Consider the following 230686-nt stretch of genomic DNA (forward strand, 5'->3'; position numbering starts at 1 on the left):
CCAGTTTACTCAGTCAGCACACGCTGCCTGCCCAGTACATGCAAACCACCGAAGACGCGGCGATCTGGGCGCAGGTGGGGAACAGCGTGATCAACGTCGGTAACGTGCGCGCCGGGCAGATCCTGGCCGTTGTGCCCGCGGCGGCGGACTACTACGAATTTCGCTTCGGTTTTGGCACGGGGTTTATCGACAAGGGCCACCTGGAGCCGGTTCAGGGGAAACAGCGCGTCGAGGACAGCCTCGGGGATCTCAATAAGCCCCTGAGCAATCAGAACCTTATTACCTGGAAAGACACGCCGGTGTATAACGCGCCGTCGAGCGGCAGCGCGCCGTTCGGCACGTTAAGCGCCAATCTGCGCTATCCCATACTGAATAAACTGAAAGACCGTCTGAATCAGACCTGGTTCGAGATCCGCATCGGCAATCGTCTGGCATGGATCAGCAGCCTGGACGCGCAGGAAGATAACGGCCTTCCGGTTCTGACCTACCATCATATTTTGCGTGATGAAGAAAACACGCGCTTTCGACATACGTCCACAACGACCAGCGTACGTGCGTTCAACAACCAGATGGCCTGGCTACGCGATCAGGGCTATACCACCCTGACGATGTACCAGCTTGAAGGGTACGTGCGTAACAAAATGAACCTGCCTGCAAAATCGGTGGTGATTACCTTTGACGACGGCCTGAAATCCGTCAGCCGCTATGCCTATCCTGTGCTGAAAGAGTACGGCTTCAAGGCTACCGCGTTTATTATCTCTTCCCGTATAAAGGGCCATCCGCAGAAGTGGGATCCAAAATCGCTGCAGTTTATGAGCGTGCAGGAGATTAAGGGGATTCAGGATGTGTTCGATATTCAGTCCCACACCCACTTCCTGCACCGCGTGGATGGGTATAAGCACCCGATTTTACTGAGCCGCAGCTATCACGTGATTTTGTTTGATTTTGAACGCTCGCGTCGCGCGCTGGCGCAGTTTAATCCACGCGTGCTCTATCTTTCCTATCCGTTTGGCGGCTACGACAATAAGGCGATAAAGGCGGCGAATGATGCCGGTTTCCATCTGGCGGTGACGACGGTGAAAGGGAAGGTGAAGCCGGGGGATAATCCGTTCTTACTGAAACGCCTGTACATCTTAAGGACGGATTCGCTGGAGACCATGTCGCGGCTGATCAGCAATCAGCCGCAGGGATAGTGCTTAAGCAACCTGAACCGGAATCGCCTTCGCGGTACGTTTCATGTCGTTGTCGCCTTCAAAGTAGGCAACTTTCGGCTGCCAGCGGCGCGCTTCTTCATCAGACATCATCACGAAGCTGGCGATAATCACAATATCGCCCACGTCCGCGCAGTGCGCTGCCGCGCCGTTAACGGAGATGATTTTAGACCCGCGCTCGGCGGCGATGGCGTAGGTGGAGAAACGTTTGCCGTTGTTAACGTTCCAGATATCAATCGCTTCGTTTTCAAGGATGCCCGCAGCATCAAGGAAATCCTGGTCGATGGCGCAGGAGCCTTCATAGTGCAGGTCGGCCTGGGTGACTTTCACACGGTGAAGCTTACCTTGCAGCATTTTGCGAATCATTACGTTTACCTTTCATCTTCCGGGTAGAGAAACCTACGCCAGTTCAACCACTTTGTTGTCGATTAGGCGGGCCTGACCAAGCCATGCCGCCACCAGAATGACCGCACGTTTGCTGGTCTGTGTAAGCTCCAGAAGCGTGTCGGCATCGCGAATTTGAATATCATCAGCGCGGAAGCCTTTATCGTTCAGCGCCTGTTCAGCCAGAGCAATAATCTCTTCGGCAGTTAACTCTTTCGCCAGCAGCTGTTCTGCCATGGTGTTCATGACCTTGCTTAAGCCCGGCGCGATTTTACGCTGGTCGGCGGTCAGGTAGCCATTTCGCGAGCTGAGCGCCAGACCGTCTTTCGCGCGTACAATCGGTACGCCGACAATCTCGATATCGTAGCCCATATCCGCAACCATCTTGCGGATCAGCGCCAGCTGCTGGAAATCTTTCTCACCGAAGCAGGCAACGTCCGGCTGCACCAGGTTGAACAGCTTGCTGACGATGGTCGATACGCCGCGGAAATGACCCGGGCGGCTTGCGCCTTCCAGCATGGTGGAAATGCCCGGTACGTCAACGTAAGTGGCCTCATCGGTACCCTGAGGATAGACATCCGCCGGTGCCGGAGAGAAGACAATATCCGCATGGCGTTTTTTGAGCTTCTCGCAATCTTCCTGCAGGGTGCGCGGATAGCGTGCCAGATCGTCGGCGCGGTCAAACTGCATTGGGTTAACGAAGATACTGACCACCACGATATCTGCACGGGCTCTTGCTTCGTCAACCAGCTTCATATGGCCGTCATGCAGGTTGCCCATGGTCGGGACCAGTGCGATACGTTTACCTTCCTGACGCGCACGACGGATATGCTGGCGCAGCAGCGGCAGGGTTTCAATGATTAGCACAACGAGACTCCTTAATGGAAACTGTGTTCTTCACCCGGGTAAACACCGGATTCAACGTCGGCAATATACTGCCTGACCGCAGCGCGCATGTCGCCCGCTTCGGTGAGGAAATTTTTGGCAAACTTCGGAATATGCCCGCCGGTGATGCCAAAGGCGTCGTGCATCACCAGGATCTGACCGTCGGTCACGTTGCCTGCGCCAATACCAATCACCGGAATCGACAGGGCTTCAGTAATACGCTTCGCCAGCTCAACCGGCACGCACTCCAGCACCAGCAGCTGGGCGCCTGCGGCTTCCAGCGCCAGGGCATCATCAAACAGCGTCTGGGCGGCGTCACCGCGGCCCTGCACTTTATATCCACCAAAGATGTTGACGGACTGCGGCGTCAAGCCCAAATGGCCGCACACCGGCACGGCGCGCTCGGTGAGCATCTTCACCGTATCCACCAGCCAGGCGCCGCCTTCAATTTTGACCATGTTAGCGCCAGCACGCATGACCGCTGCCGCGTTTTCGAATGCCTGCTCCGGCGTGGCATAGGCCATAAACGGCAGATCGGAAAGCAGCAGGCAGGCTGGAGCCCCGCGGCGCACCGCACGCGTGTGGTAAGCGATATCCTCAACCGTGACCGGCAGGGTGGAATCATGTCCTTGTACCGTCATCCCTAACGAATCTCCGACCAGCATGACGTTGATACCCTCTTCGGCAAAGAGTTTGGCGAAGCTGTAGTCATACGCGGTGATGGTGGCGAAGCGTTTTTTTTCCTGTTTGCATTTCTGCAGTAAGGAGATGGTGGTTGGTTTCATACTGTTTCCTGATAGCCCAAAAGCGAATCTTTGCGCATTCTAACAGTAACATTCGGGGGAACAATGATTTTAGGTAACCGATTAGCCACAATTATTTTGAGGTTAATCGGCAGGGGAACCGGATCACCAGCGGGCGGGTCTTTCCGCGTTGAGGTTGTCCAGAATGGTCCTGAGTGGGATGCCATCCGGGAAGATGAGATCGGGGGCGACTTCAAACAGCGGCCAGAGCATAAACCCGCGGTTTTTCATGTCGTAATGCGGAACGGTGAGACGTTCAGTGTTAATGGTTTCGTGACCAAACAGCATAATGTCGAGGTCCAGCGTGCGCGGTCCCCAGCGCTCGGCTTTGCGTACGCGTCCCTGCTGCAGTTCGATGCGCTGGGTGTTATCCAGCAGCGTTTCGGCATCAAGGGCAGTTTCCAGCACCACGGCGGCATTGAGATAATCAGGCTGATCCTGCGGGCCCAGCGGCGGCGTGCGGTAGAAAGAGGAGACCGCCACGATCTTGCTTTGCGGGATCTCCCCCAGCGCCTGTACGGCAGCGTTCACCTGCTCCAGCGGAGAGGCTAAATTGCTGCCGATGGCGATATACGCGAGGGTCATGCTGTCCCTTCACGACGCGGCGCGCGTTTGCGCGGACGGCGATGGCGGCGACGCGGTTCCGGCTCTTCATCCAGCCCGGTGAGCATATCTTTTTGCTCCGGCGGTGCGGAAACCTGGAATTCGGCCCACCACTGCGCCAGGCGCTGCAGCTCCTGGTTGCGTTCAATTTCAGCACGCAGCGACAGCAGATCGAAGGCGGCGCGGAATTTTGGATGCTCCATCAGCTTCCAGGCGCGTTTGCCCTGACGACGGGACATGCGCAGCTGAAGCTGCCAGATATCGCGCACCAGCGTGGTAATGCGTTTTGGAATAGCGAGCGTACGGCATCCTTCGTCCAGCACGTCGTTTGCGGCCAGCGCGAAGGCGTCATAGTAGGCAAGCCCGCTCTCCTGGGTAATTCGCTGGGCCGTTTCCAGCAGCGGATACCAGAACATCGCCGCAAACAGGAACGCCGGATTGACGCGCATGTCGTTGCGAATACGGGTATCGGTATTTTTCAGCACCTGCGCAATCATCCGCTCCATTGGGCTGTCACCGCTTTCGGTGAAGTAGCGGGTAATGGTCGGGAAGAGGGGCTGGAACAGGTTGTATTCGCGCAGCAGGTTGTAGGTTTCAAAGCCGTGGCCAGCCTGCAGCAGCTTCAGCGCCTCTTCAAACAGGCGGGCAGGCGGCACGTCGTTAATCAGCGTCGCCAGGCGCGGAATCGGCTCTGCCGTTTCCGGGCTGATGCGCATATTGAGCTTGGCGGCGAAACGCACGGCGCGCAGCATACGCACGGGATCTTCGCGATAGCGCGTTTCCGGCGTGCCGATCAGACGGATCAGACCTTCTTTCAGGTCCTGCATGCCGCCGACGTAATCGCGCACAGTGAAATCCGCCACGCTGTAATAAAGGCTGTTGATGGTGAAGTCACGACGCTGGGCATCTTCTTCGATAGAGCCGAAGATATTGTCGCGCAGCAGCATGCCGTTCTGGCCGCGCTGTGACGTGGTGCGATCGGATGCGCCCGCTTCGTGGTGGCCGCGGAAGGTCGCCACTTCGATAATTTCCGGGCCAAACATCACGTGAGCCAGACGGAAACGGCGGCCAACGAGACGGCAGTTGCGGAATAATTTGCGCACCTGCTCAGGCGTGGCGCTGGTCGTCACGTCGAAATCTTTTGGTTTTTTGCCCAGCAGTAAATCACGCACTCCACCGCCCACGAGATAGGCCTCGTAGCCCGCTTTATTCAGACGATAGAGCACCTTGAGGGCATTTTCACTGATATCTTTGCGGGAAATAGTGTGCTGCTCACGCGGAATAACCGACATGTGTGGCTGTGCAATAGCATCGTTCGCCATGCTCTCTTCGCGGCTTAGCACTTTACGGCAAAAATTAGCGACTCGGGTAAAAATGGTACACCTCGTAGTGTGTTTTGTTATGAAAAAAGCGGCTAATCATAGCTCAGCGCAACGCATTTGAGAATGCTGGATTTTTGGCACTGCCGCGAGCGTCCAGTTGGCAACGGCCATTTTCAGCAGTTCGTCAATACGCAGATCCTGCCATTCGTTGGTTACATTCTGGTTGAGAAATCGCAGCGCGTCGATCAAAACAGGACGCGGATCGCCGTCTGGCAGGGCCGGGGCGTGGTTCTGCTTTGACAATTTAAAGCCCTGCGCATTGACCGCCAGCGGCAGATGAATGTAGTCCGGGGCCGTCCAGCCAAACTGGCGATACAGCGATATTTGTCGCACGGTCGGCTCGACCAGATCCGCCCCGCGCACAATTTCCGTCACGCCCTGGAAACGATCGTCGACGACCACCGCCAGGTTATAGGCAAACAGGCCGTCACGGCGGTGAATAATAAAATCCTCACGCGCCAGACGTTCATCGGCATGAATCTCACCGGAGAGGAGATCGGTAAAGCGCGTCACCGGGGAGCGCTGCTTTATACGTACGGCGGCATTTTCCGGGGGAAGATTAAGCGTGCGGCAGTGGCCGTCATAGACCCCTCCCACGCTCTGGATACGCGCGCGGGTGCAGGTGCAGTTATATGAAAGCCCCCGATCGCGAAGCCAGGCCAGACGTTCCCGATAGGCATCGTGACGTTTTGACTGCCAGAGCACCTCGTCATCCCAGTGAAGACCGTAATGTTCCAGCTGACGCAGAATAGTGTCTGCAGCACCGGGAACTTCACGAGGAGGGTCAATATCTTCAATGCGTACGAGCCATTTTCCCAGGCGGGCGCGAGCCTGCAGGTAGCTGCCGAGCGCGGCAATCAATGAGCCGAAGTGTAATTCACCGGAAGGAGATGGCGCGAAGCGCCCAATATAGTGTGATTCAGACATATCAACAGTAACAAGGCGGGAGAGACTCCCGCCTTTGGAGTGTGTAAACAGCGCTGGTATTAACCGGCCATCTGTTTTTCGCGGATTTCGGCCAGCGTTTTACAGTCGATGCACAGATCGGCGGTTGGACGCGCTTCCAGGCGACGAATACCGATTTCAACACCGCAGGATTCGCAGTAGCCAAAATCTTCGTCTTCGACTTTTTTCAGCGTTTTCTCGATCTTTTTGATCAGTTTGCGTTCGCGGTCACGGTTACGCAGTTCGAGGCTGAACTCTTCTTCCTGAGCGGCACGGTCTACCGGATCCGGGAAGTTGGCAGCTTCATCCTGCATATGAGTAACGGTGCGATCGACTTCATCCCTGAGTTGATTACGCCATGCTTCAAGAATACGCTTGAAGTGCGACAGCTGGGCTTCGTTCATATACTCTTCGCCCGGCTTCTCTTGATACGGCTCCACCCCAGCGATGGCGAGAATACTCAGGGACGATGTTTTACGGTTTTGCCCTTCTTGCATGTTGCTTCTCCTTAACACGCACTATCGATCCCCGTGTTGGGGGAAAAATCAGGTCGCTATAAATAGCAGATGCTTTTCCGTAAGGCAATTATCTAAACGTAACACTTGACAAGCCTGTGAGGAAAAGCGTATTTGCGCACGCGGCCAGAACACTTATTCGACAATCGTCTAATCCCTTACAAGACAATGGGAAGAGAGGATCTCAGAGTCATATTATCGGCAGAAAGTTCCGCTTTATAAGCGAAAACCTCTACCCCCTGCTTTTGTGCCTCATTCAACAATTGCGCGTATTTAGGATCAATATGGCGGGCAGGGGAGAAACGTTCAATGGCTGAATGCAACACCGCAAACAGCAATACGGCGCGTTTGCCCGCCGCCGCAACACTCATTAGCTCTCGCAGATGCTTCTGGCCACGCAGCGTTACCGCATCCGGGAAGTAGCCATTTTCCTGTTCCGCTAACGTCACTGATTTTACTTCAATATAGCACTCGGGCCTGTCTTCCGCCTGTAACATGAAGTCAATTCTGCTGCCTTCATCGCCATATTTCACTTCACTTTTATGCGTGCCATATCCCACCAGTTCGGGAATGGCGCCAAGGGTCAGCGCTTCCTTAACCAGCTGATTTGCGCGCTGGGTATTAACGCAAATAAATGCCCCGTTTTGGGTTTCGGTCACTTCCCAGGTATGGGCATATTTGCGTTTACTATTTTCTGAAGTGGAATACCAGACCCTGTCACCCGGCGTCGCACACCCCGTCATGGCGCCGGTATTGGGGCAGTGCAGGGTGAGCTGAACCCCTTCGGGGGTGATCACGTCGGCGAGGAAGCGTTTGTAGCGTTGGATAAGCGTAGCGTGTTGCAGGGGAGGACTAAACTTCATCAGAATTCCTTTCGGTGTTGCCCAGCGTCCAGCGCTGTAGCGGCGTATAGCGGGTGCGTCCCTGTGCAAAGACGGATTCGTAAAGCGCGAATGCGTTGACCGGAAAGGCCCAGTGAAAACCCGGCGGCGGGATAGCAACGGCCTGACCGGCATCGCGCAGCAGCGTGATATGTGGATGAAACGGCTGTGGGCTCTGATAACAGCCGCTGCGCGCCGCCTGGGCGCGCAGCATATTCGCCAGCTGCAATAATCCGCGCGGCGGCTGGCGCGTTCCCAGCCACACCACGCGCGAACGCGGCCACTGGCCCGCGTCGTCGAGGTGCAGCGTAAATTCCGGCTGGGCAATACGCCCGGCCATTGCGGCTAACGCCCGCTGTTTTTCGGCACTGACGTCGCCCAAAAAGGCCAGCGTCAGGTGCAGGTTGGCCGCCGCGACAGGGCGGCCCGCTTCCGGCGAAAAGCAATCGGCGCGCCAGCGAACAATTTGACGCTGTATGGTGGTGGGCAATTCAATGGCAAAAAACAGCCGTTTCGACTCAGGCATACGGAGGACTCGGTAATGATATGCGCCGATGCTACAATGTACGCCGACTAATGTTAACCCTCTGGAGCTGTTAGTGTCCTCATTGCCGGTCGCCGTCATTCTTCCTGAGCTTCTCGCTGCCTTACACCATTCCCCACAGGTTTTGCTGAATGCCCCTACGGGCGCGGGCAAGTCCACCTGGCTGCCGCTGCAGATTCTGAAAGACGGAAATATCCGCGGGAAAATTATCCTACTGGAGCCGCGCAGGCTGGCCGCGCGCAACGTGGCGCAGCGTCTGGCGGAGCTGCTGAATGAAAAACCGGGCGAAACGGTAGGTTACAGGATGCGTGCCGAGACCTGCGTTGGCCCGACAACGCGTCTTGAAGTGGTCACCGAGGGTATTCTCACCCGCATGCTGCAAAACGATCCGGAGCTGACCGGCGTCGGGCTGGTGATCCTCGATGAGTTCCACGAGCGCAGCCTGCAGGCGGATCTGGCCCTCGCGCTGTTGCTGGACGTGCAGCAGGGGCTACGCGACGATCTCCGGCTGCTTATTATGTCGGCCACGCTGGATAACGAGCGGCTACGACAGGCATTACCCGATGCGCCGGTCATCAGCTCGGAAGGGCGGGCGTTTCCGGTTGAACGCCGCTATCAGCCGCTTCCCTCCCACCAGCGTTTTGACGAGGCCGTCGCCATTGCCACCGCTGAGCTGCTGCGCCAGGAAGCCGGTTCCCTGCTGCTGTTTTTACCCGGCGTGGGCGAAATCCAGCGCGTGCAGGAGCAGCTTTCTACCCGCGTAAGCGGCGACGTGCTGCTTTGCCCGCTCTACGGCGCGTTGTCGCTACAGGATCAGCGTAAAGCGATTGATCCCGCACCGGCGGGGCAGCGCAAGGTGGTGCTGGCAACCAACATTGCTGAAACCAGTTTGACCATTGAAGGGATTCGCCTGGTGGTGGATAGCGCGCAGGAGCGGGTGGCAAGCTTTGACCCTCGTACCGGGCTGACTAAACTCCTGACGCAGCGCATCAGCCAGGCGTCGATGGTGCAGCGCGCGGGCCGCGCGGGGCGTCTTGAGCCGGGCATCTGCCTGCATTTGACCAGCGCGGAACAGGCTGAACGCGCTGCACAGCAAAGCACGCCGGAAATTTTACAAAGCGATTTGTCTGGTCTGGTGATGGACCTGCTCCAGTGGGGCTGCCCGAACCCTGAGCAGCTCACCTGGCTTAATCCTCCTCCTGTCGTAAACCTCACCGCTGCGCGCACGTTGCTGACCCAGCTTGGCGCGCTGGAAGGCGAGCGTCTGACGGCGCGCGGCCAGAAAATGGCGGCGCTGGGCAACGATCCGCGTCTGGCCGCGATGCTGGTGGCCGCGCAAGGGGATGATGAAATTGCCACGGCGGCAAAACTGGCGGCTATTCTTGAGGAGCCGCCTCGCGGTGGCAGCAGCGATCTGGGGCAGGCGTTTTCGCGCAGCCAGGGTAACTGGCAGCAGCGGGCGCAGCAGCTGGGTAAACGCCTGAATAGCCGGGGAGGAGCGCCTGACAGCGACAAGATTGCCTTCCTGCTGGCCCAGGCTTTCCCGGACAGGATTGCGCGTCGGCGCGGGCTGGACGGTCGCTACCAGCTGGCAAACGGCATGGGGGCGATGCTGGACAGCGATGATGCGCTGACGCGTCACGAATGGCTGATCGCCCCGCTGTTGCTGCAGGGCAGCCATTCTCCGGATGCGCGTATCCTGCTGGCGATAGCCGTAGAGATTGACGCCCTTACGCGTGCCTGTCCGCAGCTGCTTCAGCAATCTGATACCGTGGAATGGGATGACGCCCAGGGCACGCTGAAGGCCTTTCGTCGCAGCCAGATTGGCAAGTTGACGCTTGGGACGAAGCCGCTGGCGAAGCCGTCGGAAGACGAGCTTCATCAGGCGATGCTGAACGGTATTCGGGAAAAAGGGCTGAGCGCCCTGAACTGGACGCCGGAAGCGGAGCAGTACCGCATTCGTCTGCACTGCGCCGCGAAGTGGCTACCGGAATACGGTTGGCCTGCGGTGGATGACGAGACGCTGCTCGCTACGCTTGAGCGCTGGCTACTGCCGCAAATGAGCGGCGTACACTCTCTGCGAGCCCTTAAGGCGCTTGATGTTAAGACCGCGTTACAGAATTTACTGGACTGGTCATTACGTCAACGTCTGGATAGTGAACTGCCAGGGCATTACACTGTGCCGACCGGAAGCCGGATTGCCATCCGTTATCATGAGGATAATCCGCCGGCGCTGGCGGTTCGGATGCAGGAGATGTTTGGTGAAGCCACCACGCCGTCCATTGCGGAAGGGCGTGTGCCGTTAGTGCTTGAGCTGCTGTCGCCTGCGCATCGTCCATTACAAATCACCCGAGATTTGGGAGCGTTCTGGGCGGGAAGCTACCGTGAAGTGCAAAAAGAGATGAAGGGGCGATATCCCAAACATGTCTGGCCGGACGATCCGGCGAATACGGCGCCGACGCGGCGAACGAAGAAATATTCGTAGGTTAGGTGAAAGAGGGAGTGCGGCCTGATGCCCTCACCCCGGCCCTCTCCCACGGGGAGAGGGAGAAAACACTAAAGACTTTCCTGACAGGAAAGTCTTGCTGTTTATTTTGAGAGATTTCTTCTTTCACAGGCCTGTGAAAGAAAAGAAAATCTGGCCTTTGCGCCTGAAAGTTGCGGAGAAAAAGCATGGCGGGGAATGACCGCGAGCCAATAGGACGTAAGGGAAAACCAACGCGTCCGGCGAAAGAAAAGGTAAGCCGTCGTCGCCTCAGAGATGAGGACTATGACGATGACTATGAAGACGATTATGAGGATGAAGAACCGATGCCGCGTAATGGAAAAGGCAAAGGGCGTAAGCCTCGGGGCAAGCGCGGCTGGTTCTGGCTGCTGCTGAAGCTGTTTATTGTTTTTGTTGTCCTGATGGCGATTTACGGCGTGTATCTGGATCAGAAGATCCGCAGCCGTATCGACGGTAAAGTCTGGCAGCTCCCTGCGGCAGTGTATGGCCGTATGGTGAACCTTGAGCCAGATATGTCCATCACCAAGAACGAGATGGTTAAACTGCTGGAAGCCACCCAGTATCGTCAGGTATCAAAAATGACGCGGCCTGGCGAATTTACCGTGCAGTCCAACAGCATTGAGATGATTCGTCGTCCGTTTGATTTCCCGGACAGCAAAGAGGGGCAGGTGCGCGCGCGTCTGACCTTTGACGGCGATCGTCTGGACACCATCGAGAACATGGATAACAACCGTCAGTTCGGTTTCTTCCGTCTCGATCCGCGTCTGATCACCATGCTTTCGTCAGCAAACGGCGAGCAGCGCCTGTTCGTGGCGCGTAACGGCTTCCCGGATCTGCTGGTTGATACCCTGCTGGCAACCGAAGACCGTCACTTCTACGAGCACGATGGCATCAGCCTCTACTCGATTGGCCGTGCGGTACTGGCTAACCTGACTGCCGGTCGCACCGTGCAGGGAGCGAGTACGCTGACCCAGCAGCTGGTGAAAAACCTGTTCCTCTCCAGCGAACGCTCTTACTGGCGTAAAGCGAACGAAGCCTACATGGCCGTGCTGATGGATGCGCGCTACAGCAAGGATCGTATCCTTGAGCTGTACATGAACGAGGTGTACCTCGGTCAGAGCGGCGATAACGAAATCCGCGGCTTCCCGCTGGCGAGCCTGTACTACTTTGGTCGCCCGGTAGAAGAGCTGAGCCTGGACCAGCAGGCGCTGCTGGTGGGCATGGTGAAAGGGGCGTCCATTTATAACCCGTGGCGTAACCCGAAACTGGCGCTGGAGCGTCGTAACCTCGTTCTGCGTCTGCTGCAACAGCAGCAGGTGATTGACCAGGAGCTGTACGACATGCTGAGCGCGCGTCCGCTGGGCGTTCAGCCGCGCGGCGGCGTGATTTCGCCTCAGCCTGCGTTTATGCAGCTGGTGCGTCAGGAGCTGCAAAGCAAGCTCGGTGATAAGGTCAAAGATCTCTCCGGCGTGAAGATCTTCACCACCTTTGACTCCGTGGCGCAGGATGCGGCCGAAAAAGCGGCTGTGGAAGGCATTCCGGCGCTGAAGAAACAGCGTAAGCTCTCCGATCTTGAAACCGCGATGGTGGTGGTTGACCGTAACACTGGCGAAGTGCGCGCGATGGTGGGCGGGGCCGAGCCGCAGTTTGCAGGCTACAACCGTGCGATGCAGGCGCGTCGCTCAATCGGCTCTCTGGCAAAACCGGCAACCTACCTCACAGCCCTGAGCCAGCCAAATCAGTATCGCCTGAATACCTGGATTGCGGATGCGCCGATCTCCCTGCGCCAGCCTAACGGCCAGGTCTGGTCACCGCAGAACGATGATAAACAGTTCAGCGGCCAGGTCATGCTGGTGGATGCGTTGACCCGTTCCATGAACGTGCCAACGGTGAACCTGGGCATGTCGCTGGGACTGCCGGCGATTGTCGATACCTGGCAAAAACTGGGCGTGTCGAAAGATCAGCTGCACCCGGTGCCGGCGATGATCCTCGGCGCGCTTAACCTGACGCCGATCGAAGTGGCGCAGGCGTTCCAGACCATTGCCAGCGGGGGCAACCGCGCGCCGCTGTCTGCCCTGCGCTCAGTGATTGCCGAAGATGGTTCCGTGCTTTATCAGAGCTTCCCGCAGGCGGAGCGTGCCGTTCCCGCTCAGGCCGCCTATATGACGCTGTGGACGATGCAGCAGGTCGTGCAGCGCGGTACCGGCCGTCAGCTGGGCGCGAAGTATCCGGGTCTGCATCTGGCGGGTAAAACCGGGACCACCAACAACAACGTCGATACCTGGTTCGCCGGTATTGATGGCCGTGAAGTGGTGATCACCTGGGTAGGCCGCGACAACAACCAGCCGACCAAGCTGTACGGCGCGAGCGGGGCGATGTCGATTTACCAGCGCTATCTGGCGAATCAGTCTCCTGTGCCGCTGAATCTGGTTGCGCCGGAAGATATCGTCGATATGGGCGTGGACAGCTCCGGTAACTTCGTCTGCGGCGGCGGGATGCGTACGCTGCCTGTCTGGACCGCAAATCCGGACTCGCTGTGCCAGCAAAGCCAGCCAGAACAGCCAACGGGTAACCCGTTCGACCAGTCTTCTCAGCCACAGCAGCCGCAGCAGCAACAGCCGCAGCAGCAGAATGAGAAGAAAGACAGCGACGGTGTCGCGGGCTGGATTAAAGACATGTTCGGCGGTAACTAAGCTTTTAAAGCCCTCTTCCCTGGAAGGGGGCTTTTTTTACCCGTAAACCTCATTTCGTTAACTCTCGCTTTAACTCTGATTAACCCTTCGTTTTCTCTTGATGATTTCTTAAACCCTTAATTCTCATAGGGCCGCTTACTGCTTGCTATGCAACCAGCGTTTCGCATATTATTCTGGCGCTCATAATAATAATTCTCGTTTACGTTATCATTAACTTTCACATCAGAGATTCAACATGGCGCTTTCCAATACTGCTCAGCCAATGAACACGTCGCTGCGTAAGCTCGCGGTCGTCGTCGCCACAGCGGTTGCCGGCATGTCTGCGTATGCTCACGCGGCCGAAACCCCGAAAAAAGAAGAAACCATTACGGTTACCGCAGCACCTGCGGCACAGGAAAGTGCCTGGGGGCCTGCTGCGACCATCGCCGCACGGCAATCCGCGACCGGAACCAAAACGGATACCCCTATTCAAAAGGTTCCGCAGTCTATTTCTGTGGTCACTGCCGAAGAGATGGCGCTGCATCAGCCGCGCTCGGTGAAAGAAGCCCTGAGCTACACGCCGGGCGTTGCGGTAGGCACGCGCGGCGCGTCTAACACCTATGACTATTTGATCATTCGCGGCTTCGCGGCCGATGGCCAGACGCAGAATAACTACCTCGACGGCATGAAAATGCAGGGGAACTTCTATAACGACGCGGTGATTGATCCTTATATGCTGGAGCGCGCCGAGATCATGCGCGGTCCGGTTTCCGTTCTGTACGGCAAAAGCAGCCCGGGCGGTTTGCTGAACATGGTCAGTAAGCGCCCAACAACCGAGCCGCTGAAAGAGATCCAGTTCAAAGTCGGCACGGATAGCCTGTTGCAGACCGGGTTCGACTTTAGCGATGCGATCGACGACGACGGCGTTTACTCTTATCGCTTAACGGGCGTTGCGCGTTCTAATAACGCTCAGCAGGAGCGTGCGGAAGAGCAGCGTTACGCCATCGCGCCATCGTTCTCCTGGCGTCCGGATGATAAAACCACCTTCACGTTCCTCTCCTACTTCCAGAACGAGCCTGAAACGGGCTACTACGGCTGGCTGCCAAAAGAGGGAACGGTTGAGCCGCTGCCGAACGGCGATCGTCTGCCGACGAACTTCAACGAAGGCGCGAAGAACAATACCTATTCCCGTAACCAGAAAATGGTGGGATATAGCTTCGACCACGAGTTCAACGATACCTTTACCGTGCGTCAGAACCTGCGCTTTGCCGAGAACAAAACCTCGCAAAACAGCGTATATGGTTATGGCGTCTGTACCGATCCGGCAAACAGCGGCAACAAACAGTGTGCCGCGTTAGCGCCATCGGACAAAGGCCATTATCTGGCGCGTAAATACGTTGTCGATAACGAAAAGCTGCAGAACTTTACCGTTGATACCCAGCTGCAGAGCAAATTCTCAACCGGCGAGGTGGACCACGTCCTGCTGACCGGCGTTGACTTTATGCGCATGCGGAATGACATCAACTCCTGGTTCGGTTACGACGACTCTGTTCCGCTGCTGGATCTCTACAACCCGGTGAACAGCGATTTTGATTTCGGCTCAAAAGATCCCGCGACCTCCGGCCCATATCAGATCCTCAACCGTCAGAAACAGACGGGGCTGTACGTTCAGGATCAGGCGCAGTGGGATAAAGTGCTGGTAACCCTGGGCGGCCGTTATGACTGGGCCGATCAGGAATCCTACAACCGCGTGACGAACACCACCTCCAAACGTGATGATACCCAGTTCACCTGGCGCGGTGGCGTTAACTATCTGTTTGATAACGGTGTAACTCCGTACTTTAGCTACAGCGAATCGTTTGAACCGGCTTCGCAGACCGATGCCCAGGGCAAGCTGTTCTCCCCGTCTAAAGGCAAACAGTACGAAGCGGGCGTGAAATACGTGCCGAACGATCGTCCGATCGTCGTCACCGGTGCGTTGTACCAGCTGACCAAAACCAACAACCTGATGGCGGACCCGGCGGGCTCCTTCTTCTCGGTTCAGGGCGGTGAAATCCGCGCGCGTGGCGTAGAACTGGAAGCGAAAGCGGCCCTGTCTGCAAGCGTCAACCTGGTGGGTTCTTATACCTATACCGATGCGGAATACACCACGGACACCACCTACAAAGGCAACACGCCTGCTCAGGTGCCAAAACACATGGCATCGTTGTGGGGCGATTACACCCTGTTTGACGGTGCGCTGTCGGGTCTGACGCTGGGTACCGGCGTTCGTTACACGGGCTCAAGCTATGGCGATCCGGCGAACTCCTTCAAGGTGGGCAGCTACACCGTTGTCGATGCGCTGGTCAGATACGATCTGGCACGCGTTGGCATGGCGGGCTCAAACGTGGCGCTGCACGTGAACAACCTGTTCGATCGTGAGTACGTTGCCAGCTGCTTCAATACCTACGGCTGCTTCTGGGGTGCTGAACGTCAGATTGTTGCCACCGCGACCTTCCGCTTCTAATCTCTCTTCGGGCACGGTTCGCCGTGCCCTTTTTATTTAAGTTGGCTGATATGCAGGATATTCAAACGCAACCCGACACCACCTTTACGCTCAATCATCTCTCCTTTCGCGTACCCGGGCGCACGCTGCTGCATCCGCTCTCTCTGACGTTCCCTGCCGGTAAAGTGACGGGCCTGATTGGTCACAACGGTTCCGGTAAATCCACGCTGCTCAAAATGCTGGGGCGCCATCAGCCGCCTTCAGAAGGCGATATTCTGCTGGATGACCAACCGCTGGAGAGCTGGAGCAGTAAAGCCTTTGCCCGCAAAGTGGCCTATCTGCCGCAGCAGCTGCCGCAGGCGGAAGGGATGACGGTGCGCGAGCTGGTGGCGATTGGGCGTTATCCGTGGCACGGTGCGCTTGGGCGCTTCGGCGTCGCCGACAGAGAGAAGGTGGAAGAGGCGATTGCGCTGGTCGGGCTAAAACCGCTGGCGCACCGTCTGGTGGATAGCCTGTCCGGCGGCGAACGTCAGCGCGCGTGGATCGCGATGCTGGTGGCGCAGGACAGCCGCTGTCTGCTGCTGGATGAACCGACCTCTGCGCTGGATATCGCCCATCAGGTCGACGTCCTGGCTCTGGTGCATCGCCTGAGCCAGCAGCGTGGCCTGACGGTCATCGCGGTTCTGCACGATATCAACATGGCCGCGCGCTATTGTGACTACCTCGTCGCGCTGCGCGGGGGCGAGATGATTGCCCAGGGGACACCGGCAGAGCTGATGCGCAGCGAAACGCTGGAACATATTTACGGTATTCCGATGGGTATTCTGCCTCACCCGGCCGGGGCTGCACCGGTGAGCTTTGTCTACTGATGCTGAATAACACACGCATTAGCCGCCGTCGCCTGCTGACGGCGATGGCGCTCTCGCCGCTGCTGTTAAAAATGAATACGGCGCGTGCCGCCGCCGTCGATCCGCACCGTATTGTGGCCCTGGAATGGCTGCCGGTCGAACTGATGATGGCGCTCGGCGTCACGCCCTATGGCGTGGCGGACATTCCTAACTATAACCTCTGGGTGAACGAGCCAAAGCTGCCGGACTCGGTGATCGACGTCGGCCTGCGAACGGAGCCAAACCTTGAGCTGCTCACCCAGATGAAACCCTCGTTCCTGTTCTGGTCCGCGGGCTACGGCCCGTCAGAGGAGACCATGGCGCGCATTGCGCCGGGACGTGGATTTGCTTTCAGCGACGGTAAAAAACCGCTGGCCGTGGCGAAAAACTCGATTAACGAGATGGCGCATTTCCTCAACCGCGAAGCGGAGGCCAAAAAGCATCTCGACGAATTTGATGCCCTGATCGACTCCCTGAAGCCGCGCTTTGCTCACCGGGGCGATCGTCCGCTGCTGATGGTGACGCTGCTGGATGCCCGCCATATGCTTGTCTTCGGTAAAAACTGTCTGTTCCAGGAGGTGCTGGACAGCTTCGGCATTCGCAACGCCTGGGAAGGGGAGATGACCTTCTGGGGCAGTACCGCCGTGGGTATCGACCGCCTGGCGGCGTTTCGCGATGTGGACGTGCTCTGTTTCGACCACGGTAACGAACGCGACATGCAAACCCTGATGGCGACCCCGCTCTGGCAGGCGATGCCGTTTGTGCGCGAGAGGCGCTTCCAGCGCGCCCCGGCTGTCTGGTTCTACGGCGCGACGCTGTCGGCCATGCATTTTGCCCGCGTGCTGGATAACGCCCTGGGAGGTAAAGCATGAGTACGCGTATCGCCCGCTTCCCGGCGCTGCTGTTATCTCTGCTTTTTCTGGTTGCGCTGGTATTAACCGGGTTCAACCTCTCCGCGGCCTTACCGCGCGCGCAGTGGGGGGCCGCTCTGGCCTCGCCGGATATCGACAATATTCAGCAGATGCTGTTCCACTACAGCCTGCTGCCGCGTCTGGCGATCTCCCTTTTGGTCGGGGCCGGCTTAGGGCTGGTGGGCGTGCTGTTCCAGCAGGTTTTACGTAACCCGCTGGCAGAGCCAACCACGCTCGGCGTCGCGACCGGCGCGCAGCTTGGGATCACCATCACCACGCTGTGGGCGCTGCCGGGAGCGTTAACCTCGCAGTTTGCCGCACTCGCGGGGGCGTGCGTGGTGGGCGCGCTGGTCTTTGGCGTGGCCTGGGGCAAGCGCCTTTCTCCTGTGACGCTTATTCTGGCCGGGCTGGTGGTGAGCCTGTACTGCGGGGCGATTAACCAGCTGCTGGTGCTGTTCCATCACGATCGGCTGCAAAGCATGTTCCTGTGGAGTACCGGCACGCTCACCCAGACCGACTGGAGCGTTGTAGAGCACCTCTGGTCGCAGCTGGCTGGCGGCGTCGTGCTGACGCTGCTGCTCCTGCGCCCTCTGACGCTCATGGGGCTGGATGATGGCGTGGCGCGTAACCTGGGGCTGGCGCTGTCGCTGGCTCGTCTGGCGGCGCTGACGCTGGCGATTGTATTGAGTGCCCTGCTGGTCAACGCGGTCGGCATCATCGGGTTTATCGGCCTGTTTGCGCCGCTGCTGGCGAAAATGCTCGGGGCGCGTCGCCTGCTGGCGCGTCTGATGCTGGCGCCGCTGATTGGGGCGCTGATCCTCTGGCTTTCCGATCAGCTTATTCTCTGGCTGGCGCAGGTCTGGAGGGAAGTGTCCACCGGCTCTGTGACCGCGCTTATCGGGGCGCCGCTGCTGCTGTGGCTGCTGCCGCGCCTGCGCAGCATGAGCGCACCGGCGATGGACGCCGGCGATAAAGTCTACGCTGAACGTCAGTCGGTGCTGTGGTTTAGCCTTGCCGGTCTGGCGGTGCTGATTATCGCCTCGTTCGCGGCGCTCTCATTCGGACGCGATGCCATGGGCTGGCACTGGGCAACGGGTGATTTACTCAATGAACTGGTGCAATGGCGCTGGCCGCGTATCTTCGCTGCGCTGATCGCAGGGGTGATGCTGGCGGTGGCGGGGTGCATTATTCAACGTCTGACCGGCAACCCGATGGCAAGCCCTGAAGTGCTCGGGATCAGCTCTGGCGCCGCCTTTGGCGTGGTGCTGATGCTGTTCTTTGTGCCGGGGAATGCATTTGGCTGGCTGATGCCTGCCGGCAGTATCGGCGCGGCAATCACGCTGATGATTATCCTGATTGCCGCCGGTCGCGGCGGGTTTTCGCCGCACCGCATGCTGCTGGCCGGGATGGCGCTCAGCACCGCATTTACCATGCTGCTGATGATGCTGCAGGCCAGCGGCGATCCGCGTATGGCGAAGATCCTGACCTGGATTTCCGGCTCGACGTACAACGCCACCGGCAGCCAGGTGGTCTGGTCCGGGATCGTGATGCTCGTGCTGCTGGCGATGGTGCCGCTGTGCCGCCGCTGGATGACCATTCTGCCGCTCGGCGGCGAAACCGCGCGTGCGGTGGGAATGGCGCTGACGCCAGCGCGCGTGGCCCTGCTGCTGCTGGCGGCGTGCCTGACGGCTGTGGCAACCCTGACGATTGGACCGCTGAGTTTTGTCGGATTAATGGCGCCGCACATTGCCAGAATGATGGGATTCCGCCGGACGATGCCGCATATCGTCATGTCGGCCCTGACGGGCGGGGTGATGCTGGTGTTCGCGGACTGGTGCGGAAGAATGGTGCTGTTCCCGTATCAGATCCCGGCGGGTCTGCTGTCGACCTTTATCGGTGCGCCGTACTTTATTTATCTGTTGAGAAAGCAGAGTCGGTAGTCAGGTGCGGCCTGTTGCCCTCACCCCGACCCTCTCCCATGGGGAGAGGGAGAACATCGTAGGCCGGGTAAGCGTTAGCGCCACCCGGCAATGCCCTTAGAGCTTCGCAAATACCTTGCGCGCCGCGTCGATGGTGTTGTTGATATCTTCTTCGCTGTGCGCCACGGACATAAAGCCCGCTTCGAACGCGGACGGCGCGAGGTACACGCCTTCGTCCAGCATCAGGTGGAAGAAGCGCTTGAAGCGTTCAACGTCGCACTTCACCACGTCCTGATAGCAGGTCACGGTTTTCGCATCGGTGAAGAAAATCCCGAACATCCCGCCCACGTGGTTAACCACCAGCGGAATACCCGCTTCTTCTGCCGCTTCCAGCAGACCGTTTGCCAGCTGCGAGGTCAGGTCGGTCAGGGTTTCGTGAATACCCGGCTGTGCCACTTCGGTCAGGCAGGCAAAGCCCGCCGCCATGGCGATAGGGTTACCGGAAAGCGTGCCCGCCTGGTAAACCGGGCCGGTTGGCGCCAGGGCTTCCATCACGTCCTTACGACCACCGAATGCGCCGACCGGCATGCCGCCGCCGATGATTTTGCCGAGGCAGGTCAGGTCCGGCACGACGTCGTAGTAAGACTGGGCACCCGCCAGCGCCACGCGGAAGCCGGTCATGACTTCATCGATGATCAGCAGCGCGCCGAACTCGTCGCACAGGGCGCGCAGGCCCGGCAGGAAGTCAGGCTGCGGTGGGATACAGTTCATGTTGCCGGCAACCGGCTCAACGATGATGCAGGCGATCTCCTGCGGATACTGCTCGAACGCCGCGCGAACGGTAGCAAGATCGTTGTAGGTGCAGGTCAGGGTGTGCTTCGCGAAATCTGCCGGTACGCCCGGGGAGTTCGGCTGGCCGAGCGTCAGCGCGCCGGAACCGGCCTTCACCAGCAGGCAGTCCGCATGGCCGTGGTAACAGCCTTCAAACTTGATGATTTTATCGCGACCGGTAAAACCGCGCGCCAGGCGGATGGCGCTCATGGTCGCTTCGGTACCGGAGTTCACCATACGCACCATGTCCATGGTAGGCACCAGTTCGGTCACCAGCTCCGCCATTTTCACTTCCATTTCGGTTGGCGCACCGAAGCTCAGGCCGCGCTGGGCGGCTTCAATTACCGCGTTACGAATGGCCGGATGGTTGTGCCCCAGCACCATCGGCCCCCAGGAACCCACATAATCGATATAGGCTTTGCCATCGACATCATACAGATACGCGCCGTCAGCACGTTCGATAAACAGCGGCGTACCGCCCACGCCGGTGAAGGCGCGCACAGGTGAGTTCACGCCACCCGGAATAAGCTCGCGGGCTGCACTGTAGAGGTTTTCAGACTTGCTCATGGCGTCGTTCCTGGTTCGAATAAAATGGTTAAGCCCACTATTCTATGTGATTCGGGGAAGGTTATGAAATTTTTAGCCGGGCAATGCTTTAAGATTTGTTAAGTAATTTTCAGGAGACGGTGGGGCCGTCTCTGGTAAAATCCTCGCGGCTTTTTGTGTGACAAATAAGAACAGGACATGAAATCAGATTCTCCGTCTTTTGAAGAACAACAGTTTACGCGCGCCCAGCACCGAATCAGCATTCGGCGGCTGCTCAATCGCGATAAAACGCCGCTGGCGATCCTGCTGGCCGCTGCCGTGGTGGGTACTCTCGCGGGCCTGGTTGGCGTGGCGTTTGAAAAAGCGGTTAATGCCGTACTCAACTGGCGAGTGGGCACCGTGGCCGGTTTCGCCGACAGCGAATGGCTGGTCTGGGTGTGGGCATTCGGGCTGTCCGCGCTGTTTGCCATGGTGGGGTATTTTCTGGTGCGAAAATTCGCGCCGGAAGCGGGGGGATCGGGCATCCCGGAAATTGAAGGCGCGCTGGAGGAGCTGCGTCCGGTGCGCTGGTGGCGGGTGATTCCGGTTAAGTTCATCGGCGGCATGGGGACTCTGGGCGCGGGAATGGTGCTTGGACGGGAAGGACCCACGGTACAGCTGGGGGGGAACGTCGGCCGCATGGTGGGCGATCTGTTTCGGATGCGAAGCGCCGAAGCGCGCCATACGCTGCTGGCAACCGGCGCGGCGGCGGGACTTTCCGCCGCGTTTAACGCGCCGCTGGCGGGCATTTTATTCATTATCGAAGAGATGCGCGCGCAGTTCCGCTACAACCTGATCTCAATTAAAGCGGTATTCACCGGCGTCATTATGTCGAGCATCGTGTTTCGCATCTTTAATGGCGAGGGAGCGGTCATTGAGGTGGGTAAACTGACCAACGCGCCGGTCAACACCCTGTGGCTTTACCTGATCCTCGGCATGATTTTTGGCGTGGTGGGGCCGCTGTTTAACACCTTTATCCTGCGCGCTCAGGATATGTTCCAGCGCATTCACGGCGGGAACACCACGAAATGGGTGCTGATGGGCGGTCTGCTGGGTGGAATGTGTGGCGTACTCGGGTTTATCGAGCCGAATGCCGCAGGTGGCGGGTTCGGGCTGATTCCCATTGCGGCGGCGGGGAATTTCAGCGTGGGTCTGCTGCTGTTTATGTTTATCTCCAGGGTTATCACGACGGTACTGTGCTTCTCTTCCGGCGCGCCCGGGGGGATTTTTGCCCCGATGCTGGCGCTGGGTACGCTGCTCGGCACCGCGTTTGGTATGGCGGCTGAAGTGGGCTTTCCCGCCTATCACCTTGAAGCCGGGACCTTTGCGGTGGCCGGAATGGGGGCGCTGCTGGCCGCGTCCCTGCGTGCGCCCTTGACCGGGATCGTGCTGGTGCTGGAAATGACGGACAATTACCAGCTCATTTTGCCAATGATCATTACCTGTCTCGGCGCGACACTATTAGCCCAGTTCCTGGGTGGAAAACCGCTATACTCCACCATCCTCGCGCGTACCCTGGCGAAACAAGAGGCTGAACGGGCCGCCACGCAGAATACTTGAATGAATTACCAGGGTATTAGATAATGAGACAAAGAATTGGGTGAATTTTACCCAATAGCAGTATTCATGGGAGCATAAGATGAGTGATGACGTAGTAGCTGTACCGCTCGAATTTACCGAAGCAGCAGCCAACAAAGTGAAAGTCCTGATTGCCGACGAAGACAATCCGGATCTGAAACTGCGTGTTTATATTACCGGTGGCGGCTGCAGCGGCTTCCAGTATGGTTTTACCTTTGACGATCAGGTTAACGATGGCGATATGACCATCGAGAAACAGGGCGTCGCGCTGGTGGTTGACCCGATGAGCCTGCAATATCTGGTGGGTGGTTCGGTGGATTACACCGAGGGTCTGGAAGGTTCGCGCTTTGTGGTCACGAACCCGAATGCGACAAGCACCTGCGGGTGTGGATCTTCGTTCAGCATCTAAGAGGGTGCGGGCTGATGCCGTTACTCCGGCCCTCTCCCACAGGGAGAGGGAGAAAAGACTAAAAACGGTAACCTTGCGGTTACCGTTTTGCTTTTACCTGCCATTATCATCCAGCGCAAACGTCGGCAGCTTCAGGTGCCAGCGTATCGCCGCTAAACGTATCACCAGCGTCACGACCATCCCCAGCATCGCGGCATTTTCCAGCGGGAGGGCAAAGGTGTAGTACGCGGTAGCGTGAACAATCCCGCCCACAATGCAGGCCGTCGCGTAAATTTCAGTACGCAGGATCATCGGCACTTCACGCGCCAGAATGTCGCGAATGATCCCACCGCCCACGCCGGTTAATACGCCCATGCAGATTGCCACCATCGGACCGGTACCGGCATTAAACGCCTTATTGACGCCAATACCGACAAACACGGCCAGACCCACGGCATCCAGTACCGGCAATATCCACTTGGGTAACCGGCGGGGCTGGCGAACCAGCACAATGGTTAACAGGCAGGTGACCATCGCGACCACCAGATCGGTAGGATCTTTCACCCAAAACACCGGGCCATTTGCCAGCGCCATATCGCGGATAGTCCCGCCGCCGACGGCGGTCACGACGCCCAGCACCAGCACGCCAAACGGATCCATGCGTAGTTTTCCGGCGAGCAGAACGCCGGAGATAGCAAAAACGGCTGTGCCAAGAATATCCAGCCAATAAACGAGCATCGTTAAATCCTCGAAAAGGGTCTTATGTTAGTGACTCTCTGCCAGCGCGGCACAGAGCTGTTTTGCGGCGAGGATAATACGCGGGCTGGCGCGTTCAAACCAGTCGCTGTTGAGCGGGATCACCGGAATTTTTAGCTGCTTTTGCCAGAATTGTTCAATTTTAGGAATCTCGCTCGCATTTCCGACCACGACGATGGCCTGCGGCTGGCGTGCCAGCACCTGTTCGCGGCTCACCTGAGGCCACGGCACCCGGCTGGCAGCAAAGATGTTTTCACCACCACAGACTTCCAGCACCTGGTTCTGAATCGACCCTTTTCCGGTGGTGAACAGCGGCTGGCTGCCAAACTGCAGGAAGATGCGCTTTTTAACAGGGGTATCGTATCGGGATTTCAGCGCGGCATAGTCGCTCAGCATCTGTTTCGCCGCAGACTCGGCTTTTTTGGGCGTCGGGCTGTAGGGTGCCAGGGCGCGTAGCGCCTGAGCGACCTGCTCAATGCTGACGGCATCAATCCACATGACCTTTATGCCAAGCGAGGTGAGCTGGTTGACCTGCCGCTCGGCGTTGCCGCCGCGCCAGGCCAGCACGAGATCCGGTTTAAGCGCCACGATGCGCTCAAGGTTCATCCCCTGCCAGGTTGCCACCTGTTCAATACCCGCGGCTTGCGGTGGGTAATCCGAATAGCTACTCACGCCAACGGGCGTGATCCCGGCGGCAAACGCCAGTTCCGTATTTGCGGGAGAGAGGGTAATCACGCGCGGTAACGCATAGAGCCACAGCGGTGCGAGAAGAAGCAGGGCGGCCAGCGCCCTGACGGTATGTTTAGCCACGTGCCAGATTCTGCACCAGGCGCTCCACCATCACGGTGGACTGTTTTGCCGCAACGGTCAGGAACTCGTCGAAGCTGATGTGGGACTGCTGGTCTGCCACGTCAGAGATGGCGCGAACCACCACGAACGGTACGCTGAAGTTATGGCAAACGTGAGCGATCGCGGTCGCTTCCATCTCAACGGCAACCGCCTGAGGGAAGTTATGACGGATTTTCGCCAGCCCAACGGAGCCGTTGATGAAGGCATCACCGCTGACAATCAGACCGCGCACCGCGTTGAGGTTGAGTTCTGCGATGCAGGTCTCTGCCGCCGCAATCAGTTTGTCGTCAGCTTTAAAACCAGCAGGGCAGCCCGGGAGCTGGCCGTACTCGTAACCGAACGCGGTGACGTCGGCATCGTGGTAACGCGCTTCGTCGGAGACAACGATATCGCCCACTTTCAGCGTCGGCGCCAGGCCGCCCGCAGAGCCGGTATTCACGATCACGTCCGGCTTGCAGCGCTCAAGCAGCAGGGTTGCACCCAGCGCAGCAGCCACTTTACCGATGCCTGATTTCAGCAGAGCCACGTCAACACCGTTCAGCTGGCCGGTGTAGATCTCACAACCTCCCAGAGAGAGGGTCTGACGGTTCTCAATTTTGTCACGCAGCAGCGTAACTTCTTCTTCCATTGCACCAATAATGCCGATTTTCATAGATTTACTCGCGATGTGCCTTGTTAAGATGCATAGTCTATCATGCGGTTAAGGGGAAACGCATTCTCACGCGGGGGAGCACATGTCACCAATCGATTTTCGCACCAAAATAAACTGGCACCGACGTTTCCGTTCGCCGCAGGGCGACAAGAGCGAACATGAGATCCTGCGTATATTCGAGAGCGATCGCGGGCGGATCGTTAACTCGCCAGCTATCCGCCGTCTGCAGCAAAAAACTCAGGTGTTCCCGCTGGAGCGTAACGCCGCGGTGCGCACGCGCTTAACCCACTCGATGGAAGTGCAGCAGGTCGGGCGCTACATTGCCAAAGAGATTTTGAGCCGTCTCAAAGAGCAGCGTTTACTGGAAGCCTATGGTCTGGACGAGCTGACGGGCCCCTTCGAGAGCATCGTTGAGATGGCCTGCCTGATGCATGACATCGGCAACCCGCCTTTCGGCCACTTTGGTGAGGCGGCTATCAATGACTGGTTTAAGCAGCGGCTTTATCCTTCGGATGCGGTAAGCCAGCCCCTCAGCGATGACCGCTGCATCGTACGCGATTTACGCCTGCGTGAAGGTGAAGAGGGGCTGAACGATCTGCGTCGCAAAGTGCGCCAGGATTTGTGTCACTTCGAGGGCAACGCGCAGGGGATCCGGCTGGTCCATTCCCTGATGCGCATGAACCTGACCTGGGCACAGGTCGGCTGCATTCTGAAATATACGCGCCCCGCGTGGTGGATGGGGGATACGCCCGCGTCCCACAGCTATTTAATGAAAAAACCGGGCTATTACCTTTCCGAAGAGGTCTATATTGAACGGTTACGTAAAGAACTTTCATTGACGCCAAACGGCCGCTTTCCATTGACCTGGATTATGGAAGCCGCCGATGATATTTCCTATTGCGTGGCCGATCTGGAAGATGCCGTGGAGAAAAGAATCTTCAGCGTCGAGGAACTTTATCAGCATCTTTATACGGCCTGGGGTACCCATGAAAAAGGCTCGCTGTTTGCGCAGGTTGTCGAAAATGCCTGGGAAAAATCGCGCTCAAATACATTAAGCCGCAGTACGGAAGACCAGTTCTTTATGTATTTGCGGGTCAATACATTAAATAAACTGGTGCCGTATGCGGCGTCGCGTTTTATTGATAATTTGCCGCTCATTTTCAGCGGGGAATTCAACCACGCGCTGCTGGAAGATGACAGCAGTTTCAGTCAACTCCTTGAGCTTTATAAACATGTGGCGATGCGGCATGTATTCAGCCATCCGGATGTCGAGCAGCTGGAACTGCAGGGCTATCGGGTAATCAGTGGGTTACTGGAAATTTATTCCCCGTTGCTTCAGCTGTCGGTCGATGAATTCAGCGAACTGGTGGAACACGAGCGCGTGCGCAGAATACCCATCGAATCGCGGCTTTATCAGAAACTTTCTACCCGGCATCGTCTGGCGTATGTCGAAGCGATTGGCAAGCTGGAACGCAACTCTCCCCAATGGCCGGTGATGGAATATTATTATCGCTGCCGTCTTATCCAGGACTATATCAGCGGCATGACGGATTTGTATGCCTGGGATGAATATCGCAAGCTCATGGCGGTGGAATAATTCCGGAGTTTTGTAAAGACGGCCAATAAATTTTTACCTTTTCCATAAACTTATCGCCGGAACTAAGCGGTATAAAATGAATCTGAGTTACACAGCAATTTTGCGTTACCTGTAAATCGAGATTGAGAAACATGAAAAAAACCACATTAGCAATGAGTGCACTGGCTCTGAGTTTAGGTTTAGCGCTGTCTCCTCTGACTGCTACTGCAGCCGAGACCGCGTCGTCGGCAGCAACCGCGCAGCAGATGCCAAGCCTGGCACCGATGCTCGAAAAAGTGATGCCATCGGTGGTGAGTATTAACGTTGAGGGCAGCACGACCGTCGATACGCCGCGTATGCCGCGTAACTTCCAGCAGTTCTTCGGCGACAACTCGCCGTTCTGTCAGGACGGTTCGCCATTCCAGAGCTCTCCGTTCTGTCAGGGCGGCGGTGCCGGGGATGACAGCCAGGGCGGCGGCCAGCAGCAGAAATTCATGGCGCTTGGCTCGGGGGTAATTATTGATGCGGCGAAAGGCTACGTCGTCACTAACAACCACGTTGTCGATAACGCGAACAGCATTAAGGTTCAGCTGAGCGATGGCCGTAAGTTCGACGCCAAAGTAGTGGGTAAAGACCCGCGCTCCGACATTGCGCTGATCCAGATTCAGGATCCGAAAAACCTGACGGCCATTAAAATTGCCGACTCCGACGCGCTGCGCGTGGGCGACTATACCGTGGCGATCGGTAACCCGTTCGGTCTGGGTGAAACCGTGACCTCGGGTATCGTCTCTGCGCTGGGCCGTAGCGGCCTCAATGCTGAGAACTATGAAAACTTCATCCAGACGGATGCGGCTATCAACCGCGGTAACTCCGGCGGTGCGCTGGTGAACCTGAACGGTGAGCTGATCGGTATCAACACCGCTATCCTGGCACCGGACGGCGGCAACATCGGTATCGGTTTTGCTATCCCGAGTAACATGGTGAAAAACCTGACCGCGCAGATGGTGCAGTATGGCCAGGTGAAACGCGGCGAGCTGGGTATCCTCGGTACGGAGCTGAACTCCGAACTGGCTAAGGCGATGAAAGTTGACGCTCAGCGCGGGGCATTCGTCAGCCAGGTGATGCCAAATTCCTCTGCGGCGAAAGCGGGCATTAAAGCGGGGGATGTGATCACCTCCCTGAACGGTAAACCGATCAGCAGCTTTGCCGCCCTGCGTGCCGAAGTGGGCTCGATGCCGATTGGCAGTAAAGTGACCCTCGGCCTGCTGCGCGACGGTAAGCCGGTTAACGTGAGCCTGGAGCTGCAGCAGAGTAGCCAGAATCAGGTGGATTCCAGCACTATCTTCAGCGGTATTGAAGGTGCCGAGATGAGCAATAAAGGCGCAGACAAAGGCGTGGTGGTGAACAACGTGAAAGCGAATTCACCGGCAGCCCGTATCGGCCTGAAAAAAGGCGATGTGATCATGGGCGCTAACCAGCAGCCGGTGAAAAACATCGCTGAACTGCGCAAAATTCTCGACAGCAAGCCTTCCGTGCTGGCGCTGAATATCCAGCGTGGTGATACCTCTCTTTATCTGCTGATGCAGTAATCCTCTGAAGCCCCTGTTCGCAGGGGCTTTCTCGTTTTTGTGATTCTTGCCACAACTCCATACTTCTCCCTCTCTCTTTGTGCATTCGCACAATGCAGCCGTCGCTGAACTTCCCTATGCTTGAGCTCTGCTCACGGGAGGGTTACATGGCTGGCTGGCATCTTGATACCAAAATGGCGCAGGATATCGTGGCGCGCACCATGCGCATCATTGATACCAATATCAACGTAATGGATGCCCGTGGGCGCATTATTGGCAGCGGCGATCGCGAGCGTATTGGGGAATTGCACGAAGGCGCGCTGCTGGTGCTTTCTCAGGGGCGGGTCGTGGATATCGACGATGCGGTAGCGAAACACCTGCACGGCGTACGTCAGGGCATCAATTTACCGCTGCGCCTTGAAGGCGAAATTGTGGGGGTAATCGGCCTCACCGGCGAGCCCGAGTCACTGCGAAAATACGGTGAGCTGGTCTGTATGACGGCTGAGATGATGCTGGAGCAGTCGCGCCTGATGCACCTGCTTGCCCAGGACAGCCGCCTGCGTGAAGAGCTGGTGATGAACCTTATTCAGGCGGAAGAGCATACGCCTGCGCTCAGCGAATGGGCGCAGCGTCTGGGGATCGATCTCAACCAGCCGCGCGTGGTGGCGGTCATTGAGGTCGATAGCGGCCAGCTTGGCGTGGACAGCGCGATGGCCGAGCTGCAGCAGCTGCAAAATGCGCTGGCGACGCCGGAGCGCGATAACCTGGTGGCGATCGTTTCTCTGACTGAAATGGTGGTCCTCAAACCAGCGCTCAATGCGTTCGGCCGCTGGGATGCCGACGATCATCGTCGTCGCGTGGAGCAGCTGATCTCCCGGATGGAGGAGAACGGCCAGCTGCGTTTTCGCGTTGCGCTGGGCAACTACTTTACCGGGCCGGGTAGTATCGCCCGCTCCTGGCGTACCGCGCGCACCACCATGATGGTGGGCAAGCAGCGGATGCCGGAGAGCCGCAGCTATTTCTATCAGGATCTGATGCTGCCGGTGCTGCTCGACAGCCTGCGCGGGGGCTGGCAGGCCAATGAGCTGGCGCGGCCATTAGCGCGTCTGAAAGCCATGGACAACAACGGCCTGCTGCGCCGGACGCTGCAGGCGTGGTTCCGCCATAACGTGCAGCCGCTGGCGACCTCGAAGGTGCTGTTTATTCACCGCAATACGCTTGAGTATCGGTTAAACCGGATTTCAGAGCTGACGGGTCTGGATCTGGGAAACTTTGACGACAGGCTGCTGCTGTATGTGGCGCTGCAGCTGGACGAACAGAGATGACTGAGTGCGGTCTGGTGCCCTCACCCCATCCCTCTCCCACGGGGAGAGGGCGCAAACACTAAAAACGGCAATCAAAGATTGCCGTTTTGCTTTTATTTCCGAGTTAATTTCTCAAGATCCGCTTCAATCTCGCTGATCTTATTTGTTACAACGCTTTCAAGGTGACGCAGATCGTCAAGGATCTTACGCTTGAGATCGACTTCGGTGCGGTCGCGCTGGCAGATCTGATCGAGTTCATCGATCACATAGCGCAGGTTAGGGCTGATTTCCTGTACTTCTTTGTAGCCCTGTCCTACACCGTCAGCCACAACGGTCTTACGCTGGCGTGGATATTTAAACTTCACGCTTTTGGCGAAAAACTCTCCTTTGTCCTTGTGAAAATAGATTTTCAGAATATCGTTATTGGCTTCCTGACGGAGGCTGTAACGATCAATTTCATCAGGATTGGTAATGCCCAGACTTTTCAGATTATCGTACATAGCGGTACCCTTGATCTCAACATAACCTTTGAATAATTAACGAAAAAATCTATTTTCGCCACCCTCAGATATAAAAAAAGCGGGGTTGCCCCCGCTTTTTGTTATACCCGATTAATCGATGGTGCGCAGCAATTCGTTGATGCCCACTTTACCGCGCGTTTTCGCATCCACTTTCTTCACGATAACCGCACAGTACAGGCTGTATTTGCCATCTTTTGACGGCAGGTTGCCGGAAACCACCACGGAGCCTGCCGGAACGCGACCGTAGTGAACTTCACCGGTTTCACGGTCGTAAATACGGGTGCTCTGACCGATGTAAACGCCCATCGAGATCACGGAGCCTTCTTCAACGATCACGCCTTCAACCACTTCAGAGCGCGCGCCGATGAAGCAGTTGTCTTCGATGATGGTCGGGTTAGCCTGCAGTGGCTCCAGAACACCACCGATGCCCACGCCGCCGGACAGGTGAACGTTTTTACCGATCTGCGCGCATGAACCAACAGTCGCCCAGGTGTCAACCATGGTGCCTTCGTCAACGTAGGCACCGATGTTCACGTAGGATGGCATCAGCACGGTATTGCGTGCGATAAATGCGCCCTGGCGTACTGCCGCAGGCGGTACTACGCGGAAGCCTTCTTTCTGGAAACGCGCTTCGTCGTAGTCAGCGAATTTCATTGGCACTTTATCGAAGTAGCGGCTTTCTGCTCCGTCGATAACCTGGTTATCGTTGATACGGAAAGAGAGCAGCACGGCTTTCTTCAGCCATTGATGAGTGACCCACTGACCGTCGATTTTTTCTGCCACGCGCAGCGCGCCGGAATCCAGAAGGGAAATCACCTGGTTTACCGCTTCACGGGTCACGGTATCCACATTTGCCGGGGTAATCTCGGCGCGACGCTCAAAAGCGGACTCAATAACGTTCTGTAACTGCTGCATTGTTTACTCTTTCCATTTCACTAAAAAACATATCACCCTTTATCGTTTGGATTGAGGGCTGCTGTCAACCGTTGTTGCACTTCAAGCTGCAGGTCATTATTAAGGGCACGCCGGTCCGCTGTCGCGATTATAAATAAATCTTCTACTCGCTCGCCAATCGTTGTAATTCGGGCCCCATGGAGCGAAATTCCCAGATCGGCAAAAACTTGGCCGACGCGGGCAAGCAGCCCTGGCTGGTCGAGCGCGATCAGCTCCAGGAACGATTTACGGTCGGTGTGGGTCGGCAGGAAATTGACCTCGGTATCGACGGTAAAGTGGCGCAATTTCGCCGGCTGGCGACGCGGCTGCGGGGGCTGCCAGCTGCGCTGGGTAATCGCCTGTTCCAGACCAAAACGTATCCCTTCATGCCTGTCCGACGAGAGCGGGCTGCCGTCCGGCTCAAGCACGATAAAGGTGTCCATCGCCATGCCGTCGCGGGTGGTGAAAATCTGCGCGTCGTGAACGCTCAGGTTACGCCTGTCCAGTTCGGCGCAGACCGCAGCAAACAGATAAGGTCGGTCCGGGCTCCAGATGAAAATCTCCGTCCCGCCGCGGGTAGCCTGCGGGCTCAGCAGGATCATCGGCTGGGACAGATCGTGCTTCAGCAGATGCCGCGCGTGCCACGCAAGCTGGTTTGGGCTATGGCGGACAAAATAGTTGGCGCGGCAGCGGGCCCAAATCTGATGCAGTGCCTCTTCATCAATATTGTCCATCCGCAGCAGCGCCAGCGCCTGCAGCTGGTGATGGCGCACGCGCTCGCGCATGTCCGGGGTGTTTTGCATCCCGCGACGCAGCTGTTTTTCGGTGGCGAAGTACAGCTCGCGCAGCAGGCTCTGCTTCCAGCTGTTCCACAGGGTCTCGTTGGTGGCGCAGATATCGGCCACCGTCAGGCAGACCAGATAGCGCAGACGGTTTTCCGTCTGAACCTCTTCAGCGAACTGCTTGATCACTTCCGGATCCTGAATGTCACGACGCTGCGCGGTGACCGACATCAGCAGGTGATGGCGCACCAGCCAGGCCACCAGCTGCGTTTCACGCGAGTTCAGGCCGTGCAGTTCGGCAAATTTCAGCACGTCCTGCGCGCCCAGCACCGAATGGTCACCGCCGCGACCTTTGGCGATATCGTGGAACAGGGCGGCAATCAGGATCAGTTCCGGATGGGTCAGGCGCGGCCACAGTTCGACGCAGAGCGGGTGGCGGGAGCGCGTCTCTTCTCTCGCAAAGCTTTCCAGCTTTAGCATCACGCGGATCGTGTGTTCATCCACCGTGTAGGCGTGGAACAGATCGAACTGCATTTGCCCGACAATGTGCGACCACTGCGGCATATAGGCCCACAGCACGCTGTGGCGGTGCATCGGCAGCAGGCCGCGGCTGACGGCGCCCGGGTGGCGGAGCATGCTCAGGAACAGCGAACGCGCTTCCGGGATATAGCACAGCGGCTGCGTCAGATGACGGCGCGCATGGCGCAGATGGCGCAGAGTGGTGGAGTAGATCCCGGTGATGGTGCTGTTGCGCACCATGGTATAGAACATCCGCAGAATCGCTTCCGGCTCGCGGATGAACAGCGTTTCGTCGCGCAGGTCGATAAGCGTGCCGCGCAGCTGGAATTCGTCATCAATCGGGCGCGGTTTTTCGTCCGCCGTCAGAGCCAGAATGGCCTCGTCGAACAGCTGCAACAGCATCTGGTTCAGCTCGGTCACCCGGCGGGTGACGCGGAAGAAATCCTTCATCATGTGCTCAACCGGCTCGTTGCCTTCGCCCTGATAATTCAGGCGCTGAGCCACGCTGAGCTGACGGTCAAACAGCAGGCGGTTATCGTAGCGGGTGACTTCCAGATGCAGGGCAAAACGGATGCGCCACAGCAGGTGCAGGCACTCGTTCAGCTCGTTACGCTCGGCCTCGGTTAAAAAGCCGAAGCCGACCATCTCGTCCATCGAGGTGGCACCAAAATGGCGGCGGGCGACCCACTGCAGGGTGTGGATGTCGCGCAGGCCGCCGGGGCTGCTTTTAATATCGGGTTCAAGATTATAGCTGGTGCCGTGGTAGCGCTGGTGGCGCTGGTTTTGCTCCTCGACCTTCGCGGCGAAGAACTTTTCTGACGGCCAGAAGCCGTCGCTGAAGATGTGTTTTTGCAGCTCCAGGAACAGGGCGACGTCACCAATCAGCAGGCGGGTTTCAATCAGGTTGGTGGCGACGGTCAGGTCCGATAACCCTTCCAGCAGACACTCTTCCAGGGTACGCACGCTGTGGCCGACTTCCAGCTTTACGTCCCAGAGCAGCGTCAGCAGTTCGCCAATTTTTTGCGCCTGTTCGTCCGGCAGCTTTTTGCGGCTTAAGATCAGCAGATCGATATCGGAAAGCGGATGCAGCTCACCGCGGCCATAGCCCCCGACGGCAACCAGCGCAACATCACTGATTTGCCCAAACCCGTAATCGATCCACAGGCGCTGCAGCAGCTGGTCGATAAATTCGGTGCGCGCTTCAATGAGCTGCTCGGCCGACACGCCTGCGTCAAACGCGCTGCCCAGCCAGCGATGGAAAACATCCATATGGGCTTTAATATGCGCGCAGGTCAGCTCGTGCGACGGCCAGACTCCCGGGTTATCGGGCTGGTCGGGGAGGGTGGGAAGTGCTGTGTTAGCATACTGTTCGGGTAAAAGATTACTCATCGTGCGCCACCCATAAGAAAAAGCTATAGCCATTAAAAAAGCCGGCATTTGCCGGCTTTTTTATCATTCATCGTGCGTCAGTATCGCCGGGATGGTATCATCCTTGCGCAACGTCATAATTTCGCAGCCGTTGTCTGTTACCACAATAGTATGCTCGTACTGCGCAGACAAGCTTCTGTCTTTGGTTTTCACCGTCCAGCCGTCTTTCATGGTACGGATGCGGTAATCACCCGCGTTGACCATCGGCTCAATGGTAAAGGTCATGCCTTTTTGCAGCACCACGCCGCCGTCATCTGCATCATAGTGCAGGACCTGCGGTTCTTCATGGAAGACGCGACCAATGCCGTGTCCGCAGTACTCGCGCACCACGGAGAAACCTTCTGCTTCCACAAACTTCTGGATTGCCGCACCGAGGGTACGCAGGCGAATACCCGGTTTAACCATTTTCAGCGCCAGGTAGAGGCTCTCTTGCGTCACTTTGCACAGACGCTCGCCAAGAATAGTCGGCTTGCCAACGATGAACATTTTTGAGGTGTCACCGTGGTACTCGTCTTTAATGACGGTCACGTCGATGTTGACGATGTCGCCATCTTTCAGCAGTTTTTCATCGTCCGGAATGCCGTGACACACCACCTCATTAATAGAGATGCAGACGGATTTCGGGAAACCGTGGTAGCCGAGGCAGGCGGAAACCGCGTGCTGCTCGTTCACGATATAGTCGTTACAGATACGGTCCAGTTCACCGGTGCTGACGCCCGGCTTCACGAACGGCTCGATCATTTCCAGTACTTCCGCGGCCAGACGACCGGCGATGCGCATCTTTTCAATTTCTTCAGGTGTCTTAATAGAGATAGCCATGTAATCTGTCCATCGGTGTCGATTTTTTCAACAATACTAGTCTAAGTGTCGTCAATGGTATCAGTCAGGCACGCTCCGTGCCAAATTGAGAATCATTAACAGCACACTCCGCCAACAACTGTTGGTTTCTGGTCGTGTTTTGTGGTATAAAGCGCGCCGGACTTCCGATCCATCTCAGATACACAGGCTGGACGGAAGCGACAAATCTCACTTTGTGTAACAACACACACGTATCGGCACATATTCCGGGGTGCCCTTCGGGGTCGGTAATATGGGATACGTGGAGGCATAACCCCAACTTTCAATATAGAGGTTTTAAACATGGCAACTGTTTCCATGCGCGACATGCTCAAGGCTGGTGTTCACTTCGGTCACCAGACCCGTTACTGGAACCCGAAAATGAAGCCTTTCATCTTCGGCGCGCGTAACAAAGTTCACATCATCAACCTTGAGAAAACTGTACCAATGTTCAACGAAGCCCTGGCTGAGCTGAACAAGATCTCTTCCCGTAAAGGTAAGATTCTGTTCGTTGGTACTAAGCGCGCTGCAAGCGAAGCTGTGAAAGATGCTGCTAACAGCTGCGACCAGTTCTTCGTGAACCATCGCTGGTTGGGCGGCATGCTGACCAACTGGAAAACTGTTCGTCAGTCCATCAAACGCCTGAAAGATCTGGAAACCCAGTCTCAGGACGGTACTTTCGACAAGCTGACTAAGAAAGAAGCGCTGATGCGCACTCGTGAACTGGACAAGCTGGAAAACAGCCTGGGCGGTATCAAAGATATGGGCGGCCTGCCAGACGCGCTGTTCGTAATCGATGCAGACCACGAGCACATCGCAATCAAAGAAGCTAACAACCTGGGTATCCCGGTATTCGCTATCGTTGATACCAACTCCGATCCGGACGGTGTTGACTTCGTTATCCCGGGTAACGACGACGCAATCCGTGCTGTTAGCCTGTACCTGAGCGCTGTAGCTGCTACCGTTCGTGAAGGCCGTTCCCAGGATCTGGCTTCTCAGGCGGAAGAAAGCTTCGTAGAAGCTGAATAATAAGGTTTTACCCCTTATTAGTACCGTGTATGAATAGGGGCCCATTACCGGCCCCTTTTTTCAATTTACACTGTTTGGCCCCCGGCCGGGCAGTTCACATCTCCCGAGGATTTAAGAATGGCTGAAATTACCGCATCCCTGGTAAAAGAGCTGCGCGAGCGTACTGGCGCAGGCATGATGGATTGCAAAAAAGCGCTGACTGAAGCGAACGGCGACATCGAGCTGGCAATCGAAAACATGCGTAAATCCGGTGCGATCAAAGCAGCTAAAAAAGCAGGCAACGTTGCTGCTGACGGCGTGATCATCACTAAGATCGACGGCAACTACGGCATCATTCTGGAAGTTAACTGCCAGACTGACTTCGTTGCTAAAGATGGCGGTTTCCAGGCATTTGCTAACAAAGTTCTGGACGCAGCTGTTGCTGGTAAAATCACTGACGTTGAAGTTCTGAAAGCACAGTTCGAAGAAGAACGTGTTGCGCTGGTTGCTAAAATCGGTGAGAACATCAACATCCGTCGCGTATCTTCTCTGGAAGGCGACGTTCTGGGCTCTTACCAGCACGGTGCACGTATCGGTGTTCTGGTTGCGGCTAAAGGCGCTGACGAAGAGCTGGTTAAACAGCTGGCTATGCACATCGCTGCAAGCAAACCAGAATTCGTTAAGCCAGAAGACGTGTCTGCTGAAGTGGTAGAAAAAGAGTACCAGGTTCAGCTGGACATCGCGATGCAGTCTGGTAAGCCAAAAGAAATCGCAGAGAAAATGGTTGAAGGCCGCATGAAGAAATTCACCGGCGAAGTTTCTCTGACTGGCCAGCCATTCGTAATGGACCCAAGCAAGTCTGTTGCGCAGCTGCTGAAAGAGCACAACGCTGACGTAACTGGCTTCATCCGCTTCGAAGTGGGCGAAGGCATCGAGAAAGTTGAGACTGACTTCGCAGCAGAAGTTGCTGCAATGTCCAAGCAGTCTTAATGATTGAAAAGGAGCCGCCTGAGGGCGGCTTCTTTTTGTCACCCGTCACTGGAAATCAGACAGGCTCCAGTATCGCTGTGCTGATTTGCGGCATATCATGTCGCCAGAATTAACCCCCATCTTAATCGTTGACAGTCTCAGGAAAGAAACATGGCTACCAATGCAAAACCCGTGTACAAACGCATTCTGCTTAAGCTGAGTGGCGAAGCGCTGCAGGGATCGGAAGGCTTCGGTATTGACGCAAGCATCCTTGATCGCATGGCACAGGAAATCAAAGAACTGGTCGAACTGGGTATCCAGGTTGGCGTGGTCATTGGCGGTGGCAACCTTTTCCGTGGTGCTGGTCTGGCGAAAGCGGGGATGAACCGCGTTGTGGGCGACCACATGGGTATGCTGGCAACCGTCATGAATGGCCTGGCAATGCGTGATGCACTGCACCGCGCCTATGTGAATGCCCGCCTGATGTCCGCGATCCCGCTGAATGGCGTTTGCGATAATTACAGCTGGGCAGAGGCCATCAGCCTGCTGCGCAATAACCGCGTGGTGATCCTCTCCGCCGGTACGGGTAACCCGTTCTTTACAACCGATTCCGCTGCCTGCCTGCGCGGTATCGAGATCGAAGCCGATGTGGTACTGAAAGCGACCAAAGTAGACGGCGTGTTTACTGCCGACCCGGCAAAAGATCCTTCTGCCACCATGTACGATCAGCTGAGCTACAGCGAAGTGCTGGATAAAGAGCTGAAAGTGATGGATCTTGCCGCCTTCACGCTGGCTCGCGACCACAAACTGCCGATCCGTGTCTTCAACATGAACAAGCCTGGCGCACTGCGTCGCGTGGTCATGGGCGAAAAAGAAGGCACTTTGATCACGGAATAATTTCCGTTGACGATAAATACAGGTAAGATTCCGCTTTATTTTGTAGTGGTATCTTTACCCGGGCGCGCCTTTGGCGTTGTCATGAATTAAACGCGACTATACTTAGCACACCTGTAGCGCTGTGCTGGCGGATAGTCTGCCTGAGACAAGTTTTCAAGGATTCGTAACGTGATTAACGACATCAGAAAAGATGCTGAAGTACGCATGGACAAATGCGTAGAAGCGTTCAAAAACCAAATCAGCAAAATCCGTACTGGCCGTGCTTCCCCAAGCCTGCTGGATGGCATCATCGTAGAATATTACGGTACGCCAACCCCTCTGCGCCAGCTGGCGAGCGTGACGGTTGAAGATACCCGTACGCTGAAAATCAACGTCTTCGACCGCTCTATGAGCCCGGCCGTTGAGAAAGCGATTATGGCCTCTGACCTCGGACTGAACCCAAGCTCTGCGGGCGCAGATATCCGAGTTCCACTGCCTCCGCTGACGGAAGAACGTCGTAAAGATCTTATCAAAGTGGTTCGTGGCGAAGCTGAGCAGGGTCGTGTATCCGTGCGTAACGTCCGTCGCGACGCGAACGATAAAGTGAAAGCACTGCTGAAAGAAAAAGAGATCAGCGAAGATGACGATCGTCGTTCTCAGGACGACATTCAGAAAATGACCGACGCGGCCATCAAGAAAATTGATGCGGCGCTGGCAGAAAAAGAAGCGGAACTGATGCAGTTCTGATTTCTGTCGTACACTGATAAACGCCGTTCAGAAGGACTTCGGGTCTTGCTGGCGGCGTTTTGCTTTTATCTGGTCTAACTTTTTTCGGGCATCTCATGAAGCATTTAACACTCCTCGGCTCAACCGGCTCTATCGGTTGCAGCACTCTCGACGTCGTTCGCCATAATCCTGAACTTTACACCGTGACAGCGCTGGTGGCCGGTAAGAATGTGCAGCGAATGGTCGAGCAGTGCCTGGAGTTTGCGCCCCGCTATGCGGTGATGGATGACGAAGAGAGCGCACGTCTGCTGAAAACACAGTTGCGTGAAAAGGGCAGCCGAACCGAAGTGCTGAGCGGCCAGCAGGCGGCCTGCGAGATGGCGGCGCTGGATGAGGTGGATCAGGTGATGGCGGCCATTGTCGGCGCGGCAGGGCTGCTGCCGACGCTTGCTGCGATTGATGCCGGTAAGGATGTTTTGCTGGCCAATAAAGAGTCGCTGGTCACCTGCGGACGCCTGTTTATGGATGCGGTGAAGCAGCGCGGCGCGCGTCTTCTCCCGGTCGACAGCGAACACAACGCGATTTTTCAGAGTTTACCGCAACCTTTTCAACAGAACCTGGGGTACGCTGACCTGGAGCAGAATGGCGTAGTGTCTATTCTGCTTACCGGGTCTGGTGGCCCGTTCCGTGAAACGCCACTGTCTGAACTGCGTGCGATGACACCGGATCAGGCGTGCCGTCATCCGAACTGGTCGATGGGGCGTAAAATCTCCGTTGATTCTGCCACCATGATGAACAAAGGTCTGGAATACATTGAAGCACGCTGGCTGTTTAATGCGTCAGCGAAACAGATGGAAGTACTGATTCACCCGCAATCGGTGATTCACTCGATGGTGCGTTATCAGGATGGCAGCGTGCTGGCACAGCTGGGCGAGCCGGACATGCGTACGCCGATTGCCCATTCAATGGCGTGGCCAAATCGAGTGAAATCCGGCGTGACGCCGCTTGATTTCTGCAAGCTAAGTTCCCTGACGTTCAGTGAACCAGACTACGACCGCTATCCTTGTCTGAAGCTTGCGATGAATGCCTTTGACCAGGGGCAGGCGGCGACGACGGCACTTAATGCAGCCAATGAAATTACCGTTGAGGCATTTCTGAATCAGCAAATTCGTTTTACCGATATCGCGTCGTTAAATTTATCGGTACTGGAGATGATGGATTTGCGCGAACCACAAAGCGTGGAAGAGGTGCTGGCGGTGGATGCAGCTGCGCGTAATATTGCACGCCAACGGGTGACACGTCTCGCAAGCTGGTGATAAAGCAAGCACTAGTCGTCGTGCTATTTGTTAGCGTTGGGCTTCAGTGATATAGTCTGCGCCACCTGATCGCAGGTATTTGACTTAATGTGGTCAGGTGAGCCGTGGTTTGACACGGCTTTTTTATGTATAGGCTTCAGTATTCCTGAGTACCGTTAAATCCTTTTCAGGGACAAAAAACGCGTTATGTTGTCTGCGAATCAACCAATAAGCGAAAATTTGCCAGCTCATGGCTGCCGTCATGTAGCAATCATTATGGATGGCAATGGCCGCTGGGCGAAAAGACAAGGGAAGATACGAGCCTTTGGGCATAAAGCGGGGGCGAAATCCGTTCGCCGCGCCGTTTCTTTTGCCGCCAACAACGGCATTGATGCGTTAACGCTCTATGCTTTTAGCAGTGAAAACTGGAATCGACCTCTGCAGGAAGTGACTGCGTTGATGGAATTGTTTGTGTGGGCGCTAGACAGCGAAGTAAAAAGCCTGCACCGCCACAACGTCCGCCTGCGTATCATTGGCGATACCAGTCGTTTTAACTCACGTTTGCAGGAACGGATCCGCAAAGCTGAAGCGCTGACGGAAAATAATACCGGTTTGACGCTGAATATTGCGGCGAATTACGGCGGACGCTGGGATATTATCCAGGGCGTTCGGCATCTGGCCGAACAGGTTCAGGAAGGGCTGTTGAGACCCGACCAAATTGATGAAGAGGCGCTGAGCAAGCAAATCTGCATGAATGAACAGGCACCTGTGGATTTGGTAATTAGGACAGGGGGGGAACATCGCATAAGTAACTTTTTGATATGGCAAATTGCCTATGCCGAACTTTACTTTACGGATGTTCTTTGGCCCGATTTTGATGAACAAGACTTTGAAGGTGCGCTGCATGCCTTTGCCAATCGAGAGCGTCGTTTCGGCGGCACCGAGCCTGGTGGCGACAAAGCCTGATGGGGGTAGCTTTTGCTGAAGTATCGCCTGATTTCCGCTTTTGTATTAATACCCATTGTCATTGCGGCGCTGTTTTTACTGCCCCCGGTGGGATTCGCTATTGTCACGCTGGTGGTGTGCATGCTCGCCGCGTGGGAATGGGGACAGTTTAGCGGCTTTACCTCGCGCACTCAGCGAGTATGGCTTGCGGTACTTTGTGGCTTTATCCTGGCCATAATGCTGTTTACGTTGCCTGAATATCACCATGATATTCATCAGCCCCTGGTTGCCGGTTCCTTGTGGATATCGCTGGCCTGGTGGGTTGCCGCGCTGTTGCTGGTTCTTTTTTATCCGGGTTCCGCGGCATTGTGGCGTAATTCAAAAGTGCTGCGACTGATTTTTGGCTTGCTCACAATTATTCCTTTTTTCTGGGGTATGGTTGCGCTGCGAGCCTGGCACTACGACGAAAACCACTACAGCGGTGCGATCTGGCTGCTTTATGTGATGATTCTGGTCTGGGGGGCTGACTCCGGGGCCTATATGTTTGGTAAACTGTTTGGCAAACATAAGCTGGCACCGAAGGTTTCTCCGGGCAAAACCTGGCAAGGATTCATCGGCGGCCTGTTTACGGCAGCGATCATCTCCTGGGGCTACGGCGTCTGGGCGAATCTTGAAGTGGCACCGTCAATACTGCTGGTGTGCTCGATTTTTGCTGCGCTTGCCTCCGTGCTCGGTGATTTAACCGAAAGTATGTTTAAGCGTGAAGCAGGGATTAAGGACAGCGGACACCTGATTCCAGGGCATGGCGGTATACTGGATCGCATTGATAGCCTGACAGCGGCTGTTCCAGTGTTTGCGTGTTTGCTTTTACTGGTATTCGGGACGATTTAACGGAAGGTTTTATGCTGAGCATTCTCTGGAATCTGGCGGCGTTCATTGTTGCACTGGGTGTACTGATTACCGTGCATGAATTTGGCCATTTCTGGGTTGCTCGCCGCTGTGGCGTGCGCGTTGAGCGATTTTCCATCGGTTTTGGTAAATCACTCTGGACGCGCACCGACCGCCACGGCACGGAATTTGTCATCGCCCTTATCCCGCTGGGCGGCTACGTCAAAATGCTCGACGAACGCGTCGAGCCTGTTGCTCCTGAGCTGCGACACAGCGCATTCAACAATAAAACCGTTGGACAACGCGCCGCCATCATTGCTGCCGGACCGGTAGCCAACTTCATCTTTGCGATTTTCGCTTACTGGCTGGTGTTTATCATCGGCGTCCCTGGCGTACGTCCGGTGGTGGGTGAAATTGCCCCCAATTCCATCGCGGCGAGTGCGCAAATTACATCCGGGATGGAACTTAAAGCGATTGATGGCATCGAAACCCCTGATTGGGATGCCGTGCGACTGCAGCTGGTAGCCAAAATCGGCGATCCGCAGACCACCATCAGCGTATCGCCGTTTGGTTCAGATACGCGTCAGGACAAAGTACTCGATTTACGTCACTGGCGTTTCGAGCCAGACAAAGAGGATCCCGTCGCTGCGCTGGGCATTCGTCCACGCGGCGCGCAGATTGAGCCGGTATTAGCCGAAGTACAGGCAAATTCGGCGGCGAGCAAAGCGGGTTTGCAAGCGGGCGACAGGATCGTTAAAGTCGATGGTCAACCATTAACAGAGTGGATGACCTTTGTTACTCTGGTGCGCGATAATCCGGGAACGTCTCTCGCGCTGGAAGTTGAAAGGCAGGGCAGTCCGCTTTCGCTGACGCTGATCCCGGATACGAAGTCGGTCGGCAAAAAGGCAGAAGGGTTTGCAGGCGTTGTGCCAAAAGTGATCCCGCTGCCAGATGAGTACAAGACAATACGCCAGTATGGGCCGTTCAGCGCCATCCTTGAAGCCACGGATAAAACATGGCAACTGATGAAGCTGACGGTCAACATGTTGGGGAAATTGATAACCGGTGATGTGAAACTGAACAACCTCAGTGGGCCAATTTCGATTGCTCAGGGGGCTGGGATGTCAGCGGAATTCGGGGTGATTTACTATCTCATGTTCCTCGCGCTCATTAGCGTGAACCTTGGGATAATCAACCTGTTCCCGCTTCCCGTTTTAGACGGGGGTCATCTGCTGTTTTTGGCGATTGAAAAGCTAAAAGGCGGACCGGTATCCGAGCGAGTTCAAGACTTTAGTTATCGCATTGGCTCGATTTTGCTGGTGCTGTTAATGGGGCTTGCACTTTTCAATGATTTCTCTCGGTTGTAAGAGAGTGTTAGGAAGAACGCATAATAACGATGGCGATGAAAAAGTTGCTCATAGCGTCGCTGCTGTTTAGCAGCGCCACCGTATACGGTGCTGACGGGTTCGTAGTGAAAGACATTCATTTCGAAGGCCTCCAGCGTGTCGCCGTTGGTGCGGCCCTCCTCAGTATGCCTGTACGCCCCGGCGATACGGTTAATGATGATGATATCAGTAACACCATCCGTGCTCTGTTTGCCACCGGCAACTTTGAGGACGTCCGCGTCCTGCGCGATGGTGATACGCTGCTGGTACAGGTAAAAGAACGTCCGACGATCGCCAGTATCACTTTCTCCGGTAACAAGTCGGTGAAAGATGACATGCTCAAGCAGAACCTTGAAGCATCTGGTGTTCGTGTGGGTGAGTCCCTGGACCGCACAACCCTTTCAGACATTGAAAAAGGTCTGGAAGACTTCTACTACAGCGTCGGTAAATACAGCGCCAGCGTGAAAGCGGTTGTCACTCCGCTGCCGCGTAACCGTGTTGACCTGAAGCTGGTCTTCCAGGAAGGTGTTTCTGCGAAGATCCAGCAGATCAACATTGTCGGCAACCACGCGTTCAGCACCGACGAACTGATCTCCACCTTCCAGCTGCGCGATGAAGTGCCATGGTGGAACGTGGTGGGCGATCGCAAATACCAGAAACAGAAACTGGCGGGCGATCTTGAAACCCTGCGCAGCTACTATCTCGATCGTGGCTATGCGCGTTTCAACATCGACTCGACTCAGGTCAGTCTGACTCCGGACAAGAAAGGTATCTACATTACGGTTAACATCACTGAAGGCGAGCAGTACAAGCTTTCTGGCGTTGAAGTGAGTGGTAACCTGGCGGGGCATTCTGCTGAAATCGAATCGCTGACCAAAATTCAGCCGGGCGATCTGTATAGCGGTTCCAAGGTAACCAAAATGGAAGACAGCATTAAGAAGCTGCTCGGCCGCTACGGTTATGCCTATCCGCGCGTACAGACTCAGCCGGAAATCAATGACGCGGATAAAACCGTTAAGCTGCACGTGAATGTTGATGCGGGCAACCGTTTCTATGTGCGTAAGATCCGCTTCGTTGGTAACGACACCTCCAAAGATTCCGTTCTGCGCCGCGAAATGCGTCAGATGGAAGGCGCATGGTTGGGAAGCGACCTCGTTGATCAGGGTAAAGAGCGTCTTAACCGTCTGGGCTATTTTGAAACGGTGGATACCGATACCCAGCGCGTACCGGGCAGCCCGGATCAGGTTGATGTCGTTTATAAAGTGAAAGAGCGCAACACCGGTAGCTTCAACTTTGGTGTGGGTTACGGTACTGAAAGCGGCGTCAGCTTCCAGGTCGGCGTGCAGCAGGATAACTGGCTGGGTACGGGTTACTCTGTCGGTATTAATGGCACCAAAAACGACTACCAGACCTACTCTGAGTTCTCTGTGACTAACCCATACTTCACCGTTGACGGTGTAAGCCTGGGCGGTCGTATCTTCTATAACGACTTTAAAGCAGACGACGCGGACCTGTCTTCTTACACCAACAAGAGTTACGGTGTCGACGGTACGCTTGGCTTCCCGGTTAACGAATACAACACCCTGCGTGCAGGCTTGGGTTACGTGCATAACGACCTGTCCAACATGCAACCGCAGGTGGCGATGTGGCGTTATCTGGACTCTATCGGCCAGTCAACCAGTAAAAATGGTAATGACAATGGCTTCGCGGCGGATGACTTCACCTTTAACTACGGCTGGACCTATAACCGTCTCGACCGTGGTTACTTCCCAACGGAAGGTTCTCGCGTCAACCTGAACGGTAAAGTTACCGTGCCGGGTTCCGATAACGAGTTCTATAAGGTCACGCTGGATACCGCGTCCTACTTCCCGATCGATGACGATCATAAGTGGGTGGTTCTGGGTCGTACCCGTTGGGGCTATGGCGATGGTCTGGGTAGCAAAGAACTGCCGTTCTATGAAAACTTCTATGCGGGTGGCTCCAGCACCGTTCGTGGTTTCCAGTCCAACAACATTGGTCCGAAAGCGGTTTACTACGGCGGAAACGACAAAGATAACTGTGATAAGTCTTCCTCGTCAGAAGTCTGTAGCTCCAATGACGCGGTGGGCGGTAACGCCATGGCCGTTGCCAGCCTGGAGTTCATCACGCCAACGCCGTTTATCAGTGATAAATACGCGAACTCGGTCCGTACGTCCTTCTTCTGGGATGCCGGTACCGTGTGGGATACCAACTGGCAGAATACTGCCCAGATGCGCGCAGAAGGCATTCCTGACTACAGCGATCCGAGCAATATTCGCATGTCTGCCGGTATCGCATTACAATGGATGTCACCGCTGGGGCCGTTGGTCTTCTCCTACGCCCAGCCGTTTAAGAAATATGATGGAGACAAAGCGGAGCAATTCCAGTTTAACATTGGTAAAACCTGGTAATAATCCGCTGCAAAGGAATGCGTTGGCAGTGTAGCGCTGACAACTGGCGATCGGTAACACGGTCGCCTTGCCACGCAAAGAACGGTACCTTCTGGTGCCAATGGGATGGTAAGGAGTTAATTGTGAAAAAGTGGTTATTAGCTGCAGGTCTCGGTTTAGCGATGGCAACTTCTGCTCAGGCAGCAGACAAAATTGCAATCGTCAACATGGGTAATTTGTTCCAGCAGGTTGCACAGAAAACGGGTGTTTCTGCGACTCTGGAAAACGAATTCAAAGGCCGTGCAAGCGAACTGCAGGGTATGGAAAACGATCTTCAGTCCAAAATGCAGCGTCTGCAGCGTGATGGTTCTACCATGAAAGCAAGCGACCGCAGCAAGCTGGAAAAAGACGTAATGGCTCAGCGCCAGACGTTCTCCCAGAAAGCGCAGGCTTTCGAGCAGGATCGTCAGCGTCGTTCTAACGAAGAACGCGGCAAGCTGGTAACTCGCATTCAGACTGCTGTTAAAGCAGTGGCTGCCGATCAGAGTATCGATCTGGTTGTAGATGCGAACGCCGTTGCTTATAACAGCAAAGATGTTAAAGACATCACTGCTGATGTTCTGAAACAGGTTAAATAAGTAATGCCTTCAATTCGACTGGCTGATTTAGCTCAGCAGTTGGATGCAGAATTACACGGTGATGGCGATATCGTCATCACCGCTGTTGCGTCCATGCAATCTGCTAAAGCTGGCACGATTACCTTCATGGTAAGCCCTAAGTACCGTGAGCAACTGGCTCAATGCCAGGCGTCAGCTGTTGTACTGACGCAGGACGATCTTCCATTTGCCACTGTAAGCGCGCTGGTAGTGAAAAACCCCTACCTGACGTATGCACGCATGGCTCAAATTCTTGATACCACGCCGCAGCCGGCCCAGAACATTGCGGCCAGTGCAGCGATTGATGCGACGGCCAGGCTTGGTAACAACGTCGCCGTTGGCGCGAATGCAGTTATCGAATCCGGCGTTGTGCTGGGCGATAACGTCGTCATTGGCCCGGGCTGCTTCGTTGGGAAAAATACGAAAATCGGCGCCGGAACCCGTTTATGGGCCAATGTGTCCGTTTATCATGATGTTGAAATTGGCGAAAATTGCCTCGTCCAGTCCAGCACCGTTATTGGTTCTGATGGCTTTGGTTACGCTAACGATCGTGGTAACTGGGTTAAGATCCCGCAGCTTGGTCGCGTTATTATTGGCGATCGCGTAGAGATCGGCGCCTGTACCACCATTGACCGTGGCGCGCTTGACGACACGATCATTGGCAATGGTGTTATCATCGATAACCAGTGCCAGATTGCGCATAACGTTGTGATTGGCGACAATACCGCGGTTGCGGGTGGCGTCATCATGGCAGGCAGCCTGAAAATTGGCCGTTATTGCATGATTGGCGGCGCGAGCGTGATTAATGGCCATATGGAAATATGCGACAAGGTGACTGTGACGGGAATGGGCATGGTAATGCGTCCTATCACTGAACCTGGCGTCTATTCCTCAGGTATTCCGCTACAACCCAACAAGGTATGGCGTAAAACAGCAGCTCTGGTGATGAACATTGATGATATGAGCAAGCGCCTCAAGTCTCTTGAGCGTAAGATCGATCAACAAGATTAAGCGTCATCCGTTGAACGCTATTTTTCCCGGCCTGTCGGCTTTCTAATAAACCGGCAGGCCGTGTTATTATTGTTATCAGTACATTTTGACAGGAAGAGTATTTTGACTACTGACACTCATACTCTGCATATTGAAGAGATTTTAGAACTTCTGCCGCACCGCTACCCGTTTCTGCTGGTAGACCGTGTGCTGGATTTTGAAGAAGGTCGTTTTCTGCGCGCAGTGAAAAATGTTTCCGTGAACGAGCCGTTTTTCCAGGGACACTTCCCTGGTAAGCCTATCTTCCCGGGTGTGTTGATTCTGGAAGCGATGGCTCAGGCTACCGGTATTCTGGCGTTTAAAAGCGTCGGCAAACTGGAGCCAGGTGAGCTGTATTACTTCGCGGGTATTGATGAAGCGCGCTTTAAAGCGCCCTGTCGTGCCTGGTGATCAGATGATCATGGAAGTCACTTTACTTTTTTGCGCAGCAGGCCTGACTCGCTTCAAAGGCGTAGCGCTGGTTGACGGCAAAGTTGTTTGCGAAGCGACGATGATGTGTGCTCGTAGCCGGGAGTCCTGATACGTGATTGATAAATCCGCCTTTATTCATCCTACCGCTATTGTGGAAACCGGTGCCATCATTGGCGCTAACGTCCACATAGGCCCGTTTTGTATTGTTGGACCCCATGTCGAAATTGGTGAGGGTACAGTACTGAAATCTCACGTTGTCGTGAATGGTCACACGACCATTGGCTGCAATAACGAGATCTATCAGTTCGCTTCCATCGGCGAAGTTAACCAGGATCTGAAATATGCTGGTGAGTCGACCCGTCTGGAAATTGGCGATCGTAACCGTATTCGCGAAAGCGTCACTATTCATCGTGGAACAGTACAGGGTGGTGGGTTGACGAAGGTGGGCAGCGATAACCTGTTTATGGTTAATGCGCACATCGCGCACGACTGTACCGTGGGTGACCGCTGTATTCTTGCCAACAACGCAACGCTGGCAGGGCACGTATCGGTTGATGACTTCGCAATTATTGGCGGCATGACCGCAGTCCATCAGTTCTGCATCATTGGTGCGCACGTGATGGTTGGCGGATGCTCCGGTGTGGCGCAGGACGTCCCACCGTATGTGATTGCGCAGGGCAACCATGCCACGCCGTTTGGCGTGAACATCGAAGGCCTCAAGCGTCGTGGTTTTAGTCGCGAAGCGATTACTGCCATCCGCAACGCGTACAAACTGCTGTACCGTAGCGGTAAAACGCTGGAAGAGGCGAAGCCGGAAATTGCCGAGCTGGCGAATAAGCACCCGGAAGTGAACGCGTTCATGGAATTCTTTGACCGTTCAACAAGGGGTCTGATTCGTTAATGGTTGACAGTCGTCCGCTTACGATAGCCCTGGTCGCCGGAGAAACCTCCGGCGATATTCTTGGTGCCGGTCTCATTCGCGCGCTTAAGGCGCGTGTACCCAATGCTCGCTTTGTCGGCGTTGCTGGCCCGCTGATGCAGGCCGAAGGCTGTGAAGCCTGGTATGAAATGGAAGAACTCGCCGTGATGGGCATCGTTGAGGTGCTGGGACGGCTACGCCGTTTGCTGCACATCCGCGCCGATCTCACCCGCCGTTTTACTGAACTCAAACCCGATGTGTTTGTCGGTATCGATGCGCCTGATTTCAACATTACCCTCGAAGGGAATCTGAAAAAGCAGGGTATCAAAACGATTCACTACGTCAGTCCGTCCGTCTGGGCGTGGCGACAGAAACGCGTTTTCAAAATCGGACGGTCCACCAACCTGGTGCTGGCTTTCCTGCCTTTCGAAAAAGCGTTTTACGACAGATTTAATGTTCCGTGCCGTTTTATCGGTCATACCATGGCGGATGCGATGCCATTGGATCCGGATAAAAACGCGGCGCGCGACGCGCTGGGCATCCCGCATGATGTGCACTGTCTGGCACTGCTGCCAGGCAGCCGTGGTGCAGAAGTTGAGATGCTGAGCGCCGATTTCCTCAAAACAGCGCAAATTCTTCGCCAGACCTATCCGGATCTTGAAGTGGTTGTTCCGCTGGTAAATGCGAAACGCCGTGAGCAGTTTGAGCGCATCAAAGCGGAAGTCGCCCCGGATCTTCACGTCCGTCTTCTGGACGGGAAAGGGCGGGAAGCGATGTATGCGAGCGATGCCGCGCTGCTGGCCTCCGGCACGGCGGCGCTGGAATGCATGCTGGCGAAATGCCCGATGGTGGTCGGTTATCGCATGAAGCCGTTCACTTTCTGGCTGGCAAAACGTCTGGTTAAAACGGATTATGTCTCCCTGCCAAACCTGCTTGCCGGGCGCGAGCTGGTGAAAGAGCTGCTGCAGGATGAGTGCCAGCCGCAGGCGCTTGCCGATGCACTGCTGCCGCTGCTCGCGAACGGCAAGACCAGCCACCAGATGCACGATACCTTCCGCGAACTGCATCAACTGATCCGCTGTAATGCTGATGAGCAAGCGGCTGATGCGGTGCTGGAGTTAGCAAAATGATGGAATTTGTTTATCCTCACACTCGCCTTGTGGCGGGCGTGGACGAAGTGGGTCGTGGCCCGTTGGTCGGGGCTGTGGTGACTGCCGCGGTGATCCTCGATCCGGCTCGCCCGATTATCGGGCTGAACGACTCAAAAAAATTGTCTGAAAAACGCCGTCTGGCGCTGTTCAGTGAGATTCAGGAGAAGGCGCTGGCCTGGAGCCTGGGGCGCGCTGAACCGCATGAAATAGACGAGCTGAATATTTTGCATGCCACGATGCTGGCGATGCAGCGTGCGGTAGCAGGTCTGAAAATTTCCCCGGAATATGTCCTGATTGACGGCAACCGCTGTCCGGCATTGCCCATGCCTTCAATGGCGGTCGTCAAAGGCGATAGTCGGGTCGCAGAAATTAGCGCCGCTTCTATCATTGCCAAAGTGACGCGCGACGCCGAAATGGCCGCGCTGGACCTCACTTATCCTCAGTATGGTTTCGCCCAGCATAAGGGTTATCCCACACCTTTCCATCTGGAAAGGCTGGCTGAACATGGCGCAACCGAACATCACCGGCGCAGTTTTGGCCCGGTGAAACGCGCGCTGGGACGGGTGTCCTGAATCAATACGCAAGCAATTAAGTAACGCGGAATCTGAAGATGGCTGAACCACGTTTCGTACACCTGCGGGTGCATAGCGACTACTCCATGATCGATGGGCTGGCGAAGACCGGGCCGCTGGTAAAAAAGGCGGCCTCCCTTGGCATGCCCGCGCTGGCGATCACCGATTTTACCAACCTGTGTGGCCTGGTGAAGTTCTACGGAACGGCGCACGGTGCGGGAATGAAGCCTATCGTCGGCGCAGATTTTCATGTCCAGAGCGATCTCGTCGGCGATGAAATGACGCAAATCTCCGTGCTGGCGATGAACAACACGGGCTATCAAAACCTCACTCTGCTTATCTCAAAAGCCTATCAGCGCGGATATGGTGCGCTGGGCCCGTGGATCGACAGGGACTGGCTGGCTGAGCTGAACGAAGGGCTGCTGCTGATCTCTGGCGGCCGTATGGGCGATGTCGGTAAATGTCTGCTGCGCGGCAATAGCGCGCTGGTGGATCAGTGCGTCTCGTTCTATGAGGAGTATTTCCCGGATCGTTATTATCTGGAGTTGATCCGCACCGGTCGCCAGGACGAAGAGAGCTATCTCCATGCGGCGGTCGCACTTGCGGAAGAACGCGGGCTGCCCGTCGTCGCGACAAACGATGTACGCTTCCTCGAGCCGGGAGATTTTGACGCTCACGAAATTCGCGTGGCGATCCACGATGGCTTCACGCTCGACGATCCGAAACGGCCGCGTAATTACTCCGCTCAACAGTACATGCGCAGCGAGGAGGAGATGTGTGAACTCTTCTCCGATATCCCCGAAGCGCTGGAAAACAGCGTAGAGATCGCCAGGCGCTGTAACGTTACCGTCCGCCTCGGCGAATACTTCCTGCCGCAGTTCCCGACGGGTGACATGACCACGGAAGATTTCCTGGTCGTGAAATCAAAGGAAGGTCTGGAAGAGCGTCTGGAATTCCTGTTCCCGGATGAGGCCGTTCGCAAAGAGAAGCGGCCGCCGTACGATGAGCGCCTGGATATTGAACTCCAGGTCATCAACCAGATGGGCTTCCCGGGCTACTTCCTGATCGTAATGGAGTTTATCCAGTGGTCAAAGGATAACGGCGTACCGGTCGGACCGGGGCGTGGCTCCGGTGCGGGATCGCTTGTGGCCTATGCGCTTAAAATTACCGACCTCGATCCGCTGGAATTCGACCTGCTGTTCGAACGTTTCCTTAACCCGGAACGTGTTTCCATGCCCGACTTTGACGTCGACTTCTGCATGGAGAAACGCGACCAGGTGATCGAGCACGTTGCCGATATGTACGGCCGTGATGCGGTATCGCAGATTATTACGTTCGGTACGATGGCGGCGAAAGCGGTTATCCGCGACGTCGGCCGCGTGCTGGGCCACCCGTACGGGTTTGTCGATCGTATTTCGAAGCTGGTGCCGCCCGATCCGGGCATGACGCTGGCAAAAGCGTTTGAAGCCGAACCTCAGCTGCCGGAAATCTACGAAGCTGACGAAGAAGTGAAAGCGCTGATCGACATGGCGCGCAAGCTGGAAGGCGTCACGCGTAACGCCGGCAAGCATGCGGGGGGCGTGGTTATCGCCCCGACCAAAATTACCGACTTCGCGCCGCTCTACTGCGATGAAGCGGGTGAGCACCCGGTTACTCAGTTTGATAAGAACGACGTAGAATACGCCGGGCTGGTGAAGTTTGACTTCCTCGGCCTGCGTACGCTGACGATCATCGACTGGGCGCTGAAGATGATCAACCCGCGCCGGGAAAAGCAGGGCCTTGAGCCGATAGACATTGCCGCCATCCCGCTCGATGACAAGAAAAGTTTCGACATGCTGCAGCGCTCGGAGACGACAGCCGTCTTCCAGCTTGAATCCCGCGGCATGAAAGATCTGATTAAACGCCTGCAGCCCGACTGCTTCGAAGATATGATCGCACTGGTCGCCCTGTTCCGTCCGGGCCCACTGCAGTCAGGGATGGTAGATAACTTTATCGACCGTAAGCACGGTCGCGAAGAGATTTCTTACCCGGACGTTCAGTGGCAGCATGAAAGCCTGAAGCCGGTGCTGGAGCCAACCTACGGCATTATCCTGTATCAGGAACAGGTCATGCAGATTGCTCAGGTGCTTTCCGGCTATACGCTCGGCGGCGCGGACATGCTGCGTCGCGCGATGGGTAAGAAAAAGCCGGAAGAGATGGCCAAGCAGCGTTCCATCTTTGAAGACGGGGCGAAGAAAAACGGCGTTGACGGCGAGCTGGCGATGAAAATCTTCGACCTGGTGGAGAAATTCGCCGGGTACGGATTTAACAAATCCCACTCCGCCGCCTATGCTTTGGTGTCGTATCAAACGCTGTGGCTAAAAGCGCACTATCCTGCTGAATTTATGGCGGCGGTAATGACGGCCGATATGGACAACACCGAGAAGGTGGTTGGCCTGGTGGACGAGTGCTGGCGCATGGGCCTTAAGATCCTGCCGCCGGATATTAACTCAGGGCTCTACCACTTCCACGTCAACGACGACGGAGAGATCGTTTACGGGATCGGCGCGATCAAAGGCGTGGGCGAAGGTCCGATCGAGGCGATCATCGAAGCGCGTAACAACGGCGGGTATTTCCGCGAGCTGTTCGATCTTTGCGCCCGTACCGACACCAAAAAACTGAACCGTCGCGTGCTGGAAAAACTGATCATGTCAGGCGCGTTTGACAGGCTGGGGCCGCACCGCGCCGCGCTGATGAATTCCCTCGGCGACGCGCTGAAAGCGGCGGATCAGCATGCAAAAGCGGAAGCCATTGGTCAGGCGGATATGTTCGGGGTGCTGGCGGAAGAGCCAGAGCAGATCGAGCAATCTTATTCCAACTGCCAGCCGTGGCCAGAACAGGTGGTACTGGATGGGGAGCGTGAGACGTTAGGCTTGTACCTGACGGGGCACCCGATCAACCAGTACATCAAAGAAATTGAGCGCTATGTCGGTGGCCACAGGCTTAAAGATATGCATCCGACAGAACGTGGTAAAATCACCACGGCTGCGGGGCTCGTGATTGCCGCAAGGGTTATGGTCACCAAGCGCGGCAATCGTATCGGCATCTGTACGCTGGATGACCGTTCCGGGCGTCTGGAGGTGATGTTGTTCACCGACGCGCTGGATAAATACCAGCAATTGCTGGAAAAAGACCGCATACTTATCGTCAGCGGACAGGTCAGCTTTGATGACTTCAGTGGGGGGCTTAAAATGACCGCCCGCGAAGTGATGGACATTGACGAAGCCCGGGAAAAATATGCTCGCGGGCTTGCTATCTCGCTGACGGACAGGCAAATTGATGACCAGCTTTTAAACCGACTCCGTCAGTCTCTGGAACCCCACCGCTCGGGGACAATTCCAGTACATCTCTACTATCAGAGGGCGGATGCACGTGCGCGGTTGCGCTTTGGTGCAACGTGGCGTGTCTCTCCGAGCGATCGTTTACTGAACGATCTCCGTGGCCTCATTGGTTCGGAGCAGGTGGAACTGGAGTTTGACTAATACAGGAATACTATGAGTCTGAATTTCCTTGATTTCGAACAGCCGATTGCTGAGCTGGAAGCGAAAATCGATTCTCTGACAGCGGTAAGCCGTCAGGATGAAAAACTGGATATTAACATCGACGAAGAAGTGCATCGTCTGCGCGAGAAAAGCGTAGAGCTGACGCGCAAAATCTTTGCCGATCTCGGCGCATGGCAGGTGGCCCAGCTGGCCCGCCATCCACAGCGTCCGTACACCCTGGATTATGTCCGCCTGGCGTTTGACGAATTTGACGAACTGGCAGGCGATCGCGCATACGCTGACGATAAAGCTATCGTTGGCGGTATCGCGCGTCTGGACGGACGCCCGGTGATGATCATTGGTCATCAGAAAGGTCGTGAAACCAAAGAGAAAATCCGTCGTAATTTCGGTATGCCAGCACCAGAAGGCTACCGTAAAGCCCTGCGTCTGATGGAGATGGCTGAGCGTTTCAACATGCCAATCATCACCTTCATCGACACCCCGGGTGCATACCCTGGCGTGGGCGCGGAAGAGCGCGGTCAGTCTGAAGCTATCGCGCGCAACCTGCGCGAGATGTCTCGTCTGAAGGTGCCGGTCATCTGTACCGTTATCGGTGAGGGTGGTTCCGGCGGTGCGCTGGCGATTGGCGTGGGCGATAAAGTGAATATGCTGCAGTACAGCACCTATTCCGTTATCTCCCCGGAAGGCTGTGCGTCCATTCTGTGGAAAAGCGCCGACAAAGCGCCGCTGGCTGCAGAGGCAATGGGCATCATTGCGCCACGCCTGAAAGAGCTGAAGCTGATCGACTCCATCATTCCGGAACCGCTGGGTGGTGCGCATCGTAAGCCGGAAGTAATGGCGGCTTCTCTGAAAGCGCAGCTGCTGGCTGACCTGGCAGATCTGGACGTGCTGAGCAAAGACGATTTGCTCAACCGCCGTTACCAGCGTCTGATGACCTACGGTTACGCGTAAGCTTCACAATTATCTGAAAAGCCGCACAATGTTGCGGCTTTTTTTATACCTGCGGTTTAGCCGGACTATGCTTAGCTAATGTTTTTTAAGGAGGAAGCCCATGAATATCATTGCCATTATGGGGCCACACGGCGTCTTCTATAAAGACGAGCCCATCAAGGAGCTTGAGCAAGCCCTGCAGTCGCGCGGGTATCAGCTAATCTGGCCGCACAACAGCGCCGACCTGCTGAAGTTCATCGAGCATAACTCGCGTATCTGCGGCGTGATCTTCGACTGGGACGAATACGATCTCGAACTGTGCAGCGACATCAACAAGCTGAACGAATACCTCCCGCTGTACGCGTTTATCAATACCCACTCAACCATGGACGTCAGCGCCAATGATATGCGTATGGCGCTGTGGTTCTTTGAATATTCCCTCGGCGTGGCGGAAGATATTGCGACCCGCATTCAGCAATACACGAATGAATATCTCGATAACATCACTCCGCCCTTTACCCGCGCGCTCTTCACCTACGTGAAGGAGGGCAAATATACCTTCTGTACGCCAGGTCATATGGCGGGAACGGCCTATCAAAAAAGCCCGGTGGGCTGCCTGTTCTATGATTTCTTCGGTGGCTACACGCTGAAAGCGGACGTGTCGATTTCAGTCACCGAACTAGGCTCCCTGCTGGATCACACCGGCCCGCATCTTGAAGCCGAAGAGTATATCGCCCGCACCTTTGGCGCCGAGCAGAGCTATATGGTGACCAACGGCACGTCGACCTCGAACAAAATCGTCGGGATGTACGCTGCGCCTGCTGGCAGCACCTTGCTGATTGACCGTAACTGCCATAAATCGTTGGCGCACCTGCTGATGATGAGCGACGTCGTACCGCTCTGGCTCTCGCCCACGCGTAACGCGCTCGGTATTCTTGGCGGCATTCCGCGCCGGGAGTTCACCCACGAAGCCATTGAAAGTAAGGTCGCGGCAATTCCGGGCGCAAGCTGGCCTGTCCATGCGGTGATCACCAACTCGACCTACGACGGTCTGCTGTACAACACGAACTGGATCAAAAAGACGCTGGACGTGCCGTCGATCCACTTCGATTCCGCATGGGTGCCATACACTAATTTCCACCCGATTTACGCCGGTAAAAGCGGCATGAGCGGTGAACGGGTGCCGGGTAAAGTGTTCTTCGAAACGCAGTCGACGCATAAAATGCTGGCGGCGTTTTCCCAGGCTTCGCTTATTCACATCAAAGGCGAGTACGACGAAGACACGTTCAACGAAGCCTTTATGATGCACACCACCACCTCGCCGAGCTATCCGCTGGTAGCCTCCATAGAAACGGCCGCAGCGATGCTGCGCGGCAATCCGGGCAAACGACTCATCAACCGTTCGGTAGAACGCGCGCTGCATTTCCGCAAAGAGGTTCAGCGGCTGAAAGATGAAGCCGACGGCTGGTTCTTTGATATCTGGCAGCCGGAAGAGATTGATGAAGCAGAATGCTGGCCCGTCTCGCCCGGAGAAGACTGGCATGGCTTCCGGGATGCCGATAGCGACCATATGTTCCTCGACCCGGTAAAAGTGACGATCCTGACGCCGGGCATGGATGAGCAGGGCAAGATGAGCGATGAAGGTATTCCGGCCGCGCTGGTCGCGAAATTCCTTGATGAACGTGGCGTGGTGGTGGAGAAAACCGGTCCCTATAACCTGCTGTTCCTGTTCAGCATCGGAATCGACAAAACCCGCGCGATGGGGCTGTTGCGCGGCCTGATGGAGTTTAAGCGGGCCTACGATCTCAACCTGCGGGTGAAGAACATGCTGCCGGATCTCTACGCGGAGGATCCTGACTTCTATCGAAATATGCGCATTCAGGATCTGGCCCAGGGGATCCACAGGCTGATCCGTCAGCACGAGCTGCCGCGTCTGATGCTTCAGGCGTTCGATGTCTTACCGGAGATGAAGTTTACCCCGCACAAGGCATGGCAGCGCCAGGTGAAAGGGGAGGTCGAAACCGTCGAGCTGGAAAACCTGGTCGGGCGCGTATCGGCTAACATGATCCTGCCTTACCCGCCGGGCGTTCCGCTCCTGATGCCGGGAGAGATGATTACCGAAGAGAGTCGGGCGGTGCTCGATTTCCTGCTGATGCTCTGTTCGGTAGGACGCCACTATCCCGGTTTTGAGACGGATATCCACGGTGCGAAGCGCGACGAGAGCGGCGTTTACTGGGTGCGAGTCCTAAAATAAGGGGGACCGCTTGCCAGGCGTGGGTTTTCGGTTGTAACGTTCAGGCATCATAAAAAGGAGAAGCTATGCTGGGTTTAAAAGCTGTTCATCATATTGCGATCATTGCGACCGATTACGCGAAAAGTAAGGCCTTCTACTGCGACATCCTGGGCTTTACGCTCATGAGCGAGGCCTACCGCGAGGAGCGCGACTCCTGGAAGGGCGACCTGGCGTTAAACGGGCAATATGTGATTGAGCTGTTCTCTTTTCCTTTTCCACCTGCGCGTCCGTCCCGCCCGGAAGCCTGCGGCCTGCGTCATCTCGCCTTTAGCGTTGATGACCTGGATAGCGCAGTAAAACATCTGGAGGCGCACGGCGTGACGTGCGAAGCGATACGCGTCGATCCGTTCACCGACAAGCGTTTTACCTTTTTCAACGATCCGGACGGCCTGCCGCTGGAGCTTTATCAGCAGTAATGGTTGTCCTGTGTGATAATGCCCGCTCAGTTCGGGCATTTTTTATGTGTAATCTCCTATGACCTTACCCGCTATCGCACAAGCCGTTTCACCGTACCGCCAGCTGCTGGTGGGGTTTAGCGGTGGCCTGGATTCTACCGTGTTGCTGCATCGCCTTAAGCTTTGGCGCGATCGAGAACCTGACGTCCAGCTTCGGGCGATGCATATTCACCACGGATTAAGTCCTCACGCAGAGGCGTGGGTGGTGCACTGTGAAGCCTTGTGTGCGGCCTGGGCGATCCCGCTCATCGCTGAGCGAGTGACGCTTGCGAAGGAAGGACTGGGCATCGAGGCGCAGGCGCGGAAAGCCCGCTATGCCGCATTTGCCGGGGCATTACGTCCTGGAGAAGCGCTGGTCACGGCCCAGCATCTGGACGATCAGTGTGAAACCTTTCTGCTAGCCCTTAAGCGGGGCAGCGGCCCGGCGGGACTTTCTGCCATGCCGACGCGTTCTGAATTTGCCGGCACAACGTTACTGCGTCCGCTGCTTGGCGAGACGCGTGCCTCACTGGAAGCCTGGGCGCGAGAACATCAGCTGAACTGGATCGAAGATGAGAGTAACCAGGATGACGGCTATGACCGTAACTTCCTGCGTCTGCGCGTCCTCCCGCTTTTAGGCGAACGCTGGCCGCATTTCGCCGACGCGACGGCAAGAAGCGCCATGCTGTGCGCCGAACAGGAATCGTTGCTGGATGAACTGTTGAGCGACGAGCTGGCTGCACTCATTTCTGCCGACGGGGCGTTGGCGATCGCACCGATGAAAGCGATGAGCCCGGTACGTCGCGCCGCGCTGTTACGGCGCTGGCTGGCCTTTCATCGCGCTGCGATGCCGTCGCGGACAATGCTGAGCCGCATCTGGGACGAAGTCGCACTGGCGCGGGATGATGCTTCCCCGTGCGTCCACCTGAACGGTTTTGAGGTGAGACGCTATAAAGAGGAGCTCTGGTGGATAAAATCCATGCCCTCGCTGACCGATGTGGTGCTCGACTGGTTTTCTCCTGACACGCCCCTGATATTGCCCTGTGAGGCAGGACGCGTCTCTCTCCTGTCGTCTGGTCATGTGCGGCTGCCGAAGCCCGATGAACCGGTCACCGTGCGCTTTAAGGCTGGCGGCATGCTGCATATCGTCGGGCGCAACGGGGGACGGAAGCTGAAGAAAATATGGCAGGAGTGTAACGTGCCGCCGTGGCTGCGCGACACCACGCCGCTACTCTTCTACGGAGAAACGCTTATCGCTGCGGCAGGGATGTTCATCACGGAAGAGGGGTGGTCAGAAGAGGGTGTCCGTTTTGAGTGGCAGAAAGCGTAACGGGCAGCCAGGCTGCCCGTTAGTGTCATCAGGATTCGCTCACCACGACGGTGCCGATTTGCGGGTGGCTGAAGCTGGCTATTTTGTCCAGACGCAGCTCACGCGTCGCACCGGCGTCTTCCACTATCAGGTATTCCACATTCTTTCGTGAAACCAGATCGCTGGCTTTCGCCTTCAACACTTCGCCATCTTTTAGCTCCAGCGTCAGTAATAAATGATGCTGGCAGGCGAGTTCGAGGTTGTCATAGTCATCACAATTGATGGGTTGATAAGTATCATTCATCGACATAATCGCTCACCAGTAAATTCGCCGCAGCATACGCTGCTTTTTCCCTGACCGACTCTGAAAGGCTCTCATCAGAGGCCACTTCATTAAGCACCTTCAATACACAGCCCAACGCGTCCGGGACATACCCCAGATCTCCGCTGGCGATTTCCGCATACCGTTTGCGAATTAACTCACAATAATTATTCACATCCCCTCCCGCCAGCGCACTGACTTACTGTGAGATATCATTAAGCCTACGAAGATAAACTCGGTTTAGCAAGGTGACTATACCATACTCATTTAAGCAATATCAGGGCCTTGATAGCGGTGTATTTAACACCCTGTAACAGCCTTTTGCCGCGGTTTTCGCTACAATGTTCGCCTGATTCGAATGGAGTTCTCTCATGGCGCTGAAAGCGACAATTTATAAAGCTGTGGTCAATGTGGCCGATCTGGATCGCAACCAGTTCCTCGATGCGTCGCTTACGCTGGCACGCCACCCCTCCGAAACCCAGGAGCGCATGATGCTGCGCCTGCTGGCGTGGATTAAGTATGCCGACGAGCGTCTGCAGTTTTCCCGTGGTTTAAGCGCAGAAGACGAGCCTGAAGCTTGGCTGCGCAACGATCATCTGGGTATCGATTTGTGGATCGAACTCGGCCTGCCTGACGAGCGCAGAGTTAAGAAGGCCTGCACCCAGTCCGCTGAAGTGGCCTTATTCGCGTATAATCAGCGCGCGGCGGAGATCTGGTGGCAGCAAAACAAGAGCAAGTGCGGACAGTTTAAAAATCTCACGGTCTGGTATCTGGATGATGAGCAGCTGGCGCAGTTGAGCGAGTTCGCCAGCCGGACCATGGTTTTGCAGGCGACGATTCAGGATGGCGCCATCTGGCTCTCTGATTCTCAGAATAATCTGGAAATTCATTTAACGGCGTGGCAACCCGCGTCATGATCGTCTTGTCCCGAAACGTCAGCATCCCTGACAGCGAGCTGGAGATCACCGCCATTCGTGCGCAGGGAGCAGGCGGGCAGCACGTCAACAAGGCGTCGACGGCTATCCATTTGCGTTTTGACATTCGGGCCTCAAGCCTGCCAGAGTATTATAAAGAAAGCCTGCTTGCCGCCAGCCATCACCTGATCACCAGCGATGGCGTGATTGTGATCAAAGCCCAGGAGTACCGCAGCCAGGAGCTCAACCGGGAAGCGGCGGTAGCCAGGCTGGTGGCGGTCATCAAAGAGCTAACGGCAGTACAAAAAAGCCGCCGGGCAACGTGGCCGACCCGCGCATCGAAAGAGCGTCGGTTGTCCTCGAAGGCCCAAAAATCCACAGTGAAAGCACTACGCGGTAAAGTTCGTCGCCCGACAGAGTGACGAAAGGGAACACACTTTTCATAAGGAATTCATTGTGAAAAAAGCATTATGGTCAGCGCTGGCAGTGAGTACGCTGTTTGCGCTTTTTGGGTGTAACAACCGCTCCGAAACGCAGGTTTTACAACCCACGCAAACGGAAGAATTAAAACCGATGCAGCAAAGCTGGCGCGGCGTATTGCCTTGCGCGGACTGTGAAGGCATTGAAACGTCTCTGTTCCTGCAAAAAGATGGCACCTGGGTGATGAATCAGCGCTATCAGGGCGCTAAAGAGCCTTCTTCTTTTGCCACTTATGGAACATGGGCGCGTACGGCAGAGAAGCTGGTCCTGACGGATACCTCCGGTGAGAAAACCTTTTTCCGCGCCAAAGGCGAGGGGATGGAGATGCTCGACCGCGAAGGCAACCCGATTGAATCCCAGCTCAACTACACGCTGGCGCCGGTAAAAGCGGCTCTGCCTGCCACGCCGATGGCAATGCGGGGGATGTACTTCTATATGGCGGATGCGGCGATCTTTACCGACTGCGCAACCGGCAGGAAGGTCAGCGTGGCAAACAATGCGCAGCTTGAACGTGATTACGCTGTGGCACGCGGCAATGACAGTAAGCCGGTACTGCTGACGGTTGACGGTCACTTTACGCTGGAGCCAAACCCGGATAGCGGGGAGATGGTGAAAACGCTGGTGGCAGATAAAGACGCGAAGTTTGTTGCGGGTAAAGACTGTAACAGTAAATAAGCCGACGCTGAGCCATTAAAAAACCCCGCCTGAGCGGGGTTTTTGTTTAGCCTTTGATGGCTTTCACCAGGTAATCAAGAATGTCGCCTGTCTTGATCATCTGTTTCTCGCCGCTGCGACGGTATTTGTATTCAATCTCATCGCTGTCGAGGTTACGGTCGCCGATGACGACGGTGTGCGGGATACCGATCAGTTCCATATCGGCAAACATCACGCCCGGACGCTCTTTACGGTCATCCATCAGCACTTCGATACCCTGAGCGCGCAGCTCGGCATACAGCTTCTCGGCCAGCTCCTGCACGCGGTAAGACTTGTGCATGTTCATTGGCAGAATGGCCACCTGGAACGGCGCAATATTGTCCGGCCAGACGATGCCGCGTTCGTCGTAGTTCTGCTCAATCGCCGCAGCCACCACGCGCGTCACCCCGATACCGTAGCAACCCATGGTCAGGATCTGGTTACGGCCATCTTCACCCTGAACGGCCGCGTTCAGCGCGCGAGAGTATTTATCACCCAGCTGGAAGATATGACCCACTTCGATGCCGCGCTTAATCATCAGGGTACCCTGGCCGTCCGGGCTTGGATCGCCTGCAACCACGTTACGGATGTCAGCCACTTCCGGCGTCGCCACGTCGCGATCCCAGTTGATGCCGAAGTAATGTTTACCGTCGATGTTCGCACCTGCGGAGAAGTCGCTCATTGCCGCAACCGTGCGGTCAATGACAACAGGCACCGGCAGATTGACTGGACCCAGTGAACCTGGACCCGCATTCACCACGGCGCGGATTTCCGCTTCCGTTGCGAAGGTCAGCGGGCTGGCTACCTGCGGCAGCTTCTCGGCTTTCACTTCGTTCAGCTCGTGATCGCCACGCACCAGCAGCGCAACCAGCGGGTAAGCGCTACCTTCGGTGGATTTCACCAGCAGCGTTTTCACGGTTTTTTCGACAGGCAGATTGAACTGCTCAACCAGCTCGGCAATGGTTTTCGCGTTTGGCGTATCAACCAGCGTCATCTCTTGCGTTGCCGCGCCGCGTGGCTCTTTTGGCGCCAGCGCTTCTGCAAATTCGATATTCGCCGCGTAATCTGAAGAGTCAGAGAAGATCACATCGTCTTCACCGCTCTGCGCCAGAACCTGAAACTCATGGGAGGCGCTACCGCCGATGGAGCCGGTATCAGCCTGCACAGCACGGAAATCCAGACCCATGCGGGAGAAGATTTTGCTGTACGCCGCGTACATTGCGTCGTAGGTCTCTTGAAGTGATTCCTGAGAGGTGTGGAAAGAGTAAGCATCTTTCATCAGGAATTCGCGAGAGCGCATAACGCCGAAACGCGGGCGAACTTCGTCACGGAACTTGGTCTGGATCTGGAAGAAGTTCAGCGGCAGCTGTTTGTAAGAGCTCAGCTCATTACGAATCAGGTCGGTAATGACTTCTTCATGCGTTGGGCCGAGAACGAACGGACGCTCGCCGCGATCGACAAAGCGCAGCAGTTCAGGACCATATTGCTCCCAACGGCCGCTCTCCTGCCACAGGTCAGCGGGCTGAACCACAGGCATGGACACCTCGATAGCACCGGCGTTGTTCATCTCTTCACGCACGATGTTTTCGACTTTTTTCAGGACGCGCACGCCGGTCGGCAGCCAGGTATATAACCCGGAGGCCAGCTTGCGGATCATCCCGGCGCGCAGCATCAGCTGATGGCTGATCACTTCGGCGTCGGCAGGCGTCTCCTTCAGAGTGGAGAGCAGATATTGGCTAGTACGCATGTTGTTACGGTTCCATTTCGACGATTGGAACAGGCTGAAACACCAGCCTGACACAAAAAAAGTGGTTTAGTTTACCAGTGTGGCAAAGATGCCAAAAGAGAGGAGAACAAAATTACCTGGGTTCAAGGGCAAACACTTCAAAACCTGCCCCGGTGACGCGCCAGCGAACGTTGAAATCGAGCAGCCAGACGGCGTACGTTTTTCCTTCTTCCTCTTCTTTACGGTAGGCCGGACGCGGGTCCTGTGCCAGAACTTCAGTGATGAAATCCCGTAAGCGAGGATAGCGTTTCTCCAGCTGACCGAGCTGAGCGGTTATCTCTGGCGTAAAATAAACAGGCATGTCCGCCTGCGGCGCGTCCTGAGCATAACTTGCACGCGCGTCCGGGAGCGCTTCGGCGAAGGGCAAATAGGGTTTGATGTCGATTACCGGCGTGCCGTCCACCAGGTCCAGGCTACCTAACTCCAGTATCACCCGATCTTTCTGGCAGCGTATGCCTTTCAGTTCAACCAGCGACATGCCAATCGGGTTTGGGCGGAAGGTCGAGCGGGTCGCAAACACGCCCATTCTCGCATTTCCGCCAAGACGAGGAGGCCGCACGGTAGGCCGCCAGCCGCCTTCCATCGTCTGGTGAAACACGAACACCACCCATAAATGGCTGAAAGCCTCAAGCCCGCGTACCGCATCGGCCTGATTGTAAGGCGCAATCAGGTGAAGCTCACCGCTTCCGCTGGTGACCAGACCGGGCTGGCGGGGGACGGCGAACTTCTCTTTATAAGGAGAGTGGATAACGCCTATCTGCTCGAACTGAAATGCACTCATTTCGCCGTGATGTTCAGCGCAGAACCGATGCAAACCGCCTGACGGTAGCAGCCCGGCGTGCCGCTGGTGACTTCGCAGCTGTGCAGCAGAACCGCGTTGGCTTTCATTTTTGCGGCATTAATCTGCATACGTTTACGCGCTGTCGGAATATTCGGTGGTGAGTCCTGATTGGTTGCCTGACAGGATTCGCCGCTCACTTCGCCCAGTTCACGGAACGGTTTACCGACGAGTTCGTCTGCTTTCGTGATAATGCGAACCGGCGCAGGGCGAACCACTTTCGGTTTTGCAGGCTCGGTTTTTGGCGGGGTTGCCGTGCTTTGAACAGGTTCAACGGGAGATCTGCTTAGCATAGAACAGCCGCTCAGCATGAGTGCTAAAAGACAGATCGGTAAAGCACGCATAATAGTTCCTCAATGGATAATCAAAACGTCAGATATTGAATCAGTTGACTGCACAAATGACAAGACGGGCATAAGCCCGTCCTGATGATATTACACTGAGGTGAGATTACCAGCCTTTAACAGCGCCGCCGTTAAACACTTTGTTGGCTTCCTGGTAAACTTCATCAGACTGATAAGCCTGAACGAATTTCTTCACGTTTTCCGCGTCCTTGTTGTCTTCGCGAGTCACGATCAGGTTAACGTACGGGGAGTCTTTATCTTCTACGAAGATACCGTCTTTGGCTGGCGTCAGGCCAATCTGGCTGGCATAAGTGGTGTTGATCACGGCCAGGGCAATCTGCGCATCGTCCAGAGAACGTGGCAGCTGCGGTGCTTCCAGTTCAACAATTTTCAGATTTTTCGGGTTCTCGGTGACATCCAGAACGGTTGGCAGCAGGCCAACACCGTCTTTCAGTTTGATCAGGCCCACTTTCTGCAGCAGCAGCAGGGAACGGCCAAGGTTGGTTGGGTCGTTAGGCACGGCAACCTGAGAGCCCGGCTGCAGCTCGTCCAGCGATTTAATTTTCTTAGAGTAACCGGCAATTGGATAAACGAAGGTGTTACCAACACCCACCAGTTTATAGCCACGATCTTTGATCTGCTGATCCAGGTATGGCTTATGCTGGAAGGCGTTAGCGTCGATATCGCCTTTGCTCAGCGCTTCGTTCGGCAGAACGTAATCGTTGAAGGTCACCAGCTCAACGTCCAGGCCATACTTCTCTTTCGCCACTTTCTGAGCAACTTCAGCAACCTGTTGTTCTGCACCCACGATAACGCCCACTTTAATGTGGTTTGGATCTTTTTCGTCCTGACCGCAACCCACCAGTGCCAGAGAGCCGATCAGCGCGCCTACTGCTGCAAAGGTCTTTAATTTAAACGCCATGTTTTATCCTTAACTCGTAGAGTTTGTGTTGTGTGTAACGTTATTTGTGAGTAACGGTCCGGACGATGCGATCGCCGGAGAACTGGATTAAATAAACCAGAACAACCAGCAATACCAGAACGGTATTCATCACGGTAGCGTTATATCCAATATAGCCGTACTGGTAACCAATCTGGCCTAAACCGCCAGCGCCAACTGCGCCACCCATTGCGGAATAACCGACCAGCGTGATGAGCGTGATGGTTGCCGCGTTCACCAGGCCTGGCAGTGCTTCCGGGAGCAGGACTTTGCGGACGATCTGCATCGGCGTTGCGCCCATCGCGCGTGAGGCTTCGATCAAACCGGTTGGGATCTCCAGCAGGGCGTTTTCCACCATACGGGCGATAAACGGCGCAGCCCCCACGGTCAGTGGAACAATGGCCGCCTGCAGACCGATAGACGTTCCGACGATCACGCGGGTAAACGGAATCATCCACACCAGCAGAATAATGAAGGGAATAGAACGGAAGATGTTCACCAGCGCTGAGAGCGTACGGTACAGTTTCGCGTTCTCAATGATTTGACCCGGACGCGTCACGTACAGCAATACGCCGACCGGCAGGCCAATCACAAAACCAAAGAAGCCAGAGACAAAGGTCATTGCCAGCGTTTCCCAAACGCCGCGAACCAGCAGCCACATCATCGGCTCAGACATAACCCAGTACCTCTACTTTTACATGGTGTTCTTGCAGCCAGGCAATCGCGGCCTGGGTTTCTTCTTGTGTGCCGTGCATTTCTGTCAGCATGATGCCGAACTTCACGCCACCGGCGTAATCCATCTGCGCGCTGATGATGTTGTTGTTCACGTTAAAGCGACGCGCGGTTTCGGAAAGCAGGGGAGCGTCAACGGACTGACCGGTGAACTCCATGCGCAGCATCGGGACGCTGTCTGCTGCGGGTTCGGTTTTCAAACGCTCCAGATAATCTTCCGGAATATCCAGATGCAGCGTGGACTGGATGAACTGCTGTGCCAGCGGCGTCTTCGGATGCGAGAAGACTTCACTTACCGTGTCCTGCTCGATCAGTTCACCGTTGCTGATGACCGCCACGCAGTCGCAGATGCGTTTCACCACGTCCATCTCATGCGTAATAAGGAGGATCGTCAGGCCCAGTCGACGGTTAATGTCTTTCAGCAGTTCCAGAATCGAACGCGTGGTTGCCGGATCCAGTGCGCTGGTGGCTTCATCGCACAGCAGTACCTTAGGATTACTTGCCAGCGCGCGGGCAATGGCCACACGCTGCTTTTGCCCACCGGACAGATTTGCCGGGTAGCTATCATGCTTGTCGCCCAGACCCACGAGGTCGAGCAGTTCGGTCACGCGACGCTTCACTTCTTCTTTTGGCGTATTATCCAGCTCAAGCGGCAGGGCAACGTTGCCGAACACGGTGCGGGAAGCCAGCAGGTTAAAGTGCTGGAAGATCATGCCAATCTGACGACGCGCTTTGGTGAGTTCTTTCTCTGAGAGGGCGGTAAGTTCCTGGCCGCCAACTTCTACGCTGCCCTGGGTTGGGCGCTCAAGCAGGTTAACACAACGAATCAGCGTGCTTTTACCTGCACCCGATGCGCCAATGACGCCATAAATTTGACCAGCAGGAACATGCAGGCTGACGTTGTTCAGCGCCTGAATGGTTCGGTTCCCCTGCTGGAACACTTTGGTGATATTGGAAAGTTTAATCATTAGATTATTTTTATCGTATGTAAGTTAGTCGTGGCATTTTCTTCTGCCAGATACGGGTGATGACCGTAAACAAAACGGATGTTAAGGCATCCAGACGTCTAAATCAATCCAACTCTGTACGATGAGCACTTTATTGCGCTGCGATTCATGAGATACTAGTCGAACATGCCTTTTTCAGGAGCAAACCGGTGGCAAAATCAGTACCCGCAATTTTTCTCGATCGTGACGGCACTATTAATGTGGATCACGGTTATGTCCATGAAATTGATGAGTTCGAGTTTATCGAGGGCGTAATAGATGCCATGCGCCAGCTGAAAGAGATGGGTTATGCGCTGGTGGTTGTGACGAACCAGTCCGGTATTGCACGCGGTAAATTTACCGAAGCGCAGTTCGAGACGCTGACGGAATGGATGGACTGGTCGCTAGCCGACCGCGGTGTGGATCTCGACGGCATCTACTATTGTCCGCACCACCCGCAGGGTACCGTTGAAGCATATCGTCAGACCTGTGACTGCCGTAAGCCGCATCCTGGGATGTTCATCTCTGCACAGGAGTTCCTGCACATTGATATGTCTGCTTCTTATATGGTGGGCGATAAACTGGAAGATATGCAGGCAGCAGCGGCGGCGGGTGTAGGAACCAAAATATTAGTTCGCACCGGTAAGCCAGTGACGCCAGAAGCAGAAAATGCAGCGGATTGGGTAATTAATAGTCTGGCCGAACTGCCAAAAGAGATTAAAAAGCACCAAAAATAACCTTTTTGGCGAAAAGATGAGCGGTTGAAATAAAAATGCATTTTTCCGCTTGTCATTCCTCGGCCGCCCCCTATAATGCGCCTCCATCGACACGGCGGATGTGAATCACTTCACAAACAAGCCGGTCGGTTGAAGAGAAAAATTCTGAAATAACGGGTTGACTCTGAAAGAGGAAAGCGTAATATACGCCACCTCGCAACGGTGAGCGAAAGCCGCGTTGCAACTGCTCTTTAACAATTTATCAGACAATCTGTGTGGGCACTCAAAGTGACATGGATTCTTAACGTCGCAAGACGAAAAATGAATACCAAGTCTCTGAGTGAACATACGTAATTCATTACGAAGTTTAATTCACGAGCATCAAACTTAAATTGAAGAGTTTGATCATGGCTCAGATTGAACGCTGGCGGCAGGCCTAACACATGCAAGTCGAGCGGTAGCACAGGAGAGCTTGCTCTCCGGGTGACGAGCGGCGGACGGGTGAGTAATGTCTGGGAAACTGCCTGATGGAGGGGGATAACTACTGGAAACGGTAGCTAATACCGCATAACGTCGCAAGACCAAAGAGGGGGACCTTCGGGCCTCTTGCCATCAGATGTGCCCAGATGGGATTAGCTAGTAGGTGGGGTAACGGCTCACCTAGGCGACGATCCCTAGCTGGTCTGAGAGGATGACCAGCCACACTGGAACTGAGACACGGTCCAGACTCCTACGGGAGGCAGCAGTGGGGAATATTGCACAATGGGCGCAAGCCTGATGCAGCCATGCCGCGTGTATGAAGAAGGCCTTCGGGTTGTAAAGTACTTTCAGCGGGGAGGAAGGTGTTGAGGTTAATAACCTCAGCAATTGACGTTACCCGCAGAAGAAGCACCGGCTAACTCCGTGCCAGCAGCCGCGGTAATACGGAGGGTGCAAGCGTTAATCGGAATTACTGGGCGTAAAGCGCACGCAGGCGGTCTGTCAAGTCGGATGTGAAATCCCCGGGCTCAACCTGGGAACTGCATTCGAAACTGGCAGGCTAGAGTCTTGTAGAGGGGGGTAGAATTCCAGGTGTAGCGGTGAAATGCGTAGAGATCTGGAGGAATACCGGTGGCGAAGGCGGCCCCCTGGACAAAGACTGACGCTCAGGTGCGAAAGCGTGGGGAGCAAACAGGATTAGATACCCTGGTAGTCCACGCCGTAAACGATGTCGACTTGGAGGTTGTGCCCTTGAGGCGTGGCTTCCGGAGCTAACGCGTTAAGTCGACCGCCTGGGGAGTACGGCCGCAAGGTTAAAACTCAAATGAATTGACGGGGGCCCGCACAAGCGGTGGAGCATGTGGTTTAATTCGATGCAACGCGAAGAACCTTACCTACTCTTGACATCCAGAGAACTTTCCAGAGATGGATTGGTGCCTTCGGGAACTCTGAGACAGGTGCTGCATGGCTGTCGTCAGCTCGTGTTGTGAAATGTTGGGTTAAGTCCCGCAACGAGCGCAACCCTTATCCTTTGTTGCCAGCGGTTAGGCCGGGAACTCAAAGGAGACTGCCAGTGATAAACTGGAGGAAGGTGGGGATGACGTCAAGTCATCATGGCCCTTACGAGTAGGGCTACACACGTGCTACAATGGCGCATACAAAGAGAAGCGACCTCGCGAGAGCAAGCGGACCTCATAAAGTGCGTCGTAGTCCGGATTGGAGTCTGCAACTCGACTCCATGAAGTCGGAATCGCTAGTAATCGTAGATCAGAATGCTACGGTGAATACGTTCCCGGGCCTTGTACACACCGCCCGTCACACCATGGGAGTGGGTTGCAAAAGAAGTAGGTAGCTTAACCTTCGGGAGGGCGCTTACCACTTTGTGATTCATGACTGGGGTGAAGTCGTAACAAGGTAACCGTAGGGGAACCTGCGGTTGGATCACCTCCTTACCTTAAAGAACCTGCCTTTGTAGTGCTCACACAGATTGTCTGATGAAAAACAGCAGTAAAAAATCTCTGCAGGCTTGTAGCTCAGGTGGTTAGAGCGCACCCCTGATAAGGGTGAGGTCGGTGGTTCAAGTCCACTCAGGCCTACCAAACTCCTTTTAAAGGATGAGCGGTACAGAGATTGCAAACGATGGGGCTATAGCTCAGCTGGGAGAGCGCCTGCTTTGCACGCAGGAGGTCTGCGGTTCGATCCCGCATAGCTCCACCATCTTTTACTGCGAACACAAGAAAACTTCAGAGTGAACCTGAAAAGGTGCACTGCGAAGTTTTGCTCTTTAAAAATCTGGATCAAGCTGAAAATTGAAACGACACACATGTTATGTGTGTTCGAGTCTCTCAAATTTTCGCAATCAGAAGTGAAACATCTTCGGGTTGTGAGGTTAAGCGACTAAGCGTACACGGTGGATGCCCTGGCAGTCAGAGGCGATGAAGGACGTGCTAATCTGCGAAAAGCGCCGGCGAGGTGATATGAACCTTTGACCCGGCGATGTCCGAATGGGGAAACCCAGTGTGATTCGTCACACTATCGTTAACTGAATACATAGGTTAACGAGGCGAACCGGGGGAACTGAAACATCTAAGTACCCCGAGGAAAAGAAATCAACCGAGATTCCCCCAGTAGCGGCGAGCGAACGGGGAGCAGCCCAGAGTCTGAATCAGCTTGTGTGTTAGTGGAAGCGTCTGGAAAGTCGCACGGTACAGGGTGACAGTCCCGTACACGAAAGCACACAGGCTGTGAACTCGAAGAGTAGGGCGGGACACGTGGTATCCTGTCTGAATATGGGGGGACCATCCTCCAAGGCTAAATACTCCTGACTGACCGATAGTGAACCAGTACCGTGAGGGAAAGGCGAAAAGAACCCCGGCGAGGGGAGTGAAAAAGAACCTGAAACCGTGTACGTACAAGCAGTGGGAGCACCCTTGTGGTGTGACTGCGTACCTTTTGTATAATGGGTCAGCGACTTATATTCTGTAGCAAGGTTAACCGTATAGGGGAGCCGAAGGGAAACCGAGTCTTAACTGGGCGTTAAGTTGCAGGGTATAGACCCGAAACCCGGTGATCTAGCCATGGGCAGGTTGAAGGTTGGGTAACACTAACTGGAGGACCGAACCGACTAATGTTGAAAAATTAGCGGATGACTTGTGGCTGGGGGTGAAAGGCCAATCAAACCGGGAGATAGCTGGTTCTCCCCGAAAGCTATTTAGGTAGCGCCTCGTGAACTCATCTTCGGGGGTAGAGCACTGTTTCGGCTAGGGGGCCATCCCGGCTTACCAACCCGATGCAAACTACGAATACCGAAGAATGTTATCACGGGAGACACACGGCGGGTGCTAACGTCCGTCGTGAAGAGGGAAACAACCCAGACCGCCAGCTAAGGTCCCAAAGTCATGGTTAAGTGGGAAACGATGTGGGAAGGCACAGACAGCCAGGATGTTGGCTTAGAAGCAGCCATCATTTAAAGAAAGCGTAATAGCTCACTGGTCGAGTCGGCCTGCGCGGAAGATGTAACGGGGCTAAACCATGCACCGAAGCTGCGGCAGCGACGCTTAGGCGTTGTTGGGTAGGGGAGCGTTCTGTAAGCCGTTGAAGGTGTGCTGTGAGGCATGCTGGAGGTATCAGAAGTGCGAATGCTGACATAAGTAACGATAAAGCGGGTGAAAAGCCCGCTCGCCGGAAGACCAAGGGTTCCTGTCCAACGTTAATCGGGGCAGGGTGAGTCGACCCCTAAGGCGAGGCCGAAAGGCGTAGTCGATGGGAAACAGGTTAATATTCCTGTACTTGGTGTTACTGCGAAGGGGGGACGGAGAAGGCTATGTTAGCCGGGCGACGGTTGTCCCGGTTTAAGCATGTAGGCGGAGGTTCCAGGTAAATCCGGTACCTTTTAACGCTGAGGTGTGATGACGAGGCACTACGGTGCTGAAGTAACAAATGCCCTGCTTCCAGGAAAAGCCTCTAAGCATCAGGTAACATCAAATCGTACCCCAAACCGACACAGGTGGTCAGGTAGAGAATACCAAGGCGCTTGAGAGAACTCGGGTGAAGGAACTAGGCAAAATGGTGCCGTAACTTCGGGAGAAGGCACGCTGATATGTAGGTGAAGCCCCTGCGGGTGGAGCTGAAATCAGTCGAAGATACCAGCTGGCTGCAACTGTTTATTAAAAACACAGCACTGTGCAAACACGAAAGTGGACGTATACGGTGTGACGCCTGCCCGGTGCCGGAAGGTTAATTGATGGGGTTAGCGGCAACGCGAAGCTCTTGATCGAAGCCCCGGTAAACGGCGGCCGTAACTATAACGGTCCTAAGGTAGCGAAATTCCTTGTCGGGTAAGTTCCGACCTGCACGAATGGCGTAATGATGGCCAGGCTGTCTCCACCCGAGACTCAGTGAAATTGAACTCGCTGTGAAGATGCAGTGTACCCGCGGCAAGACGGAAAGACCCCGTGAACCTTTACTATAGCTTGACACTGAACACTGGTCCTTGATGTGTAGGATAGGTGGGAGGCTTTGAAGCGTGGACGCCAGTCTGCGTGGAGCCAACCTTGAAATACCACCCTTTAATGGCTGGTGTTCTAACGTAGACCCGTGATCCGGGTTGCGGACAGTGTCTGGTGGGTAGTTTGACTGGGGCGGTCTCCTCCCAAAGAGTAACGGAGGAGCACGAAGGTTAGCTAATCCTGGTCGGACATCAGGAGGTTAGTGCAATGGCATAAGCTAGCTTGACTGCGAGAGTGACGGCTCGAGCAGGTGCGAAAGCAGGTCATAGTGATCCGGTGGTTCTGAATGGAAGGGCCATCGCTCAACGGATAAAAGGTACTCCGGGGATAACAGGCTGATACCGCCCAAGAGTTCATATCGACGGCGGTGTTTGGCACCTCGATGTCGGCTCATCACATCCTGGGGCTGAAGTAGGTCCCAAGGGTATGGCTGTTCGCCATTTAAAGTGGTACGCGAGCTGGGTTTAGAACGTCGTGAGACAGTTCGGTCCCTATCTGCCGTGGGCGCTGGAGAATTGAGGGGGGCTGCTCCTAGTACGAGAGGACCGGAGTGGACGCATCACTGGTGTTCGGGTTGTCATGCCAATGGCACTGCCCGGTAGCTAAATGCGGAAAAGATAAGTGCTGAAAGCATCTAAGCACGAAACTTGCCCCGAGATGAGTTCTCCCTGACCCTTTAAGGGTCCTGAAGGAACGTTGAAGACTACGACGTTGATAGGTCGGGTGTGTAAGCGCAGCGATGCGTTGAGCTAACCGATACTAATGAACCGTGAGGCTTAACCTTACAACGCCGAAGCTGTTTCGGCGAAGAGACAGAGACGATTTTCAGCCTGATACAGATTAACAGAATTTGCCTGGCGGCTTTAGCGCGGTGGTCCCACCTGACCCCATGCCGAACTCAGAAGTGAAACGCCGTAGCGCCGATGGTAGTGTGGGGTCTCCCCATGTGAGAGTAGGGAACTGCCAGGCATCAAATTAAGTAGTAAGCCGGTGCATAAATCCGGTGGTTACAGCAGTCTTCGGTGGAGCGGTAGTTCAGTCGGTTAGAATACCTGCCTGTCACGCAGGGGGTCGCGGGTTCGAGTCCCGTCCGTTCCGCCACTTATTAAAAGCCCTGAGCTCACGCTCAGGGCTTTTTTCTTATCTGTCGTTTAATTATTGCGAAATTAGCAAAAATCCTCTGCGTTTTGCGATCTTTTTCTCTATAACAACGCCAGCGATAATCTTCCTCAGTTTACGAACATAATGATTGAGGAATAGTATGACTCTCCCTGCATTTGGTCTGGGCACTTTCCGCCTGAAAGACGACGTTGTTATCGCATCGGTTAAAACCGCACTCGAACTGGGTTATCGTGCAGTTGATACGGCACAGATCTATGAAAACGAAGCTGCCGTTGGACAAGCTCTCGAAGAGAGTGGTGTACCGCGTAACGAACTGTTTATCACCACGAAAATCTGGATTGAGAATCTCAGCAAAGATAAGCTGATCCCTAGTCTGAAAGAGAGCCTGAAAAAACTGCGTACTGACTACGTAGATCTGACGCTGATCCACTGGCCATCACCGAATGATGCCGTCTCAGTAGAAGAATTCATGCAGGCGCTGCTGGAAGCGAAAACACAGGGCTTAACCCGCGAAATTGGGATCTCCAACTTCACCATTCCGCTGATGGAAAAAGCCATTGCCGCTGTTGGCGCAGAAAATATTGCGACCAACCAGATTGAGCTGTCTCCATACCTGCAAAACCGCAAAGTCGTGGACTGGGCAAAACAGCACGGGATCCACATCACCTCATACATGACGCTGGCCTACGGTAAAGCGCTGAAAGATGAAGTGATTACGCGTATCGCAGAGAAACATAACGCCACTGCTGCGCAGGTGATTCTGGCATGGGCAATGGGTGAAGGTTATGCCGTGATCCCATCTTCAACTAAGCGTGAAAACCTGGCCAGCAACCTGTTAGCAACGGATCTTCAGCTGGATGCTGACGATAAAAAAGCGATCGCAGAACTGGAGTGCAACGATCGCCTGGTAAGCCCGGAAGGTTTAGCTCCTGACTGGGATTAAGATTGACCCGCCCTCTGTAACCTGAACCCTCACACAGCTCCTCCGGGAGCTGTTTTTATATGTTCACTCAGGAAGTCAATAAAGGCACGAATGCGCGTGCTTACCGCTCTGTCACTGTAATACACTGCGCTAAAAGGCATTTCGACCGGCAGACGTTTGTCGGCCATCAGCTCCACCAGTTCACCCCGCGCTATCTCCTTATCAATCATATAGTCGGACAAGCAGGCGATACCATTTCCTTCGAGACAAAGCTGCTTCAGCGTTTCCCCGCTGTTTGAGGATAACCCGCAGGTAATTTCATAAAGTTGACCATCATGACAGGCCACAGGCCAGGTGTTCAGCGACACCGGCTCCGTAAAGCCCAGGCACAGATGCTGCTTCAATTCTTCAACCGTCTCCGGTTTCCCATGCTCGGCAATATACTCTGGCGATGCGATAATTTTGCGGTAGCTGGCAAACAGAGGGCGGGCACGCAAGCTTGAATCTGTCAGGGTTCCCGCCCGGATAGCCACATCCACTTTCCGCTCGATGAGGTTGATAAACGTCTCTGAGGAGACCAGAGAAAGCGTCATCTCCGGATAGCGTTCGCGGAAAGGTTTGATCAGCGGCATCAGAAAATGGAGCACAACCGGCGTGGCCGCATCAATGCGCAGCAACCCACGCGGCGTGCTGCGGGTCTCCATAATCTCCGTCTCCGCTGCAGCCATCTCCTGCAATACCGACTGCACGCGGCGGAAGTAACGCTCTCCCTCTTCCGTCAGGCTCAGCTGCCGCGTCGTTCGGTTAAGCAGACTCACTCCAAGCTTCATCTCCAGTTTTTTTACCGAACGGCTGATGGCTGAGTTAGCCTGACCCAGCTGTTCGGCCGCGCGGCTAAAGCTACCGCTTTCAACGACGGCGACAAAGATTGTCAGCTCTTCCGATGTTGCTTTCATTTTTGCATCACCTGCAAAATTCTATTGAGATTTTGACCATTTTTGTTATTTAAGCACTGGCGCATACTGCCTGTCATCTTAATCCTGATGATACGGAGTATTTTATGCCACTGGCGCTACTTGCCCTGACGATCAGTGCCTTTGCAATCGGCACGACCGAATTTGTTATCGTTGGCCTGGTTCCCACTATTGCTAACCAGCTTGCGATCTCGTTGCCCTCTGCGGGGTTGCTGGTATCAATCTACGCCCTGGGCGTCGCCGTCGGTGCGCCAGTGCTGACGGCCCTGACCGGACGTTTTCCGCGTAAGCAGCTGTTAGTCGCGCTGATGGTGCTGTTCACCGCCGGCAACGTTCTGGCCTGGCAGGCGCCGGACTACACCACGCTGGTGATTGCGCGTCTGTTAACCGGCCTTGCACACGGTGTGTTCTTCTCGATTGGTTCCACCATTGCAACCAGCCTGGTGCCCAAAGAGAAAGCGGCTTCAGCTATTGCGATCATGTTTGGTGGGCTGACCGTCGCACTCGTTACGGGCGTACCGCTGGGAACGTTTATCGGACAACACTTCGGCTGGCGTGAAACGTTCCTGGCCGTCTCCTTACTGGGCGTCATCGCCCTGGTGACCAGCCTGCTGCTGGTACCGTCGAACATCCCTGGCCGGGCGAGCGCCAGCCTGCGCGATCAGCTGAAGGTGCTCACGCATCCCCGTTTGCTGATTATCTACGCGGTAACTGCATTGGGCTATGGCGGCGTCTTCACGGCTTTCACCTTCCTGGCGCCGATGATGCAGGACCTGGCAGGCTTTTCACCCAATACCGTGAGCTGGATTTTGCTGGGATACGGTATTTCCGTTGCCGTTGGCAATATCTGGGGCGGCAAGCTTGCGGATAAGCATGGTGCGGTACCGGCGCTGAAATTCATCTTCGCCGCCCTGGTGGTTCTACTGATGATTTTCCAGTTCACGGCTTCGGTACACTACGCCGCGCTGGTCACGGTGCTGGTCATGGGGATCTTTGCCTTTGGTAATGTCCCCGGGCTTCAGGTTTACGTTGTCCAGAAAGCCGAGCTCTATACGCCAAATGCGGTGGATGTGGCGTCCGGTCTGAACATTGCCGCATTTAATATCGGCATTGCGCTGGGCTCCATCATTGGCGGACAAACCGTAGCGCATATTGGATTAGCCCAGACCCCGTGGATTGGCGCGGTGATTGTCCTGGTCGCCTTCCTGCTGATTGGCCTGAGTGGACGTCTCGATAAGCCAGCCCGGGTCGCGCTGGGTTAACATCAGTAAGTGCTTGCTTACAAAACTGGAAAGCGGTTTCTCAGAAATTGCGTTGAAAGTATGACCTAAAGTCCCTATAACATTAGAACCAGTCCGTTTTCCGGGCTGGTTCATGTTACAGAGGCTGTTTCCAAAAGTGCGAAAAAATACCTATGCCATGCGTTATGTTGCCGGAATGCCCGCGGAGAGGATCTTGCCTCCGGGGTCATTTGCGAGCATAAGCCAGGCATTACCCGCCGGCACACCGTTAAGCAGCGATGAGAAAATCCGTGTACTGGTGTGGAATATCTTTAAGCAGCAGCGTGCCGAATGGTTATCGGTACTCAAGAATTTTGGAAAAGATGCCCACCTGGTTCTACTCCAGGAGGCACAAACCACCCCTGAACTGGTACGCTTTGCCACCACGAACTATCTTGCCGCCGACCAGGTGCCTGCGTTTGTCCTGCCACAACACCCCTCAGGTGTGATGACGCTTTCAGCAGCACATCCGGTCTATTGCTGTCCGCTGCGCGAACGTGAACCTATCCTGCGTCTGGCAAAATCGGCGCTGGTGACGGTCTATCCGCTGCCGGATACCCGAATGCTGATGGTCGTGAATATCCACGCGGTAAACTTCAGCCTGGGCGTGGATGTTTACAGTAAACAGTTACTTCCGATCGGCGATCAGATTGCCCATCACAGCGGTCCCATCATTATGGCTGGCGATTTCAATGCCTGGAGTCGTCCGCGCATGAATGCGCTGTATCGCTTTGCGCGCGAAATGTCGCTGCGTGAAGTTCGTTTTAGCGATGACCAGCGCAAAAAAGCCTTTGGTCGTCCTCTCGATTTTGTCTTCTATCGTGGTTTGAGCGTGCACGACGCCTCGGTTCTGGTGACGCGCGCCTCCGATCACAATCCTCTACTAGTCGAATTCAGTCCCGGCAAACCTGATAAATAATGGTGTGTCAGGTCTGCCGTGGGGCAGGCCTGTGCGGGTGCTGCCCTTTATTTTTCACTCACAAAGGACAGTACGATGACAACAACACGCTCCCATCATGACAACGTAGAAAAACAGTTTGGTTCTCAGGCAAGTGCCTATCTGAGCAGTGCCGTGCATGCTTCTGGCCGCGATCTGGTGCGTCTCGGTGAACGTCTGGCGGCGTTCCCGCAGGCATACGTGCTGGATTTAGGCTGCGGGGCAGGGCATGCCAGCTTTACGGCTGCGCAGCGGGTCGCGCACGTTACCGCGTATGACTTATCCAGCCAGATGCTGGACGTCGTTGCCGGGGCGGCAAAAGCGAAGGGACTGGACAACATCGATACGCAACAGGGCTATGCCGAATCCTTACCGTTCGATGATGCGTCGTTTGAGGTGGTGATCAGCCGTTATTCCGCGCACCACTGGCACGATGTCGGCCAGGCATTACGCGAGGTCAAACGTGTTCTGAAGCCGGGCGGCACCTTCATCATTATGGATGTAATGTCTCCTGGACACCCGGTGCGCAATATCTGGCTGCAGACGGTCGAAGCGCTGCGCGATACCTCGCACGTGCAAAATTACGCCAGCGGAGAGTGGTTGTCGCTTATCACTGAAGCGGGGCTGATCGCGCGCGCGTTGATTACCGATCGTTTACCGCTGGAGTTCAGCTCCTGGATCGCGCGTATGCGCACCCCGGAAGCATTGAGCCAGGCGATCAGACTGTATCAGGAGAGTGCGTCCGCGGAGGTAAAGGCGTACTTTGAACTGCAGGACGATGGCTCGTTTACCAGCGATACCATCATGGCTGAAGCGCAAAAAGCGGAATAAACAAAAAAGGCACCGAGGGGAATCGGTGCCTTTTTATCTTTCGATCGTGCTATCAGGAGTCTGGCGTCGCGCTGTTCTTCACAAACAGCGTCAGCTGGTCGCCAGGTTTCAGATTGTCAGTATCATTGTTCCAGCGCATCACATCCTTGATGTTCACGCCGTGCCGTTTTGCGATACTGGACAGTGAATCGCCCTTGCGCACGCGATAGGTAATGCTATCGCTGTTGCTGGCGAGACGCTGTGCGCTGCTACCTGCACCTACCGTCAGAGTCTGACCCACTTTCAGGCCGGAACTGCGCAGATTATTCCACTGCTGCAGATCTTTCGCATTCACGCCAAGACGTGACGCGATGCCCGAAAGCGTATCACCTGAACGAACCTTATAGCTGCGGCTGTTAACTGATGATGCATCCGCGATCAGCGTTGACTGAACGGCGGCGATTTCACCAGAAGCTAAAGACTCACGTAACTGCTCGGCATGTTTCTGCGGAACCATTACATACTGCGGGCCACTTGCCCCCAGGGTTGAGCCTTTAACGCCAGCATTAAAGGTTTTCAATTTACTTACCGACATACCCGTCATATCAGCAACCTGTTGAATATCAACTGGATTGCTGAGGCGAACACGCGCCAGTGCACGACTTTCGTCTGGTGTTGGCAGTTGTACACCGTAACGCTTGCTGTTCTTGAAAATATCGCTCAATGCCAGCATTTTCGGTACGTAAATCTTTGTTTCCTGTGGCAGTGAGAGCGACCAAAAATCGGTGGATTTACCCCGTGCTTTATTCGCTTTCATTGCCTTCAGTACACGACCTTCGCCACTATTATACGCTGCGACCGTTAACAGCCAGTCGCCGTCAAACATCTTGTTCAGACGTTGCATCATGTCGAGAGCGGCTGTCGTTGAAGCGACAACATCGCGACGCGCATCATAGTTGCGGGTCTGTTTCAGACCATAGTTTCGCCCGGTGCTCGGAATGATCTGCCAAATGCCTGCGGCATTGGCGCCAGACGTCGCGTGTGGGTCAAAAGCGCTCTCCACTATGGGTAGGAGTACCAGCTCCATAGGCATGTTACGTTTCTTAACTTGCCCGGCTATCCAGTACATATACGGCTCTGCCCGTAACGTTACATCGTGGAGATAGCTCTTATTACTTAAATACTTCTGTTTCTGTTCGCGAATCCGGGGATTTTCCGGAATTCCCATCTTTAGCTCGTCGCCAATAGAGGTCCACAAGTCTTGATCCTGCGCGTAAGATGTTCCATCGTCCATCCAGCGCGCCGAACTTGCAAACTTCCCTGCTTCCCCTTGACCAGCTGCAGAAAGGCTCTGTGCGTGCTGTTGTACGTTGCTGCCGTTTTGCGACTGGCAACCTACAAGCAGGACAGAGGCGAGTAATATCGCTTTTGCCTTCATGTGTGTGTCAATAGTTGCTTAAAAGACGAGCGATGATAACGGCGAAATTTTGAAAAGGCAACCCGCAATTATCTGAAGTTATCTTTCTTTGACCTTAACCATGCAAATCGTTGTTCTGGTTGTTGCAAATTTGTTTCTTGGTTAATTTTATTAATTAAATCAATATCATCTGTGCGTAAAAATAAATTAATTTGGCGCTCATTTTTCAGAATTACGGGGAGTGTTTTTTGGTTTTTTGCACGTAACTCCTTCACTTTGTGATAATAATCCTGAATCGCTCGATCCTCGGGAAAGAGGCTCACTGCAAACTTCATATTTCCTAATGTATACTCATGGGCGCAACAAATGAGCGTCTCATCGGGTAGCGCGTTAATCTTCTGTAAAGACTGATACATTTGAGCTGGCGTGCCTTCAAACAGTCTTCCGCAGCCTCCGGAGAAGAGCGTATCGCCGCAAAAAAGATAAGGCTTACTGTAGAAACACAGATGTCCCAAAGTGTGACCTGGTGTGGCAAATACGGAAAACTCCCACTCGCGTATGAGGATATTTTCGCCTTCTTCGACTACATGCGTGATTCCCTTATCTTGTGCCTCTGCCGGTCCGTAAACCACAAGATGCGGAAAATGAGCGCGTAGTTCAGGCACGCCGCCAGTGTGATCGTTATGATGATGCGTCAACAGAATGGCTTCTGGCTGCCAGCCGTTCTCTTTTATGGCGTGCAGAACAGGGGCGGATTCTCCGGGATCGACAATGACGCATCGGCGATCGTCGTCAACCAAAACCCAGATGTAATTGTCCTGAAACGCTGGAATACTGATAAGATTCATACATTACCTCTTAGAGCGTGGCGGGTGTTTTGATGAAACCGGCAAGGATACCTCAGACTGTCGCAGCACCGGAACGTTGGGCGGAATTGCCCTGGGGTGAATACTATCGCGAAGCGTTAGAACAGCAGCTGAAGCCCTGGCTCGCGAAAATGTATGGCTTTCACCTGCTTAAGATTGGCAATCTCAGCGCGGAAATCAATACCGAAAGCTGCGCTATCTCGCATCAGGTTAACGTCTCTCTCGGCGGATCGCCGGTTCAGGTGAAAGCAGACCCGTTGCATCTGCCGTTTGCGGAAAAATCCGTCGATGCGTGTTTGCTCGCACATACGCTACCCTGGTGCAGCGATCCGCATCGTCTGCTTCGCGAAGCCGATCGCGTGCTGATTGATGACGGCTGGCTGGTACTTAGCGGATTCAATCCGCTAAGCCTGATGGGCCTGCGTAAGCTGGTACCGGTGCTACGCCGGACTCCACCTTACAACAGCCGGATGTTCACCATGATGCGTCAGCTCGACTGGCTTTCACTGCTGAATTTTGAAGTGCTCTGCTACGGTGGTTTTCAGGTGCTGCCCTGGGCGCGGCAGGGGGGCGTGGTACTGAGCACCCATCTCCCCGCGTTGGGCTGTTTGCAGTTTATCGTTGCGCGTAAGCGAACCATTCCCCTTACGCTTAACCCCATGAAGCAGAGCAAGTCGAAAACGCCCATCCGCCAGACCGTGGGGGCCACGCGGCAGTACAAAAAAACCGATTAGACGTCGGGCTGATAGCCCGCATCTTCATGTGCGGGATTGGATGCCGCAGCACGCGCCAGTTCGTCGCAGCGTTCGTTTTCCGGGTGGCCTGCGTGGCCTTTAACCCACTCCCACTTAATCTGGTGCTGGCCCAGCGCAGCATCAAGACGTTTCCAGAGATCGACGTTCTTGACCGGCTTCTTATCGGCGGTCTTCCAGCCGCGTTTTTTCCAGTTATGGATCCACTGGGTGATCCCCTGACGCACGTACTGACTGTCGGTGCTTAGCACCACGTCACAATGTTCTTTTAACGCCTCCAGCGCCACGATGGCCGCCATCAACTCCATTCGGTTGTTGGTGGTCAGAAAATAGCCTTCGCTAAAGGTTTTTTCGTGCTGGCGATAGCGCATAATCGCGCCGTAGCCGCCGGGTCCTGGGTTACCGAGACAAGATCCATCGGTGAAAATTTCTACCTGTTTACGCATCTCTGGTAGACTTCCTGTATTCGAAACGTTCAGTTAAACGATAAGTCTGACATAAATGACCGCTATGAGCACTGCAATTACTCGCCAGATTGTCCTCGATACCGAAACCACCGGTATGAACCAGATCGGCGCGCACTACGAAGGGCATAAGATCATCGAGATCGGTGCCGTTGAAGTGGTGAACCGTCGTCTTACGGGGAACAACTTCCACGTCTACCTCAAACCCGATCGGCTGGTGGATCCGGAAGCATTCGGCGTTCACGGGATTGCCGATGAGTTCTTGCTGGATAAGCCGACTTTTGCGGATGTCGCTGACGAGTTCCTGGAATACATCAAGGGCGCCGAGCTTGTCATCCATAACGCATCGTTCGATATCGGCTTTATGGATTATGAATTCAGCAAGCTTAATCGTGATATTCCGAAGACGAACACCTTCTGTAAGGTGACGGACAGCCTGGCGCTGGCAAGGAAGATGTTCCCCGGCAAGCGTAACAGCCTGGATGCACTCTGCTCGCGCTACGAGATAGACAATACCAAGCGAACGCTCCACGGGGCGTTGCTCGATGCCCAGATCCTGGCCGATGTCTATCTGACGATGACCGGCGGGCAGACGTCAATGAAGTTCAGTATGGAAAATGAATCCCAGCAGACGCAAGGCGAAGCGGGCATTCAGCGTGTTGTCCGTCAGGCCAGTCGGTTGCGGGTTATTTTAGCCAGTGACGAAGAGCTTCTTAACCACGAATCCCGGCTTGATCTGGTCCAGAAGAAGGGCGGCAGCTGTTTGTGGCGCGCCTGAAAAAACGCCTTAATGCCTGTAAAATCATCGTTTGGGCGATTTTTGCAGCAAACGATTCAAAACGTGAGAAAAAGCGTTGACGAGATCGGAGGCGCACCGTAATATGCGCCTCGTTCCCCAAACGGGAACAGTGGAGCGGTAGTTCAGTCGGTTAGAATACCTGCCTGTCACGCAGGGGGTCGCGGGTTCGAGTCCCGTCCGTTCCGCCACTATTCAGAAAGCCTGAATCAGAAATGATTCAGGCTTTCGTCGTTTCAGCCTGCAGTAATCTCATTCTCTCCCTTATCGTTAACAAAAAGTTAATACTCATAGTGCAATTTATTAACAATTGCACGGATATAGTGCATTATTTGCACTGCAATTGTGCATTTCTCCATCACTCCTCTCTTCGCACCTCATTCAGAATGTTTCTTTCTGTAAAAATAATTCACGCAGAATCATCTGGTTATCTCCTGCTTTCCAAAAATATACCGAACCAATTTCGTATTGGTTTGGTTATTGCTTAATCATTAGCACGATAAGCTTCATTCCATATCAATAACTTATCGTTAATAAAAATAAAGTCATGATGAAAGCGAGCGAACCAATATGGAAAAACCGTCACGGTTTCTGGCCAATTCCAGCACCGCGCTTGAGCAGTTGCGCGGGCTTATCAACCAGCATGAGTCAACACCAGGCATACCGCTGCCCACGGAACGTGAGCTGTCGGACACTCTCGGCGTAGGACGACGTGAAGTACGTCGTGCGCTGGACGTGCTGGAAGAAGAGGGGCGCATCTGGCGTAAGCAGGGCAAAGGGACCTTTATTGGCCCGGCGGCACCTGTTGAACCGCTGGCCCTTCAGGGATTGGTTCAGCAAACCAACCTTCTGGAAGTGATGGAAGCTCGTCTGCAGCTCGAACCCGGCTTAGCCCGGCTTGCGGCACTGCGTGCCACCAGGGAAAACCTCGCGCTCATGCAGCGCATGCTGGAACGCATCGACAAGGTCAGTCCGGACGACCGCGATCTCAACGAACTCTGGGACAGCGCCTTTCACCGGGCGATTGCCGAGGCGGCGGGTAACCGTCTGATGCTCGGCCTGTTTGATGCCATTGATGCCGTACGGCGCGAACCGGGCTGGCAGCATCTGCGCGAGCTGGCACGCACCCCCGAACGTGTCGACAGCTATAACGACCACCACCATAAGATCATGTCTGCGATTATCCATCGCCAGCCTAATGAAGCCGCAGCCGCCATGCGCGAACACCTGCTCAGCCTGCAAACCGCCCTGATTCAGGCGATTCACCTTGAGGACGACTTCACGCCATGACGACAATACCCTTTAAGGACGCCGCGCCCGTATTGCGGGTGCAAAACCTCAACGTTACGTTTGCTGGCTCGCCGGTTAGCGTGCTTGATGGTATCTCGCTGACCGTCAGGGCGGGCGAAACGCTGGCGCTGGTGGGGGAGTCCGGCTGCGGGAAAAGTATCACCTCCCTGGCGCTGATGGGATTACTGCCCGCCAGCGCGCAGATTGTCAGCGGTGAGATGCAGTTTCGCCGCCACAATCTGCGAAAGCTCTCACCGCGGGAGTATGCCGATCTGCGCGGCAGCGAGCTGGCGATGATTTTCCAGGAGCCGATGACCTCGCTCAATCCGGCGTTCACGCTGGGGGATCAGCTGAGCGAAGCGGTCATGCGGCACCAGAACGTCTCGCGCGCAGAGGCGATGAAGGCCGCGCTGCAGATCCTCAAGAAGGTGCAGATCCCGGCGGCAGAGATGCGCCTGAAAGCATATCCCCACCAGCTTTCCGGCGGCATGCGCCAGCGCGTGATGATTGCGATGGCGTTGATTAACCACCCCAAACTGCTGATTGCCGACGAGCCGACCACAGCGCTCGACGTCACCATCCAGGCGCAAATCCTCGCCTTGCTCAACGCCTTAAAAGAGGAAACCGGCACGGCGGTGCTGATGATCACCCACGATTTAGGCGTGGTGGCAGAAGTCGCCCAGCAGGTCGCGGTGATGTATGCCGGGCAGGTGGTGGAGCAGGGGAGCGTGGAGGCAATATTCGCCGACCCGCAGCACCCGTACACCATCGGCCTGATGGGGTCGATCCCCTCGCTGGGCGCACGCAAGGGCCAGCTCTCCACCATTCCCGGCGCGGTCCCGCTCCCGGAATCCATGCCGAAAGGCTGCCGTTTTGCCACCCGCTGCCCGTTTGCGCAGTCGCGCTGCCATGCTGAAAAACCGCCGCTCACCGCGCTCGGCGCGGGCCATCAGGTCGCCTGCTTCCGCGTACCGCTCGAACAGCACATTGCCCTGGGAGAAATCGCATGACCACGCCCATTCTTGAAGCCCGTGACCTCAGCAAGCTTTTCCCCGGCCCCAAAAAGCTCTTTACTCCGGCACGGTTTGTCACGGCGGTCGATCGCGTTTCGCTTGCCGTGATGCCGGGCGAAACGCTGGCGATCGTCGGCGAGTCCGGCTCCGGGAAATCTACGCTCGGCCGCCTGCTGCTGCGCCTGCTGGCCGCCAGCGAAGGGCGCGTGTTTTATCAGGGGGAGGAGATCACCGACGCCTCCGGTGCCCGCCTGAACCAGCTCCGGCGCGAGCTGCAAATCATCTTTCAGGATCCCTTCGCCTCGCTCAACCCGCGCATGACGGTGGAGCAAATCGTCGGGGAGCCGCTGTGGCTGCATCAGAACATGAAAAAAGCGGATCGCCAGTATCGCGTTGCCGAGCTGCTTAAAACCGTGGGCCTGCCTGCCGCCTGGGCCGGGCGCTATCCGCACGAGTTTTCCGGCGGGCAGCGCCAGCGTATCGGCATTGCGCGCGCGCTGGCCTCGGGACCGAAGCTGCTGCTGGGCGATGAGCCGGTATCCGCGCTGGATGTGTCCGTTCAGGCGCAGGTGGTCAACCTGCTGGAGAGCCTGAAGCACCAGCTGGGGCTGACGATGGTGATTGTCGCCCACGGTCTGGCGGTGATCCGCCATATGAGCGACCGAGTGGCGGTCATGTATCTCGGGCAAATCGTCGAGCTTGCCACCGTCGACGAGATTTTTGACGCGCCGCTGCACCCCTACACCCAGGCGCTGATTGCCTCGGCACCGCAGATGCAGCCGGGCGTTGAGCGCGACGCGCCGCTGCTGCAGGGGGATCTGCCCAACCCGGCCAGCCCGCCGTCCGGCTGCCGTTTCCACACCCGCTGCCCGTACGTCACCGATGAATGCCGCCAGGTTGAGCCGATCAATCAGGTGCTCGACGGCGGACGTCAGGTTGCCTGCCACCGCTGGCAGGAGATCAACCGCGATCGCAGCGTTATTCAGATCGCACCGCCATCCGCCGCCTTTCTGCGCCGCCGCGCGCTGTTTGAACACGCGGCCACTCACTCGTCCCTTCCTTCAAGGAACTCATGATAATGACAATGCGTAATTCTCTTTTGACCGTACTGGGAAGTGTTATGTTGCTTGGCGCGGCGCTGCCCGCCCATTCTGAAAGCGTGCTGCGAATCGGCCTGGGCGCTGACCCGGACATGCTCGACCCGCATCTGGCGCGCACCTACTATGGCCGCTTCGTCTTTGCCTCCCTGTGCGACAGGCTGGTGGACGTGGATGAAAATCTGAAGGTCGTCCCCGGCCTGGCTAAAGACTGGGCGTGGAGTGACGACGGTAAAACCCTGACGCTCAATCTACGCGAAGGCGTCACCTTCCACGACGGTGAGAAATTCGATGCCGCCGCGGCAAAATACAACCTCGTCCGCGCCCTGACCCTGAAAGGATCCCTGCGTAAGAGCGAGATCTCCTCCGTTGAATCGGTCGAGGTCACCGGCCCGATGCAGATTGCGCTGCACCTGAAGACCCCCGATGCCGCGCTGCTGATGCAGCTCACCGACCGCGCCGGGGCAATGATGGCCCCGGAGGCGGCGAAAAAGCCGGACTTTGCCGCCCACCCGGTCTGCTCCGGCCCGTATAAATTCGACAGCCGCGTGTCCCAGGACCGCATCGTTCTGACCCGCTTCGACAACTACTGGAACAAAGACGCTTACCACTTCGACAAAATTATCTATCTGCCGATCCCGGACGCCTCCGTGCGCCTCGCGAACCTGCGCGCGGGCGATCTTGACCTGACCGAAGGCATCGCCGCCAGCGACGTTAAAACGGTCGAAGCCGACAGCAAGCTGGCGCTGGCGAAGGTAACCGGTCTCGGCTATCAGGGCATTACCTTCAACATCAACAACGGCAAGGTGCCGGCCAACGATCCGTTCAAGGACGCCCGCGTGCGCGAGGCGTTTTCTCAGGCCATCGACCGCGATGCGTTAAACCAGGTGGTCTTCGAAGGGCTTTACACCCCGGCAAACCAGGCATTTTCCCCGGTCAGCCCGTATCACGTTAACCTGCCGGTCCCGCCGCGTGACGTTGACAAAGCCAAAGCGCTGCTGAAGGCGGCAGGCGTCGCCGCGCCGCTGACCGTCAACCTGCTGGTGCCGAACAACCCAACCTCGCAGCAGGTGGGCCAGGTGCTGCAGGCGATGGTCGCCGAGGCCGGATTTAACCTGAACCTGCAGATGACCGAATTCGCCACGCTGCTCGACCGCCAGCAGAGCGGCGACTATCAGCTGAGCTTCTCCGGCTGGTCGGGACGCCCGGATCCGGACGGCAGCATCTACGGCTTTATCAACAGCAAAGGCACGCTCAACGACGGCCGCTACAGCAACGCGCAGGTCGATGAGTGGCTGACCCAGGCGCGCCAGAGCACCGACCAGGCCGCACGCCAGCCGCTGTACGACAAGGTGGTGAAGCAGCTGCAAACCGACATGCCGATTGCCTACCTCTACTTCGAGCCGCGCATTTTCGGGCTGAACAAAAGCGTGCAGGGCTTTAAGCCGTACCCGGACGGCATCGTGCGTCTGGCGGGTTTGACGCTGGCGAAATAAAGGTCCCGAGGAGAACCCATGCTGGAACTGATTTGCAAACGTCTGCTGCTGGCTATACCAACCCTGCTACTGGTGAGCATGATGGTGTTCGGGCTGCAAAAGCTGCTGCCCGGCGACCCGCTGATTGCCATGGCCGGGGAGGAGCGCGACCCGGCGGTCATCGCCCAGCTGCGCGCGGAGCTGAACCTCGATGCGCCAATCCCCGTGCAGTATTTCCACTGGCTGACGCGCGCGCTGCAGGGCGATCTGGGCGTCTCCTTACGCACGCACGAACCGGTGACGCAGCTGATCGCCAGCAAGCTGCCGGTCACGCTGGAGCTGTCTCTGCTGGCGATGATTATCGCGCTGGTGTTTGGCATCAGCATGGGGATCCTCGCGGCGGTGAACAAAAATAGCTGGGTCGATCACGGGGCGAATTTCGTGGCGATCTCGGGGATCTCGATCCCGCACTTCTGGCTGGGGATCCTGCTGATTCTGGTCTTTTCGGTGAACCTGCAGTGGCTGCCCGCGTCCGGCTACGTGCCGTTCAGTGAAGATCCGCTCCAGAACCTGCGCACGCTGCTGCTGCCCGCGTCCGTGCTCGGAACGGGCCTCGCGGCGACGCTGATGCGCCATACCCGCGCCTCGATGATTGCGGTCCTGAAGGCGGATTACATCCGCACCGCGCGCGCTAAGGGGCTGCTGCCGAAGGCGGTGATCCTGAAGCACGCGTTTCGCAACGCGCTGGTGCCGGTCATCACCCTCACCACGCTGCTGTTCGGCGAGCTGCTGGGCGGCGCGGTGCTGACCGAGCAGGTCTTCACCATTCCGGGCTTCGGCAAGATGATCGTCGACTCGGTATTTAACCGTGACTACGCGGTGGTGCAGGGCGTGGTGCTGATCGTGGCGATCGGCTTCCTGATGCTCAACCTGCTGGCAGACGTGCTCTACGTCCTTATCAACCCGAAAATGCGAGGTTAACCATGGCGGAACTGACGACGCAAACCGTTACGCCCGCGCTGCCGCGCGCGCAGAACCGGGTGCTGAAGAAATTCCTTGCCAACAAAAGTGCGGTGATTGGCGCGGTGGTGGTGGGATTCTTTGTGCTGGTGGCGCTGCTGGCGCCGTGGATTGCCCCGTTCGACCCGGTCAAAGCCAACTTCCTGGCGGTGCGCAAAGCGCCGTCGGCGATGTACTGGTTCGGCACCGACGAGCTGGGGCGCGACATTTTATCCCGCATTATCTGGGGGGCGCGCACCTCGCTGATGGCAGGCTGTATGTCGGTCGTTATCGCGGTGGTCATCGGCGTGCCGCTGGGGCTGGTGGCGGGTTACTTCCAGAAGATGTGGGACGGGGTGATCTCGCGGTTTATCGAGGCGCTGCTGGCCTGTCCGTTCCTGATCATGGCGATCGCGCTGGGGGCGTTTTTGGGGCCGAGCCTGACCAACGCGATGATCGCCATCGGTCTTTCGGCGATGCCGATCTTCGCCCGCCTGACGCGCGGGCAGGTGATCGCCATTCGCAACGAAGAGTACATCGACGGCGCGCGGGCGATTGGCCTGCCGGACCGCTGGATCATCATCAAATACGTCCTGCCAAACGTGATGTCGCCGATCCTGGTGCAGGCCACGCTGGCCATCGCCTCGGCAATTATCGCCGAAGCCAGCCTGTCGTTTTTGGGGCTGGGGCAGCAGCCGCCCAATCCGTCCTGGGGCTCTATGCTCAACACCGCGAAAGGGTTTCTGGAGCAGGCGCCGTGGATGTCCGTTTTCCCCGGCGTGGCGATTTTCCTTGCCGTGCAGGGCTTTAATTTACTCGGTGACGGGCTGCGCGATGCGCTCGATCCGCGCCACGACTAAGGAGTCATGATGACCAAAGCGCTTGATTTTACATCCGGTTACGCTTCACGCCGCCCGCCAATGATGGGCCGTAACGCCGTCGCCACGTCGCAACCGCTGGCGGCGCAGGCGGGAATGAAAATGCTGCAGCTGGGCGGCAACGCCGTGGATGCGGCCATTGCCACCGCGATGGCGCTGACGGTGGTTGAGCCGACCGGCAACGGGATCGGCAGCGACGCCTTTGCCATCGTCTGGGACGGTGAAAAGCTGCACGGCCTGAACGCGTCCGGTCGTTCGCCTGCAAGCTGGCATGCGGATCTGTTTGCCGGTAAAACCGCGGTGCCGGAAATTGGCTGGGACGCGGTGACCGTGCCGGGCGCGGTCTCCGGCTGGGTTGCGCTGGCGGAACGCTTCGGCACGCTGCCGCTGACCACGCTGGCGCAGCCTGCCATTGACTACGCGCGCAACGGTTTTCCGGTTTCTCCGCTGATCGGCCATCTCTGGCAGCGCGGCTATAGCAAGCTGAAAGATCAGCCGGGCTTCAGCGCCTGCTTCGCGCCGGAAGGCCGCGCCCCGCGCGTGGGGGAAATCTTCCGTAACCCGGCGCAGGCGAACTCGCTGGAGCTGATTGCCCGCACCAACGGTGAAGCCTTTTACCGCGGCGAGCTGGCGCAGAAAATTGCCGCTTTCGCCAAAGAACACGGCGCGCACCTGACGGCTGAAGATCTGGCAAACCACCGCGTGGACTGGGTAGAGCTGCTGTCGCGCGACTTCGCGGGCGGTTCGGTGCAGGAACTGCCCCCAAACGGCCAGGGGATCGCCACGCTGATTGCGCTCGGCATTCTGGAGCAGTGCGGCATTGAGAAGCATCATCCGGATTCCGTGCAGTCCCTGCACCTGTCCATTGAGGCGATGAAGCTGGCGCTGGCGGATCTCGACCGCTACGTGGCGGATGAAGACCATATGGCGTTCGCGGCGAAAGAGCTGCTGAGCGACCATTATCTGAAGTCGCGCGCGGCGCTTATCAATCACGAGCACGCCTCTGATTTCGTTTACGGTTCCCCGACGCAGAGCGGCACGGTCTACATCAGCACCGCCGACGCCAGCGGGATGATGGTTTCGTTTATTCAGTCCAACTACATGGGCTTTGGTTCAGGCATTGTGGTGCCGGATACGGGGATCAGCCTGCAAAACCGGGGCTGCGGGTTTGTGCTGGATCCCAATCACCCGAACGCGCTGGCGGGCAGCAAGCGACCGTTCCACACCATCATTCCGGGCTTTGCGATGGACGGCAGCGGCCAGCCGCTGATGTCTTTCGGCGTGATGGGTGGGCCGATGCAGGCGCAGGGGCACATGCAGATGGCGCTGCGCATTATGCTGCACGGGCAAAACCCACAGGCGGCAATCGATGCCCCGCGCTGGCGCGTGGTGCAGGGCAGGGAGGTGATCGTTGAATCGACCTTCGATCGCAATACCATCGCCGCGCTGCGCGAGCGGGGTCATCAGATCGTGGTGGAAGATCCGCTTCAGGATTACAACTTCGGCGGGGCGCAGGTGATTTACCGTCTGCCGGAAGGACACTACGTGGCCGCAACGGAAAGCCGCAAAGACGGGCAGGCGCTGGTGAGTTAATGTTTTATCCTCCCTCTCCCGTTGGGAGAGGGGCGGGGTGAGGGGAAAATTTCAGCCAATGCTAAACGGATCCGCATCCTGCCAGGCCGGAAACTTCTCGCGATACTCCTGCAGCGCCGTCAACGACAGCTCGGCATCAATGCGCGTCGCCTGATGCGGCTCGGCGGTGGCAATGATCTCGCCCTGCGGATTCACCACCCGGCTGTCGCCGCGGTAGTGATGCCCGTTGCCGTCGGTTCCCACGCGGTTACAGCCCACCACGTACGCCTGGTTCTCAATCGCGCGCGCTACCAGCAGCGACTGCCAGTGGAGGGAGCGCGGTGCAGGCCAGTTGGCAACATACAGCGCCAGGTCGTAATCGTTGCGGTTGCGCGACCACACCGGGAAGCGCAGGTCGTAGCAGACCAGCGGCAAAATACGCCAGCCGCGCCACTCGAACACCACGCGCTCGTGACCCGCTTCATAGTGATGATGCTCATCCGCCATGCGGAACAGGTGGCGTTTATCGTAAAAATGCACTTTCCCTTCCGGCTCCACCAGCAGGAAGCGGTTCACCGGCCCGCGATCCGTTTGCAGGGCGGCGCTCCCGGCGATCAGCGCGTTGGTCTGCTGCGCTTTGGCATGCATCCAGGCCACCACCTCATCCTGCGGCATTGATTGTTGTGCCGCTTCCATGGCGAAGCCGGTGGTGAACATCTCCGGCAGGACAATCACATCACGCCCGGTAATCTCTTCCAGTTGACGATCAAAGTGGCGCAGGTTGGCGGGGCCATCCATCCACACTAAAGGTTGCTGCAAAATAGAAATCTTCAAACCAGGCACGATACAGACTCCTCAAAAGACCGCTTTTTGACACTGTAGCACGTCATTACGAGAAAATGTGGCAATAAAAAACCCCGCGCGAGGCGGGGTTTGTATAAGCGAAACGCGTTACGCCGCTTCAGGTTTGCGGTGCTTCTCCGGCAGCTTTACCGGCTGCGTCGCCAGCTCGTCCGGTTCGAAATCATCCACGTTAATGCTGCGCAGACGGCTCTCTTCGGCTTTCACCAGCAGAGCGGCTTCATCTTTATTGATAATGCCACCGGCCAGCGCCTGTTTTGCCAGTTCGTCCAGACGGGTAAACGGCAGGTTTTTGCCCAGCTGTTTACAGATCTTCTGGTGAATCGGATCGGCAGCCATCACGTCCAGCAGCGCCTCTTCCAGCAGTCCCACCGGGTTATGCGGCGTTGGCGTCAGATACTGACCACGACCGATACGGGAGCGGGTTGCGCTCGGTACCTGCAGGATCTTCGCTACCTTGTGGTCCAGCTTGTCGGACGGCGCAAGGTGGTGACGTCCGGTCGGGAAGATCACCGCGCGCAGGGCTCCCGCCACGAAGCGGTTCGGGAAGTTCGCCAGCAGGTCGTCAATCGCCTGTTCAGCCTGATACATCGCATCCTGAACGCCCCAGTGCACCAGCGGCAGATCCGCTTCCTGACGGCCTTCGTCGTCGTAGCGCTTCAGGACCGCAGAGGCCAGGAAGATCTGGCTCAGTACATCCCCCAGACGGGCAGAGATACGCTCGCGACGCTTCAGGCTACCGCCCAGCACCGCCATGGAGACGTCAGACAGCAGAGCCAGGTTGGCGCTCAGACGGTTCAGATGCTGGTAGTAACGTTTGGTCGCATCGCCGGTCGGCGTCGCGCTGGTAAGACCGCGCGTCAGGCCCAGCCAGAAGCTGCGCACCTTGTTGCTGCCCACGTGACCGATATGTTTGAACAGCAGCTTATCGAAGGCATCCACGTCGTTGTTCTGCGCGGCAGCCATCTCTTCCAGCACGTACGGATGGCAGCGAATTGCGCCCTGACCGAAGATCATCATGCTGCGGGTCAGGATGTTTGCCCCTTCCACGGTGATGGCAATCGGTGCGCCCTGATAGCCGCGCGCCAGGAAGTTGCCTTCGCCGAGCATAATGCCTTTACCGCCCGCGATATCCATCGCGTCAATGATCGACTGCTGCGCGCGGTGGGTACAGTGGTACTTCACAATCGCGGACAGCACGGCCGGTTTTTCGCCCAGCATAATGCCGTAGGTAATCAGAGAAGCCGCGGCATCCATCACGTAGGCGTTGCCCGCGATACGCGCCAACGGCTCTTCGATACCTTCCATCTTGCCGATGGAGATTTTGAACTGACGGCGGATGTGGGCGTAAGCGCCAATCCCCATCGCGACCGACTTCAGACCGCCGGTTGAGTTCGACGGCAGGGTAATGCCGCGGCCCACAGACAGACATTCCACCAGCATACGCCAGCCCTGACCGGCCATTTTCGGACCGCCGATGATGTAGTCAATCGGCACAAAGATGTCCTGACCGCGGGTCGGACCGTTCTGGAACGGCACGTTCAGCGGGAAGTGACGGCGACCAATTTCAACGCCTGGGGTAGAGGTTGGGATCAGCGCACAGGTAATGCCCAGATCTTCTTCGCCGCCCAGCAGTTTTTCCGGGTCAGAGAGCTTAAAGGCCAGACCCAGCACGGTGGCGATTGGCGCCAGGGTGATATAACGCTTGTTCCAGGTCAGGCGCATGCCCAGCACCTGCTCGCCCTGCCACTCACCCATGCAGACCACGCCGGTATCCGGGATCGCGCCTGCATCGGAACCCGCTTCCGGGCTGGTCAGCGCGAAGCAAGGGATTTCCTGACCGCGTGCCAGACGCGGCAGGTAGTGATCTTTCTGCTCTTCCGTACCGTAATGCTGCAGCAGTTCGCCCGGGCCTAAGGAGTTAGGCACGCCAACGGTAATCGCCAGGATCCCGGAGACGCCCGCCAGCTTTTGCAGGACGCGAGCCTGAGCGTAAGCGGAGAACTCCAGACCGCCGTACTCTTTCTTGATGATCATCGCGAAGAAGCGATGTTCTTTCAGATACGCCCACAGCTCCGGCGGCAGATCGGCCATTTCATGGGTGATGGCAAAGTCGTTTGCCATGCGGCACGCTTCTTCCACCGGGCCGTCAATAAAGGCCTGCTCTTCAGCGGTCAGACGCGGCTGCGGATAGTTATGCAGCTTTTTCCAGTCCGGGTTGCCCTGGAACAGATCGCCTTCCCACCAGGTGGTGCCCGCGTCAATCGCTTCTTTTTCAGTACGCGACATGGGCGGCATCACTTTGCGAAAGCCCTTGAACACCGGCGCAGAGATCATTGATTTACGCATCGGGGCCAGGTTAAACGGCAGAAGGATGATGGCAAGAGGGACTAAAAGCCAGATATTCCAGAGACCTGCGACGCCAAGCGCAGCCGTCCAGGCCAGAAGAATCAGGCTGCTCAGGAATAAACTTACGCGGTGATAGAACAACACACCGAGCAGAACAACGGTTGCGAGAATGCTCAAAATCATCATAAAGAAAAGCTCCCTTGCTTGTAGGAGGTCTGACCACTTGTGATGATATGGTTGTAGTTGATGTTATTTCCTTTAGCAATGTGTTTACAAAATAATTACAACCTGGTTCACATTGTTCGCGTTTTAGCCGGCACAAAAAATCAAAACGCCGGACGATTCGCATGGCTTTAGCTTCTCGCTTTTCCCGCTATCCGGTACACTCCACTGTGTTATTTCATCAATACTGAAGGATTATCCTCATGTACCAGGATCTTATTCGTAACGAACTGAACGAAGCGGCGGAAACGCTGGCGAACTTTCTGAAAGATGATGCCAATATTCACGCTATTCAGCGCGCAGCGGTCCTGCTGGCCGACAGCTTCAAAGCCGGTGGCAAAGTGCTTTCCTGCGGTAACGGCGGTTCCCACTGCGACGCTATGCACTTCGCAGAAGAGCTGACCGGACGCTATCGCGAAAACCGCCCGGGCTACCCGGCGATCGCGATTTCAGACGTGAGCCACATCTCCTGCGTAGGCAACGACTTCGGTTACGACCACATCTTCTCCCGCTACGTTGAAGCGGTAGGCCGTGAAGGCGACGTGCTGCTGGGGATCTCTACCTCTGGCAACTCCGGCAACGTGATCAAAGCGATCGCTGCCGCGCGTGAAAAAGGGATGAAGGTCATCACCCTGACCGGTAAAGATGGCGGTAAGATGGACGGTACGGCGGATGTCGAAATTCGCGTTCCGCACTTCGGTTATGCTGACCGTATTCAGGAAATTCACATCAAAGTGATCCACATCCTGATCCAGCTGATCGAAAAAGAGATGGTTAAGTAAGACTTCGCTGGGGGGCTCCGGTGCCCCCCGCTGTTGTGGAGGTGTTGTTATGTGCGAACTGCTCGGGATGAGCGCCAATGTGCCAACCGATATCTGTTTTAGCTTCACCGGGCTGGTTCAGCGCGGTGGAGGAACCGGGCCGCATAAAGACGGCTGGGGCATCACCTTCTACGAAGGCAAAGGATGTCGCACGTTCAAAGATCCACAGCCCAGCTTTAACTCACCGATTGCCAAACTGGTGCAGGACTATCCCATCAAGTCCCGCTCGGTGATCGCCCACATCCGTCAGGCTAACCGTGGCGAAGTAGCGCTGGAAAATACCCATCCGTTTACCCGCGAGCTGTGGGGCCGTAACTGGACCTATGCACACAACGGGCAGCTCACGGGCTATAAGTCGCTGGAGACGGGCAATTTCCGCCCGGTCGGGGAGACGGACAGCGAAAAAGCCTTCTGCTGGCTGCTGCACAAGCTGACGGAGCGCTATCCCCGCACGCCCGGCAACATGACTGCCGTGTTCAAATACATCGCGACGCTGGCATCTGAACTGCGTGAAAAAGGCGTGTTCAACATGCTGCTCTCTGATGGCCGCTATGTGATGGCGTTCTGCTCGACGAATCTGTTCTGGATCACCCGCCGTGCGCCGTTTGGCGTTGCGACGCTGCTCGATCAGGATGTGGAGATAGACTTTCAGAAGGAGACCACACCGAACGATGTGGTCACTGTTATCGCAACGCAGCCGCTGACGGGCAACGAAACCTGGCAAAAGATTATGCCAGGCGAGTGGGTGCTATTTTGTCTCGGGGACCGTGTAATTTGACGCCAGCTGCGGGTGGACGACTTCGTGGCTCAGCGGTTTGCTGACCACGTAACGGCCATCGACGATAGAGACCACGGGTGGCTTGTGGGTCTGCTCAAAGTAGTCGTAACCCGGCTTCAGCTGTTTCCAGAAATCCGCGTAGTATGAGTACTTGTGACGCGTCATGTTGGCGTCCGTCATGCGGAACGGATAGATGCTGACCTGTACGTTAGGCTGCCCAAAGACCAGCGCGCCCGTCACGAACTGGAAAATCTCATCAATGCCGGAGTCGGTCATCGCATAACAGCCGATAGACACGCAGGCACCATGGATCATCAGATATTTACCTTCATAACCGTGTGCACGGTCATAGGCATTCGGGAAGCCGATGTTAATGGCTTTATAGAAGCGGCTGTCAGGCTTGAGCTGGCTGCGCTGAACGTTGTAGAACCCTTCCGGACTTTTGAAGTCGCCCTGACGCTGTTTTGGCCCCAGTCCGCCGGAGTAGTTACAAATTTTGTAACTATCAAGCAGCTGATATGTCTCGCCCATTTTGACAAACAGATCGAGAGTGCGCTCTTCCTTGAAGATCTGAATATAAACCGGCGATCCCATTAACTGCTGTTTATATTCCTTGCTGACCGGCGTCGTTGAGCTATTACTGCTGAGCAGTCCGGCAAACGACATGCACGGCATCAGAAGCATCGCAATGAACAATGCGATTTTACGCATACTACTAGTTCCTTGATAAAACCATGACCAACTTGCCAGGACGGCAAAAGAGACCCGAAATCAGATTATTCTGTTAGGAGCGCTCACATTAGCACCGCTATAGATTTTCGCAAGAGCCGGGCGGTGAGTTTACAAATTAGTTTTACTTTATAAACCATCAAAATTGCGATGGCTCCAGGAACTTTGCGCATTAGCTCGCAATTTGGCGCGCGCGACGGCGGATTCCCTGCCCGCGTGAAGGGGAAAATGCTACACTTCGCGCCCACTGGATTGTTGTTCATGGAAACCTGCTAACCACATGTTTAAAATTAAAAAAGGACTTGATCTGCCGATTGCAGGCGTGCCAGCGCAGCACGTTTCGACAGGCGAAAGTGTCCGTCATGTCGCCATTTTGGGCGAAGACTACCTGGGTATGCGTCCTTCAATGCTGGTACAGGAGGGCGATCGCGTTATCAAAGGACAGACGCTCTTTGAGGACAAAAAAAATCCCGGCGTGATGTTCACAGCCCCCGCGAGCGGCACCGTTGTGGCCATCAACCGTGGCGAACGGCGCGTTCTGCAGTCGGTGGTTATCCGCATTGAGGGCGATGAAAAGCGTGAATTTGCCTATTACGACATAGCAGAACTCCCGTCGCTGAACCGTGACGCCGTTCAGGATCAGCTCCTGGCATCCGGTTTATGGACCGCGCTTCGTACGCGCCCCTTCAGCAAATCCCCTGTTCCTGGCACGGAACCGGCCGCGATTTTCGTCACGGCCATCGACACCAACCCGCTCAGCGTGGACCCGGAACCGATTATCCTGGCGCAGCGAAAAGCTTTTGATGCTGGTCTAACCGTTTTAACCCGCCTCACGTCCGGAAAAGTGCACGTTTGCCAGGCTGGCGGCGGCAAGCCTGGCGGGCATCCGCTGGGGCAGGTCACGTTTAATGAATTTTCTGGCCCGCATCCGGCGGGGCTGGTCGGGACGCACATCCATTTCCTTGAGCCAGTCAGCCTGACGAAACAGGTCTGGCACCTTAACTATCAGGACGTCATCGCCATCGGTAAGCTCTTTACTACGGGTGAGCTCTGCGCTGAACGGATAATCGCCATCGGCGGACCGCAGGCTGCAAATCCGCGCCTGGTGAAGACGCTGCTGGGTGCCGACATCAATGAACTGCTGGTGGGGGAAACGAAAGAGGGCGAAAACCGCCTGATTTCCGGCTCGGTCCTCAGCGGCCGCCATGCGGCCAATGCGCACGCGTACCTGGGACGCTTCCATTTGCAGGTCAGCATTGTGCAGGAAGGGCGTGAGAAAGAGCTGTTTGGCTGGGTTCTGCCAGGCGCGGAAAAATACTCCGTCACCCGCACCACGCTGGGCCATTTCCTGCGTAATAAGCTGTTTAGCTTCTCAACCAGCACGCACGGCGGCGAGCGCGCCATGGTCCCGATTGGCAACTACGAGCGCGTCATGCCGCTGGATATTCTGCCCACCGTGCTGCTGCGCGATCTGCTTGCTGGCGATACCGACGGCGCGCAGGCTCTGGGCTGTCTGGAGCTTGACGAGGAAGATCTGGCGCTCTGTACCTATGTCTGTCCGGGCAAATATGAGTATGGACCGGTATTGCGCGAGGTGTTAACCCGCATTGAGCAGGAAGGATAACCGATGGGCTTAAAACACCTCTTTGAAAAAATTGAGCCGCACTTTACCGAAGGAAAGCTCAAAAAGTACTACCCGCTGTATGAAGCAACGACGACCATTTTCTACACGCCGGGGCTGGTGACGAAAGGGGCGGCGCACGTTCGCGATGCCATCGACCTGAAGCGCATGATGATCCTGGTGTGGTTTGCGGTCTTCCCTGCGATGTTCTGGGGAATGTACAACGTCGGCCTGCAGACCATTCCGGCACTGCACCACATGTACGATGCACAGCAGCTGGCGCAGGTGATCCAGTCCGACTGGCACTACCGTCTGGCCCAGTCGTTAGGGGTGAGCTTCGCCGCAGACGCGGGCTGGCTGAGCATGATGACGCTGGGCGCGGTGTTCTTCCTGCCGATTTACATCACGGTATTTGTCGTGGGCGGCTTCTGGGAAGTGCTGTTTGCCATCATCCGTAAACATGAGATCAACGAAGGCTTCTTCGTGACCTCTATTCTGTTTGCCCTGATTGTTCCCCCGACGCTACCGCTCTGGCAGGCGGCGCTTGGCATCAGCTTCGGCGTGGTGATTGCCAAAGAGATCTTCGGCGGCACCGGGCGGAACTTCCTCAACCCGGCGCTGGCGGGACGCGCGTTTCTGTTCTTTGCTTATCCGGCGCAAATCTCGGGCGATCTCGTGTGGACGGCGGCAGACGGTTTTTCCGGCGCGACGCCGCTTTCACAGTGGGCGGCACACGGCGGCGAAACGCTGGTTAACAACGCGACAGGTCAGCCAGTCACCTGGTTTGATGCCTTTATTGGCAACATTCCGGGCTCCATCGGAGAAGTCTCCACGCTGATGATTTTGCTTGGCGGCGCGATCATTCTTTTTGGTCGCGTGGCCTCCTGGCGGATCGTTGCGGGCGTGATGATCGGCATGGTGCTGACCGCCACCCTGTTCAACGTTATCGGTTCGACCACCAATCCGATGTTCTCCATGCCGTGGTACTGGCATCTGGTGCTGGGTGGCTTCGCGTTCGGCATGATGTTCATGGCGACGGACCCCGTCTCTGCCTCGTTTACAGACAAAGGTAAATGGAGCTATGGCGTGCTCATTGGCGCGATGTGTGTCCTGATCCGCGTGGTCAACCCGGCGTACCCGGAAGGGATGATGTTGGCCATTCTGTTTGCCAACCTGTTTGCGCCGCTCTTCGATTACCTGGTGGTGCGGGCCAATATCAAGCGGAGGAAGGCGCGTGGCTGAGGTTAAAAATAACGACAGCATCAGCAAAACGCTGCTGGTGGTGCTGGTGCTCTGTCTGGTCTGTTCTATTGTCGTGGCCGGTTCTGCCGTGGGGTTAAAACCCCTGCAGCAGGAGCAACGTGCGCTGGATAAACAGCGCAACATCCTGGCCGTCGCCGGGCTGATGCAGGAAGGAATGAGCGCGGACGACGTTTCGGCCGTCTTTGCTGAACGTATTTCGGCGCGTCTGGTGGATTTAAAAACGGGTGAACTGCTGGATAAAGACCCGGCAAAATTCAACCAGGCGCTGGCGCTGAAAGATCCGCAGATGAGCCTGACGCTGGAGGCATCGCAAGATCCCGCCGGGATTAAGCGTCGCAGCAACCTGGCCGAAATCTATCTGGTTCGCGATCCCCAAAAACGCATTCAGGAAGTGGTACTGCCTGTTTACGGTAACGGTCTGTGGTCAATGATGTACGCGTTTGTGGCCCTTGATACCGATGGGCGCACGGTCAAAGGCATTACGTATTACGACCAGGGTGAAACGCCGGGGCTGGGTGGCGAAGTTGAAAACCCTAACTGGCGGGCACAGTTTGTCGGCAAAAAAGTGCTCGACGATAACGGCCTGCCTGCGCTGAAGGTGATGAAAGGGGCGGCACGTCCCGGTGACGACTACGCCGTTGACGGGCTTTCCGGCGCCACGCTCACCTCAAAAGGCGTGCAGCACAGTTTTGATTTCTGGATGGGCGAGCTGGGCTTTGGTCCTTTCCTGAAAAACGTACGTGAAGGAGCGCTGAACAATGGCTGATACCGGTGAACTGAAAGAAGTAAAAAAGGTGCTCATTGGCCCACTGTTAGCCAATAACCCGATCACGCTCCAGGTGCTGGGTGTCTGTTCTGCTCTGGCGGTGACGACCAAGCTGGAAACGGCGGTGGTAATGACGCTGGCGGTCACGCTGGTCACGGCGTTCTCCAGCATGTTTATCTCGATGATCCGCCACCACATCCCCAACAGCGTGAGGATCATCGTACAGATGGCGATCATCGCCTCGCTGGTGATCGTGGTCGATCAGCTGCTGCGCGCCTTTGCCTATGAAACCTCCAAACAGCTCTCGGTGTTTGTCGGGCTGATTATCACCAACTGTATCGTCATGGGGCGTGCGGAAGCCTACGCCATGAAAATGCCGCCGCTGGCGAGCTTTATGGACGGCATCGGCAATGGCCTGGGCTACGGCGTGATCCTGCTGACCGTGGGGTTCCTGCGCGAGCTGATTGGCAGCGGCAAGCTGTTTGGCATCACGGTGCTGGACACGGTGCAGAACGGCGGCTGGTATCTGCCAAACGGCCTGTTCCTGCTGGCCCCTAGCGCATTTTTCATTATCGGTTTGTTGATCTGGCTGATTCGTACGCTGAAGCCAGAACAGCAGGAAAAGGAGTAACCGACGATGGCTCATTACCTGAGTTTGTTTGTGCGGGCGGTGTTTGTTGAAAACATGGCGCTCGCGTTTTTCCTCGGCATGTGTACGTTCCTTGCGGTTTCCAAAAAAGTGTCGACGGCATTTGGTCTCGGTATCGCGGTTACCGTGGTGCTCGGCCTATCTGTACCGATCAACAATCTGGTGTACAACTTTGTGCTGCGGGACGGCGCGCTGGTGGAAGGGGTTGATCTCAGCTTCCTGAACTTCATCACCTTTATCGGGGTGATCGCGGCGCTGGTGCAAATCCTCGAGATGATCCTCGATAAGTATTTCCCGTCGCTCTACAACGCGCTGGGGATCTTCCTGCCGCTGATCGCGGTGAACTGCGCCATCTTCGGTGGCGTTTCGTTTATGGTTCAGCGTGATTACAACTTCAGCGAATCCGTGGTGTACGGTTTTGGTTCCGGCATCGGCTGGATGCTGGCGATTGTCACCATGGCGGGGATCCGCGAGAAAATGAAATATGCCAACGTGCCTGCGGGTCTGCGTGGCCTGGGGATCACCTTTATCACCACCGGGCTGATGGCGCTGGGCTTTATGTCCTTCTCCGGTGTGCAGCTATAAGGGCAAACAGATGGAAATTATCCTTGGCGTGGTGATGTTCACGCTGATTGTACTGGTGCTGTCAGGGCTTATTCTGGCGGCGCGCGCGAAGCTGGTGAATTCCGGCGACGTGGTCATTGATATTAACGACGAGCCGCAGAATCAGATCCGCACGCCGGCGGGAGACAAGCTGCTCAACACGCTCTCCGGTAACGGCATTTTTGTCTCCTCAGCCTGCGGCGGCGGCGGTTCCTGCGGGCAGTGCCGCGTGACGGTAAAAGAGGGCGGCGGCGATATTCTGCCAACCGAACTGGCGCATATCACAAAGCGTGAGGCAAAAGAGGGCTGTCGTCTGGCCTGCCAGGTCGCGGTGCGCCAGAACATGAAGATTGAGCTGCCGGAAGAGATCTTCGGCGTCAAAAAATGGGAGTGCGAGGTTATCTCTAATGATAACAAAGCCACCTTTATTAAAGAGCTGAAGCTGCGGGTGCCGGAAGGCGAGCATGTCCCGTTCCGCGCCGGAGGATACATTCAGATTGAGTGCCCGGAGCACGCTGTGGCCTATGCGGACTTTGACGTGCCGCATGAGTACCGCGCCGACTGGGACAAATTCAATCTCTTCCGCTTTGTATCTGAGGTGAAAGAGCCGACGCTGCGCGCCTACTCAATGGCCAACTATCCGGAAGAGAAGGGCATTATCATGCTCAACGTGCGTATCGCCACGCCGCCACCGAATGTGCCGGATGCGCCGCCGGGCGTCATGTCGTCATACATCTGGTCCCTGAAGCCTGGCGATAAGGTGACGATCTCCGGCCCGTTCGGGGAGTTCTTCGCGAAAGATACCGATGCGGAAATGGTCTTTATCGGCGGCGGTGCCGGTATGGCCCCGATGCGCTCGCACATCTTTGACCAGCTCAAGCGGCTGGGGAGCCAGCGTAAGATCAGCTTCTGGTACGGGGCGCGCTCGCTGCGCGAGATGTTCTATGAAGATGAGTTTGAACAGCTGGCGCGTGAAAACCCGAACTTTACCTTCCATGTGGCGCTTTCCGATCCGCAGCCGGAAGATAACTGGACGGGCTATACGGGGTTCATCCACAACGTGCTGTATGAAAACTACCTCAAACAGCACCCGGCGCCTGAGGACTGCGAGTTCTATATGTGTGGTCCGCCGATGATGAATGCCGCCGTGATTAAGATGCTGAAAGATCTCGGTGTCGAAGATGAGAACATCTTGCTCGATGACTTTGGAGGCTGATGATGCTGACGTTTCTGGCAACCTTTGTGGTGTTTGTGCTTGTCATCTTCGGCATGTCGTTAGGCTGGATCGTTAAGCGGAAAAGCATTCAGGGCAGCTGCGGCGGTATTTCCTCTATTGGGATGGAAAAGGTTTGCGACTGTCCGGAACCGTGCGATGCGCGGAAGAAAAGGATGGCCCGCGAGCAGCAGCGCATTATTTAATTTTTTTGTAGGCCGGGTAAGGCAAAGCCGCCACCCGGCGTTCTCACATCTGCTTCTCAACCCTCATTTGTTTACTGTATACTTATCCAGTGATGAGTGAGGGCTTACTATGCGCAAAATAATCCATGTCGATATGGACTGCTTTTTTGCCGCAGTGGAGATGCGTGACAACCCGGCGCTGCGGGACATTCCCATCGCCATTGGCGGCAGCCGCGTTCAGCGTGGTGTCATCAGCACCGCCAACTATCCTGCGCGCAAATTTGGCGTGCGCAGCGCGATGCCAACGGCGATGGCCTTAAAGCTTTGCCCTCATCTCACGCTTCTGCCCGGCCGGTTTGAAGCCTATAAAGAGGCTTCCCTCCATATTCGGGAAATCTTCTCCCGCTATACCTCTCTGATAGAGCCGCTGTCGCTGGACGAAGCCTATCTGGATGTGACCGACAGCGTGCACTGCCACGGCTCCGCCACGCTGATGGCGCAGGAGATCCGCCAGACGATTTTCAACGAGCTGAATCTGACGGCATCGGCGGGCGTCGCGCCCGTTAAATTCCTCGCCAAAATCGCCTCCGATTTAAATAAGCCCAACGGTCAATACGTCATCACGCCTGACGAGGTGCCGGCGTTTTTGAAAACGCTGCCGCTCGGCAAAATCCCCGGCGTGGGAAAAGTCTCCGCCGCAAAGCTGGAAAGCATGGGGCTACGGACCTGCGAAGACGTGCAGCGAAGCGATCTCGCCATGCTGCTCAAGCGCTTTGGAAAGTTTGGCCGCGTGCTGTGGGAGCGCAGCCAGGGAATTGACGATCGCGATGTGAACAGCGAGCGGCTGCGGAAATCCGTCGGCGTTGAGCGCACCCTCATTGAAGATATTCATGACTGGTCCGAATGCGAAACCATTATCACGGAACAGCTTTACCCGGAGCTGGAACGACGCTTAAGCAAGGTAAAGCCGGATCTGCTCATCGCCCGTCAGGGCATCAAGCTTAAATTCAACGACTTCCAGCAGACAACGCAGGAACACGTCTGGCCGCGTCTGAATAAAGACGATCTTATCGCGACGGCGAAAAAGGCATGGGAAGAGCGCCGGGGCGGGCGAGGGGTGAGGCTGGTGGGGTTGCACGTTACGCTACTGGATCCGCAGCTAGAGCGCCAGCTGGTTCTGGGATTGTAAAAAAGCCCGGTGGCGCTATGCTTGCCGGGCCTACGTTTTTCACCCTCTCCCTGTGGGAGAGGGCTGGGGTGAGGGTATTACTTAACTGGGATCGCTTTCAGCAGCTCAGTCAGCAGCGTCCAGTAGTGACCGACGCTTTCGATATGAACCTGCTCATCCGGCGAGTGCGGACCGGTAATGGTTGGCCCGATGGACACCATGTCCATGTCCGGATACGGTTTCTTGAACAGACCACATTCCAGACCGGCGTGGATCACCTGAATGTTCGGCGTGCTGTTGAACAGACGCTGATAGGTTTCGCGCACCAGCGCCATCACCGGAGAACTTGCATCCGGCTGCCAGCCCGGGTAGCTGCCTTTGGCAGACGTTTTTGCGCCCGCCAGCGTGCCCAGAGATTCCAGCATGCTCACCACGTACTCTTTACCGCTGTCGATAAGCGAGCGGATCAGGCAGATGATTTCCGCGCTGTCGTCGCTCATGGTCACCACGCCCACGTTCAGCGAGGTTTCCACCACGCCTTTCGCCACGTCAGAGTTGCGGATCACGCCGTTTGGCGTCGCGTTTAACAGCTGAACGAAGGTGTTACGAGACTGCGCGGTCAGCGCGTCTTTATCCGTAGATACGGATTCCAGCACCACGGTCAGGTTTTTCTCTTTCGCCGACAGTTCGTTTTTCAGGATATCCAGATATACGGTGGAGAGTTTTTTCAGCTCGTCCGCTTTTGCCGCTGGAACCGCTACGGTGGCGAAGGCTTCACGCGGGATCGCGTTACGCAGGGTACCGCCGTTGAAGTCCACCAGACGCAGATCCAGCTCGGCAGCATGGCCTGCCAGGAAGCGCGCCAGCAGCTTGTTGGCGTTACCCAGACCCAGGTGAATATCGCCGCCGGAGTGGCCGCCTTTCAGCCCTTTCAGCGTCAGCTTGAAGGTCTGGAAGCCAGCAGGAATCGCTTCGCGCGAGAGCGGCAGGGTAGAGATGAAATCAATCCCGCCCGCGCAGCCCATGTAGATCTCGCCTTCTTCTTCAGAGTCGGTGTTGATCAGGATGTCCGCCTGCAGCCAGTTCGCCTGCAGACCGAACGCGCCGTCCATGCCCGCTTCTTCGGTCATGGTCAGCAGCACTTCCAGCGGACCGTGCTCAACGCTGTCGTCGGCCAGCACGGCCAGCGCAGAGGCCATACCGATGCCGTTATCCGCGCCCAGCGTAGTGCCGCGTGCTTTCACCCAGTCGCCGTCGATGTACGGTTGAATCGGGTCTTTGGTGAAGTCGTGAACGGTGTCGTTGTTCTTCTGTGGCACCATGTCCAGGTGCGCCTGCAGCACAACCGGTTTGCGGTTTTCCATGCCTGCGGTAGCCGGTTTGCGGATCAGAATGTTGCCAACCTGGTCACGTTCAGCATGCAGACCTTTTTCCTTCGCCCAGCCCATAATATGTTCGGCAAGCTGTTCTTCGTGGTAGGAAGGGTGTGGAATGGAGCAGATTTTCGCAAAAATATCCCACAGCGGCTGCGGAGATAATTGAGACAGTTCAGACACGATAAGTCTCCTTGTCGAGGCGCTGCAAACAGGGTTGCAGGTCACAGGGTTAGCAGGTTAATAGTTACCACAAGTCAGGCTTGCGAGATGAAACTGAGAATACCACTTTCTCTGCTGGCTGGTAGCATAAAGCATGTAAAAACTCAGGCAGAGGGCGCTAAACACTGGTTTTTAGTGCGTCAGATCTCTATAATCTCGCGCAACCTATTTCCCCCTCGAACACTTTTTAAGCCGTATAAAAACAGGCTGGGACACTTCACATGAGCGAAAAATACGTCGTCACCTGGGACATGTTGCAGATTCACGCACGCAAACTGGCTGCGCGTCTGATGCCTTCCGAACAGTGGAAAGGCATTATTGCCGTCAGCCGTGGCGGTCTGGTACCGGGGGCGCTGCTGGCACGTGAGCTGGGTATTCGTCATGTCGATACCGTTTGCATCTCCAGCTATGACCATGACAACCAGCGCGAGCTGACCGTGCTGAAACGTGCGGAAGGCGACGGTGAAGGCTTCATCGTTATTGATGACCTGGTAGATACCGGTGGTACTGCGGTCGCTATCCGCGAAATGTATCCGAAAGCACATTTCGTCACTATCTTCGCGAAGCCTGCTGGCCGCCCGCTGGTTGACGATTACGTGATTGATATCCCGCAGGATACCTGGATTGAACAGCCATGGGATATGGGCGTGGTCTTCGTACCGCCAATCTCTGGTCGTTAATCACGTTCCGCAATTATTTTAACGCCCGGTGATGCCGGGCGTTGTTTTTTTTAGTCTGACGCGCGTTACAATAGTCTCTATACGACGTATTCATGGAGGCAACGCAATGACGCAGGCGAATCTCACCGAGACTCTCTTCAAACCCCGTTTCAAACACCCTGAAACGTCGACGCTGGTGCGTCGCTTTAATCCGGGTACCCAGCCTGCCGTCCAGTCCGCGTTAGACGGTAAAAACGTGCCTCACTGGTATCGCATGATTAACCGCCTGATGTGGATCTGGCGCGGTATCGACCCCCGTGAAATCCTTGATGTGCAGGCTCGTATCGTGATGAGTGAAGCCGAACGTACCGACAGCGAACTCTACGATACGGTGGTGGGCTATCGTGGCGGAAACTGGATCTACGAGTGGTCTAAACAGGCGATGCTCTGGCAGCAAAAAGCCAGCCAGGAAGAGGATGCCACGCGCAGCGGCAAGCACTGGCTGCACGCCGCTAATCTTTACGGCATTGCCGCTTACCCCCATTTAAAAGGGGATGAACTGGCGGAGCAGGCTCAGGCGCTGGCGAATCGCGCCTATCAGGAGGCGGCTCAACGCCTGCCGGGCCGGATGCGTGAACTTGAGTTCACCATTTCAGGGGGCGCGTCCGTTACCGGATTCCTGCATATGCCTGAAGGTGAAGGTCCGTTCCCGACCGTCCTCATGTGCGGCGGGCTGGATTCGCTGCAAATTGATTATTACAGCCTGTATGAGCGTTACTTCGCACCAAAAGGGATCGCGATGCTGACGCTTGATATGCCTTCAATTGGTTTCTCATCCAAATGGAAACTGACTCAGGATTCCAGCCTGCTGCACCAGCATGCGCTAAAAGCGCTGGAAAATATTCCGTGGGTTGACCACACCCGCGTGGCGGCATTCGGCTTCCGTTTCGGCGCGAACGTCGCGGTGCGTCTGGCTTATCTTGAATCTTCTCGTCTGAAAGCCGTCGCCTGCCTCGGCCCGGTCGTACACGCTCTGCTCAGCGATCCTGCACGCCAGGGGAGCGTACCTGAAATGTACCTTGATGTGCTGGCCAGCCGCCTTGGCATGCATGATGCATCAGACGAAGCGCTGCGCGTTGAGCTCAATCGCTACTCGTTAAAAACGCAGGGGTTGCTGGGACGTCGCTGCCCAACGCCGATGCTCTCTGGGTTCTGGAAAAACGATCCGTTCAGCCCGGAAGAAGAGTCGCGATTAATCACTTCGTCATCTGCGGATGGCAAATTGCTTGAAGTGCCGTTCAGCCCGGTCTATCAGAATTTCGACAAATCGCTGAAAGAGATTACGCGCTGGATCGCTCAGAGATTGTGTTAATAGATTGCTAAATTTCGCTGGTTTGGTAAAACAGTGGCTTCACAAAAGGAGATCGCAATGACGTTACCGAGTGGACACCCGAAAAGTAGACTGATTAAGAAGTTTATGGCTCTCGGCCCGTATATTCGAGAAGAGCAGTGTGAAGAGAATCGCTTTTTTTTCGACTGCCTGGCTGTATGCGTCAACGTGAAGCCTGCACCCGAAAAACGTGAATTCTGGGGCTGGTGGATGGAAATGGAAGCAGAGGAAAAACGCTTTACGTATAGCTACCAGTTTGGCCTGTTTAATAAAGACGGCAACTGGCAGGCGACCACGATTAAAGATCAGGAAGTGATTGACCGCCTGGAATATACGCTAAAAGAGTTTCACGATAAGGCACGCGCACTGCTGGCTACCCTGGATCTCAAGTTCGAACCCGCGGATGACTTTTCCAGCGAAGCGGTGAAGCTGACTGCCTGATGGTCTTCTCCCTCTCCCCGTGGGAGAGGGTCGGGGTGAGGGCACCAGACCGCAAGAATCCCCGACAAAAAAAACCGGCATCAAGCCGGTTTTTTTATTTCACATCATCAGAACTGGTAGGTCATACCTACAGCAACGATGTCATCGCTGCTCACGCCCAGTTTATTTTTGTCGTCAATCTGGTTGATTTTATAATCAACAAAGGTGGACATATTTTTGTTGAAGTAATAGGTCGCGCCAACGTCAATATATTTCACCAGATCTTCGTCGCCAATACCTTCGATATCTTTGCCTTTAGACTGGACATAGCCCAGGGACGGGCGCAGACCAAAGTCGAACTGATATTGTGCGACAACTTCAAAGTTCTGCGCTTTATTTGCAAAGCCGCCGGAAATTGGCGTCATATTGCGGGTTTCAGAATACATTGCAGCCAGATAAATATCGTTCGCATCATATTTCAAACCGGTTGCCCAGGCTTCTGCTTTCTGACCCTGGCCACGCGCCAGCAGGTTCTGAGCATTGGTGCGGTCAGAGTTGGTGTAGGCGCCGCTGACGGCGAAATCGCTGCCGCCGAAGTCATAGGTCAGAGAGGTACCAAAACCGTCACCGTTCTGTTTCTTGGCGTCACGGTTCTCGTTTTTGCCCTGGTACTGCAGCGTCATGTCCAGACCGTCAACCACGCCGAAGAAATCGGTGTTACGGTAGGTGGCCAGGCCGGTAGCGCGCTTGGTCATGAAGTTATCGGTCTGCGCGGAAGAGTCGCCGCCGAACTCAGGGAACATATCGGTCCAAGCTTCGACGTCATACAGGGCGCCCAGGTTACGACCGTAATCCAGTGAACCAAAGTTTTTCAGCTTCAGGCCCGCAAACGCCAGACGCGTTTTCTGAGTAGAGTCGCTCTCGGCTTTGTTACCTGCAAATTCAGATTCCCAACGGCCATAGCCCGTCAGCTGATCGTTAATCTGCGTTTCGCCTTTAAAACCGAAACGAACGTAAGTCTGATCGCCATCTTTGGTGGCATCATCACTGATGTAGTGCATGGCTTTCACTTTGCCGTACACATCCAGTTTATTACCATCTTTATTATAAACTTCAGCTGCGTGAACGGATGCAGAAGCCACTACGCCCATAACCACTAATGCCAGAGTGCTCTTTTTCATTTTCGATCCTGTCTTATAAACGCGCTAAAAAATTCGCTGGACGATAAGCTCATGCTTAAGTCCCGTGAAAAAACAGGAAGGGTTTTATCGTTCTGGAATGAAACTTTTATGACAAACTAAGAATAATTTTAAAAAACTGTGATTTATTATTTCGGTAATAAAATTGTCAAAATTTCCCGCTAGGCTTCCTGATCCCGCGCAACAAAGTGTTTCGCGATGTGCTAAGGCAGTTGGCAACGGGGCTGACTCCTGTTAAAACGTTCGTTCGACATTACTTTCCCTTATCGTTGAACGGCAGAGAATCATGAGTGACAGCCAGACGCTGGTGGTAAAACTCGGTACCAGTGTTTTAACAGGCGGATCGCGCCGCCTAAATCGCGCCCACATTGTTGAGCTTGTACGTCAGTGCGCTCAGCTGCATGCCGCAGGGCATCGTATTGTGATTGTGACCTCCGGGGCGATTGCCGCCGGGCGTGAACACCTGGGTTACCCCGAACTCCCCGCGACGATCGCCTCCAAACAGCTGCTGGCCGCCGTGGGGCAAAGCCGACTCATTCAACTCTGGGAACAGCTGTTCTCCATCTATGGTATTCACGTCGGGCAGATGCTGCTGACGCGTGCGGATATGGAAGACAGAGAGCGCTTCCTGAACGCCCGCGATACCCTGCGCGCGCTGCTGGACAACAACATTGTTCCGGTCATTAACGAGAACGATGCCGTTGCTACCGCTGAAATCAAAGTGGGTGATAACGATAACCTCTCGGCGCTGGCTGCGATTCTGGCCGGTGCCGATAAATTACTGCTTCTGACCGATCAGCAGGGGCTATTCACCGCCGACCCGCGCTCCAATCCGGAAGCCGAGCTGATTACCGACGTTCACGGTATCGACGATGCGCTGCGCGCCATCGCCGGTGACAGCGTTTCAGGTCTCGGAACGGGCGGTATGGGGACCAAGCTGCAGGCCGCTGACGTCGCATGCCGCGCCGGTATCGACACCATCATTGCAGCGGGCAGCCGCCCCGGCGTGATTGGCGACGTGATGGAAGGCATCTCCGTCGGTACCCGCTTCCACGCCCAGGAATCCCCGCTGGAAAACCGCAAACGCTGGATATTTGGCGCGCCTCCTGCTGGTGAACTCGTCGTCGATGAAGGGGCAACCGCCGCGATTCTGGAACGAGGAAGTTCATTACTTCCTAAAGGAATTAAAAGCGTGACAGGTAACTTCTCCCGTGGTGAAGTGATCCGTATCCGTAACCTCGAAGGCCGCGACATCGCCCACGGCGTAAGCCGTTACAACAGCGACGCGCTGCGCCGCATCGCGGGTCACCACTCGCAGCAGATCGACGCCATTCTGGGCTATGAATATGGCCCGGTTGCCGTGCATCGCGATGACATGATTATTCGTTAAGGAGCCAGAACATGCTGGAACAAATGGGCGCTGCCGCGAAGGCTGCCTCTTACAAACTGGCGCTCCTTTCCAGCCGCGAGAAAAACCGCGTGCTGGAAAAAATCGCTGATTATCTGGAGTCCCAGTCTCAGGAGATTTTGCTCGCCAACGAGCAGGATTTACTGGAAGCGCGTCGCAACGGCTTGAGCGAAGCGATGCTCGACCGTCTGGCGCTGACGCCGGCACGCCTGAAAGGCATCGCCGACGATGTGCGTCAGGTCTGCAATCTGGCCGACCCGGTAGGGCAGGTGATCGACGGCGGGCTGCTCGACAGCGGTTTACGCCTGGAGCGCCGCCGCGTGCCGCTCGGCGTCATCGGCGTTATTTATGAAGCTCGTCCAAACGTGACGGTGGATGTTGCCTCCCTGTGCCTGAAAACCGGTAACGCCGCTATTCTGCGCGGTGGGAAAGAGACCTGGCGCACCAACGCCGCCACGGTGAAAGTCATTCAGCAGGCTCTGGAAGAGTGTGGCTTACCGGCGGGGGCCGTACAGGCGATCGAGAGCCCGGACCGCGCGCTGGTCAACGAAATGCTGCGCATGGACAAATACATCGACATGCTGATCCCACGCGGCGGCGCGGGCCTGCACAAGCTGTGCCGCGAGCAGTCGACGATCCCGGTTATCACCGGCGGTATCGGCGTGTGCCATATCGTTGTTGACGACAGCGCTGAGATTGAACCGGCGTTGAAGATTATCGTGAACGCGAAAACCCAGCGTCCAAGCACCTGTAACACCGTTGAAACGCTGCTGGTGCATCAGGATATTGCAAACACCTTCCTGCCGGCCCTGAGCAAACAGATGGCAGAGAGCGGCGTGACGCTGCATGCTGACGCCAATGCGCTCGCACTGCTTCAGGAAGGCCCGGCTAACGTTGTTCCCGTAAAAGCGGAGCAGTACGACGACGAGTTCCTGTCACTGGATCTAAACGTGAAAATCGTTGCCGATCTCGACGACGCCATTGCGCACATTCGTGAACACGGCACGCAGCATTCTGACGCGATCCTGACGCGCACCCTGCGCAATGCCGATCGCTTCGTGAACGAAGTGGATTCTTCAGCAGTATATGTGAATGCCTCCACCCGCTTCACCGACGGCGGCCAGTTCGGCCTCGGCGCTGAGGTGGCGGTCAGCACGCAGAAACTTCACGCGCGCGGTCCGATGGGGCTGGAAGCGTTGACCACTTACAAGTGGATCGGCTTCGGTGACGATACGATTCGTGCGTAAATAATCACGGGTGATGCAAAAATAGCCGTTTGATTCAAAAGGGCATTGACGCATCACCCGGATAGATCTAACCTTTTGCCCCGTGGTTACGCTCGTAACCGGCCTCTCAGGGCCGATATAGCTCAGTTGGTAGAGCAGCGCATTCGTAATGCGAAGGTCGTAGGTTCGACTCCTATTATCGGCACCATCCTCAATTCACACACGATTTGCCCCAGCGCTTTGAGCGGCCAAGGACGGATTAAAGATCTAATGGATGCCTTGCCACCGGACGAGCGACAAAAAGCATTAGAACTTCTACTGGCAGCCAAAGAGAGCCACTGAACGGTTCGCCGGGAGTAACTTAAAATTTTCCCGGCTTCGGTTCATTAAATTTCAGCTGCTTAAGAAAAAATGTATATAAGAATCAGTTTGTTAACTTTTAAGTGTGCCGTTAGTTATCATGAATAATCTCACTTAAAATTTTATATCTCTTTACTATCAATATCTTAACTCAATTGATGAAGATGTTGGAGTAAAGCTAAACTGAAAAAAGCTGAAATTCTTTTCACTCTTTTCAGTTCCCTGCTCGCTGTATATCCCCAGTTGTGGCACGGCCTCGCGCTATCATTTGTAAAAAATCCCAGCTGAAAAATTTTTGCGATCTGAAAACCGCAGGCGGGTGCGGTGTAGTGCGATTTTGGTGGGTTACGCCTTTTTCAAGTATGCACTCGTTAAAGGAGAACCATGTAAAAAACAAGAGACTGATAGAAATTTACGCTCAAAACCACCTCATCTGGTTATTATTTGGAGTAGAATTTGTGGATATTGACTCACTTAAAAGGTAAGAGAAATGACCTTAACTCCAAAGCAAATTGGTAGAGCAGCGGGAAGAATTTTCCAATCCAGTATTCCGATTAACTGGGCATATCGTTGCCAGGAAGATCAGGAGGACTATGGAGTTGATGCAGAGATTGAAATAATAGGTGATGATGAAAAAGCTACAGGTTTTATATTTAAAGCTCAAATTAAAGGGCAGGAGAATGTTTCTATAATTAATGGGGGTGATATTGCTTCGTTTAGCCTTTCAACAGAGAGATTAAACTATTACATGAATCAACTGGATGTTCCAATTATTTTGGTTGTTGTAGATGTTACTACAAAAAAAGTTTATTGGTGTAGTTTGCAAGATGATCAAAATTTAAGTGGCAGATTGGCAATAGCTAATGGTGAAGGAAAGAAGAGCATCACAATTCATATCCCATGCGGAAATAATTTGCCTGACGGTAGTAATGCACTTATACGCGCCGTAATGGATAATATGACATGGATGAAAATAAACTCGTTAAATAAAATAAACACGCCCATTAACCAAATGCTAAAAAATAGCCCCACTAAGCTCATCGATGATTTAATTAAAAGGAATAAAGAGTTTAATTTTTATCTATATATTGAACAATATGATCGGTTATTAAAATCGAAGAGTTATAAGGAGCTTTTCAATAAGGCTAAAATTACTTTCGAGTCAGCTTCAGAGTTGTTCGATACAAGATTTAACTCTGCAATATATATAGAGCAGGCTTATATACATGCATTACAGAACGAAGAAATGAAAGATGAACATTTATTCAATCTTTATAATGCATTAATTGGACTTGTGCGTAATGAAAGGAAAAACGGAAATTACAGAATGTATGTTGTTTTCTTAATGAGATCTTTCATTATAGATAAGTTGATTGAGACAGATTATCATGCTGTTATTACAAAGAGAAATACTTCGCATGATGAATTGACTTCATGGATGCTTAACCATGAGAACGATAGAATTGCAACTGCGACTGCAAATCATGTACAAAAAACAATCTCTTCAATTAATAAAATGGTGTTGCAGGGCAATGACAATTTTTTTACCGATGCTATATCACGCGTTGCTATTAAATTAGGGGTGTATGCGCAAAGACTCAAAATAGATGAACGAATTGAATCTTCGGAATATTTGTTTAATTGGATAGATTATTGTTTGGATTTGGCAATGGAAATATGTAAGGTGCAAGGGAATGAAGCCTTATATGGGAAGTTTATATTAATCTATGCTACTGTTAGCACTAATCGTGATGATTATGAAAAATATTTTCGTGAAGCAAGGGCAAAATTAGAATTTATTAACAATGAGGACATAAAGTCCAGCTTAAATTTAGCACTTGAGAAAATCTCTAAGCACAAGACTACTTTCATGGAACGGAGTGATCCTGATAGTGAAATTGATTTTTTCACAAGCCGTGCAAAGCAGTTGGGATTCAAGATAGATGATCCTGAAGATGAGATGGGACGGATTATAAAACAGGGATTACTTGATTATAATCCCGAACGCGTTATAAAAAATTGTGAACATTTAATTATGATGGGTTCACGCTCCGTTGGCATTCCTGCCATGATGGTTGGCTTATACTCGGCTGCTATGAAATATCTTGTATGCTTGAAAAAAAATCATGTAATGGGCGGTTGGAGGTTAGACGACATTTATAATTCAAAACCCTTAGGTGGATTCCAAAGTGAATTCTGTAAAGATTGCCAAGACTGTAAACCAAGAAGTCCTGAATGGAAATGGACGAGTGCATGGCAAGAAGAACAAATGGAGCTTCATAAAGATCTAACAAGCCGCCTTGAACGCTGGTAACAATCGTAAACAGTTAAAAGCATCCTTCAGAGATGCTTCTACACGGTGATTAGTTGTGGGGGCATTTTTGGGGGCATGTTTAGGTTTTTGTTTTATTTTTATTATTTAAAATCAATGTTTTAGTGTTTTGTTTTATTCTTATTATCGCACCTTCTTTTAAAATTGCCTTCGGCGTATCAGCTATTTAGTCCCTCCGACAGCTCCGGCAAACCATCACACATCTCCTGCAACTCATTAAAAATTCTTGCCACATGGAAACCATCGCACACCGAATGATGGACCTGCACCGCGAGCGGCAACAGCACTTTCCCATCCTGCTCGTAGTATTTTCCAAACGTGAACATCGGGGAAAAGAAGTTCTTCATGTGCGCAATGTTCATCGTAAAGTTCGTAAACGTTACCCAGGGAATAGACGATACGAAAAAGACATTTTCCCGGGACTCTTCCTTAGGCCAGTAAGAAAGGTTATTACCATAGCGCGCAATGTCTTCTGCATAAGTGTTCTGGAAGTGATGAATATTGCCGTCGAAATGGCTCCACAATGACGAAAAGGTCTCTGTTTCAGGGTGGAAAATGGTATAGCTCGGATGAATTTCATTCCATATGACAAGCTCATTATCCTTCATGGCCATACGGAATTCCGGATGCCGGTTCATGATTTTAGAGAGGAGGAAAATAATCGTCGGGTAAAATTTCCAGCCGACCTTTTTGATATGTTTTCGCAGCGCGGTGATGTCGATCAGAACCGTTTGGTTAATTGTACACTCAGCAAATGACTGGAATACTTCAAAATGCTCCTTCCTGGCCCAACGAGATAAATCAACAGGCGTATATTCCGGGGCTGTTTTTTTCATTGTTTAACCTTTGATTATCAATCGACTAAAGGGTTTTAGGCCAGAAAAAGCCGCGCAACCATTTCAACCGTATCTAATCTTCCTGTCAATCTCAGCCTGTGGTTTTCCGAACAGATATCCCTGCACGAGATCGCAGCCTAGCGCCTGAAGACGTTCAAGCTGCGCTTCGGTTTCAACACCTTCTGCAATGACCCTCATATTGAGGCTCTTCGCCATGCCGGTTATCAATTTAACGATATTAAGGGCATCATCCTGCGTGGATATCGGGTTCACAAAGGATTTGTCGATTTTAATTTTATCAAAATTCAGTTCACTCAGACGTGAGAGCGACGAATAACCCGTCCCGAAATCATCGATTGAAATTCTTACACCCAGCGTTCTCAGCTTTTTGAGAATAGTGATCGGCGTGTTGCTGTCGCTGAAGAGCGATGACTCCGTAACCTCTAATTCAAGACGGTTTGCCGGAAGTCCAGTCTCCTTCAGGATGGACTGTACCATTGCCGTAAAGGATTTCGTGCCCAGCTGAACGGGTGAGACGTTCACAGAGATCCTTGCCGGAACCGCCCAGGAAACCGCTTCCCGGCAGGCAAGCTCCAGCACGGTTTTGCCGATCTGGTTGATCATCCCCGTTTTCTCAGCGACGGAAATAAAGTAATCGGGTGACAGTATCCCCTTCACCGGGTGTATCCAGCGAATAAGCGCTTCATAGCCGTAAATTTCATTGCTGAATGAATCGACAATAGGCTGGTAATAAACAACGAATTCATGGTTATCGATCGCCAGTGCCATATCATGTTCAAGGGTTCTGCTTTCCTGTAACTTTTGCAGCATCCACTGACGGAAGACTTTTATCTGCTGTGAGCCCTCTTTTTTGGCTTCGTAGAGCGCCAGATCGGCAAATTTATAAAGGTAGTCAGAGCGCCGTTCATTATCAGATAAAACGATACCCACACAGGTGGCGATTTTTATCAGCTGGTTATTAATCGTATAGGGCTGGCTGATATGTTCGCTGATTTCTTTGGCACGCGAAACGGCGGCAGCTTCAGTGAGGCCACTGGACAAAAGGGCGAACTCGTCTCCGCCCAAACGGTAAAAGGTATCAGTGGCGCTGCTCATTGAGGTGAGGCGTCTGGATACCTGATTCAACAGCAAATCTCCGGCATCATGGCCATAGGTATCGTTGACCTCTTTGAAGCGGTCTAAATCAAATAACATCACCGTGACGGGGATGTGGTTTTTATCTGCCTGAAGATTAATTTTGTTGAGATCGTCCCAGAAGAAAAGACGGTTTTTCATGCCGGTGAGGGAGTCATGATAAACATCATATTCCAGCTTCGAGTTCTGAATTTGCAGCGTTTCTTTTGATATCTGAAGCTCGTCAGCAAGGCTTTTAACCTGCATGTGCGCTTTGAGAATGTTTTTATTCTGGTAGATCATTAAGAAACCCAGAATAAAGCTTAATATCACCAGTAATAATGAAAGCACCGAATAAATATAATAAAGAATCTGTATTTTATGGTTGGATTCATTAACCGTGTTAATATCTTTCGTCAATGCCGTTGCTGAAAGCTGGCTCAGTGGCGCATCAAGGTCATGCATATTTTTCAGGTATGCCTGTAGCTCTGAGTGGCTCATTTTTTCAAGATGGTTATCCAGATAGGCCAGTATTTTCTCTAAGCGCAAAGCGAGCTCCTGATGCGCTTTATCACTGTCAATATAGCGACCTAAATCTCCCCCTTTCATTAAATCGCTCTGGCTTAGCATAATTTCAAGACGCATGCGGACCTGGTCTATCGTAACGTCATCGGTATCGGTTGCGTATAGACCAAGCCATGATTCAAAACGGTAATACTCTGATACCAGTTGTGCCACGGACCAGGACTCAGTGTATTGAGTCAGTTTTTGCAATTCCTGCTGTCGATCGTAAACAAGGAATGCAATATATCCTGTCGTGATAAAAAGAGAAAAAATGATACCAACCAGTATCCTGTTCATTATGTTCTCCTGAACGACTACTCAATCTTCATTTTGCTAACCTGCCATGCTGATCGTGAGTAATAAATCTGATTATTCAACTCAGGAAGACTGTCATAGGGGTATACAATGAACGATGGGCCTTTATCGCGGATGCGCATATATTCGCCATTGACCTTTAAGGCAAGTATGGCGTTGTATTTTTTAAAGTCGCTGAGAGGGATCACGGTAGAGTAATCATTGAGCGCAATAACATTAACGTTAGTTCCCTTCGCACCCACATACTCCATGAGTTTGTTCATTGGAACACCCTCAAACTTCGTACGACCATTATACCAGGGAGATGTCGTCTCGAAACTCACTACTCCGAGTTTTTCAAGGCTGGCGAGATCAAACACTGCTTTTCCATTTTCATTGGTATTTTCTATATTACCGTAAATCGTTAAAATGGGTTTACCAACTGGTTTTGGCAGGTCGCCAGCCCAGGTTACACTTTGTACGAGACAGCATAACAGCAGTAGGGTTAATCGCATTTTGACCTCCACCTTTTGAACATAAGTATAAGAATTATAATTTAGATATCACACGAGTTTATATATTTTGTTGAGGAGTAAGGGGTTTTATCGTTTTTGTTGATATAAACCCATTTTAATCAATGGGTTAGGCGTTGCGGGTGACAGGGTGTTTGATACTAGAGCGACGCTTAACTTTTTGATAAAAGCTAAAATTGCGGGCATAAATGCTCTTCTGTTTAAAAAATAATCGCTTTAATTGATGGATATGAACTTCCGCGACAATTTTAGGATGTCCTTGGCTTTTTGGGGCGCGAATCTGGAGACTAAATACGCACCCCGGTTGTGTCCGTTGTTTCAGGATGACGACGATAAGCGAGGACACGACCATTCTGATGGTGCGTGTCCCATATCGCTTGCCTTACTTCATGTCATCCTGGATGGCTGACGCCGACTTCCCCCCTTTCGCCATGCTGGAAAACACTGCGTCCCGGTAGATCCACGCATGAACGAGTGCGGCAGAGATATGGACCAGCACCACAGCAAAAAGCAACTTTGCCAGAAGGCTATGGGCGTCGTGACACCAGGCATACAGTGCTGGACTGTTCGGGGCAATCGCCGGCAGGTTGACGCCACTAAACATCACAATCGGCAGCCCGGCTGCCGACAGTTGCGCCCAGCCCAGCAGCGGCATTGCCAGCATTAACCCATACAGCATCCAGTGTGATGCCTTTGCTGCAAGCACCTGCCAGACGGGCAAATCAGCAGGAAGTGGGGGCGTCCGGCTAAGGAGCCGGTTGACCAGACGCACCAGTGCCAGCAGTAAAATGGCGACACCCAGCGGCCGGTGCAGGTCGATTAACCAAATCCGGTGATGTAACGACGTCATCATTGCGGCACCGATGAAAAGCATGGCCAGGATCATCACCGCCATCAGCCAATGCAGGCTTCGCGCCAGGATATTGAAATGCTGCGGCGCGTGCTCTCGCATATCTTTATTCGAGCTCATTTTACCTCCTGCTTTTGCACAGCTTCGGTGGCCTTGCCGTAGCCGATTTCCCGCTCACGGCGACTGAAAGAGTGGGAATAGGCAGCGGAACGGGCGTTTAAGATGGGATCATCAGACACTGCAACGCCTGCAGGAACAATCGAAGGGTCAAAGTTAACGTCGCGGCACGCGCCCTCGGATTGTGCTTCGACACGCGTCACTTCCAGCGTGCCGGCAACCATCTGTTTGCGATCGTCCGGCCATGGCTGGGAAGGGTCATCCACCGGATCGCCCCGCTGTGCGAGCTGCAAAACGTAATCCCAATAGAGTGGCTTCTGCGCCAGGCGCTGACGCAGGTTTTCGAACAGGAAGTTGTCATTGGCTTTCTGTCGTTGTTCATCGCTCATAGAAAGGAAAGGCTCGTGCGGACGCATCATCCAGCGAACGGCCTGGCGATCTCCCTGCGAGTTCACAAGATAAAAGGCGTTAATGCTGTAAAACGTCGCGCCCGCGAAGCTGCCGGGCGCGGGTTTTTGTGCCGCCCATTTAAGGTATTTCTTCGCCTCCGGGTACGCTTTCAAAAAGTCTGCGAGACGCTGTGGATCCGGTTTGCCAGTGGCTGCATCGACAGCCGTGGCTTTTCGCAAGGCCAGAAAACCTTCCGGACTGTGCGTGGCGAAGAAAGGCTCGTTGTTCATCGCCATTCGCCATTGCTGCTTGTCATCTGTCTTCAGCAGCAGCGCCATGCTCAGGGTTTTGGTCGTACTATCCGGGGCATGGGGATCGCCAGTACCAATAGAGAATCGGCCCACCACGGGCACTTCCTGCTGTGAGAAGAGGCGGGAGGTTGAAAGAGAATTTGCCGAGCCGTTTGGCGTAAAGGTGCCAGCAAAGCAGATGCCTTTTCCATGCGCGCGGCGAAAACCCGGCGGGAAGGGTTTCGGTGTTTCACCCACCAGTGCCTGGCTGACCGTGCGTGAACCAAGCCAGCCCGCCGTCCATGCAAAAGCAAATGCCAGCGTACCGGCGACAACGGCGATCGATGCCAGCGCGCCCCAGGTTTTTTTGGATCTCAAATCCAGTTTCGACATAGACGTTTTTCCATAACAAAATATCTTCACATGTCATGCACAACGTATTGCGCGTGACATGTGTTAATACAGTGGCGAATATGGTTTGAGTATAAAAATTAAGGGGCGTAAAGAAAGAATATCACGAAAAGTTTAAACCTTTTCGCCGTCACAAAGGAGGGCTACTTATCACAACGGTAATTGTGGCAGGACAGGTTCTTACTGAGAAATAGTGACGAAATATGTAATTTAAACTTTTCTATTTCTCAAGCGAGAACGTGTAAGGTTTGTTGTTCCTGACGAATTAGATTCATTGATGTAAATCAGATTATCTCTTTCATTCGCCGCTTATCGTGTGCACACCTTTCCTTAAAACGAATCAAAAAATGAAAAAAAGACCATTCTTGATGGTGCTTTGCGCTGTGTGCTGCTTTTTTGTTGCGGACATCGCTATGGCAAAAAACAGTTCAGTTTCCAGTGAACAGGTTAAAGAGAACGTTATTGCAGAGTCGATCGCATCTTATCCCGGAGTATGCGCCTGTCCTTTTAACCGGGCCAGAAACGGAAGCGCCTGCGGCAGACGCAGCGCATGGAGTAAAGCGGGAGGCTATGCTCCCATTTGTTATAAAAATGAAGTTACGGATGAGATGGTAAAGCAGTGGCGTGAAAATAATAGCTAACCCGCCTCCAGCATCCCAAAGCTCACAATCCGCGCGCGGCCCAGCTCTTTCGCCCGGTACAAGGCCACATCCGCGGCGCGCAGCAGGTTGTCAGTCTGGGCATGTTGCGGGTAGCTGGCAATGCCAATCGACACATCCACCGGCCCAATCTCGGTCAGCCCGTAGCGAAGCGACAGCTCATGCACGCTATTGTAAATCTTCTGCGCGCAGGCGTGCGCTTCTGGTTCATCGGCACCGGGAAGCAGGACCAGAAACTCCTCGCCCCCGTAGCGGAATGCGAGTCCGTTGTCATGGGCGGCACGCTGGACAATTGACGCCACGCTTTTAATCACCTGATCGCCCGCTTCATGGCCGAAGCGGTCATTGATGCTCTTGAAGTGATCGATGTCGATCATCATGCAGCTTAACGGCTCGCCGGTGCGCATCGCCTGTGCCGTTTGGGTTTGCAGGGTATCTTCCAGATGATGACGATTACGCAGGCCGGTGAGCGGGTCGAACAAGGCTTTTTCCAGCAACGCGTCGCGCAGACGCTGGTTGGCCAGCGCCAGCCCGAGCGCTTCGGCCATCAGCTCCAGATAGGCGCGGGAAGGGGCGTTGTCCGCCGTAATATTCTGGAAGGAGAGCAGGCCAATGGCCTCGCCCTGGGCGATAAGCGGCACGCACAGCGAGCTTTCAGCTTGCGATGCCGGAAGATGGTAGCAGGCGATATCCGGCTCACCGTTTACCGGCGGGTGGCTCTGCCCGCGACGCACGGCCCAGCACTCGTCCGGGTGGAAGCTCGTCTCTTCACCAACAGGTGAAAGCCAGTGTGCGACGCAGCGCATCTGCCATGGCTCCCGGTCAAGGACGTAAAGTCGCCCCGCGATCCCCGGCGCGATATTAGGCGCAAACAGCTCCGCCACGTTAATCACATCGTTAAAGTTCTCACACCCCTGCAGCCGCTGGGTCATGCGCGCCAGCAGCTCGCGGATGGCCCAGTCGGCATCGCGCTCTTTTTCCAGACGCTGTCGCGCCAGGCCGTTTTCGCGGAAGATGCGGATGGCCTGGGCCATGTCGCCAATCTCATCTATCTGGTTGAAATTGGGCGTTTCAACCGCGTAATCCTGGGATGCCAGGCGATGCACCACGTCGCTCAGGCGCACCACGGGGCGCAGCACGCGGCGCTTTAATATAAAGCCGAGAACAAACAGGAACAGCAGGGCGGTCAGGCCGACCATCAGCTCAGAGGCCGTACGCAGCGCTTTCGATTTTTTTGTCGCGTCCTGAACGGAGGCGATGACGCGTTTGTCGAGTATCTGGCGGAAGTGATCGAGCTGGCTCTGCGCGCGCTCCAGCTCCTGCTCATAGGGCGCACCGTAGAGCAGCGCAACGGCCTGCGCGTCTTCTCCTCGCTCAAGGCTGGAAAGGGCGGTTTGCTGCTCGTCCTGCAGCTCATCGACGATCTTTATCCCTTCATGCAGCAGGGCCAGTTCTTCATCCGATGCGCCGTTATCCTGCAACTTTTCCAGCCGAAGCTCGATGCTCTTCAGGCTGTTTTCCGCCTGGTTATATTCCTTGAGAACCTGAGGATCTTTTTTAATGACGTACAGCCGTGCTAAATCAGACTGGGCCCAGATATCGGTTTCGATATCTTCCGTGAGCTGATCAAATTTCTGCCGTTGTTCAACGGCCTGACGCTCGAGGGTATCAGCGCTGGACGCCATCAGCATGATGATGCCGGAGGCGATGGTCAGGCAGACCGTGGCACCATAGGCCCAGTTTGTTATCGTCGCGATTCGCACCTGATGATCCTTTTACGACATGAGTAGGATGGCGTTCTTTCAAATTATAGAAAACGTTTGATTTAAGGCGAAAAAAAAGGCGGCACAGCGCCGCCTGGTGTGGTCTATATCGTCACATCCTCACAATTCTGGAGGATTTTTTCCTTCTTCGATGAAGTCGGGGTCCAGCTCTTCGGCGTTACCTTCGTGATCGCGCCCTGAGAAGAGGTTCCAGCAGGCGATAAACAGCGCGGCAATGAGCGGCCCAATCACAAAGCCGTTAATGCCGTACAGCTCCATGCCGCCGAGGGTGGAGATCAGAATCAGGTAGTCCGGCATTTTGGTGTCTTTCCCGACCAGCAGCGGGCGCAGGATATTGTCCACCAGCCCGACGATAATCACGAAGAAGCCGACAATAAACAGCCCTTGCCAAAGCTGATGGGTGGCGAACAGGAAAATGGCGGCCGGCACCCAGACAATCGCCGAGCCGATGGCGGGAACCAGCGAGAGGAAGGCCATCAGCGCGCCCCAGAGCACGCTGCCGTCAATACCGGCAATAGCAAACGCAATCCCGCCGAGGATGCCCTGAACCACCGCCACCGCCGCCGTACCTTTTACCGTGGCACGCGACACGCCGACGAATTTGGCGAACAGGTGCTGCTTGGCGAAATCAGACAGCGGCAGGGAGTCGAGGATTTGGCGCACCAGATACGGGCCGTCTTTCAGCAGGAAGAACAGCAGATAAAGCATGATGCCGAAGCTAATCGCAAAGCCAAACGTGCCCTTGCCAATCAGAAACGCGCTGCCGGCGAGATATTGCCCGCCCTGCAGGGCGACATCAGAGAGTTTTTTCTGGATCTGCGCCGCGTTGGTCAGGTTGTGATCCGCCAGGAAGCCGCTGGCCCAGTCAGGCAGATGGTTAAAGATGCTCGCCACCACTTCCGGGAACTGGGTGTTGTTCTCCTGAAGCTTCGTGTAAACCATGTTCAGCTCAATGGCGAGCGAGGAGAGGATAACCATCAACGGTATAAAGACGATCAGGCAGATAATGCCAATGGTCAACAGCGAGGCAAGCCCGTTGCGATCCCCCAGCGCGGCGCGCAGCCTGTTTTTTACCGGGTTAAAGATGACGGTCAGAATGGCGGCCCAGAGTATCGCGGAGAAGTAGGGCGACAGTATGTCGAAGAAGGCCCAGGTGACGAGGGCGAGAATAAAAATGAAGAAACCTTTGGTCAGTCCATTAAAGCGCATAGTGATTCCTGGTAACGAATAAGCAGAGTCGACTATAGAACTGATTTGAGGATTTACCAATAATTCTGCCGCTGGCGTGCCGGGCGATGGCTTCGCGTCTGACCCGGCATACAGACCTCAATAATGTGTTATGTTTTGATGAGATTTTAAACAGCTCAGGACGACAGCATGGAAAAGGTCTTTTCAGGTGGGTGCTTATGCGGCTCGGTTCGCTTTACCGCTGCGAATGGGGGCAATGTGCACACCTGCTCGTGCGATATCTGTCAGAAACACACCGGCGCACAAACCGTCGTATGGATTGAGTTTCCGGCGGAAAACGTGCAGTGGATCGGTCCGGGCGGACGTCCGGCGACATGGCGATCGTCGGACTACTCCAGCCGGGCGTTTTGCCCCACCTGCGGCAGTTCAATTGGCGCGATTGATGATTCACCCACCGTTGCCTTATTTACTGGCGTGTTTGACGATCCGGACCAGTCGGAGTTTGCCCCGGAAAATCACTCCTTCGACGACATGATGCCTGCCTGGTGGCGACATACCATGAGGGAAGCGTAAAAGTATGATCCGAGGGTTCATCGTTACCACTTTCGGCTGACCGAAGATCGCCGCTTCCCGCACCATGCTGTAAGTATCTGCTTGCGGAGGTGCTTATGGCCTGGCGTCCGATTCTCTATGTGATCCTCACGACCCACCCCAGACTCAGCGCGAGGCGTGCCCGTTTGCGTCTGGTCATCTAGCTTTTTATTAACAATCGCGGTATAACACACCTTCTTTGGATGTTTAGATGTCCATACGTATAGAAGGTAATATGCAAACACAACAAGAAAATGGGCAGCTTAAGCGCACCATGAAAACGCGCCACCTGATTATGCTCTCGCTGGGTGGCGTGATTGGGACAGGGTTATTCTTCAATACCGGATACATCATTTCAACGACCGGGGCGGCGGGCACGCTGCTGGCGTACCTGATAGGCGCGCTGGTGGTCTGGTTGGTGATGCAGTGTCTGGGCGAGCTTTCCGTGGCGATGCCGGAAACCGGCGCGTTCCACGTTTACGCCGCCCGCTATCTTGGCCCGGCGACGGGCTACACCGTGGCGTGGCTCTACTGGCTCACCTGGACGGTGGCGCTCGGCTCCAGCTTCACCGCCGCGGGGTTCTGCATGCAGTACTGGTTCCCCCAGGTGCCCGTCTGGGCCTGGTGCGTGGTCTTCTGCGTGGTGATTTTTGGCCTGAACGTCATCTCTACGCGCTTTTTTGCGGAAGGCGAATTCTGGTTCTCCCTGGTGAAAGTCATCACCATTATCGCCTTTATTATCCTTGGCGGGGCGGCGGTCTTTGGCTTTATCCCGATGCAGGACGGTTCCCCCGCGCCGGGCTTAAGCAACATCACCGCCGAAGGCTGGTTCCCGCACGGCGGCCTGCCGATCCTGATGACCATGGTGGCGGTGAACTTTGCCTTCTCCGGGACGGAGCTCATCGGCATCGCGGCGGGCGAAACGGAAAATCCGCACAAGGTGATTCCGGTTGCGATCCGCACCACCATTGCGCGCCTGATTATCTTCTTCATCGGCACCGTGTTTGTGCTGGCGGCGCTGATCCCGATGCAGCAGGCGGGCGTGGAAAAGAGCCCGTTCGTGCTGGTGTTTGAAAAGGTCGGTATTCCTTACGCGGCTGACATCGTTAACTTCGTGATCCTGACGGCGATCCTCTCGGCGGCGAACTCGGGCCTGTACGCTTCCGGGCGCATGCTGTGGTCGCTGTCGAACGAGAAAACGCTGCCGCGCTGCTTTGCCCGCGTGAACAAAAACGGCGTGCCGCTGACGGCGCTCTCGGTCTCTATGCTCGGCGGCGTGCTGGCGCTGTTCTCAAGCGTCGTGGCCCCGGACACGGTGTTTGTCGCGCTCTCGGCGATTTCTGGCTTTGCGGTGGTGGCGGTGTGGATCAGCATCTGCGCGTCGCACTTCGTTTTCCGTCGCCGTCATCTGCAGTCCGGCCAGCCGCTCTCTGCGCTGCAGTACCGCGCGCCGTGGTATCCGCTGGTGCCGGTGCTCGGTTTTATCCTCTGCGTGGTGGCCTGTGTCGGCCTGTGGTTTGACCCAAGCCAGCGCATTGCCCTTTATTGCGGGCTTCCGTTTGTCGCCCTGTGTTATGGTGCGTACTACCTGACCCGAAATATGACATCGCAGGAGCCTGAACATGTCGCAGAATAACCCGCTTACCGCCATCCTTGAAAAACAGCCGTTTGTGGTGCTGGATGGCGCGATGGCGACGGAGCTGGAAGCGCGCGGCTGTAACCTGGCAGACAGCCTCTGGTCAGCCAAAGTGCTGGTGGAAAACCCGGAACTCATTCGCGAAGTGCATCTCGATTACTACCGGGCGGGCGCGCAGGTGGCGATCACCGCCAGCTATCAGGCCACGCCTGCGGGGTTTGCGGCGCGCGGTCTGGACGAAGCGCAGTCCCGCGCGCTGATCGGTAAAAGCGTGGAGCTGGCGCGTAAGGCGCGCGAAGCGTATCTGGCTGAAAACCCGCATGCGGGCACGCTGCTGGTGGCGGGCTCCGTGGGGCCGTACGGCGCGTATCTGGCGGATGGCTCAGAGTATCGCGGCGACTACGTGCGCAGCATCGAGGAGTTTACTGCCTTCCACCGTCCGCGCGTGGAAGCGCTGCTGGATGCGGGCGCTGACCTGTTGGCCTGCGAAACGCTGCCTTCGTTTGTGGAGATCAAGGCGCTGGCGGCGCTTCTGGCCGGGTACCCCCGCGCCCGGGCGTGGTTCTCGTTCACCTTACGCGACAGCGAGCACCTGAGCGACGGCACGCCGCTGCGCGAGGTGGTCAGCGCGCTGGCAAACTCTCCGCAGATTGTCGCGCTGGGCATTAACTGCATCGCCCTGGAAAACACTACCGCGGCGCTGAAGCATCTGCAAAGCCTGACGTCGCTGCCGCTGGTGGTCTATCCGAACTCGGGCGAGCATTATGACGCGATAACCAAAACCTGGCACCACCACGGCGAAGCGTGCGAGACGCTGGTAGGGTATCTGCCGCAGTGGCTGGAAGCCGGCGCGAAGCTGATTGGCGGATGCTGTCGCACCACGCCGAAAGACATTGCTGAGCTGAACGCGCAGCGCTGATGCCCTCACCTTGATCCCCTCCCACGAGGCTGAGGGATCCCCACATAATAATACCTCCACGGACGGCTCCCTCTCCCTCAAGGGAGAGGGCTGGGGTGAGGGGGAACATACGGCTGTGGTGGTCATTCCGTTCACTTCATGTTCCTTGCTACTTTGTAACGACATGGCCTGTGAACGTGCCAGGGCGGCTCAATCGCCGCCGCCCTGGCGACCCGGGCTCCCGGCGGTAAATCGCCGCTTCGCGGTGCCCTCAGCTTATTCCTTCAGGCTATCGGGTCGGGCATGAGCCTGCATCCCTGCAGGCCACGCCCTCTCGGCGCATCCGTGCGCCTCGCCCCGGCCTTACGGAAACGCTTCGGCGATTTACAGCCGGACCGAAACATCGCTTTAAGCCATTTATTTTCCAGATACCACATGCATCGCTTCAGATGAAAAAATTACTGGGTAACCCTCCGCCCACGGGGAGAGGGAAAAAAACGAACCGCACAAAATTCGCTATCCTTTCCCGCTTTTTATCTAAAAACGAATCGTTATGAGCGATTCATTTTTATTCCTTTATCAAAATTCCCGCGCCGGAAATACTGCCCTCATAACAACAAGGGGAGCAGACATTATGGCAATTTCATCGCGAATCACACTTCTCGGCGCACTGGCGCTGTGGGCATTTCAGGCGCAGGCGGTGGACGTCACCGTCGCGTATCAAACCTCTGCGGAACCGGCGAAAGTCGCGCAGGCGGACAACACCTTTGCGAAAGAGAGCGGCGCGAAAGTCGACTGGCGCAAGTTCGACAGCGGGGCGTCCGTCGTGCGTGCGTTAGCCTCCGGCGACGTGCAGATCGGCAATATCGGCTCCAGCCCGCTGGCGGTTGCGGCCAGCCAGCAGGTGCCGATCGAGGTTTTCCTGCTCGCCTCGCAGCTCGGTAACTCTGAAGCGCTGGTGGTGAAGAAGAACATCACCAAACCGGAAGATCTGATCGGCAAACGCATCGCCGTGCCGTTCATCTCCACCACCCACTACAGCCTGCTGGCGGCGCTAAAACACTGGGGCATCAAGCCGGGTCAGGTACAAATCATCAACCTGCAGCCGCCGGCGATTATCGCCGCCTGGCAGCGCGGGGATATTGACGGGGCTTACGTCTGGGCTCCGGCAGTGAACGAACTGGAAAAAGACGGCACCGTGCTGACGGACTCTGAAAAAGTGGGCCAGTGGGGCGCGCCAACCCTCGACGTGTGGGTCGTGCGCAAGGACTTCGCCGAGAAACATCCTGAAGTGGTGAAAGCCTTCGCCAAAAGCGCGATTGACGCCCAGCAGCCGTATATCAGCAACCCGGATGAATGGCTGAAGCAGCCCGCCAACCTGGAAAAACTCTCCCGCCTGAGCGGCGTGCCGGAAGCGGACGTGCCGGGGCTGGTGAAAGGCAATACCTATCTGACGCCCGCGCAGCAGGTGCAGCAGCTGACCGGGCCGGTGAACAAAGCGATTGTGGATACCGCCACCTTCCTGAAAGAGCAGGGCAAAGTGCCTGCGGTAGCGGCGGATTACAGCCAGTACGTGACCGATCGTTTTGTGAAATAAGGAGTACGCCATGCTGAATATTACGAACCTGTACGCCGATTACGGCGGGAAACCCGCGCTGGAGGACATCAACCTGACGCTGGACAGCGGTGAGCTGCTGGTGGTGCTGGGCCCGTCCGGGTGCGGAAAAACCACGCTGCTGAATCTGATCGCTGGGTTTGTCCCTTATCAGCATGGCACCATCCAACTGGAAGGCAAAAAGGTGGAAGGCCCGGGCGCCGAGCGCGGCGTGGTCTTCCAGAACGAAGGATTGCTTCCCTGGCGCAACGTGCAGGAAAACGTGGCGTTTGGGCTACAGCTTGCGGGCATCAACCGCGAACAGCGGCTGGAAACGGCGCGGGCGATGCTGAAAAAAGTGGGGCTGGAAGGGGCGGGAAAACGCTTTATCTGGCAGCTTTCCGGCGGCCAGCGGCAGCGCGTCGGTATTGCCCGCGCGCTGGCAGCGAATCCGCAGCTGTTGCTGCTGGACGAGCCGTTCGGGGCGCTGGATGCCTTCACCCGCGAGCAGATGCAAACCCTGCTGCTGCGCCTGTGGCACGAGACGGGCAAGCAGGTGCTGTTGATTACCCACGATATCGAAGAGGCGGTGTTTATAGCGACGGAGCTGGTGCTGCTCTCGCCGGGGCCGGGCCGCGTGCTGGAGCGCTTGCCGCTGGATTTCGCCCGCCGTTACGTCGCGGGAGAGCCCGTGCGCAGCATCAAATCCGATCCGCTGTTTATCGAACAGCGTGAATACGTCTTAAGCCGCGTGTTTGAACAACGGGAGGCTTTCTCATGAGCATCGTCTTCAGTGAAAAAACGCGCCGCACGCGTCTGGCGCTGCGCTGGCCTTTCTCGCGCCAAATCACGTTGAGCGTCGGTACGCTGCTGGTGCTGCTGGCGGTGTGGTGGGCGGTTGCTGCCCAGCAGTGGGTCAGCCCGCTGTTTCTGCCGCCGCCGGGCCAGGTGCTGGCCAAACTCATTACCATCGCCGGGCCGCAGGGCTTTATGGATGCCACGCTCTGGCAGCATCTTGGAGCCAGTCTGGCGCGTATTCTGGTGGCGCTGCTGGCAGCGGTAATTATCGGGATACCGGTCGGGATCGCGATGGGCTTAAGCCCGACGGTGCGCGGTATTCTCGATCCGCTGATTGAGCTTTACCGTCCGGTGCCGCCGCTGGCCTATCTGCCGCTGATGGTGATCTGGTTTGGCATCGGTGAAACGTCAAAAATCCTGCTGATTTATCTGGCCATTTTCGCTCCGGTTGCCATGTCGGCGCTGGCTGGCGTGAAGAGCGCCCAGCAGGTGCGGATCCGCGCGGCGCAGTCGCTGGGGGCCAGCCGCACGCAGGTGCTGCTGTTCGTGATTTTACCGGGCGCGCAGCCGGAGATTTTAACCGGGCTGCGCATCGGTCTCGGCGTGGGCTGGTCCACGCTGGTGGCGGCAGAGCTGATTGCGGCCACGCGCGGCCTTGGGTTTATGGTGCAGTCGGCGGGAGAGTTCCTGGCGACTGACGTGGTGCTGGCAGGGATCGCGGTGATCGCCGCGATCGCCTTCGGATTAGAACTGGGGCTGCGCGCGTTACAGCGCCGCCTGACGCCCTGGCATGGAGAAATACAATGAGTGAACGTCTGACTATTACCCCGCTGGGGCCGTACATTGGCGCGCAGGTGTCGGGCCTGGATGTGACCCGTCCGCTGAGCGATAACCAGTTCGAGCAGCTGTACCACGCGGTGTTGCGCCATCAGGTCGTTTTCCTGCGCGAACAGGCGATCACCCCGCAGCAGCAGCGTGCGCTGGCCCTGCGCTTTGGCGATCTGCATATCCACCCTGTCTATCCGCATGCGGAGGGGGTGGAGGAGATTATCGTTCTGGATACCCACAACGATAACCCGCCGGACAACGACAACTGGCATACCGACGTGACCTTTATCGAGACGCCGCCCGCCGGGGCGATTCTGGCGGCGAAGCTGCTGCCGGAAACCGGGGGGGATACGCTGTGGACCAGCGGGATTGCGGCGTATGAGGCGCTCTCCGCGCCGTTCCGGACGCTGCTGAGCGGGCTGCGGGCGGAGCACGACTTCAAAAAATCGTTCCAGGAATACAAGTATCGCAAAAACGAAGAGGAGCATCAGCGCTGGCAGGAGGCGGTTGCGAAACATCCTCCGCTGCTGCACCCGGTGGTGCGGACCCATCCGGTCACGGGCAAGCAGGCGCTGTTCGTGAACGAAGGGTTCACGACGCGCATTGTGGACGTGTCCGAGAAAGAGAGCGAGGCGCTGTTGAGCTTCCTGTTCGCGCATATCACCAGGCCGGAGTTTCAGGTGCGCTGGCGCTGGCAGGAGAATGACCTGGCGATCTGGGATAACCGCGTGACGCAGCACTACGCCAATGCGGACTATCTTCCGCAGCGCCGGATTATGCAGCGGGCGACGATCCTGGGGGATAAGCCGTTCTACCGTGCGCCTTGATCCTCTCACCCTAACCCTCTCCCCAAAGGGGCGAGGGGACTGCCCGGTGCGGTTTTCACCCTCTCCCTTTTAGGGAGAGGGCTGGGGTGGGGGTATTAAATGCGCCTCAATATACCGCTGATAGCGGTTCGCCTTCAGGTAACACAAATCCACCAGCACCAGTCCGTCGACGCAGTCGTTAAACGCCGGGTCGCTGCCAAAATCAATAAACTGCACGCCGCCGGGTTCGCAAAGCTCGGAATACTGCTTGTAGAGCGGCGGAATGCCGCAGCCCAGATTGCCGAGCAGGGATTTGAGCTTTGTCAGATCGTCCACGTAATCCACGCCGCCAAACTGCGCGAGCACGTCCGGCAGCGATGCGGGATACGGCTGACGTGACGCGGCGAGCGGATGCGTTGCCGGGAACCACAGGCGGTAAAAGGCCACCAGCAGATCCCGCGCGGCAGGCGGTAAGCCGCCGGAAATGGAGACCGGGCCAAACAGGTAGCGGTAGTTCGGATAACGCGCCAGGTAAGCCCCAATGCCGGACCATAAATAGTCCAGGCCGCGGCGTCCCCAGTAGCGGGGCTGAATAAAGCTGCGCCCCAGCTCAATGCCGTGTTCCAGCACGTCCTGCATTTTGTCGTCGTAGTGGAACAGGCTATAGCTATACAACCCTTCCAGACCGCGACGTTCAACCTGTCTGGCGGTCGGCATAAAGCGATACGCGCCGACGATCTCCAGATCCTCATCATCCCACAGGATCAGGTGCAGATAATCATCATCGTAGCAGTCGGTGTCACGGCGTTTGCCGCTCCCTTCCTCGACCGCGCGAAAGGCAATCTCGCGCAGGCGGCCCAGCTCGCGCAGCAGCGGGGCGTCTTCCTGACCGTTGCGCTGCCAAAGATAGATGGTTTTACCGTCGCTTGTATTGCCCAGACATTCGGCCTGCGCCAGCGCGCGTTTCAGGGTGGCCCGGTCTTCCGGACGGGCAATGGCGCACTGGGTTTTAAAGACGCCAGGCAATCCCTTGCCAAGACGCATCACGTGCTGACGGCACTGTTCGGCCATCTCACGCGACGAAAGGGTGGCGCTGTGCCAGTGATGCCAGGCGATCTGCTGGCCGATTTTAATCGGCAGCTGGCTATGGCGGCGGCGGAACATCTGCTGCATCAGCAGCAGCATCGACAGCGTCGGGGAGACCAGCGTGCTGGCATAGAAGAGCAGGCTGTTATGCGCCTGAATATGCACCGGCAGCAGCGGGGCGCGCAGCTTGCTGGCGAGTTTGATAAAGCCAGAGTGCCACTTTTTGTCGCGAATGCCTTTGCGCGTGGGGCGGGAAACTTCTCCGGCCGGGAAGAAGATCAGCACGCCTGCGTTTTGCAAATGCTGTTCCATCTGAACCAGGGACGATTTCGCCGTCCTGCCGCCCATATTGTCCACCGGAATAAACAGCGAGCTGAGGGGCTCAAGGTGGGTTAGCATCCGGTTGGTCACGACTTTAACGTCGCGTCGCACGCGGGAGACGGCGTACATCAGCGCCAGGCCGTCCAGCGTACCCGTCGGATGGTTGGCAATAATGACCAGCGGGCCATGTTCGGGGATTTGTTCAAGATCGCGGGCGGAAACGGTGCAGAGAATATCAAGGTGTTCAAGAACTTGCTCCACCATATCCAGTCCTTTCAGGTGGCGGTGTGCTGCGGCAAATTGCTGAAATTCGTCTTCGTAAAACAGTCTTTTTAACAGACTTTTTTGCCAGGGTGCAGGCCTCGCCTGAGGCCAAAGATCGTCGAGAACGCTATCGAGGCTAAACATGGTTACTCCTCCTGCCGTCTTGCGAAGACAGTAGAAGGAGCAGATGTCGGTTATATTGCAGTTTGGTGAAGATTAGCGCAGAGAGCAGGCCGGGTAAGGCGAAGCCGCTACCCGGCGCTAGAGCGGATTAACGCAGGATTTTCTTCTCGGCCAGATCCAGCGCGAAGTAGCTGAAGATCAGATCCGCGCCTGCGCGTTTGATGGCGCCGAGGCTTTCGAGGACCACTTTCTCTTCGTCAATCGCACCGGCCAGCGCGGCGAATTTGATCATCGCGTACTCGCCGCTGACCTGGTAAGCGCCCAATGGCAGCTCGGTGCGCTCGCGGATGTCGCGCAGGATATCGAGATACGCGCCCGCTGGTTTCACCATCAGGCAGTCTGCGCCCTGGGCTTCGTCGAGCAGGGATTCGCGAATCGCTTCCCGACGGTTCAGCGGGTTCATCTGATAGGTTTTACGATCGCCCTTCAGCGCCGTACCGGCCGCTTCGCGGAACGGGCCGTAGAATGAGGAGGCAAATTTGGTGGAGTAAGACATGATTGCGGTGTCGGTAAAGCCCGCCGCGTCCAGCGCCTGACGGATCGCCTGAACCTGTCCGTCCATCGCGGCAGAGGGCGCGATGAAGTCCGCACCCGCAGCAGCAGCCACGACCGCCTGTTTGCCGAGGTTCAGCAGGGTGGCATCGTTATCGACACCGTGATCGCACAGCACGCCGCAGTGGCCGTGAGAGGTATATTCGCAGAAGCAGGTGTCTGACATAACCACCATTTCCGGCACGGTCTCTTTGCAGATGCGCGACATGCGGGCAACGAGGCCATCTTCTTTCCACGCGTCGCTGCCGGTGGCATCGGTATGGTGAGAGATGCCGAAGGTCATCACCGAGCGGATCCCCGCGTTGGCGATGCGTTCAATCTCACGCGCCAGATATTTCTCCGGAATGCGCATTACGCCCGGCATGGCTTCGATGGCTTTGTAGTCATCGATCTCTTCTTCGACAAAAATCGGCAACACCAGATCGTTTAAGGTCAGGGTTGTCTCTTCAAACATAGCGCGCAGTGCAGGTGACTTGCGCAGGCGGCGGGGACGTGCAATTAAATCGGTCATGGTATGCCTGATGTTTGTGGAACAAAGAAGGCTAGTGTACCTCAAAGTGAAGACCGGTGTTTTGGTAAAAGTGGGCATTTTATTTTTGTAAAATGTGATGGGGCTGGCTTTCTGGCATCAATATATAATGCAGGGCAGTATAACGCCGAAATGGAGATGAGTTATTCATATTGTTTTTATATTAAATAGAAAACATCATTGAAAATGATTCATTATATATTTTTATATGTGTCTTATTGTTGTGTCTGTATTTTAATGCTTTGTTTTTATAATATTTATCTGTAGTGACAGATGCTTTCTCTGTTTTGATGTGTTATTAGTCTGGATACGGACTTAATGGAAACATTCATTGAACCTTTTCGAAATGAAAATGCATAATTCCCTCCGCAATTAAACATTGCAAAATCATTGATGGACAAACTTGCTTACGTCCCTGAGGAGGGATGACCCAATGCAAACATGGAAAAAGAAACTCGTTGTATCTCAACTTGCATTAGCCTGCACCCTGGCTATCGCTTCTCAGGCCAATGCGAAGGATATTTCCGGTACGACATATAATACATTCGGATACGATAATACCGCTTCCACTCCCTGGTATTATGGCTATGCCGACTGGGATTACTCAGACGCGACCCACGACGGTGATATTTATCCGGTGATTAATAAAAGCACCGTGAATGGTGTTATTTCAACATACTATCTGGATGATGGCATCAATGGTCGGGCGAATGCGTTAAGCATTTCCAACAGCACCATTAATGGCATGATTACCTCTGAATGTATGACCTCCTCATGTGCTGACGGCCTGGATACCGATGGCACCAACCATTCTCAATACGATCGTTTTAGCCTGACCGTAGATAATTCCACCATTAACGATACCTATGAGCATTATGCGTATGACGTCGTGAATGGGGAAAATACGGAAAGACATTATCTGGACACATATAATCTGGGTAATGCGATTACCCTGGATGTGGAGTCCGATATTGTCATCCAGAATAATTCCCACATTGCCGGTATTACCCTGACGCAGGGTTATCAGGAGTTGGATAACACTCCTTACGACGGTGTTGAAGGCGTAGCCAACAGCAGCAAAGTATTTACCGACACGCTGGTGGTGAAAGACTCCGTTCTGACCTCAGGGGCATACAGCGATCTGGGGACCAGCGGGTTCTACGGTCAAACCGCGAAACCGAGCGACTACGGTGAAACGAATGCCACGGGAGCGGATGATGCGGCGCTGATCGTTGCCGCTAGCGCGTCTGATAACGCGATGCAGACCACTGCCACGTTCGATCATTCCACCGTTACTGGCGATATTCTGTTCTCCAGCACCTTCGACAACAACTTCTATCCGAACGGCGATCCGGCAACGGATACCAGTGCGGACGGTGTCTATAACCCAACCACCAACGGCTGGGATGGCACCGATAAGCTGGATGTCACCCTGACCAACGGCAGCAAGTGGGTCGGTGCAGCACAGTCCAGCGTCGAGGCTATCGGCCCAGCGCAGATGTATGGCCTGGGCTACAGCAACGTAGACTGGAGTAGCTTATCCCCTAACAGCATTTGGCCGGATTCCGTTTATGACAGCAACGGACACGTTGCGGGTGAAGCGGTGTATCAGAGCGGGCTGTTTAACATCGCGCTGGATAACGGCTCAGAGTGGGATACCCGCAAGCTTTCTAACATCGACACGCTGACGGTAAACAACCAGTCTCAGGTTAACGTTGAAGACTCTGGTCTGCTGGCGGACTCCATCACCCTGACCAATGCTTCATCAATGAATATTGGAGACAGCGGTGCTGTGGCGACCGACCATCTGTATCTGGACAGCTATAGCCGTGCGGCACTGACGGAAGAAACGGCCGAACTGTATGCCAACACCATCACCGTGGATAACGGTGCTGAGCTGGCGCTGGGGCTGGGTCAGGTTGATACGCACAATATGGAACTGACCGATGGCGGGGTGCTGAACGTTGCCAGCCGTGATTACGTCCTGAACAGCGATCTGAACAACGCACGCTATATCACTAACGATAAGTACAGTGCCGATTACGACTACGGTGTTGTGGCGATTAACTCTAATGGCCATCTGTCAGTAAACGGTGACGTTGCAGGTAACTACCAGGTGCGCATCGACGATGCGACCGGTGCCGGTTCCGTTGCTGATTACAAAAACAAAGAGATTATTCGCGTCTATGACAATAACGCGGATACCACAGCCAGCTTCACTGCCGCAAACAAAGCCGATTTAGGTGCTTACACCTACCAGGCGCAGCAGCAGGGTGATTCCGTTGTCCTTCAGCAGAAAGAGTTGACCGATTCTGCCAATATGGCGCTGAGCATCCCTTCTGCCAATACCAATATCTGGAATCTGCAGCAGGATACCGTCGGCACGCGTCTGACCAACAGCCGTCACGGCCTGGCGGATAACGGCGGGGCGTGGGTGAGCTACTTCGGTGGCAACTTCGACGGTGACAATGGCGTTATCAGCTACGATCAGGACGTGAGCGGTATTATGGTGGGTCTGGACACCCAGATTGACGGTAATAACGCGAAGTGGATCGTCGGTGGTGCGGCAGGTTTCGCGAAGGGTGATACCAGCGATCGTACCGGTCAGGTCGATCAGGATAGCCAGACTGCGATGATCTATGCGTCAGCGAAGTTCATGAACGATCTGTTCCTCGACAGCTCTCTGAGCTACACCCGCTTCAACAGCGATCTCTCCGCTAACATGAGCAACGGTCAGTACGTTGACGGCAATACCACGAATGATGCTGTTGGTTTTGGGCTGAAGCTGGGCTATGACTGGAAGCCAAACCTCTCTGGCTACGTTACGCCATATGCAGCCGTATCTGGCCTGTTCCAGTCTGGCGATGATTATCGTCTGAGCAATGACATGCGCGTCGATGGGCAATCTTACGATAGCCTGCGTTATGAACTCGGCGTTGATACGGGTTACACCTTCAACTACGGCGGCGAACAGGCTCTGACGCCTTACTTCAAACTGGCCTACGTCTATGACGACGCCGATAACAATGCCGATATTAACGGTGACAGCATTGATAACGGCGTGAAAGGCTCTGCTGTGCGGGTAGGACTGGGCACCCAGTTCAGCTTCACGAAGAACTTCAGTGCGTACACCGATGCCACTTATCTGGGCGGCGGCGACGTTGATCAGAACTGGGGCGCAAATCTGGGCGTGAAATATACCTGGTAATGAATAAAAGCGGGGGGAGTGGTTATCTCCCCCGCTTTTTATAGAAGCAATAAAAATAATATTGAACCGACAAATACGGATGACTTGAGGTCTGCATGAACGTTAATGCGAAACCGCTTTCTGAATTACGCCGGCTCGAACAGTATTTAACAGCGGCCAGTACCCCTTTTACATGTGCGCCCCAGCAATTAATTACGTCAGGGGAATGGAATGAGCCTTGTACGATCGTATTACAAACCGGCGTTATTGAGGTTTATCGCACTTCTGATGAATTACTGGTGGGGATTGCGACTGCCCCTTTTATATTCGGGCTATCTACGGTGGTGATTAATCACTCTCACGAATACAGGGTAATTGCTAAAACGGCCTGTACCGGTTTTTATTTGCCCACGGAAACCACCCGTCAACTCATCCAGCAGTATTCACTCTGGAAAGAGGCCTTCTGCTGGTTATCCTGGATAACTTACATTCTTGAGAAACGCGATAAGCAGCTGGTGGGAAATAACTCCTATCACCAGATCCGCTCGATGCTGCTGAATATGGCGGAATGGGATGAAACGCTGCGTTCAAAAATCGGTGTGATGAATCATATTCAACAGAGCACTCGAATTTCACGATCCGTTGTTGCCGAGGTGCTTGCCGCCCTGAGGCAGGGAAACTATATCAATATGAGCCGGGGCAAGCTGGTCAGCATCAACCGCTTGCCCACGGAATATTAAAATTAGTTAGACGCGGTGAGAACCTGGGCTTTATTGGCGCTCAGTTCAGCCACTAAGTTATTAATCCCGTCACTCATATTGACGAAACGCGTATGCGGGGAGCGGGTGACCACCACAAATGCGCCCACGTTTGACTGCGGGATCATGGCCATATAGGTGATGAATCCGCCGCCGCCGCCGGTTTTCTGAATAATACCCGGACGGCCATTTTTCGGAGCCATATAGACCCAGCCCATACCGAGCGCGTCGGCTTTACCCGGCACGTCCATCCCGATGACGCGTTGCAGCTGAGTGCGCTGATAAATCAGGGTCTGCATGCGATCGGCCTGGCTGCTGCGTGCGTAGAAATCTGAGGAAAGGAACTGTTGCATCCAGCGCATCATGTCGCCAGGTGTGGAATAGACCCCGCCGCTGCCCACGGCCGCCAGCGTATTATTACAGGGGCTAGCGCCTTTCTCCGCCACCATCAGGCGACGGCACTGATCCGGAGATGGGGTAAAGGTGGTGTCTTTCATACCCAGCGGACGGGTTATCTGCTCTTCAAACAGCTGCGTGTAGGGTTTGCCAGCCGCCGTTGAAAGGGCGTCCGCCAGCAGGTCAAAGGCCAGGTTTGAATAAGAGGCCTGCGAACCCGGCGCCGCCTTCAGCGTGGCGGTACTCAGGTAGCTCCAGCGCTGGTCGCGCGTTGGCCAGACAAATACGTCACGGTGCGCCGCCCCGCCTGGCTGCTCACGCGGCAGGGCGCTGGTGTGGGTGGCAAGGTTCACAAGCCGAATCGGCGTACCCTGCCAGGTTGGAACCCGGGCGCCGGGAGGCGCGTATTTGCTGAGCGGGTCGTCGAGTTTTACCACGCCCTGATCGAGCAATTTCACCAGCATTTCGCTGGTCATCAGCTTGGTTAAGGACGCGATGCGGATAACGGAATCCAGCTGTGGGTGAACGTTATTTCCTGGGCGCGTCTCGCCAAAGCTGCGGAACACACGCTGGTTGCCGTCGATGACGACCATCGCCATCCCGGTCGCGCCGCTGCCGTAATAGATAAGGTTCGCGTAGCGGTCGGCAATATCTGAAGCTAAAACGGGCGCCGTCAGCGGTTGGGCTGCCTGGGCGGTAGAAAAGCTCACCGCACACAGCGCGGCAAAAGAGAGCAGACAACGTTTCAACGAAAAGCATCCATGAAGTGAATGAAGAAAGTAATGGGTATTTATACTACTAATCGGTACCGCGCAATGCCCCGAATTGCATAACGATAGCGAGAAAAACGTAACCATGGGTAAATATGAACAATTTACTTACGAGCCATCTCCCATTTTGTGACATCGGGCTTATGATAGGCACCAGTGTCACTTAATCTTACGGAGAACGGTATGTCTGAGAAGCGTGTGGTTATGGTTGTCGATATGCAGAACGGGGTATTTGAAACCCCTCGTCATCAGCGCGAAAAATGTGTCTCTCTGATCAACCAGCTTACGCAGGCAGCCGACAAGGTCATTTTTATTCAGCATACCGAGGCAGGGGGCCTGGAAGAGGGAAGTGAAGGGTTTGCGCTACTGCCTGAACTCCATCAGCCAGCTGACGCGCTATATGTGACCAAAACCGCCTGTGATGCCTTCTATAACACCGTGCTTGAGGCGCTGCTGCGTGAGCAGGGCATTCGCGAGTTTGTCATCTGCGGCTGCGCCACCGATTACTGCGTCGATGCGACGATCAAGAACGGCGTTAGCCGGGGTTATCACATCACCGTGGCGGAAGATGCCCATACTACCGCCAATCGCCCGGCGGCAGATGCGCAGATCCTGATTAACCACCACAACGACGTCTGGCGTAACTTCATCGCGCCGGCGAATCCTCTCGCGGTGAAACGCACCGAAACAATTCTCGAAAACTGGAAAGCGAACTAATAATCAACCCTCGGGTCTGACCTTTTTGCCTGAGCCGGGAGGCTGGCCTGGGCAGGTTTTTCGTGTGGTAACGTGTTGTGCACAGCAACAGCCATAACAACAAGAAGGAAGCATTATGTTTAAGTCTTTTTTCCCAAAGCCGGGGCCTTTTTTCCTGTCGGCATTTATTTGGGCACTCATCGCTGTCATTTTCTGGCAGGCGGGCGGCGGCGCATGGCTGACGCGCATCACGGGAGCAACGGGCGAGGTGCCGATTAGCGCGGCGCGCTTCTGGTCGCTCAGCTATCTGCTGTTTTACGCCTACTACACGGTGTGCGTAGGGCTGTTTGCCCTGTTCTGGTTTATGTATTCTCCGCACCGCTGGCAGTACTGGTCTATCCTCGGCACATCGCTAATTATCTTTGTCACCTGGTTCCTCGTGGAGGTGGGCGTGGCGGTTAACGCCTGGTATGCGCCGTTCTACGATCTGATCCAGACCGCGCTGAGCTCGCCGCATAAGGTGACCATCAACCAGTTCTATCATGAAGTCGGCGTCTTCCTCGGTATCGCCCTTATTGCGGTGATTATCGGCGTGATGAACAACTTCTTCGTCAGCCACTACGTTTTCCGCTGGCGTACCGCGATGAACGAACATTATATGGCGCACTGGCAGCACCTGCGCCATATCGAAGGTGCCGCACAGCGTGTGCAGGAAGACACCATGCGTTTTGCCTCCACCCTTGAAGACATGGGCGTCAGCTTTATCAACGCCGTCATGACGCTAATCGCCTTCCTGCCGGTGCTGGTGACGCTCTCGGCGCACGTGCCGGATCTGCCGATTGTCGGCCATATTCCTTATGGTCTGGTGATTGCCGCGATCGTCTGGTCGCTGATGGGCACGGGCCTGCTGGCGGTGGTCGGGATCAAACTGCCGGGCCTGGAGTTTAAAAATCAACGCGTGGAAGCCGCTTACCGTAAAGAACTGGTTTACGGCGAAGATGACGCCAACCGCGCCTCGCCGCCAACCGTCCGCGAGCTGTTTGGCGCCGTGCGTCGTAACTACTTTCGACTCTACTTCCACTATATGTATTTCAACATTGCCCGTATTTTGTATCTGCAGGTGGATAACGTTTTCGGTTTGTTCCTGCTGTTCCCGTCGATTGTTGCGGGTACGATTACGCTCGGTCTGATGACGCAGATCACCAACGTTTTCGGTCAGGTTCGCGGGTCGTTCCAGTACCTGATCAGCTCCTGGACCACCCTGGTAGAACTGATGTCCATCTACAAACGTCTGCGCAGTTTTGAACGTGAGCTGGACGATCGTGACCTGCAGGAAGTCACCAACACATTTAGCTAATACAGGAAGTTGCTATGTCTTTTGCCGTACCGCGCGCGTTACCGTTGTCCTTGCTGGCCGCTCTTGTGCTGGCAGGCTGTGCCGAAAAAGGGGCCGCTCCGCTCAAAAAGGGGGAGAAGCCCGTCGATGTGGCGAGCGTTGTGCGGCAGAAAATGCCCGCCAGCGTGAAGGATCGCAACGCGTGGGCAGATGCGCTGGCAAAAACCTTTGAAAGCCAAAAGATCGCGCCGACCGAGGAGAATATCTGCTCGGTGCTGGCGGTGGCGCAGCAGGAGTCAATGTACCAGTCAGACCCGGTGGTGCCGGGGCTGAACAAAATCGCCTGGAAAGAGATCGACCGCCGCGCGGAATCCATGCATATCCCGGTTTTCCTCGTGCATACCGCGCTTAAAATCACCTCGCCGAACGGCAAAAGCTACAGCGAACGGCTGGATGCGGTGAAAACCGAAAAACAGCTCAGCGCCATCTTTGATGATTTCATCAGTATGGTCCCGATGGGGCAGAAGCTGTTTGGCTCGCTGAATCCGGTGCACACCGGTGGCCCGATGCAGGTGAGCATTGCGTTCGCGGAGAAGCATACCGACGGCTACCCGTGGAAAATCGACGGTACGGTACGTCAGGAGGTCTTCTCCCTGCGCGGTGGGCTGTGGTTTGGCACGTATCATCTGCTGAACTATCCGGCGAACTACAATGAGCCGCTGTACCGCTTTGCCGACTTTAACGCGGGCTGGTACGCCAGCCGTAACGCGGCATTCCAGAGTGCAGTCAGCCGCGCAACCGGCGTCAAGCTCGCGCTGGACGGCGATCTCATCGCTTACGGCAGCAGCGAGGCGGGAAGCACCGAGCTGGCAGTACGGAAATTATCCACCACGCTTGGCTTGAGCAATAGCGACATTCGTCGTCAGCTTGAGAAAGGCGATAGCCTGGCATTTGAGAAAACGGATCTGTACAAGAAGGTGTTTGCGCTTGCAGAGAAGAAGAGTGGGAAAGCGTTACCGAGGGCTATCCTGCCGGGGATCCAGCTGGAAAGCCCGAAGATCACGCGTAACCTGACCACCGCATGGTTCGCAAAACGCGTGGACGATCGCCGGGCGCGCTGTATGGGGCTTTAACGGCGACGGCGAAAGCGCAGAACTAACGCCACAACGCCCAGAATCATACATCCCGCGAGGAAGGGGATCAGGCCGAACAGGGTGCTGACGCCAAAGCCAATCTCTACTCGCGGGCGTCCGTTATCCTGCACCTGCATCAGGTGTTCATAAACGCCCGGCGCATGGACCAGCATATTGAGCAGCTGTGAGCCGGCCCAGAAGCAGAACAGGACAAACAGGGCATAAGCGATATTACCCGCCGTGGAGGTTTTTGGTTTGCCGCCAAAAATCGGTTTCGACAATGTAAAGTCAGCCATGTTGACCTCCCGTGGTATCACTCTGTTTTAATACGCGTCTTACGGGGTGAGTTTGACAGGTCATCGCATTTGTCAATATCAGAATCGTGGTAATTTACGCGCCGGAATCCTCCTGGATTGTCGATTTCTGCAGCACATCACAATTTCATCACTTAAGTGAAATTGCGTCGCGTTTCAGAATTTCCGTATCTGCCACAGACCTGGCCGTAAAACTGTGAGAGGATGTCTTTTTTTCCTGCCGGAGTTGTTATGAAGCTCACGTCCAAACTACGCCGTGACTGGCATTACTACGCCTTTGCTATCGGGCTAATCTTTATTCTTAACGGTGTCGTGGGCCTGTTGGGGTTTGAAGCAAAAGGATGGCAAACCTATGCCGTCGGGCTGGTGACCTGGGTGATAAGTTTCTGGCTGGCGGGGTTGATTATCCGCCGTCGTCCTGAAGAGACGACAGCGGATGAGGCGAAGCGCGCCGATTAACCGTTTACGGAACTTTTAAGCGCGCTGTCGGCGGCGTGACGCTCCAGCGCCAGTTCGATCAGGCGGGTGATCAGTTCCGGGTAGCTCAGGCCGCTGGCCTGCCACAGTTTTGGATACATGCTGATGTTAGTGAACCCCGGCAGCGTGTTGATTTCATTGATCACCACTTCGTTTTCCGGCGTCAGGAACACATCCACGCGCGCCATGCCGCAGCAGCCGAGCGTCTGATAAGCGCGAATGGCGATCGCCCGGATCTTATCGTTAATCGCCGGATCGATATCCGCAGGAACGACAACCTGCGCGCCTTTGTCATCAATGTATTTGGTGTCGTACGAGTAGAAGTCGCTGTTTAAGACCACTTCGCCGCAGGTGCTCGCCTGTGGGAAATCGTTGCCCAGCACGGCGCATTCAATTTCACGGCCTTTGATGCCCTGCTCAACCACCACTTTATGGTCGAACTCAAACGCCAGACGGACAGCCTGCGTGAACTCTGCTTCGCTGGTGACTTTGCTGACGCCCACGGAGGAGCCCTGGTTTGCAGGCTTCACAAACAGCGGCAGACCCAGTTCTCCGCTAATTTGCGCGAAGCTGTGCTTGTCGCGGTTGGCGCGGGTGAGGGTCACGAATGGCGCAATATTCAGCCCGGCATCGCGCAGCAGGCGTTTGGTGACGTCTTTGTCCATGCACGCTGCAGAGCCGAGGACGTCCGAGCCGACGAACGGCAGGTTGGCCATGCGCAGCATGCCCTGCAGGGAACCATCTTCGCCCAGGGTGCCGTGAACGATAGGGAAGACAACGTCGATCTGGGCGAGAGCCTGTGCGTTGCCGGCGTCGATGAGCTGTCCCTTCACGACGCCGGGTACGGTGGCGACGCTCACTTCCGAAGGATTAAGGGCGATATGCGCCGGATCGTGAGCATTCAGCAGATACTGGCTGGCATCGTTAACGTGCCACTGGCCCTGTTTATCAATGCCCAGCAGCACCACGTCGAAACGGCTTTTATCGATCGCATCGACGATATTTTTGGCCGATTGCAATGACACTTCGTGCTCCGCTGATTTTCCCCCAAAGACAATACCTACGCGCTGCTTAGCCATCTCACTCTCTTCCAGTCTGACGAAAAGCCAATAACATACCACGATGCCCGGCGGGTTTCGCGGCCTTCTGCCATAATGTTTTGGGGAATGTTGAGGGGGGAGAGTGAAAGGAAAAACGCTGCTGACCATTTTCATCATTGTGGCCGTTGCAACGGTGGGTTACCGCTGGTTGCCGCCTTACTACAACCCTTTCATACCGCTGACGCTTGACGACCCGCCGGGCCGAATCGCCCAGTATAAGCTCCGGCGCTTAACTCCCGAGGCGTGCGCGAGCCTGCTTTCGCAGGCTAACCAAAGAGATCTCATCCGCACCCAGCCGGTGGCCGACAGCGGCGGCGCGTGCCCGCTTAACAACGTCGTGCGCGTGCGTGACTTCGGCCCGGTCAGCCTGAACAGCAGTTTCCTTGCCAGCTGTCCGCTGGCGCTCAGCTCTGCGCTGTTTATCAGCCAGCAGGCCCGGCCGCTGACAAAACGCTATACGGGCAACGACCTGGCGCGTATCGATCATCTCGGCAGCTTTGCCTGCCGCAACATTTACCACCGCCCTGACGCGCGACGCAGTGAGCATGCCACGGCGGAGGCGCTGGATATCGCCGCCTTTCGGCTGGCGAACGGGGAGCGCATCACGGTACTGAACGGCTGGAAGGCGGCAACAACGCAGCCATGGCTGAAGGCCATGCTGGCGGCAAGCTGCGGCTACTACGGAAACGGCCTGGGGCCGGAGTATAACGCGGCGCATGCCAACCATTTTCATCTGGGAATGCGCGGTTTCGGACTCTGCCGGTGAAGCATAATATTCCGCCAGAAAATGGATGAATTGTGACTTATTTCACAAATATGATGACTGGGAAGATAAAACACCAAAGTCAGTCTGGCCGCATCTCTGGTGCGACGTCAAAACTCGTAACTTGCTAATCTGTAGGCGAATTCGCCTAAAAATGAAGACTATTTCTTTATGGAATCCTGGAAAGTTAATCTCATCTCGGTCTGGTTCGGCTGCTTCTTTACCGGGCTGGCCATTAGCCAGATCCTGCCGTTCCTGCCGCTGTACGTCTCGCAGCTGGGGGTGACCTCGCATGAAGCGCTCTCCATGTGGTCCGGCCTGACGTTCAGCGTCACGTTTCTGGTCTCCGCCATTGTGTCACCGATGTGGGGCAGCCTGGCGGATCGTAAAGGCCGAAAACTGATGCTGCTGCGCGCCTCGCTCGGGATGGCGATTGCCATTCTGCTCCAGGCCTTCGCCACCAACGTCTGGCAGCTGTTTTTCCTGCGTGCGGTGATGGGGCTGACGTCCGGGTACATTCCAAACGCCATGGCGCTGGTCGCCTCTCAGGTGCCGCGCGAGCGTAGCGGCTGGGCGCTGAGTACGCTCTCCACGGCACAGATCAGCGGCGTCATCGGCGGTCCGCTGCTGGGCGGTTTTCTGGCGGACCACGTCGGGCTGCGCGCGGTATTTATCATCACCGCGATCCTGCTGGTGGTCAGTTTTCTGGTCACGCTCTTTCTTATCAAAGAGGGAGGCCGCCCGGTTATCAGTAAATCTGAACGCCTGAGCGGCAAGGCCGTCTTCGCCTCGCTGCCCTATCCTGGACTGATGATCAGCCTGTTTGTGACCACTATGGTTATCCAGCTTTGTAACGGTTCGGTCGGTCCGATTCTGGCGCTGTTTATCAAGTCGATGGAGCCGGAAAGTACAAATATCGCTTTTCTGAGCGGCATGATCGCCGCCGTGCCGGGCGTCTCCGCCCTGATTTCCGCGCCGCGCCTGGGAAAATTGGGTGACAGGATCGGCACGGCGCGCATCCTGATGGCGACGCTGATCTTTGCGGTCGTGCTCTTCTTCGCGATGTCGTTTGTCACCTCTCCGCTTCAGCTTGGCGTATTGCGATTTCTGCTCGGGTTTGCTGATGGTGCAATGTTGCCTGCGGTCCAGACCCTGCTGGTTAAATATTCCAGCGACCAGGTGACGGGGCGTATTTTTGGATATAACCAGTCATTTATGTATCTGGGGAATGTTGCCGGTCCGCTTATTGGCGCATCCGTTTCCGCGATGGCCGGTTTTCGTTGGGTATTTGCCGCCACGGCGATTGTCGTTTTAATCAATATTATCCAGCTGGCTATTGCGCTGCGTCGCCGCAGACAAATGGCGGAAGCGAAATCGGCGAGATAATCGTTTCGTTGATGTATTATATATTCTTATGGTAGCCGCATTTTTATATAACAAAATGAGGCGCTTCTTTATAGAAAAACGTTTCGCTCACCGCGGCGGTCCTTTATTTTCATTCCTGCATCACTTTTGCATACCATAATAAATTTCTTCTCTTTGCATTATGGATTCAGAATGCTAACTTCAGACAAAACTGAAAAAGGAACTGGCACGATGAAAAATCTCATTGCTGAATTGCTGGTCAAGCTGGCGCAAAAGGAAGAGGAGTCAAAAGAGCTGGTTGCTCAGGTCGAAGCGCTGGAAATTGTGGTCACCGCGCTGCTGCGACAAATGGCGAAAACCGATCAACAGGCGTTGATTGAGAGCGTGGAAGGCGCGCTGGACAGCGTCAGGCCTGAATCGCAGGTTCCGGTTGAGGATGCCGAGATGCTCCACCAGTACGTAAAGAAGCTGTTAAGGCATCCGCGCAGCTAAACCGTCACAGGACGTAACGACGTGTCATAGAATTGTCATGCAGGATGCCTATAGTCGCTCTGTTTTTATTTTTATGTATTTGTACATGGAGAAAATAAATTGAAACAGAGCGCACTTTTCATCGCATTACTTCCCCTGTTAATTACCCCTGCCGTTTATGCCGATACTGCCCAAACCAGCGTGCTGGATAATCGCGCGGCAAAAGGGGATATCACCCAGCCTGGCGGCGCACGCCGTTTATCAGAAGATCAAACTGCCGCTATTCGCGCTTCGCTGAATGATAAGCCAGCGAAAAATATTATTCTGCTTATTGGCGATGGAATGGGGGATTCCGAAATCACGGCGGCGCGAAATTATGCCGAGGGTGCGGGCGGCTTTTTTAAAGGCATCGACGCATTACCGCTGACCGGACAATATACCCATTACGCGCTGGATAAAAAAACCGGTAAACCGGATTACGTCACGGACTCCGCGGCCTCTGCTACGGCGTGGTCCACCGGCGTGAAAACCTATAATGGCGCGCTGGGTGTGGATATTCACGAAAAAGATCATCAAACCCTTCTGGAGATGGCAAAAGCGGCGGGCCTGGCGACCGGCAACGTCTCCACCGCTGAACTTCAGGATGCAACGCCCGCGGCGCTGGTGGCGCACGTGACCTCGCGTAAATGCTACGGTCCGTCAGTGACCAGCGAAAAATGCCCGACGAACGCGCTGGAAAAAGGCGGCAAAGGCTCGATTACGGAACAGCTGCTGAACGCGCGTCCTGACGTGACCCTCGGCGGCGGCGCGAAAACCTTCGCAGAAACCGCAACGGCAGGCGAGTGGCAGGGCAAAACGCTGCGCGAGCAGGCGCAGGCCCGCGGCTATCAGCTGGTGAGTGATGCAAATTCGCTGGCAGCCATCACCGAGGCGAACCAGGACAAGCCGCTGCTGGGGCTATTCTCTGACGGCAACATGCCCGTGCGCTGGGAAGGACCAAAAGCCTCTTATCACGGCAATATCGATAAACCTGCCGTGACCTGTACGCCTAACCCGAAACGCACGGACAGCGTACCGACGCTGGCGGCGATGACCGATAAAGCCATCTCTCTGCTGAGCAAGAGCGAAAAAGGGTTCTTCCTGCAGGTTGAGGGCGCGTCGATCGATAAGCAGGATCATGCGGCGAATCCGTGCGGCCAGATTGGCGAAACCGTCGATCTGGACGAAGCGGTGCAGAAGGCGCTTGAGTTCGCGAAAAAAGACGGCAACACCCTGGTGATCGTCACCGCGGACCATGCCCATGCCAGCCAGATCATCCCGCCAGATACCAAAGCCCCGGGCCTGACGCAGGCGCTGAATACCAAGGATGGTGCCGTTATGGTGTTGAGCTACGGCAACTCTGAGGAAGAGTCCATGGAGCACACCGGCACCCAGCTGCGCATTGCAGCCTACGGCCCGCACGCGGCAAACGTGGTAGGCTTGACCGATCAAACGGATCTGTTCTACACCATGAAGGCGGCGCTGGGTTTTAAATGATAAAATCCCGGCGGAAATCACATCTGTCGGCTGGTTTTTTTCCTGTCACGAACCAGACTTACAGGGAATGTTCACAAAAGGATGGTGCAATGAAAACAACATTACTGGTTACTCTGCTCTCCGGCCTTTTCCTGGTCGCATCGGCGAACGCGGAAGAGAAGACGCTAACGCCGCAACAACAGCGTATGACCACCTGTAATCAACAGGCGACGTCGCAGAGTCTGAAGGGAGATGCCCGCAAGACCTACATGAGCGACTGCCTTAAAAATGGCGCCGCGAAGCCGGCTGAAAAAAGCCTGACGCCGCAGCAGCAAAAAATGCGCGAGTGTAATGCGAAAGCGACCGAGCAGTCCCTGAAGGGGGACGACCGCAGCAAGTTCATGAGCGCGTGCCTGAAGAAAAAAGTGTAGTTCAAACGGGTGAGCGGCTCCGGCGGCTCACCCGAAATTTCATACTTTCCCCGCAGACCCCCTCTCTATAATTTGGGAAAATGTTTCAGAATATTCCCAAAAATGATGAATGATGAAACGTATTACAACAAAAAGCGCATTCGGGAAGAGTGGAATTTAACCCTTTCTCAGGATGACCCTCACCGCGCCGGCATTCAGTTTGCCCGGCGAGTTCGGCTGGCGCGCGCCGTCGGGCTGGCGGCGATGTTTTTCCCCGTTGCGGGGATGCTGGTCACCCATTTTTTACCCGGTGGCTGGTGGCTTTTACTGGTGGGATGGTCGTTCGTCTGGCCCCATTTTGCCTGGCAGCTGTCCTGCCGCGCCGCTTCACCTCATCAGCAGGAAATTTTCAATCTTAAAATCGATGCCATTATCGCCGGGCTCTGGATAGGCGTGATGGGGATGAATGCATTACCCACCGCAGCGCTGGTGATGATGGTGGGGATGAATATGATGGGTTCCGGCGGCTGTCGCCTGTTTCTCCCGGGGATGGCGTTGACGCTGCTCTCCGCGCTGGTGACCCTGCCACTCGTCGGGAAAGTGGCCGTCTTCAACCCCGACCTCGTGGAGTGGGGCTTAACGTTACCCGTGCTCGTGCTGTATCCCATGCTGTTTGCCTGGCTCAGCCACCGAACCGCCGTCAGGCTTGCGGAACATAAGCAGCGGCTGGAAATGATGAGCACCCGCGACGGGATGACCGGGGTCTTTAACCGTCGGCACTGGGAAATGCTGCTGCGAAATGAATTTGAGCATTGTCGGCGCGACCACAGCACCGCCACGATATTGCTGATTGATATCGACCACTTTAAAAACATCAACGACACCTGGGGGCACGACGTGGGCGACGAGGCGATCATCGCTATTACGCGTCAGCTCCAGCGGTCGGTACGGTCAGGCGATGCGATCGGTCGGTTTGGCGGGGATGAGTTTGCGGTGATTATGTCGCAGACCGCGGCGGAAAGCGCCATCGCCGTGATGTCGCGACTGCATGAGCGGCTGGAAAAACTGACGTTACCGTGCGCGCCAAAAGAAGCGCTGCGCATCAGCGTAGGCGTTGCCCCCTGGGGGCCGCAGTTTGGACATTATCGGGAGTGGCTAAAGGCGGCGGACGTGGCGCTGTACAGGGCGAAAAATGCCGGGCGCGGCCGCACCGAAGTGGCCGCCTGACGCCCGGTCAGAAATCAGGATTTACTCAGCTTCTCTGATTTTTCCATGCATTTTGCCATCGCTTCAATGACGGCCGAGCGGAATCCGCGCTCTTCCAGCACCCGCACCGCTTCGATGGTGGTACCGCCCGGGGAGCAGACCATATCTTTCAGTTCACCCGGGTGTTTGCCGGTTTCCAGCACCATTTTGGCGGAGCCCATGACGGCCTGCGCGGCGAACTTATACGCCTGCGCGCGCGGCATTCCGCCAAGCACGGCGGCATCGGCCATCGCTTCTAAAAACATGAACACATAGGCAGGGGCTGAGCCACTCACGCCGACCACCGGATGGATCATCGATTCGGCAATCACTTCTGCCTCACCGAAGCAGCGGAAAATATTCAGCACGTCGGCCACTTCTTCTGTGGTCACCAGCGCGTTAGGCGTGACGGAGGTCATGCCGGCATTGACCAGCGAGGGGGTGTTGGGCATCGCGCGGACGATTTTACGATCGTGACCCAGCGCGCGCGCCAGCTGATCGAGCGTGACGCCCGCGGCAATCGACACGACCAGCGTCTCTTTATTCAGGCTGGAGGTGATATCGCTCAGCACTTTGATCATGATGTTCGGCTTGACGGCGCCAAAGACGATATCGGCGACCTGGGCGACTTCCTGCGCGCTTTCGGCGGCGTTGATCCCATATTGATCGCGCAACTCGGCGACTTTGTCCGGTGACGGGGTATAGACCCAAATCTGACCCGGCAGCACCTGCCCGCTGGCGATCAGACCGCCCAGGATGGCTTTGCCCATGTTACCGCAGCCGATAAACCCGATTTTCTTGTCCATCACGATTCTCCGTCATTATGCGTTGTTTTCTCTGATTGATAGCTTAACAACGAAATGCAGGCGACAATAGTCGGCAGAGTCATTATGGGGAGACAATATGGCGATTTGGGTTGATGCGGACGCGTGTCCGAACGTGATTAAAGAGATTTTATTTCGCGCCGCCGAGCGCGTTCAGATGCCGCTGACGCTGGTGGCGAACCAGAATATTCGCGTACCGCCTTCGCGGTTCATCCGCTCCTTGCGCGTGCCGGCCGGGTTCGACGTGGCGGATAACGAAATTGTTCGCCTGTGCAGCGCGGAGGATCTGGTGATCACGGCGGATATTCCGCTGGCTGCCGAAGTGCTGGAGAAAGGGGCGGCGGCGCTCAATCCGCGCGGGGAGCGTTACTCGCCTTCGACCATTCGCGAGAAGCTCACCATGCGCGATTTTATGGATACGATGCGGGCCAGCGGCGTGCAGACCGGTGGACCGGACAGCCTGTCCCAGCGCGATCGCCAGCAGTTCGCTGCCGAGCTGGATAAATGGCTGCTGGAAGTGAAGCGCCGCACAGCGTAATGATAATTATTGTCAATTTGTGGTACAGTGTGGCCTCCACAGGGTTGTCATCCCGTACCGCTTTGCAGTAAAGTAATCGCAACATCTTCTGCAATTATTTCTTTACACTCTTCAGCCATTCGGCATCAAGGGGAACACCTGGCATGACCCAACCCATCTTTTTAGTTGGCCCCCGCGGCTGTGGGAAAACCACCGTTGGCCTGGAGCTGGCACGCGTGTGTCATCGCCAGTTTGTTGATACCGACCACTGGCTGCAAACCGAGGCCGGAAAAACCATCGCCGAGATTGTTGAGCAAGAGGGATGGGAGAGCTTTCGCGCGCGCGAAACCGCCGCGCTGAAAGCGGTCACGACCCCGTCTGCCGTGATCGCGACCGGTGGCGGCATCGTTCTGGCGGAGTGTAATCGTCACTTTATGCGCGAAAAGGGGATTGTGATTTATCTCAGCGCGCCGGTGTCGGCTCTGGTAGGACGTCTGGAAGCCTTTCCGGAAGAGGGGCAACGCCCTGCGCTGACTACCAGGCCGCTCAGCGAAGAGGTGAGCGAAGTGCTGGCCGAACGCGATGCGTTATACCGCGAAGCGGCTCACCACGTGGTGGATGCGTCAGCCTCTCCCGAAGACGTTGTGATTCAGATTATTACCGCCCTGCGTTTGGCTTGTGCCAGCTAACCGGCGTCTATACTTATAGCTCAGACATAAAAAAAGGATGAGCTATGCCAACCAGACCTCCCTATCCGCGTGAAGCACGCATTGTTACCGTTGAAAAAGGCCAGACGGGTCATACCGTGACCTGGTATCAACTGCGTGCCGATCACCCCAAGCCGGACTCGCTGATCAGTGAACACGAGACTGAACAGGAAGCGCTGGACGCGAAACGGCGCTATGAAGATCCCGACATAACCTGAATGTTTTCCTAAACGTTCCAGTATCGTGCCTGAATCACACTTTTTACTCATCGGGAAAGTTAAGCAGGAGTTAATATTTAGTTATTACAAGTAACTCCGGTATTGGCAGGCGATCTTTACATTTCGATGTCGGGATCACCTGCTACGCTTGGTGCTGTTTTGTTGAAAAAATGAACTGTGCAGCGTAGTGAGCCTGTACCTGTGTGCACGATGTTGGAGTAATGGAAGGCGATCAAGATGAAGGCAACGTTGGCGATCCTCACCATTGGTGTGGTCCCTGTAAGCGAAGTGTTACCGCTCTTAACCGAGCATGTATCTGAACAACAGATAACGCATCTTAGCCTGCTGGGGAAGATGAGTCGGGAAGAGGTCATGGAAGACTACGCTGTCGAGGCGGGGGAGGATCCCCTGGCGACGTTATTAAGCGACGGTAAACTGGCGCACGTTTCGCGTCAGAAAATCGAGCGCTCGCTGCAGGGCGTGATAGAAGTGCTCGATAATCAAGGTTATGACGTTATTTTGCTGATGAGTACCGCGCCCATTAAGGGCCTCACGGCGCGTAATGCGATTTTGCTGGAGCCGATGCGGATCATTCCACCGCTGGTGGCCTCCATCGTGGATGGTCATCAGGTGGGGGTGATTGTGCCCATTGAGGAGCTCATGGATAACCAGGAAGCAAAATGGCACGTGCTGGAAAAAGTGCCCTTGTATGCGCTGGCAAATCCGTTCTGGGACAGTGAGGCCAAGCTCATTGCTGCCGGGAAGGAACTGCTTGAGAGAGGAGCAGATGTCTTGATCTTGGACTGCCTCGGTTTCCATCAGCATCATCGTGATCTGCTGCAAAAAGCGCTGGATGTTCCCGTGCTGTTATCCAACGTTCTGATGGCTCGCCTGGCCTCGGAACTCCTCATGTAATGATTTTGCGTGACAGGTGATGAGCATGGCCCCTATAGTGAATTTTTATCTATAAATATAAGGGCCAGTTCATGCTTCAAAGTAACGAATACTTTTCCGGTAAAGTGAAATCCATTGGTTTTACCAGCAGCAGCACTGGCCGCGCCAGTGTCGGCGTTATGGCGGAAGGGGAATACACCTTTGGCACGGCGGAAGCTGAAGAAATGACGGTCGTCAGCGGTGCGCTGAACGTCTTACTGCCGGGTGAAACGGAATGGAAAGTTTACGCTGCCGGGCAAGTTTTCAACGTCCCTGGCCACAGCGAGTTCCATTTGCAGGTCGCTGAACCTACCTCTTATCTATGCCGCTACCTGAAATAAAAAATAAGCCGGGTGGCGCGAACGCTTACCCGGCCTGCGTTTTGCCTGTTATCTCTGCGCTTCGCCGCCGAGACCTTCCACCAGATTCTGAATCAACGCGGCCAGCTCGCCGGTCATCAGGATGAAGTCCGCGTCAAAACGCTGGGCGTAATCTTCCCTGTCGATATCTTCGTTCTGATCGCGCAGCTCGTCGCAGAACTTCAGACGCTTCACGGAGCCGTCGTCGCACATCACGAACTGAATGCGCTGCTGCCAGTCGAGCGCCAGTTTAGTGACCACTTTACCCGCTTCGATGTGGACGGCGATCTCGTCGCTCACCAGATCCTGCTTCTTCGCGCGGATCACGCCGCCATCTTCCAGCAGGGCTTTCAGCTCGGCTTCATCAAGGATCTGGAAACCCTGAGCCGCAGCGCCGCTGCGTACCCATTCGGTCAGCGTCAGCTCGATCGGCGTTTCCAGCGCCAGCGGAACGACCGGTAAAGATCCGATGCTTTTACGCAGCAGGGCCAGCGTATCTTCTGCTTTCTTGGCGCTGGCGCAGTCCACCATGATCAGCCCGTTGACGGTGTCGATCCACATCATGGTCTGGCTGAAGCGGCTGAAGGCGCGCGGCAGCAGGGAGTGCAGCACTTCGTCTTTCAGCGAATCTTTTTCGGTCTTTTTCAGCTTGCGGCCCTGTTCGGCTTCCAGCTTGAAAATTTTCGCTTCGAGCGCCTGCTTAACCACCGGCGTCGGCAGGATTTTCTCTTCTTTACGGGCGCAGACGATGATTTGACCCGTGCTGCTGGCGTGGGTCAGTGCATCGCTTTGTGAACCCATTGGCGGAACCCAGCCGGTTTTCGCCATATCCTGGCTACCGCAAGGGGAAAAGGTATAAGCGGCTAACTGTTTTTCCATCTCTTCTGCACGCAGCGAAACGTCGCGGCTGAGACGGTAAACCATCAAATTTTTGAACCACAGCATGATAATTTCCACGGCCTTGTCGTTAAATCAGCGGGCATGATAACGAATTGTCGCATCGCTTGCATTGCTAATCGGGAAGCGTGCTTCTACTCTGTTGATAATCAAAATAATGAGGAGAGCCTTGTGCGTATTGGGATCGATTTGGGCGGCACCAAAACAGAAGTCATCGCACTGAGCGAGCAGGGGGAGCAGCTGTTTCGCCATCGTCTGCCGACGCCGCGCGATGATTATCACCAGACTATCGAGACGATTGCCAGCCTGGTTGAGATGGCAGAGCAGGCGACAGGGCAAACCGGCAGCGTCGGGATGGGGATCCCGGGGTCGATCTCGCCGTATACCGGGGTGGTTAAAAATGCCAACTCCACCTGGCTCAACGGTCAGCCGTTTGATAAAGATTTGAGCCAACGTCTGAACCGGGAAGTGCGTCTGGCCAACGACGCCAACTGCCTGGCGGTCTCTGAGGCCATCGACGGCGCGGCGGCCGGTGCTCAGACCGTGTTTGCCGTGATTATCGGTACCGGCTGCGGCGCGGGCGTGGCGTTCGGCGGGCGCGCCCATATCGGCGGCAACGGCACAGCAGGCGAGTGGGGACACAACCCGCTGCCGTGGATGGATGAAGACGAGCTTAAATACCGCGCTGAGGTGCCGTGCTACTGCGGAAAGCAGGGCTGTATCGAGACGTTTATCTCCGGCACCGGTTTTGCGACCGACTACCACCGCTTAAGCGGCCAGCCGCTCAGGGGCAACGAAATCATGCGTCTGGTCGAAGAACAGGATCCGGTCGCCGAGCTGGCCCTTAGCCGCTACGAAATGCGGCTGGCGAAATCCCTGGCGCACGTGGTGAATATTCTCGATCCGGACGTGATTGTGCTCGGCGGCGGCATGAGCAACGTCGACCGGCTGTACGCCACGGTACCGAACCTGGTGAAACAGTGGGTGTTTGGCGGCGAGTGTGAAACCCCGATCCGCAAAGCTGTCCACGGTGACTCCAGCGGCGTGCGCGGCGCGGCGTGGCTGTGGCCGGAATAAAAGCAAATAATGTTTATTCCCTCTCCCTGTGGGAGAGGGTCAGGGTGAGGCAAGGTAAAAGCAAAACAGCAACGCAAGTTGCTGTTTTTGGTGTTTTTACCCTCTCCCTGTGGGAGAGGGCTAGGGTGAGGGCATCAGACCGCACCGACCTACCATTCAGCCCACCGCAAATTCCTTATCCAGCCTGCTATAACCCAGCCCGTTGATTTTCTTCACCTTGATCTGCACCGGAATGCGCTCTTTCATCGCCTCAACGTGGCTGATCACGCCGATGGTTTTCCCGGTGGCGTTCAGCGCGTCTAGCGCATCCAGCGCGGTATCCAGCGTTTCACTGTCGAGCGTGCCGAACCCCTCATCCAGGAACAGGGAATCGATCCGCGTCTTATGGCTCACCAGATCGGAAAGAGCCAGCGCCAGCGCCAGGCTGACCAGGAAGCTCTCGCCGCCCGAGAGCGTTCGGGTATCGCGAACCGCATCCGCCTGCCAGGTATCGACCACTTCCAGCTCCAGCGCGTCGCTGGCCTTGCGCTGCAGCAGATAACGCCCGTGCAGACGGTTAAGCTGCTGGTTAGCAAGCCAGACGAGATTATCCAGCGTCAGCCCCTGCGCGAACTTGCGGAACTTGTCGCCGGTGCTGGAGCCGATCAGCGCGTTCAGATAACCCCAGTCGTCCGCCTGGCGCGCGGCCTCTTCAATTTGCTGCATCAACGCCAGCTGGTGCAGACGGTTATCGCTGTCCTGCTTAAGCTGCTGGCGGATCTCGCCCTGATGCGTCGTGTTCTCGCGAAGCCGTTGCGCCAGCTGCTGCAGCTGGCTTTGCAGCGCAGGAGCATCTGCATCGAGACCTTCCGGCCGCAGCGCCAGATGAGCCTGCAGCTGCTGGTTAGCCTGGCCGGAAAGGGCCGCGGCCTGCTGTATCTGGCTTTCCAGCGACTGCTTCAGCTGTTCGAGGCGACGAATAGCGTCGTCATCCAGCAGCGCGGCAAGGAAGGCGTCCCGATCGGCAAAGCAGCTCGCTGCGAGCGCCGTGGTGAACTGCGTCTGCGACTGCTGCAGGCGCTCTTGCTCCAGCTTTTCCTGCTGCTGCTGCGCGCTGAGCTGGCTTTGTAGCGACACGCATTCGTCATGCACGTCGCGCCAGCCGTCAGGAATGGCCGGTTCGGCCTCTTCGCTTTTCGTTTCCGGAAGCGTGTCGAGCAGCGGCTTCAGCGCGTTTACGCGTTCCAGAAGCACGCCGTGCTGCGTTTGTTTCTCCTGCCACTGCGCGAATTCCGCTTCGCGGGCGTGCAGCCAGGCGGCTTCATTACCGTCTTCAGGTACGTTAAGCGATAGCGAAAGCAGGGTGTTTTCCAGCGCCTGGCGCGCGGCCGTCAGCTGCTGCTGATACTGTCGCTCCTGCACTTCCTGCTCGTTTAGCTGGTTTTGCAGGGTCAGACGCTGGCTGAGCTGATAAAGCTGGCGCTCGTACTGTTCCTGCTCGTTCATCCATGGCGTGATATCTTCCTGAATATTCAACGCGATGTTCAGGGAAGCGCAGGCCTCCATCCACTCTTTAGTGAGCGCTTGCTCTTCCTGAGAGAGCGTCTGCGCTTCGTCTGTCTCGCGCTGGATCTGCTGCGTCAGGGCATTAACCTGCCCCAGCACCAGCAGGCCTTCCTCTTTAAGCGCGGCGACCTCTTTTTCCAGGAGATCGCGGCGGCGCTGGTTATCCGTCAGCTCAAGCGACTGGTATTGCGCAACGGCGGGATGCTCGCTGGAGCCGCACAGCGGACAGGGTTTGCCTGCCTCAAGCCGGGAACGATAGCTTTCCAGGTCTTTAATCGTCGCTTCGCGTTCGCAGAGGGCTTTAAGATCCAGAAAGTGCTGGTGTTTCTCTTTGTACTGCTGGCGACGCAGCGTCAGCGTTTCATTGAGTTTGTTTTGATCGGCCTGGGCCTTCTGCACGCTTTCACCGCTCTGGCGCAGGCGCTTTTGCAGCGGCTGATAGCGGGCATGCAGCGACGTCAGCCGCTGGCGCAGCGCGCGTGACCGGGACTGCTGCTCCATGGCCGCGCTGACCTCATCCGCCGTCAGCGTCAGCGCATTTTTCGGCATCTCGGCCAGCCTGTTGCGTAATTCACCCATCCGCGCAGCAAGCGAGGCTAACTGCGTTTTGTCGCGGTTAAGCTGCGAGAACTGGGCACGCCAGCCGGCAATCTCCTGCCCCAGCAGGCGATAGCGCTCGTGCTCCGCCAGCCACTGCGCCAGCGCCGTCAGTTCGGTCTGAAGCTGCTCATGATTACGCTGGGCGGTATGACGGATCCGCGCGCGCAGTGCGGTTTTGGCTTGTAAGCGAGTATTTACTTCAATAATTCGCTGCTGGGTTTGCGTCAGGCGCGCGGTTTGCTCCTGCTGGTGCTCCCAAAGCGGTCGAAGCTGGGCGGCGGGCAGGGCAAGCTGGAGCTTTGCCAGCTCTGGCGCAGCGTTCGTCAGCGCCTGTTGCGCCTGCTGCTGCATCGCGGTGACGCGCTGTTGCTCAAGCACGAGTTCATCATGGCGCGTAAGCCACTGAAAATCTTTCTGTTGGCTTTGCTGCTGAACCAGCAGGGTTTTCTCTTCGTCAGTAAGCGCCTGCAAACTTTGCTGCAACTGCTGCTGCTGTTCTTCGCTCAACAGCACGACGCCCGCCGCCTGCGCCTCGCACTTTTCAAGCACGCTGCGGGCGGCTTTGTGTTTCTCAAACACCATGGCGGAAATCTGGCCGTAGATCTCGGTGCCGGTCAGCTCTTCCAGCAGCTCGGCGCGATCGCTCGGCCTGGCATTAAGGAAGGCGGCAAACTGCCCCTGTGAGAGCAGCATCGAGCGGGTGAAGCGGCCATAGTCCAGCCCGGTGAGTGCCGCGGTTTGCTCGAGTTTATCCGTCACTTTGTCGGCCAGGATTTTGCCATCTTCGCAGCGCGCCAGCTCCACGCGCGGCGCCTGCAGGTTGCCGTCCGGCTGGTTGCGCGCGCGGTTCTGGCTCCAGAATGCGCGATAGGCGGTGCCTTTTACCTCGAACTCCACTTCCGCCAGGCACTCGGCGGTGTCGCGCGTCATCAGGTCGTTTTGCGCCTGAGAGACCTTCTGCAGTCGCGGCGTTTCGTGATAAAGCGCCAGACAGATGGCGTCGAGCAGGGTGGTTTTACCTGCCCCGGTCGCGCCGGTAATGGCAAACAGCCCGTTGCTGGCAAACGGCTCCGCGGTAAAGTCAATTTTCCACTCGCCCTTGAGGGAGTTGAGGTTTTTCAGGCGCAGGCTCAAAATTTTCATGCGTTTTCTTCCTCATCATTGAGCGCATGCAGGGTATGGCTGAACAGTTCGCTGAGTCTTGCGCGCTTCGCGTCGTCAATTTCCTCCTGCGAGAGCCTGCGTTCAAACACCTCTTCAACCCGCAGTTCACTGAGCGTTTCGCGTTGAGCGCTTAACAGAATTTTCTCGCGCTGCTCGCGGCTGCGGCGTACCAGTAAGACCTCGACGGGTAAATCTTCCGTTAGCGCCTGAATTTTACGCTGCATATCGTGCAGGTAGTCGTCGGTGGTGATTTCGATATCCAGCCAGACGGGCGGGTTAAGCGCTGTTCCGCGCCACTGCTCAAGCTGGGCGGTAATGGCGTCAAGATCGCCTTTCAGCACCGCCAGCGGCTGGGTGACCGGGACCTCCAGCGTCTCGACGGCGTGAAGTTTTCCCTCGGAGAAGCTCACCAGATGGACGGACTTGGCTTTGCCGGTTTCATCGAAACTAAGCGAAAGAGGCGAGCCGCAGTAGCGGATGTGCTCGCTGCCACCGACGATCTGCGCCCGGTGTATGTGTCCGAGCGCAATGTAGTCGGCTGGCGGGAAGTTCTGCGCCGGAAAGGCATCCAGGGTGCCGATATAGATGTCACGTACGGCGTCACTTTTACTGGCCCCGACGGTGGTGAGATGGCCGGTCGCAATCACCGGAATCGGCTGGTCGCCGCGCAGGGCGCAGGCATCGGCGTGCTGCTGGTGATAATAATCGGTGATGGCCTGCAGGAGATGCTGCTGTTTTTCCACGCCCGACAGCCCCGCCTGGCTTTGCACGATGTCGCGCGGCCGTAAAAAGGGAATGGGGCACAGTACTGCCCCCGGCGTTCCGTCGCGTTTTTTCAGGATCTGCGGGGGCTGCCCGGCGCTGGCGACGACGGTGGTATTCAGAAATGCCAGGATGTCGCGGGATTCATTGAGCGTCGCGACGGAATCATGGTTGCCGGCGACAATCACCAGATGACAGCCGGTTTGCTGCAAATTCACCACGAAGCGGTTGTACAGTTCACGCGCATAGCTGGGGGGCGAGCCGGTATCAAAGATGTCACCCGCCACAATAATCGCGTCCACCTCGTGCGTCCGGGCCGTTTCCAGCAGCCAGTTCAGGAAAGCTTCATGTTCAGCCGCACGGCTTTTGCTGTAAAAATTTTGACCCAGATGCCAGTCCGAGGTGTGAAGTATGCGCATAGCTGATCCGTGGCAAAAAAGAGAAAGCAGGATTATAAACGTTCAGAGACGGGAAAATAACCGCTGTAATAAAACAACGGTTTGCCCGTTATCGTGGTACTGTTTTTCATAAATCTGTCATAAATCTGACGCATAATGGCGCCGAATTACAAACTTGTAACTTAAATAAGATAAGACAGGGCAAAGTATGGCGAGACGTATTCTGGTCGTAGAAGATGAAGCTCCAATTCGTGAAATGGTGTGCTTCGTGCTCGAGCAAAACGGCTTCCAGCCGGTTGAAGCGGAAGATTATGACAGCGCAGTGAACCAGCTGAATGAACCCTGGCCCGATCTGATTCTGCTGGACTGGATGTTGCCCGGCGGCTCCGGACTGCAGTTTATCAAACACCTGAAGCGTGAAGCGCTGACCCGCGACATCCCGGTTGTGATGCTCACGGCGCGCGGAGAAGAAGAGGATCGTGTGCGCGGTCTGGAGACCGGCGCGGACGATTACATTACTAAACCGTTCTCTCCAAAAGAGCTGGTTGCCCGCATTAAAGCCGTGATGCGCCGTATTTCGCCGATGGCGGTGGAAGAGGTGATAGAGATGCAGGGGCTGAGCCTTGACCCCACCTCACACCGCGTCATGACCGGTGAAAATCCCCTCGACATGGGGCCTACCGAATTTAAACTCCTGCACTTCTTTATGACCCACCCGGAACGCGTTTACAGCCGCGAGCAGTTGCTGAATAACGTCTGGGGAACTAACGTGTATGTCGAAGACCGGACGGTTGACGTACATATTCGCCGCCTGCGAAAAGCACTGGAACTGAGCGGCCACGATCGCATGGTGCAGACGGTCCGCGGCACGGGTTATCGTTTTTCTACCCGTTTCTGAACAATGACAGGAGTGTGACGCGTGCTGGAACGTCTGTCATGGAAAAGGCTCGTCTTTGAACTGATCTTATGCTGTATTCCGGCCTTCCTTCTGGGGGCCTTTCTTGGACACCTGCCGTGGTTTCTGCTGGCGTCGGTCACCGGGCTGCTGATCTGGCATTTCTGGAACCTGCTGCGCCTCTCCTGGTGGCTGTGGGTTGACCGAAGTATGACGCCGCCGCCGGGAAGCGGCAGCTGGGAGCCGCTGCTGTACGGACTGCATCAGATGCAGATGCGTAATAAAAAGCGTCGCCGCGAGCTGGGAAGCCTGATTAAGCGTTTTCGCAGCGGTGCAGAGTCGCTGCCGGATGCCGTTATTCTGACGACCGAAGAAGGGACGATCTTCTGGTGTAACGGCCTTGCGCAACAGCTGCTGGGCCTGCGCTGGCCCGATGACAATGGCCAGAATATCCTCAACCTTCTGCGCTATCCCGAGTTCACGCTGTATCTGAAAAAGCGTGATTTTACCCGCCCGCATAATCTGAAGCTCAATAATGGTCGCCATCTGGAAATCCGCGTGATGCCCTACAGCGATAAGCAGTGGCTGATGGTGGCGCGCGATGTCACCCAGATGCACCAGCTGGAAGGGGCGCGTCGCAACTTCTTCGCCAACGTCAGTCACGAACTGCGTACCCCGCTGACCGTGCTTCAGGGCTACCTGGAGATGATGCAGGAGCAAACGCTTGAAGGCGCGCCGCGTGAAAAAGCGCTGCACACCATGCGCGAGCAAACGCACCGGATGGAAGGGCTGGTGAAGCAGCTGCTGACGCTCTCGAAGATTGAAGCGGCGCCGACGCTCGCGCTAAATGACACCATTGATGTCCCGATGATGCTGCGGGTCGTTGAGCGTGAAGCGCAGACGTTAAGCCACAAAAAGCATCACCTGACTTTTGAGGTCGACAATACGCTGAAGGTGCTGGGCAGCGAAGATGAATTGCGCAGCGCCATTTCCAACCTGGTGTATAACGCGGTGAATCATACGCCGGAGGGGACGAATATCGTGGTGCGCTGGCACCATGCCCCAACGGGGGCTGAGTTTAGCGTGGAAGACAACGGGCCGGGGATCGCGCCTGAGCATATTCCGCGTCTGACCGAGCGCTTTTACCGTGTGGATAAAGCGCGATCCCGGCAAACAGGCGGAAGCGGCCTGGGGCTGGCAATTGTGAAACACGCGGTGAATCACCATGAAAGCCGTCTCGATATTCAGAGTACGCTGGGTAAAGGAACCCGTTTCAGTTTCGTTATTCCGGAACGATTAATTGCCAAAAAGATCGCCTGACGGCAGGCGTGTCATTTTACCTTTCCACGGGTCAGCGTCTGCTGGCCCGTTTGCTTTGCAGTCAAGCGAAACGCGGATGAATTTTATACGGCTGACTGTTTTTTGTTCGCATGATTAGCCATGGGTTTTTCTTATAAATAGCGTATTGTTCTGACGTGTATTTTCATGCTGGCATATTGTTCTGGTTTTACGATCCCACCTTGCCTTTAAACGTTATAAGCGTTTAAATTGCGCCCCAGATACTGTCAGACCGACTGTATTTGCGTGGTAAATCGAAAAACTATTCTTCTCCACGCCAGGACGGGAGCATTTCCCGCTGAAATTGAGCAAATTTTCGGCTGCATCGTCCCGTCAGGGATATCGAAAATCTCAATGTTTTCAACACCACATCCACAGGCAGTAAGGTTTTATGACCCATCACTTAAAATCGCGTGACATCATCGCGCTGGGCTTTATGACATTTGCGCTGTTCGTTGGCGCAGGCAACATCATTTTCCCTCCAATGGTTGGCTTACAGGCGGGTGAACACGTCTGGACCGCCGCGTTTGGTTTCCTGATTACTGCCGTGGGTCTGCCGGTTCTGACCGTCGTCGCGCTGGCGAAAGTCGGCGGCGGTGTGGATAGCCTCAGCACCCCGATTGGCAAAGTGGCGGGCGTTCTGCTGGCAACCGTCTGCTATCTCGCCGTTGGCCCGCTGTTTGCGACCCCGCGTACGGCAACCGTTTCCTTTGAAGTGGGGATCGCTCCGCTGACGGGTGACGGCGCGATGCCGCTGTTTATCTACAGCCTGATCTACTTCGCGATCGTGATTCTGGTTTCCCTCTATCCGGGCAAGCTGCTGGATACCGTGGGTAACTTCCTGGCTCCGCTGAAAATTGTGGCGCTGATTGTTCTGGCGGTTGCGGCCATCGTCTGGCCAGCGGGCCCGATTAGCGACGCGATGGACGCCTATAAAAACGCCGCGTTCTCTAACGGCTTTGTGAACGGCTACCTGACGATGGATACGCTGGGCGCCATGGTGTTTGGTATCGTTATCGTTAACGCCGCGCGTTCCCGCGGTGTGACCGAAGCGCGTCTGCTGACCCGCTATACCATCTGGGCTGGCCTGATGGCCGGCGTGGGGCTGACGCTGCTTTATCTGGCGCTGTTCCGTCTGGGCTCCGACAGCGCCATGCTGGTCGATCAGAACGCCAACGGTGCGGCTATCCTGCACGCCTACGTTCAGCACACCTTCGGCGGTGCGGGCAGTATGCTGCTGGCAGCGCTCATCTTCCTTGCCTGTCTGGTGACGGCGGTTGGCCTGACCTGCGCCTGCGCAGAGTTCTTTGCACAGTATCTGCCGCTCTCTTACCGCACCCTGGTGTTTATCCTCGGTATCTTCTCCATGGCGGTGTCCAACCTCGGTCTGAGCCACCTGATTCAGGTCTCTATTCCGGTGCTGACGGCGATTTACCCGCCGTGTATCGTGCTGGTGGTGCTGAGCTTTACTCGCCCGTGGTGGAACAACTCTTCACGAATTATTGCGCCAGCCATGTTTATCAGCCTGATTTTTGGTATCCTTGACGGGATTAAAGCATCAGCTTTCGCGCACATACTGCCGGCATGGACACAGCGTCTGCCGCTGTCCGAGCAGGGTCTGGCCTGGCTGATGCCTACCGTTGTTGCACTGGTTCTGGCGATTATCTGGGACCGTGCTGCAGGGCGTCAGGTTGCATCGAACGCTCATTAATCAACGGCAACAAACTGTTTAACCACGGGGCTTAAGGCCCCGTGGTTTTTTGTTTTTTTCGTGTTGAATGGCAAGATTTAAATGGAAAGCACTAACAAACTTAAACGTGGATTGAGCACGCGCCACATCCGCTTTATGGCGCTGGGCTCTGCTATCGGCACCGGTCTTTTTTATGGCTCGGCAGATGCCATCAAAATGGCCGGTCCCAGCGTTCTGCTGGCGTACATTATCGGCGGCGTGGCGGCGTATATCATCATGCGCGCCCTCGGCGAAATGTCGGTTCACAACCCGTCCGCCAGCTCCTTCTCCCGCTACGCGCAGGAAAACCTCGGCCCGCTGGCCGGGTTTATCACCGGCTGGACCTACTGCTTTGAAATCCTGATTGTGGCGATTGCCGACGTGACGGCGTTTGGCATCTATATGGGCGTCTGGTTCCCGGCGGTGCCGCACTGGATTTGGGTGCTGAGCGTGGTGCTGATCATTTGCGCCGTCAACCTGATGAGCGTGAAGGTGTTCGGCGAGCTCGAATTCTGGTTCTCCTTCTTCAAGGTCGCCACCATCATCATCATGATCGTGGCCGGTTTCGGCATCATCATCTGGGGAATCGGCAACGGCGGGCAGCCGACCGGTATTCACAACCTCTGGAGCAACGGCGGCTTCTTCAGCAACGGCTGGCTCGGAATGGTCATGTCGCTGCAGATGGTGATGTTCGCCTACGGCGGTATCGAGATTATCGGTATCACCGCCGGGGAAGCGAAAGATCCGGAGAAATCCATTCCGCGCGCCATCAACTCGGTGCCGATGCGTATTCTGGTGTTCTACGTGGGCACGCTGTTCGTGATTATGTCCATCTACCCGTGGAATCAGGTCGGCACCAACGGTAGCCCGTTTGTTCTGACCTTCCAGCATATGGGAATTGCCTTTGCGGCCAGCATTCTGAACTTTGTGGTGCTCACCGCGTCACTCTCCGCGATCAACAGTGACGTCTTTGGCGTGGGCCGTATGCTGCACGGCATGGCGGAGCAGGGCAGTGCGCCGAAGGTGTTCGCCAAAACCTCACGCCGCGGCACGCCGTGGGTAACCGTTGTGGTGATGACCGTAGCGCTGCTGTTCTCGGTTTATCTGAACTACATCATGCCGGAGAACGTCTTCCTGGTGATTGCATCGCTGGCGACCTTTGCGACGGTGTGGGTGTGGATCATGATCCTGCTGTCGCAGATCGCGTTCCGCCGTCGTCTGTCGCCGGATGAGGCGAAAGCGCTGAAGTTCAAGGTACCGGGCGGCGTTGCGACGACCGTCGTCGGGCTGATCTTCCTGGTGTTTATCATTGCCCTGATTGGCTACCATCCGGATACCCGCATTTCCCTGTACGTGGGCTGCGCGTGGATCGTCCTGCTGCTGGTGGGCTGGGTGTTTAAATGCCGCCGCGACCGTCAGTTGGCGGAAGCGCAGTAATCTTTTTTCTCCCTCTCCCTGTGGGAGAGGGTCGCACTGATGCCTCATCCTCCTTTCTCCTCCCCCAATAATCCCGAACGTGATGAGCTATCCTTAACCACCCTGTGGCAAGGTGACGTCAATTTCATCAAAGGGGATTCGTGATGTTAAACGCCTGGCACCTTCCGGTTGCCCCATTTGTTAAGCAAAACAAAGACAACCTTGTGATTACGCTCTGGCTGGCGGGGGAAAATCAGCCTGAACGCGTGACGCTCCGCGCCGAAATAGATAACGAAGAGACCGGCCTGAAAATGCACAAGCTGCGCAGCCAGCCGCAGCCGGGGATCACGGCGTGGCGGGCGAATATCGACCTGAATAGCGGGCAGCCGCGCCGTCGCTACAGCTTTAAGCTTTTGTGGAATAACCGCCAGCTGTGGTTTACCCCGCAGGGGTTTAGCCGTTTCCCGCCCGCACGGCTGGAGCAGTTTGCGGTCGATTACCCGGATAACGGCCCGCAGTGGGTTAACGATCAGGTGTTTTACCAGATTTTCCCGGACCGTTTTGCGCGCAGCGAAAAACGCACAGCCGACCAGGATAAGATCTATCACCACCATGCGGCGGGCCACGACATTATCCTGAAAGCGTGGGACGAGCCGTTAACCGCGCAGGCGGGTGGATCCACTTTTTACGGCGGCGATCTCGACGGCATCAGCGAAAAGCTGCCGTACCTGAAAAAGCTCGGCGTGACGGCGCTGTATCTCAACCCGGTGTTTAAAGCCCCGAGCGTGCACAAATACGATACCGAAGATTATCGCCACGTTGACGAACAGTTTGGTGGTGACGAGGCGCTGCTGCGCCTGCGAAAGAATACCCAAAACGAAGGCATGCGCCTGATTCTGGACGGCGTGTTCAACCACAGTGGAGATTCGCACGCCTGGTTTGACCGCCATAACCAGTCGATGGGCGGGGCATGTCATAACCCGGACTCGCCGCAGCGCGACTGGTACAGCTTTAACGAGGAGGGCCGTGCGCTGGACTGGCTGGGCTACGCGAGCCTGCCGAAGCTGGATTTCCAGTCGCCAACGCTCGTGAATGAAATCTACGGCAGTGAAGACAGCATCGTCCGTCACTGGCTGAAGGCGCCGTGGAATATGGACGGCTGGCGCCTGGACGTGGTGCATATGCTCGGTGAATCGGGCGGGGCGCGGAATAACCTTCAGCACGTCGCCGGGATTACGCGCTCGGCGAAAGCGGCCCAGCCGGAGGCGTTCGTCTTTGGCGAGCACTTTGGCGACGCGCGCCAGTGGCTGCAGAACGATGCGGAAGATGCGGCGATGAACTATCGCGGCTTTACCTTCCCGCTGTGGGGATTCCTCGCTAACACCGACATCTCCTACGATCCGAATCATATCGACGCTGAAACCTGCATGGGGTGGATGGAGAACTATCGCGCCGGTCTGTCCCATCAGCAGCAGCTGCGGATGTTCAACCAGCTCGATAGCCACGATACCGCCCGCTTTAAATCCCTGCTCGGCAAGGATGTGGCGCGTCTGCCGCTGGCGGTGACCTGGCTCTTCACCTGGCCGGGCGTGCCGTGCATCTATTATGGAGACGAAGTGGGGCTGGACGGCAACAACGATCCTTTCTGCCGCAAAACCTTCCCGTGGGAGCCAGAGAAGCATGACAAGGTGCTGTTCAGCCTGTATCAGCGGCTGGCAAAGCTGCGTAAGCAGAGTCTTGCCCTGCGCTACGGCGGCTGTCAGGTGGTCTATGCGCACGATAACGTCGTGGTGTTTGCTCGCGTCTATAACCAGCAGCGCGTGCTCGTGGCGATCAACCGGGGCGAGGCCTGCGAAGTGGTGCTGGATGATTCACCGCTGCTGAAGGTGGCTACGTGGAAGAATAAAGAGGGCAAGGCGACGATACAGGACGGCGTGCTGGCGCTGCCTGCGGTATCCGCGACAATCTGGTTCGGCAGTTAAGACCTGTTAATGTTTCCACCTTTTAAGATGGCGCAAATGCAACTATTTGTGTCAATCTTAACGGATCGTTTACGGTGAAGGTGGAAACATGGACGAGCTTTACATCCTTGGCTGTTTGTTCCTGGTTTTTGCGCTGGTGGTTGCGCCCGTGCTTGCGGTTATTGGCTTTAATCGAAGTACGGCGGCGCGACAGGAGATCGCCCGGCTACGCCAGCGCATTGAGGCGCTTGAGCAGCGCGGCGCGAATGAAATAGCGCCAGAGCCGGCGCAGGCCACCGCGCCGGTGGCTGTGACCGCGCCGGTGGTTGAGGATGCTTCCGCGCCTGTCGACCCCTGGCGTTCCGATACTCCCGCAGCCGTGGCAGAACCCGCTCCGGCCCCGACGCCTGCGGCAAAACAGCCTTCTGCCTTTGGCGGTATCCTGACGTCGCTGGCGCGCTGGTTTATGCAGGGTAATCCGCTGGCGAAGCTTGGGATCCTGCTGCTTTTCCTCGGTCTTTCATTCCTGTTGCGCTATACCGTTGAACATTCCCTGTTCCCGCTTGAGCTGCGCCTCGTGGCAACGGCGCTGTTTGCCATCGTTCTGCTGGCGGTGGGGTGGCGGCTGCGGCATAAGCAGCGTGTCTATGCGCTGATCCTCCAGGGCGGGGCGACCGGCGTGCTCTACCTGACGGTGTTTGGCGCATTCCGGCTCTGGCAAATGCTGCCGATGACGCTGGCCTTTGCGCTTCTGGTGGTGATTTGCGCCGCGAGCGTTGGGCTGGCCGTGTTGCAGAAAGCGCTGAGCCTGGCCATGCTGGCGAGCCTCGGCGGGTATCTTGCGCCGCTGCTGTTGTCCACCGGGGGCGGCAGCTTTGTGGCGCTGTTCTCATTCTATCTCCTGCTTTCCATCGGGATTCTCGCTATCAGCATCTGGCAGCACTGGCGCGAGCTGAACCTGCTCGGGCTGCTGTTTACGTTCGGCGTGGGCGGCCTGTGGGGGCTGAATGACTACCAGCCTGAAGACTATTGGGTCTGCCAGCTGTTCCTGATTGCCAATACGCTGATATTCGGCGTCCTGAGCGTGGCGCTGTCGCTGCGGGCGCAGGAGAAAGGGAAGCAGATTATCGACGGCGTGTTGCTGTTTGCCCCGCCGCTGATCGGTTTCGGGATGCAGTACGGCATGACCCGGCACTGGGAGTATGGCCCGGCCCTGAGCGCGCTGGGATACGGCGCATTTTATCTTACCCTCGCGTTCCTTGCGCTGCGGCGCTATCCCTCCATCGGACGACCGCTGGTCATGGCAGCGCTGGCAATCGGCGGCGGATTTGCCACGCTCGCCATTCCGCTGGCGCTGTCGGCGCGCTGGACGGCGATGGCCTGGGCGCTGGAAGGGCTGGGTATCCTCTGGCTGGGCGTACAGCAGCACCAGCGTCGCATGTGCTATAGCGGGACGGCGCTGCTGGTGCTGGCGCTCGGCAGCGCGCTGTGGGCGCAGACGAACGGCGTTACGTCCCTCAGCCTGCTGCTGATCTTCACCATCCTCAGCCTTTGCTGGCTGGCTGCGGCCTGGCTGTGGCGGACTCTCTTTCTGCCGGTCAGCCGGGCGCTGCTGGCAGGCGGGCTGCTGTTCTGGCTCGTGGCGCTATTGGGCGCATCGCGGCTGGCACTGACGAAGGAATTACCCATTCTGGCGGGCGTGCTGGCGCTGACGGCGGCGTCGGTCTGGGGCTGGCGGCAGGCGGCGGCTCGTCTGGCGTGGCGGGAGCTGGATGCCAGCAAATGGCTGCTGTGGCCGGTTATGCTGCTGATGGTGGGTTATCAGCTCTGGCACCAGCAGGTCGTTGCCGCCGGCTGGTCAAATCTCGCCTGGTGCGTAGCGCTTCCTGCCGCGCTGATGCTGCTGCGGCGCGACGGTGAAAGACTCCTGCCGCGCATCGCGATGGGGCTGCATTTGTCGCTGTTCTGGATGATTTTGCTGGCGCTGGCCGCGGAGCTTTACTGGTTTGCCCGTTCATTGCCGTGGGGCATGGCGGCCTGGGGCAGCGGACTGGCGATGGCAGCAGGCGGCGGGATGATTATGGGGCTCTCTGCAGCCGTACGGCGTCGGGGGTGGCCGTTCCGGGAGTGGCCTGCGCTCTACGCCTGCCTGGCACCGATCCCCGTGGTCGTGGCGCTGCTGGTACTGCTGGTGGTGACCAATTTCCAGGACGGCGTGGTCTATCGTCAGACCTGGCTGCCGCTGATAAACCCGCTTGAGGAAGGCGCGGCGTTCGCATTGCTGGGGCTGGTGGTCTTTTATCGGGCAGTGGATCGCTACTACCCGGCGTGGCTCTCGCAGGCCCGCCCGTGGCCTGCCGTCGCGATTATGGCGTTTGGCTTCTGGTGGCTTAACGGTGCGCTGATGCGCGCCCTGGCCTGGTACGGCGACGTGGCCTGGAATATGGCATCGCTGTGGGATTCGCGGCTTATCCAGACCAGTTTTGCTCTGTTCTGGATGCTGAGCGCGCTGGTGGTCATGATCCATGCCACCCGTCGGGCTTCCCGGCAGGAGTGGCTCTGCGGTGCCGCGCTGCTGGGCGTGGTGATGGTTAAACTGATGCTGGTGGACAGCGCGGGCGGAGGCGGTTTGTCGCGCGCGGTGGCGTTTATCGGCGTGGCGATACTGGTTCTGATCGTGGGGTATTTCTCCCCGCTGCCGCCCAAAACAGGAGATGAAAAATGAAATGGATGAAAGCGGTAGCCTGTACCGCGCTGCTGGCGCTTTCCGGCCCGGCGTTCTGCGACGAAGGACAAACGGAATCGCCACGGGACTATGCCTTTGGTCTTTCACTGGATACGTCTGTTCCTTCCCAGTGGTATCGGGTGATGCTGCCGCTCGCCGTCTATGAGCAAAGCACGTCGCCGGATCTGCATGATGTCCGCGTCTTTAACCAGTCGGGCGAGCCGGTTCCCTTCAGCCTGGTCAGTGCGACGCGTCCGCAGATGCCAGCGCAATCCACCGCGCTGCGCCTTTTCCCGCTGGACGCCTCGCCGCTTGCGGCTTCTCGAGGATCCGGTGATAGCGATAAGATCCTGCTTCGTTCCGGAAGCGGCGTTGAGATTGTGCTGGAGGGGCAAAAAGCCGCCGCAGCCGGGCAACATTATCTGCTGACCCTGCCGGAACAGGCGACGGGCGAGATCGCTATATCCCAGCTGCAGCTGCTCTGGAATACCCCGCAGACGCCGTGGCAGGGAACGGCGTCGGTCTATTACAGCGAGGATCTTAAGCGCTGGTATACCCTGCGCGAGGATATGCCATTGCTGGACGTCGTCAGCGGTCAGGATCGTCTTAAGCTCGATCGGATCGATACCGATACGGTTTTATCTCCCGATGCGAATCGCTATCTCATGGTGGTGCTGAATGCGCAGAGACAGGGGATAACCTTGACCGGCGTAAACGCAATCAGCGCACCTGCGCAGGCGGCCCCGGAAGCTATCGACCTTGAGGGGGAAGGGGAGCAGCTATCGACAAGCGAAGCACAGTGGCACTGGGCGCGCCCGCAGCCGCTGAGTGCTGTCAGCCTCTCACTGAATGGCGATGGCGTCCTTCCCGTGGAGATCGCGTGGCGGAGTACGGAAAAAGACGCATGGCATCCTCTGAAGAAAGAGGTCCTTTACCGTCTTGAGGGAAAAACGTCGCCACCGGTTTCGCTTAACGGGGGGCTGGTGCAGGCCGTGAAAATCACGACGCTGAATGCGCGTCTGCCAGAATACCTGCCGGGCGTCACGGGACATCGCGACCGCTATGACCTGGTGTTCAACGCGCAGGGGAAAGCGCCGTACGTACTCGCCTGGGGCAACGGTGCCGCGAAGCCTGCCAGCGTGGAGCCCGGCATGCTGATCCCGTCCGACCTGCGCAAGACTTATGATATGGCGAACCTGCCGCAGGCCGACATGCTGGATGATGTCGCATTAGGCGGCCAGGAGCGTCTGACCGCTACCTCTGCGGCCGAGCGGGAGAGCAGGATGAACACGCTGCTGGTATGGGGCGTGCTGATTGCGGGAGTGATTCTGCTGGCGGGCATGGCCTGGCGTATCTGGCGAGAGACGCAGCGTAAGGCATAAAAAAAGGCCCGCATAAGCGGGCCTTTTTCGTAAACCGTGCCGATTACAGGCTGGATACGTTCTCAGACAGGTATTTAGCAACGCCGTCTGGAGACGCGTTCATGCCTTCTTTACCTTTTTCCCACTGAGCCGGGCACACTTCGCCGTGCTCTTCGTGGAACTGCAGCGCGTCAACCATGCGCAGCATTTCGTCGATGTTACGACCCAGCGGCAGATCGTTCACAACCTGGTGACGAACGATGCCGTTTGCGTCGATCAGGAAGGAACCACGCAGCGCAACGCCAGCGTCCGGATGTTCGATACCGTAAGCCTGCTGGATTTCGCGTTTGATGTCCGCAACCATTGCGTATTTCACCGCACCGATGCCGCCTTTGTCGACAGGGGTGTTACGCCATGCGTTGTGTACAAATTCAGAGTCGAAGGAGACGCCAACAACTTCCACGCCACGCTTCTGGAATTCTTCATAACGTTTGTCGAAGGCAATCAGCTCAGACGGGCAAACGAAAGTGAAGTCCATTGGCCAGAAGAACAGAACGGTCGCTTTACCGTTGGTGTGCTGTTTGAAGTTGAAGTTTTCAACGATTTCACCGTTGCCCAGAACTGCTGCAGCTGTAAAATCCGGAGCCGGACGAGTTACCAGAACCATATGATTCTCCTGTAGATACTAAGGTTATTTGGAACGCAACGCGAGCCAGTATAGAGAGTGTTCATGGATAAGACAAAGAGGTGGTGACAATCGTTCCGCCAGCTTTTACCTATCAATGTGAATTCTGTCAGAGCTGTTTGTTTTTCGCCTGCACCATCATCCGCGGGTAAAACTGCCAAAAACGCGCTTCCAGCGCATCGTAATGTTCATCCAGGTCATACCAGGAGTCGCGCAGCGCATCCAGTCGCGGTCGGCGGCTTGCCATTCCATTCAACACGTTCTGGATGAAATCCATCTCGCGATAGCGCTCCAGCCAGCGTTCCGACCACAGATAGTTATTCAGATTCACAAAGCGCGGCGGCGAGTCGGGCAGAATGATCGACACCTGCTGGTGGGCATAGCGCACAAACGCCGGCAAGGGCATCTCCGGCGACAGCTGTTCCCAGTGGCGCGACAGAAAGTGATCCCACATCACGTCGAGCGTGATCGGCGCAACGCGGCGCGTTTCAGGGCGAAACCACGCTTTGGCTTCCGTCACTTCCGGTAGCTTATCCGTCAGCACGTCGATGCGGCGGTGCATGAAAATCCCGTCGACAACCTCCGGGGAATAGTCCTCAGCGGGGTTGCCGCGTACGAAATCGGCCAGCAAATTGCCGGGCAGGGAGCTGTCAGCGAGGTGAGCGAGATGCAGGTGAGCGAGAAAATTCATGCGTTTTATTTGTCCGGGGGCGGCTAGTTGTTGCAGCAAAAGGGTGTGAGCACTAGACTATGCCGCCTGTTTTTAAGTCACGAGTATACGTCATGCGCGTCGCCGATTTCTCCTTTGAACTACCTGAATCCCTGATTGCTCACTATCCCATGCCTGAGCGCAGCAGCTGTCGCTTACTGTCACTGGATGGGCCAACGGGCGAGCTGACGCACGGTACTTTCACCGATTTGCTCGACAAGCTCAACCCTGGCGATCTGCTGGTCTTTAATAATACCCGCGTGATCCCGGCGCGCCTGTTTGGCCGTAAAGCCAGCGGCGGCAAGATTGAAGTGCTGGTCGAACGTATGCTCGATGATAAACGTATTCTGGCACATATTCGCGCGTCTAAGGCGCCGAAGCCGGGCGCTGAACTGCTGCTGGGCGATGATGAGAGCATCAAAGCGACCATGACCGCGCGCCACGATGCGCTGTTTGAGGTGGCGTTCGATGACGAACGCACGGTGCTCGATATCCTGAACGCCATCGGCCACATGCCGCTGCCGCCGTATATTGAGCGTCCGGACGAAGAGGCCGACCGCGAGCTGTACCAGACCGTCTACAGCCAGAAGCCTGGCGCCGTCGCTGCGCCGACCGCGGGCCTGCATTTTGATGAGCCGCTGCTGGAGAAACTGCGCGCGAAGGGCGTGGAGATGGCGTTCGTGACGCTGCACGTCGGCGCGGGAACCTTCCAGCCGGTGCGCGTGGACAGCATTGAAGATCACATCATGCACTCTGAGTATGCCGAAGTGCCTCAGGATGTGGTGGATGCGGTGCTGGCGGCGAAAGCGCGCGGTAGCCGCGTCGTGGCGGTCGGTACAACGTCCGTGCGCTCACTCGAGAGCGCCGCGCAGGCGGCGAAGCGCAATCTTATCGAGCCGTTCTTTGGCGATACGCAGATCTTTATCTACCCGGGCTATCAGTACAAAGTGATTGACGCGCTGGTGACCAACTTCCATCTGCCTGAATCGACGCTGATTATGCTGGTGTCGGCATTTGCCGGTTATCAGAACACGATGGCGGCCTACAAGTCTGCGGTAGAACAAAAATATCGCTTTTTTAGCTACGGGGACGCGATGTTTATCACGTACAATCCGCTGGCTTTGAATGAGCGTGTCGGGGAATAAGTCCGCGGCACCGTTTTACAACGTTGGACTGTTTTTCTGACGTCGGAGAAAAAATGAAATTTGAACTCGATACCACCGATGGCCGCGCGCGTCGCGGTCGCCTGGTGTTTGATCGCGGCGTGGTGGAAACCCCCGCGTTTATGCCTGTGGGCACGTACGGCACCGTAAAAGGGATGACGCCGGAAGAAGTAGAAGCCACTGGCGCGCAGATTATCCTCGGCAACACCTTCCACCTGTGGCTGCGTCCGGGTCAGGAGATCATGAAGCTCCACGGCGACCTGCACGATTTCATGCAGTGGAAAGGCCCAATCCTGACCGACTCCGGCGGCTTCCAGGTCTTCAGCCTGGGCGATATCCGCAAGATCACCGAGCAGGGCGTACACTTCCGTAACCCGATCAACGGCGATCCGATTTTCCTCGATCCCGAAAAATCGATGGAGATTCAGTACGATCTCGGCTCTGACATCGTGATGATCTTCGACGAATGTACGCCGTATCCGGCCGACTGGGATTACGCAAAACGCTCCATGGAGATGTCTCTGCGCTGGGCGAAGCGTAGCCGTGACCGTTTTGACTCGCTGCAGAACAAAAATGCACTGTTCGGCATTATCCAGGGCAGCGTTTACGAAGATTTACGCGATATCTCTGTTAAAGGTCTGGTAGAGATAGGTTTTGATGGCTACGCTGTCGGCGGTTTGGCTGTGGGTGAACCGAAGGAAGACATGCACCGCATTCTTGAGCATGTCTGCCCGCAAATCCCGGCGGATAAACCACGATACCTGATGGGCGTGGGTAAACCAGAAGATCTGGTTGAAGGCGTACGCCGCGGCATTGATATGTTCGACTGCGTCATGCCAACCCGCAACGCGCGTAACGGTCATTTGTTCGTTACCGATGGCGTGGTGAAAATCCGTAACGCGAAGCATAAGAGTGACACCAGCCCGCTCGATTCCGAGTGCGATTGCTATACCTGTCGCAATTATTCTCGCGCGTATCTGCATCATCTCGATCGTTGCAACGAGATTTTGGGCGCGCGTCTCAATACCATTCATAATCTTCGTTATTATCAGCGCTTAATGGCTGGTTTACGTAAGGCTATCGAAGAGGGTAAATTAGAGAGCTTCGTGACCGATTTCTACCAACGTCAGGGGCGGGATGTTCCACCGTTGAACGTTGATTAATTTTAATAATGAGGGAATTTGAATGAGCTTTTTTATTTCTGATGCGGTAGCGGCAACAGGTGCTCCAGCGCAGGGCAGCCCGATGTCTCTGATTCTGATGCTGGTTGTGTTCGGTCTGATCTTCTACTTCATGATCCTGCGTCCACAGCAGAAGCGCACCAAAGAGCACAAAAACCTGATGAACTCCATTGCCAAAGGCGATGAAGTACTGACTAACGGTGGTCTGGTGGGTCGCGTAACCAAAGTGGCTGAAAACGGCTACATTGCTATCGCCCTGAACGACACCACTGAAGTGGTCATCAAACGTGACTTCGTAGCTGCCGTTCTGCCGAAAGGCACCATGAAGGCGCTGTAATCCCAACTTTTCCCAAAGGGAACTGCCGTGTTAAACCGTTATCCTTTGTGGAAGTACATCATGCTGGTCGTCGTGATTCTCGTCGGCCTGCTGTATGCGCTTCCCAACCTGTATGGTGAGGATCCGGCTGTTCAAATCACTGGCGCGCGCGGTGTCGCCGCCAGTGAGCAAACGCTGATCCAGGTCCAGAAAACGTTACAAGAAGAAAAAATTACCGCTAAGTCTGTGGCTCTGGAAGAGGGTGCAATTCTTGCTCGCTTCGACACCACCGACACGCAGCTCCGCGCTCGCGAAGCGCTGATGGGCGTGCTGGGTGACAAATACGTCGTGGCGCTTAACCTTGCCCCTGCAACCCCGCGTTGGCTGGCTGCGATGAAAGCAGAGCCAATGAAACTCGGTCTTGACCTGCGTGGCGGCGTTCACTTCCTGATGGAAGTAGATATGGATACCGCGCTTGGCAAGCTGCAGGAACAGAATATCGACAGCCTGCGCAGCGATCTGCGTGATAAAGGCATCGCTTACACCACCGTGCGTAAAGAAGATAACTACGGCATGAGCATCACGTTCCGCGACAGCGCGGCGCGCGATCAGGCTGTAGATTACCTGACTCAACGTCACCGTGACCTGGTGATCACCTCTCAGGGCAGCAACCAGCTGCGCGCGGTGATGACCGATGCGCGTCTGAAAGAAGCGCGTGAATATGCCGTTCAGCAGAACATCAACATTCTGCGTAACCGTGTAAACCAGCTGGGCGTGGCTGAGCCGCTGGTACAGCGTCAGGGTGCTGACCGTATCGTGGTTGAACTGCCGGGTATCCAGGATACCGCGCGTGCGAAAGAGATTCTGGGTGCGACTGCAACCCTGGAATTCCGTCTGGTGAACTCCAACGTCGATCAGTCCGCTGCTGCCGCAGGGCGTATTCCGGGTGACTCCGAAGTGAAACAGACCCGCGAAGGTCAGCCAGTTGTGCTGTACAAACGCGTGATTCTGACCGGTGACCACATCACCGACTCCACCTCGAGCCAGGACGAATACAACCAGCCGCAGGTTAACATCTCGCTGGATAGCGCGGGTGGTAACATCATGTCTAACTTCACCAAGGACAACATCGGCAAACCGATGGCGACCCTGTTCGTGGAGTACAAAGACAGCGGTAAGAAAGATGCAAACGGTCGTGCGGTGCTGGTGAAAGAGGAAGAGGTGATTAACATCGCCAACATCCAGTCTCGTCTGGGTAACAGCTTCCGTATTACCGGTATCAACAACCCGAACGAAGCGCGTCAGCTTTCTCTGCTGCTGCGTGCCGGTGCGCTGATTGCGCCAATTCAGATTGTTGAAGAACGTACGATTGGTCCAACTCTGGGTATGCAAAACATCCAGCAGGGTCTGGAAGCGTGTCTGGCCGGTCTGGTGGTCTCTATCCTCTTCATGATCTTCTTCTATAAGAAGTTTGGTCTGATTGCGACCTCCGCGCTGATCGCCAACCTGGTGCTGATCATCGGCATTATGTCCCTGCTGCCGGGGGCGACGCTGACCATGCCGGGCATTGCAGGTATCGTTCTTACCCTTGCGGTGGCGGTCGACGCCAACGTACTGATTAACGAACGTATCAAAGAAGAGTTGAGCAACGGTCGCTCTGTTCAGCAGGCGATTGACGAAGGCTATAAAGGCGCGTTCAGCTCCATCTTCGATGCGAACGTAACAACACTGATTAAGGTTCTTATCCTGTATGCAGTGGGTACTGGCGCGATCAAAGGCTTTGCGATTACAACCGGTATCGGTGTCGCAACGTCAATGTTTACCGCTATTGTCGGCACCCGTGCCATCGTGAACCTGCTGTACGGCGGCAAGCGCGTCAAAAAGCTGTCTATCTGAGGAGTGCGTTGTGGCACAGGAATATACTGTTGAACAATTGAACCACGGCCGTAAAGTCTGGGACTTTATGCGCTGGGACTACTGGGCCTTCGGCATTTCAGGTTTCCTGCTGATTCTGTCCATCGGCATTATGAGCGTGAAAGGCTTTAACTGGGGTCTGGATTTCACCGGCGGTACGGTCATCGAGATCTCCCTGGAAAAGCCGGTCGATATGGACCAGATGCGCGAATCGCTGCAGAAAGCGGGCTTTGAAGAGCCGCTGCTGCAGAACTTCGGCAGCAGCCGCGACATCATGGTGCGTATGCCGCCGGTGCACGATGCCAACGGCAGCCAGGAGCTGGGCAGTAAGGTTGTTAGCGTGATTAACGAAACAACCAGCCAGAACGCGGCGGTCAAGCGTATTGAGTTCGTCGGCCCAAGCGTGGGTGCTGACCTGGCGCAGACCGGTGCGATGGCGCTGCTGGTAGCGCTGATCTCCATCCTGGTGTACGTCGGTTTCCGCTTTGAGTGGCGACTGGCGGCCGGTGTGGTTATCGCTCTGGCGCACGACGTGGTGATCACCATGGGCATACTGTCGCTGTTCCACATTGAGATTGACCTGACGATTGTGGCATCCCTGATGTCCGTTATCGGTTACTCACTGAACGACAGTATCGTGGTATCTGACCGTATCCGTGAAAACTTCCGTAAGATCCGTCGCGGTACGCCTTACGAAATCTTTAACGTGTCGTTGACCCAGACGCTGCACCGTACCTTGATAACATCCGGTACCACTTTGATGGTGATCCTGATGCTGTTCCTCTTCGGTGGTCCGGTACTGGAAGGCTTCTCGCTGACCATGCTTATCGGTGTCACCATCGGTACGGCGTCGTCTATCTACGTCGCATCCGCTCTGGCACTGAAACTCGGCATGAAGCGCGAGCACCTGCTCCAGCAGAAAGTCGAGAAAGAAGGGGCGGATCAGCCGTCCATTCTGCCGTAAGGCGACGTTTAGCGCGTTATCGAAATCCCGGTCTGTTGACCGGGATTTTTTTTATCTGCTCCTGACAAACACTCCTGACAGTATGCTGTCAGGAGCCCTGTCGTAGACTTCTTCTGAACCCAAACAACAGCAGGAGAATATATGAAAAGCGTCATTAACTGGTTTGAAATTCCGGTCGCGGATATGGATCGCGCCATCAAATTTTATGAGCCGGTGATGCAGCTCGCGCTGCGTCGCGAGAAAATGGACTGTGCGGAGCTGGCCGTTTTCCCGCATGAGGATCCGTATACCGGCGGGGCGCTGGCAAAATTTGACGGCGTTACACCGTCTTTGCAGGGCGCTATTATCTACCTGCATACTGACAATCTGGCGGCCACGCTCGATCGCATCGCCTCCGCGGGCGGCGAGTGCGTGTTTGGCCCGCTGGAACTGCCGCATGGCATTGGCACTATCGCATTGTTTACCGACAGCGAGGGTAACCGCGTCGGCCTCCATCAACCTGCCTGAGAGCGGAATAAGATATGACCCGACGCGCTGACCGTTTGTTTCAGATTGTGCAGATCCTGCGGGGCAGGCGTCTGACAACGGCAGCGCATCTGGCGGACCGGCTTGGCGTGTCCGAGCGCACGGTCTACCGCGATATCCGCGATCTGTCGCTTTCCGGCGTGCCGGTGGAAGGTGAGGCGGGGAGCGGATATCGGCTGATGTCGGGTTTTGACCTGCCGCCGCTGATGCTGACAAATAAGGAGTCAGAGGCGCTGATCGTCGCGATTCGCCTGCTCAAAACCTGGGGAGGGGAATCTCTGTCGCGCGAGCTGGAGTCGGCTCAGGAGAAGGTGCTGGCTATCCTGCCCGAGGAGAGTCGTCGAAAGGCAGAGCAGACGCGGATCTACGCCCCGGATTTTTGCATGCAAAGCCACTCCCGCAGCGATTTTGACAGGATCCATCAGGCGATTTCCGCCCAGCGCGTGCTGGCGCTGCATTACCGTGATGAAGCCGGACAGCTCTCAAAGCGCGAGGTTCAGCCGCTGGGCTTGTTCTTCTGGGGGGAGCGCTGGCTGCTGGCGGCGTGGTGCGAACGGCGCGACGACTATCGCTGTTTCCGGCTCGACCGCTGTCTCAATATTGTGCAGACGGAGAGGCGGTTTAGCGAGAGTGCGGACAGATCGCTGGCGGATTTTTTGCGGAAGGTTAAGCAGTAAAAAGCCAGCTCTTGAGCTGGCTTTTTTTGCCCGGCGGCGAGGTAAAAGTAAAACGGCAACGAATGTTGCCGTTTTTTGTATTTGTTCCCTCTCCCTGTGGGAGAGGGTCAGGGTGAGGGCATCAGCCCGCACAGTCCCGAACAGGTTAGAAGTTATAACCTACAACCAGGTAGCCACCCCAACCGGTAGAACGGACGTTTTCGTTCATCCATACCAGTTTCGCGTCGTCGTTCCACTGACCGCCGTTGTGCCAGTAACGCGCAACAACAGAGTAGTGCCAGTGATCGTAGTTCAGCGCCAGGATGTGGCTGGAGGCGATGGAATTGTTGGTACGCTGCTTGATACCGTTCTCTGCGTAACCGCTCTTATCGCCCAGCTCTGAACCCCAGTCGAAGTTGGTGAAGCCGATATAGCTCAGGTTACCGCCCCACAGCTGAGTGATTGGCACAAAGTATTTCACTTTGAAACGGTAGCCATCCCACTCATTCTGGTTTTCGGCACCGTAGTTCTGCCACTGGTATTTCGCGTACACGTTCAGGGACAGGCTCATTGGCAGGCCGGTGTCAACGTCGGTACCCAGACCCATATACCAGGTGCTCTGACGACCGGACTCGTTGCGGCCCATGTCGTAGATATAGTTGTTCGCGAAGTACCACTCTTTGAACGGGCCGAAGCTCAGGTCTGTGCCGGTCAGCTTGTCGATGGAGAAGCGCGGTTCGATCTCCATGAACAGTGGAGAACCGTGGTTCCAGATACCTTTAGCCTGCGAGTTACCGCCGAAGAAGACCGGTGCATCCATATAGCCGTAGAAATCAAACCAGTCTTTCTTGGCGAATGCTTCGTACTCCAGGTAGGTATCGTTGCGGATCTGAGGTCCGAAACGGGTGTGGTAGCTGCCGACCACGTTAACGCTCTGGTGCCACCAGTCGGAGAGGTATTGTGGTTTATCGTTTTCCGCTGCGTTAACAGTGAAAGAGGAAGAAAGTGCCAGCACGGCGCCGGCTGCGAGTAATGTTTTTTTCATAATCATGCCACTGATTGAAATTCCCTTCCGGGAGTGAAAAATGCGCGAATTGCGTTTCTAAATATTTCGTGTTTCTGCGGTGCCTATTATAGGAATCCCTGCTCACAAAAATATGTGTTGTTTCACATATCTCTCACACGCGTAATCGATTGCGTTCACGTTTGCGTACTTTAAACGGGCGGGATTGTAGCGGCAATCATTTATGTTGCCAATCCATACGAAATGTAAATGTTAGCGGAGTGACATTTCACTCCGCTAAAGGGAGGGTTATTGCGCGGCGGGCTGGATATCGTGAATGCGGATGAAACCTAACCGATCCGGAGTGAGTCCGTTAAGCTGCAGCGGAATGTCAACATCGCTCGGAGCCAGCACGCTGGCCGGTGCGGTGAACAGCTGACTGTTAACATTCACCTCCTGGTAGCTCTCAGTGGTGCCCTGGATCTGTCCCCATTCGACGGTACCACTGAAGGCAGGCAACGGATCGTTGGACTCGCCCTGAATGCGTAATGTTGCGCGAGTACCATTTGCATTCGCCGCCACATTCACCAGAGACATTTTTAGCGTGCCAATCTGGCTATTGAGCCGCGCAGGCGTATTCGCTCCCGGGAGCAGATAAACCCCGCTGCTGGATTTGGCATTTAGCGCGTTTTGCTGGGTGATCTTCACCGTTTCTTTGTTCAGTTTGTCCATCGCCGCATTGAGCGTGTTCACGCTCTGTTTCATCTGACGGACTTCGGTTTGCTGTGCACAGGCGCTAAGGGTGAAGAGGCTCCCCACCAGCAAAATTTTAAGGTAACGTCTTGTCATTGCGTTTATTTCCTTGAAATAACGGATCGCCTTAATGGTAGCCATCCTCGACGTGTCAGACATAGATCCTTTGTCTCAAAAAGCTCTTCCTTTGTTGTCAGGCCAGATCAGGGTAAAATGAAAATTAGTTAACCACATAACAGGGATACCGTATGCATTGCCCATTCTGCTCCGCTGTGGATACCAAAGTCATCGACTCTCGTCTTGTGGGCGAAGGGTCATCCGTACGCCGTCGTCGGCAGTGTCTGGTGTGCAACGAGCGTTTCACGACCTTTGAGGTTGCAGAGCTGGTAATGCCGCGCGTGGTGAAAAGCAACGACGTGCGCGAGCCGTTTAACGAAGAGAAACTGCGCAGCGGGATGCTGAAGGCCCTGGAAAAACGTCCCGTCAGCGCGGATGACGTTGAGATGGCGTTAAACCACATAAAATCTTACCTTCGTGGTTTGGGTGAGCGTGAAGTGCCGAGCAAAATGATCGGTAACCTGGTGATGGAGCAGCTGAAAAAGCTCGATAAGGTCGCCTATATCCGCTTCGCCTCGGTCTACCGCAGCTTCGAAGACATCAAAGAGTTTGGCGAAGAGATCGCCCGCTTACAGGATTAAGCTCATGCAGGATGAGATTTATATGGCGCGAGCCATGAAGCTGGCGCAGCGCGGTCGTTTTACTACCCATCCCAACCCGAACGTCGGGTGCGTTATCGTTAAAGATGGCGAGATCGTAGGGGAGGGGTTTCACTATCGTGCTGGCGAGCCGCATGCCGAGGTTCATGCGTTGCGCATGGCCGGTGAGAAGGCGCGCGGTGCCACAGCCTACGTCACGCTGGAGCCCTGCAGCCATCACGGGCGTACGCCGCCGTGCTGCGAAGCGCTGATCGCGGCAGGCGTTTCACGCGTGGTCGCATCGATGCAGGACCCGAATCCGCAGGTTGCCGGACGCGGTCTGTATCGCCTGCAGCAGGAAGGCATCGACGTCAGCCATGGGCTGATGATGCAGGACGCGGAAGCGATCAACAAAGGCTTTCTGAAGCGCATGCGCACGGGGTTCCCGTATATTCAGCTCAAGCTGGGCGCCTCGCTGGACGGTCGTACGGCGATGGCAAACGGCGAAAGCCAGTGGGTAACCTCACCACAGGCAAGGCGCGATGTGCAACGTCTGCGCGCGCAAAGCCATGCTATTCTCACCAGCAGTGAAACTGTTCTGGCTGACGATCCGGCCATGACCGTGCGCTGGGACGAACTGAATGCCGATACCCAGGCGCTGTACCCGCAGGAGAACCTGCGCCAGCCGCTGCGTATTATCATTGATAGCCAGAACCGCGTGACGCCGGAGCACCGCATCGTGCAGCAGCCGGGTGAAACCTGGATTGCCCGCACTAAAGAAGATGCGCGCGAATGGCCGGAAGGCGTGCGCAGCATTATGGTGCCGGAGCATAACGGTCATCTGGATCTGGTGGTGCTGATGATGCTGCTCGGCAAGCAGCAGGTGAACAGCATCTGGGTGGAAGCGGGGCCAACGCTCGCCGGTGCGCTCTTACAGGCCGGGCTGGTGGATGAGCTGATTGTTTACGTTGCGCCTAAACTGTTAGGTCACGACGCGCGCGGCCTGTTTGTGCTGCCCGGCCTTGAAAAACTGGCCGACGCACCGCAACTCAAATTTAGCGAGATTCGTCCGGTAGGCCCGGATGTCTGCCTCCACTTAACGACAGCGTAATTGCTCCTGAAATAGGGAAGCAGTGCGCAAAGTATTATGATAAAATCCGCCCCCCTGCGGGGCCAAATGAACCCGTAAAGGAAGAGTATGAACATTATTGAAGCTGCTGTAGCTACCCCGGACGCTCGCGTCGCCATCACCATTGCGCGTTTCAACAACTTCATCAACGACAGCCTGCTGGAAGGTGCGATTGACGCCCTGAAACGTATCGGCCAGGTTAAAGATGACAACATTACCGTTGTTTGGGTTCCAGGCGCTTACGAACTGCCACTGGCGGCGGGCGCGCTGGCGAAAACCGGTAAATACGACGCGGTGATTGCGCTGGGTACCGTTATTCGTGGCGGCACTGCGCACTTCGAATACGTTGCGGGCGGTGCAAGCAACGGTCTGGCACACGTTGCGCAGGATGCTGAAATTCCTGTCGCGTTCGGCGTGCTGACCACCGAAAGTATTGAACAAGCCATCGAACGTGCTGGCACCAAAGCCGGTAACAAAGGTGCAGAAGCTGCACTGACCGCGCTTGAAATGATCAATGTATTGAAAGCCATCAAGGCCTGATTTTTTTGTAAGGGGAATTCCGTGAAACCTGCTGCTCGTCGCCGCGCCCGTGAATGTGCCGTCCAGGCACTTTACTCCTGGCAGTTGTCCCAGAACGACATCGCTGATGTCGAATACCAGTTCCTGTCAGAACAGGACGTAAAAGACGTTGACGTTCTGTACTTCCGCGAACTGCTGTCGGGAGTGGCGACTAATAGCGCGTATCTCGATGGCCTGATGAAGCCATACCTGTCCCGTCTGCTCGAAGAGCTGGGCCAGGTGGAAAAAGCAGTGTTGCGTATCGCGCTGTTTGAGCTGTCTAAACGTGATGATGTGCCGTATAAAGTGGCCATCAACGAAGCGATCGAGCTGGCGAAAACCTTCGGCGCTGAAGACAGCCACAAGTTTGTAAACGGCGTACTTGATAAAGCTGCACCTGCGATCCGTCCCCACAAAAAGTGATCCGCAAACCGGAGTCCTGCATTGCCTGACGGGCAGTGCGGCTCCGGTTTTTTCTTTTATTTGCTGAGGCATAACGTATGGCATGCGGCGAATTCTCCCTGATTGCCCGTTATTTCGACCGTGTCAGAACCTCTCGTCTTGATGTTGAAACCGGCATTGGCGATGACTGTGCACTTCTCAATATTCCCGAAAAACAGACGCTGGCAATCAGCACCGACACCCTGGTGTGCGGCCGTCATTTCTTACCGGATATCGATCCTGCCGATCTGGCGTATAAAGCCCTGGCGGTTAACGTCAGCGATCTGGCGGCGATGGGTGCCGATCCCGCGTGGCTGACGCTAGCTCTGACCCTGCCAGAGGTGGATGAAGCCTGGCTGGAAGCCTTTAGCGATGCGCTGTTTGAGCAGCTTAGCTATTACGATATGCAGCTGATTGGCGGCGACACGACTGCCGGTCCGCTGTCGATGACGCTGGCGATCCATGGCTACGTGCCGCTCGGCCGCGCGCTAAAGCGCTCGGGCGCAAAACCCGGCGACTGGATCTACGTAACCGGTACGCCGGGCGACAGCGCGGCAGGGCTGGCGGTCCTTCAGAATCGTTTAACGGTTGATGATGCTGACGACGCGGCGTATCTGGTGAAACGCCATCTGCGGCCAACGCCGCGTATTTTGCACGGCCAGGCGCTGCGCGAACGGGCAAGCTCGGCTATCGATCTCTCTGACGGGCTGATCTCGGATCTCGGGCATATCCTGAAGGCCAGCGGCGTCGGTGCGCGCGTTGACCTGGATCTCTTCCCGCTGTCGGAGCAACTGCTTCGCCATGTAGAGCCTGAGCAGGCCCTGCGCTGGGCGCTGTCCGGTGGTGAAGACTACGAGCTGTGCTTCACGGTGCCTGAGCTCAACCGTGGAACGCTGGACGTGGCGTTAGCGCATCTCGGCGCGAAGTTTACCTGCATCGGTCAGATCATGCCGGAGAGCGAAGGGCTGAAGTTTGTAAAAGACGGTGCGCCCGTTACGCTGGACTGGAAAGGGTACGATCACTTCGCGTGATGTTGTGCGCGCTGTACTGCCGGGTTGCGGCTTCGCCTTACCCGGCCTACAAGAGATGGGCTTACTTAAACCCCACCACCGGATGCGGCTGATACGGTGTTTCCAGCTCGGCAATCTGCTCCGGCGTCAGCGTGATATCCACCGCATTCAGCAGCTCATCAAGCTGTTCTTCCCGCGACGTTCCAATAATCGGTGCCGCGATCCCGCGCTTGCCCAGCAGCCACGCCAGGGCCACCTGAGCGCGGGTTGCACCGGTATCGTCGGCGATCCCGGCTAAACGTTCGGCAATCAGCGCATCGCTGGCTTCTGTACCGGAATAAAGATTTTTCCCCACTTCATCCGATACCAGCCGAGCCGTGGTTTCACCCCACGGACGGGTCAGGCGACCGCGCGCCAGCGGGCTCCATGGGATCACCGCCACGCCCTCCTGATGGCATAGCGGCAGCATCTCGCGTTCTTCTTCACGATAGATCAGATTGTAGTGATCCTGCATGGTGACAAAGCGCGCCCAGCCGTGCTGCGCCTGGAGATCCAGCGCCTGAGCAAACTGCGACGCGTGCATAGACGATGCGCCGATGTAGCGTGCTTTACCGGCTTTGACCACATCATTCAGCGCTTCAAGCGTCTCCTCGACTGGCGTGTTGTAATCCCAGCGGTGAATTTGCAGCAGGTCGACGTAATCCATGTTCAGGCGTCTGAGGCTGTCATCAATGGAGCGCAGGATCTGCGCGCGAGAAAGGCCCTCAGCCAGGTCGCCCACCGGGTAGTAGACCTTGGTGGCGACGACGACGTCATCACGGCGGGCAAAGTCGCGCAGTGCGCGGCCGACAATTTCCTCGCTGCTGCCGTCGGAGTAGCTGTTGGCGGTGTCAAAGAAGTTAACGCCGCCCTCGATGGCGCGTTTGATAATCGGACGGCTGCTCTCTTCCGGCAGCGTCCAGGCGTGGTTTCCCCGATCGGGCTCGCCAAAGGTCATGCATCCCAGACAAAGTCGGGAAACCTTAAGGTCCGTTCTTCCTAATGTTGTGTATTGCACGGTTCCGCTCCTGCTGTTTAAACACCAGGTTTAAGCATAGCAGGAGCGGAAAAGGGGGAGGGGTCAGTCCAGCCAGGTACGGATTTTGGCTTCGATACCGGCGGCGTCCAGGCCAATCGCCGCACGGGCTTCGTCCTGAGTACCTTGCGGAATGAAGCGATCCGGCAGGCCGAGGTTCAGCACCGGCACGGCTTTACGGTTCGCCATCAGCACCTCATTCACGCCGCTGCCCGCGCCGCCCATGATGGCGTTTTCTTCCAGCGTGACCAGCACGTCGTGGGTCTCAGCCATACTCAGGATCAGAGAGTCGTCGAGGGGCTTCACAAAGCGCATGTCCACCAGGGTGGCATTCAGCGCTTCAGCCGCTTTAGCCGCCTCTGGCATCAGCGTGCCGAAGTTCAGGATTGCCACTTTCTCACCGCGACGCTTCACCAGACCTTTACCGATCGGCAGTTTTTCCAGCGGCTGCAGCTCAACGCCTACCGCATTGCCGCGCGGGTAGCGGACGGCGCTTGGGCCATCCTGATAGTGATAGCCGGTAAACAGCATCTGACGACATTCGTTCTCGTCGCTTGGCGTCATGACAACCATATCCGGAATACAGCGCAGGAAGGAGAGATCAAACGCGCCCTGGTGCGTCTGGCCGTCGGCACCGACGATGCCCGCACGATCGATAGCAAACAGTACCGGCAGCTTCTGAATCGCCACGTCATGGATCACCTGATCGTAGGCGCGCTGCAGGAAGGTGGAATAGATAGCGACAACCGGCTTGTAGCCGCCAATGGCCAGGCCCGCAGCAAACGTCACCGCATGCTGCTCGGCAATGGCAACGTCAAAATACTGGTCAGGGTATTTTCTGGAGAACTCCACCATGCCAGAGCCTTCACGCATGGCCGGGGTGATCGCCATCAGCTTGTTGTCTTTGGCTGCGGTTTCGCACAGCCAGTCGCCGAAGATTTTGGAATAGCTCGGCATGCCGCCGCTGCTTTTTGGCAGACAGCCGCTGGACGGGTCAAATTTCGGTACCGCGTGGAAGGTGATCGGATCTTTTTCCGCCGGTTCGTAACCGCGCCCTTTTTTGGTCATGATATGCAGGAACTGCGGGCCTTTCAGGTCGCGCATGTTCTTGAGCGTGGTCACCAGTCCCAGCACGTCGTGACCGTCAACCGGGCCAATATAGTTAAAGCCCAGCTCTTCAAACAGGGTGCCCGGCACCACCATGCCTTTGATGTGTTCTTCGGTACGCTTGAGCAGCTCTTTAATCGGCGGTACGCCGGAGAAGACTTTCTTGCCGCCTTCGCGCAGCGAGGAGTAAAGCTTGCCGGAGAGCAGCTGGGCCAGATGGTTGTTAAGCGCGCCGACGTTCTCGGAGATCGACATTTCGTTATCGTTGAGGATAACCAGCATGTCCGGCTTGATATCGCCCGCGTGGTTCATGGCTTCGAAGGCCATACCGGCGGTAATGGCGCCGTCGCCAATCACGCAGACGGTGCGGCGCTGCTTGTTCTCTTTCTCGGCGGCAACGGCAATACCGATGCCCGCAGAAATGGAGGTGGAGGAGTGGCCGACGCTCAGCACGTCATACTCGCTCTCACCGCGCCACGGGAACGGGTGCAGGCCGCCTTTCTGACGAATGGTGCCAATTTTATCGCGACGTCCGGTCAGAATTTTGTGCGGATAAGCCTGGTGGCCCACGTCCCAGATGAGCTGATCGAAAGGCGTGTTATAGACATAGTGCAGCGCCACGGTCAGCTCAACCGTGCCAAGCCCGGAGGCGAAATGGCCGCTGGAGCGGCTTACGCTGTCGAGCAGGTAGCGACGCAGCTCGTCGCACAGCTTCGGCAGGCTCTCTTTCGGCAACAGACGTAACTCCTGGGTGGAGTCAACTAACGCCAGTGTCGGGTATTTGGCAATATCAAAACTCATCAAAGGCTCATCGAGATATATAGTTTATTTATCACGCTGGATTATATAGTCCGCTAGCGCTTCCAGTGCCGAGGTATCCAGCGATTGCGCGGCCAGTTCATTTAGCGACTGGCGGGCATCGTCAATCAGATCCCGGGCTTTACGTTGGGCTTGCTCAAGGCCCAGCAGGGCGGGGTAGGTACTTTTGCCAAGCTGCTGGTCCGCACCCTGACGTTTACCCAATGTTGCAGTATCGCCCACCACATCCAGAATGTCATCCTGAACCTGGAATGCCAGACCGATACTTTCTGCGTATCTGTCCAGAATTGGCAGGGCTTTGCGCCCTTGTTCACCCGCGCTCAGCGCGCCCAGGCGAACGGCGGAACGAATCAACGCCCCGGTTTTATGGCGGTGAATACGCTCCAGCTGTTCCAGATTAACCTGACGTCCTTCCGCTTCAAGATCCAGCGCCTGTCCGCCGCACATGCCGGCCACGCCGCTGGCCATTGCCAGCTCGGAGATCATCGCCAGGCGGTCGCGGTCGGCCACTTCCGCCATCGGCGCATCGCTCAAAATCGAGAATGCCAGCGTTTGCAGGGCATCACCCGCCAGAATGGCATTCGCCTCGCCAAACTTGATATGGCAGGTGGGTTGACCCCGACGCAAATCGTCGTCGTCCATGGCCGGGAGATCGTCGTGGATCAGCGAGTAGGCATGGATGCACTCAACGGCGGCTGCCGGGGCGTCCAGCGTGTTATCGCTGATGCCAAACATATTGCCTGTGGCGTACACCAGAAACGGGCGCAGGCGCTTTCCACCCAAGAGTGCGCCATAGTGCATGGCTTCAACCAGTGGAGTGTTCTGAAAAGGCTGTGGCGCAATAAAACGGCGCAGGGCGTCGTTGGCGCGTACGACACGCGCCTGAAGCTCGTTGGCAAAATCCATTTACTCGGCGTCCGGTGTGAAAGGCGTGGTTTTCGCGTCTTCGCTGTCGGAAAGCAGGATCTGCACGCGCTGCTCGGCCTGCTGCAGTTTGACCTGCCCCTGGCGCGCCAGCTGCACGCCACGCTCGAATTCATTGAGCGCCTCTTCCAGCGGGAGATCGCCGCTCTCAAGACGGGTAACGATTTGCTCCAGTTCACTCAGCGCAGTTTCGAAACTGGCCGGTGCGTCGTTCTTCTTCGGCATAGTGAATTGACTCTTATATTCTCAGCCCCGACATGGTAACGGACTCAGGGCAATTATCAAATAACGCGCAATGTGCACAGGAGCGGCGCGATGGTGGTATACTTGCGCGCCTGGATGCAGCCACGGGTGTGGGCTGCTGTACTCTTTTCCATTACAAGCCTTAATACGCTTGCCTAAGAAACATTGCCGCCATGAAGTTTATCATTAAATTGTTCCCTGAAATCACCATCAAAAGCCAATCTGTGCGTTTGCGCTTTATTAAAATTCTCACCGGGAACATTCGTAACGTATTAAAGCACTACGACGAAACCCTCGCCGTGGTGCGCCACTGGGACCACGTTGAAGTGCGCGCCAAAGACGAAAACAAACGTCAGGATATTCGCGACGCGCTGACCCGTATTCCGGGGATCCACCATATCCTGGAAGTGGAAGATGTTCCGTTCAGCGATATGCACGACATCTTCGAGAAAGCGCTGGTCCAGTACCGCGACCAGATCGAAGGCAAAACCTTCTGCGTGCGCGTGAAGCGTCGCGGTAAGCACGAGTTCAGCTCTATTGAAGTGGAACGTTACGTCGGCGGCGGTTTGAACCAGCACGTTGAAACGGCGCGCGTTCGTCTGACCAACCCGGACGTAACCGTGAACCTGGAGATCGAAAACGATCGCCTCCTGCTGGTGAAAGGGCGCTATGAAGGTATCGGCGGCTTCCCGATTGGCACCCAGGAAGACGTATTGTCCCTGATCTCCGGCGGCTTCGACTCCGGCGTCTCCAGCTATATGCTGATGCGTCGCGGCTGCCGTGTGCACTACTGCTTCTTCAACCTGGGCGGCGCGGCGCACGAAATCGGCGTTCGTCAGGTCGCGCATTACCTGTGGAACCGCTTCGGCAGCTCCCACCGCGTGCGTTTCGTGGCGATCAACTTCGAACCTGTGGTCGGCGAAATCCTCGAAAAAGTGGACGACGGCCAGATGGGCGTGGTGCTGAAACGCATGATGGTGCGTGCGGCGTCCAAAGTTGCCGAGCGCTACGGCGTGCAGGCGCTGGTCACCGGTGAAGCGCTGGGCCAGGTGTCCAGCCAGACGCTGACCAACCTGCGTCTGATCGACAACGTGTCTGATACGCTGATCCTGCGCCCGCTGATCTCCCACGATAAAGAGCACATCATCGATCTGGCGCGCGAAATCGGCACCGAAGATTTTGCCCGCACCATGCCGGAATACTGCGGCGTGATCTCAAAAAGCCCAACGGTGAAGGCGGTGAAGGCGAAGATCGAAGCGGAAGAAGAGAACTTCGATTTCAGCATTCTGGAAAAAGTGGTGGAGGAAGCATCCAACATCGACATCCGCGAGATTGCCCAGCAGACCGAGCATGAAGTCGTTGAAGTTGAAACCGTGAGCGGTTTTGGTGCCAGCGATGTGATTGTGGATATTCGTTCTATTGATGAACAGGACGCCAGCCCGCTGAACGTCGAAGGCGTGGAGGTAGTTTCTCTGCCGTTCTACAAGCTGAGCACGAAGTTTGGCGATCTCGACCAGAGCAAAACGTATCTGCTTTGGTGTGAGCGCGGGGTGATGAGCCGCCTGCAGGCGCTGTATCTGCGCGAGCAGGGCTTTGCGAATGTGAAGGTGTATCGCCCGTAGTTTCTTGCGGAAGTGTGCGGCCTGATGCCCTCACCCCGACCCTCTCCCACAGGGAGAGGGCGCAAACATTAAAAACGGCAACCTTTGGTTGCCGTTTTGCTTTGACCTCGCGCCACCCGGCTTTTTTATGCACTACTCTTCATAGTAATTATAAATCCCCGCCGGCATCACCAACGACGACGCCACTTCGTACGCTTTCTCGCGCCCGACCAGCAGGTCAATAATCTTTAAGCCAAAATCAATCGCGGTGCCTGGCCCCTGGCTGGTCAGCAAGTTGACGCGCGGATCCCAGACGACGCGTTTATCCACCCAGTGCTCTTCCGGGATCGTATCCTTCAACCCCGGGAAGCCGGTCATGTTGCCGATGGGGAAGATATCGTGCGGAACCAGAACCGTTCCTGCTGCGGCACAGATTGCCGCGACGATGCGGCCGGATAAATGAAACTGACGCACGGTCTCGACCAGCAGCGGGCTGTCGCGAAAACATTCCGCGCCTTTTAAGCCGCCGGGCAGCACGATGATGTCGTAATCGCCGTCAGCCACCTGAACAAGGGGGGCATCCGCGAGGATTTTCACCCCGCGTGAACAGGTGATTTCCAGATTACCGTCGCTGGCGACGCTGGCGGTGGTGACCTTAATGCCGCCGCGCACCATCAAATCAATGGTGGTGACCGCTTCCATCTCTTCGCTACCAGGGGCGAGGCAGATCAGGGCTGACGCGCTCATATTCACTCTCCTTACGTTTAACCAGGTCATACAGACGGGCGTTTTCCGGCACGGCGATGCCGTGCGCGCGGGCGCGTTTTAGCAGATAGCCGGTGATGTAGTCGATCTCCGTGTGGCGTAATGCCCGAACATCCTGCAGCATCGAGGATATGTTTTCTGCCGTGCTCTCAATGACCTGCTCGACATAGCAGCGTAGATCGTCGGCCGAGGTATGCAGGCCTTCCCGCTCAACGACCGCCGCGACTTCCGCACACAGCATGGCAACGTCCTGCGGATGATTTTTCAGCTCTCCGTTCGGGCAGTTCCACAGCGCCGTCAGCGGATTGATCACGCAGTTTACCGCCAGCTTGCGCCACAGCTGAGGGCGGATGTTGTTGTGCCAGGCGACGTCCGGCAGCACCTTCTGCAGCACATCGGCAAGATAGCTGTAATCTCCATCCTGTGTTCTGGCCGGGCCGATATGCGTTACGCCGCTGGCAACATGCACGATGATGTTGCCGTCGCGACGTGCAGCGTGCGTGGTTGTCGCCATCAGCAGGGGCTGCGGGACGCTTTTCAGCTCATCAAGCGTCCCCATGCCGTTATGCAGCAGTAGCATGGGCGAAGTGGGGGGGAGCTGCGCGGCCAGCGTTTTTACCGCGTCTGAGACCTGCCACGCTTTGAGCGTCACCAGTAAAAGGTCGCTTTGCGCCAGGAAGTCAGGATCGTTCGCGGTGAGGGATTCGTTAAAGATGCTTCCGTCTTCACCAATCAGGTTTACACTGCAATAGGGCTGGGGCACGCGCAGCCAGCCCTGAACCTCATGTCCGTGCTTGCACAGCGCGGTCAGCCACAGCTGACCAAGCGCTCCGCATCCGAGCACCGTAATTTTCATTGTTCCTCCTCACCTGCAACTGCGCCAGGTGTTACAGCTTAATTATACAGCTAAGCTTCTGTTGAGTTATGCCTCGTAGCGGGTATTATGCAACGCAACAAAAGTGAAGGGAGAAGAAAAGATGCCATCTTTCGATATTGTTTCCGAAGTTGATATCCAGGAAGTTCGCAACGGCGTTGAGAACGCAACCCGTGAAGTTGAGTCACGTTTCGATTTTCGTGGCGTTGAGGCGTCGTTTGAGCTGAACGACGCAAATAAGACCATTAAGGTGCTGAGCGAGTCTGATTTCCAGGTGAATCAGCTGCTCGACATTCTGCGCGCCAAGCTGTTAAAGCGCGGCATCGAAGGGACGTCTCTGGACGTGCCGGAAGAGTTTGTGCACAGCGGTAAAAACTGGTTTGTTGAAGCCAGGCTGAAGCAGGGCATCGAGAGCGCGGTGCAGAAGAAGATCGTTAAGCTTATTAAAGACAGCAAGCTGAAGGTGCAGGCGCAGATCCAGGGCGAAGAAATTCGCGTGACCGGTAAGTCCCGCGATGACCTCCAGTCCGTAATGGCGCTGGTGCGCGGCGGCGATCTGGGGCAACCGTTCCAGTTTAAAAACTTCCGCGATTGATATAAAAAAGCCCGGTTTAACCGGGCTTTTTTTCACGCTTTGAGCGCCTGCTCGACCTCGAAGCGGTTGGTCATTTTACTGTCTATTTTGACGTAAGCGCTGCGCTCTTCCGGGACGATGAGCACCTCTGTCACACCCTCTTTGGCTTCCAGACGCTGTTTCAGCGTATCGCTAATCTCAACATCATCCGGGATTTCCACGCGCAGGCTGCTCACGTAGCGCGGCTCTTTCATGGTGCTGGCGACCAGCAGCCAGACTGTCGCCAATAGCGCACCGGCGAGAAACACGGTTTGTGAATCAAACAGGCCGTCCACCCAGCCGCCGAGCGAGCCGCCGATCGCCACGCCGAGAAACTGGCTGGTGGAGTAGATGCCCATCGCCGTGCCTTTGTAACCGGCGGGGGACTCTTTGCTGATCAGCGACGGCAGCAGCGCTTCCATCAGGTTAAAGGCCAGGAAGAACAGCTGCACGCCGGCAATCAGCTCCCAGAAGTGCGGGCCAGCACCCCAGAGCACAATTTCGGCAATCAGCAGGACCGCCACGCAGCCCACGAAGACGCGCTTCATTTTGCGCTTCACTTCGGCGTAGATGATGAACGGCACGACGGAGACAAACGAAATCAGCATCGTGACCAGATAGATTTTCCAGTGCTCAGCCGCCGGGAAACCCGCTGCGGCAAGCTGGCCGGGCAGGGCGACAAAGGTCGACATCAGCAGGATGTGCAGACACATAATGCCAAAGTTCAGCTTCAGCAGGCGCGGTTCGACAATCACTTTGCTGAAGCAGCCTTTTACCATCCCCGACTCACGGTTCAGGACGTGGTTCGTGCTGTCCGGCACGACCCACAGGGTTAAGGCAATACCGATGGTCGCCAGCACGGCAATCATCCAGAACAGGGCGTGCAGACCCAACGTGTGCGTAATGATGGGGCCCAGCACCATCGCAATCGCAAAGGTCACGCCAAAGCTCACGCCGATGAACGCCATTGCTTTGGTACGGTTCTGCTCACGGGTTAAGTCTGACAGCAGCGCCATCACCGCGGCGGCAATCGCGCCGGAACCCTGCAGGGCGCGGCCGAGAATAATCCCCCAGATGGAGTGGGAGAGGGCGGCAATCACGCTTCCGAGCACAAAGACCAGCAGCCCGCCGACGATCAGCGGCTTTCGACCTACCCGGTCAGAGAGCAGGCCAAAGGGGATCTGAAAGACCGCCTGCGCCAGGCCGTAGATGCCGATCGCGAGCCCAATCAGCGCCTCGCTGGCCCCCTGCAGCGCCATACCGTACGTGGTCAGAACAGGCAGGACCATAAACATGCCAAGCATCCGTAGCGAGAAGACAGTCCCTAAGCCCCAGGTCGCGCGTAGCTCGCCTGGCGTCATTTTATAATCGTTCATTACCACCTCAGTTCAAAAGCAGGCCATAGTGTAGTGCGGGGAAGGGGCGGGGTAAATAAAGGGTTATTTAACAAATATTACATGCGTTATTAGTAAATTCAGTGAATAAAAAAGGGTGCCGAAGCACCCTTTTATTGACCTGTTTGGCTTACCAGACGTAAGTCAGCAGGTTGTGTGAATCTGGCACCATGAAGTCCACGGACATCATCACGGACAGCGAGGTGATGGCCACAATCGAGAACACAAACAGTTTGCGCGCCCAGACTTTGTCATCTTCCACTTTGTAACCGCGCAGCGCCATACCGAGCCACCAGACGCTCACCGCGGCCGCTACAGCCAGATATTTATACCCAGCGTAACCACCCAGAGAGAGCATCAGCGTTGCCACGGCAAAGGCGATGATGTACAGCGTGATGTGGTTCTTAGCAACAGAAATGCCTTTCACGACCGGCAGAACCGGGATGTTCGCTGCCTGATAATCCTTAAAGCGGAAAATCGCGATGGCATAGGAGTGCGGCATCTGCCACAGGCTAAAGATAGCCAGCAGGATCAGCGCACCGCTGTCGAACTCGTTCGTGACCGCGCAGTAGCCAATCACCGGCGGCGCAGCGCCGGAGAGAGAACCAATCAGCGTGCCGTAGACGGAGTGGCGTTTCATATACAGGCTGTAGACGCCCACATACACCACGAACCCCATCACCCCCAGCCAGCAGGCCAGCGGGTTAGCACCAAACCACAGCAGCATAAAGCCAGCAATACCCAGCAAGGTGGCGTACACCAGCGAGACGGAAGGGGCGATCAGGCCTTTCACCAGCACCCGATTTTTGGTCCTTTCCATCTTCTTGTCGATATCCATGTCGATGTAGTTGTTAAATACACAACCGGACGCAACAACCAGTGACACACCGACCAGCGTGTAGATAAAGAGGGTGTAATCAATGCTGCCCTTAGAGGCCAGCAGGAACCCTCCGATCACGGAGATCAGGTTGCCAAAGATGATGCCTGGTTTCGTTACTTGCAGGTATTGCTTAAACATACTCGCCGCTCTTAGTGAACCATCATGTTGTAGTTGAGGTTCCACATAATCCAGATGGAACCGACTACCAGGATAGCGATGATAATCACGGTAAAGATAAAGGCGGTCATATTCCAGCCTTCATCGGACTTGGTGTTCATGTGCAGGAAGCAAACCAGATGCACCAGAATCTGAATCACCGCGGTCACCAGGATTGCACCCAGAATAACCGGCTTAGACGCAGAACCGCTCATCACCATCCAGAACGGGATCACCGTCAGGATGATCGACAGGATGAAACCTGTCATGTAGGTTTTTACGCTACCGTGGGAAGCGCCATGATCGTTTGAATGACTCATTACATCGCCCCCATCAGATATACAACAGAGAACACACAGATCCACACCACGTCCAGGAAGTGCCAGAACAGGCTCAGGCACATGATACGGGTACGGTTAGTGCTGGTCAGGCCGCGACGGGATACCTGGAACATCAGTACCGCCATCCAGATCAGACCAGAGGTCACGTGCAGACCGTGGGTACCGACCAGCGCGAAGAACGCTGACAGGAAGCCACTGCGATCCGGACCGAAACCTTCCAGAATCAGGTGATGGAATTCATAGATTTCCATCCCGATAAATCCAGCACCAAACAGCCAGGTCAACGCCAGCCAGGACACAACCTGGCTCTTGTTGTTTTTGTACATGGCGATAGCCGCCATGCCGTAGGTGATGGAGCTGAATAACAGCAGTGCGGTTTCAACCAGAACGAACGGCAGTTCAAAGATGTCCTTGCCAGCCGGGCCGCCCGCCGTGCCGTTCACCAGAACGGCATAGGTCGCGAACAGACAGCAGAACAGAATGCAGTCGCTCATCAGGTAGATCCAGAAACCGAAGACTTTGGTCGGTCCTGTATCGTGGTGCGCATGCTCATGCGCGTGGGCAGTTGAGTGCGCCAGAGTATCAGTTGCCATTTTTCAGCCCCGCTTTAGAAATCTCGTCGAAATGCTGATTTTCCAGCTTCTCAACTTCACGGACTGGTACGTAGTAGTCCACGTCCTCGTCAAAGCTCTTCACAATCCAGCTGATTACGATGCCGGCGAAGCCAACAATCGCCATCCACCAGATGTGCCAGATCATTGCGAAACCAAATACCGTTGCGAAGGCGGCAATCACAATGCCCGCACCGCTGTTTTTCGGCATGTGGATTTCTTCGTAATGAGCAGGTTGCTTGTACGCTTCACCTTTTTCTTTCATTTCCCAGAATGCGTCGCGTTCATGAACCTGCGGCACGATGGCAAAGTTATAGAAAGGAGGTGGAGAAGAGGTCGCCCATTCCAGCGTACGGCCACCCCATGGGTCACCGGTCAGGTCACGGTTCTGGTCGCGGTCGCGAATAGACACGTAGAACTGAATCAGCTGAGACGCGATACCGCAGGCAATCAGCACCGCACCGCCCGCTGCAACCATCAGCATTGGGTGGAACTGCGGATCGATCTGCTGGCTCAGACGACGGGTCATACCCATGAAGCCCAGCACGTACAGCGGCATAAATGCCACGAAGAAGCCGATGATCCAGAACCAGAACGCGCGTTTACCCCATTTTTCGTTCAGCGTGAAGCCGAACGCTTTTGGCCACCAGTAGGTTACGCCAGCGAAGCAGCCGAAGACCACGCCACCGATGATAACGTTATGGAAGTGCGCAATCAGGAACAGGCTGTTGTGCAGAACGAAGTCAGCACCTGGTACCGCCAGCAGTACGCCGGTCATCCCACCTACGGAGAAGGTCACGATGAAGCCGATGGTCCACAGCATCGCTGAGTGGAACACGATACGGCCCTGGTACATGGTGAACAGCCAGTTGAAGATCTTCACCCCGGTAGGGATGGCGATAATCATGGTGGTAATACCGAAGAAGGCGTTTACGTTCGCGCCCGCACCCATGGTGAAGAAGTGGTGCAGCCAAACGATGAACGACAGAACGGTAATACACACGGTTGCCCACACCAGAGAGGTGTAACCAAACAGACGTTTACGCGAGAAGGTTGCCGCGATTTCGGAGAACACACCGAACACAGGCAGAACCAGAATGTACACTTCCGGGTGACCCCAGGCCCAAATCAGGTTGATGTACATCATCATGTTGCCACCCATATCATTCGTGAAGAAATGGGTGCCCAGGTAGCGGTCCAGGGTCAGCAGCGCGATGGTGACGGTCAGAATTGGGAAGGAGGCAATAATCAGGATGTTGGCGCACAGAGATGCCCAGGTAAATACCGGCATCTTGAACATGGTCATGCCAGGGGCACGCATCTTGATAATGGTCACGAAGAAGTTGATACCGGTCAGGGTAGTACCGACACCGGAGAGCTGAAGCGCCCAAATCCAGTAGTCGACGCCAACGCCCGGACTGTACTCAATTCCTGACAGCGGCGGGTAAGCCAGCCAGCCGGTCTGCGCGAATTCGCCCACACCCAGTGACAGGTTAACCAGGATAACGCCGACAACCGTGAACCAGAAGCTCAGGTTGTTCAGGAACGGGAACGCCACGTCGCGCGCGCCGATTTGCAGCGGAACGACAACGTTCATCAGACCGATAACCAGCGGCATCGCCACGAAGAAGATCATGATAACGCCGTGGGCGGTAAAGATCTGATCGTAGTGGTGCGGTGGCAGGAAGCCGGCTTCACCCGCAGAAGCGAGTGCCTGCTGGCTACGCATCATGATCGCATCCGCAAAGCCACGAATTAACATGACGATACCGACGATGCAGTACATGATACCGAGTTTTTTGTGGTCAACCGAAGTCAGCCACTCGTTCCACAGGTAGCTCCACTTACCGAAGTAAGTGATCAGGGCCAGTAAGGCCGCGCCACCAATGATAATTGCAGCCACCGTAACCACGATAATCGGTTCATGGTAGGGCACTGCATCCAGTGTCAATTTTCCGAACATTTTCTTCCTCGGCCCCTTAGTGAGCGGTTTCCGCGTGGCTCATGTCCATGCCTTCCATACCTTCGTGCGCGCTGTGCTCGCCTTCAGGCTGGGTCATGTCCATGCTCTTGCCGTGATCCATAAATTTGCCAATAACGTCTTTGAACAAATCAGGTTTCACATTAGAGAAGTACTCCACCTTGTTGTATTCGCTTGGTGCAGCCACTTTTTCGAACGCCGCCATGTCAGACATGGTGTTTGGAGACTGCTTCGCTTTTTCAACCCACTGGTCGAAAGCGGCACGGTCTGGCGTCGCAATAGCTTTGAACTTCATACCTGAGAAGCCCGGGCCGCTATAGCTGGCGGAGATACCATCATAGGTGCCTGCTTCATTCGCGATCAGGTGCAGGTTGGTCTGCATACCGGCCATCGCGTAAATCTGGCTACCCAGACGTGGGATGAAGAAGGAGTTCATTACGGAGTTGGAGGTCACTTTGAACTGAACCGGAGTGTTCGCCGGGAAGGCGATTTCATTCACGGTAGCAATACCCTGCTCTGGATAGATGAAGAACCATTTCCAGTCCATGGAGACCACTTCAATGGTAATAGGTTTCTCATCGTGAACCAGCGGTTTGCTTGGCTCAAGTGCGTGAGTGGTTTTCCAGGTCAGTACGGCAAGGAACAGGATGATCAGAATAGGTACCGTCCAGACCACAGCTTCCACTTTATTGGAGTGTGACCAGTTAGGGCTATACTTCGCATCTTTATTGCTCGCACGATACTTCCAGGCGAAACCAACAGCCATCAAAATGGCAGGAATAACCACAATCAACATCAGGCCAAAAGCCGTCAATATCAGTGAACGTTGTTCCAGTCCAATCTGTCCTTTGGGGTCTAGTAGTGCAGAATCGCAGCCACTGAGTAATACAGTGCCCGCGAATAATGACAACCATCCCAAACTTTTATTGTATTTCCCGAGTCTCATTTAACGACCTCAATTCCACGGAGTCTGGTGGCGTTTAAAGTGTGCGGGCATTTTACGGGAAGGTTACATTACTGTAAACATCATTAGGCCTGTGTCAGGAAGGTGTTACCGGGTTCTGCCGCACGTGTCACAAGTGTTGCAAATTATGTCGGTTTTTATGACCGAAGCCGCATGGCAAGGGCTTTATAACGAAAGGACCCCCAAGCATACCCTAAAAGGGGCAATTGGTATAACCATTGTTGAAAATAAACAAAAAATTAACAATTAATTATCAATAAAAAGACATCTGAAAAACGAAAAATCAAACTCTCGTATGCTGAATCGTTTAATGAAAAATAGCGTTTTGGAATGGGAGCCAATAATTTCCAAATCCTATCCCGCACAAAACAACAAATATTTTTTTTGCGCCTGGCGGCTATTTCGCCGTTATAATTTCGGTTAGTGATTACAACGGGAAATAACCTTTCGCATTTTTCTTCAGGTCATCTGCGTTTTACGCAACGCCATGAAATCAAGCAGACCTCCGGTCAGGATCCCGGCGATAGCCAGCAGGGCGCCTGCGTCCAGCAGAAGGGCTTCGAAAGGGAGTACCAGAGAGGTGCTGGCATTGATAATAAGCACCACAAGCCAGAGCGCCAGAGCAATGCAACCCGCCATTAACAGACGCAGCGCAAAACGGTAGGCGCGGCGATATTCGGTGCGCGGCATAAAATGTTCTGTCCGCTGGGTATATTCCAGCGTCTGACGGCAGACCAGCAGCAATAAAATCCCCGGCACGGCAGCCACGACCGAGAAGAGATAAAATGTTGGCCAGCCGTGGGCTTCCACGAACCAGCCGGCAATCGGGCCAACGTACACGCGGCCAACTGCGGAAAGCGCCGAGAGCAGAGCGAACTGGGTAGCGGAAAACGACTTATTGCACAGGGTCATCAGCAGGGCGACAAACGCTGCTGTTCCCATGCCGCCGCAGAGGTTTTCGAAGAACACCGCCGCGGCCATGCTGATCGTATGTTTGTCGGTAATAGACAGCAGCCAGTAGCCTGCGTTAGAGGCGCCCTGAAGGATGCCGAAAATCAGCAGCGCGCGAAACAGCGTCAGGCGCTGCATCAGCACGCCGCCATAAAGCGCGCCGACAATCGTCGCAAACAGCCCCAGCGTTTTATTCACCACACCCACTTCACCGGCGTCAAAACCGACGCCCCGGATCAGGAAGGTGGTGGTGAGGCTCATGGCAAAGGCATCACCCAGCTTATAAAGGACGATGAGCAGCAGGATCAGCCAGGCGTTGTTGCGGCCAAAGAAGTCACGGAGCGGTTCGGCGACGGCCTGCTCCAGCGAGCGGGGAACCGGGATGACGTCACTCGGTTCGGGCGCGAACAGCGTCGCGATGATGCAGGGGATCAGCAGGGCGGCCATCAGCCAGTACATGCCCTGCCAGCCGAGGTAACGGTCGGCCAGCCACAGCGCCAGCCCGCCGGAGACCAGCATCCCGAGGCGATAGCCCAGCACGCTGATTGCTGCACCAGCACCGCGCTCTTCAGCAGGTAACACGTCCGTCTTCCAGGCGTCGAACACGATATCCTGAGAGGCGGAACAGAAGGCAATCACCACCGCAAGCGCTGCCATCCAGCGAAGCTGGGTGGTGGGTTCAAGAAATCCCATTGCCGCAATAGCCAGCAGCAGCAGGATCTGCGTCATCACTAGCCAGCCGCGTCGACGTCCGAGGAAAGGCGGCGTGTAGCGATCCATGACCGGAGACCACAGGAACTTAAAGACATAGGCCTGGCCGACAAGCGAGAAGAAACCAATGGTTTTAAGATCGATGTTCTCAACCGTCATCCACGCCTGAAGCGTGCCGGAAGTAAGTGCGAGGGGTAAACCCGAGGCGAAGCCGAGGATCAGCAGGATCGCTGATTTCGGTTGCTGGAAAATGCGTAAGTAATGGCTGGACATGTTCTTATAAAACTGACCCGGTGATACACCGGGTCAGAGAGCGGGATTAACGCGCGTTCTGCTTGATGAAGTCGTGAATGCTGGTGTCCTGCGCCATATCGGCGATGGTATCGGTCAGCACGCTGTTCACGGCGTTAGCAATGTTCTGGTTAGAAGCCTGGAAGGCACCTTCAACAGAGTAGCTGGCGCGGTAGTTTTTGGTCATCTTGTTGCCATTCTTCGCGGTGGCAATGATGGCGATATCCGCTTTGGTCGCAATGTTGTAGCGCACGTTGCCCTGAGACACGTCAGCGTACAGGTTATTCACGATAATCTGCAGATCAACCGCGCCGCTTGGGCCAATCATGTAGCCGCGAGCGGTCATCTGTTTCTCCAGCACTTCCTGGAGCAGGAAGCGCAGGTCGCGGGAGGCGGTGAGAGTAACCTGCTGGTTATCGCGGGTCACTTTAGCCAGCGCCTGATCCTGACGCTGATCGGCACCGTTAATGCTCACGGTGACGCCCATCAGGCTTGGATCCTGCTGAGGCAGGGTGATTTTTGGTGAGACATCAATGGTGGTAGGCGGGGTAGCACAGCCTGCCAGCATAAAAAGGGCTACCAACGGAAAGAAGAGTTTTTTTAACATTTTCGGGTTCTCAACGAATCGTAAGCATATAAAGAGAAAAATTGCCGCCATCATAACATCGCCAACGGCGAGGGGAAGTGGTCAACGCATGTAAATTCATCGCCTTGTCCGAAAACTGACCAGTTCACCGTTTTTCCCAATCCGTGTATGACAAAAGGTATGAGTCTCACAGTGAACTTCATTCGTTTGAATGAGAAAATCAGACGAAAGCTAAATATTTGTTGTCAAGGTGTAATGGAAACGGTAAAAGCGGCTAACATTTAAAGGGATGGGTGACATCCTGGCGTTGTCGGAGGAGTAATTTCATGATGATACGTGAGCATATAGAAGATAAATTAAGGGCAGCGTTCAACCCTGTGTTCCTCGAAGTCGTCGACGAAAGCTATCGTCATAACGTGCCGGCAGGTTCTGAAAGCCACTTTAAAGTGGTTCTGGTTAGCGATCGCTTCACGGGAGAACGTTTCCTGAATCGACACCGCTTGATCTACAGCACCTTGACGGAAGAGCTCTCCACGACCGTGCATGCGCTGGCACTGCATACCTACACCATTAAGGAATGGGAAGGCCTGCAGGATACGGTTTTCGCATCGCCGCCCTGTCGCGGTGCAGGCACTATCGCCTGATAAATCGGATTTGCAACGGCTGGAGCTTTTCCAGTATGTTGCTTACAGATTTCCTCAAAACGGCCTCCGGGCCGTTTTGTTTTGTCTGAGTTTTGAGCGAATGGAGCGATTTTAAGACTAAAAATAGCCTTAAAGTGTGAAAAAAGCCGCAGCAACATGCCCCAACCGTTCTCGACTCACCTAAGTGATGCCGCTATAATGCCGCGTCTTATTGAATGTCTTCGGGATGATTCTGGCGACAGGGAATGTGAATCTGCACTAAGAGAGCATCCCGGTATAACAGACAGATTCAGAGTTGACCGAGCACTGTGATTTTTTTGAGGTAACAAGATGCAAGTTTCAGTTGAAACCACTCAAGGCCTTGGCCGCCGTGTAACGATTACTATCGCTGCTGACAGCATCGAAACTGCTGTGAAAAGCGAGCTGGTCAACGTAGCAAAAAAAGTACGTATTGACGGCTTCCGCAAGGGCAAAGTACCAATGAATGTTGTTGCTCAGCGTTATGGCGCTTCCGTGCGTCAGGATGTGCTGGGTGAACTGATGAGCCGTAACTTTATTGATGCGATCATCAAAGAAAAAATCAATCCGGCCGGCGCGCCTAACTACGTTCCAGGCGAATACAAACTGGGCGAAGACTTCACCTACTCCGTTGAGTTCGAAGTGTACCCGGAAGTTGAGCTGAAAGGTCTGGAATCTATCGAAGTTGAAAAACCAGTTGTTTCCGTGACTGACGAAGACGTTGACGGCATGCTGGATACCCTGCGCAAGCAGCAGGCTAACTGGAAAGAGAAAGAAGGCGCTGTTGACGCTGAAGACCGTGTCACCATCGACTTCACCGGTTCTGTAGACGGCGAAGAGTTCGAAGGCGGTAAAGCGTCTGACTTCGTACTGGCTATGGGCCAGGGTCGTATGATCCCAGGCTTCGAAGACGGTATCAAAGGCCACAAGGCTGGCGAAGAGTTCACCATCGACGTGACCTTCCCGGAAGAATACCACGCTGAAAACCTGAAAGGGAAAGCAGCGAAGTTCGCTATCAACCTGAAGAAAGTTGAAGAGCGCGAACTGCCAGAACTGACTGAAGAATTCATCAAGCGTTTCGGCGTGGAAGATGGTTCCGTAGCGGGTCTGCGTACCGAAGTGCGTAAGAACATGGAACGCGAACTGAACGGCGCGGTGCGTAACCGCGTGAAATCTCAGGCGATCGAAGGTCTGGTGAAAGCCAACGAAATCGACGTTCCAGCTGCCCTGATCGACAGCGAAATCGACGTTCTGCGTCGTCAGGCTGCACAGCGTTTCGGTGGCAACCAGCAGCAAGCGATGGAACTGCCACGCGAGCTGTTCGAAGAGCAAGCGAAACGCCGCGTTGTTGTTGGCCTGCTGCTGGGCGAAGTAATTCGTACCCACGAGCTGAAAGCTGACGAAGAGCGTGTGAAAGGCCTGATCGAAGAGATGGCTTCTGCATACGAAGATCCATCAGAAGTGATCGAGTTCTACGGTAAGAACAAAGAACTGATGGACAACATGCGCAACGTTGCCCTGGAAGAGCAGGCTGTTGAAGCGGTACTGGCGAAAGCGAAAGTGACCGAAAAAGCGACCTCTTTCAACGAACTGATGAACCAGCAGGCGTAATTTCGCCCCAACGGTTTAAAGTTTGAACAGAAAACCCGTTGCCTTGCGGCAGCGGGTTTTTTTTATCGCAGCGATAGCCCAGGAAGAGTGCTAAAACGCCCTTTCGGTGTTAGCGTAACAACAAAAGGTTGTTATGCTTGAAATAGGGCACTGTGAACCCCATAAGTACGTAATCATGATGAATGAGACTGGCTGATAATCCGTCCGTAAGGTTACAATCAGTACAGCAGGTGTTTTCAATTTTGATCCAGGAGACGGAAATGTCATACAGTGGCGAACGAGATAACTTTGCACCCCATATGGCTCTGGTGCCAATGGTTATTGAACAGACCTCACGTGGTGAGCGTTCTTTTGATATCTATTCCCGTCTGCTCAAGGAACGCGTTATCTTTCTGACCGGCCAGGTGGAAGACCACATGGCTAACCTGATCGTGGCGCAGATGCTATTTCTGGAAGCGGAAAACCCGGAAAAAGACATTTACCTGTACATTAACTCCCCGGGTGGCGTGATTACAGCTGGAATGTCGATTTATGACACCATGCAATTCATCAAGCCTGATGTAAGCACTATCTGTATGGGTCAGGCTGCATCAATGGGCGCGTTCCTGTTAACAGCAGGGGCGAAAGGTAAGCGTTTCTGCTTGCCAAATTCCCGCGTGATGATTCACCAGCCGCTGGGCGGTTACCAGGGGCAGGCGACGGATATCGAAATCCACGCCCGTGAAATTCTGAAAGTAAAAGCGCGCATGAATGAACTTATGGCGCAGCATACGGGTCAACCACTCGAGCAGATCGAGCGCGATACCGAGCGCGATCGCTTCCTCTCTGCTCCAGAGGCAGTTGAGTACGGCTTAGTCGACTCCGTGTTGACCCATCGTAATTGATGCCCGCGACGCGAGTGTGCCGCTATACTAAGGTAGGGCGGCACGCTGCTGATTGCAGCTTGCGTCTTAGAATGGCATTTGCGTCGTCATGTGCGGCACAAAGAACTTAAAAAGAGGTTTGGACTCATGACAGATAAACGCAAAGATGGTTCGGGCAAACTGCTGTACTGCTCTTTTTGCGGCAAAAGCCAGCATGAAGTGCGTAAACTGATTGCCGGGCCGTCCGTGTATATCTGCGACGAATGTGTCGATTTATGTAACGACATCATTCGCGAAGAGATTAAAGAAGTCGCACCGCACCGTGAGCGCAGCGCGCTGCCAACGCCGCATGAAATTCGTCATCACCTTGACGACTACGTCATCGGACAGGAGCAGGCCAAGAAAGTGCTGGCGGTAGCGGTCTATAACCACTACAAACGTCTGCGTAACGGCGACACCAGCAATGGCGTAGAACTGGGTAAAAGTAACATTCTGCTGATCGGCCCAACCGGTTCCGGTAAAACGCTGCTGGCTGAAACCCTGGCGCGTCTGCTTGATGTTCCGTTCACGATGGCGGATGCCACCACCCTGACCGAGGCCGGTTATGTGGGTGAGGACGTCGAAAACATCATTCAGAAACTGCTGCAGAAGTGCGATTACGACGTACAGAAAGCCCAGCGCGGGATTGTTTACATCGATGAGATCGACAAGATCTCCCGTAAATCTGACAACCCGTCCATTACCCGTGACGTATCGGGTGAAGGCGTACAGCAGGCACTGCTGAAGCTGATTGAAGGTACGGTTGCTGCCGTTCCGCCACAGGGTGGTCGTAAACATCCGCAGCAGGAGTTCCTGCAGGTTGATACCTCCAAGATCCTGTTCATCTGTGGTGGCGCGTTTGCTGGTCTGGACAAAGTCATCTCCCACCGTGTTGAAACCGGCTCCGGCATTGGTTTTGGCGCAACGGTGAAATCGACGTCCGAAAAACCAAACGAAGGCGAACTGCTGTCTCAGGTTGAACCGGAAGATTTGATCAAATTCGGTCTGATCCCTGAATTCATCGGCCGTCTGCCGGTTGTGGCAACGCTGAATGAGCTGAGCGAAGACGCGCTGATCCAGATCCTGAAAGAGCCGAAAAATGCGCTGACCAAGCAGTATCAGGCGCTGTTCAATCTGGAAGGCGTTGATCTGGAATTCCGCGACGAAGCGCTGGATGCTATTGCCAAGAAAGCGATGATCCGTAAAACCGGTGCCCGTGGTCTGCGTTCAATTGTTGAAGCGGCACTGCTCGACACCATGTACGATCTTCCGTCGATGGAAGACGTTGAGAAAGTGGTGATTGACGAGTCCGTCATTAGCGGTCAAACCAAGCCGCTGCTGATTTACGGCAAACCGGAAGCGCAGCAGGCATCTGGCGAATAATTAACCAAATCATACAAGCAGTTAATCAAAAAGGGGGGATTTTATCTCCCCTTTACTTTTTCCGTATTCATAGCGTTGAATGTGTGGGAAACATCCCCATATACTGGATACATGTTAATGGTTATGTGAAGCACAGTGACATGACCAGCTTACCTGGCGGACACTAACTAAGAGAGAGCTCTATGAATCCTGAGCGTTCTGAACGCATTGAAATCCCCGTATTGCCGTTGCGCGATGTGGTGGTTTATCCGCACATGGTCATACCCTTATTTGTAGGGCGGGAAAAATCTATCCGTTGCCTCGAAGCCGCCATGGATCATGATAAAAAAATCATGCTGGTGGCGCAGAAAGAAGCATCAACGGATGAGCCGGGTGTAAACGATCTTTTCACCGTCGGGACCGTGGCCTCTATTTTGCAGATGCTGAAGCTGCCTGACGGCACCGTGAAGGTGCTGGTAGAAGGCCTGCAGCGTGCGCGTATTACCACTCTGTCAGATGACGGCGAGCACTTCTCTGCAAAGGCAGAGTACCTTGATTCGCCTGAGCTTGATGAGCGTGAACAGGAAGTGCTGGTTCGCACCGCGATTAGCCAGTTTGAAGGCTATATCAAGCTGAACAAGAAAATTCCACCAGAAGTGCTGACGTCGCTGAACAGCATCGACGATCCTGCGCGTCTGGCGGACACCATCGCTGCACATATGCCGCTGAAGCTGGCTGACAAGCAGTCCGTGCTGGAAATGTCCGACGTTAACGAACGTCTGGAATACCTGATGGCGATGATGGAGTCTGAAATCGATCTGCTGCAGGTTGAGAAGCGCATTCGCAACCGCGTCAAAAAGCAGATGGAGAAATCTCAGCGTGAGTACTATCTGAACGAGCAAATGAAGGCCATTCAGAAAGAACTGGGCGAGATGGACGACGCGCCGGATGAAAACGAAGCGCTGAAGCGTAAGATCGACGCGGCGAAGATGCCGAAAGAGGCGAAAGAGAAGGCCGAAGCAGAACTGCAGAAGCTGAAAATGATGTCTCCAATGTCGGCTGAAGCGACCGTTGTACGCGGCTACATTGAGTGGATGGTGCAGGTTCCGTGGAACGCCCGCAGCAAGGTCAAAAAAGACCTTCGTCAGGCGCAGGAAATCCTGGATACCGACCACTATGGCCTGGAACGCGTGAAAGACCGCATTCTTGAGTACCTCGCGGTACAAAGCCGTGTAAACAAAATCAAGGGCCCGATTCTGTGCCTGGTTGGACCGCCGGGGGTGGGTAAAACCTCTCTGGGTCAGTCCATCGCCAAAGCGACCGGACGTAAGTATATCCGTATGGCGCTGGGTGGCGTACGTGATGAAGCGGAAATCCGTGGTCACCGCCGTACCTACATTGGTTCTATGCCGGGTAAACTGATCCAGAAGATGGCGAAAGTGGGGGTTAAAAACCCGCTGTTCCTGCTCGATGAGATCGACAAGATGTCGTCGGACATGCGTGGCGACCCTGCGTCTGCACTGCTGGAAGTGCTTGATCCAGAACAGAACGTAGCGTTCAGCGATCACTACCTGGAAGTGGACTACGACCTGAGCGATGTGATGTTCGTGGCGACCTCCAACTCCATGAACATTCCGGCCCCGCTGCTGGACCGTATGGAAGTGATCCGTCTCTCCGGTTATACCGAAGATGAGAAGCTGAACATCGCTAAGCAGCACCTGCTGCCTAAACAGATTGAGCGTAACGCGCTGAAAGCCAACGAGCTGACCGTCGAGGACAGCGCGATTATCGGCATCATTCGCTATTACACCCGTGAAGCGGGCGTGCGTAGCCTTGAGCGTGAAATCTCTAAACTGTGTCGTAAAGCGGTGAAACAGCTGCTGCTGGATAAGAGCCTTAAGCACATTGTGATTAACGGCGACAATCTGCATGCCTATCTCGGCGTTCAGCGCTTCGACTACGGTCGCGCGGACAACGAAAACCGCGTTGGTCAGGTGACCGGCCTCGCATGGACGGAAGTGGGCGGCGATCTGCTGACCATCGAAACCGCCTGTGTCCCGGGTAAAGGCAAGCTGACCTACACCGGCTCTCTGGGTGAAGTGATGCAGGAATCCATCCAGGCAGCGCTGACCGTGGTGCGCGCGCGCGCGGAGAAACTGGGTATCAACCCTGATTTCTACGAAAAACGCGACATCCACGTGCACGTTCCGGAAGGGGCGACGCCGAAAGATGGCCCAAGCGCGGGTATTGCGATGTGTACCGCTCTGGTTTCCTGCCTGACAGGTAACCCGGTGCGTGCCGATGTGGCAATGACCGGTGAAATTACGCTGCGTGGTCAGGTTCTGCCGATTGGTGGTTTAAAAGAAAAACTGCTGGCGGCACACCGCGGTGGGATCAAAACCGTATTGATCCCTTACGAAAACAAACGCGATCTGGAAGAGATTCCGGACAATGTGATTGCCGACCTGCAGATCCATCCTGTGAAGCGAATTGAGGAAGTTCTCAGTCTCGCACTGCAGAATGAACCCTCCGGAATGCAGGTTGTAACAGCAAAATAGTGACCTCGCGCAAAGAGCGTCAATAAAAACAAGGCTGGTAAGTCATTTCGCACTTGCCAGCCTTTTTTTGTATAGCTAATTTAGATTGCTGATTAGGTCCGTCATCAACAACGGGTGTTGTAAGGTCATGGCAGGCCTGATATAACTGCTGCGCGGTCGCGTTGTGAAGGATTCAGGCGCGATATAAATTATAAAGAGAGGAAGAGAACAGTGAATAAATCTCAACTGATTGACAAAATTGCTGCGGGTGCTGATATTTCTAAAGCTGCAGCTGGACGTGCGTTAGATGCCTTAATTGCTTCTGTTACTGAATCTCTGCAGGCTGGGGACGACGTTGCACTGGTAGGTTTCGGTACTTTTGCTGTTAAAGAGCGTGCTGCCCGTACTGGCCGCAACCCTCAGACCGGTAAAGAGATCACCATTGCTGCTGCTAAAGTGCCGGGTTTCCGTGCAGGTAAAGCGCTGAAAGACGCAGTAAACTGATTGCTTTCCCGTTTCAGGGAAGCCGGAAAGTACAAGGGCGCATCATTTGATGTGCCTTTTTTGTTTGTCCAGACCTGATTTGTGCGAGTTTATGCGAGTTGTGGGCTGACAATCGCCCCGTTTTCTTGTCACAATACGCCTTCACGCGCGACGGGCAGGATTTTCCGTCAGCGTCAGGTAACCAGTCACCTACAGCGGAGTGTTGTTACACCATGATGGACAGCTTACGCACGGCTGCTAACAGTCTCGTGCTCAAGATTATTTTCGGTATCATTATCGTGTCGTTCATATTGACCGGCGTGAGCAGTTACCTTATTGGCGGTGGCGCAAACTATGCCGCAAAAGTGAATGGCCAGGAAATCAGCCGTGGTCAGTTCGAGAATGCTTTTGCCGGTGAACGTAACCGTATGCAGCAACAGCTGGGCGACCAATTCTCTGAACTGGCGGCGAACGAAGGGTACATGAAGACCCTGCGCCAACAGACACTGAACCGTCTTATCGACGAAGCGCTGCTTGATCAGTATGCCAAAAAACTGGGCCTTGGCATCAGCGATGAGCAGGTGAAAAAAGCCATCTTCTCCACGCAAGCCTTCCAGTCTAACGGTAAATTCGACAATGCGCGTTACAACAGCATCGTCAATCAAATGGGAATGACGGCCGACCAGTACGCTCAGGCGCTGCGTAACCAGCTGACCACCCAGCAGCTCATCAATGCCGTCGTGGGCACCGATTTCATGCTCAAAGGTGAAACGGATGAACTGGCCGCGCTGGTGGCGCAGCAGCGTGTTGTACGCGAAGCGACCATTGATGTGAACGCCCTGGCGGCGAAACAGCAGGTGAGCGACGCTGACGTCAACGCTTACTACGAGCAGAACAAGAATTCCTTTGTTTCTCCAGAGCAGTTCCGCGTGAGCTACATCAAGCTGGATGCGGCCGCGCTGCAGGAAACCGCGTCTGATGCTGAAATCCAGTCTTACTACGATCAGCATCAGGATCAGTTCACTCAGCCGCAGCGTAACCGCTACAGCGTAATTCAGACGAAAACCGAGGCTGATGCGAAAGCGGCGCTGGATGAGCTGAATAAAGGCGCTGATTTCGCGACCGTTGCGAAAGCGAAATCCACCGACATTATCTCTGCGAAAAACGGCGGCGATATGGGCTGGCTGGAAGATGCGACCACCCCTGACGAGCTGAAAAATGCCGGTCTGAAAGAGAAAGGCCAGCTTTCTGGCGTCATTAAGTCTTCCGTTGGTTTCCTGGTCGTGCGTCTGGACGACATCACCGCGGCGAAAACCAAGCCGCTGGCTGAGGTTCGTGATGATATCGCGGCGAAAGTGAAACAGGAAAAAGCGCTGGATGCCTACTACGCGCTGCAGCAGAAGGTAAGCGATGCTGCCAGCAACGACAACGAATCTCTGGCAGGTGCAGAGCAGGCGGCGGGCGTGAAGGCGGTTGAGACGGGCTGGTTTGGTCGTGACAACCTTCCGGAAGAGCTGAACTTCAAACCGGTTTCCGATGCCATCTTCAACGGTGGCCTGGTGGGCGAAAACGGCACGCCGGGCAGTAACTCTGACATCATTACCGTCGACGGCGATCGTGCGTTTGTGTTGCGCGTCAGCGAGCACAAGCCAGAAGCGGTCAAACCGCTGGCGGAAGTGAAGGATCAGGTCGTCGCTCAGGTTAAGCACAACAAAGCGGAACAGCAGGCGAAACTGGATGCTGAGAAGATTCTGTCCGATCTGAAAGCGGGTAAAGAAGACGCGCTGAAAGCGGCTGGCCTGAGCTTCGGTGAAGCGAAAACGCTGAGCCGTACCGGCCAGGACCCAATCAGCCAGGCCGCGTTTGGTCTGACTCTGCCTGCGAAGGACAAGCCAAGCTTTGGTACCACCACCGATACGCAGGGTAACGTCGTTCTGCTGGCGCTGGATGAAGTGAAAGCCGGTACCCTGCCAGAAGCGCAGAAGAAAGCGATGGTTCAGGGGATTACCCAGAACAATGCTCAGATTGCCTTCGAAGCCATGATGAGCAACCTGCGTAAAGAAGCCAAAATCAAGCTGGGTGATGTAATGACTCAGCAGCAGTAATTACGTGTCTGCTCGCAGATTTTCGTAACGCTCTGCAAAAACTAAAGGCCGCTTTCGCGGCCTTTTCCATTTCTGCAATCTGCTGTTTGTGCCGGTTTTAACTGGCGGCTATTGTGACCTGGCTGTCAACAAACAAGGAGATAACAGCATGAAATGTGGAATCAAAGCACTGTTAATTACGCTGGCTATTGCCACCACCGGGATGAGCGCGGGCGCGCTGGCGGCGACGCCTGCTGCCAAAGCACAGGCTACGCAGAGCAAGTCCGATGCGGCAGCGCCGGTGCAGGGGCAAACCAAAGCGACAGATGCCGGTAAAAATGCGGATGATGAAGGTACGCGGGTCAGTATCAATTCGGCCTCAGCGGAAGATCTCGCCCGTGCGTTGAACGGCGTGGGCCTGAAAAAAGCGCAGGCCATCGTCAGCTACCGCGAAGAGTATGGTCCTTTCAAAACGGTCGACGATCTCAAGCAGGTGCCGGGCATGGGCAGCGCGCTGGTTGAGCGCAACCTCTCACACCTGACGCTGTAATTACGCAATTTCTTGCACTGCGGCAAAATTTTGCCAGGATAAAGAGGTCATACCAGTTATGACCTCTCTTCCTACAATAACAGTAAAGGCTATTGCGCTATGCAGACAAAAATCAAAGTACGCGGTTTTCATCTCGACGTTTATCAGCATGTGAACAATGCTCGCTATCTTGAGTTTCTTGAAGAAGCGCGCTGGGACGGGCTGGAAAACAGCGAAAGCTTTCAGTGGCTGACCGCGCACAACATCGCGTTTGTGGTTGTCAATATCAACATCAACTACCGCCGTCCGGCCGTGCTGGGTGACGTGCTCACGGTAACCAGCCAGGTGCAACAGATCAATGGCAAAAGTGGCGTATTAAGCCAGGTGGTGACGCTCGATCCAGAAGGGCAGGTGGTCGCAGATGCGTTGATCACGTTCGTCTGTATCGATCTGAAAACGCAGAAAGCGCTACCGCTGGAAGGGGAGTTGCGGGAGAAGCTGGAGTTGATGATCGCTTAGAAAGGTTGTCTTTTATAAAAGACAAAAGGATTTTTCAGGGATAGAATAATGGACAGGGACTATGTCGTTGAACGCTACCGGACCCGTGACGGGAAAGTACCGTTTGAGGAGTGGGTAGCCAGAATGAATCGAAGGGATCCGGATATGGTTTTCCGGATCCTTATGCGGATTAACCGCGCGATAAAACGTAATTTTGGCGATTACAGGTATCTCAGGGAAGGTGTTTGGGAGATGCGAGTCGACAGTGGCCCCGGCTACAGAATCTATTTTTCAGTAGAGAATCGGCAGGTTTTATTGTTACTGATCGGTGGTGACAAAAAGAGCCGAAAAGCGGATATCAAACTGGCAATAGATTACTGGAAAGATCATCAAACAAAAGGACATTCCTATGAGCGCCACTGAACGAAAATATTCGAGCTCCGTTAGCCACCATGATGCTGTAGTGAAAATGCTGCGAGAGAATCCTTCCTACGCTCAGCGTTATCTACAAACAGCCCTGGAAGAGATCTATGAAGATCAGGGAATCCCTGCCTATCTCATTTCACTCCGTCAGGTCATTGAAGCGCGAGGCGGTATTGGAGAAATTTCTGCCAAAGCAGGTCTGTCCCGTCAGCAGCTATACCGAACCCTATCAGACAACGGCAACCCAACGCTGACAACGCTGATGAAAGTCACCCGTGCTGCCGGTGTGAAACTGTTCGACAGCACGGTCAAGTAGCCCTATTTAAGACCGGTCTTTTTCTGCATCGCGGCCATCACGCCGGATTTATCGGCAAGATAGTGGTTCAGCCCGTTAGCGCGCAGATTACAGGCCGCACACTGGCCGCAACCGTCGCCTTTGATGCCGTTATAGCAGGTGAGCGTTTCGTTGCGAACAAGGTCCAGCTTGCCCCAGTAGTCCGCCAGCGCCCAGGTTTCGGCTTTATCCAGCCACATGAGCGGAGTTTCAAAGCGCGTCTCTTTCGCCATCCCCAGATTGACGGCGTGGTTTAACGCTTTTACGAACTCATCACGACAGTCCGGGTAGCCGGAGAAGTCGGTCTCGCACACGCCCGTGATCACCGCTTCGGCTTTTACCTGGTAGGCGTAGATCGCCGTCAGAGTCAGGAACAGGATATTACGGCCCGGCACGAAGGTATTTGGAATGCCGCTGGCATCGGGTTCATAGTCTGGCACAGGAATACTGTCGCGGGTGAGGCTGCTCACGGCCAGTTCATTTAACAGCGTAACGTCCAGCACCTTGTGCGCGCGTGCGCCCAGTTTCAGGGCTAGTTCAAGGGCAACGTCGATTTCAGCGCGATGACGCTGACCATAATCGAAAGTGACACAGTGAACTTCATCGTACTGATGAAGGGCCTGGACCAGGCAGGTAGTAGAGTCTTGTCCTCCGCTGAACACGACGACGGCACGTTTCATAAATCATCTCGACTGTTACGGTAAAAACGTTATGTTACCGTCTGACCACGACGGCGACCAGCTTCTTCACGATTTGGGCGCGGGCAACCAGGCTTCGGTAAAGTCAAACCAGCCGCGGGTGTTGAGGCGTATACCATTCACGCCAGGCGGAGCACTGATTTGGTATTGATAATTAAAGAGTGGCGTCAGCACCGCACTCTCCATTAACCGGTTAAAGATGGCTTGCAGTCCCGCGTGTCTATCCCGAGCCTCGGCCTGAGTCTGTACCGCATCCAGCGTGGCTTGCAGATGGGCGTAAGCCGGTGCGCTAAGAACGTGCGGCCAGAGGGCATCGCAGCGCAGCCACTGTTCAAGCGTATATTCCGGCGCTTCGCCAATCAGCCTGTCCCCCATCATGATGTCTGCATCGGCAAGCTCCAGGCATCCGTCCCACGTCTTGGCGTCGTGAAAGATGACGGTCAGTTCACACCCCTGTAGCGCCAGGTATGCCTTCAACTGGCTGGCCATGGTGTGAAGCTCAACAGGGAGATGGTAAACCAGCGTCAACGCTTCAGGGAGGGTGACGTCCGATAAATCAGGCCATTCGGGGATGGTCCAGCCGGGAAGCAGTTCCTGAGTGGGCGTGATGAGCCCTTCGTTTAGCGGAAGTGTGTGGAGAAGCCTTGAGAGATGAATGATATTGATAAGCCGCTTTGCCTGAATCTCACTCAGGCGCGCGCTTTGTTTTAGCGTGAGGTAACAGAACCCCAGGCTGGTGCTGCTGCTTACCAGCCGCAGACTTTCCAGCTCGTCGGCCTCGCCAATCGCGATTTGCACCGGGTGACGACAGCTGGTGCCCAGGCTGTAATCAAAAAGCTGGGGAGTGATCCAGTATTCGATGGCTTTGAGCAGCGGATGGCTCAGGTGATACTGCTCATGGCTTTCCAGACGAACCAGGTCGGGCTCAAAGGCGGCCAGCCGAAACGGGCCACTGCCAACCACAGGATGGTCGGGATGCGCCAGACGGCTACAGTAGGTTGCCAGCCTGTGCGGCAGCCAGTAGTCCGGTTGATGCAGCGTAAACGTCAGACACTGTGGATGCGTTGTTTCAATACATAAGACGCTCTGAAACAGAGTGCGCAGGGCGGGAAGCGTCAACAGCGCTGTGAGACTTCGCTGGAGTTGCGCCGTTTCTATTTTATCGCCGTTATGCCAGTGCAGGGTGGAGCGAATGTAGAAATGCCAGCGCAGGCCGTCAGCAGAGACATCCCAGTGATGCGCCAGATCGCCCGTAGGTTCACTGCTGTTACCGTTAAAACGCGTCAGGCCTGAGAACACCTCTCCCGCCAGATGCTGCTCCGCCCGGCCCGGTAAAAAACCCGGCTGAAGCGGTTCCAGCGAGCGATAGTAGGGGATGCGCAGCGTCGGCGTGTCGTTTTGCCACTGCCCGCCCAAAAAAGGATGCAGTAATGACCGCAGCGCTTCAGGGGCAAGCTGCGCCAGTTCCAGCGCGTTATGCTGCTGCCCGCTTTTCAGCGCCTCTTCCATCATCGCATTGCGCAGTGACTCCGGGGCGACATGGAACGTTAGCTCACCGCGCTTACCGCGGCCAGACTGCGATCGCCAGCTGAGCCAGCCCGCCTCCTGGGCCTGGCGCAGCAGGGTTCGGACATGCCGCTCGCTACAAAAACAGCGGGCGGCCAGCTCGCTGATGGTGACCTGTTGCGTTGCGCCCTGAGAAGGCTGCCAGAGGCGGTGATACTGGTTGAGTCGATTGAGCTGGCGCATAAGAAACCCGGAACAATAATTTTCATCTATTCACTATTACTTCCGTATATCTCACACGATACTGTTGCACAAGTTAACCGCATCACATTTCGGGAGTAATCATGGCTCGGCTCGCTGCATTTGATATGGACGGTACGCTGTTAATGCCGGATCACCGTTTAGGGGAAAAAACCCTGAACACGCTGAAGCGCCTGCGCGAGCGTGATGTCACCCTGACGTTTGCCACTGGCCGCCATGTGCTGGAGATGCGCCATTTGCTGGGCGCGTTTTCCCTCGACGCCTTTCTAATCACCGGCAACGGGACGCGAATTCACTCCGTAGAAGGTGATGTGCTGCACCGGCAGGATCTCAACCCGGAAGTGGCGGACATCGTGCTGCACAGCACCTGGGACACGCAGGCCAGTATCCACGTCTTTAACGATCGGGGCTGGTTTACCGGACGTGAAATTCCTGAACTGCTGCACGCGCATGTATACAGCGGTTTCAAATATCAGCTTATCGATCTGCGTCGGATCCCCGCCCATGCGGTAACCAAAATCTGCTTCTGCGGCGATCATGACGATCTGTGCCGCTTACGGATTCAGCTGAATGAGGCGCTGGGCGACCGGGCGCACCTGACCTTCTCGGCGGTGGATTGTCTGGAAGTGCTGCCGGTGGGCTGTAACAAAGGCTCCGCACTGGCGGTACTCAGCGACCACCTGGGCTTAACGCTGCAGGAGTGTATGGCGTTTGGTGACGCCATGAACGACCGCGAAATGCTGGGTAGCGTAGGTCGCGGTCTGATCATGGGGAATGCGATGGCGCAGCTGAAAGCAGAACTTCCCCATCTGCCGGTTATTGGCCACTGCCGCAATGAAGCAGTGTCCCATTTTTTGACGCATTGGCTGGACAACAACAATCTCCCGTATTCCCCCGAATAGTGAGACCCTTCCAGCAAGCCAGACTTCGGTCTGGCTTTTTTTATTTCACCAGTTCTGCAATCTGCGCTTTCCACGGGGCAATATCGCCGATGTTGGCCTGCACCCACTCCGCGTTGTAGTAAGTTTCAAGGTAGCGTTCGCCGCTGTCGCACAGCAGCGTGACGATGGAACCGGTACGGCCCTCTTCGCGCATACGGGCGGCAAGCTGCAGTGCGCCCCACATATTTGTGCCCGTCGATGCGCCCACTTTGCGGCCCAGCTGCGTTTCCAGCCAGTGCGCCGTTGCCACGCTTGCGGCATCCGGCACGCGCATCATCTCATCCACGACGTCGGGGATGAAAGAGGGCTCCACGCGCGGGCGGCCAATCCCTTCAATTTTACTGCCCACCGGGCTGCGCAGCTCCGCATTGCGGTTTTGCCAGTAGTCGAGGAACACGGAGTTCTGCGGGTCAACCACCATCAGTTGGGTATCGTATCCCTGACAGCGGATGTAGCGTCCAATCGTGGCTGACGTGCCGCCGGTACCGGCGCTCATGACGATACAGGACGGAACCGGATGTGGTTCGTGGGTCATCTGGCGGAAAATACTGTCGGCAATGTTGTTATTGCCGCGCCAGTCGGTCGCGCGCTCGGCGAAGGTGAACTGGTCCATATAGTGACCGTTCAGCTCACGGGCCAGCATTTCGGAGGCGGCGTAGATTTCGCAGGCGCTTTCCACAAAGTGGCAGCGTCCGCCGTAAAATTCGATCTGTTCGATTTTGCGTTTTGCGGTGCAGGACGGCATTACCGCGATAAACGGCAGGCCCAGCAGGCGGGCGAAATAGGCTTCGGACACCGCCGTTGAACCGGACGAAGATTCAATAATAGTGGTGCCTTCTTTAATCCAGCCGTTACATAAACCGTATAAAAACAGCGAGCGCGCCAGGCGATGCTTCAGGCTACCGGTGGGATGGGTGCTTTCATCTTTCAGATAGAGCTGAATGCCGTCAAATCCCGGCAGGGAAAGGCGAATCAGGTGCGTATCCGCCGAGCGCTGATAGTCGGCATTGATTTCGCTGATCGCATGTTTAACCCAGGTGCTATTCATCATCGTTATCCGTTTGTCATTTTGTGCCTAGGATAGCGAAAAGCACAGAAAAAATTGTTGCTATCTGGCCTTTAAAATAGAATGAAGAGAGAAAAATTTTCTCTGTGAGGTGGGTATGCTAGATAAAATTGACCGCAAGCTCCTTTCATTGCTGCAAAATGACTGTACCCTCTCTTTGCAGGCGCTGGCAGATGCCGTTAATCTGACCACCACCCCGTGCTGGAAGCGGCTTAAGAAGCTGGAAGATGACGGCATTCTTCTGGGGCGCGTCGCGTTGTTAGATCCCGAAAAACTGGGGCTTGGGCTGACGGCATTTGTGCTGATAAAAACCCAGCATCACAGCAGCGAGTGGTATTGCCGCTTCGTCACTCAGGTGTCTGAGATGCCCGAGGTGCTCGGTTTCTGGCGTATGGCCGGAGAGTATGATTACCTGATGCGCGTCCAGGTGGCCGACATGAAGCGCTATGATGATTTCTACAAGCGGCTGGTGAACAGCGTTCCGGGTTTGTCGGACGTCACCTCAAGCTTTGCCATGGAACAGATTAAATACACCACAGCATTACCCATTGAATAACTTCGTAAAATACCTTCAGGAACAAACCGCGTGCGATTATTTGCCCAACTAAGCTGGTACTTTCGTCGGGAGTGGCAACGCTACCTCGGTGCAGTCGCCCTGCTTATTATTATTGCCATCCTGCAGCTGATCCCGCCGAAAGTGGTGGGGTACGTCGTGGATGGCGTCACCGAGCAGCATTACACCACCGCACGGGTGTTGATGTGGGTCGGCACGCTGGTGCTGACGGCGGTCATTGTTTATCTGCTGCGCTACGTCTGGCGCGTGCTGCTGTTTGGTGCGTCCTATCAGCTGGCCGTTGAGCTACGTGAAGATTTTTACCGCCAGCTGAGCCGACAGCATCCCGAATTTTATCTTCGTCATCGCACCGGGGATCTCATCGCCCGCGCGACGAACGACGTCGATCGCGTGGTCTTTGCCGCCGGGGAAGGAGTGCTGACGCTGGTGGACTCGCTGGTGATGGGCTGTGCGGTGCTGATCGTTATGTCCACGCAGATCAGCTGGCAGCTGACCCTGCTCGCCCTGCTGCCGATGCCGATCATGGCGCTGGCGATCAATCGCTATGGCGAACAGCTGCACGAGCGCTTCAAGCTGGCGCAGGCGGCGTTTTCGTCGCTGAACGATCGCACCCAGGAGAGCATGACCAGCATCCGCATGATCAAAGCGTTTGGCCTGGAAGACCGTCAGTCTGCGCTGTTTGCCGCCGATGCGGCAGACACGGGGGCGAAAAACATGCGCGTCGCGCGTATCGACGCCCGTTTTGACCCGACGATTTATATCGCAATCGGCATGGCAAATATGCTGGCGATTGGCGGCGGAAGCTGGATGGTGGTGCAGGGCACGCTTACCCTGGGGCAATTGACCAGCTTTGCGATGTATCTGGGTCTCATGATCTGGCCGATGCTGGCGCTGGCCTGGATGTTTAACATCGTGGAGCGCGGCAGCGCTGCCTACAGCCGCATTCGCGCCATGCTGGCCGAAGCGCCGGTGGTCATCGACGGTAGCGAGGCCGTACCGGAAGGGCGCGGCGTCATGACCGTCGACGTCCGCAAGTTTGTCTATCCGCATACGGAGCATCCGGTGCTGGAGAACGTTAGCTTTACGCTTCAGCCAGGCCAGATGCTGGGGATCTGCGGCCCGACGGGATCCGGCAAAAGTACCGTGCTCTCTCTGCTTCAGCGCCACTTTGACGTCACCGAGGGCGATATCCGCTTTCACGATATCCCCCTGACCAGACTGCTGCTGGACGAGTGGCGCGGTCGCCTGGCGGTCGTCAGCCAGACGCCGTTTTTATTTTCGGACACCGTGGCGAACAACATTGCCCTGGGACGCCCCGGGGCGACGCAGGAAGAAATTGAACATGTGGCGCGTCTGGCCAGCGTTCATGATGATATTTTGCGTCTGCCGCAGGGGTACGAAACGGAAGTCGGGGAACGCGGCGTCATGCTGTCCGGCGGGCAAAAGCAGCGTATATCGATTGCCCGCGCGCTGCTGCTGAATGCTGAAATTCTGATCCTGGATGATGCGCTTTCTGCCGTGGACGGCCGTACCGAGCATCAAATTCTGCATAACCTGCGCCAGTGGGGCGACGGACGCACGGTGATTATCAGCGCCCACCGCTTGTCGGCGCTCACCGAAGCCAGCGAAATTGTGGTCTTACAGCACGGGCACATTGCCCAGCGCGGGCAGCATGAAACGCTTGCCGAGCAGCCGGGCTGGTATCGCGATATGTACCGCTATCAACAGCTTGAGGCGGCGCTGGACGATGCGCCGGAGCAGGATGAGGAGGCCGCTAATGCGTAAGCTCGGAACGATGTGGCCGACGCTCAAACGTCTGCTGGCCTACGGCTCGCCGTGGCGTAAACCGCTCTCCGTGGCCGTGCTTCTACTCTGGATTGCGGCGATTGCTGAAGTGAGCGGTCCGCTGCTCATCAGCTATTTTATCGACAACATGGTCGCCAAAAGCTACCTTCCGCTGGGGCTGGTGGCGGGCTTAGGCGTGGCCTACGTTGGCCTGCAGCTGGCGGCGGCAGGGCTGCACTATGCGCAGTCGCTGCTGTTTAACCGCGCAGCCGTGGGCGTTGTTCAGCAGCTGCGTACGGATGTGATGGACGCGGCGCTTCGCCAGCCGCTCAGCGAGTTTGATATCCAGCCGGTCGGGCAGGTGATTTCGCGCGTGACCAACGATACCGAGGTAATCCGCGATCTGTACGTTACCGTGGTCGCGACGGTGTTACGCAGCGCGGCGCTGATTGGCGCGATGCTGGTGGCGATGTTCAGCCTCGACTGGCGCATGGCGCTGGTGGCGATCACCATCTTCCCGGCGGTGCTGATTGTCATGGTCATTTACCAGCGCTACAGCACGCCGATTGTGCGTCGGGTGCGCGCGTATCTGGCCGACATTAACGATGGCTTCAACGAAGTGATCAACGGCATGAGCGTCATCCAGCAGTTCCGCCAGCAGGCGCGCTTTGGCGAACGCATGGGGGAAGCCAGCCGTTCGCACTACATGGCGCGTATGCAGACGCTGCGGCTTGATGGTTTCCTGCTGCGTCCGCTGCTGAGCCTTTTCTCGGCGCTGGTGCTTTGCGGGCTGCTGATGCTCTTCGGGCTGAGCTCAAACGGTACGATTGAAGTGGGCGTGCTGTACGCCTTTATCAGCTATCTTGGGCGTCTTAACGAGCCGTTGATCGAGCTTACCACCCAGCAATCGATGCTGCAGCAGGCGGTGGTCGCCGGTGAGCGCGTGTTTGAGCTGATGGACAGGCCGCGCCAGGCCTACGGCAATGACGAGCGACCTCTGCAAAGCGGGACTATCGCCTTTGATAACGTCTCGTTTGCCTATCGCGAAGACCGGCTGGTGCTGCAGGACATCACGCTTGACGTTCCGTCGCGCGGTTTCGTGGCGCTGGTGGGGCATACCGGCAGCGGTAAGAGCACGCTTGCCAGCCTGTTGATGGGCTATTACCCGGTCACGCACGGCGAAATCCGCCTCGATGGGCGCCCGCTCGCGTCTCTCAGCCACACCGTGTTGCGTAAAGGCGTCGCGATGGTGCAGCAGGATCCGGTCGTGCTGGCCGATACCTTCTACGCCAACGTGACCCTGGGGCGAGACTACTCTCAGGAGCAGGTCTGGGACGTGCTGGAAAAAGTGCAGCTGGCAGAGCTGGCGCGCGGGTTTAGCGATGGGATCAATACCAAACTGGGCGAGCAGGGGAACAATCTCTCCGTCGGGCAAAAGCAGCTCCTGGCGCTGGCGCGGGTGCTGATTGAAACGCCGCAGATACTGATTCTGGATGAAGCCACTGCCAGTATTGACTCCGGCACCGAACAGGCCATTCAGCAGGCGCTGGCCGCCGTACGCGACCATACGACGCTGGTGGTGATTGCCCACCGTCTTTCCACCATCGTCGATGCCGATACCATTCTGGTGTTACATCGCGGACAGGCCGTTGAACGCGGTACGCACCGTGAACTGCTGGAAGCCAAAGGGCGCTACTGGCAGATGTACCAGCTGCAGCTGGCGGGCGAAGAGCTGGCGGCCAGCGTGCGTGATGAAGAGTCGCTTAGCGCCTGATGCACCAAAATGAGGCGACGCGCTAACAGTCATTCCTGTTGGTGCAAAACTGAAACGCACCCTGCACCGGCATGGTGCGTTTTTTTTCACCTGTTTGTTTATTACGGCCGCGTAATGCTCTGTGCGCCGCCGTTCCCCCTTGTTTTCATTTCTGGCACACCCCTTGCAATACCTTCTGCGTAAGCTGCGGCCATTACCGAATTCTGACTGGAGGGGATCTATGAAGCTGGTTACGGTTGTAATCAAACCATTCAAACTCGAAGACGTGCGTGAAGCGTTGTCTTCAATGGGTATTCAGGGACTGACTGTCACCGAAGTGAAAGGCTTTGGTCGTCAGAAGGGTCATGCCGAGCTTTATCGCGGGGCGGAATACAGCGTTAACTTTCTGCCAAAAGTAAAAATTGATGTCGCGATTGCTGACGATCAGCTTGATGAAGTCATTGATGTCATTAGCAAAGCGGCCTATACCGGCAAAATTGGCGACGGCAAAATTTTCGTTGCCGAACTGCAGCGCGTCATTCGCATCCGTACCGGCGAATCTGACGAAGCGGCATTGTAAATAACGCCTGGCACACAGTGATAGGGATCGAGAAAATGAAGATAGCAACACTTAAAACGGGTCTGGGTTCGCTGGCTCTGCTGCCGGGCCTGGCGCTGGCTGCTACCCCTGCGGTGGTCGACAAAGCCGATAACGCCTTTATGATGATCAGCACCGCGCTGGTGCTGTTCATGTCAATTCCGGGCATTGCGCTGTTCTACGGCGGCCTGATCCGTGGCAAAAACGTTCTCTCCATGCTGACGCAGGTTGCCGTGACGTTCGCACTGGTCTGCGTGCTGTGGGTGGTTTACGGTTACTCTCTGGCGTTCGGTACGGGCAACGCGTTCTTTGGTAACTTCGACTGGGTGATGCTGAAAAATATTGAGCTGACCGCGCTGATGGGCAGTTTCTATCAGTACATCCACGTTGCGTTCCAGGGCTCCTTCGCCTGTATTACCGTCGGGCTGATTGTGGGCGCGCTCGCCGAGCGTATTCGTTTCTCTGCCGTGCTGATCTTCGTGGTGGTCTGGATGACGCTCTCCTATGTGCCGATTGCGCACATGGTCTGGGGTGGCGGTCTGCTGGCAACGCACGGCGCGCTGGACTTCGCGGGCGGTACCGTTGTACACATCAACGCCGCGGTAGCGGGTCTGGTGGGTGCCTACCTGATTGGCAAACGCGTGGGCTTCGGTAAAGAAGCGTTCAAACCGCACAACCTGCCGATGGTGTTTACCGGTACGGCTATCCTCTACTTTGGCTGGTTTGGCTTCAACGCCGGCTCGGCAAGTGCAGCAAACGAAATCGCCGCGCTGGCCTTCGTGAACACCGTTGTGGCCACGGCGGGTGCAATCCTCTCCTGGGTGTTTGGCGAGTGGGCGGTACGCGGTAAACCGTCACTGCTGGGTGCCTGCTCGGGTGCCATTGCTGGTCTGGTTGGCATTACGCCAGCGTGTGGTTATGTCGGCGTGGGTGGCGCGCTGCTGGTCGGCCTGGTGTCCGGTCTGGCTGGTCTGTGGGGCGTGACCGCACTGAAACGTGTGCTGCGCGTTGACGACCCATGCGATGTGTTTGGTGTTCACGGCGTGTGCGGTATCGTGGGTTGTATCATGACCGGTATCTTCGCCGCGAAATCGCTCGGTGGCGTGGGCTACGCAGAAGGCGTGACCATGGTTCATCAGGTGCTGGTGCAGCTGGAAAGTATTGCTATCACCGTTGTCTGGTCTGCCGTTGTGGCCTTCATTGGCTATAAGCTGGCGGATATGACGGTGGGTCTGCGCGTACCGGAAGAGCAGGAGCGCGAAGGCCTGGACGTCAACAGCCACGGCGAGAATGCGTATAACGCCTGATAAACAGCAAAACGGCAACTTCGGTTGCCGTTTTTAATGTGTATTCCCTCTCCCCGTGGGAGAGGGTCAGGGTGAGGGCATCAGGCCGCACAAGGCAAAAGCAAAACGGCAACCTTTGGTTGCCGTTTTTAATGTGTATCCCCTCTCCCCGTGGGAGAGGGTCAGGGCATCAGGCCGTACACAATCACCCGCGATTACGCATTACCCCTTCCTGCACCGTAGACGCGACCAGCACGCCATCCTGAGTATAAAACTCCCCGCGCACAAACCCGCGCGCGCTCGACGCTGACGTACTCTCCACGCTGTAAAGCAGCCACTCATTCATGTTGAACGGACGGTGGAACCACATGGAGTGATCGATCGTCGCGACCTGCATCCCTTTTTCCAGGAAACCAACCCCGTGCGGCTGCAGCGCCACCGGCAGGAAGTTGAAATCTGACGCATAGCCGAGCAGATACTGATGCACGCGGAAATCTTCCGGCACGGTCCCGTTGGCACGGATCCAGACCTGGCGTTTCGGCTCGGCGGCATGGCCTTTCATTGGGTTGTGGAACTCAACCGGGCGGATCTCCAGCGGCTTATCGCAGAGAAACTTCTCTTTGACCTGCGGCGGAAGCAGATGCGCCAGCGCGCGGGCGATATCCGTCTCTGATTTTAAAGAGTCGGGCGACGGAGCCGGGGGCATCACTTTTTGATGTTCGTAGCCGGGTTCCGGCGCCTGGAAAGAGGCGGTCATGTAAAAGATCGGCTTGCCGTTTTGAATGGCCGCTACGCGGCGTGCGCTGAAGCTGTTGCCGTCTCGCAGGACTTCAACGTCATACACAATCGGTTTTGCGCTATCGCCAGGGCGTAAGAAGTAGCTGTGGAATGAATGCACCAGACGGTCTGCCGGGACAGTCTCCTTTGCTGCGTACAGAGCTTGTCCAACGACTTGCCCCCCGAAGACCTGGCGTAAGCCGAGATCTTCGCTCTGTCCGCGAAAGAGTCCTTCCTCAATTTTTTCCAGATTCAGTAATGTCAGCAGATTGTTCAGTGCCTGACTCATAGTTGTCCTCAATAAACGCCGTAGCGAAAGATAGGCAGAGTATAACGCAGAAATGAAAGTGGTCCGATGGGTAGAATAATCTGAATATCGGCACGTTTTCAGGCATAAATCGGTGATCTGTGCCACACTTGAATACGTTATGTGATTGAAACGACATCGGATGGGATCGATCCCGCTGGTGCATTGATAAGGAGACTTCAATGAAACTCGTGCCCATGCTAAGTGGTGTAGCTATTGCGGTGGCTTTGTCCGCCTGTGCCGGTAAAAGCGCCCAAGTGCCAGTACCAGCAGCCGACCCGAACGGGATTAATACCCTTTCGCAGCAATCCATTCAGCAGCCTAATGTTTCCGGTACCATCTGGATTAAACAGAAAGTGGCGTTGCCGCCGGATGCGGTATTAACCGTAACGCTGTCTGATGCTTCTCTGGCCGACGCGCCGTCGAAAGTCGTTGCCCAGCGTGCCGTTCGTACTGAAGGCAAGCAGGCGCCGTTTAGCTTCGTATTGCCGTATAACCCGTCGGACGTGCAGCCTAACGCCCGTATCCTGCTGAGCGCAGCGGTAACCATCAACGGCAAGCTGGTCTTTATCACCGATACGGTCCAGGAAGCGATCAACAACGGTGGGACAAAAATCGATCTGAACCTGGTGCCGGTGCAGCAGACCGAAGTGCCGGTCGCACCGCAGACCAATCAGCCGTCTCTGCCAACTCCACCGACTCAGATGTAATTTCTGCATTTCCCCTCTCCTCCGGGAGAGGGGTCAATACACCCAGCGAAACTTCTGCAAATCGATCTGACCCGACCCTGACACCTGCACACCCTCTGAAAGTAACGCCTGACGCTGACGCTGAAGATCCGGCCCGGTGAGTGAAATGGCGCCATGACGGTTCACCACCCGATGCCAGGGCAGCGTGCTGCCTTCCGGCAGCCGTTTCAGGACGCCTCCAACCTGTCGCGCCGCGCGCGGGGAACCGGCCAGACGCGCGACATCACCATAGGTGGTGACGTAGCCTTCCGGGATTGAGGCCACGATTTGCCATACGCGCTGTGGAAAGGAGTCGTGTTCGTCCATACCTTTACCTGTGGGGAGTTTCTGGAAAGCTATGGTAAACGAAGATCTTCATGATTGCTGCGCCTGTTTGCGCAAGAAACCAGCATCCGGTTGCTGGTCGCTTGCAATTGGGCTTTAGCACAGGGATAATGCGCCAGCGCGTTGGTTATCAACGCTCTCAATGGGGGCTCTGTTGGTTCTCCCGCAACGCTACTCTGTTCACCAGGTCAGGTCCGGAAGGAAGCAGCCAGGGCAGACGACGTGTGTGCCGGGATGTAGCTGGCAGGGCCCCCACCCATTTGTGGCCTCATAAGATTCTTCTGCTTCACCTCTCCCTTACATCATTACTCCACAATAAAACTACGCCTGTATTGTGTAATATATATTTCATTACACTGAAATATTATTGTCATAAACCTGTAATAATAGACTGTCATTTTATAATCGGACGGTTGTTTTCTTCCATAACTCAAAAAAATATATGTCTGGATAACATTGTTAAGTTCGTGTATTAAATAAAGTACTTATTCCGAAGGGAAGTGACAAACATGGCTACAGCGGTATTAAACGTTAAGATTGATGACGCGCTAAAAGAAAGGCTTCGCCACTATGCGGAAGTCAATAACGAGAATTTAAGCGTGACGACAGAGAAACTGCTGCTGCTGGCGTTCGAAGCAGTAGAAGAGGCGGGAGTATCGGAAGAGGATATTGATAATCAGCATACGGAAGAAGAGAGCGTTTCTCCTTTTACTCCTAAAGAAATCAAGGCTCTACGTAAACTTCTGAAGAAGAGAAAATGAAACAACAACTGTCAACCGCCAGTGACTACAACGAGGCCTGCGATCTGTTGCGTTCAGGCTACGTGAAGCATGTACGTCTTGGCTGGAATGTTGGAAGCGATGAGTTCTTTCGTATTGCGTCTGACTGGTGTGATACCGGTGCAAAAATAAAGAAAGACGGTGATAACTTCGTTATTTCACTAAAAGGCTTTCCTATTCCTCCTCAGCATTAAACCCTGACCAGTGAAAACTGCTGACTGCATATATTACAGTCAGCAGTTTTTATTTTATGATCTGCTTCAAATATTTAAATATCAGATGACGCTGCGTTTTAACGATGGCACGTTTTTATTCAGGGCGAGCCATAACGGTTTGATCCTCAGCAACGCCTGCTCAAGCTCTGTCGATTCCAGCGAGAAGGGCATACGTAAATAGCGGTCAAACGCCCCCGATAAACCAAACCGCGTCCCGGTTCCCAGGTTAATCCCGATTATTTCTGCCCGTGCGGCAAGCTGTGTCGCCAGCATGCCCGGGAGCTCTATCCAGTAAGAGAGCCCGCCTTCCGCCTCGTGGAATTTCCACTCCGGGAAATGTTCGCGCAGCAGATCACCACATCGATCGCGCCGTTCCGCCAGCATCTTCCGGCGTGCGGGCAGAAACGTCTCGCTGTTGTTAATGAGCCACTGCATTGCCAACTGTTCGAGCAGCGGCGAGCCTAAATCCAGAGTATCCCGCGTCTGGGCAAGGGTGGCGATGATGCGCGATGAGGCGCGGATCCAGCCGAGACGCAGCCCGCCCCAGAAGCTTTTTCCGGCAGAGCCTAAGGTGATGACGGTGGCCTGCGGGTTAAAGGCGGCCAGCGGTGGCGGGGGAGGCGCATCAAACCAGAGATCCACCATCGTTTCATCCACCACCAGCGCCGTGCGGGTTTGGGCTGCAATATCCGTGATGGCCTGACGGGTGGCGATATCCATACAGCGCCCGGTCGGATTATGAAAATCTGGCATCAGGTAGGCCAGACGCGGCGCCGTCTGGGCAAGCGTTGCGGCAAAGCCATCCGTATCCCAGCCGGTTTCCGGCAGCGACACCCCGACTGGCCGACACTGCGCCCCCTGAATGGCGGCAATCGCCAGCGGATAGGTGGGATGATCGACCACGACGCGGTCCCCCGGCCCTGTCATCATCCGCAGCACCAGCGCAAAGCCGCTGACGGCGCCATTAACCACCATCACTTCATCTGCGCGGGTGGGAAGGCCCCGCGCGGTATAGCGCGCAGCGATGGCCTCCCGCAGCGTCGGTAGCCCCAGCTGATCGTAGCCCGTCAGCGAGAGATGCGGGGTAATGGCCGTGAGCGCATGGGCATAAGCCTGATGGATCTCCGGGCCGGCATTTAGGGCGGCAGTAGAGAGATCCAGTGCGGCGCTCGCCGCGGAAAGGGTGGGAACGGCGCGCGTGTCCGGGAGAATGACCCGCGACCCGCTGCCGTGGCGGCTTTCAAGGTACCCTTCTTCACGCAGGTGGGCGAGCGCGCTGCTGATGGTGGTTCGGCTCACGTCCAGCGCCGTGGCCAGCTCACGCTCGCCCGGCAGCCGCGTATTCAAAGCCAGACGTCCATCAAGAATTAACAGACGCAGCGCGTCGGCCAGCTGTCGCCAGAGCGGGGTGCGGGATGAGGCTTGCTGCCAGTGTCCTAAAAGGCGTACCAGAGACTGGCTTCCGAAGCGACGTGATGACATATGCAGTCCACTATTTGAAAACTGGACATTAATCATAGTGCCATTTTAGGTCAGGATGAAAGCCTGGTTCACTGGAGAAGATAAAAATGGTACGTCGTCTGCTACAACTCTATGTCGGTTTAGGACTGTATGGCCTTTCCACCGCAATGTTTATTCGTTCCGATTTGGGTGTCGATCCCTGGGATGTGTTTCACCTCGGGGTGGGGATGCAGCTGGGGATGACTATCGGGACGGTGATCATTGTGACCGGCGCGGCGGTGCTGCTGCTGTGGATCCCGCTGCGCCAGATGCCGGGCCTTGGCACGATCAGCAACGTGATTTGTATCGGTCTGGCGGCAGACGCCAGCATGGCGCTTATCCCGGAGCTGGATTCGTTACCCGTTCGAATTGCTTTCCTGGTGTCGGGCATCGTGATGAACGCGATTGCGACCAGCATGTACATCGGGGCCGGTTTCGGGCCAGGCCCGCGCGACGGCCTGATGACCGGCATTCACGCCCGGCTGGGGTGGTCCATTCGCAGCGTGCGTACCTCAATTGAGGTGTCCGTTCTGCTGATTGGGTGCGTGCTTGGCGGCACGTTTGGGGTGGGAACCGTACTGTATGCCCTGACCATTGGCCCGCTTATCCAGCTCTGCCTGCCCTGGTTCCGCCAGAAGCCACGCATTGCGGAAATACCCCAGCCGGAGCGGGTTGTTTAATTTTGCGAAGCGCTCACATGTTTTAACGGCGTCGCTGTGCCAGAATAGACGCTTCGAAAATCGCGATGCCAGAAAGCATGAAAGCAATCACTCTCTATGATGTCGCCCTCCTTGCGGGGGTTTCTTATCAGACCGTTTCCCGCGTCATTAACGACGCGGAACATGTGTCTGCCCGCACGCGAGAAAAGGTGCAGCAGGCGATGGCGGAGCTGCACTACGTTCCTAACCTTCGGGCGCAGCAGCTGGCGGGAAAACGCACCCGTACCCTGGGCCTCATCACCACCGACCTGGCCCTGCACGCGCCTTCGCAAATTGTGTCGGCGGTCAAATCGCGTGCGGCGGAACAGGGGGCGAGCGTCCTTATCTCCATGGTAGAGCAACCCCGGCAGTGTCAGGCCGAGCTTCAGGCGCTGCTGGCACAGCGGGTGGACGCGCTGCTGGTGAATGTGCCGCTTGACGATCCGCACGCCGAAGAGCTCGGGTCGCTGGCGTCGCCCGTCCCGGTGCTGTTCCTCGATGTATCGCCCTCAGCGCGGGTAAACAGCCTCGTGTTTAACGCGGAGCAGGGGGCGCGTCTGGGCGTTGAGCATCTGCTTTCTCTGGGGCATCAGCGCATTGCCCTGCTGAGCGGGCCGGAAAGCTCGGTCTCTGCGCGGGCGCGTCTGGCGGGCTGGAAAGCGACGCTGGCGCAGGCGGGTCTTAACGCGACGGCTGTGGCCTACGGTGACTGGAGCGCGGCCAGCGGTTATGAGAAGGGACACGTGCTGCTGTCGGGTGCGGCATTACCGGACGCGATTCTGGTGGCGAACGATCAGATGGCGCTCGGGGTGATGCGCGCCTGCGCGGAAAAAGGGATCGCGATACCTGGCCAGCTTTCGGTGGTAGGGTTTGACGATACGGCCGACAGCGCCTGGTTTTCCCCGCCGCTGACAACCATTCGTCAGGCGTTTCGCGAGGCGGGCGAACGCAGCGTGGAGTGGCTGCTGGCGCCTTCCGGGGGCGAAGCGTGCCGGCAGGTTCAGCTGCCGGTGACGCTGGTTACCCGTCATTCCAGCGCGCGGCGCAACCCTAAGCAGGCCGAACGTGAGGATCTGGCGCAGCAGCTCAGAAGCCTGGCACTCCTTGCCGAGCAGATTGCCCGCAAATAAAACTTTGTGATCGGACTCGCTACCCCGCGATTGAACGCTTTACCGTTGCCGGGTGCCAGGGCATGTTAACCAAAATTGTGAGCGCTTCGCAAAGAGGTTACTATGTCCACCACTTCACCGCTGACACTCAGCGCCATTCTGGCCCGTCGGGACTGGGAAAATCCTGGCGTCACCCAGTGGAACCGTCTGGCCGCACACGCGCCGTTACACAGCTGGCGCAATGAGCCCTCTGCCAGAGAGGACGCTGGATCGACCAGCAGGCACTCTCTGAACGGAGTGTGGCAGTTTAGCTTCTTTACCGCGCCGGAACGGGTTCCTCAGGCATGGGTAACCGAAGATTGCGCGGATGCCGTTGCGATGCCCGTGCCGTCTAACTGGCAGATGCAGGGTTTCGACACGCCCATCTATACCAATGTCACCTATCCCATTCCCGTTAACCCGCCTTTCGTGCCGCAGGAAAATCCGACCGGTTGTTACTCGCTCACATTTGAGGTGGATGACGCCTGGCTTCAGAGCGGGCAGACCCGCATCATCTTCGACGGCGTGAACTCTGCGTTCCATCTCTGGTGCAACGGGCAGTGGATGGGCTATTCCCAGGACAGCCGATTGCCCGCCGAATTTGACCTCTCGGCGGCCTTGCGCCCCGGGCAGAACCGGCTGGCGGTCATGGTATTGCGCTGGTGCGACGGCAGCTATCTGGAAGATCAGGACATGTGGCGCATGAGCGGCATCTTCCGCGATGTGGCGCTGCTGCATAAACCCGAGACGCAGATTGCCGATTATCACGTGGTGACGGACCTGAATGCGGAGCTGGACCGCGCGGTGCTGAAGGTGGATGTCGCGCTGGCAGGCGCTGGCTTTGCAGACTGCGAGGTGGTCATGACCCTGTGGCGCACGGGTGAAAAATGCGCCAGCGTTTCCCGGCGTCCAGGATCTGCCATCGTCGACGAGCGCGGCAGCTGGGCAGAGCGCTTAACGGCAGCGATCCCCGTCGACCAGCCCGCGCTCTGGAGCGCTGAAACGCCAGAACTGTATCGCCTGACGATTGCGCTTCTTAACCCGCAGGGGGAGGTGCTGGAGGTTGAGGCGTGCGACGTGGGC

The 230686-nt window shown here is 55.7% G+C and carries 208 protein-coding genes, 5 tRNA genes, 3 rRNA genes, 1 other RNA gene and 1 pseudogene (2 of these 218 cut by a window edge); 144 read left to right on the top strand and 74 right to left on the bottom strand.

Translation table 11 applies throughout. The features are described 5' to 3' along the window. Positions 1 to 1193 carry the 3' portion of a polysaccharide deacetylase family protein gene (locus NI40_RS03720; RefSeq protein ID WP_039260771.1) on the top strand. 55 nt of this gene lie to the left of the window's left edge, so only the last 1193 of its 1248 coding nucleotides appear in the window; its start codon lies beyond the left edge, outside the window; the stop codon is at positions 1191 to 1193. Between the two features lie 3 nt (positions 1194 to 1196). Here NI40_RS03720 and panD read toward each other — a convergent pair whose 3' ends face one another. From panD to thpR, 9 genes are all read right to left on the bottom strand, one after another. Next, positions 1197 to 1577: an aspartate 1-decarboxylase gene (gene panD / locus NI40_RS03725; protein ID WP_006810068.1), complete on the bottom strand. Its 381-nt coding sequence runs from the start codon at positions 1575 to 1577 to the stop codon at positions 1197 to 1199. Between the two features lie 33 nt (positions 1578 to 1610). Further along, the gene (gene panC, locus NI40_RS03730) at positions 1611 to 2462 is read right to left on the bottom strand and encodes a pantoate--beta-alanine ligase (protein ID WP_023310431.1); all 852 of its coding nucleotides are present in this window, start codon (positions 2460 to 2462) and stop codon (positions 1611 to 1613) included. A gap of 11 nt (positions 2463 to 2473) precedes the next feature. Next, positions 2474 to 3265 (bottom strand): 3-methyl-2-oxobutanoate hydroxymethyltransferase, encoded by a 792-nt coding sequence (gene panB / locus NI40_RS03735; RefSeq protein WP_014882600.1) that lies wholly within the window; start codon positions 3263 to 3265, stop codon positions 2474 to 2476. Positions 3266 to 3388: 123 nt separating this feature from the next. Further along, complete coding sequence (folK, locus tag NI40_RS03740; protein WP_033144656.1) at positions 3389 to 3868, bottom strand: 2-amino-4-hydroxy-6-hydroxymethyldihydropteridine diphosphokinase; 480 nt, start codon at positions 3866 to 3868, stop codon at positions 3389 to 3391. Continuing rightward, positions 3865 to 5262, bottom strand: a complete 1398-nt coding sequence (pcnB, locus tag NI40_RS03745; RefSeq protein ID WP_072162357.1) for a polynucleotide adenylyltransferase PcnB — start codon at positions 5260 to 5262, stop codon at positions 3865 to 3867. The genes folK and pcnB overlap by 4 nt, the downstream gene beginning before the upstream one ends. A 42-nt stretch (positions 5263 to 5304) precedes the next feature. Next, complete coding sequence (gene gluQRS, locus NI40_RS03750; protein ID WP_039260767.1) at positions 5305 to 6195, bottom strand: tRNA glutamyl-Q(34) synthetase GluQRS; 891 nt, start codon at positions 6193 to 6195, stop codon at positions 5305 to 5307. Positions 6196 to 6254: 59 nt separating this feature from the next. Then, positions 6255 to 6710 carry an RNA polymerase-binding protein DksA gene (gene dksA / locus NI40_RS03755; protein ID WP_001155232.1) on the bottom strand — a complete coding sequence of 152 codons (456 nt, stop codon included), beginning with the start codon at positions 6708 to 6710 and terminating at the stop codon, positions 6255 to 6257. Positions 6711 to 6886: 176 nt separating this feature from the next. Continuing rightward, complete coding sequence (gene sfsA / locus NI40_RS03760; RefSeq protein ID WP_039260626.1) at positions 6887 to 7591, bottom strand: DNA/RNA nuclease SfsA; 705 nt, start codon at positions 7589 to 7591, stop codon at positions 6887 to 6889. Continuing rightward, complete coding sequence (thpR, locus tag NI40_RS03765; protein WP_033144659.1) at positions 7581 to 8135, bottom strand: RNA 2',3'-cyclic phosphodiesterase; 555 nt, start codon at positions 8133 to 8135, stop codon at positions 7581 to 7583. Before thpR ends, sfsA begins: the two co-directional genes overlap by 11 nt. A gap of 73 nt (positions 8136 to 8208) precedes the next feature. Between thpR and hrpB the strand changes: the two genes are divergently transcribed. The 6 genes from hrpB (at position 8209) to fhuB (ending at position 19554) form a co-directional block, all read left to right on the top strand. Continuing rightward, positions 8209 to 10638, top strand: coding sequence for an ATP-dependent helicase HrpB (gene hrpB, locus NI40_RS03770; RefSeq protein WP_039260624.1), 2430 nt, complete (start codon positions 8209 to 8211; stop codon positions 10636 to 10638). Between the two features lie 188 nt (positions 10639 to 10826). Then, the gene (gene mrcB, locus NI40_RS03775; RefSeq protein ID WP_029741214.1) at positions 10827 to 13352 is read left to right on the top strand and encodes a bifunctional glycosyl transferase/transpeptidase; all 2526 of its coding nucleotides are present in this window, start codon (positions 10827 to 10829) and stop codon (positions 13350 to 13352) included. A 235-nt stretch (positions 13353 to 13587) separates the two neighbouring features. Further along, a complete protein-coding gene (gene fhuA / locus NI40_RS03780; protein WP_039260621.1) occupies positions 13588 to 15837 on the top strand; it encodes a ferrichrome porin FhuA in 2250 nt (749 codons plus the stop codon). 50 nt (positions 15838 to 15887) lie between these two features. Further along, positions 15888 to 16685, top strand: a complete 798-nt coding sequence (gene fhuC, locus NI40_RS03785; protein WP_033144663.1) for a Fe3+-hydroxamate ABC transporter ATP-binding protein FhuC — start codon at positions 15888 to 15890, stop codon at positions 16683 to 16685. After that, positions 16685 to 17575, top strand: coding sequence for a Fe(3+)-hydroxamate ABC transporter substrate-binding protein FhuD (fhuD, locus tag NI40_RS03790; RefSeq protein ID WP_039260618.1), 891 nt, complete (start codon positions 16685 to 16687; stop codon positions 17573 to 17575). The genes fhuC and fhuD overlap by 1 nt, the downstream gene beginning before the upstream one ends. After that, positions 17572 to 19554, top strand: coding sequence for a Fe(3+)-hydroxamate ABC transporter permease FhuB (gene fhuB / locus NI40_RS03795; RefSeq protein ID WP_039260616.1), 1983 nt, complete (start codon positions 17572 to 17574; stop codon positions 19552 to 19554). Before fhuD ends, fhuB begins: the two co-directional genes overlap by 4 nt. A gap of 96 nt (positions 19555 to 19650) precedes the next feature. Here fhuB and hemL read toward each other — a convergent pair whose 3' ends face one another. Beyond that, entirely contained in the window at positions 19651 to 20931 is a 1281-nt protein-coding gene (hemL, locus tag NI40_RS03800; RefSeq protein WP_033144666.1) for a glutamate-1-semialdehyde 2,1-aminomutase, read from the bottom strand. A gap of 177 nt (positions 20932 to 21108) precedes the next feature. Between hemL and clcA the strand changes: the two genes are divergently transcribed. Continuing rightward, the gene (gene clcA / locus NI40_RS03805; RefSeq protein ID WP_039260615.1) at positions 21109 to 22509 is read left to right on the top strand and encodes a H(+)/Cl(-) exchange transporter ClcA; all 1401 of its coding nucleotides are present in this window, start codon (positions 21109 to 21111) and stop codon (positions 22507 to 22509) included. 79 nt (positions 22510 to 22588) lie between these two features. Then, positions 22589 to 22936 carry an iron-sulfur cluster insertion protein ErpA gene (gene erpA / locus NI40_RS03810; protein ID WP_023310446.1) on the top strand — a complete coding sequence of 116 codons (348 nt, stop codon included), beginning with the start codon at positions 22589 to 22591 and terminating at the stop codon, positions 22934 to 22936. Positions 22937 to 23029: 93 nt separating this feature from the next. On the opposite strand, the gene NI40_RS03815 is transcribed toward erpA, so the two are convergent. From NI40_RS03815 to mtnN, 3 genes are read right to left on the bottom strand one after another with little or no spacing between them, the layout of a single operon-like run. Further along, positions 23030 to 23653 carry a TRIC cation channel family protein gene (locus NI40_RS03815; RefSeq protein ID WP_023310447.1) on the bottom strand — a complete coding sequence of 208 codons (624 nt, stop codon included), beginning with the start codon at positions 23651 to 23653 and terminating at the stop codon, positions 23030 to 23032. Between the two features lie 27 nt (positions 23654 to 23680). Continuing rightward, the gene (btuF, locus tag NI40_RS03820; RefSeq protein ID WP_039260612.1) at positions 23681 to 24481 is read right to left on the bottom strand and encodes a vitamin B12 ABC transporter substrate-binding protein BtuF; all 801 of its coding nucleotides are present in this window, start codon (positions 24479 to 24481) and stop codon (positions 23681 to 23683) included. Next, positions 24474 to 25172: a 5'-methylthioadenosine/S-adenosylhomocysteine nucleosidase gene (gene mtnN, locus NI40_RS03825; protein ID WP_014882620.1), complete on the bottom strand. Its 699-nt coding sequence runs from the start codon at positions 25170 to 25172 to the stop codon at positions 24474 to 24476. Before mtnN ends, btuF begins: the two co-directional genes overlap by 8 nt. Before the next feature lie 82 nt (positions 25173 to 25254). Between mtnN and dgt the strand changes: the two genes are divergently transcribed. The 3 genes from dgt to NI40_RS03840 all read left to right on the top strand — a co-directional run bounded on the left by dgt (position 25255) and on the right by NI40_RS03840 (position 29641). Further along, entirely contained in the window at positions 25255 to 26769 is a 1515-nt protein-coding gene (dgt, locus tag NI40_RS03830) for a dGTPase (RefSeq protein WP_039260611.1), read from the top strand. 131 nt (positions 26770 to 26900) lie between these two features. Beyond that, positions 26901 to 28337 carry a serine endoprotease DegP gene (gene degP / locus NI40_RS03835; RefSeq protein WP_039260610.1) on the top strand — a complete coding sequence of 479 codons (1437 nt, stop codon included), beginning with the start codon at positions 26901 to 26903 and terminating at the stop codon, positions 28335 to 28337. A gap of 146 nt (positions 28338 to 28483) precedes the next feature. Beyond that, complete coding sequence (locus NI40_RS03840) at positions 28484 to 29641, top strand: CdaR family transcriptional regulator (protein ID WP_039260608.1); 1158 nt, start codon at positions 28484 to 28486, stop codon at positions 29639 to 29641. Between the two features lie 92 nt (positions 29642 to 29733). Here NI40_RS03840 and NI40_RS03845 read toward each other — a convergent pair whose 3' ends face one another. The 4 genes from NI40_RS03845 to map form a co-directional block, all read right to left on the bottom strand. Then, positions 29734 to 30120, bottom strand: a complete 387-nt coding sequence (locus NI40_RS03845) for a DUF3461 family protein (RefSeq protein WP_014168696.1) — start codon at positions 30118 to 30120, stop codon at positions 29734 to 29736. 111 nt (positions 30121 to 30231) lie between these two features. Then, positions 30232 to 31056, bottom strand: coding sequence for a 2,3,4,5-tetrahydropyridine-2,6-dicarboxylate N-succinyltransferase (gene dapD, locus NI40_RS03850; RefSeq protein ID WP_008501915.1), 825 nt, complete (start codon positions 31054 to 31056; stop codon positions 30232 to 30234). 32 nt (positions 31057 to 31088) lie between these two features. Next, complete coding sequence (gene glnD / locus NI40_RS03855) at positions 31089 to 33764, bottom strand: bifunctional uridylyltransferase/uridylyl-removing protein GlnD (protein WP_039260604.1); 2676 nt, start codon at positions 33762 to 33764, stop codon at positions 31089 to 31091. A gap of 63 nt (positions 33765 to 33827) precedes the next feature. Continuing rightward, entirely contained in the window at positions 33828 to 34622 is a 795-nt protein-coding gene (gene map / locus NI40_RS03860; protein WP_033144670.1) for a type I methionyl aminopeptidase, read from the bottom strand. Between the two features lie 321 nt (positions 34623 to 34943). Between map and rpsB the strand changes: the two genes are divergently transcribed. The 20 genes and pseudogenes from rpsB to tilS all read left to right on the top strand — a co-directional run bounded on the left by rpsB (position 34944) and on the right by tilS (position 58428). Continuing rightward, positions 34944 to 35669: a 30S ribosomal protein S2 gene (gene rpsB, locus NI40_RS03865; protein ID WP_003856207.1), complete on the top strand. Its 726-nt coding sequence runs from the start codon at positions 34944 to 34946 to the stop codon at positions 35667 to 35669. Positions 35670 to 35786: 117 nt separating this feature from the next. Next, positions 35787 to 36638, top strand: a complete 852-nt coding sequence (gene tsf / locus NI40_RS03870; protein WP_014882627.1) for a translation elongation factor Ts — start codon at positions 35787 to 35789, stop codon at positions 36636 to 36638. A gap of 150 nt (positions 36639 to 36788) precedes the next feature. Further along, on the top strand, positions 36789 to 37514 hold the full coding sequence (pyrH, locus tag NI40_RS03875) for a UMP kinase (RefSeq protein ID WP_008501910.1): 726 nt from the start codon (positions 36789 to 36791) through the stop codon (positions 37512 to 37514). 168 nt (positions 37515 to 37682) lie between these two features. Continuing rightward, positions 37683 to 38240, top strand: a complete 558-nt coding sequence (frr, locus tag NI40_RS03880) for a ribosome recycling factor (protein ID WP_003856180.1) — start codon at positions 37683 to 37685, stop codon at positions 38238 to 38240. Between the two features lie 95 nt (positions 38241 to 38335). Beyond that, a complete protein-coding gene (ispC, locus tag NI40_RS03885) occupies positions 38336 to 39535 on the top strand; it encodes a 1-deoxy-D-xylulose-5-phosphate reductoisomerase (protein WP_039260592.1) in 1200 nt (399 codons plus the stop codon). Positions 39536 to 39721: 186 nt separating this feature from the next. Next, positions 39722 to 40480: a (2E,6E)-farnesyl-diphosphate-specific ditrans,polycis-undecaprenyl-diphosphate synthase gene (ispU, locus tag NI40_RS03890; RefSeq protein WP_024907522.1), complete on the top strand. Its 759-nt coding sequence runs from the start codon at positions 39722 to 39724 to the stop codon at positions 40478 to 40480. Between the two features lie 12 nt (positions 40481 to 40492). Continuing rightward, positions 40493 to 41350, top strand: a complete 858-nt coding sequence (gene cdsA, locus NI40_RS03895) for a phosphatidate cytidylyltransferase (RefSeq protein ID WP_023310457.1) — start codon at positions 40493 to 40495, stop codon at positions 41348 to 41350. Between the two features lie 11 nt (positions 41351 to 41361). Further along, positions 41362 to 42714 carry a sigma E protease regulator RseP gene (rseP, locus tag NI40_RS03900; RefSeq protein WP_023310458.1) on the top strand — a complete coding sequence of 451 codons (1353 nt, stop codon included), beginning with the start codon at positions 41362 to 41364 and terminating at the stop codon, positions 42712 to 42714. 29 nt (positions 42715 to 42743) lie between these two features. Then, the gene (bamA, locus tag NI40_RS03905) at positions 42744 to 45161 is read left to right on the top strand and encodes an outer membrane protein assembly factor BamA (protein ID WP_033144673.1); all 2418 of its coding nucleotides are present in this window, start codon (positions 42744 to 42746) and stop codon (positions 45159 to 45161) included. A 122-nt stretch (positions 45162 to 45283) separates the two neighbouring features. Beyond that, positions 45284 to 45778, top strand: coding sequence for a molecular chaperone Skp (skp, locus tag NI40_RS03910; RefSeq protein ID WP_032644135.1), 495 nt, complete (start codon positions 45284 to 45286; stop codon positions 45776 to 45778). A 3-nt stretch (positions 45779 to 45781) separates the two neighbouring features. After that, complete coding sequence (lpxD, locus tag NI40_RS03915) at positions 45782 to 46807, top strand: UDP-3-O-(3-hydroxymyristoyl)glucosamine N-acyltransferase (protein ID WP_032644136.1); 1026 nt, start codon at positions 45782 to 45784, stop codon at positions 46805 to 46807. A 102-nt stretch (positions 46808 to 46909) separates the two neighbouring features. Next, positions 46910 to 47366: pseudogene (gene fabZ / locus NI40_RS03920) on the top strand (3-hydroxyacyl-ACP dehydratase FabZ). 3 nt (positions 47367 to 47369) lie between these two features. Further along, complete coding sequence (lpxA, locus tag NI40_RS03925) at positions 47370 to 48158, top strand: acyl-ACP--UDP-N-acetylglucosamine O-acyltransferase (RefSeq protein WP_023310462.1); 789 nt, start codon at positions 47370 to 47372, stop codon at positions 48156 to 48158. Next, positions 48158 to 49306 carry a lipid-A-disaccharide synthase gene (gene lpxB, locus NI40_RS03930; RefSeq protein ID WP_023334578.1) on the top strand — a complete coding sequence of 383 codons (1149 nt, stop codon included), beginning with the start codon at positions 48158 to 48160 and terminating at the stop codon, positions 49304 to 49306. Before lpxA ends, lpxB begins: the two co-directional genes overlap by 1 nt. Next, on the top strand, positions 49303 to 49899 hold the full coding sequence (gene rnhB, locus NI40_RS03935; RefSeq protein ID WP_024907528.1) for a ribonuclease HII: 597 nt from the start codon (positions 49303 to 49305) through the stop codon (positions 49897 to 49899). Before lpxB ends, rnhB begins: the two co-directional genes overlap by 4 nt. Positions 49900 to 49937: 38 nt before the next feature. After that, complete coding sequence (dnaE, locus tag NI40_RS03940; protein ID WP_033144674.1) at positions 49938 to 53420, top strand: DNA polymerase III subunit alpha; 3483 nt, start codon at positions 49938 to 49940, stop codon at positions 53418 to 53420. Between the two features lie 12 nt (positions 53421 to 53432). Continuing rightward, positions 53433 to 54392 (top strand): acetyl-CoA carboxylase carboxyl transferase subunit alpha, encoded by a 960-nt coding sequence (accA, locus tag NI40_RS03945; protein WP_023310466.1) that lies wholly within the window; start codon positions 53433 to 53435, stop codon positions 54390 to 54392. Positions 54393 to 54492: 100 nt separating this feature from the next. After that, positions 54493 to 56625 (top strand): lysine decarboxylase LdcC, encoded by a 2133-nt coding sequence (locus tag NI40_RS03950; RefSeq protein ID WP_039260581.1) that lies wholly within the window; start codon positions 54493 to 54495, stop codon positions 56623 to 56625. 65 nt (positions 56626 to 56690) lie between these two features. Next, a complete protein-coding gene (locus NI40_RS03955) occupies positions 56691 to 57080 on the top strand; it encodes a VOC family protein (protein WP_023334583.1) in 390 nt (129 codons plus the stop codon). A gap of 58 nt (positions 57081 to 57138) precedes the next feature. Next, positions 57139 to 58428: a tRNA lysidine(34) synthetase TilS gene (gene tilS, locus NI40_RS03960; RefSeq protein WP_039260578.1), complete on the top strand. Its 1290-nt coding sequence runs from the start codon at positions 57139 to 57141 to the stop codon at positions 58426 to 58428. A 28-nt stretch (positions 58429 to 58456) separates the two neighbouring features. Here tilS and rof read toward each other — a convergent pair whose 3' ends face one another. Together rof and NI40_RS22445 are read right to left on the bottom strand one after the other, a co-directional pair. Beyond that, on the bottom strand, positions 58457 to 58717 hold the full coding sequence (gene rof / locus NI40_RS03965) for a Rho-binding antiterminator (protein ID WP_008501890.1): 261 nt from the start codon (positions 58715 to 58717) through the stop codon (positions 58457 to 58459). Next, positions 58704 to 58904, bottom strand: a complete 201-nt coding sequence (locus NI40_RS22445; RefSeq protein WP_008501889.1) for a YaeP family protein — start codon at positions 58902 to 58904, stop codon at positions 58704 to 58706. Before NI40_RS22445 ends, rof begins: the two co-directional genes overlap by 14 nt. Before the next feature lie 196 nt (positions 58905 to 59100). On the opposite strand from NI40_RS22445, the gene NI40_RS03970 reads away from it, so the two are divergent. Genes NI40_RS03970 through nlpE form a run of 3 tightly spaced genes read left to right on the top strand, consistent with a single transcriptional unit; the run spans position 59101 to position 60798 of the window. Beyond that, a complete protein-coding gene (locus NI40_RS03970; RefSeq protein ID WP_039260576.1) occupies positions 59101 to 59646 on the top strand; it encodes a YaeQ family protein in 546 nt (181 codons plus the stop codon). Next, positions 59643 to 60065: an alternative ribosome rescue aminoacyl-tRNA hydrolase ArfB gene (arfB, locus tag NI40_RS03975; RefSeq protein ID WP_039260574.1), complete on the top strand. Its 423-nt coding sequence runs from the start codon at positions 59643 to 59645 to the stop codon at positions 60063 to 60065. Before NI40_RS03970 ends, arfB begins: the two co-directional genes overlap by 4 nt. A 34-nt stretch (positions 60066 to 60099) precedes the next feature. Then, on the top strand, positions 60100 to 60798 hold the full coding sequence (gene nlpE / locus NI40_RS03980) for an envelope stress response activation lipoprotein NlpE (protein WP_039260572.1): 699 nt from the start codon (positions 60100 to 60102) through the stop codon (positions 60796 to 60798). 46 nt (positions 60799 to 60844) lie between these two features. Here the strand turns inward: nlpE and proS are convergent, their stop codons facing one another. The 6 genes from proS to metN form a co-directional block, all read right to left on the bottom strand. Further along, complete coding sequence (gene proS / locus NI40_RS03985; protein WP_033144681.1) at positions 60845 to 62563, bottom strand: proline--tRNA ligase; 1719 nt, start codon at positions 62561 to 62563, stop codon at positions 60845 to 60847. Positions 62564 to 62675: 112 nt separating this feature from the next. After that, a complete protein-coding gene (gene tsaA / locus NI40_RS03990; protein WP_039260568.1) occupies positions 62676 to 63383 on the bottom strand; it encodes a tRNA (N6-threonylcarbamoyladenosine(37)-N6)-methyltransferase TrmO in 708 nt (235 codons plus the stop codon). Beyond that, entirely contained in the window at positions 63380 to 63784 is a 405-nt protein-coding gene (gene rcsF, locus NI40_RS03995) for an Rcs stress response system protein RcsF (RefSeq protein WP_008501883.1), read from the bottom strand. The genes tsaA and rcsF overlap by 4 nt, the downstream gene beginning before the upstream one ends. Before the next feature lie 106 nt (positions 63785 to 63890). Then, positions 63891 to 64706: a methionine ABC transporter substrate-binding lipoprotein MetQ gene (gene metQ / locus NI40_RS04000; RefSeq protein WP_014168729.1), complete on the bottom strand. Its 816-nt coding sequence runs from the start codon at positions 64704 to 64706 to the stop codon at positions 63891 to 63893. A gap of 40 nt (positions 64707 to 64746) precedes the next feature. Then, positions 64747 to 65400 (bottom strand): methionine ABC transporter permease MetI, encoded by a 654-nt coding sequence (locus NI40_RS04005; protein WP_014168730.1) that lies wholly within the window; start codon positions 65398 to 65400, stop codon positions 64747 to 64749. Next, a complete protein-coding gene (gene metN, locus NI40_RS04010) occupies positions 65393 to 66424 on the bottom strand; it encodes a methionine ABC transporter ATP-binding protein MetN (RefSeq protein ID WP_023310475.1) in 1032 nt (343 codons plus the stop codon). Before metN ends, NI40_RS04005 begins: the two co-directional genes overlap by 8 nt. 188 nt (positions 66425 to 66612) lie before the next feature. On the opposite strand from metN, the gene gmhB reads away from it, so the two are divergent. The 8 genes from gmhB (at position 66613) to dkgB (ending at position 73710) form a co-directional block, all read left to right on the top strand. After that, positions 66613 to 67179: a D-glycero-beta-D-manno-heptose 1,7-bisphosphate 7-phosphatase gene (gene gmhB / locus NI40_RS04015; RefSeq protein WP_039260558.1), complete on the top strand. Its 567-nt coding sequence runs from the start codon at positions 66613 to 66615 to the stop codon at positions 67177 to 67179. Positions 67180 to 67547: 368 nt separating this feature from the next. Next, positions 67548 to 69089: ribosomal RNA gene (locus tag NI40_RS04020) — 16S ribosomal RNA — on the top strand. Between the two features lie 70 nt (positions 69090 to 69159). Then, positions 69160 to 69236, top strand: a tRNA-Ile gene (locus tag NI40_RS04025). A 42-nt stretch (positions 69237 to 69278) separates the two neighbouring features. Beyond that, positions 69279 to 69354, top strand: a tRNA-Ala gene (locus tag NI40_RS04030). A 170-nt stretch (positions 69355 to 69524) separates the two neighbouring features. After that, positions 69525 to 72429, top strand: a 23S ribosomal RNA gene (locus NI40_RS04035). 69 nt (positions 72430 to 72498) lie between these two features. Further along, positions 72499 to 72614 (top strand): 5S ribosomal RNA (gene rrf, locus NI40_RS04040). Together the 16S, 23S and 5S rRNA genes with 3 tRNA genes alongside form the textbook arrangement of a ribosomal RNA operon. 55 nt (positions 72615 to 72669) lie before the next feature. Beyond that, positions 72670 to 72746, top strand: a tRNA-Asp gene (locus tag NI40_RS04045). 160 nt (positions 72747 to 72906) lie between these two features. Next, complete coding sequence (dkgB, locus tag NI40_RS04050) at positions 72907 to 73710, top strand: 2,5-didehydrogluconate reductase DkgB (protein WP_039263849.1); 804 nt, start codon at positions 72907 to 72909, stop codon at positions 73708 to 73710. Between the two features lie 29 nt (positions 73711 to 73739). Here the strand turns inward: dkgB and yafC are convergent, their stop codons facing one another. Further along, on the bottom strand, positions 73740 to 74645 hold the full coding sequence (gene yafC, locus NI40_RS04055) for a DNA-binding transcriptional regulator YafC (protein WP_029739684.1): 906 nt from the start codon (positions 74643 to 74645) through the stop codon (positions 73740 to 73742). 104 nt (positions 74646 to 74749) lie between these two features. Here yafC and NI40_RS04060 point away from each other — a divergent pair, with 104 nt between their 5' ends. The 3 genes from NI40_RS04060 (at position 74750) to NI40_RS04070 (ending at position 77711) form a co-directional block, all read left to right on the top strand. Continuing rightward, positions 74750 to 75925, top strand: coding sequence for an MFS transporter (locus NI40_RS04060; RefSeq protein ID WP_039263850.1), 1176 nt, complete (start codon positions 74750 to 74752; stop codon positions 75923 to 75925). A gap of 136 nt (positions 75926 to 76061) precedes the next feature. Next, complete coding sequence (locus NI40_RS04065; protein WP_024909448.1) at positions 76062 to 76862, top strand: endonuclease/exonuclease/phosphatase family protein; 801 nt, start codon at positions 76062 to 76064, stop codon at positions 76860 to 76862. A gap of 75 nt (positions 76863 to 76937) precedes the next feature. Beyond that, positions 76938 to 77711, top strand: a complete 774-nt coding sequence (locus NI40_RS04070) for a class I SAM-dependent methyltransferase (protein ID WP_039263851.1) — start codon at positions 76938 to 76940, stop codon at positions 77709 to 77711. Between the two features lie 52 nt (positions 77712 to 77763). Here the strand turns inward: NI40_RS04070 and mltD are convergent, their stop codons facing one another. Continuing rightward, positions 77764 to 79128, bottom strand: a complete 1365-nt coding sequence (gene mltD, locus NI40_RS04075; RefSeq protein ID WP_039263854.1) for a murein transglycosylase D — start codon at positions 79126 to 79128, stop codon at positions 77764 to 77766. Between the two features lie 68 nt (positions 79129 to 79196). Then, positions 79197 to 79955, bottom strand: coding sequence for a hydroxyacylglutathione hydrolase (gloB, locus tag NI40_RS04080; RefSeq protein ID WP_039263855.1), 759 nt, complete (start codon positions 79953 to 79955; stop codon positions 79197 to 79199). A 32-nt stretch (positions 79956 to 79987) separates the two neighbouring features. Here gloB and NI40_RS04085 point away from each other — a divergent pair, with 32 nt between their 5' ends. Then, positions 79988 to 80707 (top strand): class I SAM-dependent methyltransferase, encoded by a 720-nt coding sequence (locus NI40_RS04085; protein WP_023310484.1) that lies wholly within the window; start codon positions 79988 to 79990, stop codon positions 80705 to 80707. Here NI40_RS04085 and rnhA read toward each other — a convergent pair. Beyond that, positions 80704 to 81171 carry a ribonuclease HI gene (gene rnhA / locus NI40_RS04090; protein WP_023334599.1) on the bottom strand — a complete coding sequence of 156 codons (468 nt, stop codon included), beginning with the start codon at positions 81169 to 81171 and terminating at the stop codon, positions 80704 to 80706. The genes NI40_RS04085 and rnhA overlap by 4 nt on opposite strands. A 64-nt stretch (positions 81172 to 81235) precedes the next feature. Here rnhA and dnaQ point away from each other — a divergent pair, with 64 nt between their 5' ends. From dnaQ to NI40_RS04135, 9 genes are all read left to right on the top strand, one after another. Beyond that, positions 81236 to 81967 carry a DNA polymerase III subunit epsilon gene (dnaQ, locus tag NI40_RS04095; protein WP_055703371.1) on the top strand — a complete coding sequence of 244 codons (732 nt, stop codon included), beginning with the start codon at positions 81236 to 81238 and terminating at the stop codon, positions 81965 to 81967. Positions 81968 to 82099: 132 nt separating this feature from the next. Beyond that, positions 82100 to 82176, top strand: a tRNA-Asp gene (locus NI40_RS04100). A 379-nt stretch (positions 82177 to 82555) separates the two neighbouring features. After that, complete coding sequence (locus tag NI40_RS04105; RefSeq protein ID WP_023334601.1) at positions 82556 to 83275, top strand: FadR/GntR family transcriptional regulator; 720 nt, start codon at positions 82556 to 82558, stop codon at positions 83273 to 83275. Next, positions 83272 to 84285 carry an ABC transporter ATP-binding protein gene (locus NI40_RS04110; protein WP_039263857.1) on the top strand — a complete coding sequence of 338 codons (1014 nt, stop codon included), beginning with the start codon at positions 83272 to 83274 and terminating at the stop codon, positions 84283 to 84285. Before NI40_RS04105 ends, NI40_RS04110 begins: the two co-directional genes overlap by 4 nt. Further along, the gene (locus tag NI40_RS04115; RefSeq protein ID WP_039263859.1) at positions 84282 to 85364 is read left to right on the top strand and encodes an ABC transporter ATP-binding protein; all 1083 of its coding nucleotides are present in this window, start codon (positions 84282 to 84284) and stop codon (positions 85362 to 85364) included. The genes NI40_RS04110 and NI40_RS04115 overlap by 4 nt, the downstream gene beginning before the upstream one ends. Before the next feature lie 2 nt (positions 85365 to 85366). Next, the gene (locus tag NI40_RS04120; RefSeq protein WP_176686744.1) at positions 85367 to 86881 is read left to right on the top strand and encodes an ABC transporter substrate-binding protein; all 1515 of its coding nucleotides are present in this window, start codon (positions 85367 to 85369) and stop codon (positions 86879 to 86881) included. A gap of 18 nt (positions 86882 to 86899) precedes the next feature. After that, positions 86900 to 87841: an ABC transporter permease gene (locus NI40_RS04125; RefSeq protein WP_023310491.1), complete on the top strand. Its 942-nt coding sequence runs from the start codon at positions 86900 to 86902 to the stop codon at positions 87839 to 87841. Positions 87842 to 87843: 2 nt separating this feature from the next. Next, positions 87844 to 88719, top strand: coding sequence for an ABC transporter permease (locus tag NI40_RS04130; RefSeq protein ID WP_029739694.1), 876 nt, complete (start codon positions 87844 to 87846; stop codon positions 88717 to 88719). Between the two features lie 9 nt (positions 88720 to 88728). Then, a complete protein-coding gene (locus NI40_RS04135; RefSeq protein WP_039263861.1) occupies positions 88729 to 90330 on the top strand; it encodes a gamma-glutamyltransferase family protein in 1602 nt (533 codons plus the stop codon). A gap of 51 nt (positions 90331 to 90381) precedes the next feature. Here the strand turns inward: NI40_RS04135 and NI40_RS04140 are convergent, their stop codons facing one another. After that, entirely contained in the window at positions 90382 to 91152 is a 771-nt protein-coding gene (locus NI40_RS04140; RefSeq protein WP_039263863.1) for an amidohydrolase, read from the bottom strand. 108 nt (positions 91153 to 91260) lie between these two features. Next, a complete protein-coding gene (gene fadE, locus NI40_RS04145) occupies positions 91261 to 93705 on the bottom strand; it encodes an acyl-CoA dehydrogenase FadE (RefSeq protein ID WP_029739697.1) in 2445 nt (814 codons plus the stop codon). Between the two features lie 239 nt (positions 93706 to 93944). Between fadE and lpcA the strand changes: the two genes are divergently transcribed. Both lpcA and NI40_RS04155 read left to right on the top strand, forming a co-directional pair. Next, a complete protein-coding gene (gene lpcA, locus NI40_RS04150; RefSeq protein ID WP_010427884.1) occupies positions 93945 to 94523 on the top strand; it encodes a D-sedoheptulose 7-phosphate isomerase in 579 nt (192 codons plus the stop codon). Between the two features lie 49 nt (positions 94524 to 94572). After that, on the top strand, positions 94573 to 95340 hold the full coding sequence (locus NI40_RS04155) for a class II glutamine amidotransferase (RefSeq protein WP_023310496.1): 768 nt from the start codon (positions 94573 to 94575) through the stop codon (positions 95338 to 95340). Here NI40_RS04155 and dpaA read toward each other — a convergent pair. Continuing rightward, entirely contained in the window at positions 95311 to 96051 is a 741-nt protein-coding gene (dpaA, locus tag NI40_RS04160) for a peptidoglycan meso-diaminopimelic acid protein amidase (RefSeq protein WP_033144698.1), read from the bottom strand. The two genes, NI40_RS04155 and dpaA, sit on opposite strands and share 30 nt — an antisense overlap. Before the next feature lie 298 nt (positions 96052 to 96349). On the opposite strand from dpaA, the gene NI40_RS04165 reads away from it, so the two are divergent. From NI40_RS04165 to dinB, 8 genes are all read left to right on the top strand, one after another. After that, the gene (locus NI40_RS04165; RefSeq protein WP_039263864.1) at positions 96350 to 97693 is read left to right on the top strand and encodes a Na(+)-translocating NADH-quinone reductase subunit A; all 1344 of its coding nucleotides are present in this window, start codon (positions 96350 to 96352) and stop codon (positions 97691 to 97693) included. A gap of 3 nt (positions 97694 to 97696) precedes the next feature. Then, positions 97697 to 98932 (top strand): NADH:ubiquinone reductase (Na(+)-transporting) subunit B, encoded by a 1236-nt coding sequence (locus tag NI40_RS04170; protein ID WP_029739701.1) that lies wholly within the window; start codon positions 97697 to 97699, stop codon positions 98930 to 98932. Beyond that, complete coding sequence (locus tag NI40_RS04175) at positions 98925 to 99719, top strand: Na(+)-translocating NADH-quinone reductase subunit C (RefSeq protein WP_033144700.1); 795 nt, start codon at positions 98925 to 98927, stop codon at positions 99717 to 99719. The genes NI40_RS04170 and NI40_RS04175 overlap by 8 nt, the downstream gene beginning before the upstream one ends. Beyond that, complete coding sequence (locus NI40_RS04180) at positions 99712 to 100350, top strand: NADH:ubiquinone reductase (Na(+)-transporting) subunit D (RefSeq protein ID WP_014882676.1); 639 nt, start codon at positions 99712 to 99714, stop codon at positions 100348 to 100350. Before NI40_RS04175 ends, NI40_RS04180 begins: the two co-directional genes overlap by 8 nt. 6 nt (positions 100351 to 100356) lie before the next feature. Next, positions 100357 to 100953 carry an NADH:ubiquinone reductase (Na(+)-transporting) subunit E gene (gene nqrE / locus NI40_RS04185; RefSeq protein ID WP_008500255.1) on the top strand — a complete coding sequence of 199 codons (597 nt, stop codon included), beginning with the start codon at positions 100357 to 100359 and terminating at the stop codon, positions 100951 to 100953. A 10-nt stretch (positions 100954 to 100963) separates the two neighbouring features. After that, positions 100964 to 102187 (top strand): NADH:ubiquinone reductase (Na(+)-transporting) subunit F, encoded by a 1224-nt coding sequence (gene nqrF / locus NI40_RS04190; protein ID WP_023310501.1) that lies wholly within the window; start codon positions 100964 to 100966, stop codon positions 102185 to 102187. Then, the gene (gene nqrM / locus NI40_RS04195) at positions 102187 to 102390 is read left to right on the top strand and encodes a (Na+)-NQR maturation NqrM (RefSeq protein WP_023615899.1); all 204 of its coding nucleotides are present in this window, start codon (positions 102187 to 102189) and stop codon (positions 102388 to 102390) included. Before nqrF ends, nqrM begins: the two co-directional genes overlap by 1 nt. Before the next feature lie 109 nt (positions 102391 to 102499). Beyond that, complete coding sequence (gene dinB, locus NI40_RS04200) at positions 102500 to 103558, top strand: DNA polymerase IV (protein WP_023334616.1); 1059 nt, start codon at positions 102500 to 102502, stop codon at positions 103556 to 103558. Positions 103559 to 103635: 77 nt separating this feature from the next. Here dinB and pepD read toward each other — a convergent pair whose 3' ends face one another. Beyond that, positions 103636 to 105093: a cytosol nonspecific dipeptidase gene (gene pepD / locus NI40_RS04205; protein ID WP_039263865.1), complete on the bottom strand. Its 1458-nt coding sequence runs from the start codon at positions 105091 to 105093 to the stop codon at positions 103636 to 103638. Between the two features lie 260 nt (positions 105094 to 105353). Between pepD and gpt the strand changes: the two genes are divergently transcribed. The 3 genes from gpt (at position 105354) to crl (ending at position 107622) form a co-directional block, all read left to right on the top strand. Continuing rightward, positions 105354 to 105812 (top strand): xanthine phosphoribosyltransferase, encoded by a 459-nt coding sequence (gene gpt / locus NI40_RS04210; RefSeq protein ID WP_010427903.1) that lies wholly within the window; start codon positions 105354 to 105356, stop codon positions 105810 to 105812. 106 nt (positions 105813 to 105918) lie between these two features. Further along, entirely contained in the window at positions 105919 to 107163 is a 1245-nt protein-coding gene (frsA, locus tag NI40_RS04215; RefSeq protein ID WP_039263866.1) for an esterase FrsA, read from the top strand. 57 nt (positions 107164 to 107220) lie between these two features. Continuing rightward, positions 107221 to 107622 carry a sigma factor-binding protein Crl gene (gene crl, locus NI40_RS04220; RefSeq protein ID WP_023310506.1) on the top strand — a complete coding sequence of 134 codons (402 nt, stop codon included), beginning with the start codon at positions 107221 to 107223 and terminating at the stop codon, positions 107620 to 107622. A 107-nt stretch (positions 107623 to 107729) separates the two neighbouring features. Here crl and phoE read toward each other — a convergent pair whose 3' ends face one another. Further along, on the bottom strand, positions 107730 to 108782 hold the full coding sequence (gene phoE / locus NI40_RS04225; RefSeq protein WP_039263867.1) for a phosphoporin PhoE: 1053 nt from the start codon (positions 108780 to 108782) through the stop codon (positions 107730 to 107732). 304 nt (positions 108783 to 109086) lie between these two features. Here phoE and proB point away from each other — a divergent pair, with 304 nt between their 5' ends. From proB to NI40_RS04245, 4 genes are all read left to right on the top strand, one after another. Then, positions 109087 to 110190: a glutamate 5-kinase gene (gene proB, locus NI40_RS04230; protein ID WP_008501877.1), complete on the top strand. Its 1104-nt coding sequence runs from the start codon at positions 109087 to 109089 to the stop codon at positions 110188 to 110190. A gap of 11 nt (positions 110191 to 110201) precedes the next feature. Then, the gene (gene proA / locus NI40_RS04235) at positions 110202 to 111455 is read left to right on the top strand and encodes a glutamate-5-semialdehyde dehydrogenase (protein ID WP_039263869.1); all 1254 of its coding nucleotides are present in this window, start codon (positions 110202 to 110204) and stop codon (positions 111453 to 111455) included. Between the two features lie 111 nt (positions 111456 to 111566). Continuing rightward, positions 111567 to 111642, top strand: a tRNA-Thr gene (locus tag NI40_RS04240). Positions 111643 to 112284: 642 nt separating this feature from the next. Further along, the gene (locus tag NI40_RS04245) at positions 112285 to 114108 is read left to right on the top strand and encodes a DUF4365 domain-containing protein (protein WP_039263870.1); all 1824 of its coding nucleotides are present in this window, start codon (positions 112285 to 112287) and stop codon (positions 114106 to 114108) included. A gap of 176 nt (positions 114109 to 114284) precedes the next feature. Here the strand turns inward: NI40_RS04245 and catA are convergent, their stop codons facing one another. The 5 genes from catA to NI40_RS04270 all read right to left on the bottom strand — a co-directional run bounded on the left by catA (position 114285) and on the right by NI40_RS04270 (position 119527). After that, positions 114285 to 114962, bottom strand: coding sequence for a type A chloramphenicol O-acetyltransferase (catA, locus tag NI40_RS04250; RefSeq protein ID WP_039263871.1), 678 nt, complete (start codon positions 114960 to 114962; stop codon positions 114285 to 114287). Positions 114963 to 115025: 63 nt separating this feature from the next. Next, complete coding sequence (locus NI40_RS04255; protein WP_039263873.1) at positions 115026 to 116957, bottom strand: putative bifunctional diguanylate cyclase/phosphodiesterase; 1932 nt, start codon at positions 116955 to 116957, stop codon at positions 115026 to 115028. A 17-nt stretch (positions 116958 to 116974) separates the two neighbouring features. Beyond that, complete coding sequence (locus tag NI40_RS04260; RefSeq protein WP_039263874.1) at positions 116975 to 117469, bottom strand: molybdopterin-dependent oxidoreductase; 495 nt, start codon at positions 117467 to 117469, stop codon at positions 116975 to 116977. A 400-nt stretch (positions 117470 to 117869) separates the two neighbouring features. Continuing rightward, on the bottom strand, positions 117870 to 118457 hold the full coding sequence (locus NI40_RS04265; protein ID WP_045143162.1) for a cytochrome b: 588 nt from the start codon (positions 118455 to 118457) through the stop codon (positions 117870 to 117872). Beyond that, on the bottom strand, positions 118454 to 119527 hold the full coding sequence (locus NI40_RS04270) for a catalase family peroxidase (protein WP_039263875.1): 1074 nt from the start codon (positions 119525 to 119527) through the stop codon (positions 118454 to 118456). Before NI40_RS04270 ends, NI40_RS04265 begins: the two co-directional genes overlap by 4 nt. A gap of 365 nt (positions 119528 to 119892) precedes the next feature. Here NI40_RS04270 and NI40_RS22460 point away from each other — a divergent pair, with 365 nt between their 5' ends. Further along, positions 119893 to 120186 (top strand): hypothetical protein, encoded by a 294-nt coding sequence (locus tag NI40_RS22460; protein WP_071884809.1) that lies wholly within the window; start codon positions 119893 to 119895, stop codon positions 120184 to 120186. Here the strand turns inward: NI40_RS22460 and NI40_RS04275 are convergent. Further along, on the bottom strand, positions 120183 to 121967 hold the full coding sequence (locus tag NI40_RS04275) for a diguanylate cyclase (RefSeq protein WP_039263876.1): 1785 nt from the start codon (positions 121965 to 121967) through the stop codon (positions 120183 to 120185). The genes NI40_RS22460 and NI40_RS04275 overlap by 4 nt on opposite strands. Before the next feature lie 120 nt (positions 121968 to 122087). Further along, on the bottom strand, positions 122088 to 123197 hold the full coding sequence (locus NI40_RS04280; protein ID WP_039263877.1) for an AI-2E family transporter: 1110 nt from the start codon (positions 123195 to 123197) through the stop codon (positions 122088 to 122090). Between the two features lie 168 nt (positions 123198 to 123365). Between NI40_RS04280 and NI40_RS04285 the strand changes: the two genes are divergently transcribed. The 7 genes from NI40_RS04285 to tauD all read left to right on the top strand — a co-directional run bounded on the left by NI40_RS04285 (position 123366) and on the right by tauD (position 130348). Continuing rightward, a complete protein-coding gene (locus NI40_RS04285) occupies positions 123366 to 123749 on the top strand; it encodes a GFA family protein (RefSeq protein WP_039263878.1) in 384 nt (127 codons plus the stop codon). Positions 123750 to 124002: 253 nt separating this feature from the next. Beyond that, positions 124003 to 125403, top strand: a complete 1401-nt coding sequence (mmuP, locus tag NI40_RS04290; RefSeq protein ID WP_023334652.1) for an S-methylmethionine permease — start codon at positions 124003 to 124005, stop codon at positions 125401 to 125403. Then, complete coding sequence (gene mmuM, locus NI40_RS04295) at positions 125390 to 126322, top strand: homocysteine S-methyltransferase (protein WP_039263879.1); 933 nt, start codon at positions 125390 to 125392, stop codon at positions 126320 to 126322. The genes mmuP and mmuM overlap by 14 nt, the downstream gene beginning before the upstream one ends. Before the next feature lie 613 nt (positions 126323 to 126935). Continuing rightward, complete coding sequence (tauA, locus tag NI40_RS04300; protein ID WP_023293188.1) at positions 126936 to 127898, top strand: taurine ABC transporter substrate-binding protein; 963 nt, start codon at positions 126936 to 126938, stop codon at positions 127896 to 127898. A 10-nt stretch (positions 127899 to 127908) separates the two neighbouring features. Next, positions 127909 to 128676 (top strand): taurine ABC transporter ATP-binding subunit, encoded by a 768-nt coding sequence (gene tauB / locus NI40_RS04305; protein WP_039263880.1) that lies wholly within the window; start codon positions 127909 to 127911, stop codon positions 128674 to 128676. Further along, on the top strand, positions 128673 to 129500 hold the full coding sequence (gene tauC, locus NI40_RS04310; protein WP_039263881.1) for a taurine ABC transporter permease TauC: 828 nt from the start codon (positions 128673 to 128675) through the stop codon (positions 129498 to 129500). The genes tauB and tauC overlap by 4 nt, the downstream gene beginning before the upstream one ends. After that, positions 129497 to 130348 (top strand): taurine dioxygenase, encoded by an 852-nt coding sequence (gene tauD, locus NI40_RS04315; protein WP_039263882.1) that lies wholly within the window; start codon positions 129497 to 129499, stop codon positions 130346 to 130348. The genes tauC and tauD overlap by 4 nt, the downstream gene beginning before the upstream one ends. A 69-nt stretch (positions 130349 to 130417) precedes the next feature. Here tauD and NI40_RS04320 read toward each other — a convergent pair whose 3' ends face one another. After that, a complete protein-coding gene (locus NI40_RS04320; protein ID WP_039263883.1) occupies positions 130418 to 132142 on the bottom strand; it encodes a lysophospholipid acyltransferase family protein in 1725 nt (574 codons plus the stop codon). A gap of 127 nt (positions 132143 to 132269) precedes the next feature. After that, positions 132270 to 133244, bottom strand: coding sequence for a porphobilinogen synthase (hemB, locus tag NI40_RS04325; protein ID WP_028017695.1), 975 nt, complete (start codon positions 133242 to 133244; stop codon positions 132270 to 132272). A 451-nt stretch (positions 133245 to 133695) separates the two neighbouring features. On the opposite strand from hemB, the gene NI40_RS04330 reads away from it, so the two are divergent. Both NI40_RS04330 and NI40_RS04335 read left to right on the top strand, forming a co-directional pair. Then, the gene (locus NI40_RS04330; RefSeq protein ID WP_039263884.1) at positions 133696 to 136470 is read left to right on the top strand and encodes an autotransporter outer membrane beta-barrel domain-containing protein; all 2775 of its coding nucleotides are present in this window, start codon (positions 133696 to 133698) and stop codon (positions 136468 to 136470) included. 95 nt (positions 136471 to 136565) lie between these two features. Further along, positions 136566 to 137189 carry a helix-turn-helix domain-containing protein gene (locus NI40_RS04335; RefSeq protein WP_033144736.1) on the top strand — a complete coding sequence of 208 codons (624 nt, stop codon included), beginning with the start codon at positions 136566 to 136568 and terminating at the stop codon, positions 137187 to 137189. Positions 137190 to 137191: 2 nt separating this feature from the next. Here the strand turns inward: NI40_RS04335 and ampH are convergent, their stop codons facing one another. Next, on the bottom strand, positions 137192 to 138352 hold the full coding sequence (gene ampH / locus NI40_RS04340) for a D-alanyl-D-alanine-carboxypeptidase/endopeptidase AmpH (RefSeq protein ID WP_039263885.1): 1161 nt from the start codon (positions 138350 to 138352) through the stop codon (positions 137192 to 137194). Between the two features lie 204 nt (positions 138353 to 138556). On the opposite strand from ampH, the gene NI40_RS04345 reads away from it, so the two are divergent. The 3 genes from NI40_RS04345 to NI40_RS04355 all read left to right on the top strand — a co-directional run bounded on the left by NI40_RS04345 (position 138557) and on the right by NI40_RS04355 (position 141538). Continuing rightward, complete coding sequence (locus NI40_RS04345; RefSeq protein WP_039263886.1) at positions 138557 to 139090, top strand: isochorismatase family protein; 534 nt, start codon at positions 138557 to 138559, stop codon at positions 139088 to 139090. A gap of 115 nt (positions 139091 to 139205) precedes the next feature. Continuing rightward, positions 139206 to 140426, top strand: coding sequence for a peptide antibiotic transporter SbmA (sbmA, locus tag NI40_RS04350; protein WP_039263887.1), 1221 nt, complete (start codon positions 139206 to 139208; stop codon positions 140424 to 140426). A gap of 14 nt (positions 140427 to 140440) precedes the next feature. Next, complete coding sequence (locus NI40_RS04355) at positions 140441 to 141538, top strand: DUF1615 domain-containing protein (protein ID WP_039263889.1); 1098 nt, start codon at positions 140441 to 140443, stop codon at positions 141536 to 141538. Here the strand turns inward: NI40_RS04355 and NI40_RS04360 are convergent. Continuing rightward, positions 141535 to 141834, bottom strand: coding sequence for a DUF2755 family protein (locus tag NI40_RS04360; protein WP_008503287.1), 300 nt, complete (start codon positions 141832 to 141834; stop codon positions 141535 to 141537). The two genes, NI40_RS04355 and NI40_RS04360, sit on opposite strands and share 4 nt — an antisense overlap. A gap of 249 nt (positions 141835 to 142083) precedes the next feature. Here NI40_RS04360 and NI40_RS04365 point away from each other — a divergent pair, with 249 nt between their 5' ends. Next, positions 142084 to 142311, top strand: a complete 228-nt coding sequence (locus NI40_RS04365; protein WP_033144741.1) for a DUF2754 domain-containing protein — start codon at positions 142084 to 142086, stop codon at positions 142309 to 142311. On the opposite strand, the gene ddlA is transcribed toward NI40_RS04365, so the two are convergent. Further along, entirely contained in the window at positions 142308 to 143408 is a 1101-nt protein-coding gene (ddlA, locus tag NI40_RS04370) for a D-alanine--D-alanine ligase (RefSeq protein ID WP_029739746.1), read from the bottom strand. The two genes, NI40_RS04365 and ddlA, sit on opposite strands and share 4 nt — an antisense overlap. 103 nt (positions 143409 to 143511) lie before the next feature. Here ddlA and NI40_RS04375 point away from each other — a divergent pair, with 103 nt between their 5' ends. The 6 genes from NI40_RS04375 (at position 143512) to adrA (ending at position 149180) form a co-directional block, all read left to right on the top strand. After that, the gene (locus NI40_RS04375) at positions 143512 to 144195 is read left to right on the top strand and encodes an extensin-like domain-containing protein (RefSeq protein ID WP_039263890.1); all 684 of its coding nucleotides are present in this window, start codon (positions 143512 to 143514) and stop codon (positions 144193 to 144195) included. A gap of 168 nt (positions 144196 to 144363) precedes the next feature. Then, a complete protein-coding gene (locus tag NI40_RS04380) occupies positions 144364 to 145578 on the top strand; it encodes a multidrug efflux MFS transporter (protein ID WP_039263891.1) in 1215 nt (404 codons plus the stop codon). A gap of 210 nt (positions 145579 to 145788) precedes the next feature. Beyond that, positions 145789 to 146049: an anti-adapter protein IraP gene (gene iraP, locus NI40_RS04385; RefSeq protein ID WP_024906786.1), complete on the top strand. Its 261-nt coding sequence runs from the start codon at positions 145789 to 145791 to the stop codon at positions 146047 to 146049. A gap of 99 nt (positions 146050 to 146148) precedes the next feature. Then, entirely contained in the window at positions 146149 to 147564 is a 1416-nt protein-coding gene (phoA, locus tag NI40_RS04390) for an alkaline phosphatase (protein WP_039263894.1), read from the top strand. A gap of 89 nt (positions 147565 to 147653) precedes the next feature. Continuing rightward, positions 147654 to 147974, top strand: a complete 321-nt coding sequence (gene psiF, locus NI40_RS04395; protein WP_023334671.1) for a phosphate starvation-inducible protein PsiF — start codon at positions 147654 to 147656, stop codon at positions 147972 to 147974. 102 nt (positions 147975 to 148076) lie between these two features. Next, positions 148077 to 149180, top strand: coding sequence for a diguanylate cyclase AdrA (gene adrA, locus NI40_RS04400; protein ID WP_039263895.1), 1104 nt, complete (start codon positions 148077 to 148079; stop codon positions 149178 to 149180). A gap of 14 nt (positions 149181 to 149194) precedes the next feature. Here adrA and proC read toward each other — a convergent pair whose 3' ends face one another. Next, entirely contained in the window at positions 149195 to 150004 is an 810-nt protein-coding gene (gene proC, locus NI40_RS04405) for a pyrroline-5-carboxylate reductase (protein WP_023310536.1), read from the bottom strand. Between the two features lie 97 nt (positions 150005 to 150101). Between proC and NI40_RS04410 the strand changes: the two genes are divergently transcribed. From NI40_RS04410 to ppnP, 5 genes are all read left to right on the top strand, one after another. After that, positions 150102 to 150560, top strand: a complete 459-nt coding sequence (locus NI40_RS04410; protein WP_010428006.1) for a YaiI/YqxD family protein — start codon at positions 150102 to 150104, stop codon at positions 150558 to 150560. A 143-nt stretch (positions 150561 to 150703) separates the two neighbouring features. After that, positions 150704 to 151228, top strand: coding sequence for a shikimate kinase AroL (aroL, locus tag NI40_RS04415; protein ID WP_039263897.1), 525 nt, complete (start codon positions 150704 to 150706; stop codon positions 151226 to 151228). A 44-nt stretch (positions 151229 to 151272) separates the two neighbouring features. Beyond that, entirely contained in the window at positions 151273 to 151464 is a 192-nt protein-coding gene (yaiA, locus tag NI40_RS04420; protein WP_008503272.1) for a protein YaiA, read from the top strand. A gap of 237 nt (positions 151465 to 151701) precedes the next feature. Continuing rightward, a complete protein-coding gene (locus tag NI40_RS04425) occupies positions 151702 to 152379 on the top strand; it encodes an AroM family protein (RefSeq protein ID WP_008503271.1) in 678 nt (225 codons plus the stop codon). A 71-nt stretch (positions 152380 to 152450) separates the two neighbouring features. Then, positions 152451 to 152738 carry a pyrimidine/purine nucleoside phosphorylase gene (gene ppnP, locus NI40_RS04430; protein ID WP_008503270.1) on the top strand — a complete coding sequence of 96 codons (288 nt, stop codon included), beginning with the start codon at positions 152451 to 152453 and terminating at the stop codon, positions 152736 to 152738. Between the two features lie 48 nt (positions 152739 to 152786). On the opposite strand, the gene rdgC is transcribed toward ppnP, so the two are convergent. Next, entirely contained in the window at positions 152787 to 153701 is a 915-nt protein-coding gene (gene rdgC, locus NI40_RS04435) for a recombination-associated protein RdgC (RefSeq protein ID WP_023310540.1), read from the bottom strand. Positions 153702 to 153824: 123 nt separating this feature from the next. Here rdgC and mak point away from each other — a divergent pair, with 123 nt between their 5' ends. Then, a complete protein-coding gene (gene mak / locus NI40_RS04440) occupies positions 153825 to 154730 on the top strand; it encodes a fructokinase (protein WP_039263900.1) in 906 nt (301 codons plus the stop codon). Positions 154731 to 154886: 156 nt separating this feature from the next. On the opposite strand, the gene sbcC is transcribed toward mak, so the two are convergent. Both sbcC and sbcD read right to left on the bottom strand, forming a co-directional pair. Further along, on the bottom strand, positions 154887 to 158018 hold the full coding sequence (gene sbcC / locus NI40_RS04445) for an exonuclease subunit SbcC (protein WP_039263901.1): 3132 nt from the start codon (positions 158016 to 158018) through the stop codon (positions 154887 to 154889). Beyond that, a complete protein-coding gene (gene sbcD / locus NI40_RS04450; RefSeq protein WP_039263902.1) occupies positions 158015 to 159220 on the bottom strand; it encodes an exonuclease subunit SbcD in 1206 nt (401 codons plus the stop codon). The genes sbcC and sbcD overlap by 4 nt, the downstream gene beginning before the upstream one ends. 187 nt (positions 159221 to 159407) lie before the next feature. Here sbcD and phoB point away from each other — a divergent pair, with 187 nt between their 5' ends. The 7 genes from phoB (at position 159408) to NI40_RS04485 (ending at position 170645) form a co-directional block, all read left to right on the top strand. Next, positions 159408 to 160097, top strand: coding sequence for a phosphate response regulator transcription factor PhoB (gene phoB, locus NI40_RS04455; protein ID WP_008503265.1), 690 nt, complete (start codon positions 159408 to 159410; stop codon positions 160095 to 160097). 21 nt (positions 160098 to 160118) lie between these two features. Then, the gene (phoR, locus tag NI40_RS04460; RefSeq protein WP_023310544.1) at positions 160119 to 161414 is read left to right on the top strand and encodes a phosphate regulon sensor histidine kinase PhoR; all 1296 of its coding nucleotides are present in this window, start codon (positions 160119 to 160121) and stop codon (positions 161412 to 161414) included. Between the two features lie 409 nt (positions 161415 to 161823). Next, positions 161824 to 163143, top strand: a complete 1320-nt coding sequence (gene brnQ / locus NI40_RS04465; protein ID WP_024906795.1) for a branched-chain amino acid transporter carrier protein BrnQ — start codon at positions 161824 to 161826, stop codon at positions 163141 to 163143. 81 nt (positions 163144 to 163224) lie between these two features. Next, the gene (proY, locus tag NI40_RS04470) at positions 163225 to 164598 is read left to right on the top strand and encodes a proline-specific permease ProY (protein ID WP_029739758.1); all 1374 of its coding nucleotides are present in this window, start codon (positions 163225 to 163227) and stop codon (positions 164596 to 164598) included. Between the two features lie 143 nt (positions 164599 to 164741). Then, the gene (gene malZ / locus NI40_RS04475) at positions 164742 to 166559 is read left to right on the top strand and encodes a maltodextrin glucosidase (protein ID WP_045143102.1); all 1818 of its coding nucleotides are present in this window, start codon (positions 164742 to 164744) and stop codon (positions 166557 to 166559) included. 88 nt (positions 166560 to 166647) lie between these two features. After that, complete coding sequence (locus NI40_RS04480; RefSeq protein WP_039263907.1) at positions 166648 to 169263, top strand: DUF2339 domain-containing protein; 2616 nt, start codon at positions 166648 to 166650, stop codon at positions 169261 to 169263. After that, positions 169260 to 170645: a DUF3999 domain-containing protein gene (locus NI40_RS04485; protein ID WP_039263909.1), complete on the top strand. Its 1386-nt coding sequence runs from the start codon at positions 169260 to 169262 to the stop codon at positions 170643 to 170645. Before NI40_RS04480 ends, NI40_RS04485 begins: the two co-directional genes overlap by 4 nt. Positions 170646 to 170688: 43 nt before the next feature. Here the strand turns inward: NI40_RS04485 and NI40_RS04490 are convergent, their stop codons facing one another. Both NI40_RS04490 and acpH read right to left on the bottom strand, forming a co-directional pair. Next, entirely contained in the window at positions 170689 to 171291 is a 603-nt protein-coding gene (locus NI40_RS04490; RefSeq protein WP_014168840.1) for a peroxiredoxin, read from the bottom strand. A 127-nt stretch (positions 171292 to 171418) separates the two neighbouring features. Next, a complete protein-coding gene (gene acpH, locus NI40_RS04495; protein WP_039263913.1) occupies positions 171419 to 172000 on the bottom strand; it encodes an ACP phosphodiesterase in 582 nt (193 codons plus the stop codon). Between the two features lie 92 nt (positions 172001 to 172092). Here acpH and queA point away from each other — a divergent pair, with 92 nt between their 5' ends. The 7 genes from queA (at position 172093) to NI40_RS04530 (ending at position 178758) form a co-directional block, all read left to right on the top strand. Beyond that, the gene (gene queA, locus NI40_RS04500) at positions 172093 to 173163 is read left to right on the top strand and encodes a tRNA preQ1(34) S-adenosylmethionine ribosyltransferase-isomerase QueA (protein WP_039263914.1); all 1071 of its coding nucleotides are present in this window, start codon (positions 172093 to 172095) and stop codon (positions 173161 to 173163) included. 53 nt (positions 173164 to 173216) lie between these two features. Continuing rightward, on the top strand, positions 173217 to 174344 hold the full coding sequence (gene tgt, locus NI40_RS04505; RefSeq protein WP_003859110.1) for a tRNA guanosine(34) transglycosylase Tgt: 1128 nt from the start codon (positions 173217 to 173219) through the stop codon (positions 174342 to 174344). A gap of 22 nt (positions 174345 to 174366) precedes the next feature. Continuing rightward, positions 174367 to 174699: a preprotein translocase subunit YajC gene (gene yajC / locus NI40_RS04510; RefSeq protein ID WP_003859109.1), complete on the top strand. Its 333-nt coding sequence runs from the start codon at positions 174367 to 174369 to the stop codon at positions 174697 to 174699. A 27-nt stretch (positions 174700 to 174726) separates the two neighbouring features. Further along, entirely contained in the window at positions 174727 to 176574 is a 1848-nt protein-coding gene (gene secD, locus NI40_RS04515) for a protein translocase subunit SecD (RefSeq protein ID WP_071884810.1), read from the top strand. A 10-nt stretch (positions 176575 to 176584) separates the two neighbouring features. Further along, entirely contained in the window at positions 176585 to 177556 is a 972-nt protein-coding gene (gene secF, locus NI40_RS04520) for a protein translocase subunit SecF (protein ID WP_033144760.1), read from the top strand. Between the two features lie 141 nt (positions 177557 to 177697). Further along, positions 177698 to 178063, top strand: coding sequence for a VOC family protein (locus NI40_RS04525; protein WP_033144761.1), 366 nt, complete (start codon positions 177698 to 177700; stop codon positions 178061 to 178063). Positions 178064 to 178077: 14 nt separating this feature from the next. Next, positions 178078 to 178758: a helix-turn-helix transcriptional regulator gene (locus tag NI40_RS04530; protein ID WP_039263922.1), complete on the top strand. Its 681-nt coding sequence runs from the start codon at positions 178078 to 178080 to the stop codon at positions 178756 to 178758. Positions 178759 to 178903: 145 nt separating this feature from the next. Here NI40_RS04530 and NI40_RS04535 read toward each other — a convergent pair whose 3' ends face one another. After that, complete coding sequence (locus NI40_RS04535; RefSeq protein ID WP_039264090.1) at positions 178904 to 179782, bottom strand: nucleoside-specific channel-forming protein Tsx; 879 nt, start codon at positions 179780 to 179782, stop codon at positions 178904 to 178906. Between the two features lie 267 nt (positions 179783 to 180049). Then, on the bottom strand, positions 180050 to 180589 hold the full coding sequence (locus tag NI40_RS04540; protein WP_033146491.1) for a DUF3251 domain-containing protein: 540 nt from the start codon (positions 180587 to 180589) through the stop codon (positions 180050 to 180052). Positions 180590 to 180741: 152 nt separating this feature from the next. Here NI40_RS04540 and nrdR point away from each other — a divergent pair, with 152 nt between their 5' ends. From nrdR to thiL, 5 genes are all read left to right on the top strand, one after another. Then, positions 180742 to 181191, top strand: a complete 450-nt coding sequence (gene nrdR / locus NI40_RS04545; RefSeq protein WP_008503337.1) for a transcriptional regulator NrdR — start codon at positions 180742 to 180744, stop codon at positions 181189 to 181191. A gap of 4 nt (positions 181192 to 181195) precedes the next feature. Further along, positions 181196 to 182299, top strand: coding sequence for a bifunctional diaminohydroxyphosphoribosylaminopyrimidine deaminase/5-amino-6-(5-phosphoribosylamino)uracil reductase RibD (ribD, locus tag NI40_RS04550; RefSeq protein ID WP_039263923.1), 1104 nt, complete (start codon positions 181196 to 181198; stop codon positions 182297 to 182299). An 87-nt stretch (positions 182300 to 182386) separates the two neighbouring features. Beyond that, positions 182387 to 182857 carry a 6,7-dimethyl-8-ribityllumazine synthase gene (gene ribH, locus NI40_RS04555; protein ID WP_006176874.1) on the top strand — a complete coding sequence of 157 codons (471 nt, stop codon included), beginning with the start codon at positions 182387 to 182389 and terminating at the stop codon, positions 182855 to 182857. 21 nt (positions 182858 to 182878) lie between these two features. Beyond that, positions 182879 to 183298 (top strand): transcription antitermination factor NusB, encoded by a 420-nt coding sequence (gene nusB, locus NI40_RS04560; RefSeq protein WP_006809908.1) that lies wholly within the window; start codon positions 182879 to 182881, stop codon positions 183296 to 183298. Between the two features lie 77 nt (positions 183299 to 183375). After that, complete coding sequence (gene thiL / locus NI40_RS04565) at positions 183376 to 184347, top strand: thiamine-phosphate kinase (protein WP_039263926.1); 972 nt, start codon at positions 183376 to 183378, stop codon at positions 184345 to 184347. A 61-nt stretch (positions 184348 to 184408) separates the two neighbouring features. Here the strand turns inward: thiL and NI40_RS04570 are convergent, their stop codons facing one another. From NI40_RS04570 to xseB, 4 genes are all read right to left on the bottom strand, one after another. Beyond that, positions 184409 to 185383 carry an aldo/keto reductase gene (locus tag NI40_RS04570; RefSeq protein WP_039263927.1) on the bottom strand — a complete coding sequence of 325 codons (975 nt, stop codon included), beginning with the start codon at positions 185381 to 185383 and terminating at the stop codon, positions 184409 to 184411. Positions 185384 to 185446: 63 nt separating this feature from the next. Then, positions 185447 to 187309: a 1-deoxy-D-xylulose-5-phosphate synthase gene (gene dxs, locus NI40_RS04575; RefSeq protein WP_039263929.1), complete on the bottom strand. Its 1863-nt coding sequence runs from the start codon at positions 187307 to 187309 to the stop codon at positions 185447 to 185449. Positions 187310 to 187333: 24 nt separating this feature from the next. Then, the gene (gene ispA / locus NI40_RS04580; protein WP_008503332.1) at positions 187334 to 188233 is read right to left on the bottom strand and encodes a (2E,6E)-farnesyl diphosphate synthase; all 900 of its coding nucleotides are present in this window, start codon (positions 188231 to 188233) and stop codon (positions 187334 to 187336) included. After that, the gene (gene xseB, locus NI40_RS04585; protein ID WP_008503331.1) at positions 188234 to 188476 is read right to left on the bottom strand and encodes an exodeoxyribonuclease VII small subunit; all 243 of its coding nucleotides are present in this window, start codon (positions 188474 to 188476) and stop codon (positions 188234 to 188236) included. 191 nt (positions 188477 to 188667) lie between these two features. Here xseB and thiI point away from each other — a divergent pair, with 191 nt between their 5' ends. After that, positions 188668 to 190116 (top strand): tRNA uracil 4-sulfurtransferase ThiI, encoded by a 1449-nt coding sequence (thiI, locus tag NI40_RS04590; protein WP_039263930.1) that lies wholly within the window; start codon positions 188668 to 188670, stop codon positions 190114 to 190116. A gap of 132 nt (positions 190117 to 190248) precedes the next feature. Here thiI and yajL read toward each other — a convergent pair whose 3' ends face one another. Together yajL and panE are read right to left on the bottom strand one after the other, a co-directional pair. Continuing rightward, positions 190249 to 190842, bottom strand: coding sequence for a protein deglycase YajL (yajL, locus tag NI40_RS04595; RefSeq protein ID WP_039263932.1), 594 nt, complete (start codon positions 190840 to 190842; stop codon positions 190249 to 190251). After that, positions 190805 to 191716 carry a 2-dehydropantoate 2-reductase gene (panE, locus tag NI40_RS04600; RefSeq protein WP_039263933.1) on the bottom strand — a complete coding sequence of 304 codons (912 nt, stop codon included), beginning with the start codon at positions 191714 to 191716 and terminating at the stop codon, positions 190805 to 190807. The genes yajL and panE overlap by 38 nt, the downstream gene beginning before the upstream one ends. Positions 191717 to 191837: 121 nt before the next feature. On the opposite strand from panE, the gene NI40_RS04605 reads away from it, so the two are divergent. Next, positions 191838 to 192329 carry a YajQ family cyclic di-GMP-binding protein gene (locus NI40_RS04605; RefSeq protein WP_033144770.1) on the top strand — a complete coding sequence of 164 codons (492 nt, stop codon included), beginning with the start codon at positions 191838 to 191840 and terminating at the stop codon, positions 192327 to 192329. A gap of 32 nt (positions 192330 to 192361) precedes the next feature. On the opposite strand, the gene NI40_RS04610 is transcribed toward NI40_RS04605, so the two are convergent. The 8 genes from NI40_RS04610 to NI40_RS04645 all read right to left on the bottom strand — a co-directional run bounded on the left by NI40_RS04610 (position 192362) and on the right by NI40_RS04645 (position 201234). Further along, positions 192362 to 193723 (bottom strand): MFS transporter, encoded by a 1362-nt coding sequence (locus NI40_RS04610; RefSeq protein WP_039263934.1) that lies wholly within the window; start codon positions 193721 to 193723, stop codon positions 192362 to 192364. A gap of 148 nt (positions 193724 to 193871) precedes the next feature. Next, positions 193872 to 194759: a heme o synthase gene (cyoE, locus tag NI40_RS04615; RefSeq protein ID WP_013095848.1), complete on the bottom strand. Its 888-nt coding sequence runs from the start codon at positions 194757 to 194759 to the stop codon at positions 193872 to 193874. Positions 194760 to 194770: 11 nt separating this feature from the next. Next, a complete protein-coding gene (locus NI40_RS04620; protein WP_006176899.1) occupies positions 194771 to 195097 on the bottom strand; it encodes a cytochrome o ubiquinol oxidase subunit IV in 327 nt (108 codons plus the stop codon). Beyond that, entirely contained in the window at positions 195097 to 195711 is a 615-nt protein-coding gene (locus NI40_RS04625; RefSeq protein WP_023334703.1) for a cytochrome o ubiquinol oxidase subunit III, read from the bottom strand. The genes NI40_RS04620 and NI40_RS04625 overlap by 1 nt, the downstream gene beginning before the upstream one ends. Further along, a complete protein-coding gene (gene cyoB / locus NI40_RS04630; protein ID WP_014168864.1) occupies positions 195701 to 197692 on the bottom strand; it encodes a cytochrome o ubiquinol oxidase subunit I in 1992 nt (663 codons plus the stop codon). The genes NI40_RS04625 and cyoB overlap by 11 nt, the downstream gene beginning before the upstream one ends. A gap of 16 nt (positions 197693 to 197708) precedes the next feature. Then, entirely contained in the window at positions 197709 to 198656 is a 948-nt protein-coding gene (gene cyoA / locus NI40_RS04635) for a cytochrome o ubiquinol oxidase subunit II (RefSeq protein WP_014882770.1), read from the bottom strand. A 477-nt stretch (positions 198657 to 199133) separates the two neighbouring features. Continuing rightward, a complete protein-coding gene (gene ampG / locus NI40_RS04640; RefSeq protein WP_033144772.1) occupies positions 199134 to 200609 on the bottom strand; it encodes a muropeptide MFS transporter AmpG in 1476 nt (491 codons plus the stop codon). Positions 200610 to 200655: 46 nt separating this feature from the next. After that, the gene (locus tag NI40_RS04645; protein ID WP_023310568.1) at positions 200656 to 201234 is read right to left on the bottom strand and encodes a lipoprotein; all 579 of its coding nucleotides are present in this window, start codon (positions 201232 to 201234) and stop codon (positions 200656 to 200658) included. A 305-nt stretch (positions 201235 to 201539) separates the two neighbouring features. On the opposite strand from NI40_RS04645, the gene bolA reads away from it, so the two are divergent. The 11 genes from bolA to NI40_RS04700 all read left to right on the top strand — a co-directional run bounded on the left by bolA (position 201540) and on the right by NI40_RS04700 (position 212620). Beyond that, complete coding sequence (bolA, locus tag NI40_RS04650) at positions 201540 to 201857, top strand: transcriptional regulator BolA (RefSeq protein ID WP_021241655.1); 318 nt, start codon at positions 201540 to 201542, stop codon at positions 201855 to 201857. A gap of 330 nt (positions 201858 to 202187) precedes the next feature. Beyond that, positions 202188 to 203486: a trigger factor gene (tig, locus tag NI40_RS04655; protein WP_023310569.1), complete on the top strand. Its 1299-nt coding sequence runs from the start codon at positions 202188 to 202190 to the stop codon at positions 203484 to 203486. Positions 203487 to 203746: 260 nt separating this feature from the next. Further along, positions 203747 to 204370 (top strand): ATP-dependent Clp endopeptidase proteolytic subunit ClpP, encoded by a 624-nt coding sequence (clpP, locus tag NI40_RS04660; RefSeq protein WP_010428105.1) that lies wholly within the window; start codon positions 203747 to 203749, stop codon positions 204368 to 204370. A 126-nt stretch (positions 204371 to 204496) separates the two neighbouring features. Further along, positions 204497 to 205771, top strand: a complete 1275-nt coding sequence (gene clpX / locus NI40_RS04665; RefSeq protein WP_024906819.1) for an ATP-dependent protease ATP-binding subunit ClpX — start codon at positions 204497 to 204499, stop codon at positions 205769 to 205771. A gap of 182 nt (positions 205772 to 205953) precedes the next feature. Further along, positions 205954 to 208308 (top strand): endopeptidase La, encoded by a 2355-nt coding sequence (gene lon / locus NI40_RS04670; protein WP_023334706.1) that lies wholly within the window; start codon positions 205954 to 205956, stop codon positions 208306 to 208308. 210 nt (positions 208309 to 208518) lie between these two features. Beyond that, positions 208519 to 208791, top strand: coding sequence for a nucleoid-associated protein HU-beta (gene hupB, locus NI40_RS04675; protein WP_002444653.1), 273 nt, complete (start codon positions 208519 to 208521; stop codon positions 208789 to 208791). Between the two features lie 212 nt (positions 208792 to 209003). Then, on the top strand, positions 209004 to 210875 hold the full coding sequence (gene ppiD, locus NI40_RS04680; RefSeq protein ID WP_039263936.1) for a peptidylprolyl isomerase: 1872 nt from the start codon (positions 209004 to 209006) through the stop codon (positions 210873 to 210875). A 148-nt stretch (positions 210876 to 211023) separates the two neighbouring features. Beyond that, positions 211024 to 211404 (top strand): helix-hairpin-helix domain-containing protein, encoded by a 381-nt coding sequence (locus NI40_RS04685; RefSeq protein ID WP_039263937.1) that lies wholly within the window; start codon positions 211024 to 211026, stop codon positions 211402 to 211404. A 99-nt stretch (positions 211405 to 211503) separates the two neighbouring features. Further along, on the top strand, positions 211504 to 211902 hold the full coding sequence (locus tag NI40_RS04690) for a YbgC/FadM family acyl-CoA thioesterase (protein ID WP_024906822.1): 399 nt from the start codon (positions 211504 to 211506) through the stop codon (positions 211900 to 211902). A gap of 48 nt (positions 211903 to 211950) precedes the next feature. Further along, positions 211951 to 212304 carry a type II toxin-antitoxin system RelE/ParE family toxin gene (locus tag NI40_RS04695; RefSeq protein ID WP_039263938.1) on the top strand — a complete coding sequence of 118 codons (354 nt, stop codon included), beginning with the start codon at positions 211951 to 211953 and terminating at the stop codon, positions 212302 to 212304. Next, positions 212291 to 212620, top strand: coding sequence for an addiction module antidote protein (locus NI40_RS04700; RefSeq protein WP_045143098.1), 330 nt, complete (start codon positions 212291 to 212293; stop codon positions 212618 to 212620). Before NI40_RS04695 ends, NI40_RS04700 begins: the two co-directional genes overlap by 14 nt. Positions 212621 to 212622: 2 nt before the next feature. Here NI40_RS04700 and queC read toward each other — a convergent pair whose 3' ends face one another. Both queC and NI40_RS04710 read right to left on the bottom strand, forming a co-directional pair. Beyond that, complete coding sequence (gene queC, locus NI40_RS04705; protein ID WP_039263940.1) at positions 212623 to 213318, bottom strand: 7-cyano-7-deazaguanine synthase QueC; 696 nt, start codon at positions 213316 to 213318, stop codon at positions 212623 to 212625. 66 nt (positions 213319 to 213384) lie between these two features. Beyond that, on the bottom strand, positions 213385 to 215085 hold the full coding sequence (locus NI40_RS04710; protein WP_039263942.1) for an SgrR family transcriptional regulator: 1701 nt from the start codon (positions 215083 to 215085) through the stop codon (positions 213385 to 213387). Between the two features lie 101 nt (positions 215086 to 215186). On the opposite strand from NI40_RS04710, the gene cof reads away from it, so the two are divergent. Beyond that, entirely contained in the window at positions 215187 to 216005 is an 819-nt protein-coding gene (cof, locus tag NI40_RS04715) for an HMP-PP phosphatase (protein ID WP_039263943.1), read from the top strand. Positions 216006 to 216045: 40 nt separating this feature from the next. Here cof and NI40_RS04720 read toward each other — a convergent pair whose 3' ends face one another. Continuing rightward, positions 216046 to 217095, bottom strand: a complete 1050-nt coding sequence (locus NI40_RS04720) for a PLP-dependent cysteine synthase family protein (protein ID WP_219773467.1) — start codon at positions 217093 to 217095, stop codon at positions 216046 to 216048. A 112-nt stretch (positions 217096 to 217207) separates the two neighbouring features. Here NI40_RS04720 and NI40_RS04725 point away from each other — a divergent pair, with 112 nt between their 5' ends. The 5 genes from NI40_RS04725 (at position 217208) to amtB (ending at position 223127) form a co-directional block, all read left to right on the top strand. Continuing rightward, positions 217208 to 217666: an Lrp/AsnC family transcriptional regulator gene (locus NI40_RS04725; RefSeq protein WP_023310581.1), complete on the top strand. Its 459-nt coding sequence runs from the start codon at positions 217208 to 217210 to the stop codon at positions 217664 to 217666. Positions 217667 to 217696: 30 nt separating this feature from the next. Then, positions 217697 to 219469, top strand: coding sequence for a SmdA family multidrug ABC transporter permease/ATP-binding protein (locus NI40_RS04730; protein ID WP_033144778.1), 1773 nt, complete (start codon positions 217697 to 217699; stop codon positions 219467 to 219469). Then, positions 219462 to 221243, top strand: a complete 1782-nt coding sequence (locus NI40_RS04735; protein WP_039263947.1) for a SmdB family multidrug efflux ABC transporter permease/ATP-binding protein — start codon at positions 219462 to 219464, stop codon at positions 221241 to 221243. Before NI40_RS04730 ends, NI40_RS04735 begins: the two co-directional genes overlap by 8 nt. 220 nt (positions 221244 to 221463) lie before the next feature. Then, on the top strand, positions 221464 to 221802 hold the full coding sequence (gene glnK / locus NI40_RS04740) for a P-II family nitrogen regulator (protein WP_008503304.1): 339 nt from the start codon (positions 221464 to 221466) through the stop codon (positions 221800 to 221802). Between the two features lie 35 nt (positions 221803 to 221837). After that, a complete protein-coding gene (gene amtB / locus NI40_RS04745) occupies positions 221838 to 223127 on the top strand; it encodes an ammonium transporter AmtB (RefSeq protein ID WP_023310584.1) in 1290 nt (429 codons plus the stop codon). Positions 223128 to 223311: 184 nt separating this feature from the next. Here amtB and tesB read toward each other — a convergent pair whose 3' ends face one another. Then, the gene (gene tesB, locus NI40_RS04750; protein WP_039263948.1) at positions 223312 to 224172 is read right to left on the bottom strand and encodes an acyl-CoA thioesterase II; all 861 of its coding nucleotides are present in this window, start codon (positions 224170 to 224172) and stop codon (positions 223312 to 223314) included. Between the two features lie 200 nt (positions 224173 to 224372). Here tesB and NI40_RS04755 point away from each other — a divergent pair, with 200 nt between their 5' ends. Continuing rightward, positions 224373 to 224900: a YbaY family lipoprotein gene (locus NI40_RS04755; protein WP_008503301.1), complete on the top strand. Its 528-nt coding sequence runs from the start codon at positions 224373 to 224375 to the stop codon at positions 224898 to 224900. A 33-nt stretch (positions 224901 to 224933) separates the two neighbouring features. Here NI40_RS04755 and NI40_RS04760 read toward each other — a convergent pair whose 3' ends face one another. Then, positions 224934 to 225245, bottom strand: a complete 312-nt coding sequence (locus NI40_RS04760) for an MGMT family protein (protein ID WP_029741631.1) — start codon at positions 225243 to 225245, stop codon at positions 224934 to 224936. Positions 225246 to 225415: 170 nt separating this feature from the next. Here NI40_RS04760 and ffs point away from each other — a divergent pair. The 3 genes from ffs to NI40_RS04770 all read left to right on the top strand — a co-directional run bounded on the left by ffs (position 225416) and on the right by NI40_RS04770 (position 226236). Next, positions 225416 to 225512: signal recognition particle sRNA small type (ffs, locus tag NI40_RS22470), an RNA gene on the top strand. A gap of 260 nt (positions 225513 to 225772) precedes the next feature. Beyond that, complete coding sequence (locus NI40_RS04765; protein WP_023310587.1) at positions 225773 to 226024, top strand: hypothetical protein; 252 nt, start codon at positions 225773 to 225775, stop codon at positions 226022 to 226024. Next, positions 226021 to 226236 carry a hypothetical protein gene (locus NI40_RS04770; RefSeq protein WP_023310588.1) on the top strand — a complete coding sequence of 72 codons (216 nt, stop codon included), beginning with the start codon at positions 226021 to 226023 and terminating at the stop codon, positions 226234 to 226236. The genes NI40_RS04765 and NI40_RS04770 overlap by 4 nt, the downstream gene beginning before the upstream one ends. Positions 226237 to 226317: 81 nt before the next feature. On the opposite strand, the gene yczR is transcribed toward NI40_RS04770, so the two are convergent. After that, positions 226318 to 227739, bottom strand: a complete 1422-nt coding sequence (gene yczR / locus NI40_RS04775) for a MocR-like transcription factor YczR (protein WP_039263949.1) — start codon at positions 227737 to 227739, stop codon at positions 226318 to 226320. 86 nt (positions 227740 to 227825) lie between these two features. Here yczR and yczE point away from each other — a divergent pair, with 86 nt between their 5' ends. The 3 genes from yczE to NI40_RS04790 all read left to right on the top strand — a co-directional run. Then, positions 227826 to 228437, top strand: coding sequence for a membrane protein YczE (gene yczE, locus NI40_RS04780; RefSeq protein WP_023310590.1), 612 nt, complete (start codon positions 227826 to 227828; stop codon positions 228435 to 228437). 77 nt (positions 228438 to 228514) lie between these two features. After that, positions 228515 to 229585: a LacI family DNA-binding transcriptional regulator gene (locus tag NI40_RS04785; protein WP_039263952.1), complete on the top strand. Its 1071-nt coding sequence runs from the start codon at positions 228515 to 228517 to the stop codon at positions 229583 to 229585. Positions 229586 to 229687: 102 nt separating this feature from the next. Then, positions 229688 to 230686: the beginning of a beta-galactosidase gene (locus NI40_RS04790; protein WP_039263954.1), read on the top strand. Its footprint extends 2091 nt past the window's final position; only the first 999 of its 3090 coding nucleotides appear in the window; its start codon is at positions 229688 to 229690; the stop codon falls past the right edge of the window.

The sequence above is a fragment of the Enterobacter sp. E20 genome (assembly GCF_000801755.2).
In the GTDB taxonomy this organism is placed as follows: domain Bacteria; phylum Pseudomonadota; class Gammaproteobacteria; order Enterobacterales; family Enterobacteriaceae; genus Enterobacter; species Enterobacter asburiae_B.

Bases quoted from the DNA above. Each gene is read 5' to 3' on its own strand.
- panD (WP_006810068.1), bottom strand. From the start codon at position 1,577: ATGATTCGCAAAATGCTGCAAGGTAAGCTTCACCGTGTGAAAGTCACC.
- panB (WP_014882600.1), bottom strand. From the start codon at position 3,265: ATGAAACCAACCACCATCTCCTTACTGCAGAAATGCAAACAGGAAAAA.
- folK (WP_033144656.1), bottom strand. From the start codon at position 3,868: ATGACCCTCGCGTATATCGCCATCGGCAGCAATTTAGCCTCTCCGCTG.
- gluQRS (WP_039260767.1), bottom strand. From the start codon at position 6,195: ATGTCTGAATCACACTATATTGGGCGCTTCGCGCCATCTCCTTCCGGT.
- dksA (WP_001155232.1), bottom strand. From the start codon at position 6,710: ATGCAAGAAGGGCAAAACCGTAAAACATCGTCCCTGAGTATTCTCGCC.
- sfsA (WP_039260626.1), bottom strand. From the start codon at position 7,591: ATGAAGTTTAGTCCTCCCCTGCAACACGCTACGCTTATCCAACGCTAC.
- thpR (WP_033144659.1), bottom strand. From the start codon at position 8,135: ATGCCTGAGTCGAAACGGCTGTTTTTTGCCATTGAATTGCCCACCACC.
- mrcB (WP_029741214.1), top strand. From the start codon at position 10,827: ATGGCGGGGAATGACCGCGAGCCAATAGGACGTAAGGGAAAACCAACG.
- fhuA (WP_039260621.1), top strand. From the start codon at position 13,588: ATGGCGCTTTCCAATACTGCTCAGCCAATGAACACGTCGCTGCGTAAG.
- fhuC (WP_033144663.1), top strand. From the start codon at position 15,888: ATGCAGGATATTCAAACGCAACCCGACACCACCTTTACGCTCAATCAT.
- fhuD (WP_039260618.1), top strand. From the start codon at position 16,685: ATGCTGAATAACACACGCATTAGCCGCCGTCGCCTGCTGACGGCGATG.
- fhuB (WP_039260616.1), top strand. From the start codon at position 17,572: ATGAGTACGCGTATCGCCCGCTTCCCGGCGCTGCTGTTATCTCTGCTT.
- hemL (WP_033144666.1), bottom strand. From the start codon at position 20,931: ATGAGCAAGTCTGAAAACCTCTACAGTGCAGCCCGCGAGCTTATTCCG.
- clcA (WP_039260615.1), top strand. From the start codon at position 21,109: ATGAAATCAGATTCTCCGTCTTTTGAAGAACAACAGTTTACGCGCGCC.
- erpA (WP_023310446.1), top strand. From the start codon at position 22,589: ATGAGTGATGACGTAGTAGCTGTACCGCTCGAATTTACCGAAGCAGCA.
- NI40_RS03815 (WP_023310447.1), bottom strand. From the start codon at position 23,653: ATGCTCGTTTATTGGCTGGATATTCTTGGCACAGCCGTTTTTGCTATC.
- mtnN (WP_014882620.1), bottom strand. From the start codon at position 25,172: ATGAAAATCGGCATTATTGGTGCAATGGAAGAAGAAGTTACGCTGCTG.
- dgt (WP_039260611.1), top strand. From the start codon at position 25,255: ATGTCACCAATCGATTTTCGCACCAAAATAAACTGGCACCGACGTTTC.
- degP (WP_039260610.1), top strand. From the start codon at position 26,901: ATGAAAAAAACCACATTAGCAATGAGTGCACTGGCTCTGAGTTTAGGT.
- NI40_RS03840 (WP_039260608.1), top strand. From the start codon at position 28,484: ATGGCTGGCTGGCATCTTGATACCAAAATGGCGCAGGATATCGTGGCG.
- NI40_RS03845 (WP_014168696.1), bottom strand. From the start codon at position 30,120: ATGTACGATAATCTGAAAAGTCTGGGCATTACCAATCCTGATGAAATT.
- dapD (WP_008501915.1), bottom strand. From the start codon at position 31,056: ATGCAGCAGTTACAGAACGTTATTGAGTCCGCTTTTGAGCGTCGCGCC.
- glnD (WP_039260604.1), bottom strand. From the start codon at position 33,764: ATGAGTAATCTTTTACCCGAACAGTATGCTAACACAGCACTTCCCACC.
- map (WP_033144670.1), bottom strand. From the start codon at position 34,622: ATGGCTATCTCTATTAAGACACCTGAAGAAATTGAAAAGATGCGCATC.
- rpsB (WP_003856207.1), top strand. From the start codon at position 34,944: ATGGCAACTGTTTCCATGCGCGACATGCTCAAGGCTGGTGTTCACTTC.
- tsf (WP_014882627.1), top strand. From the start codon at position 35,787: ATGGCTGAAATTACCGCATCCCTGGTAAAAGAGCTGCGCGAGCGTACT.
- pyrH (WP_008501910.1), top strand. From the start codon at position 36,789: ATGGCTACCAATGCAAAACCCGTGTACAAACGCATTCTGCTTAAGCTG.
- ispC (WP_039260592.1), top strand. From the start codon at position 38,336: ATGAAGCATTTAACACTCCTCGGCTCAACCGGCTCTATCGGTTGCAGC.
- ispU (WP_024907522.1), top strand. From the start codon at position 39,722: ATGTTGTCTGCGAATCAACCAATAAGCGAAAATTTGCCAGCTCATGGC.
- rseP (WP_023310458.1), top strand. From the start codon at position 41,362: ATGCTGAGCATTCTCTGGAATCTGGCGGCGTTCATTGTTGCACTGGGT.
- bamA (WP_033144673.1), top strand. From the start codon at position 42,744: ATGGCGATGAAAAAGTTGCTCATAGCGTCGCTGCTGTTTAGCAGCGCC.
- lpxD (WP_032644136.1), top strand. From the start codon at position 45,782: ATGCCTTCAATTCGACTGGCTGATTTAGCTCAGCAGTTGGATGCAGAA.
- lpxB (WP_023334578.1), top strand. From the start codon at position 48,158: ATGGTTGACAGTCGTCCGCTTACGATAGCCCTGGTCGCCGGAGAAACC.
- rnhB (WP_024907528.1), top strand. From the start codon at position 49,303: ATGATGGAATTTGTTTATCCTCACACTCGCCTTGTGGCGGGCGTGGAC.
- dnaE (WP_033144674.1), top strand. From the start codon at position 49,938: ATGGCTGAACCACGTTTCGTACACCTGCGGGTGCATAGCGACTACTCC.
- accA (WP_023310466.1), top strand. From the start codon at position 53,433: ATGAGTCTGAATTTCCTTGATTTCGAACAGCCGATTGCTGAGCTGGAA.
- NI40_RS03950 (WP_039260581.1), top strand. From the start codon at position 54,493: ATGAATATCATTGCCATTATGGGGCCACACGGCGTCTTCTATAAAGAC.
- NI40_RS03955 (WP_023334583.1), top strand. From the start codon at position 56,691: ATGCTGGGTTTAAAAGCTGTTCATCATATTGCGATCATTGCGACCGAT.
- tilS (WP_039260578.1), top strand. From the start codon at position 57,139: ATGACCTTACCCGCTATCGCACAAGCCGTTTCACCGTACCGCCAGCTG.
- rof (WP_008501890.1), bottom strand. From the start codon at position 58,717: ATGTCGATGAATGATACTTATCAACCCATCAATTGTGATGACTATGAC.
- NI40_RS03970 (WP_039260576.1), top strand. From the start codon at position 59,101: ATGGCGCTGAAAGCGACAATTTATAAAGCTGTGGTCAATGTGGCCGAT.
- arfB (WP_039260574.1), top strand. From the start codon at position 59,643: ATGATCGTCTTGTCCCGAAACGTCAGCATCCCTGACAGCGAGCTGGAG.
- proS (WP_033144681.1), bottom strand. From the start codon at position 62,563: ATGCGTACTAGCCAATATCTGCTCTCCACTCTGAAGGAGACGCCTGCC.
- tsaA (WP_039260568.1), bottom strand. From the start codon at position 63,383: ATGAGTGCATTTCAGTTCGAGCAGATAGGCGTTATCCACTCTCCTTAT.
- rcsF (WP_008501883.1), bottom strand. From the start codon at position 63,784: ATGCGTGCTTTACCGATCTGTCTTTTAGCACTCATGCTGAGCGGCTGT.
- metQ (WP_014168729.1), bottom strand. From the start codon at position 64,706: ATGGCGTTTAAATTAAAGACCTTTGCAGCAGTAGGCGCGCTGATCGGC.
- NI40_RS04005 (WP_014168730.1), bottom strand. From the start codon at position 65,400: ATGTCTGAGCCGATGATGTGGCTGCTGGTTCGCGGCGTTTGGGAAACG.
- metN (WP_023310475.1), bottom strand. From the start codon at position 66,424: ATGATTAAACTTTCCAATATCACCAAAGTGTTCCAGCAGGGGAACCGA.
- dkgB (WP_039263849.1), top strand. From the start codon at position 72,907: ATGACTCTCCCTGCATTTGGTCTGGGCACTTTCCGCCTGAAAGACGAC.
- yafC (WP_029739684.1), bottom strand. From the start codon at position 74,645: ATGAAAGCAACATCGGAAGAGCTGACAATCTTTGTCGCCGTCGTTGAA.
- NI40_RS04060 (WP_039263850.1), top strand. From the start codon at position 74,750: ATGCCACTGGCGCTACTTGCCCTGACGATCAGTGCCTTTGCAATCGGC.
- NI40_RS04070 (WP_039263851.1), top strand. From the start codon at position 76,938: ATGACAACAACACGCTCCCATCATGACAACGTAGAAAAACAGTTTGGT.
- mltD (WP_039263854.1), bottom strand. From the start codon at position 79,128: ATGAAGGCAAAAGCGATATTACTCGCCTCTGTCCTGCTTGTAGGTTGC.
- gloB (WP_039263855.1), bottom strand. From the start codon at position 79,955: ATGAATCTTATCAGTATTCCAGCGTTTCAGGACAATTACATCTGGGTT.
- NI40_RS04085 (WP_023310484.1), top strand. From the start codon at position 79,988: ATGAAACCGGCAAGGATACCTCAGACTGTCGCAGCACCGGAACGTTGG.
- rnhA (WP_023334599.1), bottom strand. From the start codon at position 81,171: ATGCGTAAACAGGTAGAAATTTTCACCGATGGATCTTGTCTCGGTAAC.
- dnaQ (WP_055703371.1), top strand. From the start codon at position 81,236: ATGAGCACTGCAATTACTCGCCAGATTGTCCTCGATACCGAAACCACC.
- NI40_RS04105 (WP_023334601.1), top strand. From the start codon at position 82,556: ATGGAAAAACCGTCACGGTTTCTGGCCAATTCCAGCACCGCGCTTGAG.
- NI40_RS04110 (WP_039263857.1), top strand. From the start codon at position 83,272: ATGACGACAATACCCTTTAAGGACGCCGCGCCCGTATTGCGGGTGCAA.
- NI40_RS04115 (WP_039263859.1), top strand. From the start codon at position 84,282: ATGACCACGCCCATTCTTGAAGCCCGTGACCTCAGCAAGCTTTTCCCC.
- NI40_RS04120 (WP_176686744.1), top strand. From the start codon at position 85,367: ATGACAATGCGTAATTCTCTTTTGACCGTACTGGGAAGTGTTATGTTG.
- NI40_RS04125 (WP_023310491.1), top strand. From the start codon at position 86,900: ATGCTGGAACTGATTTGCAAACGTCTGCTGCTGGCTATACCAACCCTG.
- NI40_RS04130 (WP_029739694.1), top strand. From the start codon at position 87,844: ATGGCGGAACTGACGACGCAAACCGTTACGCCCGCGCTGCCGCGCGCG.
- NI40_RS04135 (WP_039263861.1), top strand. From the start codon at position 88,729: ATGACCAAAGCGCTTGATTTTACATCCGGTTACGCTTCACGCCGCCCG.
- fadE (WP_029739697.1), bottom strand. From the start codon at position 93,705: ATGATGATTTTGAGCATTCTCGCAACCGTTGTTCTGCTCGGTGTGTTG.
- lpcA (WP_010427884.1), top strand. From the start codon at position 93,945: ATGTACCAGGATCTTATTCGTAACGAACTGAACGAAGCGGCGGAAACG.
- NI40_RS04155 (WP_023310496.1), top strand. From the start codon at position 94,573: ATGTGCGAACTGCTCGGGATGAGCGCCAATGTGCCAACCGATATCTGT.
- dpaA (WP_033144698.1), bottom strand. From the start codon at position 96,051: ATGCGTAAAATCGCATTGTTCATTGCGATGCTTCTGATGCCGTGCATG.
- NI40_RS04165 (WP_039263864.1), top strand. From the start codon at position 96,350: ATGTTTAAAATTAAAAAAGGACTTGATCTGCCGATTGCAGGCGTGCCA.
- NI40_RS04170 (WP_029739701.1), top strand. From the start codon at position 97,697: ATGGGCTTAAAACACCTCTTTGAAAAAATTGAGCCGCACTTTACCGAA.
- NI40_RS04180 (WP_014882676.1), top strand. From the start codon at position 99,712: ATGGCTGATACCGGTGAACTGAAAGAAGTAAAAAAGGTGCTCATTGGC.
- nqrE (WP_008500255.1), top strand. From the start codon at position 100,357: ATGGCTCATTACCTGAGTTTGTTTGTGCGGGCGGTGTTTGTTGAAAAC.
- nqrF (WP_023310501.1), top strand. From the start codon at position 100,964: ATGGAAATTATCCTTGGCGTGGTGATGTTCACGCTGATTGTACTGGTG.
- nqrM (WP_023615899.1), top strand. From the start codon at position 102,187: ATGATGCTGACGTTTCTGGCAACCTTTGTGGTGTTTGTGCTTGTCATC.
- dinB (WP_023334616.1), top strand. From the start codon at position 102,500: ATGCGCAAAATAATCCATGTCGATATGGACTGCTTTTTTGCCGCAGTG.
- gpt (WP_010427903.1), top strand. From the start codon at position 105,354: ATGAGCGAAAAATACGTCGTCACCTGGGACATGTTGCAGATTCACGCA.
- frsA (WP_039263866.1), top strand. From the start codon at position 105,919: ATGACGCAGGCGAATCTCACCGAGACTCTCTTCAAACCCCGTTTCAAA.
- crl (WP_023310506.1), top strand. From the start codon at position 107,221: ATGACGTTACCGAGTGGACACCCGAAAAGTAGACTGATTAAGAAGTTT.
- phoE (WP_039263867.1), bottom strand. From the start codon at position 108,782: ATGAAAAAGAGCACTCTGGCATTAGTGGTTATGGGCGTAGTGGCTTCT.
- proB (WP_008501877.1), top strand. From the start codon at position 109,087: ATGAGTGACAGCCAGACGCTGGTGGTAAAACTCGGTACCAGTGTTTTA.
- proA (WP_039263869.1), top strand. From the start codon at position 110,202: ATGCTGGAACAAATGGGCGCTGCCGCGAAGGCTGCCTCTTACAAACTG.
- NI40_RS04245 (WP_039263870.1), top strand. From the start codon at position 112,285: ATGACCTTAACTCCAAAGCAAATTGGTAGAGCAGCGGGAAGAATTTTC.
- catA (WP_039263871.1), bottom strand. From the start codon at position 114,962: ATGAAAAAAACAGCCCCGGAATATACGCCTGTTGATTTATCTCGTTGG.
- NI40_RS04255 (WP_039263873.1), bottom strand. From the start codon at position 116,957: ATGAACAGGATACTGGTTGGTATCATTTTTTCTCTTTTTATCACGACA.
- NI40_RS04260 (WP_039263874.1), bottom strand. From the start codon at position 117,469: ATGCGATTAACCCTACTGCTGTTATGCTGTCTCGTACAAAGTGTAACC.
- NI40_RS04265 (WP_045143162.1), bottom strand. From the start codon at position 118,457: ATGAGCTCGAATAAAGATATGCGAGAGCACGCGCCGCAGCATTTCAAT.
- NI40_RS04270 (WP_039263875.1), bottom strand. From the start codon at position 119,527: ATGTCGAAACTGGATTTGAGATCCAAAAAAACCTGGGGCGCGCTGGCA.
- NI40_RS22460 (WP_071884809.1), top strand. From the start codon at position 119,893: ATGAAAAAAAGACCATTCTTGATGGTGCTTTGCGCTGTGTGCTGCTTT.
- NI40_RS04280 (WP_039263877.1), bottom strand. From the start codon at position 123,197: ATGCGCTTTAATGGACTGACCAAAGGTTTCTTCATTTTTATTCTCGCC.
- NI40_RS04285 (WP_039263878.1), top strand. From the start codon at position 123,366: ATGGAAAAGGTCTTTTCAGGTGGGTGCTTATGCGGCTCGGTTCGCTTT.
- mmuP (WP_023334652.1), top strand. From the start codon at position 124,003: ATGCAAACACAACAAGAAAATGGGCAGCTTAAGCGCACCATGAAAACG.
- mmuM (WP_039263879.1), top strand. From the start codon at position 125,390: ATGTCGCAGAATAACCCGCTTACCGCCATCCTTGAAAAACAGCCGTTT.
- tauA (WP_023293188.1), top strand. From the start codon at position 126,936: ATGGCAATTTCATCGCGAATCACACTTCTCGGCGCACTGGCGCTGTGG.
- tauB (WP_039263880.1), top strand. From the start codon at position 127,909: ATGCTGAATATTACGAACCTGTACGCCGATTACGGCGGGAAACCCGCG.
- tauC (WP_039263881.1), top strand. From the start codon at position 128,673: ATGAGCATCGTCTTCAGTGAAAAAACGCGCCGCACGCGTCTGGCGCTG.
- tauD (WP_039263882.1), top strand. From the start codon at position 129,497: ATGAGTGAACGTCTGACTATTACCCCGCTGGGGCCGTACATTGGCGCG.
- NI40_RS04320 (WP_039263883.1), bottom strand. From the start codon at position 132,142: ATGTTTAGCCTCGATAGCGTTCTCGACGATCTTTGGCCTCAGGCGAGG.
- hemB (WP_028017695.1), bottom strand. From the start codon at position 133,244: ATGACCGATTTAATTGCACGTCCCCGCCGCCTGCGCAAGTCACCTGCA.
- NI40_RS04330 (WP_039263884.1), top strand. From the start codon at position 133,696: ATGCAAACATGGAAAAAGAAACTCGTTGTATCTCAACTTGCATTAGCC.
- NI40_RS04335 (WP_033144736.1), top strand. From the start codon at position 136,566: ATGAACGTTAATGCGAAACCGCTTTCTGAATTACGCCGGCTCGAACAG.
- NI40_RS04345 (WP_039263886.1), top strand. From the start codon at position 138,557: ATGTCTGAGAAGCGTGTGGTTATGGTTGTCGATATGCAGAACGGGGTA.
- sbmA (WP_039263887.1), top strand. From the start codon at position 139,206: ATGTTTAAGTCTTTTTTCCCAAAGCCGGGGCCTTTTTTCCTGTCGGCA.
- NI40_RS04355 (WP_039263889.1), top strand. From the start codon at position 140,441: ATGTCTTTTGCCGTACCGCGCGCGTTACCGTTGTCCTTGCTGGCCGCT.
- NI40_RS04360 (WP_008503287.1), bottom strand. From the start codon at position 141,834: ATGGCTGACTTTACATTGTCGAAACCGATTTTTGGCGGCAAACCAAAA.
- NI40_RS04365 (WP_033144741.1), top strand. From the start codon at position 142,084: ATGAAGCTCACGTCCAAACTACGCCGTGACTGGCATTACTACGCCTTT.
- ddlA (WP_029739746.1), bottom strand. From the start codon at position 143,408: ATGGCTAAGCAGCGCGTAGGTATTGTCTTTGGGGGAAAATCAGCGGAG.
- NI40_RS04380 (WP_039263891.1), top strand. From the start codon at position 144,364: ATGGAATCCTGGAAAGTTAATCTCATCTCGGTCTGGTTCGGCTGCTTC.
- iraP (WP_024906786.1), top strand. From the start codon at position 145,789: ATGAAAAATCTCATTGCTGAATTGCTGGTCAAGCTGGCGCAAAAGGAA.
- psiF (WP_023334671.1), top strand. From the start codon at position 147,654: ATGAAAACAACATTACTGGTTACTCTGCTCTCCGGCCTTTTCCTGGTC.
- adrA (WP_039263895.1), top strand. From the start codon at position 148,077: ATGATGAATGATGAAACGTATTACAACAAAAAGCGCATTCGGGAAGAG.
- proC (WP_023310536.1), bottom strand. From the start codon at position 150,004: ATGGACAAGAAAATCGGGTTTATCGGCTGCGGTAACATGGGCAAAGCC.
- NI40_RS04410 (WP_010428006.1), top strand. From the start codon at position 150,102: ATGGCGATTTGGGTTGATGCGGACGCGTGTCCGAACGTGATTAAAGAG.
- aroL (WP_039263897.1), top strand. From the start codon at position 150,704: ATGACCCAACCCATCTTTTTAGTTGGCCCCCGCGGCTGTGGGAAAACC.
- yaiA (WP_008503272.1), top strand. From the start codon at position 151,273: ATGCCAACCAGACCTCCCTATCCGCGTGAAGCACGCATTGTTACCGTT.
- NI40_RS04425 (WP_008503271.1), top strand. From the start codon at position 151,702: ATGAAGGCAACGTTGGCGATCCTCACCATTGGTGTGGTCCCTGTAAGC.
- ppnP (WP_008503270.1), top strand. From the start codon at position 152,451: ATGCTTCAAAGTAACGAATACTTTTCCGGTAAAGTGAAATCCATTGGT.
- rdgC (WP_023310540.1), bottom strand. From the start codon at position 153,701: ATGCTGTGGTTCAAAAATTTGATGGTTTACCGTCTCAGCCGCGACGTT.
- sbcC (WP_039263901.1), bottom strand. From the start codon at position 158,018: ATGAAAATTTTGAGCCTGCGCCTGAAAAACCTCAACTCCCTCAAGGGC.
- sbcD (WP_039263902.1), bottom strand. From the start codon at position 159,220: ATGCGCATACTTCACACCTCGGACTGGCATCTGGGTCAAAATTTTTAC.
- phoB (WP_008503265.1), top strand. From the start codon at position 159,408: ATGGCGAGACGTATTCTGGTCGTAGAAGATGAAGCTCCAATTCGTGAA.
- brnQ (WP_024906795.1), top strand. From the start codon at position 161,824: ATGACCCATCACTTAAAATCGCGTGACATCATCGCGCTGGGCTTTATG.
- proY (WP_029739758.1), top strand. From the start codon at position 163,225: ATGGAAAGCACTAACAAACTTAAACGTGGATTGAGCACGCGCCACATC.
- malZ (WP_045143102.1), top strand. From the start codon at position 164,742: ATGTTAAACGCCTGGCACCTTCCGGTTGCCCCATTTGTTAAGCAAAAC.
- NI40_RS04480 (WP_039263907.1), top strand. From the start codon at position 166,648: ATGGACGAGCTTTACATCCTTGGCTGTTTGTTCCTGGTTTTTGCGCTG.
- NI40_RS04485 (WP_039263909.1), top strand. From the start codon at position 169,260: ATGAAATGGATGAAAGCGGTAGCCTGTACCGCGCTGCTGGCGCTTTCC.
- NI40_RS04490 (WP_014168840.1), bottom strand. From the start codon at position 171,291: ATGGTTCTGGTAACTCGTCCGGCTCCGGATTTTACAGCTGCAGCAGTT.
- acpH (WP_039263913.1), bottom strand. From the start codon at position 172,000: ATGAATTTTCTCGCTCACCTGCATCTCGCTCACCTCGCTGACAGCTCC.
- queA (WP_039263914.1), top strand. From the start codon at position 172,093: ATGCGCGTCGCCGATTTCTCCTTTGAACTACCTGAATCCCTGATTGCT.
- tgt (WP_003859110.1), top strand. From the start codon at position 173,217: ATGAAATTTGAACTCGATACCACCGATGGCCGCGCGCGTCGCGGTCGC.
- yajC (WP_003859109.1), top strand. From the start codon at position 174,367: ATGAGCTTTTTTATTTCTGATGCGGTAGCGGCAACAGGTGCTCCAGCG.
- NI40_RS04525 (WP_033144761.1), top strand. From the start codon at position 177,698: ATGAAAAGCGTCATTAACTGGTTTGAAATTCCGGTCGCGGATATGGAT.
- NI40_RS04530 (WP_039263922.1), top strand. From the start codon at position 178,078: ATGACCCGACGCGCTGACCGTTTGTTTCAGATTGTGCAGATCCTGCGG.
- NI40_RS04535 (WP_039264090.1), bottom strand. From the start codon at position 179,782: ATGAAAAAAACATTACTCGCAGCCGGCGCCGTGCTGGCACTTTCTTCC.
- NI40_RS04540 (WP_033146491.1), bottom strand. From the start codon at position 180,589: ATGACAAGACGTTACCTTAAAATTTTGCTGGTGGGGAGCCTCTTCACC.
- nrdR (WP_008503337.1), top strand. From the start codon at position 180,742: ATGCATTGCCCATTCTGCTCCGCTGTGGATACCAAAGTCATCGACTCT.
- ribD (WP_039263923.1), top strand. From the start codon at position 181,196: ATGCAGGATGAGATTTATATGGCGCGAGCCATGAAGCTGGCGCAGCGC.
- ribH (WP_006176874.1), top strand. From the start codon at position 182,387: ATGAACATTATTGAAGCTGCTGTAGCTACCCCGGACGCTCGCGTCGCC.
- thiL (WP_039263926.1), top strand. From the start codon at position 183,376: ATGGCATGCGGCGAATTCTCCCTGATTGCCCGTTATTTCGACCGTGTC.
- dxs (WP_039263929.1), bottom strand. From the start codon at position 187,309: ATGAGTTTTGATATTGCCAAATACCCGACACTGGCGTTAGTTGACTCC.
- ispA (WP_008503332.1), bottom strand. From the start codon at position 188,233: ATGGATTTTGCCAACGAGCTTCAGGCGCGTGTCGTACGCGCCAACGAC.
- xseB (WP_008503331.1), bottom strand. From the start codon at position 188,476: ATGCCGAAGAAGAACGACGCACCGGCCAGTTTCGAAACTGCGCTGAGT.
- thiI (WP_039263930.1), top strand. From the start codon at position 188,668: ATGAAGTTTATCATTAAATTGTTCCCTGAAATCACCATCAAAAGCCAA.
- yajL (WP_039263932.1), bottom strand. From the start codon at position 190,842: ATGAGCGCGTCAGCCCTGATCTGCCTCGCCCCTGGTAGCGAAGAGATG.
- panE (WP_039263933.1), bottom strand. From the start codon at position 191,716: ATGAAAATTACGGTGCTCGGATGCGGAGCGCTTGGTCAGCTGTGGCTG.
- NI40_RS04605 (WP_033144770.1), top strand. From the start codon at position 191,838: ATGCCATCTTTCGATATTGTTTCCGAAGTTGATATCCAGGAAGTTCGC.
- NI40_RS04610 (WP_039263934.1), bottom strand. From the start codon at position 193,723: ATGAACGATTATAAAATGACGCCAGGCGAGCTACGCGCGACCTGGGGC.
- cyoE (WP_013095848.1), bottom strand. From the start codon at position 194,759: ATGTTTAAGCAATACCTGCAAGTAACGAAACCAGGCATCATCTTTGGC.
- NI40_RS04620 (WP_006176899.1), bottom strand. From the start codon at position 195,097: ATGAGTCATTCAAACGATCATGGCGCTTCCCACGGTAGCGTAAAAACC.
- NI40_RS04625 (WP_023334703.1), bottom strand. From the start codon at position 195,711: ATGGCAACTGATACTCTGGCGCACTCAACTGCCCACGCGCATGAGCAT.
- cyoB (WP_014168864.1), bottom strand. From the start codon at position 197,692: ATGTTCGGAAAATTGACACTGGATGCAGTGCCCTACCATGAACCGATT.
- cyoA (WP_014882770.1), bottom strand. From the start codon at position 198,656: ATGAGACTCGGGAAATACAATAAAAGTTTGGGATGGTTGTCATTATTC.
- ampG (WP_033144772.1), bottom strand. From the start codon at position 200,609: ATGTCCAGCCATTACTTACGCATTTTCCAGCAACCGAAATCAGCGATC.
- NI40_RS04645 (WP_023310568.1), bottom strand. From the start codon at position 201,234: ATGTTAAAAAAACTCTTCTTTCCGTTGGTAGCCCTTTTTATGCTGGCA.
- bolA (WP_021241655.1), top strand. From the start codon at position 201,540: ATGATGATACGTGAGCATATAGAAGATAAATTAAGGGCAGCGTTCAAC.
- tig (WP_023310569.1), top strand. From the start codon at position 202,188: ATGCAAGTTTCAGTTGAAACCACTCAAGGCCTTGGCCGCCGTGTAACG.
- clpP (WP_010428105.1), top strand. From the start codon at position 203,747: ATGTCATACAGTGGCGAACGAGATAACTTTGCACCCCATATGGCTCTG.
- clpX (WP_024906819.1), top strand. From the start codon at position 204,497: ATGACAGATAAACGCAAAGATGGTTCGGGCAAACTGCTGTACTGCTCT.
- lon (WP_023334706.1), top strand. From the start codon at position 205,954: ATGAATCCTGAGCGTTCTGAACGCATTGAAATCCCCGTATTGCCGTTG.
- ppiD (WP_039263936.1), top strand. From the start codon at position 209,004: ATGATGGACAGCTTACGCACGGCTGCTAACAGTCTCGTGCTCAAGATT.
- NI40_RS04685 (WP_039263937.1), top strand. From the start codon at position 211,024: ATGAAATGTGGAATCAAAGCACTGTTAATTACGCTGGCTATTGCCACC.
- NI40_RS04690 (WP_024906822.1), top strand. From the start codon at position 211,504: ATGCAGACAAAAATCAAAGTACGCGGTTTTCATCTCGACGTTTATCAG.
- NI40_RS04695 (WP_039263938.1), top strand. From the start codon at position 211,951: ATGGACAGGGACTATGTCGTTGAACGCTACCGGACCCGTGACGGGAAA.
- NI40_RS04700 (WP_045143098.1), top strand. From the start codon at position 212,291: ATGAGCGCCACTGAACGAAAATATTCGAGCTCCGTTAGCCACCATGAT.
- queC (WP_039263940.1), bottom strand. From the start codon at position 213,318: ATGAAACGTGCCGTCGTCGTGTTCAGCGGAGGACAAGACTCTACTACC.
- NI40_RS04710 (WP_039263942.1), bottom strand. From the start codon at position 215,085: ATGCGCCAGCTCAATCGACTCAACCAGTATCACCGCCTCTGGCAGCCT.
- cof (WP_039263943.1), top strand. From the start codon at position 215,187: ATGGCTCGGCTCGCTGCATTTGATATGGACGGTACGCTGTTAATGCCG.
- NI40_RS04720 (WP_219773467.1), bottom strand. From the start codon at position 217,095: ATGATGAATAGCACCTGGGTTAAACATGCGATCAGCGAAATCAATGCC.
- NI40_RS04725 (WP_023310581.1), top strand. From the start codon at position 217,208: ATGCTAGATAAAATTGACCGCAAGCTCCTTTCATTGCTGCAAAATGAC.
- NI40_RS04735 (WP_039263947.1), top strand. From the start codon at position 219,462: ATGCGTAAGCTCGGAACGATGTGGCCGACGCTCAAACGTCTGCTGGCC.
- glnK (WP_008503304.1), top strand. From the start codon at position 221,464: ATGAAGCTGGTTACGGTTGTAATCAAACCATTCAAACTCGAAGACGTG.
- amtB (WP_023310584.1), top strand. From the start codon at position 221,838: ATGAAGATAGCAACACTTAAAACGGGTCTGGGTTCGCTGGCTCTGCTG.
- tesB (WP_039263948.1), bottom strand. From the start codon at position 224,172: ATGAGTCAGGCACTGAACAATCTGCTGACATTACTGAATCTGGAAAAA.
- NI40_RS04755 (WP_008503301.1), top strand. From the start codon at position 224,373: ATGAAACTCGTGCCCATGCTAAGTGGTGTAGCTATTGCGGTGGCTTTG.
- NI40_RS04760 (WP_029741631.1), bottom strand. From the start codon at position 225,245: ATGGACGAACACGACTCCTTTCCACAGCGCGTATGGCAAATCGTGGCC.
- NI40_RS04765 (WP_023310587.1), top strand. From the start codon at position 225,773: ATGGCTACAGCGGTATTAAACGTTAAGATTGATGACGCGCTAAAAGAA.
- NI40_RS04770 (WP_023310588.1), top strand. From the start codon at position 226,021: ATGAAACAACAACTGTCAACCGCCAGTGACTACAACGAGGCCTGCGAT.
- yczR (WP_039263949.1), bottom strand. From the start codon at position 227,739: ATGTCATCACGTCGCTTCGGAAGCCAGTCTCTGGTACGCCTTTTAGGA.
- yczE (WP_023310590.1), top strand. From the start codon at position 227,826: ATGGTACGTCGTCTGCTACAACTCTATGTCGGTTTAGGACTGTATGGC.
- NI40_RS04785 (WP_039263952.1), top strand. From the start codon at position 228,515: ATGAAAGCAATCACTCTCTATGATGTCGCCCTCCTTGCGGGGGTTTCT.